We start from the raw sequence: 230686 nt of genomic DNA on the forward strand, positions 1-230686 counted from the left end.
GGGTCTTCCCCGCGTGCAGGAGCTCTTCGAGGCCCGCACCCCCAAGGGTGCGTCGCCGATCGCGGAGGCCGACGGCCGCATCACGATCGATGAGACCGACCGCGCCAAGAAGGTCATCCTGACGCCCGACAACGGCGACGAGCCGCACGTCTACCCCGTGCTCAAGCGCGCGACCCTGCTGGTCGAGGACGGCCAGCACGTCACGGTCGGCCAGCCGATCCTGGTGGGCACGCTCGACCCCAAGGAGGTCATGCGCGTCCAGGGCGCCCGCGAGGTGCAGAAGTACCTCGTGAACGGCGTGCAGGGCGTCTACCGCTCGCAGGGTGTGCCGATCCACGACAAGCACATCGAGGTCATCGTGCGCCAGATGCTGCGGAAGGTCACCGTGGTCGACCACGGCGAGACGACGCTGCTCCCGGGCGAGCTGGTGGACTTCAAGCGCTACCAGAACATCAACCGCGAGGCCGTGGCAGAGGGCAAGCGCCCCGCGTCGGGCCGCCCGGAGCTGATGGGCATCACGAAGGCGTCGCTCGCGACGGAGTCGTGGCTGTCGGCGGCGTCGTTCCAGGAGACGACCCGCGTCCTGACGCAGGCCGCCATGGAGGGCAAGAGCGACCCGCTCCTGGGCCTCAAGGAGAACGTCATCATCGGAAAGCTCATCCCCGCCGGCACGGGCCTTGCGAAGTACCGCAACGTCACGGTCGAGGCGACGGAGGAGGCCAAGAGCGAGCGGTACCCCAACCGCATCTTCGCCTCGGACGGCGCGTACAGCGACGCCGACCTGAGCTACGTCGACTTCGACAGCTTCTCGACGGACGACTTCACGTCGTACAACTGAGCACGATCTCAGCGCGCACGGATGCCTCGGCATCCTGAGCGGTGACGGAAGGGCCCCGGTTCGCCGGGGCCCTTCTGCATCCCCAAGCCCTGCGCGCCGCGGGTGTCGAGTCCGCGCTCGGTCGTACCGTGGAGGGGGGAGGAGACGGTCATGGCACGGATCCCTGGGCGCAATCCGTGGCTCGCGTGGCCCGCGGGCATCGTGTGCGCCGCAGTCGTCGCGACGCTCGCGTGGCTCGCCCTTCCGATGGTGCCGGTCGTCGTCGCGTGGGTCGGCGAGTCGCTGCGCACGGCGACGTCGCCGCCGGTCGCAGCGCCCGTCGAGCCGAGCCGGGCGCCGCTGCTCGAGATCGCGGAGTCGGACGATGCGATCGACTGCCGCCGGCTCTATCCCGACGACCTGTGGGTCGAGCTCGCCTGGCGGCCCGAGGCGCTGCTGTCGCAGGACTTCTCGGCGCCCTCGACGAGCGTCGCGTCGCTGACGGACGCGCTCGCCCCGCAGGTGCGCGTCACGTGCCGCTGGCGGTTCGACGGCGGGGGCGGGATCTCCTCGACGCTGGCGAGGGTCGCGAGCGACTCCGCTGCCGTCGTGGAGGCCGCGCTGCAGGGCGAGGGCTTCTCGTGCGAGACGGCCGGCGCCGTGCTGCGCTGCCGTCGCGCGCAGGGCGGCGCCGTCGAGGAGCACGCCGTCTCGGGCGACCTCTGGCTGTCGTCCGTCGAGACCGGCCGCGTGCCGGAGGACTACGGCGCGCGCCTCGCCGAGGGGCTCTGGGGAGCGGGCTGACGGCGCGTGGGGCGCGCCTCAGGCGAACACGTGGTCGACGATGCTCGCCGTGTACCCGCTCGGCGACAGGTTCGAGTACGTCGTGTCGATGAGGATGCCGTCCCGCCAGTACAGGGTGCGGCCATCGGTGACGGGATACGTCGGATTGGGCCACTGCTTCTCGCAGCGTGTGCCCGTGTCGGGCTGGTAGCACGTGAACGCCTGATCGGTCATGAGCGCGTTGAGCATGTCGAGCGCGGGGCCGCGGCCGACCTTCGAGATGACCGTCGTGAGCCCCGTGGAGTCGGCGCCGGGCTGCGCCCAGATGCACTTCAGGCTCCCGTCGGACTGCACGCCCGACAGGCCCCACGCGGGGTCGTTGAGGGGGATGCCCTCGAGCTGCGACAGCACGGACTCCGAAAGGATGGCCCGGCAGTCGGTCGGCACGGCGACGCTCGCGGCGGCCGTCGAGGTCGGATCGGGCGTCGGCGTGCCGGTCGCCGTCGAGTCCGGGCCCGGCGTCCCTGTCGAGGTCGAGCTCTCCGAGCCGCCCGGCGCGGGGGAGTCCGGCGCGCATCCCGCGAGTGCGACGGCGAGCAGGACGGATGCCGCGATTCCTGCGAGGACGGGGAGGGGATGCCGGGTCATGACGCCACGATACCTGCGCCCTCGCGTGCCCCCGTCGCGGCGCCCCGGGCTGTGGGGCGGGCGGGCCGCGGCATCCGCACCCCCTTCGCGGAGACGTCCTCGAGCAGTGTGCGACAGACACCGGGATGCGAAACGGACGGCACGCCTCACCGGTTCCTGCGCTCGGGCGGGTTAGCCTCACGATGTCGGGGATCGGCCCCCGCGTGAGGAGTGCAAGCGATGAGTGACTCGAACTCGCCGATCGGCGAACCCGTCGAGGAGCCCACGGCCGCGGATGACGTCGTCGGCAACGTCGAGGACTCCCTCGCCGAAGCCGAGGCCGCCGGCCAGGCCGCCGTGTCGGACTCGTCCGCCGAGCTCTCCGAAGACCTGTACGGCCCGATCGAGCCCGACTCCCTCGACGACCTGCCCCGCGCCTCCGAGACCGCGACGACCGCGTACGAGGCGCCCGTGTACGACCCCGCAGCCGAGACGGTCGTCGTCACGCCCAGCGAGCCCGTCGTCGTCCCCCCTGCGGCGGTCGCTCCGCCCGTCGCGCAGCCGATCTTCGTGCAGGCCCCCGAGGCGCCCCGCCCCAAGGGCAACCGCGGCGCGGCCGGCGCGATCGGCCTGCTCGCCGCCCTCGCCTTCGGCGCTCTGTACCTCGCGGCGCGCCTGGGCTTCGGCGCCATCACGGGCGACGTGACGGGCGAGAACGCGGGGTCCAAGGCGCTCGAGGCGGTCGGCACGTGGGAGCTGTGGATTCCCGTCGTCGTCTTCTTCATCGCGTTCTGGCTGCTGGGCGCCATCATCAACCGCGGACGCTGGGGGCACTGGGTCGTCTTCGGCCTCCTCGTCGGCATCGCCGCGTACGGCGGTCACATCCTCGGTCAGCTGTTCCAGGCGCCGTTCTGGATGCTCACCGCCCGCCAGGGCGCCGACCTCGTCGATGCGCAGCTGCTCGCCCCGCTCGCCATCGCGGCGTTCGTCATCGGCCGCGAGCTCACGATCTGGTTCGGCGCGTGGGTCGCGGCTCGGGGCAAGCGCGTGACCGAGCTCAACCTCGAGGCGCAGCGCGAGTACGAGCGCACGCTCGAGGCCGGCCCGCAGCTCGTCCGCTCCTAGCCGGATGTCCGCGCCCGCGCCGCAGGGGGTCCGTCCCCTCGTCGCCCTGGGCTTCGCGACGGTCGCGTTCATCGCGCTCCTGATCTTCGGGCTCGGGATGCTGAGCCTCCTCCTCGATGCCGACGTCATCGGCGTCCCGGGTCTCGGGCAGGTCCCCGGCGTCGTCGGCACCGTGCTCGCGACGGCTTCGTTCGCCGCCGTGCTGTGGGCGGGGCTGCGGCGCGCGGGAGCGGGGCTGCGGCCCTCGTTCCTGGGCGCGCTGTGGTGCGCCGTCGCCGCGTTCCTGGGGTACGTCCTCGGCGTGTGGCTCGGCGCCGTGTTCTCGGGGTCCGACCTGGCGGCGTCAGCCGCTGCGGCGGGCGGCGTGGCCGCGGGGTGGTTCGGCGCGGTCGTCGCGGGCGCCGGCTTCGTCGCCGGCTGGGGCGGCATCGCCCTCGTGCGCACACGAGCGGGCCGCCCGCGCTGGCCGTGGGAGAGCGACGACGACGAGTGACTCCGAGCGGGTCGTCCGGCGACGAGCCGACCGCGCCGCGTGGCGAACAGGGGCGCTTCCCGCGACGGCGGGCTACCGTTGATCCCGTGGAGCGGTCGCTCGAGACGCAGGTCAGCCAGGCGGTGGACGCCTGGCTGAGGTGGCTGCCGCGCTGGGAGCCGGCGACGCACCGCGGGCGCATCGCTCCGTGCCGTCGATGCTTCGGCTCGCCCGTCCTGTCGGCTGCGGGCCTGGGCGCCGATGTGCCGCACGGCGTGCAGCACGGCCTCTCGACGCGGATCAAGACGATCGTGGACCATCTCGTCGCCGAGTACACGGCGGTCAACCTCCCCATGCTGCAGACCGAGCTCGACCAGCAGGCGGCGCGCAACCGCGCCCGCTCGTACCGTCCGTCCGAGGGGCTCGACCCCGAGTTCGAGGGGCTGCCCCTGGATCCCGAGCCCGTCCCCGGGGCGCCGTTCCTGTTCACGATCTCGGGCCTCGCGGAGGAGGCGGATGCCGGCGTCCCGGCGCTGCCGCCCCTCAGCGACGACGCGAAGGCGGCGCTCCGCCAGGAGGTGGGTCTGGCCGACGACTACGCCAACATGGTGGGCCGCGAAGTGTGCGCGATCCTGCTGCACCATCGGCTTCGCATCCAGCAGGCGATCGCGCAGTACGTCGAGCCGCAGATCGAGGCGATGCTCGAGGAGCTCACGAGATCGCTCGACGTGCCGTTCGATCCCAACGACAGCCCTCCGCTCTGACCGCTCACGCTCAGGCTTCCCCCAGTGTCTTCCAGGGGTGTTTGTTAGCATTGCCGAGCTTGCACACGGCGATTTCGTGTGCCCCGCCGACGCCGTCCGGCGGTCGACGATCCTTCTGGGGAGGAACCGGTGCCCACACGCTTGCCGTCGGCACCCCCCATCCTTCCGGGGCTCGCCTACATCCGTCCGCTCGGGTCGGGCGGCTTCGCCGACGTCTTCCTCTACGAGCAGGACATGCCGCGGCGCAACGTCGCCGTCAAGGTGCTGCCGGCCGACGTGCGCGATCCGGATCTGCGGCGCATGTTCAACGCGGAGGCCGACGTCCTCGCGCACCTGTCCGCGCACCCTTCGATCGTGACGGTCTACCAGGCGGGCATCTCCGCCGACGGCCGCCCGTACATCGTCATGGAGTTCTGCCCCGGCTCGCTCGCGCAGCGGTATCGGCTCGAGCGCATCCCCGTCGAGGAGGTCCTGACGGTCGGCGTGCGCATGGCGAGCGCCCTCGAGTCGGCGCACAGAGCGGGGCTCGTGCACCGCGACGTCAAGCCGAGCAACATCCTCGTCACGACGTTCGGCGCGCCGGTGCTCGCTGACTTCGGCATCTCGTCGTCGCTCCTGAAGGAGACGGCCGACGAGATGCTCGCGATGTCGATCCCGTGGTCGGCGCCCGAAGTGGTCGCGGAGCAGACGGCGGGCACCGTCGCGAGCGAGGTGTGGAGCCTCGGCGCGACCGTGTACTCGCTGCTCGCCGGCCACAGCCCCTTCGAGCGCCGCGAGCGCGGGCAGAACACGAAGGAGCAGCTGCGCCGGCGCATCGCCCGCGCGACGTACGCGACGATCCCGCGTGCCGACGTGCCCGACTCGCTGCAGGAGGTGCTCGCCACCTCGATGCGCCGTGACCCGCGTCAGCGGTACGCCTCCTCGCGTGACTTCGCCGAGGCGCTGCGCGGCGTGCAGGCCGAACTCGGCATCGCGCCGACGCCGCTCGAGGTGCCCGCCGACGACTGGGCCGGAGCATCCGAGTCGATCGACTTCGCGGACGCGGAGCTGCGCGGGGCTCCGCGCAGCCGCATCGAGCGCGAGGAACGGCGCAAGACGCGAGCGGGCGCGGGCGTCGCGGCCCTCGCCCGCGACGAGGACACCGACATCTCAGTTGCCCGGGCGAAGCCCGCACGCCGGCGCTGGCTGTGGATCGTGGGCGGCGCCGTCGTCCTCGTCGCAGCCGTCGTGGCGGCCCTCGTCGTCACGGGAGTGCTGATCTGATGCGCCGCCGCACGATCGCGGGACTCGTCGGCGGTGCGGCCGTCGCGGCACTCATCGCCGGCGCCTCGATCGTGTGGCCGGGGCTCGACGCGCAGGAGACCCCCGACGTCGACACCTCGGTGTGGGCCCTGCAGACGGGGGACGGCCGTCGCTACGCGCGCGTCAACACGACGATCGGAGAGCTCGACACCGTCCGCAGCATCAGCAATCCGAGCCAGGTCGTGCAGACCGGCGACGGCGCCTACCTCTACTCCGACAGCTTCAGCAAGGTCACGCCGATCAATGCGGCCCTTCCCGTCGACCTCGACGAGGACGCCATCAGGCAATCGCCGTCGACTCCGGCGGGGACGACCGACGTGGCGACGTCGGGGGACTATGCGGCCTATCTCACCGACTCGGGCGCGGTCTTCGCGGGGCACCTGTCCAACGGGTCTGCGACGCAGCTCGACCCGTTCCCGTCCGACGACGAGGACGCCCCGCAGTACACGGCGGATGCGATCGCGGTCGACGCCCGGGGCATGCTGTTCGCGTACTCGCGCGCCGACAAGTCGGTGCTGACGTACGACATCCGCCGCGCGGAGGTGCGCGATCGCGACGTCCTGGACGCCGACGACCTCGCGACACCCCGCATCTCGGCCGCGGGCGACGACTGGGTCGTCGTCGACGCCGACGACGGGGACGTGTGGACGGAGGGGGCGGATGCCGCGGTGCCGGCCGAGTCGCCCGGCGCGGTCGTCGTGGGCGATCCGGATCCGACGGGGACGGCCGTGTACACCGCGAGCGACACGAGCCTCGTGCGGATCCCCGTCGACGGGTCGGCGCCCGCGCGCGTCCTCGGTGTCGGGAACACGGCTCTCGGCACGCCGGCGCGGCCGATCGTCCACGACGGCGTCGTGTACGCGGCGTGGCTGCTGCCCGGGGCGGGAGGCGGGCTGCTGTGGGACTCGCGCACCGAGACCCAGGTGACGCTCGACTACGGCGGGGCGGAGCTCTCCGATCAGCGCCGGCCCGTCTTCGTCGCGAGCCAGAGCGCCGTCATCCTCAACGAGACGCGCACCGGCTGGGTGTGGACCGTGCCGGACGGGCGCCTCGTCCCGTCCAGCCAGGACTGGACCCTCGACGACAGCACGAACGCGAACGCCGAGCGCAGCGAGGACGAGGCGCCCGTCGTCATCGACCCGAGGCCCCCCGTCGCGGAGCCCGACGCGTTCGGCGTGCGGGCGGGAAGCCTCGCGACGCTGCCCGTCCTGATGAACGACCACGATCCCAACGAGGACGTCCTCTCGATCGACCCTGCGTCGGTCTCGGGCCTCGATCCCGGCTTCGGGACCGTGTCGATCACGGACGACGCACAGCGCCTCGCGGTGCGGGTCGCGCCCGGCGCGCGAGGCAGCGCGACCTTCACGTACGCCGTGACCGACGGCACGACCGAAGGCGGCCTCGCGTCGCCGCCCACGAGCGTGACGCTCACCGTCGCCGAGCCGCAGGTCGACACCGCGCCGACCTGGTGCGGCGTCGAGGGATGCCTCGTGCCGTGGCCGGAGCCCGAGGTCGCGCGCGGCGGCACCGTGACCGTCCCCGTGCTCCCGGGGTGGGTCGACCCCGAAGGCGATCCGCTCTTCCTCCTCTCCGTCGAGAACACGTCGGGCACGGGCAGCGTCGCGGCCACGTCGGGCGGCGACGTCGTGTATCAGCACGCCGACGACGGCGACGGCGGCGAGCAGATCGTGACGCTCGACGTCACGGTCGCCGACACGGCGGGCAACGCGACGACGAAGCAGCTGCTCGTGCGCGTGTCTCCGCAGCCGCGGCTGGCCGTCCAGTCGTTCGCGCTCGTCGACACGATCGGTGCGGGACTCTCGGTCGACGTCGCCCCGCACGTGACCGGCACGACGGCGACGATGTCGCTCGAGTCCGTCCGCGTCCTCGACGACGCTGCCGCGACCGCGACCGTCGTCGGCGGCACGACCTCCTTCGACTTCGCGCCCCAGAACCCCGGCACGTTCCGCGTCGGATTCACCGTCACGGACGGCATCTCCGATGCGACCGGCACCGCGCGCATCACGATCCTCCCCGCAGACGCGCCCGCCCAGCTCGCGACGGCGCCCGTCGTCGCGTTCGTGCATCCGCAGCAGGACGCCACGCTCGACGTCTTCGAGGTCGTCTCCAACCCGACGCGTCGCGTGCTTCTGCTCAGCGACGTCGTCGCGACGGCGGATGCCGGAGCCACCCTGTCCGTCGACGCCGTCGGCCAGAGCCACCTGCGCGTGTCGGGCACGACGGCCACAGGGGTCGCCGGCCGGCTCGGGACCGTCTCGTACACGATCAGCGACGGCACCGACGACTCCGGATCCAGCGTCGAGGGCCAGGCGACCGTCTACCTCCTGCCCCTCGCGCCGGAGCTCGCGCCCATCGCGGTCGATGACGCCGTCGTCGTGCGGGCGGGATCGCAGATCGACATCCCCGTCCTCGACAACGACATCGCACCGTCCGGCGGGCGCCCGACGCTCGACCCGTCGACCGTGACGTCGTCGTCGCCTGCGGCTCTCGCCTTCGCGTCCGGCGACGTCGTGCGCTACCTCGCGCCGACCAAGCCCGGCGACTACGCGATCGAGTACTCGATCTTCACGACCGGCGCCCCGTCGCTCAACGACACCGCGACGATCCGTCTCAAGGTGCTCTCCGACGACGTCAACCGTCCGCCGCTGCCCGAGACCCTCGAGGGCCGTGTGCTGAGCGGTCAGTCGACGTCGATCGAGTTCGACGGATTCGGCATGGACCCCGACGGCGACGTCGTGACGCTCGACCGCATCGTGAGCCAGCCCGAGAGCGGATCCGCGACGATCTCCGCGGACGGCGAGTCGATCGTGTACTCGAGCGTGCCGGGATACCGCGGCCAGGCCTCCTTCCGCTATCGCGTCGTCGACGCCTCGGGCGAGACCGGCGAGGGCACGGTCCGCATCGGCGTGCTCGACGAGCAGTCCAACCCGAGCCCCATCACGTTCACCGACTACGTCCAGGTGCAGGTCGGTGCCGACAGCACGATCCGCGTGAACCCGCTCGCGAACGACATCGATCCGACGCAGGGATCGCTCGAGCTCACGGGTGTGCGCCCCGACCTGCCCCCCACGCTCGTCGACGGCAGCGAGAGCCCCGAGTACGAGCGCCTCGCCGAGATGATCCGGAGCGTCGGCAAGACGCAGGTCGTGATCTCGGCAGGGACGGAGCCCACGACGATGTCGTTCCTCTACGACGTCAAGTCGAGCTCGGAGAACACCGGCCGCGGCCTGATCGTCGTCAAGGTCGTGCGCGAACGCGTCCCCGACTACCCGATCGTCGACGACACGGTGCTGACGGCCGAGAACCGCGAGGACTTCGAGCGCGGTGTCGACGTGCTCCGGGACAAGGCGTCGTGGTCGGGAGGCGACGTCGCCGATCTCGCGGTGAGCCTGTGGGGCGAGCAGCGCGGGGTGTCGGCATCCGGCGCCCGTCTCCGCGGCGATCTTCCCGCGACGACCCGCATCATCCCGTTCGCGATCACGGGCGAGGGCCCCTCGGGCGAGGTGACGACGTATGCGTTCCTGCGCGTCCCGGGCGACGACGATCTCTCGCTCGCCCTGCGCGCGAGCGCCGTGGCCCCCGAGGTGGACGAGCTGGCGTCGACGGCCTTCGACATGAAGGATCTCGTCGCGTCGCCCCGGGGCTCGACCCTGGAGGTGGGCACCGACCTCCGTGTCTCCGGGGCGCGGCCGGAGGCGGCGTGCGTCGTCGAGTCCGGGACGACCGTGCGGTACACGGCGGGGGCGGGCGCGCCGTGGGTCGACGCATGCCTCGTGCCCGTCCGGCTCGCGGGGCAGGACGACTGGACGTACCTGTCCGTGCCCATCATCGTGCGCGCGCTCGATCCGCAGCCCGTGCTCAAGCCCGCGTCGCTCGTGGTCGGACCCGGCGAGACCGTCACGTACGACCTCGCGGACCTGACGACGTGGCAGCTGCAGCGCGAGGACTGGGGCGGCATCCGGTACGCCGTCGACTTCGCGGGCTCCGCGTTCTCGGTGTCGCTCGACGGCAGCACCGTTACCGTGACGGGCGCCGACCGCGCCGTTCCGGGCTCGGAGGAGGTCGCGATGGTCTCGGTGACGAGCCACGTCGCCGTCGCTCCCGTCCGGCTCATCCTGCGTGTCGGAGCCGCGCCATCGACCCTGCCGCAGGGCGGGTCGGTCACGCAGCAGTGCTCCCAGGCCGCGGGCACGTCGTGCGTCATTCCCGTCGTGGGCGCCGGCGGCGAGGTCAATCCGCTGCCGCGCACGCCCCTGCAGGTCGTCGACGTGCGGCCGACGGGCGCCTGCATCGGGGTGACCTTCGAGGTCGCGTCGGCGTCGTCCGTGGTCGCCTCGTGGACGTCAGACGCGCCGGGCGCGACGTGCACCGCGACCTTCACGCTGCAGGACGCGCAGAGCCGGCGCACGGCGGCGGAGCGCGACGGCCGGATCCTCCTCGATCTCCAGGGCTACCCGAAGGCGCCCGCCGCGGTCGTGCAGACGGCGTACTCGAGCGGCTCGCTGTCGCTGCGCGTCGACGGCGGCGAGGCGCGGCTCGCGTATCCCGCCCTGACCGGGTTCGTCATCCGCTCGGCCGGCGCGGTCGTCGCGCAGTGCGACGCCGACGGAGCGTGCACCCCGATCGCCGCGCCGAACGGGGAGCAGCGCACCTACGAGGCGTGGGCGGTCAACTCCGTCGGCGAGTCCCGGACGTCGGTCAAGACGGTCGCGTGGGCCTACGATTCCCCCGCCCCGCCGACGGGCGTCGCGGTGCACCCCGTCGTGACGGGCGGCGAGGGCGGCTACGTGTCGCTGCAGATCACCGGCATCGACGCGGCCCAGACGGGCAGCATCGAGATCACGAGCCCCACGGGGGAGCGCTCGCGCCTGTCGGTGGGCTTCGGCCAGACCGAGCTCTCGGTGCCGTCCTACCGCGTCGGGAGCAACTCGGCGACGCTCATCACCGTGACCCCGTTCTCGCGCTTCGACCTTCCTCCGGGTCTGGGCGGCACCCCGTCCGGCTCGGCCACGACCGTCTCGGGGAACGGCGTCGGGGCGCCGCTCGACCCGCATCTGACGCTCGCGTCGTCCTCGAACGGCGACGGCACCGTGACGATCTCCGCGGAGGGCGCAGCGGCGCTCAACGGGAGCGGCTCGACGCTGCGCTTCGGCATCGTCCGCGACACGGGGGGGAGGTGCGATGTCTCCGAGACGGGCTCGACCGCGAGCTTCTCGGGCCTGCGCGACGGCGAGGACTACGGGTTCCTGCTGTGCGTCGAGTCGTACTTCGACGGCGTCTCGTACGGCCGCACCACCACGACCGCCTCCGTGTTCGCCGAGCAGTCCGCCGCGGCGCCGACCGGCTGGACGTACCGGATCGCCGCCGACCCAGTGACGTCCGGGAACCGCGCCGAGTGGCGCATCCGCACGAACCCGACCTCGGGCGAGCAGATCCCGAACAACAACCACGTCGAGTTCAACATGGATCCCCTCGGCATCACGGTCTTCGACCGCCTTCCGGGGCTCCAGGTCCGGTACGCGCACAACTGGCGAGACCGCGCGACGGCATGGGGCAACGTGACGGCAGCGCCGGGCAGCGCCCCGTACCAGCTGCAGGCCACGTGGGGCGTGGCATCCTGTGTCGGCGGCTCGACGCTGACCCTCACGGGCAGCGCCTCGCAGACGAGCAGCGGCTCGGCGACCTTCGCGTACAGCGACTCGGGCATCCGGTTCTTCGACGACCGCGGTCGTCGGCTCACGTATGAGGCGGGCTCGTGGATCGTCCCCGTCGGCGCCGTGTCGGTCGACCGTGTGGGAGTGACGGTGTCGTGGGCGCAGGGCTGGGGCCTCAACGCGGCGAACGGCTCGATGGGCGGGACCTGCAACCCGAACCTTCCGCCGCCGCCGCCGACCGAGGAGCCGCCCCCCGAGCCGGATCCGTCTCCGACCTCCCCCTGACCACCCCGCAGACCACCCACACCGCAGAGGACGCAATGACCATCACGCAGGAGCAGGCGACCTGGTTCGCGCAGACGTTCGGCCAGATCGCCGACAACGTCGAGCGGGCGGTGCTCGGCAAGCGCCATGTCGTCGAGCTCGTGCTTACCGCGATGCTCAGCGACGGGCACGTGCTGCTGGAGGATGTGCCGGGCACGGGCAAGACCTCGCTCGCCCGCGCGATGGGGCAGTCGGTGCAGGGGACGAACACGCGCATCCAGTTCACGCCGGATCTGCTTCCCGGCGACATCACCGGCATCACGGTGTACGACCAGAAGACGGGGTCGTTCGAGTTCCACTCCGGGCCGATCTTCGCGAACATCGTCCTCGCGGACGAGATCAACCGGGCGAGCCCGAAGACGCAGTCGGCGCTGCTGGAGGTCATGGAGGAGGGGCGGGTCACGATCGACGGCGTCTCCCGGCAGGTCGGCGTCCCCTTCCTCGTGCTCGCGACGCAGAACCCCGTCGAGCAGGCGGGCACCTACCGGCTCCCCGAGGCCCAGCTCGACCGCTTCATGATGCGGACCTCGCTCGGCTACCCCGACCACGCCGCGACGGTGCGCATCCTAGACGGCGCCGCGACGGCGACGGCGGACCTCGGCCCCATCATCACGCCGCAGGCCCTCGTCGGCATGGCCGATCTCGCGGCCCAGGTCTACGTCGACGCCCTCGTGCTGGACTACATCGCCCGTCTCGTCGACGCCACGCGCTCGGCCGACGAGGTGCGGCTGGGCGTCAGCATCCGCGGCGCCCTCTCGCTGACGCGCGCGAGCCGCACGCGCGCGGCGTCGCAGGGACGCACGTATGCGACCCCCGACGACGTCAAGGCGCTCGCAGTCGCCGTGCTGTCGCACCGGCTCATCCTCCATCCCGAGGCGGAGTTCGACGGCGTCACGCAGGAGGCCGTCATCGGCCAGGTCCTGCTCGACATCGCTCCGCCCAGCCGCCGCGAGGCCGTATGAGCCTGACCGAGTCCCGCCTCACCCGCACCACGGCCGCGAGCGGCACGGGCGGGCACACGCACGTCACGTCGGCCGCACGCGGCCGCGCGCTCGTGCGCACCGTCGTGTGGGGCACGCGGGCGTCGCGCGCGATCGGGGCGGCAGCGGCCGCGGCGGTCGAGTGGTGCGCGCGCACGATCCGGCCCGCGGGAGCCGTCGTCGCCCTCGCGGCGACGGCCGGGCTGGGCCTGGGCATCGCGTTCGGCTGGGTCGAATGGATGGTCGCCGGCTCGATCGCGCTCGTGCTGCTGGTCATGAGCGTCCCGTTCCTGTTCGGGGCGCGGTCGTACGAGGTCGGCCTGACCCTCGCGCATGAGCGGATCGTCGCGGGCGACGGCGTCGAGGGCGAGATCGTCGTGCGCAACGACGGTGCTCGGCTCGCGCTGCCCGGACGCCTCGACATCCCCGTCGGCGGCGGCCTCGTCGAGTTCGGCGTGCCGCTGCTGCGCCCGGGGCACACCGTGTCGCAGCCGCTGGACATCCCGAACCTGCGTCGCGGGATCGTGACGGTCGGCCCCGCGACGACCGTGCGCACCGACCCCATCGGCCTCCTGCGCCGCGAGCACGCGTTCGAGGACGTGCACGAGCTCTACGTGCACCCGCGCACCGTCGAGCTCCCGTCGACGAGCGCGGGCCTCATCCGCGATCTGGAGGGCGCCCCGACGCGCCGGCTCGTCGACGCCGACATGTCGTTCCACGCGATCCGCGAGTACGCGCCGGGGGATGCGCGCCGTCAGATCCACTGGAAGTCGACCGCGAAGACCGGTCAGCTCATGGTTCGTCAGTACGAGGAGTCCCGCCGGTCGCGCATGTCCGTCGTCCTCGGGATCGCCGAGGCGGAGTATGCGGATGCCGACGAGTTCGAGCTGGCCGTCAGCTGCGCCGCGTCCCTCGCACTGCGCGCCGTGCGGGATGCCCGCGACCTCGACATCGTCGTCGGCACCGAGATCCCGCGCGTCGTGCGCGGACGGCTGAGGGCGATCAGGCACATCTCGGCGGCGGCGCCGCGGCCGCTGCTCGACGGGTTCAGCGGCATCGACCGCATCGAGAACACGATGCCCGTCGAGGACGTCTGCCGGCTCGCCGCCGAGGCGAACGAGCGGCTGTCGATCGCGGTCGTCGTCGTCGGGTCGAGAGTGTCGTTCACACGGCTGCGCAAGGCGGCGCTCTCGTTCGCGTCCGACACGGCCGTGATCGCCGTGCTGTGCGACGAGCGCGCCCATCCGCGCATGCAGCCTCTCCCGGGGCTGTCCGTCCTCACGGTCGGCGTGCTCGACGACCTCTCGGGTCTGCTGCTGCGGGGGACCGCGTCGTGAACGCCCGCGAAGCCTCGCGCAGGACGGACGGCCGCCGGTTCACACCGCGCGTCGTCGTCGGCTCCGCCTTCGTCGCCGTCATCGTCGTGATCGCCGCAGTCGCGGCCTGGCCGATCTACCGGTCGGACTCGTACGTCCTCCTCGTGGTCGTCTCCGCCGTCGCGGGCGCCGCGATCGCGGGCGTCGCGCACGTGCGGCGGTGGGGCGGGTGGCTCGTCGCCGCGGTGCTCGGCGGGACGATCGCGGTGCTCGGCATCCCGCTCGCCGTGCCGTCGCGGCTGGGCGGACCGCTCGAGCTCCTGCGGGGTCTCGGCGAGGTCGGCACGGGCATCGTGGTCGCCTGGAAGGACCTCGTGACGGTGGAGCTGCCGGTGGGCTCCTACCGGAACCTCCTGGTGCCGGCGCTCGTGGTCTTCCTCGTCGGGACGTGCGTGGCGCTGCTGCTCGCGTGGCGCGAGGATCGCATCGCCTACGTCTCGGTGCCTCTCGGCTTCGGGATGGTCTCGTTCGGCCTGTTCTTCGGCCGCACGACGGTGAGCGAGCCGCTGCGCCTCGGCCCCGTCGTCCTGCACGCTCCCGCCGAGACGGCGATCGGCTGCGCCGTGCTGCTCGCCGCACTCCTGTGGCTCGCGTGGCGCAGCGCGGCGGAGCGGGTCGCGGCGCTGCAGCGTGCGGCGGCCTCCAGCGGCGTGCGGATGTCGCGACGCCCCACGGGCGCGGACCGGCGTCGTCTCGCCCTCGGCGCGGGGATGGTCGCCGTGGCCGTCGCCGGCACGGTCGCGGTCGTGCCGTTCGCCGCTCGCGGCGCCGAGCGCGACGTCCTCCGCTCGGCGGCGGGACCCGACGTCGACGTGTCCGCCGAGGTCAGCCCGCTCACGGGGTACCGCTCGGAGTTCGACGACGACCGGGCCGAGAGCGTGCTGTTCACGGTGAGGAGCGACGGCGCCCTTCCCGACCGTGTGCGCATCGCGACGCTCGACAGCTACGACGGCGAGGTGTTCCGCGCGGGCGGGGGAGCGTCGGCCTCCGACGCGCGCTTCGTCCGCGTGCCCTCCGTGCTCGACGCGGGCGAGGGCACGGCTCACGAGCTGACCGTGACGATCGACGGGCTCCGCGGGATCTGGATGCCGACGGCCGGCCGCGTCGCCGCCGTGGACTTCCAGGGCGCGCGCGCTGCCTCGCTGGCCGACCGGTTCTACTACAGCACGGGAGCGCAGGCGGGTGTCGAGACGGCGGGCGGCGGCCTCGAGCGCGGCGACTCGTACCGGCTGCGCATCGTCGAGCCGGCCGCGGCCGACCTCGCCTCCGTCGAGGCCCCGGGGGGCGTCGCCGACGACCTGCCGTCGGTCGAGCACCTGGAGACATGGGTCGAGGAGCACGTCTCCGGACGCGGCGGCGCCGCGCTCGACGGTCTCGTGCGGCTCCTGCGCGAGCGCGGCTATCTCAGCCACGCCCTGCGCCAGAACGGCGACCCCGTGTGGATGCAGCCGCTCGACGGCTACGCGTTCCAGCCGAGCGCGGCCGGTCACTCGCTCGCCCGCATCGACGCGATGTTCGACAGGCTCCTCACGCGCGAGGCCGATCCTCGCGCCGAGGCGTCGGGCAACTACGTCGCCGCCGTCGGCGACGACGAGCAGTTCGCCGTCGCGGTCGCCCTCATCGCGCGTGAGCTGGGCTTCCCGGCGCGCGTCGTGGTCGGCGCCCGGCTCGCCTCGGCGGAGGCCGGGCTTCCCACGTGCGACGACGGCGTGTGCCGCGCACAGGACGTCGCGGTGTGGGCCGAGGTGCAGTCCGCCGACGGCGGCTGGGTCGCGGTCGACGCGACGCCGCAGCACGAGCAGTCGCCGAGCCTCGAGGTCACTCAGCAGCGCGACCCCCAGAACGTCACCGAGGTGCGGCCGGATGCCGTGACTGAGGTCGTCCCCCCGGATCCGCTGCAGGAGGACTCCCTCACGGGCGACAACGACGACAGGGCCGACGGCCTCGATCTCGCGTGGCTGGGTCCTGTCCTACGGGTGGGCGGGATCGGTCTGCTCGTGCTGGTCGCGCTCACGGGGCCTCTCCTCGTGGTCGCGATCGCGAAGTCCTCCCGCCGTCGGTCGCGCCGCACGCAGGGCGACACCGCGGCGCGCATCGCGGGAGGCTGGGACGAATACGTGGATGCCGCGATCGACGCGGGCCGGGACGCCCCCGCGACGCTGACGCGGACCGAGCTCGCTGCGTCGTTCGAGAGCGACGCCGGCGAGGCGCTCGCCGCGAGCGCGGATCGTGCCGTCTTCGCGGGCGATGCCGTGACGGAGGACGATGTGCAAGGCTTCTGGCACGTCGTCGAGACCGAGCGTCGTGCGTTCACGAACGGACGCGGGGTCTGGAAGAAGATCGCCGCGACCGTATCGTTGAGATCGTTCTTCCGTCAGCTGACTCCGGCCGCAGGCCGCCGATCGGCTCAGCGCACCGTCGAGAGGGGGAAGCGTCGAGCTGCCGTGCTCGCGCAGACCACGCCATGAACAGCCCAGCCATCGATCCGTCCGCGCAGGTCGCACTCGGCCTGACGAGCCTGGCCGTCGCAATCGTGCTGTACGTATGGGTCGGCCTCGCCCTGTCCCGCGTCTTCCGGAAGTCGGGCGTCGAGGGATGGAAGGCGTGGGTGCCCGTCCTCAACACCATCGTGCTGCTGCAGCTCGGCGGCTTCTCGGGCTGGCTCATCCTGCTCGCGTTCATCCCACCGGCGCTTCTCGTCGTCGAGATCATCGCCTACCACCGCATCAACCTGTCGTTCGGGCATGGCGGCGGGATGACGGTGCTCGCGGTGCTGCTGTTCCCCGTGTGGGCATCGGTCCTCGGGTTCGGCGCGTCGCGCTGGGTCGGGCGTGAGACGACCGCCGCCGGTCCGGTCCGCTCGAGTGCGCCCGCGCCGACGGGCGCTGCATGGGATGCCGCGGGACAGGCGCCGCGCGGCGCAGCCCCCGGCGCACCCGGCTCGGCGCCCTATCGCTCCGTGACGCCTCCGCCTGCGTACGGCGGCGCGCGCCCGGCACCTGCGGGACCGAGGCCGACGGGCGCGCCGTACGGTCCCCCCGCTCTGGCGGCTCCCCCGGCGGGGTGGGCGCCGCAGCCCGGCCCGCAGCGGCCGCCCGCGGTCCCGCCCGTGACCGCGGCGCCCACAGGCGCTCCGGCGTCCGCCCCGCCGGCCCCTCCGACGCCTGTCGCGGGCGCCGCCGGTCCCCTCAGGCAGGCCCCCGCCGCGCCGAGGTCCGCGCCTGCGTCGGCGCGCCCCGTGTCAGCGCAGCCGCCCGCTCCCGTGCCCGCGCAGGCGGGCCCCGTCGATCCGGGTCCCGTCGCGGCATCCGGGCCCGTGTCGGCCGCGCCGGCGATCCCGCCGATCCCGCCGTCGCCCGCGGCCGGCTCCGAGCCCGCCCCGACCCAGCCCGTCCCATTCCCCGACGATGCGCCCGGGCCCGTCCGCGGGCGCCGCTCCGCGCCGATCTACGACGACGACGAGCTCGAGGCGGAGCAGGACGGCGTCGCAGAGCCGCAGGCGTGGACGCTGCCCACCGAGGTCACGAGCGAGGTGACGGCCGCCGAGCCCGGTGCCCCCGGCCCCATCGCCGCTGTGCCGTCCTCCTCCGCCGCGCCCGTCGGGCCCGTCTCCGCGGTGCCGCCCGTCACGCGGGTCCCGGCTCCTGTGGCACCGCCCGAGCGCGAGCCGTGGGCGCCGGCCCTTTCGCCCACGCCCGAGGGGGACGCCTTCCCCGAGACGTCCGGCGCCGTCTCCGCGATCGTCGGCGCACCCGACGCGGGCGCGCCCCGCTCGGCCCTCGCGTCGGTGTCGGCGCTGCATCCCCGCCCGCACGTGCCCGACGACGAGGACATCTTCGACGAGACGGTCGTGACGCGGCGCAAGCGCACGCCGTGGACGCTCGTGCCGCCCTCCGGCCGGTCGATCCCGATCACGTCGGACGTCGTGATCCTGGGCCGTCGTCCCGGCGCCGACCCGGCGTTCCCCGACGCGCAGCTCGTCGCGATCGACGACGACACCCGCACGGTGTCCAAGACGCACGCGCGGCTCGAGCTGCGCGACGACGCCTGGACGATCGTCGACCTCGACTCGACGAACGGCGTCCTGCTGACGGATGCCGCGGGTGCCGAGGTCGAAGCCGCTCCCGGGGTCGGCTCCCGCGTCGGCGAGAGGTTCCTGCTGGGCGACGCCGAGCTCCGGCTGGAGCGGAGCGAGGCGTGACGTCGGGTCCCGACGCGTCCCCCGGGGCCGGCGGAGGCGTCGCCGACGACGACGAGGCGACGCTCGTCGTCGGCAGGCAGGGGCGCGATGCCGACCCCCACGCTTCGCGCGCGGCCGCCGACGATCCCGCCGACCCCACCGACGACGACCCGGCCCCCGCCGACCCCGCCGCCGCCGACCCCGCCGCCGACGCGGACGCCCCCGACGTCTGGCACGCCCCCGCAGAGCCCGACGCCGAGACGGGCTCGACGATGGTCGTGCGCCGCGAGTCGCGTCGGCGCGCCGAGGCGGCGGCACGGGATGCCGAGACGGACCTCGAGGTGACGATCGCGGGAGCCGGCGTCCGGCCGCTGCCCCCGACGGTGGCCGGCGACGTGCCGGCGCCGCTCGGCAGGGTCGCGCACGCCCCGACCCCCGCCGAGCCCGTCTACGCCGCGCGCCGCACCGGCCCCGCGATCGTGCCCCGTTCGTCAGCCCCGCCGCATGCCCTGCAGGTGCCGGTCGACGGCGCCGCATCCGACCTCATCGTCCGCCGCCGCAGCCGCCGACGCGCCATCGTCGTCGTGGCCGCGGCATCCATCGTCCTCGTCGCGGCGGTCGTCGCGCTGGTACTGCTCGCCTTCGCGAGCTGAGGAGCAATCCCCGTGCACGTAAAGCTCACTCTGTTCCGCCCGGACGGATCGCCGCAGGACGTCGTCGTGACGGCGGACGCGACGGCGACGGTCCGCGACATCGCGGCGCGCATCGCCGCGGCCGATCCGCGGCACACGTACGACCCTGCCCGTCGCTACACGCTCCAGACGGCGTCGCCCGTCGCCCCGCAGTGGCGACTCCTTCCTCCCGATGCCGTCATCGGCGAGGAGTGGCTCGCGTCCGGGCTGTCCGTCGCGCTCGTCGACGAGGCGGATGCCGCAGACCTCCTGCCTCAGCTGCACGCGGGTGCCACGGCGACTGTGACCGTCCTGAGCGGGCCGCAGACGGGCCTGTCCGTCGTGCTCGGGCGCGGCTCGCACACGATCGGACGCGATCCGTCGTGCGATCTCGTGCTGGCCGACCCCTATCTGTCCAAGCGCCATGTCCGCGTCGACGTCGGGCAGGGGGTCGACGTCGTCGACCTCGGCTCGGCCAACGGCGTCGAGGTCGACGGCGAGCTCGTCTCGCGCGCCCGCGTCGCCGGCTCGCTCGTCGTGCTCGCCGGCGGCACGGAGCTTCTCGTCGAGGTCGAGACGCACGAGGCCGCGCAGCGGCAGGACCACGTCGGGCCCGTCGAGTTCAACCGCTCGCCGCGCGTCGAGGAGCGCTACCTCGGCCGCACGTTCTCGGTGCCCGAGATCCCGCGCGAGTCCGAGGACCAGCCGTTCCCGCTCCTCGCGATGATGGCGCCCGTCCTGCTCGGCCTGGCGATGTTCGCCCTCACGCAGCGGCCTCTGACGCTGCTGTTCGTCGCGATGACGCCCGTCATGCTCGCCGGCAGCTGGATCACGACCCGCAAGCGCGACAAGCGCAAGCTCGCGCGCCAGATCGGACGGTTCGACGAAGGGCTCGCCGAGCTCGGCGAGCGGCTCGAGACCGAGAAGGCGATCGAGAAGCGGGCGCGCATCGCCGAGATCCCCTCGTCCCTCGACGTCCTGTCCGCCGCATCCCGCCTCGATCCGCTCCTGTGGACGCGGCGACCGGAGCACTGGAGCTTCCTGTCGCTGCGGCTGGGCACGGCCTCCATGCCGAGCCGCAACACCGTCGACGACGATCAGCGCGGCGACCTGCTCTTCGAGTTCCAGGAGCGCCTCGACGCGGTCGTCGCGGAGCACCGCCTCGTCGACGACGTGCCGATCGTGGTGGAGCTGGGGGAGTCCGGCGCCGTCGGCATCGCGGGGGCGAAGGATGCCGCCGCCGACGTGCTCGCGTCGATCGTCGTGCAGCTGACGGGCCTGCATTCGCCCGCCGAGCTCGTCGTCGCGGCGGCGCTGACCCCCGACTGGGCGGCGCAGCTCGACTGGCTCAAGTGGCTCCCGCACACGTCGTCACCGCACAGCCCGCTCGGCGGGAATCATCTCGCGGCGACCGAGCCCGCCGTCGCGGCGCTGCTGAGCGACCTCGAGGACCTCGTCGCCTCGCGGGAGCGGGCCGCGAAGAAGGCGCGCGAGGAGGCTCGCGGCGCGATGACGGCCGAGGCGTCGGCTCTGCAGGCGGGCGCCGCGGTCGGGCAGCAGGGCGGCGCGTCCGGCCCGCAGGTGCCGCTGCCCGCCGTCGTCGTCGTCGTGTCGGACCAGGCGTCCCGTGACCGCGCGCGACTCGTCGACCTCGCGGAGCGCGGCGCCGACGTGGGCGTCTTCCCGCTGTGGGTCGCTCCCGATGCCGCGATGCTGCCGGCCGTCTGCCGCACGTTCGCGGTCCTCCCCGCCGAGGCGGACGCCACGCCCGTCATCGGGCTCGTGCGTCTCGGGGAGCAGCTCGAGGCCCCCGTGCTCGAGCGGGTCCGCTCCGAGGAGGCGGCCGGCTTCGCCCGCACGCTCAGCCGCGTCGTCGACGCGAACGTGCCGGTCGACGACGTGTCCGACCTGCCCTCGAGCGTCGCTCTCGCGGGTCTCATCGACCCGGAGCTCCTGTCCGCGCCGGACGCCGTCCTCGAGCGCTGGCGCGCCAACGACTCGATCACCGACCGCGCGCGCGGCCAGCGCGCCGCGGTCCGCCGCCGGGCAGGACGTCTGCGCGCCACGATCGGCCAGGCGTCGATGGGCCTCATGCACCTCGACCTGCGCACGCACGGTCCGCACGCCCTCGTGGGCGGCACGACCGGCTCCGGCAAGAGCGAGTTCCTCCAGGCGTGGGTGCTCGGCATGGCGGCGGAGTACAGCCCCGACCGCGTCACGTTCCTGTTCGTCGACTACAAGGGCGGGTCGGCGTTCGCCGAGTGCGTCAAGCTCCCGCACTGCGTGGGCCTCGTGACCGACCTCACGCCGCACCTCGTCCGCCGGGCCCTCACGAGCCTGCGCGCCGAGCTGCATCACCGCGAGGAGCTGCTGCACCGCAAGAGCGCGAAGGACCTCCTCGAGCTGGAGAAGCGCGGAGATCCGGATGCCCCTCCCGCGCTCGTGCTCATCATCGACGAGTTCGCCGCTCTCGTGGGCGAGGTCCCCGAGTTCGTCGACGGCGTCGTCGACATCGCCCAGCGCGGCCGGTCCCTCGGCATCCACCTCATCATGGCGACCCAGCGCCCGGCAGGCGTCATCCGCGACAACCTCCGCGCCAACACGAACCTGCGCATCGCGCTGCGGATGGCCGACGAGTCGGATTCGCAGGACGTCATCGGCGAGAAGGATGCCGCGCACTTCGATCCGTCGATCCCCGGGCGCGCGATCGCGAAGACCGGCCCCGGCCGCCTCGAGAGGTTCCAGTCCGGATACGCGGGCGGATGGTCGAGCGGCGTCGCTGAGGCGGCCCGCGTCGACGTCGCCGACATGCCCTTCGGCGTCGGCGTGCCGTGGACGGCCCCGAGCGACGACGAGGCGCCCGAGGAGCGCGATCTCGGCCCGACCGATCAGGCCCGGCTGGTCGCCGTCATGACCGACGCCTCGCGCCGTGCGCGCGTGCCGGCGCCGCGTCGGCCCTGGCTCGACGAGCTGCCGTCCGCGATCGATCTCGCCCAGCTGCGCAGCCGCACCGACGAGCGGCTGCCGATCGGCGTCGGCGACCACCCGGAGCGCCAGGCGCAGGCGGTCGTGTCGTTCCAGCCCGACGTCGACGGGCACATGGCCGTGTTCGGCACGGGCGGTGCGGGCAAGACCGTCGCGCTGCGCACCGTCGCGGCCGCCGCGGCGCTCGCCGACGCCTCGGCGGTGAGCGTGTACGGACTGGACTTCGGCGCGGGGGCCCTCCGCGCGATCGAGGAGCTGCCGGGCGTCGGAGCCGTCGTCACGGGCGAGGACGACGAGCGGATCGTGCGGCTGTTCCGGATGCTGCGCGCCGAGCTCGATCGCAGGTCGCGGCTGTACGCCGACGCCCGCGTCGCGAACATCGGCGAGTTCCGCAGGCTCCCCGGTCACGAGCGCGAGCCGCGGATGCTGCTGCTCATCGACAACTTCCCCGCGTTCCGCGAGAACTGGGAGATCCCCGTCGGGCGCAGCGACTGGTACCGCGTGTTCCAGGACGTCATCGCGCTGGGCCGCCCGCTCGGCATCCACGTCGTCCTGACGAGCGACCGTTTCGCGTCGCTGTCGAGCGCCGTCGCCTCGGGCATCCAGCGTCGCGTCGTGCTGCGTCTCGCCGACGACACGGGGTATGCGTCCCTCGACGTCCCCTCAGACGTCCTGAGCGAGGCGTCGCCTCCCGGCCGCGCGCTCGTGTCGGGGCACGAGGTGCAGCTCGCGATCCTGGGCGGAAGCGCCGCGGCGGCGGATCAGAGCGCCGCGATCGCCGCGCTCGCCGAGCGGCTGCGGGCCGCCGGTGCGGCCGAGGCTCCCGGCATCCCGTCGCTTCCGGCCGTCGTCGACCTCGACTCGCTCCCCGTGCTGCGCGACGAGCGCGTCGTCGTCGGTCTCGCGGAGGACACGCTCGAGCCCGCGACGATCGTGCCCGCCGGCGCCTTCGTGGTCGCGGGACCTCCCGGCAGTGGCCGCTCGAACGCCCTCGCCGTCATCGCCGAGCGAGCCTTCGCGCTGCCGGGGCACACCGTCTACTACTTCGGGCCCCGCCGTTCGCCGCTGGCCTCCGATCCGCGGTTCGCCGCCACGGCGGGGACGCCGGAGGAGGCGGCGGAGCTCGCGAAGCTCCTGCGTGGCGTCGTCGCCGACGCGGATGCGCAGTCGCGCTGCGTCGCGATCGTCGAGTCGATCGGAGACTTCCTGCAGACTCCGGCCGACACCCCGCTCGTGGACATGGTGCGGCAGTTCAAGCGCGAGGAGCACTTCGTCGTCGCCGAGGCGGAGTCCTCGACGTGGGTCTCGTCGTGGCCGCTGTTCGGCGAGTTCAAGAACGCGCGCCGCGGGCTGCTGCTCCAGCCCGACCAGGCCGACGGCGACGTCATCCTCAAGACGTCGCTCACGCGCGCCAAGCGAGCCGACTTCCCCGAGGGGCGCGGCGTCATCGTCGGGGGAGGCAAGACCCGGCGCGTGCAGGTCGCGCTCGCCCCCGCGCTCTCGCGCGTGCCCGTGTGAGCCGTGTCCCCCGAAGAGAGGACAGTGGACGGTCGGATCGTGCTGCGAGTTCTTGTTAGCCTGGCTGGGTTGTCTATTGCTGTTGAAGGAAAGGGTTTGTCGTGGCGAACATCAATGTGACGTATGGCGACATGAAGGCGGCCGGCGGTCAGCTGATCGCGGGCAAGGGCGTCCTCGAGGACAAGCTGAACGAGCTGCAGCGTCTGATCGGCGATCTGGTGGCGAGCGGGTTCGTGACGGATTCCGCGTCCGGCGCGTTCCACGAGTCGTACACGCAGTTCACGACGGGTGCGACGCAGACGATCGGCGGCCTCCAGGGTCTGTCGGACTTCCTGAACGCCGCCGCGGACGCGCTCAGCGACACCGACACGCAGCTGGCCTCCGCCATCCGCTCCTGAGACGTCTCAGGAACGCCCGGGCGGCACGCGTCGCCCGGGCGTTCTGACATGCCCCCGAGGAGAGCCCGCCCATGGATCAGCTCATCGTCGACTGCCTGACGATGGATGCCGCCCGCATCGACATCGCGCGCATCCACGACGAGTTCACGCAGGCCGAGTCGCGCAGCGACCGCCTCGCCGACGCCGTCGGTCACGCGGCACTCGCCGAGCGCGTGCAGGCCTTCATCGACAACTGGGACCACCGCCGCGCAGAGCTCGGCGAACAGCTCGCGACCGTGCGCGACCACCTCGAGACGGCCGTGACGGGCTTCGCCCAGACCGACCAGGAGCTCGCGCGGGCCGTCAGCGGCCAGCGCGCGGAGTATCCGCCGCGCACGGCGCCGGAGGCCGTGGCATGACCCGTCCCGCCGATTGGACGGCCCTCGGCTACGGCGCCGATCCCGTCCCCGGAGACCCCGACCGCGTGAGCCTCATCGGCCGCATGTACATCGGCACGGCCGAGTCGATCGAGCGCGCCGCGCTGAACCTCGAGATCGCCCTGCGCGACGACTTCGGGCAGGCCGAGACGATCGACGCGATCCGCGAGGTCGCGGGCGACGTCGCGTCGCGCATCCTGCGGGCGCACGACCGCTATCGCGGCGTCGGCGACGCGATGGTCGCGTACGCGCCCGCCCTGCGCACAGCGCAGACCGACTCGGCGAGCGCGCTGCAGAAGGCGATCGACGCGCACGGCGAGGGCCGCAGCGCGCGGTCGATGATCGACTACTACGAAGACCGCATCGCCGACCCCGCGACGCCGCCCGCCAACCTCGCCTCGCTCCAGGCGAGCCTGCAGACGTGGCGTCAGCGCTCGACGACGGCGACGACGGATGCCGCGTCCGCCGCGCATCAGTGCATCGACGCGATCGCGGCGCGCGACTCCGCAGCCCTCGTCGCGATCGAGGCGATCCGCGAGGTGGAGGGCACGGGCGAGCTGAACGACTCGCCGTGGGACGACATCGTCCAGTGGGTCCAGGAGAACAAGGAGATGATCGACCTCGTGGTCGACATCGTCGGCTATGTCGCGACGGCGGTCATGGTCGTGGCGATGTTCATCCCCGGCCTCAACGTCATCGTCGGGCTCGTCGCGACGATCGCGGCCGTCGTGACGCTGCTCAACACGGCGCTGCAGGTCGCGGCGGGGACGATGGGGCCGGCAGAGGCCATGTTCAACGTGGCGATGGCCGCCCTCACCTTCGTCGGAGGGCGTGCGATCGGGCAGTCCCTCAAGAACATCACGCAGACGGCGAAGCAGGGCGTCGCCGCGGGGATCAAGGGCGGTGCGGCTCGCGCGGGCCTCCGGGGCGTCACGCGCCAGGTCGCGGCATCCCGCGTCACGACGGCGATCAACGTGTCGCGACCGCAGCAGCTCGCCGTGCTCGACCGGCTGCGCTATCTCACGCTCGACCTGCGCGAGGTGTCTGCCCTGCGCAACCTCGCCAACATCGAGACGGCGATGGGCAACATGACCACCGCGGGGCGTCAGGCGATGAAGGACCTCAACACGCTCGCGGCGCAGGCGTGGACCTTCGAAGGCGGCATGTTCGTGGCCGGGCAGTTCGGCGCCGACGCCTCCGCGAGCCTCGACGGCACGCCGCACGGGCGGGTGGGCGACGACTGGTGACGGCCGATCAGCGCATCGGACGCGTCGTCGGTCTCGTCGTGTTCTGGTCGACGATGGCCGCCGTCGCGGGCATCCTGCTCTGGCCGAAGGTCGTGGGGTCGATCGTGGGCATGGTCACGTGGACGGATGCCGACAAGGACGCATGCGCCGAGACGGCGGGCTGCGCCGTCAACCTCGTGCAGGGGGGCGTCGTCTCTGTGTGGTGGGCGTTCGCCTGGATCGCGCTGATCATCGGCGGGATCGCGATCTGCTGGGCTCCTGCGCGCTGGTGGACCTCGAAGGGCCGCTTCGCGCTCGAGGCCGTCGCGGACTCCAGCCCGCAGTGGCTGCGCGTCCACGCGATCGCGGCGCTCTTCGTGTGCCTCATCGTCGGCATCCCGGGACGCAGCATCACGACCACGTGGGCGCCGGAGTACTTCGCCGCCGCCGCCGCCGCTCTCGCGGGAGCCGGCCTTGCGACCCTGAGCCTGCGCCACGCGCGCAGGACGCTGTCCGCGCGCGAGTACGAGCGGCTGGTCGGGCACGGCGTCTTCGCCGACCGTGCCCGGCGCGGTGCGCAGCGGCGGGAGCGCCGGGGCCGCAAGGCGTCCGAGTGACTGCCTCCGCGCCCCGCATCGCGATGCTGCTCCCCGAGGGGTGGGTGCGCATCCCGATCGCGGGGGAGGGGACGACGTCCGTCGACGACATCGTCCGCCGCGCCGTCGCGCGCATCGATCCGCGCAGGCGCGATCTGGCCCGCGTGACGCTGCGCACTCGTCTCGAGGAGGCCGTGCGCGGCGCCGAGCGACGGGGTCTGCACGAGCTCGTCATGCCCGTCGCCGAGACGAACGGCGTCTTCATGCCCGTCTCGCTCGCGATCGGGCCGCTGCCCCGGCAGCCGAGCGCCCTCCGCTCGGTCGAGGACGTGCTCGTCGGCTTCGCGAGCGCGACCCCCGGGGCGCTCGCCGTCGAGATCGGCGGGGCGCTCGGCATCCGCTTCCTCGTGGATCAGCCGGCGCGCAACGATGCCTCGGGAGCCCTGGAGGCGCCGCCCGTCCGCCTGGCCAGCTACATCGTGAGCCCGGGGCCCGGGCATCCGGAGTGGCTCGTCTTCTCGGCGAGCATCATGATCCCGGATGCCGAGAACTCGGCAGAGCTCGTCGCCGTCATGGAGTTCGTCGTCGACTCCCTGCTGGCGACCGTCGCCTTCGAGGAGAACGCATGAACGTGTACGTCGACTACCCCGAGGACTGGATCGGCGTGCCCCAGTTCGGTCCCGCAGAGCAGTTCCCGGATGCCGCCCAGTGGGCGGCGGCGCTCGCCGACGAGCTGCTCGTCGAGTTCGGCGTGCGCGCTGCGCGCGAAGAGCGTGCGAGCCTCGTGAGCGCGCTGACGATCCTCGGCGAGGGCACGCGGCGCCGCGGCGCGACGGCGTCGTACATCCACTACCCGTCGTACGGGGCCCCGCTCGAGCTCGTCGACACGGTCCTCCTCGACCGCTCGGTCGTCGGCGACGCCCCCGCGCACGAAGTCGCAGGGGCGCTCGAGCCCGACCTCCTCGCGGCGCCCACGGTGACGCCGCTCACGACGAGGCGGGGTCTCACGGGCGCGCTCGTCGTCCGTCACGCGCCGATGGATGCCGAGGCCCCGCACATCGTGACGCTGCGTGCCTCCTGCGCGCTCGACGTGGGCGACGGGTGGTTCGTGCTGGGCACGGCGACGACCGATCTTCCAGCCTTCGAGGCGTTCCGCGCGCACTTCCTCGAGCTCGCCGACTCCGTCTACGTGACGGCTGACTGAGCGCTCCCGCGCGGAGCCGCCCGCGACCGGCCGCGCGTTTGCCCGCCCTCCGAAACCTGCGTATCATTGACTGGGTGTGCGCTCACGCGCTCCGTCTTGCGTGCCCCGGCACGGGAGCCGGACGCGAAGCGCCGCATCTCAGGGAAGGGCCTGCGAACAGGCCACCCCCACGGCATACCCACCACTGAAAGCCCGGCACCATCATGCCGCGCCGGCGGGTCAGCGTGAACCCGCACGACACGGAGGGAAACCTCCGCGAGGCGGGGAGAGAACACGACCGCTGTCACCGTGCAGCACAACAAGGAGAGAACGTGCCAACCATTCAGCAGTTGGTTCGCAAGGGTCGCTCGCCCAAGGTCTCGAAGACCAAGGCGCCGGCGCTCAAGGCGAACCCGCAGCAGGCGGGTGTCTGCACCCGTGTCTACACGACCACGCCCAAGAAGCCGAACTCGGCGATGCGCAAGGTCGCCCGTGTCAAGCTCCGCAACGGCACCGAGGTCACCGCCTACATCCCCGGCGAGGGCCACAACCTGCAGGAGCACTCGCTCGTGCTCGTCCGCGGCGGCCGTGTGAAGGACCTCCCGGGTGTCCGTTACAAGATCGTCCGCGGCGCGCTCGACACGCAGGCCGTCAAGAACCGTAAGCAGGCCCGCAGCCGCTACGGCGCGAAGAAGGGTTAAGGAAGATGCCTCGTAAGGGACCCGCCCCGAAGCGCCCCGTCGTCAACGACCCGGTCTACGGCGCACCGATCGTCAGCCAGCTCGTGAACAAGATCCTCGTCGACGGCAAGAAGTCGCTCGCCGAGTCGATCGTCTACACGGCGCTCAAGGGCGTCGAGGACAAGAACGGCCAGGATGCCGTCGCCACCCTCAAGAAGGCGCTCGACAACGTGCGCCCGACCCTCGAGGTCAAGTCGCGCCGCGTCGGCGGCTCGACCTACCAGGTGCCGGTCGAGGTCAAGCCTCACCGCGCCAACACGCTCGCCCTGCGCTGGCTCGTCAGCTACGCCAAGGGCCGTCGTGAGAAGACGATGACCGAGCGCCTCCAGAACGAGATCCTGGATGCCTCGAACGGCCTGGGTGCCGCGGTCAAGCGCCGCGAGGACACCCACAAGATGGCCGAGTCGAACCGCGCCTTCGCGCACTACCGCTGGTAACAGCGACCCCGCCGCTCCCGGGGCCAACAGCCTCAGGGAGCGGCGGGCCCGCGACATCCCTCACCACACGTAAGGACACCCCGTGGCACAAGAAGTGCTCACCGACCTCAAGAAGGTCCGCAACATCGGCATCATGGCGCACATCGATGCCGGCAAGACGACGACGACCGAGCGCATTCTGTTCTACACGGGCGTCAACCACAAGATCGGTGAGACGCACGACGGCGCCGCCACCACCGACTGGATGGAGCAGGAGCAGGAGCGCGGCATCACGATCACGTCGGCTGCTGTGACGTGCTTCTGGGACAAGCACCAGATCAACATCATCGACACCCCCGGACACGTCGACTTCACGGTCGAGGTCGAGCGGTCGCTGCGCGTCCTCGACGGAGCGGTCGCCGTCTTCGACGGCAAGGAGGGCGTCGAGCCCCAGTCCGAGACGGTGTGGCGTCAGGCCGACAAGTACGACGTCCCCCGCATCTGCTTCGTCAACAAGATGGACAAGCTGGGCGCCGACTTCTACTTCACGGTCGACACGATCGTCAACCGCCTGAAGGCCAAGCCCCTCGTGCTGCAGCTGCCGATCGGCGCGGAGAGCGACTTCGTCGGCGTCGTCGACCTCGTCGAGATGCGCGCGCTCGTCTGGCCCGGCGACGCCAAGGGCGACGTGACGATGGGCGCCAAGTACGAGGTGCAGGAGATCCCCGCCGACCTCGCAGACAAGGCCGCCGAGTACCGCCAGCACCTGCTGGAGACCGTCGCCGAGACCGACGAGCACCTGCTCGAGAAGTACTTCGGCGGTGAGGAGCTCACGGTCGCCGAGATCAAGGGCGCGATCCGCAAGCTCACGATCAACTCCGAGATCTACCCCGTCCTGTGCGGCTCGGCGTTCAAGAACCGCGGCGTGCAGCCCATGCTCGACGCGGTCGTGGACTACCTGCCCTCGCCCCTGGACGTGCCCGCCATCGAGGCGCACGACCCCAAGGACGAAGAGAAGATCATCGAGCGTCACGCCGACGCGAGCGAGCCCTTCGCGGCCCTCGCGTTCAAGATCGTGTCGCACCCGTTCTTCGGCCGCCTCACCTACATCCGCGTCTACTCGGGCCACCTCGACTCGGGTGCGCAGATCGTCAACGCGACGAAGGGCAAGAAGGAGCGCATCGGGAAGATCTTCCAGATGCACGCCAACAAGGAGAACCCGGTCGACTCGGTCACGGCGGGCCACATCTACGCCGTCATCGGCCTCAAGGACACGACGACGGGCGACACGCTCTCGGACTCGGCCCACCAGGTCGTCCTCGAGTCGATGACGTTCCCCGAGCCCGTCATCGAGGTCGCGATCGAGCCCAAGACGAAGGCCGACCAGGAGAAGCTGGGTCTGGCGATCCAGAAGCTCGCCGAAGAGGACCCGACGTTCCGCGTCGAGCAGAACTCCGAGACCGGTCAGACCGTCATCAAGGGCATGGGCGAGCTGCACCTCGACATCCTCGTCGACCGCATGAAGCGCGAGTTCAAGGTCGAGGCGAACGTCGGCAAGCCGCAGGTGGCGTACCGCGAGACGATCAAGAAGGCCGTCGAGCGTCACGACTACACGCACAAGAAGCAGACCGGCGGCTCGGGTCAGTTCGCGAAGATCCAGTTCGCGCTCGAGCCCCTCGAGGTCACGGCCGACAAGACGTACGAGTTCGAGAACAAGGTCACGGGTGGCCGCATCCCGCGCGAGTACATCGGTCCTGTCGACCTCGGCTTCCAGGACGCCATGAACGTCGGCGTCCTCGCCGGCTACCCCATGGTGGGCGTCAAGGCGACGCTTCTCGACGGCGCGTCGCACGACGTCGACTCGTCCGAGATGGCGTTCAAGATCGCGGGCTCGATGGGCTTCAAGGAGGCCATCCGCAAGGCGAACCCCGTCCTGCTCGAGCCGCTCATGGCCGTCGAGGTCCGCACGCCGGAGGAGTACATGGGCGACGTCATCGGCGACCTGAACTCGCGCCGCGGGCAGATCCAGTCGATGGAGGACGCCGCAGGCGTCAAGGTCGTGCGCGCCCTCGTCCCGCTCTCGGAGATGTTCGGCTACATCGGCGACCTGCGCTCGAAGACCTCGGGCCGGGCCGTGTACTCGATGGAGTTCGACTCGTACGCCGAGGTTCCGCGCAACGTCGCGGACGAGATCGTCCAGAAGAACAAGGGCGAGTGATCGCCCCGGATGCCGGGGCCCCGGCCCCGGCATCCGTCCCTCACAACTTCACAGAAACCCACCAGAACCCTCTCCACTAAGCTGAGAGACATCCCCGTAGACGACCGGTCGCAAACCAGTGCCCGGGACTTCTACACGACCGTCCTGAGGAGGACCCAGTGGCTAAGGCCAAGTTCGAGCGGACCAAGCCGCACGTGAACATCGGAACGATCGGTCACGTCGACCACGGCAAGACCACGCTCACCGCCGCGATCTCGAAGGTGCTCGCCGACAAGTACCCGTCGGCCACCAACGTGCAGCGCGACTTCGCGTCGATCGACTCGGCTCCCGAGGAGCGTCAGCGCGGAATCACGATCAACATCTCGCACGTCGAGTACGAGACGCCGAAGCGCCACTACGCGCACGTCGACGCCCCGGGTCACGCCGACTACATCAAGAACATGATCACCGGTGCCGCCCAGATGGACGGCGCGATCCTCGTGGTCGCCGCGACCGACGGTCCGATGGCTCAGACGCGTGAGCACGTGCTCCTCGCCAAGCAGGTCGGCGTTCCCTACCTGCTCGTCGCGCTCAACAAGGCCGACATGGTCGACGACGAGGAGATCCTGGAGCTCGTCGAGCTCGAGGTCCGTGAGCTCCTCTCGAGCCAGGACTTCGACGGCGACAACGCCCCCGTCGTCCGCGTCTCGGGCCTGAAGGCGCTCGAGGGCGACCCCGAGTGGACCGAGAAGATCGTCGAGCTCATGGACGCCGTCGACGAGTCGATCCCCGACCCGGTGCGTGACAAGGACAAGCCCTTCCTCATGCCGATCGAGGACGTCTTCACGATCACGGGTCGTGGCACGGTCGTGACGGGTCGCGCCGAGCGCGGCACGCTCGCGATCAACTCGGAGGTCGAGATCGTGGGTCTGCGCCCGACGCAGAAGACGATCGTCACGGGCATCGAGATGTTCCACAAGCAGCTCGACGAGGCCTGGGCCGGCGAGAACTGCGGTCTGCTCCTGCGCGGCACCAAGCGTGACGACGTCGAGCGCGGCCAGGTCGTCGTCAAGCCCGGCTCGGTCACCCCGCACACCAACTTCGAGGGCACGGCGTACATCCTGTCCAAGGAGGAGGGCGGCCGTCACAACCCGTTCTTCACGAACTACCGCCCGCAGTTCTACTTCCGCACCACGGACGTCACGGGCGTCATCACGCTGCCCGAGGGCACCGAGATGGTCATGCCCGGCGACACCACCGACATGACGGTCGAGCTCATCCAGCCGATCGCCATGGAAGAGGGCCTCGGCTACGCGATCCGCGAGGGTGGCCGCACGGTCGGCGCCGGAACGGTGACCAAGATCATCAAGTGAGCCGAGTCGGCTTGCCCGACGCGTTCTCCCGAGAGGGCCGGATCCGCATGGATCCGGCCCTCTTCGCGTCTGCGGACGTCATCCGCAGGCTCTCTCCCTTTACGCGGGCGGAGTGCGGCGACAGAATGGCGGAGGCGGCGTGGAGTCGCCGCCGACAACTCTGCAGAGGGGGCCTCATGGGCATCGACGACATCGTCAGCAAGGGCAAGGAACTGTTCGAGGGCGCCAAGGACAAGGTCACGGACGCACTCGGCTCGGACAAGGTCGAGGAGGTCAGCGACAAGGTCCTCGACGGCGCAGCGGATGCCGCGAAGAAGGTCGCACCCGACCAGTACGACGCGAAGATCGACGAGGTCCGCGACAACATCGACGGAGCGATCGGGGAGTAGTCCTCACCGTCTCCCACGGAGGGCTCGAGCGCATGTCGCTCGGGCCCTCCGTCATGAGGAGCGGACGTGGCGCCATCCCGTCCCTCGCGCATGTCGCCGAGGAGGAGTACGCTGGCGCCAACTTCGACGGGGGGTCGGAGTGAGTGTGCGCACTGGGGCGCACGCCGACAGAGTGCCGGCAGGCCTTCGGTGTTCACCAAGCTGGGGATGGTGTGCGCCATGTTCATGAAGCGGAATGCATTCATCGGGGTAACGGTCGCGCTTGCGCTCGTTCTCGGACCGGCCGGCGCGGCGCTGGCGAGCACGGGGGCGACGGATCCTCCGCCCGCCGCGACGGAGCCGCCTGCGCCGCCCGAGGTCGCGCCCGCTCCCGCTCCCGAGGTCGCGCCCGCGCCGGACGCCGAGCCGGCGCCCGCTCCCGAGCAGGTTCCGGCTCCTGGGCCCGCTCCTGACCCCGCACCTGCTCCTGGGCCGGCTCCTGAGCCGCCTGCGGAGCCTGCGCCGGCTCCCGGCCCTGCGCAGCCGGAGGCGGATGCCGGGACTATCGAGCCCGCGCCGGACGCATCGGACGGACAGGGCGACGGGAGCGCCGACGCGCTGCTGCGCTCGACGCCCGGCGAGGGGACGCATCCCACCGGCGGCGGCCACGAGCCGAAGCTCGGCTGGCTCACGCTCGTCAAGACCGTCGTCAACGACGACGGAGGGACGGCATCCGCCTCGGAGTGGGATCTCCAGGTGCGCATCGACGGCGTGTGGACGACACTGCGGCAGGGCGAGGACACCATCGTCCCGGCGGGCTCGTACGAGCTGCGCGAGATCGGCGGCCCCGAGTGGTACGAGCAGACATCGCTCGTGTGCGTGTCCGACGGGCAGGGCGGCTACGACAAGAAGGGGACGCCGGGCGACTATCCGGCCGTCGTGAAGGACGGCGGCAAGACGACGTGCACGTTCACGAACGACGACGAGAAGAGGCCGATGGGCGAGCTGAAGCTCGTCAAGACCGTCGTGAACGACGACGGCGGCTCGGCATCCGCGTCGCAGTGGATCCTCCAGGCCCTCATCGAGGGCGTGTGGACGACGCTCCGGCAGGGTGAGTACTCCGTCGTCCCGGCGGGCTCGTACGAGGTGCGGGAGGTCGGCGGCCCCGACGGCTACGACCAGACATCGCTCGTGTGCGTCTCCGACGGCCACGGCGGCCACGACGAGAAGGGGACGCCGAGCGACTATCCGGCCGTCGTGAAGGACGGCGGCAAGACGACGTGCACGTTCACGAACGACGACAGGAAGCAGCCGAAGAAGGGCTGGCTGAAGCTCGTGAAGGTGGTCGTGAACGATGACGGAGGCTCGGCGGAGCCGGGCGACTGGGATCTGCAGGTTCTGCTGGACGGCGTGTGGACGACGGTGACGCAGGGGGAGTGGCTCTCGCTCGCTCCGGGCACGTACGAGGTGCGTGAGACCGGCGGCCCCGAGGGCTACGAGCAGGTGTCGCTGTCGTGCAAGGCGGAGAAGCCGCACGATGACAAGGCGTACGCCGAGACGTTCGGCGAGCACCAGGGCGACTCGTCGGCGACGGTGTCGCACGGCAAGAAGACGACGTGCACGTTCACGAACGACGACGAGAGCACGCCTCCGCCACCGGTCGTGCGCAAGGATGCCGTGGGCTCGACGCAGCTCGACCCCGACACGTGGGAGGTGCAGTACCTCCTGACGGTCGACAACTCGGCGGCAGGCGCCGTGGAGCGCACGTACACGCTGCACGACACGCTGACGTCGCTGCCCGCGGGCGTGACGCTCGACGAGGCGACGGCCGACGCCGGCACCCCGGCCACCCCTGCGCCCGACACGGCGTCCTGGACCACGGTGACGCCGGAGGGCGCACTCCTCCAGGACGGCGAGACGATCGCGGCGGGAGCCGTGCACGGCTATCTCATCGACGTCACGGTGACGCTGGCTCCGCTCGAGCTGGGCGAGCCGGACCCGTGCGAGGGGGCGCCGGGCACCGGCATCGGCATCCTCAACCTCGGTGTGCTCGTCGTCGACGGCGTCGAGTCCGACGACGACGCGTGCGAGACGATCACCTACACGGATCTCGGAATCGAGAAGACCCACTCCGAGCTCGAGGGCGGAACGGTCGACCCGGGGCAGATGTTCTCGTACTTCCTCACGGTGACCAACCACGGGCTGTCCGAGGCCGTCGACGGCGTCGTCACGGACCCGATCCCCGAAGGGCTGACGGTCCAGGACGTCATCGTCCCCGACGGCTGGGTCGACGAGTCGGAGGGCAGCCAGATCACTGTTCGCATTCCGAGCCTGTCGGTCGGCGGCGTCGGAACGATCGAGGTCGTCGTCACGGTCGACGAGCCGGACCCGATCGACGCGCCGGAGATCGGTCCCGACGACCCCGAGCCGCTGCCGCCCATCGCCTTCATCGGCGATCTCGTGAACGAGGCGTGCGTCGAGATCGAGAACGACGGCAATCCGGACAACGACTGCGACACCACGACGACCGAGGTCGACGAGATCATCGCGAACGTGTTCGCGCGGTGCGTGAACGATGCGCCGTTCCTCTACTACTCGGTGCAGACGAGCCCGAGCCTCGCGGGACAGCCCATCACCTTCACCTGGACGCCCGACGTGCAGACGCCCGCGCCCGATCCGGCCGCGATCGTCCTGCAGCTGCAGTCGGGCGACAGCGGCGTCCTGCCGTGGCCGGGTGCGGCGTTCGCGCCGAACAACGTGAGCATCCAGTGGCCGGGCTACCGCCCGCTCGTGGAGTCCGACTACGACCCCGTGACGGGGGAGCTGCTGGTCGACCCGAGCCTCGTGTACAACGGGATGGTCCTGGACACGACCTACCCCACGTATCCGTGGCGCTTCGGCACGACGATCACGCTGTCGGTCAACCCGACGCTGACGATCGACGTGTCCTACCCGCCGGCCACCGTGAACTGCGCCGTGCCGCGGTCGGCGGCCCTCGTGATCGACAAGACGGCGAGCGTCTCCACGACCGCGCCGGGCGCGTCGTTCACCTACGGGCTCGCCGTGCGCAACGTGGCCGTCGACTCGGTCGCCGAGCCCGTCGTCGTGACGGACATCATCCCGGCCGACATCCGGGTGGATCGGATCGTGACGGACACGACCTCGTTCCCGCGCTGGAACGAGTGCGCCGTGACGGGACGGGATGCCGAGGGCTTCGGCGGGACGCTCGAGTGCACGCTGCTCGGACCGCTCGCGATGGGGGCGTCTGCGCCGCTCATCAGCCTCGGCGTCACGGTCGCGGGCGACACGACCTCGAGGTCGATCGTCAACACGGGCGAAGTGTGCTGGGGACCACCGACCGGCGACGTGGCCTTCCAGGCCTGCAACGACGACTCCGTGCAGGTCACGCTGTCGGGCCTGGCCGCGACAGGCGGCACGGTGCCCGTCTTCACGCTCGCGACGGGCGTCGGGGCGATCCTGCTCGGCGCGATGTTCGTGATGTACCGCGTCGTGCGTCGCCAGGCTCGCCGCGGCTGACGCCACAGGGCCGTGCGAGAGGGCGGGTGCCCCCAAGACCCGCCCTCTCGCACCTGTGAACGCGATCCGAACACGCCGACGCGACACGCCCGAGTTTGCGACACGCCCGGGCTGCACGTAGACTAGACAGGTTCCACATTCCGGCATGCCTCTGGCGTGCGCAGGATCACTGCCAGGGCAGTGCATAGGCGGCGCCCAGACGACGAGTCTGAGTGCGCAGGGTCCTAGGCCGCGGGCAGCAGAACACACATCCGACATCCCCTCCCGTTCTCCGGGATGCGCGTGCGCGCGCTGGATGCCGGAGCCGGGTGCCGCGGCATCCGGTTTGACACGAGAACAGCGGTGCAGCATCACCGGCGAGAGCCGGTGGATGTGCCGGGGCGCGAAAGCGCCACCGTGCGTCCAATGCCCCTGGAAAGGTTCCAGGCCGGTACGACGCTTGAAGAGAGTGAGCAGACAAATGGCGGGACAGAAGATCCGCATTCGCCTGAAGTCGTACGACCACGCCGGTCTCGACTCGTCGGCGCGCAAGATCGTCGACACCGTGACCCGTGCGGGCGCGACTGTCGTGGGCCCCGTGCCCCTTCCGACCGAGAAGAACGTCGTGTGCGTCATCCGGTCGCCCCACAAGTACAAGGACAGCCGCGAGCACTTCGAGATGCGCACGCACAAGCGCCTCATCGACATCATCGACCCGACGCCCAAGGCCGTCGACTCGCTGATGCGTCTCGACCTCCCGGCCGATGTCAACATCGAGATCAAGCTCTGAGGTTCGACATGGCTGACATCAACTCCAAGGTTTCCAAGGGACTGCTGGGCACCAAGCTCGGCATGACCCAGGTCTGGAACGAGCAGGGCAAGCTCGTTCCGGTCACCGTCATCGAGATCGCTCCCAACGTCGTGACCCAGGTCCGCACGCCGGAGAAGGACGGCTACAACGCCGTCCAGATCGCGTACGGCCAGATCGACCCCCGCAAGGTCAACCAGCCCCTCACGGCCCACTTCGAGGCCGCGGGCGTGACCCCTCGTCGTCACCTCACCGAGGTCCGCACGGCGGACGCCGCTGACTACTCACTCGGTCAGGAGCTCACGGTGGACGGCACGTTCGAGGCCGGTCAGCTCGTCGACGTCGTCGGCACGAGCAAGGGCAAGGGCACCGCGGGCGTCATGAAGCGCCACAACTTCAAGGGCGTCTCCGCTTCGCACGGTGCGCACCGCAACCACCGCAAGCCCGGTTCGATCGGCGCCTCGTCGACGCCGAGCCGCGTCTTCAAGGGCATGCGCATGGCCGGCCGTATGGGCGGCGAGCGCGTGACCGTCCTCAACCTCACGGTGCACGCCGTCGACGCCGAGAAGGGTCTGCTGCTCGTCAAGGGCGCCGTCCCCGGCGCGCGCGGCCGCATCGTCTACGTCCGCAACGCAGTGAAGGGGGCCTGAGCACATGGCTGACTCGACTCTCGCGCTCGACGTCCGCAAGGCCGACGGCACGGCGGCTGGCTCGGTCCAGCTCCCGGCTTCGATCTTCGACGTCAAGACGAACATCCCGCTGATCCACCAGGTCGTCGTCGCGCAGCTCGCGGCGGCTCGCCAGGGAACCCACTCGACCAAGCGTCGCGGTGAGGTCTCGGGCGCCGGCCGCAAGCCCTTCAAGCAGAAGGGCACGGGCAACGCCCGTCAGGGCTCGATCCGCGCGCCGCAGATGACCGGCGGTGGCATCGTCCACGGCCCGAAGCCGCGCGACTACGCGCAGCGCACGCCCAAGAAGATGGTCGCCGCCGCCCTGCTGGGCGCGCTCAGCGACCGCGCCCGCGGCGGACGCCTGCACATCGTCGACTCGTTCGGCATCGAAGGCGCGCCCTCGACGAAGGCCGCCGCTGCGGTCCTCGCGCAGCTCGCCCCGACCAAGAACGTCCTGGTGGTCATCACCCGCGACGACGAGCTCAGCATCCTGAGCGTGCGCAACCTCGCGTACGTCCACGTGCTGTACTCCGACCAGCTGAACGCCTACGACGTGCTCGTCTCCGACGACATCGTCTTCACCAAGGCCGCCTACGACGCCTTCGTCGCGTCGAAGACCGGCGCCACCGAGGAGGTCTCGGCATGACCGCCGTGAGCGCAACCGACAAGACGGGTCGATCCGTCCGAGTGAACAAGGACCCGCGCGACATCATCCTGAAGCCGGTCGTCTCCGAGAAGAGCTACGGGCTCATCGACGAGGGCAAGTACACGTTCCTCGTGGACCCCCGCGCGACGAAGACCGAGATCAAGCTCGCGATCGAGAAGATCTTCGGCGTCAAGGTCGCCGGCGTCAACACGATCAACCGCGTCGGCAAGGCCCGCCGCACCCGCTTCGGCATCGGCAAGCGCAAGGACACGAAGCGCGCCATCGTGACGCTCAAGTCGGGCACCATCGACATCTTCACGGCAGTCGGCTGACGGTCGGGACAGAGGACTAGAGAACTATGGCTATTCGCAAGTACAAGCCCACGACCCCGGGTCGCCGCGGCTCGTCGGTGGCCGACTTCGCCGAGATCACCCGATCGACGCCCGAGAAGTCGCTCCTCCGCCCGCTGAGCAAGACCGGTGGTCGCAACAACCAGGGCCGCATCACCACCCGCCACATCGGCGGTGGCCACAAGCGCCAGTACCGCGTCATCGACTTCCGTCGCAACGACAAGGACGGCATCGACGCGAAGGTCGCTCACATCGAGTACGACCCCAACCGCACGGCGCGCATCGCGCTCCTGCACTACGTGGACGGCGAGAAGCGCTACATCCTCGCGCCGAACAAGCTGTCGCAGGGCGATGTCGTCGAGTCGGGTCCCTCGGCCGACATCAAGCCGGGCAACAACCTTCCCCTGAAGAACATCCCGACGGGTACGGTCATCCACGCGATCGAGCTCCGTCCCGGCGGCGGCGCCAAGCTCGCCCGCTCGGCCGGCGCCTCGGTGCGTCTCGTCGCGAAAGACGGCCCCTACGCCCAGCTGCGTCTCCCCTCGGGCGAGATCCGCAACGTCGATGCGCGCTGCCGCGCGACCATCGGCGAGGTCGGCAACGCCGAGCAGTCGAACATCAACTGGGGCAAGGCCGGCCGCAACCGCTGGAAGGGCATCCGCCCGACCGTCCGCGGTGTCGCGATGAACCCGGTCGACCACCCGCACGGTGGTGGTGAGGGCAAGACCTCCGGCGGTCGTCACCCCGTCACTCCTTGGGGCCAGGCTGAGGGTCGCACCCGCCACGCCAACAAGGAAAGCGACAAGTACATCGTCCGTCGTCGCAACGCCGGCAAGAAGCGCAAGTAGGAGTAGAGGAAGATGCCTCGCAGCCTTAAGAAGGGCCCCTTCGTCGACGAGCACCTGCTTCGCAAGGTCGTCGTCCAGAACGAAGCCGGCACCAAGAACGTCATCAAGACCTGGTCGCGCCGCTCGATGATCATCCCGGCGATGCTGGGACACACGATCGCCGTGCACGACGGTCGCAAGCACATCCCTGTGTTCGTGACCGAGACCATGGTCGGCCACAAGCTGGGCGAATTCGCGCCCACCCGCACCTTCCGCGGCCACGAGAAGGACGACAAGAAGGGCCGCCGCCGCTGACGCGGGGGCGCAAGAGGAGAGAGAAATGGTGGAGTCCATCGCACGCGTGCGACACATCCGCGTGACCCCTCAGAAGGCTCGTCGTGTCGTCGCCCTCATCAAGGGCAAGCAGGCCGAAGAGGCCCTCGCGATCCTGAAGTTCGCGCAGCAGAGCGCCAGCGAGCCGATCTACAAGCTCGTGGCATCCGCCATCGCGAACGCTCGCGTCAAGGCCGACCAGGCCGGCGAGTATCTGGACGAGCAGGACCTGTTCGTCGCGAACGCCTTTGTCGACGAGGGCACGACGCTCAAGCGTTTCCAGCCCCGCGCACAGGGTCGCGCGTTCCAGATTAAGAAGCGCACGAGCCACATCACGGTCGTGCTGTCGACGCCGGAGGTCGCTGAGGCGGCACCGGGCGGCAAGAACAAGAAGGCGAGCAAGTAATGGGACAGAAGGTCAACCCCTACGGCTTCCGCCTCGGCATCACCACGGACCACGTGTCGCGGTGGTTCTCGGACTCGACGAAGCCGGGCCAGCGTTACGCCGACTACGTCGCCGAGGACATCAAGATCCGCAAGCTCCTGCAGTCGAGCCTCGACCGCGCGGGCGTGAGCAACATCGAGATCGAGCGCACGCGTGACCGCGTCCGCGTCGACATCCACACGGCCCGCCCGGGCATCGTGATCGGCCGCCGCGGCGCCGAGGCCGAGCGCATCCGCTCCGACCTCGAGAAGCTCACCGGCAAGCAGATCCAGCTCAACATCCTCGAGGTCAAGAACCCCGAGGCCGACGCTCAGCTCGTCGCGCAGGGCATCGCCGAGCAGCTCTCTGCTCGCGTGGCGTTCCGCCGCGCGATGCGCAAGGGCCTGCAGGGCGCGCAGCGCGCCGGCGCCAAGGGCATCCGGATCCAGGTCTCGGGCCGCCTCGGCGGCGCCGAGATGAGCCGCTCGGAGTTCTACCGCGAGGGTCGTGTGCCGCTGCACACGCTGCGCGCGAACATCGACTACGGCTTCTACGAGGCGAAGACCACCTTCGGCCGCATCGGCGTCAAGGTCTGGATCTACAAGGGCGACCTCACCAACAAGGAACTCGCGCGCGAGCAGGCGAACGCACCGAAGGCTCCCCGCGGTCGTGACGACCGTGGCGGCGACCGTCGTCGTGGCCCGCGCACCGACGCCCCCGTGGCAGAAGGAGCATCGGCGTAATGCTTATCCCCCGCAAGGTCAAGCACCGCAAGCAGCACCACCCGGGCCGCACCGGACAGGCGACGGGCGGCACGAAGGTGTCGTTCGGCGAGTTCGGCATCCAGGCGCTGACGCCCGCGTACGTGACCAACCGTCAGATCGAGTCCGCTCGTATCGCGATGACCCGTCACATCAAGCGCGGCGGCAAGGTCTGGATCAACATCTACCCCGACCGTCCGCTCACGAAGAAGCCCGCCGAGACCCGCATGGGCTCCGGCAAGGGCTCGCCCGAGTGGTGGGTCGCGAACGTCAAGCCGGGCCGCGTCCTTTTCGAGGTCGCGGGCGTCGACGAGGAACTCGCTCGTGAGGCGCTGACCCGTGCCATCCACAAGCTGCCCCTGAAGGCACGCATCATCAAGCGCGAGGAGGGCGACGCATAATGGCGATCGGCACCAAGACGCTCGCCCCGAGCGAGCTCGACACGTTCGAAGACCAGCGCCTCGTCGAGGAGCTGCGCAAGGCCAAGGAAGAGCTGTTCAACCTGCGCTTCCAGTCGGCCACCGGCCAGCTCGAGAGCCACGGCCGCATCCGTGCGGTCAAGCGCGACATCGCGCGGCTCTACACCGTGATCCGTGAGCGCGAGCTCGGCATCCGTGCCACGCCCGCGTCCGTTGAGGTCGCGACGAAGGCGAAGAAGACCAAGGCCAAGAAGGCGGATGCCGCCGACGAGGCCGTGAAGGAAGAGGCCGAGTAATGGCTGAGACCACCGAGAAGAAGGCCCCCGCCAAGAAGGCGCCTGCCAAGGCTGCGGCCGTCGAGGTCGCCGAGCAGGTCACGGGCCACGAGCACGCCGCGCACGACGTTCGCGACGCGAACGCGCGCGGCTACCGCAAGGCCCGCCGCGGCTACGTCGTGAGCGACAAGATGGACAAGACGATCGTCGTCGAGGTCGAGGACCGCGTGAAGCACCCCCTCTACGGCAAGGTCATCCGTCGCACGTCGAAGGTCAAGGCGCACGACGAGGGCAACACCGCCGGCATCGGCGACCTCGTCCTCATCAACGAGACCCGTCCGCTCAGCGCCACGAAGCGCTGGCGTCTGGTCGAGATCCTCGAGAAGGCCAAGTAGGCCCTCGGCCCGCTTGGAACCCAAGGAGTAAGAAGTGATTCAGACCGAATCCCGCCTCAAGGTCGCCGACAACACCGGCGCGAAGGAGCTGCTCACCATCCGCGTGCTCGGTGGTTCGAACCGCCGTTACGCCGGCCTCGGTGACGTCATCGTCGCGACCGTCAAGGACGCGATCCCCGGCGGCAACGTCAAGAAGGGCGACGTCGTCAAGGCTGTCGTCGTCCGCACCGTCAAGCAGACGCGCCGTTCAGACGGCTCGTACATCAAGTTCGACGAGAACGCCGCCGTCATCCTGAAGAACGACGGGGAGCCCCGCGGCACCCGCATCTTCGGCCCGGTCGGCCGCGAGCTTCGTGACAAGAAGTTCATGAAGATCGTCTCGCTCGCCCCGGAGGTCATTTAGTCATGGCGAAGATCAAGAAGGGCGACCTGGTTCAGGTCATCTCGGGCGCCACGTCCGAGCGCGGCGGCGACCGCGGCAAGCAGGGCAAGGTCCTCGAGGTCCTTGCCGAGCAGAACCGCGTCATCGTCGAGGGCGTGAACTACGTCACCAAGCACAACCGCGTCGGCCAGTCGCAGCGCGGCACCAAGACGGGCGGCATCGAGACGATGGAAGCCCCGATCCATATCTCCAACGTCGCCCTCGTGGACCCCTCGACGAAGAAGCCGACGCGTGTCGGCCACCGTGTCGAGGAGCAGGTCAAGGACGGCGTGAAGCGCACGGTTCGCGTGCGCTACGCCAAGAAGTCAGGCAAGGACCTCTGATATGAGCACCACCGCTGCCGTGGAGGCTGGCAAGATCCAGCCCCGCCTGAAGCAGAAGTACAACACCGAGATCAAGAAGACCCTGCAGGAGCAGTTCGGCTACGCGAACGTCATGCAGATCCCCGGTCTCGTCAAGGTCGTGGTGAACACGGGCGTCGGCGAGGCTGCGCGCGACAGCAAGGTGATCGATGGTGCGGTCGACGACCTCACCAAGATCACGGGGCAGAAGCCCGTCGTGACGAAGGCCCGCAAGTCGATCGCCCAGTTCAAGCTCCGCGAGGGACAGGCCATCGGTGCCCACGTGACGCTGCGCGGCGACCGTGCGTGGGAGTTCGTCGACCGCCTCGTGAACCTCGCGCTGCCCCGCATCCGCGACTTCCGGGGTCTGTCTCCCAAGCAGTTCGACGGCAACGGCAACTACACGTTCGGCCTGCAGGAGCAGTCGGTCTTCCACGAGATCAACCAGGACAAGATCGACCGCGTCCGCGGCTTCGACATCACCGTCGTGACCTCGGCGAAGACGGATGACGAGGGTCGCGCCCTGCTGCGCGCGCTCGGCTTCCCGTTCCGCTCGGACGACGCCCAGGCGTAACTCCATACCCTGGACTCGCGAACCCGCAGCGGGTTCGCGAGTCCACCCCACCACAGGTCGGCCGTCGTGTAACGGCGTACGAAACCTGGTGAACGAAGGAAACCAAGAAATGACAATGACAGACCCGGTCGCAGACATGCTGACCCGGCTGCGCAACGCGAACTCGGCGCACCACGACACCGTGTCCCTGCCGAGCTCGAAGCTCAAGTCGCACATCGCGCAGATCCTCCAGCAGGAGGGCTACATCGCCGGCTGGGAGATCTCCGACGCCCGCGTCGGCCAGACGCTCACGCTGACGCTCAAGTACGGCCCGAACCGCGAGCGGTCGATCGCCGGCATCAAGCGCGTCTCGAAGCCCGGCCTGCGCGTCTACGCGAAGTCGAACGAGATCCCCAGGGTCCTCGGCGGCCTCGGCGTCGCCATCCTGTCCACCTCCTCTGGCCTCCTCACGGACCGCCAGGCCGAGTCGAAGGGCGTGGGTGGGGAAGTCCTCGCCTACGTGTGGTGATCTGACATGTCGCGTATCGGACGTCTCCCGATCGACATCCCCGCCGGCGTGACCGTCACGGTCGAAGGCCAGGACGTCGCGGTCAAGGGCCCCAAGGGCGAGCTCGCGCTCACCGTGGCCCGCCCCATCGAGGTCAAGGTCGAAGAGGGCCAGGTGCTCGTCACCCGTCCCGACGACGAGCGCGAGTCGCGGTCGCTGCACGGCCTGACCCGCACGCTCATCAACAACAACATCATCGGTGTCACGCAGGGCTACTCGAAGGGCCTCGAAGTCGTCGGCACGGGCTACCGTGTCGCGCAGAAGGGCGGCTCGGTCGAGTTCGCTCTCGGCTTCTCGCACCCCGTCCTGGTCGACCCGCCCGCCGGGATCACCTTCACGGTCGAGGGCAACAACAAGCTCACCGTGAGCGGCATCGACAAGCAGGCCGTCGGTGAGGTGGCCGCCAACATCCGCAAGATCCGCAAGCCCGAGCCGTACAAGGGCAAGGGTGTGCGCTACGCCGGCGAGGTCGTTCGGCGCAAGGCCGGAAAGGCTGGTAAGTAAGCATGGCTGTGAAGTCGAAGTCCGACGCGCGTGCGCGTCGTCACGCCCGCCTTCGCAAGAAGGTCATCGGCACCCCGGAGCGTCCGCGCCTGGTCGTGACCCGCTCGTCGCGTCACGTATTCGTGCAGCTCGTCGACGACAGCCAGGGCCACACCGTGGCTTCGGCATCGACGCTCGAGGCAGACCTTCGTGCGTTCGACGGTGACAAGACCGCCAAGGCCCGCAAGGTCGGCGAGCTCGTCGCGTCGCGCGCCAAGGCCGCCGGCGTTTCCGACGCCGTGTTCGACCGCGGTGGCAACCGCTACGCGGGCCGTGTCGCGGCGATCGCCGACGGCGCCCGCGAGGGAGGTCTGAACCTGTGAGCGATGCAGTGAACAACCAGAAGGTGGAGAACGAAGTGACCGAGCAGGCTCCTGCAGCCGCCGAGGCGCCCGCCGAGCGCGAGCGCGAGCCGCGTCGCGGCGGTCGCGAGCGCAACCCCAACCGCGACCGCGGTTCGCGCGACGCCGACAAGAGCCAGTTCCTCGAGCGCGTCGTGACGATCAACCGCGTGTCGAAGGTCGTCAAGGGCGGTCGCCGCTTCAGCTTCACGGCGCTCGTCGTCGTGGGCGACGGCAACGGCGTCGTGGGCGTGGGCTACGGCAAGGCGCGCGAGGTCCCCCTGGCGATCTCGAAGGGCGTCGAAGAGGCCAAGCGCAACTTCTTCCGCGTGCCGCGCGTCGGCTCGACCATCCCGCACCCCGTGCAGGGTGAGGCCGCCGCGGGCGTCGTCCTGCTGCGTCCCGCCGCCGCCGGTACCGGTGTCATCGCGGGCGGTCCCGTGCGTGCCGTGCTCGAGTGCGCCGGCATCCACGACGTCCTGTCGAAGTCGCTCGGCTCGTCGAACACGATCAACATCGTGCACGCGACGGTCGAAGCGCTCAAGCAGCTCGAGGAGCCTCGTGCGGTCGCCGCGCGTCGCGGTCTCGACTTCGACCAGGTCGCTCCCGCCCGTCTCGTCCGTGCCGAGGCAGAGGCCGCGGCTGCTGCGAAGGTAGGTGCCTGATGGCCTCGCGTCTCAAGGTGACCCAGATCAAGTCCAAGGTGAGTGAGAAGCAGAACCAGCGCGACACGCTGCGTTCGCTCGGTCTCAAGCGGATCGGCGACTCCGTCGTCCGTCCCGACGACGCGCAGACGCGCGGCTACGTCAAGACCGTCGCGCACCTCGTGAAGGTTGAGGAGATCGACTGATGGCTGAGAAGGCCGAGAAGAAGGACGCCGTCATCGAGGCGGCAGAGCCCAAGAAGGCTGCCAAGAAGGCGCCTGCGAAGAAGGCACCCGCCAAGACCGCGGATGCCCCGGCTTCGCGTCCGGGTGTGCTCAAGGTCCACCACCTGCGCCCGGTCCCCGGTGCCAACACCGCCAAGACCCGTGTCGGTCGCGGTGAGGGCTCGAAGGGCAAGACCGCCGGCCGCGGCACCAAGGGCACGAAGGCCCGCTACCAGGTGAAGGTCGGCTTCGAGGGCGGCCAGATGCCGCTCCACATGCGCACTCCGAAGCTGCGCGGGTTCAAGAACCCGTTCCGCGTCGAGTACCAGGTGGTCAACCTCGAGAAGCTCGCCGAGCTCTACCCGAGCGGCGGCGACGTCACCGTGGGCGACCTCGTCGCCAAGGGTGCGGTTCGCAAGAACGAGAAGGTCAAGGTGCTCGGCACCGGAGACATCGCGGTCAAGCTCAACGTGTCGGTCGATAAGGTCTCGGGTTCCGCCGAGCAGAAGATCGTCGCTGCGGGCGGTACCGTCAAGTAGCAAACGCGTCGGGGTCGGAGGTCATCCTCCGGCCCCGATGCCGTTCCGGCACCATCCCTCGGCGGCGTCAGCCGGGGAGGCACTGGGTTACCCTGGTTGTCCGGGCACCTTGAGTGCACCGGAACCCCCCTTCCTGGAGGCATCCACTTGTTCAGCGCCATCGCGCGGGTCTTCCGTACACCCGACCTTCGTCGGAAGATCGCATTCACTCTGGGCATCATCGTGCTCTACCGGTTCGGCGCGCACGTGCCGGCCCCCTTCGTCGACTTCCCCAACGTGCAGGAGTGCCTCTCGAGCAACTCCGGCACCGACGGTCTGCTGTCGCTGGTCAACCTGTTCTCGGGCGGCGCTCTGCTGCAGCTGTCGATCTTCGCGCTCGGCGTCATGCCGTACATCACCGCGACGATCATCGTGCAGCTGCTGCGCGTCGTCATCCCGCACTTCGAGACCCTCTACAAGGAGGGCCAGGCGGGCCAGGCGCGGCTCACGCAGTACACCCGCTACCTCACGATCGCCCTCGCGCTCCTGCAGTCGACGACCCTCGTGACGGTGGCCCGCAGCGGCCAGCTCTTCGGCACGACGGGCGTCCCCGAGTGCGAGCAGGTGCTGACCAACGACGTGTGGTGGGCGCAGCTGCTCATGATCATCACGATGACCGCCGGCACGGGCCTGATCATGTGGTTCGCCGAGCTCGTCACCGAGCGCGGCATCGGCAACGGCATGTCGCTGCTCATCTTCACGTCGATCGCGGCGGCCTTCCCCGCCTCGATGTGGGCGATCTGGCAGTCCAACAGCTTCGAGACGTTCCTCATCGTCCTCGCGGTGGGCGTCGTGGTCGTGGCCCTCGTCGTGTTCGTCGAGCAGTCGCAGCGCCGCATCCCGGTGCAGTACGCGAAGCGCATGGTGGGCCGGCGCACGTACGGCGGCACCAACACGTACATCCCGATCAAGGTGAACATGGCCGGCGTCGTGCCCGTCATCTTCGCGTCGTCGCTGCTGTACATCCCTGCGCTCATCGCGCAGTTCAACCAGACTCCGGATGCCGACGGCAACGTCCCCGGATGGGTCGCGTGGATCCAGGCGTACCTGACGAAGGGCGATCACCCGCTCTACATGCTCCTGTACTTCCTGCTCATCGTCGGCTTCACATACTTCTACGTCGCGATCACGTTCAACCCGGTCGAGGTCGCCGACAACATGAAGAAGTACGGCGGGTTCATCCCCGGCATCCGTGCGGGTCGTCCGACGGCCGAGTACCTCGACTACGTCCTGACCCGCATCACGCTCCCCGGATCGATCTACCTCGGTCTCATCGCGCTGCTGCCGCTCGTCGCCCTCGCGACGGTCGGCGCGAACCAGAACTTCCCGTTCGGCGGCGCCTCGATCCTCATCATCGTGGGAGTCGGACTCGAGACCGTCAAGCAGATCGACGCGCAGCTGCAGCAGCGCCACTACGAAGGACTTCTCCGATGACCCGTCTTCTCATCGTCGGGCCGCAGGGCTCGGGCAAAGGCACGCAGGGCGTGCGCATCGCCGAGGAGTTCGGCATCCCGGTCGTCTCGACGGGCGACGTGTTCCGCGCCAACGTCGCGGCGGGCACGCCGCTCGGGCAGCGCGTCAAGGCCATCATCGAAGCCGGCGACCTCGTTCCCGACTCGCTCACGAGCGAGGTCGTGCGCGACCGTCTCGCGCAGGCGGATGCCGCGGAGGGGTTCCTGCTCGACGGATACCCGCGCAACCTCGGCCAGGTGGGCGACCTCGACGCGTTCCTCGCAGAGCGCGGCGAGCAGCTCGACGCCGTCATCGTCCTGGACGTGCCGCGCGCCGAGAGCGTCCACCGCCTGACTCGCCGCGCGTTCGAGCAGGGTCGCACCGACGACACGGAAGAGGTCATCGCCAACCGTCTCGCGATCTACGAGCGCGAGACGGCGCCGATCCTGGACGTCTTCCGCGAGCGCGGGATCGTCGACGAGATCGACGGCGTCGGCTCGCTCGACGAGATCACCGAGCGCATCGTGGGCGCGCTCGAGGCGCGCGGGCTGAGCCGCGCAGCCGCTGTCTGACGTGGCCCTGCGCCGCTCCTTGTACAAGTCGCCCGCACAGCTGCGGGCGATGGTCGAGCCCGGTCTCATCACCGCGGCGGCGCTCGACGCCGTGCGGGCGCTCATCGCGCCGGGTGTGACGACGCTCGAACTGGATGCCGCGGCCTCCGCAGCGATCCGCGACCGCGGGGCGATCTCGAACTTCCAGCTCGTGCGGGGCTACCGGCACACGATCTGCGTCTCGGTCAACGAAGAGGTCGTGCACGGCATCCCGGGCGATCGCGTGCTCGAGCCCGGTGACATCGTCTCGATCGACGCGGGAGCCGAGCTCAAGGGCTGGAACGGCGACTCGGCGTTCACGGTCGTCGTGCCCGATCCGTCTCGCGCGGAGCTCGTCGCGGAGCGCGAAGAGCTGTCACGCGTCACGGAGGGCTCGATGTGGGCCGGCATCGCCGCGCTCGCCTCCGCGAAGAACCTCGGCGAGATCGGCTCAGCCATCGAGGACCACGTCGACGCCTCTGGGCACGGCTACGGCATCCTGCGCGACTATGTCGGGCACGGCATCGGACGCAAGATGCACGAGTCGCCGTCGGTGTTCAACTATCGCGTCGCCGACCCGGGGCCCGAGATCCGTCCGGGCCTCGCGATCGCGATCGAGCCGATGGTCGTCATCGGCGACCAGGCGACGTATGTCGAGGACGACGGCTGGACCGTCTCGACGCTCGACGGCACGGCGGGCTCACACTGGGAGCACAGCGTGGCCGTGCATGATGACGGAATCTGGGTGCTCACGGCACCCGACGGCGGGGCGGTCGGCCTTGCACCGTTCGGCGTGACGCCTCATCCGATCGCCTAGCGCGACAGCCCGCAGACAGACAGGGGAGAAGACATGGCGTCGACCGTGCGCAAGACGAACTGGTTCGCGATCTGGGTGAGCGTCGGCGTCGTCGTCGCGCTCGCGATCGTGGCGGGGCTCGTCGTGTGGATGAACCGCTCGACCGAGCTGCCGGACGTGAAGCCGGAGGCGTCCAACATCGACGTCGAGACGGGCGCCATCGCGGTCGGCTCCGGTGAGAACGACATCACGACGTTCATCGACTTCATGTGCCCCATCTGCAACCAGTTCGAGCAGCTGTACGGCGAGACGATCCAGGGCCTCGTCGACGACGGCTCGGCCACTCTCAACATCCACCCGATCTCGATCCTCGACAGCCGTTCGCAGGGCACGCAGTTCTCGACGCGCGCCGCGAGCGCCATGTACTGCGTCGCCGTGGAGGATGCCGACGGAGTGCTGCCGTTCCTCGAGGGCATGTACGCCAACCAGCCCGAGGAGGGCACGCGGGGCCTGACCGACGACCAGATCATCGGCATCGCGACGGGCGCAGGCGTCACGGGGATCGACGGCTGCGTCAACGACGGTCGATACATGAAGTACGTCACGGCCATGACCGAGAAGACTCCTGTCGCTCCCGGTGCGCAGGGCATCGGAACTCCGACCGTGCTTCTGAACGGCGAGTTCGTGCGCCTCACGGGAGATCCGCAGGCCGACCTCGTCGCGAACCTGAAGTAGCCCCGCGCTGCGGCGCCCCCTCTCGCGGCGCCCCTTCTCGCGGGGCTCCTTTCTCGCGGAGCTCCTTTCTCGCGGCGCTCCTTTCTCGCGGCGCTCCTTGTCGCGGGCGTGTCCCCGGCCCACCGTCGTCGCCGATTCCATGCTCCTGCGCCGATGTCCATGTCGTTCTCCCGGGGTCTCTTCGGCCCGCCGGCGTCGCCGATTCCATGCTTTTGCGCCGAGTCCATGTCGTTCTCGCGGGGTCTCTTCGGCCCGCCGGCGTCGCCGATTCCATGCTTTTGCGCCGAGTCCATGTCGTTCTCGCGGGGGAGCGAGGTGGACTCGGCGGGCGGGGATGGACTCGGCGCGGTCGCTCGACGGGCGGGGATGGACTCGGCGCGGTCGCTCGGCGGGCGAGGGTGGACTCGGCGAAGTCGCTCGGCGGGGGAGGGTGGACTCGGCGCAGTCGGACGGGCTCTCGGAGGGACGCTTGCTCCTCCACAGAGGAGCGGGGGCGTGGGGGCGTCCACGGGCCGAGGCGGTACGGAGGGCGCGCGAGATGTGCGGTGCGAGGGTGTGGCGATGCGCATCCCAGACGCCCGCCGAGTGCTCCTCACCCGCGCCGAGCTCTCGGTGCGGGGACTGACCGATCGCGCGATCGAGTCCGCGGTCCGTGAGCGTCGGCTCCGCAGGGTCGACTACGCGTGCTACGTCGACCAGTCCGACTGGAACTCCGCCTACGCCGAGGGTCGACACCTCCTTCGCGTCGTCGCCGCCGACGAGAGGCAGCGCGGCGGCGATGTGATCGCTTCGCACGCCTCGGCTGCTGTGGTGCACGAGCTGCCGCTGTTCCGCCTCGCGCCGAAGCGGGTCCACCTGAGCGGTACGCACGTCGACGGTCGTGTCAAGAGGGCCGAGCCGCTCGTCGCCCATCACCGCATCACTGTTGCAGAGACCGACATCGTCGAGATCGACGGGATCCGCTGCACCTCGCTCGCGAGAACCGTCGCGGACACGATCCGCGGCGCCTCGCGGATGACATCCGTGGCGCTGGCGGATGCCGCGTTGCGGCGCGTCGCGATGGATGCCGAGACCCGTGGATACGACGAGGCGAAGGATGCGGCATTCCGAGAGGAGGTCGCCGCCCGTCTGCAGCGCGGGGCTCGCGGCGTCCGGCAGGCACGCTGGGTCCTCGAGTTCGCGGACGGTCGCGCGGAGTCACCCGGCGAGAGCGGAAGCCGCCTGCTGCTGTGGGAGCTCGGGTTCGCCGGCCCGAGGCTCCAGGTGCCCGTGCCCTCGCCGAGCGGAGGACACTACGAGATCGACTTCGGTCTCGACGACGTCGATGCGTGGGGTGAGTACGACGGTCAGGGAAAGTACCGCGATCCGAATCTCCGGGAAGACGCGTCGCTCGAGGACGTCCTGCTTGCGGAGAAGAGCCGGGAGGACTGGATCCGCGGCACGACCGGCCGGCGCTTCGCACGGTGGGGTCGCGAGCATATCGAGACCGCCGACACCCTCGGTGCGAGGCTGGCGGCTTTCCACATCCGAGCCCGCTGATCCCCGCGCCGCCCTGTCGCCCTGCCCCGACCCGCGCCACCGAGTCCACCCATGTTTGGCGAGTCCATGCCGTTCCGACGGCGAGGGAGGGTGGATTCGGCAGAAGGGGATGGACTCGGCGAAAGGGGGAAGGGCACGAGGTCGGATGCGCAGCGGGCCTCGGGGACGCTGCGGCCGTGCCGGCGGGGCCGCCGCGGCCGTGCCGGCGGAGCCGCCGCGGACGGGCCGGCGGAGCCGGTTTGCCGAGGCATCCACTATCACGTATGCTTGATCTTTGGTGCGTTGCGCCTTCATTGGCGTGTCAAGGCACCGAATCCCATCCACCGCAGACCGGCCGGTCTGCAGAAGCGTCAGCGAGGCTATGGCAAAGAAAGACGGTGTCATCGAGATCGAAGGCACGGTATCCGAAGCGCTGCCCAACGCGATGTTCCGCGTCGAGCTCACCAACGGACACAAGGTGCTCGCCACGATCTCAGGCAAGATGCGGCAGAACTACATCCGCATCATCCCGGAGGACCGAGTCGTCGTGGAGCTCTCGCCCTACGACCTCACTCGCGGGCGCATCGTCTACCGCTACCGCTAGACCGGTCGAGAAGTAACGCCCCGGGGCATTCGCGTGCCCGCACGGCGAAGACAGCGAACAGGAAAATCATGAAGGTCAACCCCTCCGTCAAGCCCATCTGCGACCACTGCAAGGTCATCCGTCGCCACGGTCGCGTCATGGTCATCTGCAAGTCGAACCCGCGTCACAAGCAGCGCCAGGGCTGACGACACCGCTTGCCGGGATGTCGCTCCCGCGGCATCCCGGATCACATAACTCAATACGCATACAGGCAGGATCAGAACCTCTCCGGAGGGGACACCTCGGGGCGGAGGCCCGGGCACCGATCCTGCTCCACACCTCCATCAACTCCTAGGAGAGCCGCATGGCACGTCTCGCCGGCGTCGACATTCCGCGCGACAAGCGCGTGGTGATCGCACTTACCTACATCTACGGCATCGGCCGTACCCGCTCCATCGAGATCCTCAAGACGACCGAGATCGATGAGAGCGTCCGCGTCAAGGATCTGACCGACGACCAGCTCGTCGCGCTCCGCGACTACATCGAGGCCAACTACAAGGTCGAGGGCGATCTCCGCCGCGAAGTGGCCGCCGACATCCGCCGCAAGGTCGAGATCGGCTCCTACGAGGGCCTCCGCCACCGCCGCGGCCTTCCCGTGCGCGGTCAGCGCACGAAGACGAACGCGCGCACCCGCAAGGGCCCGAAGCGCACCGTCGCCGGCAAGAAGAAGGCCGGCCGCAAGTAATCGCGGGCCCGAAGGTTTAGGAGAGAGCACAAAATGGCACAGGCCAAGTCCGCTGCGCGCAAGCCGCGCCGCAAGGAGAAGAAGAACATCGCGCTGGGCCAGGCCCACATCAAGTCGACGTTCAACAACACGATCGTCTCGATCACCGACCCGTCCGGCGCCGTCATCAGCTGGGCGTCGTCGGGTGGCGTGGGCTTCAAGGGCTCGCGCAAGTCGACGCCGTACGCCGCCGGCATGGCCGCGGAGTCCGCTGCCCGCCAGGCGCAGGAGCACGGCGTCAAGAAGGTCGACGTCTTCGTGAAGGGCCCGGGCTCGGGCCGCGAGACCGCGATCCGCTCGCTGCAGGCAGCGGGCCTCGAGGTGGGTTCCATCCAGGACGTGACGCCGCAGGCACACAACGGCTGCCGTCCGCCCAAGCGCCGCCGCGTCTGATCTCTCGGAGCCGGGGTGCCCCCGTGGCACCCCGGCTACCGCACGTTCAGGATGCCGCGTCCCACTGCCGACGCAGTGCCGAGGCATCCGCGAGAAAAACTCAACACCTCACCCACCGCACGTGTCATATAGCGGGCACGTGATCGAAAGGAACACATAGTGCTCATCGCACAGCGTCCCACTCTGACCGAGGAGAAGATCGGGGAGTTCCGCAGCCGCTTCGTCATCGAGCCGCTCGAGCCCGGCTTCGGCTACACGATCGGCAACGCGCTGCGTCGCAGCCTCCTGTCCTCGATCCCCGGCGCGGCCGTCACGAGCATCCGCATCGACGGCGTCCTGCACGAGTTCAGCACCATCCCGGGTGTCAAGGAGGATGTCACCGAGATCATCCTCAACATCAAGCAGCTCGTCGTCTCGAGCGAGCGCGACGAGCCCATCACGGCGTACCTGCGCAAGACGGGCGCCGGCGAGGTCACGGCGGCCGACATCTCGGCTCCCGCGGGCGTCGAGGTGCACAACCCCGAGCTCGTCATCGCGACCCTCAACGACACCGCCAAGTTCGAGCTCGAGCTCACGATCGAGCGCGGCCGCGGCTACGTCTCGGCGACGCAGAACCGCAACGAGTACGCCGAGGCCGGTCAGATCCCGATCGACTCGATCTACTCGCCCGTCCTCAAGGTCAGCTACCGCGTCGACGCGACGCGCGCAGGTGAGCGCACGGACTTCGACAAGCTCGTCCTGGACGTCGAGTCGAAGCCCTCGATCGCGCCGCGCGACGCCGTCGCCTCGGCCGGCCGCACGCTGACGGAGCTGTTCGGACTGGCCCGCGAGCTCAACGTCGAGGCCGAGGGCATCGAGATCGGCCCCGCGCCGGTCGAGACGGTCCTCTCGAACGAGCTGTCGATGCCGATCGAAGACCTCGACCTGTCGGTCCGTTCGTACAACTGCCTCAAGCGCGAGGGCATCAACACGGTCTCGGAGCTCGTCGCCCTCTCGGAGACGCAGCTCATGAACATCCGCAACTTCGGCCAGAAGTCGGTCGACGAGGTGCGCGACAAGCTCACCTCGCTCGGCCTGTCGCTCAAGGACTCGGTCCCCGGGTTCGACGGCGCGCACTTCTACGGCGGCTACGACGACGAGACCGTCTGATCCGACTCGGATGCCGCGCGCGGCGCCCGAACGGTCAGAACCGACTTTTCCCACCCTGGAGTAACACAGAATGCCCAAGCCCACGAAGGGTCCCCGCCTCGGAGGCGGCCCCGCCCACGAGCGCCTGCTGCTTGCGAACCTCGCCGCTGCGCTGTTCACGCACAAGTCGATCACGACGACCGAGACCAAGGCCAAGCGCCTGCGTCCGCTCGCCGAGCGTCTCATCACGTTCGCGAAGCGCGGCGACCTGCACGCGCGCCGTCGCGTGCTGTCGGTCATCGGCGACAAGGAGGTCGTGCACGTCCTCTTCACCGAGATCGCGCCGCTGGTCGCCGACCGTGAGGGCGGCTACACGCGCATCACGAAGATCGGCAACCGCAAGGGCGACAACGCTCCCATGGCCGTGATCGAGCTCGTGCTCGAGCCCGTCCAGAAGAAGGCCGCGCCGGCGAAGACCGCTGCCAAGGCCGCGCCGAAGGCCGAGGAGGCTCCCGTCGAGGAGGCTCCCGCCGAGGAGGCCGCCGAGGTCGTCGAGGAGACGCCCGCCGCCGAGGCCGGCGCCGAGTCGCCCGAGGAGGGCGCCGCTGCAGAGGCCGCCGCCGAGGACGCCGTCGTCGAGGAGATCCCCGAGGAGACCCCCGCCGAGGAGAAGTCCGAGTAATCGGCCGGGGCCGGCATCCGGTTCCACCATCTGCACGACGAGACCCGCGCGCCCGAGAGGGCCGCGGGTCTCGCGCATTCCCGGCGCCACATCCGTCTCACGCGTCACACCGGCCACTACCGGCACACGCGCAGCAGCGCTATCCTGGGCCGATCCCGCGGCTTTCCCGCGGGTATCTGGGGTTCCTCGTCGCAGACGACAAGGGGAGTCGGTCGGATGTCGGAGTCGATCGCGGCTGCGTCGCCACCCGCGTGGGTCGGCAAGCCTCGATCGCGCCGTCGAGCGGGACTGTCCGTCTACTCGATCCTGCTCATCATGCTCCTGTCGGTGAGCGTGCTCTCGAGCATCGTCGTGGGCGTCATCGGCTATCTGAACGGCACGCAGGCGCTGCGTGCGATCGCGTTCGACCGGCTCGTCGAGATCCGCGAGAACCGCAGCAGAGAGGTCGCGCAGATGTTCGCGACGATCGAGAATGCCGTGCGCCTCGGTGCGATGAACGAGACGAGCCGCCAGGCCGCCGTCGCGTTCACGGAGGGCTTCGCCGCACTCGAGGACCAGCCTCTGGATGCCGCGGCATCCGCTCGCCTGGACGCCTACTATCGCGACTCGTTCGCGACGCGGCTGTCGCAGGCGACGGGGGAGACCGTCGACGGCTCGACCTTCGAGCCCCGGGACGCGGCGGCCCGCTACCTGCAGGCTCACTACGTCGTCCCCTACGCGACGTGGGAGGAGGCGATCCGCACCGACGACGCGGGGGACGGCAGCGCGTGGACGGCGGCGCACGCGAAGTACCACGACTTCTTCCGGGCCATGACCGAGCTGCAGGACTTCGAAGACGTGCTCATGATCGACACGTCGGGCGACGTCGTCTACACGGCCTACAAGGGGATCGACCTCGGGACGAACCTGCTCGACGGGCCGTACCGGCTCTCGAACCTCGCCGACGGCTACCGCGAGGCGATGAGCCGCAACATCGTGGGCGAGGTCGTGCTCGAGGACTTCGCGGCGTACAGCCCGAGCCTCGGCACGCCCGCGGGGTGGGCCGTCACCCCCATCGAGGCGGACGGGCGCATCATCGGCGCCCTCGCGATCGAGCTGCCCATCGACCGCATCAACGAGGTCATGACGGTCGGCGGGGAGTGGGAGCTCAACGGCCTCGGCGAGACGGGCGAGACGTATCTCGTGGGCCAGGACGAGACGATGCGCTCGATCTCGCGCGAGCTCAGCGACGACCCCGCGACGTACGAGGCCTCCGCCGTCGCGGCGGGGCTGTCGCCTGCGGCCGCAGCGTTGAGCGTGCGCAACGGCGACACGCTCCTGTTGCAGACCGTCTCGGGCGAGCCGGTCGCACGCGCCTTCGCGGGCGAGAGCAGCACACAGCTCTCGCGCGACTACCTCGGCCGCGAGAGCCTCACGGCGTTCGCGCCGCTCGGCGTGGACGGCCTGAACTGGGCGATCATCGCGCAGGAGACGTCGGCCGAGGCGCTCATCCCGGTCGAGGACTTCACCCGCAACCTCATCCTCTCGACGGCCGGGATGATCATCTTCGTGTGCCTGCTCTCGCTCGTGCTGGCCCAGATCTTCGTGCGACCGCTCCGACGCCTCAAGACCGCGGCCCGGCGCATCGCCGCCGGCGAGGAGGGCGTGCAGGTCGACGCGGGCTCGAGCGACGAGCTGGCGGATGTCGCGACGGCGTTCAACGACATGTCGCGCAGCCTCGAGGTCAAGTCCCACCTCATCGAGGAGCACGAACGCGCCAACGAGCAGCTCATCCTCTCCTTCATGCCGGAGGGGATCGCGGATCGCTACAAGCACGGCGACGAGGCCATCACGCAGGACAGCGACGACGTGACGGTCGTCTTCGCGGACATCGTCGGCTTCGAGGAGCTCGCCCTGACGCTCTCCTCCGAGGAGGCCGTCGCCAAGCTCAACGACCTCATCCGCACGTTCGACGAAGCGGCCGAGAAGCACGGCGTCGAGCGCGTGCGCACGACGCGCCAGAGCTATCTCGCCAGCTGCGGGCTGGGGACGCCGCGTGTCGACAATGCGCGGCGCGCGGTCGAGTTCGCCCTCGAACTCGACACCATCCTGCAGCGCTACTCGGCGCAGCAGGGCGTCGAGCTGGGCCTGCGCGCGGGCCTGGACTCCGGCAAGGTGACGAGCGGGCTCATCGGCCGCGCGCGGGTCGTGTACGACATGTGGGGGGATGCCGTGAACCTCGCGTTCCGCGTGCAGGGCGACTCCGCCGAGCCGGGCATCTACGTGACGCAGCGGGTAGCGGACCGCATCCCCGACACCGTTCCGATCACGCCGGCGGGCGAGGTGTCGACCCAGAACGGCACGCAGCGGGTGTGGCGCGTCGCGGCGCCCGTGCAGATCCCCGTCGCGGAGGCCTGACGCGTGGCCGACATCGTCTCGCAGCCGTGGTTCTGGCCCGCCGTCATCGTCTCGGTGGGACTGCCCCTCGCGCTGATCGGCCTCACGGAGCTGTCGAACACGCTCGTGCGGCGGGGGAGCCGTGCCGCTCCGATCGTGCAGATGGTGCGGAACTATCTCGTGCCGGTCGCCGGCGTCCTCGTGCTCATCAGCCAGCCGGGTGCGTGGGACGACGAAGGCACGTGGCCGAAGGTCGTGTGGACGATCTTCGGCCTGCTCGTCATCGTCGTCACGATCAACGCGATCAACCATCTCGTCTTCCACCGGGCGGAGAAGGGGTCGTGGCGCGACCGCTTCCCGACGATCTTCAGCGACCTCATCCGCTTCGTGCTCATCATCGTGGGCATCGCGATGCTGCTCGCGTGGGTGTGGCAGGCGGATGTCGCGGGCATCTTCGCCGCGCTGGGCGTCACGTCGATCGTCGTGGGCCTGGCCCTGCAGAACGCCGTCGGGTCGATCGTGTCGGGGCTGTTCCTCATCTTCGAGTCGCCCTTCGAGCTCGGGGACTGGATCCGCACGGCGGGCGGCACGCGCGGGCAGATCGTCGAGGTGAACTGGCGCGCGATCCACCTCGACACGGGCAACGGCATCGTCGTGATGCCGACGGCGGAGCTCGCGGGCGGGTCGTTCACCAACCTCACGCGCAGCCCCGAGCCGTACGCGGCCGAGGTGGAGTTCTTCTTCGCGACCGACGACCCTCCGGTGCGCGTGCGGACGCTGCTCGTCGACGTCGCGCGCGACATCCCGCTCACGTCGCCCGACCGGGATGCCACCGCGACCACGCTGACCGGTTCGACCTACCGCGTCTCGATCCCGCTCCAGACGCCGGGGGATCAGACCGCCGTGCTCGACGCCTTCTCGACGCGGCTCTGGTACGCGGCACGCCGGGCGGAGCTTCACCTCGACGGCGACCTGACCGACGACTGGAACACGCCGGGCCGCCTGCAGGATGCGCTCCACCAGATCGCGCCCGCCCTGAGCATGCACCCCAGCGACGCCGAGGCGCTCGCCTCGTCGGCGCGGCTCGAGCGGTACTGCCAGGGCGAGGTGGTGCTGCGCCCGGGCGCCGTGCCCACCTCGACGCGGTTCATCCTCTCGGGGCGCGTCATGCTCGGCGTCCCGACCGACGCGGGGTTCGTGCAGATCACCGAGCTCGGTGCCGACGACGCGATCGGCCTCACGGCGCTGACCCGCACGGCGACGATCTCCCGCGCGACCGCCCTCACCGAGCTCGAAGTCGTCGATGTGCCCGTCGCGGTGCTCGACGACATCGTGCGTCAGCATCCCGTGCTCGCGCGCGAGGTCGTCCGCGAGAGCGAGAACCGCGTGCGGCTTGCGCGGTCGGCGCTCGCCGCTGTCGGCGAGACGCTCGCGCCCGGGCGGCGGGCGTTCGGCTGAGCTCCCGCCTCGGTTCCCGGGCCGGCACAGACCTCGGCTCCCGGGCCGGCACAGACCTCGGTTTCCGGTCCGGCACAGCCCGCGTCGAGTGTCCAGGACTCCCGGATCCCTCGCGGCGACGGCCGGGTGTCTTGGACGCTCGCGGACGGGAGGCGGACCCTCGGTGGGCGGGGTGGCGGCAATAGGCTGGGTCGGTGCGCATCCGGCTCGATCTCGCCTACGACGGCACCCACTTCCGCGGATGGGCGCGGCAGCCGGGGCTGCGCACCGTGCAGGGCACGCTGGAGGAGGCCCTCGCGCGCGTGCTCGGGGGCGAGGCTCGGCTCGTCGTCGCGGGACGAACGGATGCCGGAGTGCACGCCTCCGGTCAGGTCGCGCATCTCGACCTGGACGAGACGCAGGCCCGGCGGCTGCTCGAATCGCACGCGCGTCCGGGCGCGGCATCCGATCCCGTCGCCCGTCTCGCGGCTCGCGTGCGGGGCGTGCTCGGCGCGTACGCCGACCTCACCGTGCGCACGACGACCCGTGCCACCGAGGGGTTCGACGCGCGCTTCTCGGCCGTGTGGCGCCGGTACGAGTACCGCATCGCCGACCGCGCGACGGGCTACGATCCGCTCGAGCGGCACCGCACGACCACCGTCCGCGCCGACCTCGACGCGAACCAGATGGATGCCGCGGCCCGCTCCCTCACGGGGTTGCACGACTTCGCGGCATACTGCAAGCCGCGCGAGGAGGCGACGACGATCCGGACGCTGCTCGAGTTCGACTGGCACCGAGACGGCCAGGGCGTCCTCGTGGCGAACGTCAAGGCCGACGCGTTCTGCCACAGCATGGTGCGCGCCCTCGTCGGGGCATGCGTCGCCGTGGGCGAAGGCCGCCTCGACGTCGACGACGCCGCGACCATCCGCGACGGGCTCGAGCGCGTGCCCGACGTCAAGGTGCTCGCGGCGCGGGGCCTCACGCTCACCGAGGTCGGCTACCCCGCCGACGACCTGCTCGCGGCACGCGCCGACCAGACCCGCGCCCGCCGCGATCTCGAATAGTCACCTGCGACGTTGCTGTGGAGCACCCCTCCGGCAACCTGTCGGCAACATGCGCGTTCTAGGCTTGCAGTGCCATGAGGCTCATTTCTTACAACCTGCGCAAGCACCGCGCGGCAGGCGAGCTCGCGGGGCTCGTCGACCGCTACGGCATCGACGTGCTGTGTCTGCAGGAGTGCGACACGACCGACATCCCCGAGTCGATCGCGGGGCTGTGCCTGGCCGACTCGACGCAGCGCAACCGTCTGGGCCTGGCCGTCTACTATCGCGCGAACACGTACCGACCGGTCGGCATCCGCTCGCTCGCGCTCAAGAAGTCTCTGCACGACATGGTGCTCAAGCCCGCGGAGGAGCGGCTCCTGGGCGTGCGGCTGCACGACATCGACAGCGGCAGGGACGTCGTCGTCGGGTCGTTCCACGCGGCGCCGCTGACGGCGCTCAACTCGCTGCGGCGGCATCAGATCCGCACGGCGCTCGCCGAGCTCGAGGCGCTCGGACAGGGTCTGCCCACCCTCATGGTCGGCGACTACAACTACCCCGTCTTCAAGGAGAACCTCGGCCAGAAGGTGCGCGAGCAGGGGTACGAGCTGTCGCTGAGCGATTCGCGCACGTACACGCGGTACCGGTTCTTCCGAGGACACTACGACTTCGCGACGTCGGTCGGCTTCGACATCGAGCGTGTCCGCACGCTGCCGCAGGGCCTCAGCGACCACCTGCCGATCCTCGTGACGGCGAGAGTGTCGTCGGATGCCGCGGTCGGCGTCGCCTGACGCGGGCGCCGTCTTGCGCGCCTTGAGCAGTTGAGCTCGGCGTCGCGCCCGGCGCGGCACGATGCATCGGCCGCTGCGCTCGCTCTCGCGGTACTGCGACCGCTGCGCTCGCCACTGCTCGCCGTCGCGTGAATCGCCGCCCGCCGCCCGCCGTGGCACCACTCAGCCGGCGCGTCGCGACCGGGGGAGCGCGACGCCGACCCGCTCGGCGCGGTGAGGACGGGTCGAGACCGTCAGCTGTCCGAGTTGCGCCGTCGGCGCATCGCTGCGGCGACGGCGAGCGCACCGCCGGCGAGGACGAGGACTCCGCCGCCGATGAGCACTGCGATGAGCGGCTCCTGTGCGAGGCCCGTCGCCGACAGGCCTCCTCCCGCCGTCGGGACGGTCGCGGTCGCGGTGCCGCCCGCGGACGTCTCGGAGACGGCCGCGATGTTGTAGGTGCCGGTCGCGTTGCTCGGCAGCGTGATCGAGACCGGGCCGAGGGATCCGTCGGCTCCGGACTCGACGATCCCGCTCGCCGTCGTGATGGCGAAGTGGAAGAACGCGATCCGCGAGCTCGCTCCGTCCTCGCCCGTGATGGTGACGGTGACCTGCTCGTCGGCGGAGAAGGTCTCGGCCGCGCACGAGAAGCGGATGACGGCTCCGGGCTCGACGGTCGCGTCGTCGACGGTGCACGAGCCCGCCGGAGGGTAGATCACGGCGGCGGATGCCGCAGCGGGCACCGAGAGCGCACCGGCGGCCGCGATGACTGCGGCGGCCACGGCCGTGCGGATCGGGTGCTTCATCTCGGGCTCTCTCCTAGACGTGAAGTCAGACCGGGACGGACGTCGTGCGAGGCGAGGGCGCCCTGGTGCGAGTCTAGGCACCGATGCAGACGGCGGCAACCGAGGAGACTCCGGACGACCCGATGGTGGGCGTCGTCTCCGCGACGATCCTGGGCGCGACGGGCCCTGGGGTCCGCACCGTCACGGCAGCCTGCGCGGACTGGCCGGGGGCGAGGTCGACCGTGAAGCTCAGCACCTGCCGGCCCGCGTGGAATCCTCCACCGAAGCCGCGGTCGTCCGTCACGGACGAGCCGACGAGCTCGAACCCCTCGGGCAGATACACGTAGGCGAGGGTGCGCGCGCTCCCGGGCTCGACTCCGAACGACCCGCCGCCCGTGATGTAGGGAGGCAGCCCGGCGGCGTCGGCCGGCGCCGTGCTGGTCAGGGTGACGCTCAGGGTCGCGACACCGGTCGCGCGGCCGCCCGCGTCGAGCCGGCAGGACTCCCAGCCCACCTGCGTGTCGGCCGCGAGGTAGTAGTCCATCTTCGAGCCGGTGCCGTCGTTGAGGTAGACGCCGAACGTCGAGGCCTCGGCATCCGTCACGGGGAGGCCGCCCGCGAGAGTCGTCCCGGCCAGAAGCGCCTGGTCGTCGTCGTGGGCGCTCCACAGGAGCAGCCGACGCTCGTCGCCTGCGCGCGTGAGCGCCGTGACGAGTGCCCCCGGGTCTGCGCTCCCGCTCGCGAGCGCGTCGAAGACGGCGGCGGATGCCGCGGCGAACAGAGCATCCTGATCGCCCGGTCGGGCGTACCGCTTGTAGACGTCGTTGAGCAGCAGCGGGACGGCGTTGTCGGCGCTCAGCACGTCACCGGTCGGGAGCGTCACGGGTCCCGTCGCGGTGAGGATGTACGACAAAGTGACGGGATCGACCGCGATGACTCCGTCGACCTGCGTGCCGTGCTCGCGCGTCCACATCTCGCGGGCGAGGGATGCCGAGACCGCGAAGTCCGGCACCTGCGTGACGTTCTGCATGAACAGGGCGGGGCGGCGCCCGTAGATCGCCTGCACCTCGGGGTCGAGCGGCAGCACAGACTCGGCGTAGCGCGGGAACGAGGAGGTCGAGTCCTGGGCCACGAGCGATATCGCCCCGCCGTCGGTGTGCACGACGGCCATCGCACCCGGGATGCCCCCGAGCGAGCGCCACTCGGCGTTGTTCTGGAAGAGGAGGAGATAGTCGCGGGGTCCGTCGGCGCCGAGCATCGCAGGCATCAGGGCACTCGCGCGCGCGAGCGCGTCGGTCGCATTGCGCGCGTCGCCGAGGAGCGCGCCGAGCTCATCGACCGCCGTGCGCACGGGTGCGACGAGGGGCGCACGGTCGAGGGAGTCGACGGATGCCGCAGCCCTGCCGATGCTGGCGGCGCCGGCGGTCGCGGCATCCTGGATCTGGGAGAGGCTCGACAGGTCGATGCGACCGTCCTGAAGCCGAAGCGAGTCGAGGGAGAAGGTCGATGCGACCTCCGCGAGGGGCGTGAGCGCGCTTCCCGCGACGTCGTCGACGGATGCCGCGACCGTCGACACGGCAGCCAGCTGAGGGCCGATCCACGGCGCGCCCTCGGCGACCCGCCACACGGGGTCGGAGGTCAGCGACCGCGCCGCACTCGTCTCGGCCGCGATGTCGGCGATCGCCGTCGAGGCGACCGCGGGGTCGTCGAGCTGGGACTGGATCGCCGCAGCGGCTCTCTGCGCGTCGAGAAGGTGACCGTAGGCGAGGAAGCCCCGGATGCCGACCCACACGCCCGCCGCCACGGTGAGCAGCAGGAGCCCGCCGAGCGCCGACGCGAACACGATCCCGGCCGTGCGCATCGCCGGGGTGGTCGCGGATTGGGTCACGCGACCCACCCTAAGCGGTGGAGCCACGGATTCCGCGGGAGGCGTGCACCCCTCGGAACGGCTCGTCGCGGGTAGACTCGCGCTCTGAGCGCGGCACCGCCGCGGCGCCCGAGAAGGGAGCGGCCATGCGCGGGAGCGCCGGCGATTCGACGGACACCGTCCGTCCGAACGCCATCGCGCGTCTGCTCCGCGACCCGCGCGCCTGGCTCGTCGTCTACGCCGTGGTGCTCGCCTTCATCGCGTTCTGGCCGACTCCCGTCGACCGCGACGCCAAGCCCTTCCTCGCCATGATCACCGACGCCGTGCCCTGGCTCACCTACGACGTGATCGAGTTCACGTCGAACGTGCTGCTGTTCGTGCCGCTGGGGGTGCTGCTGGCGCTCGTGCTGCGGGGGCGGTGGTGGCTCGTGGTGGTCATCGCGCTCGTCGTAGCGGCTGCGATCGAAATGGGGCAGTGGATGCTGCTCCCCGCCCGCACCCCGTCATTGGCGGATGTGATCGCCAATGTGGCGGGTGCGGTGGTTGGGCTGGGGCTTGTGGCAACGGTGCGGTCGGGTACTTGGCGCAAGAAGTAGCACCGCGCATCGGGGAGTCGCCAGGTGGTGTTGCTCCCCGCGGGCGATAGAGTTCTGAGAACCCGACTGACGTCCTCGGCATCGTTCCCGCCCGGGGACGGCAGACAACATCCACGAAGAATGCCCGCCCAAGTGCGAAACAGACGATGATCCGATCGCTTTGAGGGACCCACCGCTGAGACACGTGATGGAACACACTCGATACCGAACGGTCTACGTCGTCTATCCACGAGGCAGGCAGACGGGCGGGCCGGAGGCACTCCACCAGCTCGTGGATGCGTTGCGTCAACTAGGGCAGGAAGCGTTTCTTGTGCCTGCAGTCGGAACAGAGCATCGGCCCAGAGTGGCCGAGTACGCGGTCTACGACGCCCCCGAAGTGCCTTCATACGAAGACCGCTCAGATTCCGCCGTCGTGGTGCCAGAGATCGCGATCGACAGGCTTGCTCGGGTGCGGCATGCCACTCGCATCTGTTGGTGGCTGAGCATCGACAAGTCACTTGCTTTTCGATTTGCCCGCGAGCGGGGGGACATTGCTCAAGGCTTCGGCTCCGATCTCGACATACATGGGCTTTCGCGACTCAGTGCGAGGATGCGATCGGCGAGGCCACGACGTGGGCTCATCCAGTCGAGCATCCACTTAGCTCAATCGCAGTATGCCTGGGCGTATCTGTTCGCGACCCACAACGTCCTTCCTCGCCTTGTGTCGGACTACATTCGCCCTGAAAGAACCGGGAGTGACCCGCCGATCGCGCCCGAGGATCGCGGTCCAACGATCGCCTTCAATCCGCTGAAGGGGCATGCGTTGACCTCACGCGTAATGAAGGCGTCGCCCCCGGCCATCACGTGGATCCCGCTCGAGAAGATGAGCCCTGCTGGGGTGGGTGACGCGCTTGCACGTTCTGCTGTGTATCTCGACCTCGGTCAGCAGCCAGGGCGAGATCGCCTCCCCAGGGAAGCAGCATTGCGCTTCGCCGTGTCGATCGTCGCGCAACGAGGCGCGGGCGCATTCGTGGAAGACACCCCCATCCCCAGTCAGCACCGAGTCGATCCGCGTCGGCCGGACTTCCTCGAGTCGACGCTGTCGCTCATCGAAGATGTCTTCGGCGCACCTCGAGCGCATGTCGATCTTCAGGGGCCTTACCGCGAGTGGGTGCGTACCGGTCAGTCAGTGTTCGTGTCGGAGGTGAAATGTGCCTTCTTCGACTGACGACAATTCGCGCATCATATGCCTCACGCCGCATCGGACGGCGTGAAGTGAGACCTCTGCTTCTCCGGGGGTTCGGATTTGGCTTGGTCCCGGCACTCTCTGCAATCACCACACTCCTCCTGTTGCCGGTGATCGCGCGAGTCGGAGGGGCAGACGGATGGCTGGCGGTGGGCGTCGGACAGTCAGTCGGAGCCATGGCCGCTATCGCGATCGCACTCGGCTGGACTCTTCACGGTCCGCGTCTCGTCGCGGGTCGGAGCTTGCGAGTTGCGCGACTTGTCTTCATCCAGAGTGTCCATCAGCGTACGCTCAGCTCGCTGGTCGTACTGCCTCTCGCGGGTGCCTCAGCCGTGTTGCTTGCTCATGACGCGCCATACACGGTCGTCACGTTGGCCGCGATGCTGTCGATGGCAGTCGGCGGATTCTCTCCAGGATGGTACTGGGTTGGTATCGGCCGCCCGCTCGAACTCTTGCTCTACGAAGCACTGCCCCGACTAGTCGGGAACATCCTCAGTGTTCCAATAGTGATCGTCACAGGCGATGTGCTGTGGTATCCGGTCATCTCCACAGTCTCGACTGCAAGCGCGTACTTGGTTCACTCGCGCTCGATGAAGGTGCCGTTGCCGAGGCCCACCCGTGCGAGTCTTGCATCTACGGTGGCCGCCATGCGTGCGAACACATTTTCCGCTGCGACGACAATCACAGCAAGCCTCTACACAAGTGCGTCCGTGTCGCTCGTATCAGCGATCGTCCCCACTCGCCCAGCAGTTGAGTTCTTGACGGGCGACCGGATATACAAGATCTCCGTCCAGATGATCGGTGTTGCGGGAAACTCACTGCAAGGGTGGGTGTCAGAGCCGAAGAACCGAGCGCAGTTCGTCTCCAGGGCACGGATATCCGTTGCGCTTCACTGCGTTCTTGGAGCTGCCGGTGGCATGGTGCTGGTTCTGGTTGGACCTTGGTTCAGTGCAGCTCTCCTCGGCGAGGAAGTTGCAGTGAGTCAACAGGTGATGATCGGGTATGGCGTGGCGTTCTTCGCACTCGCGGTCAACTCCGGACTGGGCCGGACAGTTCTCGCAGCGCTCGGGCTTCAGCGCACGATCTTCCTGAGCACTGCCGCCGGGGCACTGATCGGTTTCCCCTCGCTGGTCGTGGGAGCGGCCACTCTCGGTGCCGTTGGTGCTTCGGCAGCTGTTGCGCTCGCCGAGGTGACCGTTGTGGGTGTGCAGGTGGGTGCACTTGTATGGAGGCGGTGGGGCCACGCACATCGGTAGTGGATCACCTGCCTGTCGCCCGGTGTAGAACGTTGTCCGAAGAATCGGGATCGCAAGGGTGCGTGATCCCTTCGCCATCACCTGCTATCCGATGCGCGACCGCAGGGCAGTTCTTCCAGCGCGACATGGCGAAGAAGAGCGAAGACGTGGTTTGATACCCCGGTAGTGGAATCGCAGGGCATCCACCAGAAAGAGTGGAGCTGGAAGCTGTGAGCTTGAGTAAGGGCGGAGCGCCGGGTGAGCCTGAAGGAGCGTGTCGGACGAGTCGCCCCACGATGGGTAGTCCGGGCGTATCGACGAGTGGCGATCGCGGGTGAGTTCTTTCGGGACTACCAGATATACGCAGCTGCAACCGCCTGGGACTACGGCTCGACCGGCAGGGATGTGCGACGAGACGAGCGAGAGGCACTCGTGTCACGCCTCACAATCGCCTATCACGGGCTCGAGAAGGGCGCGAGTCTTCCGACTCCGCGTCGACCCTTCGGGCTGACTCGTAGTCAGACGCTCCGTCGACTGCTTGAGCAAGCCCGCTGCCGCGATGGAACGGATGAGAGCATCGCGCACGCCGAGTCGGCGATGGCGGCGGTTGCTTCCTTCAACGAAGGCGGCGAGATCTCCGACCTTGTGACTCCGAGGTCTGCGTGGGACGGCGCCGCCTTCGAGGCCTCCGCCGTGGAGCAGTTCGTGCGAAATCGGCACAGCGTTCGCAACTTCGACATGCACCGTAGTGTCGACGCAGGCGTCATCGCCGATGTAGTCAGCTTGGCGGGGACTACGCCTTCGGTCTGCAACAGACGGTCCTATCGCGCACACTTCTATGATGATCCGGAAGCAATTGCCGGCCTCCTGTCCCTTCAGAACGGCAATGCGGGCTTTGGTCACACAGTCCCCGCGCTGATCGTGGTCACGGAGCGCCGATCGGCCTTCGTCGGTGCAGGCGAGCGGAATCAGCGTTGGGTAGACGGTGGTCTGTTCGCGATGTCGCTCGTGTGGCTCCTACATGCCTTCGGGTTGGGAAGTTGCTTCCTCAACTGGTCGCAGCCGAACTCCCAGACGAGGCGGTTGCGCGCGATCGGACGCATACCGGAGACCGAGGATGTGATCGTACTGATCGCGATCGGTTACCCGGCCGAGGGTCATCGAGTTGCTAGGTCTCCTGAGCGGAGTCTGAGCGACCTACTTGAGCGTCATTGAGTCGACGCACCCATGTGGATGTTGCCTCCTCGGTTCTGGACGATCCGCTCCTCTGGCCTCTGCGTCGCTCGGCTGCCAATGCTCGGGCGAGATTCGATTCCCGCGCGGAACAGTGCACTGGGAGAGTACGGATATGGAAGAACGCTCATCCTCTGAACCGTACGAACCCCTGAGCCACGTTGCTGTGCTGATGTCCGGGTTCTTCGTAGGTGGACCGTTCTATGGGGAGGAACTCGCCAAGCGCGGAGTCGGGGTCGCCGAGAGTCTTCGGCCCATTCAGAGTCGCATCGGCCGGGGGATCCGCAGACTCCATATGAGATCCTGGATGCCCGGAAAGTGGGTGTGGTTCGGGAACTGGGAGCCGGTCATCGAGTCTCGCGACTTGGTCATCGTCCACGCGGCGGACGTGTTGGTGCCGGTCGCCGAGTACATCGCCCGTCGCTATCCCCGCAAGCGAGTCATTCTGTGGTACTGGAACAACGCGTCTCCGGGTTCCAACCCGGCGCTGGCGCGCAGTCAACGACGCATCGAACTCTGGTCCTTCGACAGTGAGGATTGCGCGCGCTATGGCATGGGACATAACACAACATACTCATTCATGTCGCTCTCCGACATTGACGCAACGTCGGATGTTGACTTCTTCTTCTTTGGCGCCGACAAAGGAAGAGCGGCCATTCTCGATGAGCTGGCGGGTGCAATCACGAGGGCCGGGCTGACACACCGGCTTTGGATCGCGGGGGATGAGTCACGAGGCGTCAGCCCGAGTGGCGTGGCTTTCAGATCGCCCATGTCCTACTCAGCCCACTTGACAAATACAGCGAGAGCACGAGTCATTGTCGACGTTGTCCAAGCAGGTCAGTCGGGCATGACATTGCGGCCGCTTGAGGCTCTGTTTCTCGGAAAGAAGCTGCTCACAAACTCGCTAGACATCGTACACAGTCCACTCTACGATCCCACGCGAGTATTCGTTTTCGGACTGGATGACGAGGCCGCTCTGCGTTCATTTGTCGAGACGCCGATGGTGCGCCCTACTCGAGCGCTGCTCGAGTACTACGACGTTGCGGGCTGGATTGGTCGCTTCGAGAATCGAATGCCCCACTGATGCTTCTTGGTGTGTCACTCTCATGCGGGCCGTTGGGAGGGGTGCGTTGCGCAACGACCTCCCACGCCAGAGCGCGCACGACGAGTGCATATCGTATATGCGGTGTCAGCGCGCCACGTACGGGACAACGCCTCCGTAGGCGGAGACATACATTGCGAGGTACGCGAGAGCAACAGCGCTGATCGCCGCGACGAGAAGGTTTCGGTTCTTCACTTGTTCCACGGCGCATGGGAGGGCAATGATGCCGAAGATGCCGAAATACTCCTCGACGCGGACGGCTTGCGCGTTCACCAGGCCGATGGCCAAGAGCAGTGCGGATGCAGAGAAGAAGGTCGTGTATCTATCGTTGCGCACCCTATCCGTGCGTGTTCGCACCAGGAAGAGGCACAAGAAGACGAGTGAGGAGACGGCGGCAAGCCGCAATGCGGTCCCGATCTCGCCACCTTCAGTCAGTCCCAAGTAGGCTTCGTACCTTGGGCCCAGACCGGCGATGAGGTCCCGAAGAGCTGGAAAGCTGATGAGGGTCGCGCCTGCGATAAGCGCGGTGGCGAGAGCAATCGGGAAGGCGAGCGTTCCCACCCTTGCGCCCTTGAGAGCGAACAGACCGACGACCGCGATCAGCGCAGAGACATGGATGAAGGGCGCCACAACGGTAAGCGTCGCCCACAGCCACTTCCGCTCATAGCGATACGCCTCGGCGAGCAGCAAGACTGAGGCGGCCAGTGACTGACGGGCGGTGTTCAGAGACCGAGGGTAGAACCCCAGGGCCACGTAAAGGAAGAGCGAGAAGACTGGGAGCGGGCTGGCTTTGCGGATGGCGATGAGAACCGGGAAGACGGTGAGAATCGCCAGCACGAGAAAGTAGAGATGGGGGTCGGAAGTCAACCTGCGGGTCGCCCACGTGAGGAGAACGAAACCGGGCTCCTGCGGGATGAGCGACAGCGTGTCTCCGAGCGACGACGTGCCAACTCTCTCGAAGTAGTTCTGGTAGAGGAAGAAATCGGTCCCGATCCCGTATCTGTTCGCGCTGAACAACACGAGAACCGCCGCGGGCGCGATCCACCAGAGAAGCCGGAGAGTTCGAAGAGACGAAATGTAGCCGAGCAACGCAGTCACCAGTGCCACGGCGACATATGTTGTCATGGACTCTCAGACCCTTCTAACACGGGCTATTTGTGCGAGTCATCGGGTGCGGCTCCAGGCTAGCGATAGAGCGCGCTGTTGCTCTGCGGGCGTGTTGGACCGGAGGTATTCGGACCATGTGGCGCGGTTCCCCGCCCGCCAGGCTGTGAACTCCGGCTCGCTAGACACGGCGTCAGCGAGGGCGGTGAGTCCGTCGGCACTTGTCGTCTGTCGTGGGTCGAGCCGACCGAAGGCAGTTATCGGTCGCACGAGGATTGGCAGCCCGAGCTGATGCGCGTCAAGCACCGCGATGGGGAAGCCCTCCCAGGCAGCGGAGTGAATGTACACATCGAGCGACGAAAGCGCGTCCACGAGATCTTGCCCGGTAATCCAGCCTGTCATCGACACACCGCCGCTGCTGAGCGCCTTGCTGCTGCCCGTCTCGCTGTCTCCGATCCACATGGGGTCGACGTCGACGCCGGCCGCTCGTAGTCGGCCAACGATTCGCAGAAACTCTTCAGGGTCCTTTTGGCGCGATACCCGACCGAGCATCCCAACCCGGAGAGGGCGATCGATGGGTGTCGACGGTTCAGTGGGCGGGGCGGCGAGCGAAGCCACGTTCGGCAGCACGAGGACACGCCCCCGAATCGATCGCATCGCGGAGGCAAGTTGCGCCTCGCTGGCTGAGCAGGCAGCAACGACATCGGTCCGCCAACCGAGTGCCCACTCGGCCGCACGATAGAGCCGCCGGACGCTGGTACGCGTGTCAGTTCGGTTGAAGCTGTAGCAGTGCGGAGTGTGCACTACGACCACACGACGGCGTAGGAAGGCAAGACGCGCATACGCTCCGCCGAAACTGGAATGCGCGTGAACGACGCCGGGTGAAACGGCTCGGACCGCGCGGCGCACCGCACGAATGCGTCTCACCGCCCCTTGGCCGAGGTCATGGTGATGAGCATCGGTGCCTGTCCATACCGAAGCAGCCAGTCCATCGCCGCCGAGCGGCGAAAGGATGTGATGCTCAAATCCTGCGGGGGAGTTTGCAATGTATGCGCGCACAGCGACCGGCACACCCCCTGTGGTGCGATCAACGACGTGAAGCACTCGAGTCGACTCCTCGATCTGATGGGTCATGCGTCACGCAGCCCAGATCGGTGTCGGACTTGGTCATTGGGATCTCCCTGAATGTGGAAGGGCCAACACGGGTCGTTGCGCGGTCTGTCACGAGGGTGCCCAGTATCACACATGGTCGTCAACTCCTGGCCTATCGATTCGGGGATTCGGGACTAGCAGTTCGCGGTGAGGCGGCAAGGACTCGCATGTCACTCAGCATTTGCGTCGGCGGATGTCGGTCTCGCAACGCGGGTGGCTGCAAGCGGCGTGGTAGTTTCAACTGGGTGTCCGATTGTCGGCGAACGAAGGTCCAGTGTGGGCGTTGAGTTCTCATTCATCGTCCCTGTCTACGGGGTCGAGTCGTATCTGCGGCAGTGTGTCGACAGTATCCTGGGGCAGTCCTTCCGCGATGTGGAGGTCATCCTGGTAGACGACGGCTCCCCTGACGGGAGCTGGGCCATCTGCGATGAGTACGCGGCGGCCGACCCGCGGGTCCGCGTAATTCATCAGATGAACGCCGGGGCTGCGGCCGCGCGGAATGTCGCGATGGGCTTCGCGTCAGGGGAGTTTGTGATCTTCGTTGACGGCGATGACTTCCTCCTCGGCCACGGAGTGCTTCACTGCGTCCATGAGGCGCTATCAGAGCTGCATCCCGATGTCCTCGTCGTTGGCCATGAGAAGTACTGGGATGGCGATCCCGTGCTTGTGCAGCACCACGCCGCACAGCGCCGGACGCATGATCTGGCGTGGATGATGCGTCACGACGTCTACCTGAACGCACCGTGGGACAAGGTCGCGCGGCGATCGTTGCTGGTCGATAGCGGCATTCAGTTCCCCGAGGATCTTCGTACGTCGGATGACGCCGTATGGAGCTCGGAACTGCTTCTGGCAACGGACAGAATCGTGCACACCCCGATCAAGTTCTACGGCTACAGACAGCGGCTCGGCTCCATCACGGCATCGTCCTCGGCAAGCAAGCTCGCCGATCTTCAGACGATATTCGACCAGGCGGCGGAGAGACTCGGCTCCTGCAACTATCCCGCACGTCGCAAGGCCTACGGCGCGTACTTCGCGCGTTTCCTCGCGTTCCTCATGGCGGCGACCTCACATGACGCAACAACGCAGAACCTGGAGTTCCTAGCGAAGCACCTGTACTTGCTGCCGTACGCGTGCTCGCGCAGAGCGCGGATGACCCGCGCCGCCGTACTCACGGTGGGCCTTCGGCAGACGGTAAGAATGACTGCGCGAGCACAGCGTTTCATTCATCGCAGGCGATCGAGCGCGGGAGCCGAGATGCGATGAGCGAGCGCATCACGGTAGGGATCCCCGTTGTGCGCGAGTTGGCGGCGCTACATCTAGCGGTGCGTTCCGTCTTTGCGCAGACCCATGAAGACTGGAAACTCCTTATCGTCTGTGACGGCTCGCCTCCCGAGGTCGTGCAGGCCGCACGAGCGATCCGAAGCCCTAGGGTCGAGGTCGTGGCTGATGGAGCTTCACGGGGATTGGCAGCGCGGCTCAATCAGATCACAGCTTTGGCCGACACGCGGCTTGTCGCTCGTATGGATGCCGATGACCTCATGCATCCAACTCGGTTGCAGCGGCAGTTGGCCTACTTTCGCGAACATCCGTCGGTCGACGTGGTCGCTACGGGGGCGTGGGTCATCGACGATGTTGGGGTTGTGCAAGGGATGAACAGAGACCCTGGTGTACCCTCGCTGCCTGCCGGCTACCTCGGCAGCACGGTCTTCTGCCATCCATCCGTCGTGTTCACACGCGAGTGGTCGCTTCGTTACCCCTACTCGCCGGATTGGGTGCGGACGGAAGATAAGGAGCTCTGGCTACGGAGTCAGGCTGGGAGCAGCTTTGCGAGGATCGCCGATCCGCTGATCTTCTACAGGATTGCGCGGTCTCCTGATGCTGCCAAGCAGGCACTCACCTATCGCTTCGATCGCCGCCTAATGCGCGAATACTGGCGCAAGGTGGGTGCGACACGCGCAGAGTGGCTTCGCCAGGACCTGCGGTCGCGCGGGAAGCAGATGCTTCTCCCGGTTGCACGTGCCACGGGGCAGACAGGCAACGCCTATGGGAGGAAGTTCCTTCCAGCGCCACATGGTGAGATGGTTCGCGCGCAGGACGTCGTCGCGAAGATCGAGACCACTCGAGTTTCGGGGTGGGACGATGGTGACGTAATCCTCGAGGAATCTCGCCGATGAACGGGACGCTGGTCGTCACTCGCCACTACATCCGGAACTACGGCTCGGCACTCCAGGCCTTCGCCACGCAACAGCTTCTTCAGCAGAGCGGCAACACCCCCATCTTCCTCGACTATCGAGAAGTCTCGGCAGACCTCGAGGACACCCCCGCCGGATACTCAGCACCGCGGCCCGGACCTCGTGGATGGGCGCGCGGACTTGCCTACCACTTGTACCGTCAGCGAGATGCTCGCTTACGAGGGGAGGTCTTCGAGAAGTTCATCGTGCACAGGCTCCAGCTGACAACCCGGACATACCGGACGTACAACGACCTCGTCGAGGACGGTGTGCTCGCGAGCCAAGCGTTGGCGTACTGCGTCGGCTCCGATCAAGTGTGGAATGCGGAGTACAACGTGGACAACAGGGCGTACTTTCTCAACTTCTCACCACCGGAGTCCACGCGCTTCAGCCTGTCATCGTCGATCGGCACCCGGCGCTTTCCCTCTCGGATCGAGTCATCTCTTGTGGAGCGGCTTCGAACCTTTTCAGGCATCTCAGTGAGGGAGAGCGATGCCGCGGACTACCTGACCGGCTTCGGGCTGAACGTACTTCATCACGTGGATCCCACTTTGGGCCTCTCCGCACGCGACTGGCGGGCGTTTGCAGCGAAGCCGCGAGTACCCGGACCGTATGTGCTCGTGTATCAACTCAACGCAAGTCGGGAGATGGACCTCGCGGCTCGTGCCGTTGGCCGCGAACTCGGATTGCCTGTGCACCGGATCGAGTACTGGAAGACCTTCCGCGGGCAAGGCGCGAGAAAGATCATGCGTCCCTCGGTAGAAGAGTTCGTCGGCCTCATCGATGACGCCGCTTTTGTGATCACAGACTCATTTCACGGGTGCGCGTTCTCGGCGAGTCTCGCCAGGCCGTTTGCGGCTGTTCTGCCTCCAAGGTACGGGTCGCGCATCTCCTCCCTCCTCACGCTGCTGGGACTCCAGCACCGTCGAGTTGAGTCGGCGCAAGCTGCTCACGACCTTGTCCGATCCGAGCCAAGACTCTCTGTGCTCGATGACGTCCTCGAACGCGAGCGAGTTGCGCTCCGCGAGTACGTGGGAAGATTTTCGCCTCCTGCCGAACGACGAGTCACGATCGCGCGTTAAGCACGCACTGACTCTGCTCGCCCGAGGTCGCCTTCGAGACTATCGAGGAAGCGCGATCAGTCCCGCCCACCCCTACCTGGCGCCACTTCCTGGGGCGATGACGGCCTTGATCGTCTTCGTCATGATGCTGATGTCGCTCAGCAATGACCAGTTTTCCACGTAGTAGAGGTCGAGTTTTACCGCGTTGGCCCAATCGAGAGTCGACCTCCCACTCACCTGCCACAGCCCCGTGATGCCCGGGCGGGTGAGGAGGCGGCGCTGCGCGGCATCCGAGTAGAGCGCCACTTCCGCGGCGATCTGCGGGCGGGGGCCCACGAGGCTCATCGAGCCGCCCAGCACGTTGAGGAGCTGGGGGAGCTCGTCGAGCGAGTACTTGCGGATGAACCGCCCCACGGGGGTGACGCGGGGGTCGTCCTGGACCTTGAAGAGCGGGATCTCGCCGGTGCCCTGCGCCGCCAGGAGCGCGTCGAGCTCGGCTTCGGCACCCACCCGCATCGAGCGGAACTTGAACATGCGGAAGGGCTCGCCGTTCATCCCGATGCGCTCATGAGTGAACAGCACGGGGCCGCGGCTCGAGGCCTTCACGGCGATCGCGACGAGAAGCAGCACGGGAGAGAGCAGCACGAGAAGGGCCGCCGACACGACGACGTCGAAGCCTCGCTTGATGAAGCGCTGGCCGCGCGTGAAGCGCGGGGTCTCGACGTGGATGAGCGGAAGACCCGAGACGGGGCGCGTGTGGATGCGAGGCCCCGCGATGTCGACGATGCTCGGTGCGAGCACGAGGTGCTGCCGGCCCGCCTCGAGGCTCCACGAGATCTCCTTGACCCGCGCGGGCGGCAGCTCGTCGGTGCTCGTGACCGCGACCGTGTCGGCGTGGACGGCGCGGGTCGCAGCCTCGACCGAGTCGACGTCGCCGATGATCGGGATGCCGGTGCCGTCGACAGCGGTCCCGGACCTGCCCGACGGCACGCACGCACCGATCACGAGGTATCCCGCCTCGGGCGTGCGGGAGAGCTCGGCCGCGATCTGCGCCACCGACTGCTCCGACCCCACGAGCAGGACGCGCGCCGAGTACTCGCCCATGGAACGCTGCGCGACGAGCCACTGACGCCAGAGCCAGCGCTCCACGACGAGGACTGCGACCCCGAGCGGCAGGCTGATCAGCAGGAAGCCACGCGCGACGTCGATGCGCAGAAGGAACCCGGCGATCGCGACGAAGCCGAACAGGCGCAGGCTTGCATCCGCGACGCGGACGTACTCGGTCGTGCCCGTTCCGACCACGCGTTCGCTGCGGGAGTCGACGAGGCTGAGCGCCCACATCCACAAGACGATGAGGGCGACGGACAAGGCCCAGTACGACAGGACGGGAAGCCCCGCGATGTCGACGGGATCGACGCCGAGCCAGGCGATCTGAGTGCCGAAGACGACCCATACGAGCGCGAGGACGTCTGTGATCCACAGGCGGCGGCTGTATCTGCGGCGCCAGAGGTCGGCATCGTGGCGTTTGGCGGATGACAGGTGGGTCGCGCGTGCCGGAGATGGTGCCTCGATGACGGCGGACTGCGCGAGGACCGCGTTCAGTGGAGCGTCTGTCACGACTCGGGTCCCTCCTAACCCCCCGGTTGGAAACCTTTTCTGAGAGTACCCCGTGAGCGGCGTTCGGGGGAGGCGAGGATGACTCGGCGGGTTACGGGAGCGTAAATTCCCGGCGGACACGTCCGGACGGGCACGTCCGATGACGGCCCGTCCATCTCGACTCGCTCGCTCGACGAGCGGCGGTCAGCCGATGCGGGAGACCGCGTCGCCCGCCCACAGCCAGAGGGCGTCGCCGACGGCGGCGAGGGCGATCGGGCCCGCGGAGTCCGCCGCCGCGCACGTCACCCGCGTGCCCGCAGCGGGATCCGCGCCGTCGAATCGCGTGATCGCGAGCCCCGTGCAGTCCTCCGCGGTGTGCGCCGACCACAGGTCGCCCGACGAGATCGCGACGGCCGCGGCATCCGTTCCGGGAAGCGGGAGCCAGGCGTTGTCGGGACTCAGGACGTACGCCGTGCCGTCGCACACGAGCGCGACGACGGGGCCCGTCGCGCGGAGCCCGTGAGCGTCGGGGCACGGGGCGGCGACCCGGCCTGTCCGCGTATGCACGACGGCGGCGTCGAAGACGTCGACGTACCGCGACTGCGCGAGCACGTCGGGGTACGAGTCCCAGAACTCGCCCTCCGTGTAGGTGCGCAGCGCCTGCGTGTCGCAGCCGCCGCCGACACCCGCGACGATGCCCGCCTCGCTCCCCTCGAACACGTCCAGCGACGCGACCTGCGCCGCACCGCGGTATCGCGGCGTGACGTCGGTCCACATCGCCCCGCCGTCGACCGAGCGCTCCAGGAGCGGACCCTCCTTCGCGCACGCCCCCGCCGTCGCACGCCACATCGCGCCGGGCCCCACCGCGAGGAACCGCTCGGACTGGCGGGGGCGCGCCTCGGGCGTGGGAGTCGCGCTCGGCGTGGGCGAGGGAGTCTGCACGCCGAGCGCGAACGTCGGCACGGGCGCCGCCGTGCCCTCGGGAACGGCGCGCTCGCCGCGCTCCACCGCCAAGGCGGCGAGGATGCCGACCCCCGCCGCCAGTGCGACGACTGCCACGATCGCGATCCACGTCGAGCCGACCCGGTGCCCGGTGCTCCTCGTGGCCATCGCGTCTCCTACGGAGCGGTCTGAGGCGGCGTCTTGGGGGAACGGCCGCGGCGAGTCGGCTTGTCGGGCGCGGCCACGTGGCCGTACTTGTACCCATACCCGTAGCCGTACCCGTAGGCGTACGCGTCCGGGCCCCGTGTCGGCACCATCGACAGCACCATCCCCGCGACCTTCGCGTCGACCGTCTGCAGGGCGTCGACCGCAGCCGTGAGCTGGTGGCGGTTCGTGCTGCCCGCAGACACGACCACGATCGCGCCACTGGTCGCCTTCGCGAGGATCGCGGCATCCGTCACGGGAAGCAGAGGAGGAGAGTCGCACAGCACGACGTCGAAGTCGCGCTCGAGCGCCTCGAGCAGGACGCGCATCTGCTGCGAGCCGAGCAGCTCGCTCGGGTTCGGCGGCACCTTGCCCGCCGGCAGCACGTACAGCGTGCGCTGGCCCCAGGGCAGCATGACCTCGGAGATGCGCGCGCGGCCGATCAGCACGTCGGTCAGTCCCACGGCCCCCTCGATGCCGAGGTAGTCGGCGACCTTGGGCTTTCGCAGATCGGTGTCGAGGAGCGCGACGCGCTTGCCCGCGTCGGCGAGCGCGATCGCGAGATTGATCGTCGTCGTCGACTTGCCCTCGTTGGGCACGCTCGAGGTGATGACGAAGCTTGCGCGACCCCCCATGTCGAGGAACTGCAGGTTCGTGCGCAGCGCGCGGAAGGACTCCGCACGCGGACTGAGCGGGTCGGCGTGCACGATGAGAGGACGCGACGGCGCCTTGGGGTCGAAGGCGATCGCGCCGATGATCGGCGCGGTCGTGATCATCTCGACGTCATGGGGCGTGCGGATGCGGGTGTCGAGCACCGAGCGCAGGACCGCGATGCCGATGCCGATCGCCAGCCCCACGAGAGCGCCCAGGGCGAGGTTCAGGGGGACGTTCGGGCTCGATGGGGCGAGCGCCGGGAGCGCGTCCTTCACGCGGGTGAGCCGGACGGGGCTCGTGTCGGTGCCGTTGGGCGTCTCGATCGACTCGACCGCCGACGTGAGGCTCGCGGCCAGCGCGTTGGAGATGTCGGCCGCCTTCACGGGGTCGGCGTCCTCCACCGTGATCGTGATGAGGGTCGTGTTGAGCGCGGCCGACGCCGTCACCTGCTCGGACAGCTCGCCCGCCGTCGTGCCGAGCTGGAGCTTCGCGATGACGGGATTCATGACGATCGGCGTCGACACGAGATTCGTGTACGTCGTCACGCGGGACTGCGTGAAGTTCTGCCCCTGCTGCAGCTCGGCGACCGTGCCGCCCGCCTGCGTCGACACGAAGACGGTGCTGGACGCCTCGAAGAGGGGAGTGCGGGTGAGCGAGTACAGCGCGCCGGCGCCGACACCCACGAGCGTCGCAATGACGATGATCACCCAGTTCTTGCGGAGGATGCGGATGTAGTCGCTGAGCTCCATGCTGCCTCTCGGGTCGCACGCGGGCGCGGGGTTGGCCCCATCTTGCCACAGCGGGTCGCGCGGCCCCCGGGTCTGCAGCCGGCGGCCGTCCGCATCCGCGGCGACGCTCAGACGCCGTGCGCCGACCCGGACAGCGGGGGCGCGAGGGTCGCCCACAGCGTGCGCACGACGGCGTCGACGGCGGGGTCCAGCTGAGCGGCTGAACGCTGATACGTCGCCCACGACCGGCGGTACGGGTCGACGACGTCATCGTCGGAGGGGTCGCCGGGCGTGAGGACGAGGCCGCGATGGGATGCCACGGCCGCAGCCGCGGCGCGGACGCGGGACGCGGCATCCGTCCCCTCCTCCGCCGCCTGCCGCAGCTCTGCGGCGGGCGTCGCCGCTGCCAGGCGCGCGAACTCGCGGATCGTGAACGTCGACCGGAGCCGGCTCGGCGCGAGCTCGGCGACGAGCCGGCGGTGCTCGCGCGTCATCGTGAGGATGAGGTCGGGGCTCGACAGCAGGGCCTCGGTCACGCTGCGGGACCGGTGCCGTTCGGCTTCGCCCGGGTCGATCCCGCGCTCGACCGCGAGCCGTACGGCCTCGGCCGTCATGGGGGCGTCGGCGACGGCGCGCGTTCCGGCGCTCGAGATGCGCGCGCCGAGCGGCGCGAGCCGTGCACGCAGGAGGAGACCCGCGAGGGGAGAGCGGCAGACGTTGCCCGTGCACACGACGAGGATCTCGAACACCGGGGGGAGCCTCCGCGAAGTCTCGACGGTAACGTGGGCGCGTGCCCGACCACTCTATCGACGGCCCGCTCGGCGCGACCCGCGCCGGCGTGCAGGCGGAGCGGTCTGCGCCGGCCCGGGACGAGACCGGCGAGCGCGTGGGTGCGGCGCATGAGCGCCCGGCGGACGTCGCCCGCACCGACTGGCGACTCGGCGGCCGGACGGTGCGCCGCTGGCGGGAGGGCCTGCTCGCGCTGGCCCTGTTCTCAGTGGGGGCGGGAATGCTCGCCGGCATCCTCATCGCGACGCTCTGGCCGTCGCCGTGGGCTCAGGCGGCAGCCACCGCGCTCCTGTGGGTCGGGATGCTCGTGCCCGTCGTCCGCGGCCTCTCGCTGTCGCGCCCGGCCGGGCTGCTGCGCATCCGTCCCCTCGACGTGCTGTTCGGTGTCGCTCTCGGCGGGATGCTGCGGCTCGTCCAGGGCTGGATCGAGTCGGCGGCGGGCGGCTCAGGAGCGCTGCCGTCGTATCCGCTCATCGACGGCGGACTCGACTCCGCGTGGTGGCTGACAGCGGCCGTCGCGCCCGTCGTGGTGGCGCCCGTCGTCGAGGAGCTGTTCTTCCGGGGCGTCGTGCTCGTCTCGGTCTTCACGGCGCTGCGCCGCCCGCTCGGGAGCGCCGGCGCCGGGCTCGCCGCGGTGCTCGCGAGCACCGTGCTCTTCGTCGTCGTGCACGCGTCCGACGGCACGGCGAGCGTCGATCAGGTCGTGTCTGCGGGCCTCGTCGGCCTCGTGAGCGCCCTGCTCGTGACCCTCACAGGTCGGCTCGGCGGCGCCGTTCTCGTGCACGTCGTCTACAACGCGAGCTTCCTCGCATTGGCCGTCGCGGGAACATTCTGGGCCTGATCTGGCTGATTGCTGTTCGCCGGAATGTTACACGGCGGAAACCTCGGGCCTTTCGACCCGCGGGGGGCCTGCGCTAGCATCGCAAACACATGGCACATCCGGGCGACGTTCTGTCGTCCATCGTCACCTCGTGCAAGACGATCGGCGGGAGTCACACATGTTCAAGAAGGCAATCACTGCGCTCGCCATCGCGGGTGCGATCATCCTCAGCGGTGCCGCCGCAGCCACGGCCGCCGACTATCCCCCAGAAGAGGATGTGGTCGTCAGCTCGCCGACGGTCGCGCCCGGCGGATCGATCACGATCACGATCACGGGTCTCGAAGAGCTCGAGGGACTGACCGTCACGTTCACGATCACGGCGGGCCCCTCCGGCGGCTCGCTCTCCTCCATCTTCTATGCGGCGACCGCGGATGACTCGGTCGACAAGGTCGTCTCGGGCGGAAGCGCCAGCGCGACGTTCACGTCGACCACACCCGGTGCGTACACCGTCACCATCTTCGGCCCGGACGGCGAGGTGCTCGGCACGGCCGGCGTCACGGTCGCCGCGTCCAGCACGGGTGGCGGCGGGCTGCCCGCAACAGGCGGCACCGTCCCGGCAGCGGCGATCTGGCTCGGCGCGGGAGCCATCGGCATCGGCGGCATCGCCGTCACTGCCGTCGCGGCTCGCCGTCGGGCACGCAACCACTGAGCTCCGACGAGACGAGGACCCCGGGCGCGAGCGCGGGGTCGTCGCCGCCGCCGGTATACGCGCGTCCGGGTCTCGCACTCGCGATCGCGTTCGTCGGCTACGTCCTGGCGGCGGTCGTGCTCGTCGTCTACCCGGGCGTTCGTGCGGGCGCGAGCTGGGCGCCATGGATGCTGCGGCTCGTCGATCTCGTCGTCCTCGCGGCGCCGCTCGTCCTCGCCGCGCTCGTCGCGTGGCGCGTCGCGGCGAACCCCGAAGGCCGCGCCGGCGGCATCCGTCGCTGGGCACCCGTCGACATCGTGCTCGGCGTGTGCGTCGGCGGGGTCGTCCGCGCGATCGTCGAACTCGTGCAGCCCACGACGGGGACGCTCGAGGGCCCGCTCACGGCCGGCCCGGCGCCGGGGCGGATCGCCGCCGCCGTCGTGCTCGTCGCGGGAGTCGCGGCGGTGAGTCCCGTCGTCGAGGAGGTGTTCTTCCGCGGCGTGCTGCAACAGGCGCTCACCGACCACCTCGGCGGTCTCGGCCGGGTGGCGGCCGCGTCGACCGCGATCGTCGTGTCGACGGCGGCGTTCGTCGCGCTGCACGTCCTGCCCGGGGGCGCCGTCGTGCCTGTGGGGCTCGTCGTCGGCAGCGCGGGGGTGGGTGTCGGCGCCGGCATCCTTCTCGCCGTCACTGGCAGGCTGAGCGGCGCGATCGTGACGCACGTCGTGTTCAATGGGAGCGGGATCCTCCTTCTCATGGTCTGACGGGCCGTCCCGCGGCCGGTTTGGCCGCGGCATCCCGATGCCGTAGACTCTTCCTTTGGTGCCCGCAGCCCTGCTGGCCGTGCACCGCGAACGTGAGCCCTCCACTGGCGCTGTTCCGTCGCCCTCGGCGAAGGAACCACCCCGGAGCGGGATTCACGAACCTCTCCGTTCGAATCAAGAAAGCAGCACTACTGTGACGCGCACATACACCCCCAAGGCAGGTGAGGTCACCCGCGAGTGGCTCGTCATCGACGCCACCGACGTCGTTCTCGGCCGCCTGGCCTCGCACGCCGCCGCGCTCCTGCGCGGCAAGCACAAGCCCACCTTCGCGAACCACATCGACTCGGGCGACTTCGTCGTCATCATCAACGCCGAGAAGGTCGCCCTGACGGGTCAGAAGCTCGAGCAGAAGAAGGCCTACCGCCACTCGGGCTACCCGGGCGGCCTCAAGTCCGTCACCTACTCGGAGCTGCTCGAGAAGAACCCGGTCCGCGCCGTCGAGAAGGCCGTCCGCGGCATGCTCCCCAAGAACAGCCTGGGCGCGCAGCAGCTTCGCAAGCTCAAGGTCTACCGCGGCGCCGAGCACCCCCACGGTGCGCAGCAGCCCAAGACGTACACCTTCGACCAGGTCGCCCAGTAAGCGCCGCTCAGACTAAGGACACACTCGTGGCGAACATCGAAGACACCACCAACTACTCGACCGAGACCCCCGTCGACCAGACCGCCGTCGTTGCCGAGCGCCCCGTGCTCTCGGTTCCGGGTGCCGCCGTGGGCCGTCGCAAGCAGGCCATCGCCCGCGTGCGCCTCGTCCCCGGCTCGGGCGTCATCACGATCAACGGCCGCACGTTCGAGGACTACTTCCCGAACAAGCTGCACCAGCAGCTCGTGACCGACCCCTTCACTGTGCTCAGCCTCACCGACGCGTACGACGTGATCGCGCGCATCTCCGGCGGCGGCCCCTCGGGCCAGGCCGGCGCCCTGCGCCTGGGCATCGCCCGCGCGCTCAACGAGATCGACGTGGAGAACAACCGCGCGACGCTCAAGAAGGCCGGCTTCCTCTCGCGCGACGCGCGCGTGAAGGAGCGCAAGAAGGCCGGTCTCAAGAAGGCCCGCAAGGCTCCTCAGTACTCGAAGCGCTAATCGGTCCGCTCCGGATGCCGCTGTTTGGCACGGACGGTGTGCGAGGGCTGGCCAACGGCACCCTCACCGCCGATCTCGCTCTCACCCTGGCCCAGGCGACTGCCGTCGTCCTGGGCCAGGGCCGCACTGCCGACGCGCGCCGCGCGGCCGGCAAGCGTCTCACGGCGATCGTCGCGCGCGATCCGCGCATCTCGGGGCACTTCCTGAGCGCCGCCGTCGAGGCGGGCCTGGCGGCGTCGGGCGTCGACGTGCTCGACGCGGGAACGCTGCCGACTCCTGCGGCTGCGTACCTCGTCGCCGACCGCGATGCCGACTTCGGCGTCATGATCTCGGCATCCCACAACCCCGCGCCCGACAACGGCATCAAGATCTTCGCGCGCGGAGGCGTCAAGCTCCCCGACATCGTCGAGCAGCGCATCGAAGCCGCCATGGACGGACCCAAGCTCCTTCCGACGGGTGCGGACGTCGGGCGCATCAGCCGATTCGCGGATGCCGAGGACCGCTACGCGCTGCACCTCCTGGGGTCGCTGCCGCACCGGCTCGACGGCCTGCACGTCGTGATCGACTGCGCGCACGGCGCGGCATCCGGGGTCTCTCCCGAGACCTTCCGTGACGCCGGCGCCCGCGTGACCGTCATCGGCGCCGATCCCGACGGCATCAACATCAACGACGGCGTCGGCTCGACGCACCTCGACAAGCTCGCCGAGGCCGTCCTCGCGCACGGCGCGGACGTGGGCATCGCCCACGACGGCGACGCCGACCGGTGCCTCGCGGTCGATGCGGACGGCAGCATCGTCGACGGCGACCGCATCATGGCGATCCTCGCGATCGCGATGAAGCAGCGGGGACGCCTTGCCGAGAACACGCTCGTGACGACCGTCATGAGCAACCTGGGCCTGCATCGCGCGATGGCCGAGCACGGGATCGAGGTCGTCAAGACGGCCGTCGGCGACCGCTATGTGCTCGAGGCCATGAACGAGGGCGGCTACTCGCTCGGCGGAGAGCAGTCCGGTCACGTCATCATGAGCGACTTCGCCACGACGGGCGACGGCGTGCTGACGGGTCTGCACCTCGTGGCCGAGATGGCGCGCCAGGGCAAGACCCTCGCCGAGCTCGCGTCGGTCATGACCGTGTACCCGCAGATCCTCATCAACGTGAAGGGCGTCGACCGCGCGCTCGCGGCGTCGGATCCCGGCGTCGCTGCGGCCGTCACGGCGGCCGAGGCGGAGCTCGGCGACTCCGGACGCGTGCTCCTGCGCCCGAGCGGCACCGAGCCGCTCGTGCGCGTCATGGTCGAGGCATCCGACGAGCAGACCGCGAGCAGGCTCGCCACGGAGCTCGCGAGCGTCGTGAAGGAGCGCCTCGCGCTCTAACGACGCCTGTCGCCGATGCCGCTCACGGACGGCGCGCGCCGCGCCGATCGCGGGATGCCGCGGCGTGCCGCAGCTCGCACCACGCCGTGAACGCGCCGTAGGCGACGATCGCGCCCGCGACGAGCCCGACGAAGACGGGCGTCATCGGCCGCTCCCAGAGAAGATCGCCGCTTCGCACGAGGAGAGACACGGCGATCGCCGCGAGGCTCACGAGCTGCGACGGGAACAGCACGCGGAACGCGCTCCAGCGCGCGTCCCACAGCAGCGGCGCGTTCACGACCCCCGACAGGCTCAGGACCGCGCCCGTGACCTGCGCCGTCAGCGGCGTGAGCTGCCACGCCCAGAAGCCGACGGCCCACTCGGGGGCGGCGAACAGCGCGGCGCCGAACAGGAAGGCGGCGGCTCCGATCGCGACGAGGACGATCCTCGGCGCCGACGGCACTGCGACGTCGACGTCGTCGGGGGCTCCGGCATCCTCTCGTCTCTGCGCCACCGCGAGCCCCGCGACCACCAGCGGGGTCGTCGCGTACAGGATCATCCAGACGACGAACGGCAGGTTCTGCGAGAAGCGATCCAGATGCAGGAGCGTCGCGATCAGCAGCGCGCCCGCGAAGACGACGACGGCGGGGAAGCCGTGTCGCACGCGGTGCCACCGCCGTGCGACCGCCGTGCCCGCGAAGAAGCAGATGCCGCCCACGTAGGCCGAGGCGAGCAGGTACGCCGACAGGGGCGGAGCGATCGACCACGCGAAGAGCTCGCCCGTGCGGTCGGGGAAGGCGAACAGCAGGGACGCCGCGACCACGAGGAAGGGGATGATGACGATCGCCGTCCACCGCGTCGCGGCGAAGACGCGGTCGCCCGCCGGCTCAGGCGCGGACATGCTCGAGCGCCTCTGCGACGGTGAGTGCGCGCCCCTCCGCCGCCGCGCGGTCGAACTCGTCGCCGAGCCCCGACTCCCGCAGCTTCTGCAGCGGGATCATGTAGAGCTCGAACGCGCCGGGATTGAGGATGCCCTTGCGGATCCGCAGAGTCCGGGCGGCTCCGTAGAGGAGCCCCGCGCCGCGGGCGTCCCCTTCGAGAGCGCGCACGCCGACGAAGCTCTCGAGCCCGTACGCGATGCCCTCGTCGTGGCCGAGCGCGAGCGACAGGTCGAGGCCTGTCGCGAAGTCGTCGACGGCGTGCGCGATGTCGCCCGAGAGGAACCGCGCCCAGCCTCGATGGTTCTGCGCGATCACGATGCCGAGCCGCTCGCCCTGGTCCGTCGCGAGGGCGAGGCTCTCCTCGAACCGAGACAGGGCGCTGTCGCCTGCCCCCGCGAGCAGCTCGACGCGCCCGAGCAGCACGAGCGCCATCGCCTGGCCCCACGTGTCGTCCGCCGTCCGGAATCCCGCGCGGCTCGCGGCGAGAACCTCCTTCGCCGCCGCGATGTCGGGCGGTGTGCGCGTCAGGAGCGCGAGCGCGAGCGATGCGCCGGCGAGGGCGGCGCCGTCTTCGTCGCCCGTGGCGTGGAAGGCGTCCCGGCTCTCGGTCAGGATCGGGACGACGTCGGCGCCCGGGTCCTGCCAGAACAGGATCGCGCCGTTGTAGTACTGCGCGATGGCGTGCGTGCGCGGTGACAGGGGGAGCTGCTCTCGCTCGACGATCGCGAGCAGCTCCAGCATCCACTCGCGGACGACTCCGAGGTATCCGCCGATCCACAGGAAGACGTACAGCGACCACGCGTACTCCGCCGCGTCGTCGAAGGCGCGCCGCGTGAGCAGGGTCCGTTCGACGCTCGCGAGGTTCTCGATCTCCACCTCGAGGCGCGCGAGCATGTCGAGCTGGTCTGCGCCGCGGAGCACGCGCGCCGCGTCGTCGACGAGGTCGCGGTAGGCCGCGAGCCACGCGGCGGTCGCCCGCTCGTGCTCCGCGGGCGCGGCGGACTCGAGGCCGTACGCGCGCACGAGCGACAGCATCCGGAACGCCGCCATCCCGCGCTGCTCCGACGCGGCGACGAGGCTCGCGTCGACGAGAGCCTCGATCGCGCTGAACGGGTCGTCGATGCCCACCGCCGCGAGGACCGTCTCGGCGGAGGCGAGGGAGAACGTCCCCGTGAACACCGAGAGGGTGCACAACGCGCTCCGCGCCTGCTCGTCGAGCAGGTCCGCGCTCCAGCGGATCGTGCTCCGCAGCGCCTGCTGCCGCTCTGGCAGGTCGCGCGCGCCCCCGACGAGCAGCGTGAGGGCCGAGTCGAGCCGCTCGAGGACCTGCTCGGCCGACAGCGACCGGATGCGCGCGGCGGCGAGCTCGATCGCGAGGGGAACGCCGTCGAGTGCGCGGCAGATCCTCCCGATCGCCGTCGCGTTGCGCGACGTGAGCCGGAAGTCCGGACGCACCGCGACGGCGCGATCGACGAACAGCCGCACGGCGTCGCTCGCGGGAGCGGCGGCCGCGTCCGCCCCCTCGGGCGGCACGGGAAGCGGCCCGATCTCGAACACGTGCTCGGGGCGCACACGCAGCGGCGACCGGCTCGTCACGAGCACCTGCAGGCGCGGGGTCTCGGTGATGAGCCGAACGACGGCGGGCGTCGCGTCGAGCACGTGCTCCATGTTGTCGACGACCAGCAGCAGATCCTGGTCGCCGACCGCCGCGATGACGCGATCCTGGAGATGGCCCTCGGTGGCGGCGTCGCGCACGCCGAGCGCCCGCGCCAGCACGACGATGACGCTCTCGGGCGACGTGACGGCCTCCAGCAGCGCGAACGCGACGGAGCGTCCGGATGCCGCGACCTCGCTCGCGATCTCGATCGCAAGACGCGACTTGCCGATGCCCCCGGGGCCCAGCAGCGTCACGAGCCGCACGTCGGGGCGCGCCAGCAGCTCGCGGACGCCGTGCAGCTCCGCCGTCCGGCCCACGAGCGCCGTATACGGAGCGGGGATCTCCTGGAGCGGGGCGTCCGCGTCCTGCGGCGCCGCCGATCGGGCCGCGTCGAAGCGCTCCGCGAGGAGCGTCGCGAGATCGCCCTCGATCAGGCGGGCGAGCTCCGCCGAGTCGGCGAACGTCTTGTACGAGGCTCCGTCGTCGTCGCGGATGCGGTCGAGCAGATCGGCGAGCCGGTCGTCGCGGGCGGGCGCGGGCTCCTTCAGATAGATCAGGCGCGGAAGGCCGGCCGAGAGCAGATACTCGTCCTCGAGCCCCGAGACCGCCTCGCCGGGCGCGACCCACCCGTACCGCTCGCCGTAGATGCCCACGAAGACGTCGCTCTGGGCGAGGTACGAGCGGTACAGGTCGCGCGGCGGATGCGGGCGCGCGCCGAGCTCGAACATGACAGGCGCGAGCCGGAGCGCCTCGATGGCGGCGCGGGCCGCGCGCCGTTCGGGCTCGAGCTCTTTGAGCGTCGAGCTGACGAAGACGCGGATGCGCTGGTCGGGTGTGCGGATCGCCCGTGGGAGGGCTGCCATGAGGGCATCATGGAGCACACCGCCGCCCGCGTAAAGGGCGACGCGGCCGGATCAGCCCCAGCTGAGCGATTCGATGTACCGCAGCAGGACGCCCTCGCGCAGCGCCCACGGGCTCACCTCGAGCTCGTCGACGTCGAGCATCGTCATCGCGGTGTGCAGCACGACCGCAGCCGCGACGATCTGGAACGTCCGGTCGGCCGTGATCCCCGGCAGCTCCTGACGGGCGGATGCCGGGATCCGCGCGAGCCGCGGGATCCACGAGCCGAGGGCGTCGCGGGGCAGCAGCATCCGCTCGATCCCCGACCAGCCGGGCACGGGGAACCCCGAGAGCTTCGCGAGCGAGCGGATGGCCTTGGACGACCCGACGACGTGATCGGGCCGGGGCTCGGCGAGGAACCGCGCGGCGACGGGCGCGAGCACCGCCGTCGCGTGCTCGCGCAGCGCCTCGACGGCCTTCTCGCCCGGGGGATCCTTCGGCAGGAACTGCACCGTCGTGCGGCCCGCGCCGAGGGGGACGGATGCCGCGGCATCCGGAAGCTCATCGGCTCCCGACGCGAGCTCGAGCGAGCCGCCGCCGATGTCGAAGAGGAGGATCTGGCCCGCAGACCACCCGAACCAGCGGCGGACGGCGAGGAACGTGAAGCGCGCCTCGGACTCTCCGCCGAGCACCTGCAGCTCCTGCCCGAGCGCGGCCTCGATGAGCGCGATGACCTCGGGGCCGTTGGCGGCCTCGCGGACGGCCGAGGTCGCGGTCGCGAGGAGCTCCTCGACCCGCTCGGCGGCGGCGACCTCGCGCGCCTCGACGACGGCCGCGACGAGGGCGCGCACGCCCTCCTCCGAGATCGACCCGTCGGGCTGGAGGTAGCGCATGAGCCGCAGGACGGTCCGCTTGCTCGTGGTCGCGAGCGGGCGTCCGCCCGGCCGCGCGTCCGCGACGAGCAGATGAACGGTGTTCGAACCGATGTCGAGGACTCCCAAGCGCACTCATCGAGGCTATCGGCTCCGCGGGCAGCGGACGGCGCCCGGTACGATGGGCGCGATGTCCCACGCCGCCATCCCGGAGGAAGACGCCCGCGTCTCGCTCAGCCCGCAGCTGTATCGCGAGATCGACAGGGCCGAATGGTCGCGCCTCGCCGCCGACATGACCCAGCCGCTGACCGAGACCGAGGTCGTGCAGATCCGCGGTCTCGGCGACCGCCTCGACCTCAGGGAGGTGGGGGAGGTCTACCTCCCCCTGAGCCGCCTGCTGTCGCTCTACGCCGAGACCACCAAACGCCTCGGCGCCGACACGAGCGCGTTCCTGCACGAGCGCGACACGACGACGCCCTTCGTCGTCGGCGTCGCGGGCTCGGTCGCCGTGGGCAAGTCGACGATCGCGCGCCTGCTGCGCGAGCTCATGAGCCGCTGGCCAGGGACGCCCCGCGTCGAGCTGGTCACGACCGACGGCTTCCTCTACCCGAACGCCGAGCTCGAGCGCCGCGGTCTCATGCTGCGCAAGGGCTTCCCCGAGTCGTACGACCGTCGCGCGCTCGTGCAGTTCCTGTCCGACGTCAAGAGCGGCGCCGACGAAGCCCGCGCACCGTTCTACTCGCACATGCGCTACGACATCGTGCCCGACGCCCACATCACGGTGCGCCGCCCCGACGTCGTCATCGTCGAGGGGCTCAACGTGCTCCAGCCCCCGCCGACGCCCAACGACGTCGCGGTGAGCGACTTCTTCGACTTCTCGGTCTACGTCGACGCCGACTCGTCGCACATCACGCAGTGGTTCCTCGACAGGTTCCTCGCGCTCAAGCGTGGCGCGTTCGCGAACCCGTCCTCGTTCTTCAACAGCTTCGCGCATCTGAGCGACGACGAGGCCACGGCATTCGCGCGGGGCGTGTGGGACTCGATCAACCTCCCGAACCTCCAGGAGAACGTCCTGCCGACGCGGCACCGGGCGACCCTCGTGCTGCAGAAGGCGGCCAATCACGCGGTGGAGCGCGTTCTGCTGCGCAAACTGTAAACAGCGGGATGCCGCGGCTCAGCATCCTGCTTCATCTGTGGCTCGAGACCCGGATGTTTGTTCAGACTCCTATCGAAACCGCTCGCCTAGCATGGGACGCATGTGCGGAATCGTCGGATACGTCGGCCCCAGGCAGAGCCAGGGCATCCTCCTGTCGGGGCTGTCGCGGCTCGAATACCGCGGCTACGACTCCGCGGGCATCGCCGTCATCGACGGCGACGGCGACCTCGGCATGCGCAAGCGCGCCGGCAAGCTCGCGATCCTCCGAGACGACCTCGCCGACCACCCGCTCGCCGACGGCACGACGGGCATCGGCCACACGCGCTGGGCGACGCACGGCGGCCCGACCGACGCGAACGCGCATCCGCACCTCGCAGACGACGACAAGCTCGCCGTCATCCACAACGGCATCGTCGAGAACTACGCGGCGCTCAAGGCCGAGCTCGTCGGAGAGGGCTACGAGTTCCGCAGCGAGACCGACACGGAGGTCGCCGCGGTCCTGCTCGGTCGCGAGTACCGCGCGAACGGAGGCGACCTCGTCGCCGCCTTCCGCACGACGGTCAACAAGCTCGAGGGCGCGTTCACGCTGCTCGCACTGCACACCGATCACCCTGGCCTTGTCGTGGGGGCACGCCGCAACTCGCCCCTCGTCATCGGCCTCGGCGAGGGGGAGAACTTCCTCGGCTCGGACGTCGCGGCGTTCGTGGAGCACACGCGCAAGGCGCTCGCGATCGGCCAGGACGAGATCGTCGCGATCCGCCCCGACAGCGTCGAGGTCACCGACTTCTCCGGCGCCCCCGTCGAGGTCGAGCCGTTCGACGTGACGTGGGACGCCTCCGCCGCCGAGAAGGGCGGCTGGTCGAGCTTCATGGCGAAGGAGGTCTCGGAGGAGCCCGACGCCGTCGCGAACACCCTCCGCGGACGCATCCGGGACGGCGCCGTGTCGATCCCCGAGCTCGACGGCCTGGACGACCTGTTCCGCGACATCTCGCGCGTCGTCGTCATCGCCGCCGGAACCGCGGCCTACGCGGGCATGGTCGGCAAGTACGCGATCGAGGCGTGGGCGCGAGTGCCCGTCGACGTCGAGCTCGCCCACGAGTTCCACTACCGCGACCCCGTCATCGGCCCCGACACGCTCGTCATGTCGATCTCGCAGTCCGGCGAGACGATGGACACGCTCATGGCCGTCAAGTTCGCCCGCGAGCGCGGTGCCCGCACGCTCTCCATCTGCAACACGCAGGGCGCGACGATCCCGCGCGAGTCCGACGCGATCGTCTACACGCACGCGGGGCCCGAGGTGGCCGTCGCGTCGACGAAGGCGTTCGTCGCCCAGATCACCGCGCAGTACCTCCTCGCGCTCCACATCGCCGCGATCCGCGGAACGCTCTCGGCGACCGAGATCGCCCAGCACGTGCTCGAGCTCGAGGCCGTGCCGGAGAGGATCCAGCACATCCTCGACACGGAGCAGGCCCGCATCGAGCAGCTCGCGCACTGGATGGCCGACACGAGGTCGGTGCTGTTCCTCGGCCGGCACGTCGGGTACCCCATCGCGCTCGAGGGCGCGCTCAAGCTCAAGGAGATCTCGTACATCCACGCCGAGGGCTTCGCGGCGGGCGAGCTCAAGCACGGGCCCATCGCGCTCATCGAGCCGGGCCAGCCCGTGTTCGTCATCGTGCCCTCCCCGCGCGAGTCGGCCCTCCTGCACTCCAAGGTCGTCTCGAACATCCGGGAGATCCATGCCCGCGGCGCCCGTGTCATCGCGATCGCGGAGGAGGGCGACGCCTCGGTGCTCCCCATCTCCGACGAGGTGCTGCGCATCCCGCTGTCCGGCCCCATGTCGCAGGCGCTGCTCGCGGTCGTGCCGCTGCACATCTTCGCGATGGGCCTCGCGACGGCGAAGGGCCTCGACGTCGACCAGCCCCGCAACCTCGCGAAGTCGGTCACGGTCGAGTAGCCGCCGCGGCGTCGCAGACCCCGCGCGATAGTGTGACGGATGCCGCGCCCGTGGGCCCGCGCGTGCCGAGGCCCCGCGGACCGCGACGCGTGCACAGGGCGTGCGGAGCATCCGGGAGGAATCCATGATCGTCGGGATCGGCGTCGACCTCGTCGACATCCCCCGCTTCGAGCGCACAGTCGAGCGCACGCCGCGGCTGCTCGAACGGCTCTTCTCGCCCACGGAGCGCACGCTCAATCCGCGGTCGCTCGCCGCGCGCTATGCCGCGAAGGAGGCGCTCATCAAGGCCCTCGGCGGCTCGGACGGCGTGCACTGGACCGAGATCGAGGTGACCCCCGAGGCATCCGGTCGCCCGTGGTTCACCCTCACCGGCTCGACGGCGGCCGTCGTCGCCGACCGGGGCATCACGACGCTGCACCTGTCGATGTCGCACGACGCGGGTCTGGCGACGGCCTACGTCGTCGCCGAGGCCGCGTCGGACGCGGTGCCGACCGCGGCCCGGGCTGAGGCGCCGAGTCCACCCTCGCCCGCCGACTCCACCCTCCGCCCCCGTGACCCGGAGGTGGACTCGGCGCGGGATGGTGGACTCGCGAACGTGGACGGGTTCGGACGAGCGGCGCCGGGCGCGGGGGAGGGCGGCGCATGAGCCGCATGCCCGACGGCGTGCTGCGCGAGGCCGTCGTCGACGTCGGCGCGATCTCGGCGAACGTGCGGCAGCTGCGCCGGCTCACGGCATCCGAGGTCATCGCCGTCGTCAAGGCGGACGGATACGGGCACGGCGCCGTCCGCTCCGCCGTCGCGGCGCTCGACGGCGGAGCCACCCGTCTCGGCGTGGCCGACATCGGCGAGGCGCTCGCGCTGCGCCGCGCGGGCATCACGGCGCCGATCCTCGCGTGGCTGCACGCGCCGAGGACGTCCTTCGCCGAGGCGGCTGCCGCGGGGATCGAGCTCGGCGTCTCGAGCTTCGACCAGCTGCTGCGGGCGGCGGCCGCGGCATCCGTCGACCGCCCCGTCGGCGTGCACCTCAAGCTCGAGACGGGCCTCGGGCGCAACGGCATCGCGCCCGAGGACTACCGCGTCGTCTTCGCGGAGGCCGCGCGCCTCGAGCGCATCGGCAAGGTCCGCGTCATCGCCCTGTTCAGCCACCTCTCGAACGCCTCGGCCGACGACGACCGCGAGGCGCTGCGCGTGTTCCGCGACGGCATCGCGGCGGCCGCGTCGGAAGGGCTCGCCCCACCGCTGCGGCATATCGCGGCATCCCACGCGGCGATCGCGCTCCCGGAGTCACGCCTCGGGTGTGTGCGCATCGGCATCGCGATGTACGGGCTCTCGCCGTTCGACGACCGTTCGGGCGCCGATCTGGGCCTGCGCCCCGCCATGACGCTGCGCGCTCCGGTCGCGGCCCTGCGGCGGGTGCCTGTGGGCCACGGCGTGTCGTACGGCTACACCTACCGGACCCCCCGTGAGACGACGCTCGCGCTCGTGCCGCTCGGATACGCCGACGGAGTCCCGCGGAACGCCTCGGGCGCGGGTCCGGTCTCGATCGGCGGCGCGCGGTTCACGGTTGCGGGCCGCATCGCGATGGACCAGTTCGTCGTCGACGTCGGCGACCACCCCGTCGCGGTCGGCGACGAGGCCGTCCTCTTCGGCGATCCGACGCTCGGCGTGCCGGGAGCGCACGAGTGGGCGGATGCCGCGGGCACGATCGGCTACGAGATCGTGACGCGCATCGGCCCTCGCGTTCCCCGCAGGCAGGTGTCGGGATGACGGCGGGAAGGCCGCGGCGCCCGCTCGCGTTGCGCTCCACGTGGACACGCGCATGACCGGCATCGACCCCCTCGTCGGGACGCACGAGATCACCTCGCCCGACGAGATGGAGGCGCTCGGCGCACGCATGGGCGGGATGCTGCGCCCCGGCGACCTCGTCGTGCTGACGGGCGCGCTCGGGGCAGGAAAGACGACGCTCACGCGCGGCATCGCGGCGGGACTCGGCGTCCGCGGCCCCGTGCAGAGCCCGACCTTCGTGCTCGCGCGGACCCACCCGTCGCTCGTGGGCGCGGCGCCGCTCGTGCACGTCGACGCGTACCGCCTCGGCTCGGCGGTCGAGCTCGACGACCTCGACATCGACTGGGACGGCTCCGTCGTCGTCGTCGAGTGGGGCAGGGGGCTCGTCGACGCCGTCGCGGACGCGTGGTGGGAGGTCGAGCTCGACCGCGAGTGGAACGGGCGCGGCGTCGACACGGCGTGCGGCACGTACGGCCACGGCGAGGATCTCGACGCCGACACGCCTCGGCTGGTCACGATCTCACGGCGGCCGTAGGGCGGCGACCGGGCCATCCTCGGGCGCGCCCCGATACCCTGGGTGACGTGATCCTCGGCATCGACACCTCCCTCGGCACCGCCGTCGCGGTCGTCGAGGACGACGGCGTCGTGCGGGCCGAGATCTCCAGCGACGATCCGCTCGGCCACGCCGAGGTGATCGGCTCGCTCCTCGAGCGGGCGTTGGGCGAGGCCGCCCTCGGGCCGATCGGCGCGACGTCCGCGCCCGACGCGGTCGCCGTCACACGCGTCGCCGTCGGCATGGGCCCCGGGCCGTTCACGGGACTGCGGGTCGGGATCGCGGCGGCGCGCGCGTTCGCGCTGGGGCGCGGCATCCCGGTCGTGCCGGTCGTGAGCCATGACGCCGTCGCGCTCGACGTGCTGCTGCGGGATCCGTTCGCCGACGTGCCGCGCTTCGGCGTCGTGACCGATGCGCGGCGGCGCGAGTTCGCGTACACCGTGTACGACGGTCTCGACGACGACGGCCTGCCCGTGCGGGCGACCGAGCCTGCGCTCATCCCGCGCGACGGCATCGACGAGCGCCTGGCCGAGCTCGGCGCCCAGCGCCGCGACGCGCACGCGGTCTCGGCGGCCATGATCGCGCTGGTCGCGGCCCGCGCGCTCGCTGCGGGACGCGAGATCGCCCCCCACGACGCCCTCTACCTGCGCTCGCCCGATGTGACCCCGTCGGCCGGACCCAAGCGGGTGGGCACATGACCCTCCGCCGTGCGACGCCCGACGACCTGGGGGCGATCATGGCGATCGAGCGCGCCTCGTTCCCGACCGACGCGTGGTCGGACGCCATGATGCGCGAAGAGCTCGCCTCGCGCCACAGCCACTACCTCGTCGACGAGGAGGCGGGCAGGCTGCTCGGCTACGGGGGACTGCGGGCGCCCGCAGGCGCGAAGGATGCCGACATCCAGACGATCGCGATCGCGGAGCACGCGCGCGGTCGCGGGCGCGGTCGCGCGCTGCTCGAGGCGCTGCTGGGCGAGGCGTCCCGCCGCGGCGTCCACGACGTGTTCCTGGAGGTGCGTGCCGACAACCCCGTCGCCGAGAGGCTGTACGCGTCGGAGGGCTTCGTCGAGCGGGGGCGGCGTCCGCACTATTATCAGCCGGACGACGTCGATGCGATCGTCATGAGCCTCGGCCTGGCGGGATGGGCGGCTTCCCGTCTCGCCTCGGCCGATGATGCGGGGGTGTGCACATGAGCGAGCCCCTCGTGCTCGGCATCGAGACGAGCTGCGACGAGACCGGCATCGGGATCGTGCGCGGCAGGACTCTCCTGAGCAACACGATCGCGAGCAGCATGGACGAGCACGCCCGCTACGGCGGCGTCGTGCCCGAGGTCGCGGCGCGCGCGCATCTCGAGGCGCTGCAGCCGTCGATCGAGGCGGCGCTCGCGGAGGCGGGGGTCTCGCTGCACGACCTCGATGCCGTGGCCGTCACGAGCGGCCCCGGCCTCGCGGGCGCCCTCATGGTCGGCATCGGCGCGGCGAAGGCGCTCGCCGTCTCGCTCGGGAAGCCGCTGTACGCCGTCAACCACCTCGTCGGTCACATCGCCGCCGACACCCTCGACACGGATGCGGGGCCTCTCGAGTACCCGACCGTCGCGCTGCTCGTCTCCGGCGGGCACACGTCCCTCCTGCTCGTGCGCGACCTCACGACGGATGTCGAGCTCCTCGGCGAGACGATGGACGACGCGGCGGGCGAGGCGTTCGACAAGGTCGCGCGCATCCTGGGCCTGCCCTACCCCGGAGGTCCCGAGATCGACAGGGCCGCGGCATCCGGCGATCCCGACGCGATCCGCTTCCCCCGGGGCCTCTCGCGCGCGAGCGACCTGGCCAAGCACCGGTACGACTTCTCGTTCTCGGGCCTGAAGACGGCCGTCGCGCGGTGGATCGAGCAGCGCGAAGCCGCCGGCGAGGACTTCTCGGCCGAGGACGTCGCGGCATCCTTCCGCGAGGCGGTCGTCGACGTGCTGGTGACGAAGGCGCTCGCCGCGTGCGTCGACCACGACGTGCCGCGGCTGCTGCTGGGCGGGGGCGTCATCGCGAACCGGCGTCTGCGGGAGGTCGCGCTCGCGCGCGCGGCCGAGCAGGGCGTCACGGTGCGCATCCCGCCGTTGTCGCTGTGCACCGACAACGGGGCCATGATCGCGGCTCTCGCGTCCGAGCTGATCATGTCGGGCCGCCGCCCCTCGACCCTCGCGTTCGGCGCCGACTCGACGCTCCCCGTGACCGAGATCCAGGTCGCGCAGGAGCGGGAGGAGGATGCCGCGTGAGTGACCCGACCCGGCCGTCCGATCCCGCCGAGCCGCCGCCTGCCGGACCCTCCGAGCCGCCGGCGGCACCGCCCGCGGCCGGCCCTGCCGAGCCCCCGGCGGCACCGCCCGACGCCGGGTCAGCGCCGGCCAATCAGGATGCCGCCCGGGAGTTCGCGAGCGAGCGGGCGGCGCCCGCTCTGGACGCCGAACCCACGCCGCGGCACGAGCCGGCGCCCGACACGGCCATGCTCGCCGCCGACGTCGTCTCGCACGCGGGCACGGCCGCGGCATCGCCCGAGGTCGCCGCCTTCGCCATGGAGTCGGGGCTTCCGGGCGAGCACCGCGGCGGCTTCGCGCGGCTCCCGACGGCGCCCGTGGGCATCACGTCCGAATCGGCCGAGCCGTGGGCGGACGACGCGGGCGCTCCGACGCTCCTGTGGGCCGTCCCCGAGCGCGCCGCGCCGCGCCGCGGCCTCGCCGGGTGGGCCCTCGCGTTCTCGATCGCGGGGCTTCTAGCGTCGCTCTTCGTCGGATGGGGCTTCCCGATCGGGATCGTCGGCGTCGTGTCGGCGATCCTCGCGCTGCGCCGCCCGATCGAGAGCAGGGGCGTCGCCGTGTGGGCGCTCGTGCTCGGCGTCCTGTCGATCGTGTACAGCGCGGGCTGGCTCCTGTTCGCCGCGATGCAGGCGGACGTCTTCGGCTGATGCGCACCCCTCGCCGCGCGGCGGCGGGGATCAGGAGGCCGCGACGCGGTCGGCGAGCAGCGCGACGCGCTTGGCGCCGATGCGCGTCAGGATGAGCGTCGCAGACGCGTCGCCGCGGAGCTTGAGCTTCGTCCGCAGCGCAGCGGGGTCGACATCCACTCCGCGCTTCTTGATCTCGAGGGTCCCGATCCCGCGGTCTCGCAGCGTCTTCGCGAGCGCCTTCGGGTCGGCGGGCACCACGTCGCGCACCCGGAACGACTGCACGAACGGGCTCGTGAGCGGCGCGTCGGACGTCAGATAGGCGATGCGCTCGTCGAGCATGCCCGCCTCGAGGGCGCGGGCCACCTCGCCGATGAGCCGTGCCCGGATCACTGCTCCGTCCGGCTCGTGCACGTACGCGCCGAGGTCGCGCCGCGGCTCGTCCTCGGCATCCGCCGCCGCCGTCAGCTCCCACGCCGCGTCGCCGCGCACCACCAGCGCAGACCGGCGGACGCCTGCGCGTGCGAGCGCGCCCGACCACAGCACGAGCTCGATCGTCGAGCCGTCGGCCGACACCCATTGGGCCTCGACGTCCGCGGGGATGAGGTCGCGATCGAGACCGGGGCCGAGCTTCACGCCGGCCGGGGTGCGCGTCGCGAGATCGAGGACCCAGTCCAGACGCGGCGACCAGTCCTCGGGGCGGGTGCGGGAGGTCTCCGAGTGCCCCACCGTGCGGCGCGCGGGATCGAGCCATACGGAGTCGACGTGGGAGATGTCGGATGCCTCGGCCGTCGCATGCCGCACGGAGACCACGTCGCCGAACGGCGCGAGGTTGTAGGCCGCGATCGCGGCGGTGACCTCGTCGGCCTCGACGGCCTCGACCCGCAGCCCGATGCCCGCGAGTCCCATGGCGTCGCCGCCGATGCCGCATCCCAGATCGGCGACCGATGTGAGCCCGGCATCCCGGAAGCGCCCCGCGTGGCGCGCCGCGATCTCCAGGCGCGTCGCCTGCTCGAGCCCCGCCCGCGTGAAGAGCATGCGCTGCGCGAACGTGCCGAACTTGGCCTGCGCCCGCGCACGCAGCCGCGACTGGCCCACGACGGCCGATACGAGGTCGGGGGAGTGGCCCGCCGCGCGCAGCCGCGAGACGACGCGCGCGACATCCGCCGCCGAGTCGACGGGAGGCAGCTCGTCGAGCAGCCGCAGGCCGTCGGGGGTGAGCAGCGCTGTCAGCTCGGCCATCTCCATCCGGACAGCCTACGGTCCCCCCTCTCCGGGCCCGGAGACACGGCCTCGCTGCGCCGTGGGAGGCTCCGGCGCCGATGTGTCACAATCCGTTGGCACTCACGTTGCATGAGTGCCAACGCATTGCCTAGACTGGATCAGCACTCTCCCCGTTGGAGTGCTAACGAGTCTTGAGTCTCAAGGAAAGCAGAGGTAGACCCGTGTCGGTTTCCATCAAGCCGCTCGAGGACCGCATCGTCATCAAGCAGGTCGAGGCCGAGCAGACCACCGCGAGTGGCCTCGTCATCCCCGACACCGCCAAGGAGAAGCCCCAGGAGGGCGAGGTCGTGGCGGTCGGCCCCGGCCGCATCGATGACAACGGCAATCGTGTCCCGCTCGACGTCGCCGTCGGCGACCGCGTGCTCTACAGCAAGTACGGCGGGACCGAGGTGAAGTTCGGCAGCGACGAGTTCCTCGTCCTGTCGGCGCGCGACGTCCTCGCCGTCGTCGTCCGCTAGCCGGAACGGCTTCGAGAAGGGCCCGGATGCCTCGGCATCCGGGCCCTTCCCCATCCCCTGCGACTGGCAGGAATCGGGCGCAGGTCGGCAGATCGCACGATGCCGGCGGCGACCGGCCTCGTCACGACCGTCCTAGGCTTGACCTGTGACACCTGCCGAAGCCGCCCGCGAACAGACCCTCGGCGGCCTCTACGCCTTCATCGCGTACTTCCTGTGGGGGTTCCTGCCCCTCTACTTCCTCGTCCTCGCTCCCAGCGGGCCGTGGGAGGTCGTCGCGTGGCGGATCATCCTGTCGCTCGCCTTCTGCGCGATCCTGCTGACGCTCACGCGGTCGTGGGGCAAGCTCTTCGCGATCCTGAAGCAGCGCCGCCTCGTCGTGTGGACGATCGTCGCGGGCGCGCTCATCTACGTGAACTGGCAGGTCTTCCTCATCGCGACTCTGACGGGTCACATCGTCGAGTCGAGCCTCGGGTACTTCATCAACCCGATCGTGACGGTGCTGCTCGGCGTGCTCGTGCTGCGCGAGCGCCTGCGTGCGACGCAGTGGATCGCGCTCGGCTTCGCGGCGGCCGCCGTCCTCGTGATCGTCATCGGCTACGGCGCGTTCCCGTGGATCGCGCTGACCCTCGCCTTCACATTCGGGTTCTACGGACTCGTCAAGAAGCAGATCGGTCCATCGGTGGATGCCGTGTCCGGCCTCACGCTCGAGTCGCTGTGGCTCGCGCCGATCGCGATCGTCCAGCTCGTCGTCGTCGGGATCACGACGGGCATCACGATGGGTCAGGTCAGCACGGGGCACACGGTGCTGCTGCTGCTCGCGGGAGTCGCCACCGCGACGCCCCTGCTCTTCTTCGCGGCGGGCGCGCGCCGGGCTCCGCTGACCGTCATCGGACTGCTGCAGTTCGTCGCGCCGATCCTGCAGTTCGTCATCGGCGTGTGGGTCAACAGCGAGCCGATGCCCCTGGAGAGGTGGATCGGCTTCGGCCTCGTGTGGGTCGCGCTCATCGTGCTGACGACGGACTCGCTCCTGCACGCGCGTCGCCAGCGCGCGGCATCCCTCGCCTCGACCGTCTGACCCGCTCGCGCTCGCTCTCCTGCGGCGAGCACATGATCCGTCTCGGGGTCCGGCCTCCTCCCGCGACTCCATGCTGTGACGCCGAGTCCATGGCGTTGCTTCGCGGACTCGGCGTGGATTCGGCGAGACGGCATGGAGTCGGCGGGAGTCGGCGGGAGTCGGCGGGAAGTGGGCGAGACGGCATCGAGACGGCATCGAGCCGGGGGAACGGAGACCCGCGGGACCGCGCGGGTCAGCGCACGAGCCGGGCGATCGCCTGGGTCGCCTCGCGGATCTTCTCGTCGGCCTCGTCGCCGCCGAGCCGCGCCGCATCCACGACGCAGTGGCGCAGATGGTCGTCGAGCAGCCCGATCGCGACGGCCTCGAGCGCGCTCGTGAGGGCGCTGATCTGAGTGAGGATGTCGATGCAGTACTTCTCGTCGTCGACCATCTTGTGGATGCCGCGGGCCTGCCCCTCGATGCGCTTGAGGCGGTTGAGGTACTTGTCCTTGTCGGTGATGTAGGCGTGCCCGACGACAGGATCGGCGCCCGGCTCGTGGACGTGCACGTGCGTGTCGGTCATGGCTTCTCCTCGACGTGGTGGTGTGCGGGTGCGGTCGCGGGCCCGGGTCGAACCGGGGGAAGATCCGTCGCGCGGCTGCGGAACCGCCGCAGCCGCAGGCTGTTGCCGACGACGAAGACGCTCGAGAACGCCATCGCGGCTCCCGCGATCATGGGATTGAGCAGGCCGAGCGCCGCGAGCGGGATCGCCGCGACGTTGTACGCGAAGGCCCAGAACAGGTTCGTTCGGATCGTGCCGAAGGTGCGGCGCGACAGCCGGATCGCATCGGCTGCGCTTCGGAGGTCGCCGCGGACGAGGGTGACATCGGACGCCTCGATCGCGGCATCCGCCCCCGTGCCCATGGCAAGGCCCAGGTCGGCCTGCGCGAGAGCGGCGGCGTCGTTGACGCCGTCGCCCACCATGGCGACGACGCGGCCCTCGGCCTGCAGCCCCTTCACGACCTCGACCTTCTCGTGGGGGAGCACCTCGGCGATGACGCGGTCGATGCCGACCTCGTCCGCGATCCGCCGCGCGACGGCCTCGTGATCGCCCGTGAGCAGGACCGGATCGAGCCCGAGCGCCCGCAGCTGGGCGACGGCCTCGCGGCTGGTCGGCTTGACGCGATCGGCGACGGACAGGATGCCGCGCACCTCGCCGTCCCACGCGACCAGCACGGCCGTCCGACCCGCCGTCCGCTCGGCGGCGAGCGCGGCATCGAGCGCCTCGTCCGGGCGCAACGACCACTCGGCGAGGAGCTCCTCGCGCCCGACGAGCACGGCGTGCCCGTCGACGACGCCCGAGACGCCCGTGCCGGGGTGATTCTGGAACGATTCGACGCCCGGCAGCTCGCCGACCTCGGCGGTCGCGTCGCGCGCGATCGCCTGCGCGACGGGGTGCTCCGACGCGTCCTCGACCGCCCCGGCGAGCCGCAGCAGCTCGGCGCGGGCGGCCGCGGCATCCTCCGAAGTCCGCAGAATCGCGCCCGCATCGGACGATTCTGCGTGGATGCTGCGGGCTTCGCGCGATTCTGCGAGGTTCGAGGCGGTTTCGACGACGACGCCCGTGAGCGCCATCCGCCCGCTCGTGACGGTGCCGGTCTTGTCGAGCACGATCGTGTCGACGGCGCGCGTGGACTCGAGCGTCTCGGGACCGCGGATCAGGATGCCGAGCTGCGCTCCGCGGCCGGTTCCGACCAGCAGGGCGACAGGCGTCGCGAGCCCGAGCGCACAGGGGCACGCGATGATGAGGACCGCGACGGCCGCGGTGAACGCCGCCTCGGCGCCGGCGCCGGCGAGCAGCCACACCGCGAGCGTCGCGAGCGCGATGACGATCACGACGGGGACGAAGACCCCGGAGATGCGGTCGGCGAGGCGCTGGACGCGGGCCTTGCCGCTCTGCGCCTCGTCGACGAGCCGCGCCATCTGCGCGAGCTGCGTGTCGGAGCCGACGCGGGTCGCGCGCACGGCGAGGCGTCCGCCCGCGTTGACGGTCGCCCCGACGACGGCGTCGCCCACGGCGACCTCGACGGGCACGGACTCGCCCGTGACCATCGACGCGTCGACGGCGGAGGAACCGCCCGTCACGATGCCGTCGGTGGCGATCTTCTCGCCCGGGCGCACGACGAACTCGTCGCCGACGCGCAGCTGCGAGGCGGGGATGCGCACCTCGCCGCCGTTGCGCAGGACCGCGACATCCTTCGCCCCGAGCTCGAGCAGCGCCCGCAGCGCGTTGCCCGCGCGCCGCTTGGAGCGGACCTCGAAGTACCGGCCGGCGAGGACGAACATCGTCACTCCCGCCGCGACCTCGAAGTAGACGTCGCCGGCGCCGTCGCCCGGCGCGATCGTCCACTCGAAGCCGTGGGTCATGCCGATCATGCCGGCGCTGCCGAAGATGAGCGCGTAGAGAGACCAGACGAACGCCGCCGTGACGCCGATCGAGATGAGGGTGTCCATCGTGGCCGCGCCGTGGCGGAGATTGATCCACGTCGCGCGGTGGAACGGCCATGCCGCCCATGTCACGACGGGTGCCGCCAGCGCGAGCGAGACCCACTGCCACCCCGGGAACTGGAGAGCGGGAGCCATCGCGAGCACGATGACGGGGATCGCGAGCGCGATCGCGCCGATGAGCCGCGCGCGCAGCGGGCCGAGCTCCATGTCGTGGTCGTGCTCGTCGTGCTCGTGCTCGGGCGGCTGGGGGAGCGCGGCCGTGTAGCCGGTCTTCTCGACCTCCGCGATGAGCAGAGCGGGGTCGAAGCCCGCGGGAACCGTCGCCTGCGCCTTCTCGGTCGCGTAGTTGACGGATGCCGTGACCCCGTCGATGCGGTTGAGCTTCTTCTCGATCCGCATGGCGCACGACGCGCACGTCATCCCGCCGATCTCGAGCTCGACGCGGCTCTCAGCGGTCGGGGCGCCGTGCTGCGGGGCGCCGTGCTGCAGGGCGCCGTGCTGGGTGCCGCGGTGCGGGGCCGCCTCGTGTCCGGTCGTGCCGTGCGGGGCGGCGCCGTGGGTCGTGCCGTGGCGCGTGGCGTCCATCAGACGCGCACCGCCTCGTACCCCGCCTCGTCGACGGCGGCGATGACGTCGGCGTCGGCCAGGGGAGCGGACGCGGTCACGACCAGCCGGCCCGTCTTGGCGCTGACCTCGATGTCCTCGACGCCCGCGATCTTGGCGACCTCGCTGCGGACGGATGCCTCGCAATGCCCGCAGCTCATGCCTGTGACCTGGAACTCGTTCGTCGTCATGTCTCGTCCTTCTGCTCGTGAGGATACCCCGGAGGGGTACCTGTTCCCAACTCTATACCCACCAGGGGTATTCCGCCCCGGCGGGACGAGGCATCCGTCGGTTCATAACGATTCGGTCGCGTTACACATCGTTAACGAAAGGCAATACTCCCGAGACAGGGCCGCGATTAGGTTTGACGCACTGGGTCGGTGCCCGAGCCCGCCCGTGTCAACACAGCAAGGAGCAACATGAGCGTCTTCACACGTTCGCGCGTCGCCAAAGTTCTCGGCGGAGTCGCGATCGCCGGCGCCAGCGCCCTCGTCCTGGCCGGCTGCGCCAGCACGGGTGGGGGAGCCGGCACGACCACCCCGACGACCGAGGAGCGCGACCTCACGCTCAAGGTCGGAACCGTTCTGCCTCAGACCGGCAGCCTCGCATTCCTCGGCCCGCCCGAGGAGGCTGGCGCTCTGCTCGGTGTCAAGGAGGTCAACGACGCCAAGAAGGGCATCACGATCGACCTCACCCGCGGTGACTCGGGCGACGCCGACAACAAGGCCTTCGAGACCACGGTTCCCAAGCTTCAGAGCGAGGGCGTCTCGGCGATGATCGGCGCGGCCGCGTCGGGCGTCACGAAGCTCTTCCTCGACAGCAACGTGTCGGCCGGGATCATCACGTTCTCGCCCGCCAACACATCGCCCGACTTCACGACGTGGGATGACGACAACCTCTACTGGCGCACGGCACCGAGCGACCTGCTTCAGGGCGAGGTCCTCGGCAACCTGATCGCCGAGGACGGCCACAAGAACATCGGCATCATCTACCAGAACGACGCCTACGGCACGGGCCTCTACGGCGTCGTCAAGGATGTCTTCGAGTCGACAGGCGGCACCGTCGTCGCGGCGGAGTCCTACAACGACGGTGACGGCCAGTTCGACGCGCAGGTCTCGGCGATCGCGGCGGCCAAGCCCGACGCGGTCGTCCTCATCACGTTCGACCAGTTCTCGACGATCGCTCCGCTCCTGGTGAACGCGGGTGTCGAGGCGAAGAACTTCTACCTCGTCGACGGCAACCTCAAGCAGTGGGGAGACAAGGTCTCCGTCTCGCTCGAGGGCGCGAAGGGCACGACGCCTGGCCCCGTGCTCGAGGACGACTTCAAGGATCGTCTGAACGCGGCATGGGCCGATGAGGGCGGCAGCGAGCTCCAGGACTTCTCCTACGCGGCTGAGTCCTACGACGCGGTCGTGCTCCTCGCTCTGGCCTCGCTTTCGGCCAACTCCACCGAGGGCGCCGACATCGCGGCCAAGCTCCAGGAGGTCTCGGGCGGTTCCGGCGACGGTGAGAAGTGCACATCGTTCGCCGACTGCGCCGACATCATCCTCGCGGGCGGCGTGCCGGACTACGACGGCTACTCCGGTGGCGTCAAGTTCGACGAGAACGGCGACCCGACGGAGGCCTCGATCGGCATCTTCCAGTTCGGTGCCGACAACAACCACACGCGCATCGAGACCAGGTAGTCACACCGATCGCGCAGGAGGGGCCCAGGAGCGATCCTGGGCCCCTCCTGTCGTGTCCGGTGTGCCGGGACCGCCCAGACACTCCCCCCGGTGCTGCGGGCGCGTCCTCGACACCCGACGAGCCGGCACGAGGGTCTCTTGGTCGATGCTCAGGCGCGCGAAAGACGAGTGGAGCGGATGCCTCTCGGCATCCGCTCCACTCGTCGTGCGTCGTGCGGATCAGTGCTCTTCGGTGCCCAGCGTGCCGAGGTAGAGACCGACCACCTTGGGGTCGTTGAGCAGTTCGCGACCCGAGCCGTGGTAAGCATCGCGGCCCTGGTCGAGGACGTAGCCGCGGTCGCAGATCTGCAGGCAGCGGCGAGCGTTCTGCTCGACCATTATCGTCGTGACGCCGGCCTTGTTGATGTCGGAGACCCGGATGAAGGCGTCGTCCTGACGAACGGGCGACAGGCCCGCACTGGGCTCGTCGAGCAGCAGCACGGAGGGATCCATCATGAGCGCGCGCGACATCGCTACCATCTGACGCTCGCCGCCGGAGAGCGAGCCTGCGCGCTGCTTGAGGCGCTTGCTCAGCTCGGCGAAGATGCCCGTGACGAAGTCGAGGCGCTCGGCGTAGATCTTGGGGTTCTGGAAGAGCCCCATCTGCAGGTTCTCCTCGATCGAGAGCGAGGGGAAGACGTTGTTCGTCTGCGGCACGAAGGCGACACCGCGGCGCACGAGCTTGTCAGCCTTGAGCCCGACGATGCTCTCGCCGTTGACAGTGATGTCGCCCTCGCGCACCTTCACGAGGCCGAAGATCGCCTTGAGCAGCGTCGACTTACCGGCACCGTTCGGACCGATGATGCCGATCAGCTCGCCCTTGCGAGCGACCAGGTTGGCGCCGTTGATGATGTTGATGCCGGGGAGATAGCCCGCGAACAGATCGGTGACCTCGACGACGACACGGTCGGTCTTCGCGGCCTCCTGCGTCTCGCTCTGTGCGCGCCCGATCCCCGAAGTCGTATCGGTCACTTGGTCTCCTCCTCGGCCTCTGCGAGTGCCGACTGCTCTTCCTCGCGGATCTCCTCGAGGAGCTCCTTGGCCTCTTCGCCAAGCTCGCCCTCGACGCGGCCCGTCACGACGCCGAGGTCGACGTCCTGGTGGCTGCCGAGGTAGGCATCGATGACGGCCTGATCCTGCATGACGGTGTCAGGCGGGCCCTCTGCGACGACCTTGCCCTCGGCCATCACGACGACCCAGTCGGCGATGTGGCGGACCATGTGCATGTCGTGCTCGACGAAGAGCACCGTCATCCCAAGGTCCTTGAGGCCGAAGATGTGGTCGAGCAGCGACTGTGTAAGCGCCGGGTTGACGCCGGCCATAGGCTCGTCGAGCATGACGAGCTGCGGGTCGCTCATGAGCGCGCGCGCCATCTCAAGGAGCTTACGCTGACCGCCCGAGAGCGACGCGGCGAAGTCCTGCTCCTTCGCATCGAGCTTGAAGCGCGCGAGGAGATCACGCGCCTTCGCCTCGTTGGCGGTCTCCTGCGAGCGCCAGATCGTCGGGATGAAGGCCTGCCAGAACTTCTCGCCCTTCTGACCCGTCGAGCCGAGCTTCATGTTCTCGAGCACCGTCAGCAGCGAGAGCGCCTTCGTGAGCTGGAACGTGCGCACCTGGCCCATGCGGGCGACCTTGAACGCGGGGATTCCGGCGAGGTTCTTGCCGTCGTACGACCACGTCCCCGTGTTCGGCTTGTCGAAGCCGCACAGCAGGTTGAACAGGGTCGTCTTGCCGGCGCCGTTGGGTCCGATGAGCGCGGTGATGGCGTTGCGGGGGATCTCGAGGTGCGCGACGTCGACGGCCGTGAGTCCGCCGAAGCGGCGCGTCACGTTGTCGACCACCATGATGGGGTCGACCTTCGCGACGCCGGGAACGGGCTCGCCCTTCGCGAGTCCCTGCGACTTCTGGCGCGCGATGCTGCCCGTCGCCGGGGGAGCGGAGCCCGGCTCGAGATCCGGTGTGCTGTTCAGATCACTTGACAAAGGTCATCTCCCTCTTGTCGCCGAGGATGCCCTGCGGACGGAAGATCACGAGGAGCATGAGGGACACGCCGACGAGGATGAAGCGCAGCGTGCCGGCCTGGATGTCGGTCATCGGCAGCCATCCGGCCGCAGCCATCTCGGGCAGCAGGTTGCCGAGCAGTGCCATCACCATCCAGAAGATCACGGCGCCGAGCGACGGGCCGAAGATCGTCGACGCGCCGCCGAGCAGGAGGATCGTCCAGAGGAAGAACGTGAGCGACGTCGTGTAGCTCGAGGGGACGACGGCCGACGGCAGGACGTAGACGATGCCGCCCATCGCGCCGATCACGCCGCCGACGACGAGAGCCTGCATCTTGTAGGCGAAGACGTTCTTGCCGAGCGCGCGCACGGCATCCTCGTCCTCACGGATGCCCTTGAGGACGCGACCCCAGGGGCTGCGCATGAGGGCCCACACGACGTAGATCGCGATCGCGAGCAGGAACAGTCCGAAGACGCGCACCCACAGCCCGTCCTGATTGAACTGCCACGGACCGATGCCGTACTGGCCCGGAGGGAACGGGTTTGCGGCCCGGAAGCCCTCGTGGTAGCCGCCTAGGCCGTCAGCCGAGTTCGTCCACTTGTCGAAGATCTGCGTCGTGAACAGGAGCCGGACGATCTCGGCGGCGGCGATCGTCACGATCGCGAGATAGTCGGCGCGCAGGCGCAGCGTCGGGATGCCGAGGATGATCGCGAACAGCGCGGCCAGGAGGAGACCGACGATCATGCCGACCCACCAGGGCAGCCCGAAGCTCAGGACCGAGATGGCGTATCCGTAGCCGCCGAGCGCCATGAACCCGGCCATGCCGAAGTTGAGCAGTCCTGCGAAGCCGAAGTGCACGGCCAGGCCCGTCGCCGCGAGCGCGTACGCGATCGTGACGGGGCTCAGTAGATAGCTGAGCGTGTTTCCGAGGATGGCGCCCCAGTCCATGGCGGCTACCCCAATCTCTCTTTGCGACCGAGAAGACCTTGCGGTCTCACGAGGAGGATCACGATCAGCACGACGAGGGCGCCCGCGTACTTGAGGTCGGAAGGGATCCACAGTGTGGACGCCTCGACGACGATGCCCACGATGAGCGAGCCGAGGAGGGCCCCGAACGCCGTGCCCAGGCCGCCGAGCGTGATGGCCGCGAAGATGAGCAGCAGCATCTGCGTGCCCATGTCCCACCGCAGGCCGGGACGGAAATACGCCCACAGGATGCCGGAGAGCGCCGCCAGCCCGCCCGCGACGATCCACACGATCCGGATGATGCGGTCGACGTTGATACCCGAGGCGGACGCCAGTTGGGGATTGTCGGATATCGCACGGGTCGCCTTGCCGATGCGTGTGCGCAGGAGGAAGTAGGCGACGCCGAGGATCACAACGATGCTGACGCCCATGCTGACGAGGTCGATGTAGGAGAGCGAGATGGGCCCGAACTGCAGCGGCGTGGGGCTCGCGCCGGGGAGCTGGTAGGAGCTGCCGCCGAGCACGTACTGGAAGGAGTACCGAAGCGCGAGAGAGAGGCCGATGCTCACGATCATGAGCTGGACGACGCCGAGGCCTCGTCTTCGCAGAGGTCGCCAGAGTACGACATCCAGGGCGAGTCCCAGCCCGAGCCCCGCGATGAGCGCGACCAGGATGCCGAGCCACAGGGGTCCCTGCCAGAACACGCTGACGATGAGGGTCACCATCGCGCCCCATGTCACCATCTCGCCGTGTGCGAAGTTCGACAGGCCCGTCGTCCCGTAGATGAGGGCGGCGCCCATCGCGGCGAGCGCTAGGAGCAGGCCGAAGTTGAGTCCGTTGACGAGGCGGACCATCAGCTGGTCCAAGAAGGACTGCGTGACGCGCTCGCCCTCACCGAGGAACAGATTGACGATCTTGGAGCCGGTGAGGCCGAACTCGACCTCCTGGGAGGCCGAGTCGCCCTGCACGATGACGCCGTCGGGAAGGGTCGACTCGTCGACCGTCAGGGTGTAGGTCGCCTTCTCCGGCACGTACAGGCGCCAGCGGCCATCGGCATCCGTCTTCGTCTCTGCGTCAAAGCCCTCGCCTTCGACCGAGACGACGACGCCTTCGATCGGCTTCTCCTCGAAGGTGATGACTCCGGCGAAGTAGAAGTCCGTCTTCTCCTGATCGTCACCCGGGGCGGCGTGCGCTGCGGGTGCGCCGACGAAGACCATCGTGGCCGCGATCAGCACCCCCATCAGAGCGACGAGCCACGGCGCTGTCCGCCGTGCGGGGGCAGTCGTAGGACCCACAGAACCTCCAGTACCAGCACCACGCACACCGAAGCTGGGGTCGCATCGGCCGTGATGAACGACGCTACGAGCGTAATGTGTCGATTCTGTTTCGGATATACACCGAGTTCGCATCGTGGTTCATCCGTTCCCGTGCGGTGTCCCGCGCCCGAGTGCCGTTCGCCCGGACGCCGCTCGGAATGAAATCACAGGCGCCGCGCTTAGAATTCAGTACGGCGCGCCTCGCGCGCACCGGACGTGGCCGACCACCCCCGAGCAAGGCGTCGGCTGCCCGCAGCTCAGCGCGCAGGAGAACACATGGAGCACAACGACCCCTTCGGCTTCGTCGGACTCACGTACGACGACGTCCTGCTGCTTCCGGGTCACACCGACGTCATCCCGAGCGAGGCCGACACGTCGTCGCGCGTGACGCGACGGATCACCGTCGCGACGCCGCTCCTCTCCAGCGCGATGGACACCGTCACCGAGGCGCGCATGGCGATCGCGATCGCGCGCGAGGGCGGCCTCGGCATCATCCACCGCAACCTCTCCATCGAGGAGCAGGCGGCGATGGTCGACCGCGTCAAGCGCAGCGAGTCGGGCATGATCACCGACCCCATCACGACGACCCCCGAGGCCACGATCGACGAGGTCGACGCGCTGTGCGCGCAGTACCGCATCTCGGGCCTACCCGTCGTCGACCCCGGCGGCCGCCTCGTCGGCATCATCACGAACCGCGACATGCGCTTCGTCTCCGGATTCGAGCGTCAGTCGACCCTCGTCAAGGACGTCATGACGACCGAGAACCTCGTGACGGCATCCGTCGGCGTCGGGGCAAACGAGGTCATCGCGACCTTCGCGAAGCACCGCGTCGAGAAGCTCCCCCTCATCGACGAGGACGGCAAGCTCGCGGGACTCATCACGATCAAGGACTTCGACAAGAGCGAGAAGTACCCCCTCGCGACCAAGGACGAGCAGGGCAGGCTGCGCGTCGGCGCGGCGATCGGCTTCTTCGGCGACGCGTGGCAGCGCGCCGAGGCCCTGCGCGACGCCGGCGTCGACGTCCTCGTGGTCGACACGGCCAACGGACAGTCTGCGGGCGTCATCGACATCGTCACGCGTCTCAAGGCCGACGCGAGCTTCGCCCACATCGACGTCATCGGCGGCAACGTCGCGACTCGCGAGGGCGCGCAGGCGCTCATCGACGCGGGAGTGGATGCCGTCAAGGTCGGCGTCGGCCCTGGCTCGATCTGCACGACGCGCATCGTCGCGGGCGTCGGCGTGCCCCAGGTCACGGCGATCTACGAGGCGTATCTCGCGGCTCGCGAGGCCGGCATCCCCGTCATCGCCGACGGCGGCCTGCAGTACTCGGGCGACATCGCGAAGGCTCTCGTCGCGGGCGCCGACACGGTCATGCTGGGGTCGCTCCTCGCCGGCACCGACGAGTCGCCGGGCGAGATCGTCTTCCAGGGCGGCAAGCAGTTCAAGCTGTATCGCGGCATGGGCTCGCTCGGCGCCCTCCAGACCCGCGGCAAGAAGACGTCGTACTCGAAGGACCGCTACTTCCAGGCCGACGTCCCCAGCGACGACAAGCTCATCCCCGAGGGCATCGAGGGCCAGGTCGCGTATCGCGGTCCGGTCTCGGCCGTGGCGTACCAGCTCGTCGGCGGGCTTCGCCAGTCGATGTTCTACGTCGGCGCACGCACGGTCGACGAGCTCAAGGCCAAGGGCAAGTTCGTCCGCATCACCCCTGCGGGCCTGAAGGAGTCGCACCCGCACGACGTGCAGATCGTCGTCGAGGCGCCCAACTACAAGCGCTGAGCCGGTTCGCAGAGGGGATGCCGCGAGGCATCCCCCTCCTGACGTCTGGCGTGGCGGCCGTTCGGCCGCGGTGTCCCCTCACAGACGTCGCAGTCTCGCGGGCTTCTCGCACGTGCCGGCGGGTTCGGGTGCGAGCTCGGCGCGATTCTGCGAAGACTGTGAGATCGGACGTCTTCGCCCCCACATCGGCAGGACGAGCGCGGGTCTCCACAGAACACGCCTCGCCGGGGCGCGGTGGGGCTGCATGGCGGGCACGCTTCGGGGATGGCCGCACCCAAGAAGACCCTGTCCCAGTCGATGGAGTGGCTGCGGAACGCGGGTGGAATCGCCCACCGCGACGACATGCTGCGCGCCGGATTCACGATCGCGCTGGTGCGCGAGGTCGTCCGCAGAGGCCGTGCCGATCTGATCCGCCGCGTATGGGTCGCGACGCCCGATGCACCCGACGAGCTGCGCACGGCTGCGCGCGCGGGGGCCAGGCTCACGTGCGTCTCGCTCGCCCGCAGGCGCGGGTGGTGGATGCCCGAGGGCGTCGGGCCAGAGCTCCACCTGCACCTCGTCCCCGGGTCGGGATCGCCGCGGCTCGCCGACGACTGGCCGGGCGTGACGCACTGGACGAAGCCGCTCGGACCCACGGGCCGCACGCTCGTGGGCGGCGTGGAGGATGCGCTCGCGCACATCGCGCTGTGCCTGCCCCACGACAGCGCCCTCGTCCTGTGGGAGTCGGCCGCACGGGTCGAGGGCCTGGCGGCCGACGCCCTGCGCGGCATCCCATGGACCTCGCGCGCAGCGTGCGGACTCGCCGATGAGGTCACAGGTCTGTCCGACTCGGGACTCGAGTCGCTCGTCGCGACTCCGCTGCGTCGGCTCGGACTCCGGATCACGCAGCAGCAGAAGATCGCGGGCCGACCCGTCGACCTCCTGGTGGGCGACCGGCTCGTGATCCAGATCGACGGGTGGCAGTTCCACTCGTCCAGCGCGCAGCGCAGTCAGGACATCGCACACGACGCCGAGCTGCGGCTGCGCGGCTACACGGTCTTCCGCTTCGCTTACGCCCAGGTCGTCCACGACTGGCCTGCTGTCGAGTCGACGATCCGTCGCGCCGTCGTCGCGCGGCTGCACCTCGCCGCGTGAGGCTCACAAACTTCGCAGAATCGCGCGAACTCCGCACTGATCCGGCGATCGGGTGCGAGCTTGGTGCGATTCTGCGAAGCCTGTGAGGGGGATGCCGCGCGGCACGCCCCTCACGCACATCCGCCCACGGGCCTGCGGTCCATGCGTCCCCTCACAGACGTCGCAGTCTCGCGGCTTCCTCGCACCGGCCAGCGGGCTCGGGTGCGAGCTCGGCGTGATTCTGCGAACACTGTGAGAGAACGGATGCCGCGGCATCCCCTCACCCGTCAGACCGGCGCGAGCTCGGGCTCGCGGTCGGCATCCGGCTCGGCGGCCACCGCGCGCGACGACCGTCCTGCGGGGAGCCGGAGCCCCGCGATCGCCGCGGCGAACAAGACTGCGGCGCCCACGAGCACGGCGGGCCGTGCGGCGTCGACGTACAGGTCGGGCTGCAGCTCGCCGCCTGCGCCGACGAAGATCGCGGTCATGACAGCCGTGCCGAGCGCGATGCCGATCTCGCGCACGGTCGAGTTGACGCCCGACGCCTTCGCGTGGTCCGTCGCACCGAGAGTCGCGAGCAGGGCCGTGGCCGACGGGGCGAACACGAGTCCCATGCCGACCCCCGCCATGATGAACGGCGCCACGAGGAGTGCGTACTCGAGCGTCTCCGACATCGTGAGCGCGATCCACAGCAACGCGACCGACTGCAGTCCGAGGCCTGCGATCATGAGCGCGCGCGTCCCGACGCGCGGCGCGAAGATGCCCGCGAGCGGCGCGACGAACATGGGAGCGAGCGTCCACGGCGTCGTCTGCACGGCGGCCTCGAGGGGTGTGGATCCCTGCACGACCTGCATGTACTGGATCAGGATGAACACGGCCCCGAACGTGCCGAAGCTGAACGCGAAGCCGACGACGTTCGTGAGGGAGAACGACCGGTCGCGGAACAGCCGCAGCGGCACGAGCGGCGCCTTCGCGCGCGCCTGCCAGGCCACGAAGCCGGCCAGCAGCACGGCACCTGCGACGATCTCGGCGATGACCCCCGCCGACGACCAGCCGTCGTCGTTGCCGCGCACGATGGCGTGTACGAGCGCGAGGACCGCGACGGCCGCGAGCACCGCGCCGACGACGTCGATGCGCGCGCGCTCGCCGAAGTCGTTGTTCAGGGAGAAGAGGGCGAGCGGTATCGCGACGAGCGCGACGGGCACGTTGAGCCAGAAGATCGCCTGCCAGTCCCAGCCCTCCATGACCGCGCCGCCGACGAGGGGGCCGACCGCGACGCCGAGCCCCGAGATCCCGCCCCACAGGCCGATCGCGAGGGGTCGGCGCTGCGGCGCGACGCCGCCGGCGATGAGCGCGAGCGAGAGGGGAAGGACGCCGGCTCCGCCGAGGCCCTGCAGCGCTCGCGCTGCGATGAGCTGGCCGGGGTCGGTGCTGAGCGCGGCGAGCACGCTGCCTGCGCCGAAGATCGCGATGCCGATGAGGAAGACCGTGCGTCGCCCGAAGCGGTCCCCGAGCGCCGACGCGATGAGGATCGCGCTCGCGAACGCGAGCGTGTACGCGTTGACGAACCACTGCAGCTCCTCGACGCTCGCGCCGAGCTGCGTATGCAGCACAGGGAGCGCGTTCGTCATGACGAGGTTGTCGAGCGTCGCCATGAACATGGGGACGGATGCCGCGGCGACGACGAGTCCGAACGGCCGATGGCGAGTGGGGGTGAGCGAGTCGCTCATGCGCCGCTCCCTTCTGTGCGGGGTGACGGTTGTAATCGGATGATTACTTGTGGCGGAGACGACTGTAGTAATCGACTGATAACATGTCAAGCATGAATTCGAACGAGGGGACGACGACGGCGTCGCGCCCCGACGCGAGCCGTCGCATGAGCTCGGAGGAACGCCGCGAGCAGATCGTCCTCGCCGCGATCGCCGTCTTCGGCGCCAAGGGCTACGTCGGCACGACGACCGACGACGTCGCGCGCGCGGCATCCGTCTCTCAGCCCTATGTCGTCCGGCTCTTCGGCACGAAGGAGAACCTCTTCCTCGAGGCGCTGCAGAGCTCGCTCGATCGGCTGCTCGACTCCTTCCGCGCCGTGCCGCCGGTCCCTCACGTCACGCCGGAGGAGCTCGCTGCGGCCCCCGACGACCTGCACGAGCGCGGGGTCGCGATGGGCCAGGCGTATCTGCGGCTCCTGCGCGTCCGCGGTCTGCACCAGCTGCTCTCGCAGGCGTTCCTGCTCGGCGGGCACCCCGTCATCGGGCCCCGCGCGCGCGAGGGGTTCGCGCGCGTGTGGCACTACCTCCGGCGTGAGGCGGGGTTCTCGACCGACGAGGCCCGGAAGTTCCTCGCCTCGGGCATGCTCATCAACACCATGATCGGCCTGCGCATGATCGAGGGGTACGGCGACGACCCGGCCCTGACGGAGCTGTTCGACGAGTGCTTCCCCCTGAGCATCCAGCTCGTGCTCGACTCCGCCCCGCGCGCCGACGAGCCCTGGTAAGACGGCAGGACGCCCGCGGAAGGCCCGCGAGCGGCCCGGCTGTCACGGGCTCGCGGTCGGGCCGCTACCCTGAGCGCATGGCCGAGGAGCCCCACTCCTTCTTCTCCGTCGCGCGCGTCGAGGCGTACACCGACGCCGTCTTCGCGATCGCGGCGACGCTGCTCGTCCTGGATCTGACGACCAACACGATCGGCGAGGTCGCATCGGACGCCGAGCTGTGGACCGCGCTCGCCGCCATGCTGCCCAATCTCCTGTCGTTCGTCATCAGCTTCCTGCTGCTGAGCAGGCTGTGGGTCATCCACTTCCAGCAGTTCCGCGAGCTCGAGCGCGCCGACGGGGTGCTCCTCTGGATCAACAACGTGCGCCTTCTGTTCATCGTGCTCATTCCGTTCACGACGAGCCTCGCCGCCGAGTACCCCGACTACGTCGCGGGCCGTGTGGCTCTCCCCGTCAACTTCTTCGTCGCGGCCCTCCTGGGGCACGCGACGTGGACATGGGCATCCGCGAAGGGCGGACACCTCCTCAAGGAGGAGGCGAAGCAGGATGCCTACCGCAGCGCGCGAGCGGGACTCAGCGCCGTGATCTGCGGCGCCGTCGCTGCCATCGTCTCGCCGTGGGTGGGCTCGTGGGGGTTCCTCGCCTACGTCTTCAACGGTCCGCTCGGGAGCCTCCTGCAGCGAAGGGCCGCGCGGCAGCGCGCCTGAGTCCAGGGGTTCAGGATGCCGCGCCCTCGGCGTATCGTCGGGGCCATGTGCCGCAGCATCCACACCCTCCACAACTTCGCCCCCGCAGCGACCTCCGAAGAGGTGCACGCGGCGGCCCTGCAGTACGTGCGCAAGATCGCGGGCACGACGAAGCCGTCGAAGGCCAATCAGGAGGCGTTCGACCGAGCCGTGCACGAGATCGCGCACCTCACGCAGCACCTGCTCGACGACCTCGTCGCGACCGTGCCGCCGAAGAACCGCGACGAGGAGGCGGCGAAGGCCCGCGCCCGCGCGGTGAAGTCCGGCCGCTACGCCATCGCGTGAGCCGCAGATCCGGTGTTCCCGCCGCATCGGTGTTCCCCGAGACGCGCCCGGGTAGGCTGAATCCGTGAGCATGGAGATCGAGCTCGGCCGCGCGAAGCGCGCCCGCCGGGCGTACGCGTTCGACGACATCGCGGTCGTGCCGTCCCGCCGCACGCGCAACCCCGAGGACGTCTCGACGGCCTGGTCGATCGACGCGTTCCAGTTCGCGATCCCCGTGCTCGGCGCTCCGATGGACTCCGTCATGAGCCCGCAGACGGCCATCATGCTGGGGCAGCTCGGCGGCCTGGGCGTCCTCGACCTCGAGGGCCTGTGGACGCGCTACGACGACCCCGCGCCGCTGCTCGCCGAGATCGCGTCGCTGCCCGATGACGCCGCGACCCGGCGCATGCAGGAGCTGTACTCCGAGCCGATAAAGCCCGCGCTCGTGCGCGACCGGCTGTCCGAGATCCGCGCGGGAGGGGTCACCGTCGCGGGCGCACTCACGCCGCAGCGCACGCAGGAGCTGTACGAGACCGTCGTGGCGGCGGGCGTGGATCTGTTCGTCATCCGCGGCACGACCGTGTCGGCCGAGCACGTCTCCAGCGCAGAGCAGCCGCTCAACCTCAAGAAGTTCATCTACGACCTCGACGTGCCCGTCATCGTCGGCGGCGCCTCGACGTACACCGCCGCGCTCCACCTCATGCGCACGGGCGCGGCCGGTGTGCTGGTCGGGTTCGGCGGCGGCGCCGCGTCGACGACCCGCGCGACCCTCGGCATCCACGCCCCCATGGCGACCGCCGTCGCCGACGTCGCAGGAGCGCGCCGCGACTACCTCGACGAGTCGGGCGGACGCTACGTGCACGTCATCGCAGACGGCGGCGTGGGCACGTCCGGCGACATCGTGAAGGCGCTCGCGATGGGGGCGGATGCCGTCATGCTCGGCGTCGCGCTCGCGCGGGCGACCGACGCGCCCGGCGCCGGGTTCCACTGGGGTCCCGAGGCCCATCACGCGAAACTCCCACGTGGCCGCCGCGTCAAGGTCGGCCAGGTCACGACGCTCGAGTCGGTGCTCTACGGCCCCGCGCCGGTCGCGGACGGCACCGCGAACCTCATCGGCGCGCTGAGGAAGTCCATGGCGACCACCGGCTACTCCGATCTCAAGGAGTTCCAGCGCGTCGAGGTCGTCGTCGCGCCGTACAACGGCGGATGACGGGCGGTCCGTCCTCGGCGGGCGCGCAGCCCGTCGAGATCTTCCCGCCGACGCTGCGCGAGGTCATGGTGCGGCCCCGGTGGATCGCGATGCTGGCGCTGTGCCTCGTCGTCGCAGGCGTGTTCGCCTGGCTCGGCCAATGGCAGCTCGGGCGTGCCCTGCAGACGAGCCCCCTGCCTCCGGGGGCGACTGAGGAGGTGCGGCCCCTCGCCGACGTCGTCGCGCCGGGCGACTACCTCCCCGAGCCCCTCGTCGGTCAGCGTGTACGGGTCGAGGGGTGGCTCGTGCCCGGGGACTTCATCGTCGTGTCGTCGCGCTTCAACGACGGCGTCGAGGGGTACTGGGTGACGGGCCAGCTGCGGGTCGAGGGCACGACGCAGCCGACGTCGCTCGCCGTCGCGCTCGGATGGGCCGCGACGAAGGACGAGGCGGATGCCGCCGCCGCGTGGCTCGACGAACGCTCCCGGGCCGTCGCCGACGCGATCGTCGACGTCGCCGCTCAGCCCGCGCCGACGTACACAGGGCGGCTCATCTCCGACGAGGGTCCCGTCGTGCCGGGCCCGAACGCCGACCCGCTCACGCTTACGCGCATGTCGCCCGCGGCGCTGCTCTCGCGCTGGCACGACATCGGCGGGCTCGACGTGTACCGGCCGTATCTCGCGGCCGAGACCGCGACGGGCGGGCTCACCGACATCGCCTCGCGGCCCCCGGGCGAGGGAGCCGGCGTGAACTGGCTCAACATCTTCTACGCGGCCGAGTGGGCCGTCTTCGCCGGCTTCGCGTTCTACCTCTGGTACCGCCTCGCGCGCGACGCATGGGAGCGGGAGGTCGAGGAGATGCAGGATGCCGAGGCCGCGGCATCCTGACCCGCTCCGCCCGAGCGGCGGCTCAGGATGCCGCGACTAGACTGGGATCCATGCCCGCAGCCCCCAAACTCGCCTCGTTCCCGGCGATCCGCGGAGCCCTGAAGTTCTACCAGATCGCCTCGATCATCACCGGCACGATGCTGCTCCTGCTCGTCGCCGAGATGATCGTCAAGTACGCGTTCGGATACGAGCTCTTCCTCGGCGGCTCCGGCGGCTTCCTCTGGTTCGCTCCCGTCGTCGACGGTCCGAACGGCCACGAGTCGACGGGCGACGGCGTCAACCTGTCGCTCGGCATCCTCATCGCGCACGGCTGGTTCTACGTCGTGTACCTGTTCTCGTGCTTCCGCGTGTGGAGCCTCATGCGCTGGCCCTTCGTGCGATTCATCGTGCTCGCCGCGGGCGGCGTCATCCCGTTCCTGTCCTTCGTCATGGAGACGATCGTCGCTCGCGACGTCAAGCGCTACCTCGCCGAGCGCGAGGCGACGACGGACGCTCCGATCGCGGATCGCTCGACGCTCACGCAGACGATCTCCACCCCGCATCCCGACGCAGAAGGCATCCGGTGACCGAGCAGACCGAGACCTCCCAGCGCCCCGTCCTCGTCGTCGACTTCGGCGCCCAGTACGCACAGCTCATCGCGCGGCGCGTGCGCGAAGCCGGCGTGTACAGCGAGATCGTGCCGCACACGGCATCCGCCGCCGAGATCGCCGCGAAGAACCCGGTCGGCATCATCCTCTCCGGCGGGCCCTCGTCGGTGTACGAAGAGGGCGCGCCCGCGCTCGACGGGGGTGTGTTCGATCTCGGCGTGCCCACCCTCGGCATCTGCTACGGCTTCCAGGTCATGGCGCAGGCCCTCGGCGGCGAGGTCGCGAACACGGGCCTGCGCGAGTACGGCGCGACGGATGCCGCGCTCGCCGGCGACGGCGGCGTGCTGCTGGGCGGGCAGCCGGCCGCGCAGAACGTGTGGATGAGCCACGGCGACCAGGTCGCCAAGGCGCCTGCGGGCTTCGACGTGCTCGCATCGACGGACGCGACCCCCGTCGCGGCGTTCGGCAGCGACGAGAAGCGCTTCTACGGCGTGCAGTGGCACCCCGAGGTCAAGCACTCCGACTACGGCCAGAACGTCATCGAGAACTTCCTGCACAAGGCGGCGGGACTGCCGGCCGACTGGAACAGCGGCAATGTCATCGCCGAGCAGGTGGAGAAGATCCGCGCCCAGATCGGCTCGGGCCGCGTCATCTGCGGCCTGTCGGGCGGAGTCGACTCCGCCGTCGCGGCGGCGCTCGTGCACAAGGCGGTCGGCGACCAGCTCGTGTGCGTCTTCGTCGACCACGGGCTCCTGCGCAAGGACGAGCGCGAGCAGGTCGAGCAGGACTACGTCGCGGCGACCGGCGTCCGGCTCGTGACGGTCGACGCGCGCGAGCGCTTCCTCAGCGCCCTCGACGGCGTGAGCGATCCCGAGCAGAAGCGCAAGATCATCGGCCGCGAGTTCATCCGCACCTTCGAGGCCGCCGAGAAGGAGCTCGTCGCCGAGGCCGCCGCCGACGGCGAGCCCATCCGCTTCCTCGTGCAGGGCACGCTGTACCCCGACGTCGTCGAGTCCGGGGGAGGCACGGGCACGGCGAACATCAAGTCGCACCACAATGTCGGCGGTCTCCCCGAAGATCTGCAGTTCGAGCTCGTCGAGCCCCTGCGCACGCTCTTCAAGGACGAGGTCCGTGCGATCGGCCGCGAGCTGGGACTGCCGGAGGTCATCGTCGCACGGCAGCCGTTTCCGGGGCCGGGCCTCGGCATCCGGATCGTGGGTGCCGTCACCGCTGACCGCCTCGAGATTCTGCGCGACGCCGACGCGATCGCGCGCGAGGAGCTGACGCGCGCGGGCCTCGACGGCGAGATCTGGCAGTGCCCCGTCGTGCTGCTCGCAGACGTCCGGTCGGTGGGCGTGCAGGGCGACGGCCGGACCTACGGGCACCCGATCGTGCTGCGTCCCGTCTCGTCCGAGGACGCCATGACGGCCGACTGGACGCGTCTGCCCTACGACGTGCTCGCCCGCATCTCCAACCGCATCACGAACGAGGTGCGCGAGGTCAACCGGGTCGTGCTCGACGTCACGTCGAAGCCGCCCGGGACCATCGAATGGGAGTGAGGGCTCGCGGCTGACTCTCGGCGGCGGGTCCGCATCGTCGCGGCTCGGCCTGTCTCCGCGCCCTCGCCCTGCAGGGTTCCCGACCTTGGCATGCAGAACTCCACAGGATCGGCGAAGGTGGGGGCGGCGGGGGCCGGGATCGGCGCGGTTCTGACCAGAACTGTGGAGTTCTGCATACGGCGGGCCGGATCGTGCCCGGGTCAGGGGGCGGCGGCGCGCACGGCGCCGGCGACGTCGGCCGGCGAGCCGCGCCACGGCGCGCCGTGACCGGGGAGGACCCACGACGCCTCGACGCCGGCGAGCTTGTCGAGCGAGTCGAGCGCGAGCGCGGGCTCGTCTGTGAACGGCGCGGGCTGGATGCCCGTGCGACCCGTCAACACGTGACGCGTCGTCAGCGCGTCGCCGACGAAGACCGCGTCGGCGATCGGCACGTGCACGGCGATGCTGCCGGGGGAGTGTCCGGGCAGCCCGATCACGCGCGGTGATCCCGGCAGCGGCAGCACGTCGCCGTCGGCGACCTCGACGACCTCGCGCAGGTGCTCCGTGCGATATCCGCCCTTCCGCAGGCTGTACGCGAAGAACCCGAGCGTCGGCGCGAAGCGCCACGCACCGAGCGAGACCTTCGGCGTGTCGCCGCCGCGGGCGCGCTCGGCGTCGGCGGCATGGACGTGCACCGCGACGCCGTGGTCTCGGCGAAGACGCTCGGCGAACCCGAGGTGGTCGCTGTCGCCGTGGGTCAGGACGACGCCCTTGACGTCGGAGGTCGATCGGCCCATCGCGGCGAGCTCCGCCTGCAGATCGCGCCAGTGTCCGCGCAGTCCTGCGTCGACGACCGTGACGCCTTCGGGGGTCACGACGAGATACGCGGCGATGATGTCGTTGCCGATGCGGTGCAGGTGCGGTCCCAGTTGCATGAGGGCTCCTTTGGCTGAATCATGGCTAATATACGTAGCTATGATAGCTTGTGTCAATAGCCATGGAAGGAGCCCGGGATGCCCACCCCCGATCGCACATCGCTCGCGGAGATCGTCGCAGCGGGCCGCGACCTGCTCGAGGTCGGCGGACCCTCGAGGGTCACGATGCAGGCCGTCTCCGAGCGCGTCGGGGTGCGGGCTCCGTCGCTCTACAAGCGTGTGCGCGATCGCGACGCGCTGATCCTGCTCCTGGCCGAGGCGACCGCGGACGAGCTGGGTGCCCGGCTCGAGGCGTCCGACGGCACGCTCGCAGGCCTCGCGCGCGCCTACCGCGCGTTCGCGCACGAGCGGCCGGAGGCGTTCCGGCTCCTGTTCACGGTCTCCGGCGCCGCCGAGCCCCTCGCGCGGGTCAGCGCTCCCGTGCTGCGCGCGGCACGGGATCTCGTGGGGGAGGCCCGCGCGCTGGATGCCGCGCGCCTTCTCACCGCATGGGCGACGGGGCACATCAGCATGGAGCTGGCGGGCGCGTTCCGGCTCGGCGGCGACATCGACGAGGCGTTCGAGTTCGGCATCCAGCGCATCGCGGCGGGCCTGCGGACGTGAGAGGCGGCGCGGATCCGAGCGCGCCAGCCGCGGCGTGCGGAGAGGTCGCGGCATCCCGCCCTCGCGCTCGCGTGCGGCAGGATGGTGCCGTGACTGCCCGCTACGTGAAGCCGACGGCCTTCGACGGCGCGTTCAACGGCGCCGTCGCGCTGCTGACCCGGCTCGGACTCTCGTTCGCGGGAAGCCGCGTGCTCGCCGTCCGCGGGCGCACGAGCGGCCAGTGGCGGACGAATCCCGTCAATCCGCTGCACGTCGACGGTGCGCGGTATCTCGTGGCGCCGCGCGGGCACACGCAGTGGGTGCGGAATCTCCGTGCCGCAGCAGAGGGCGAACTGCGCAAGGGCCGGCGCGTCGAGGCGTTCCGGGCCGTCGAGCTCGCCGATGCGGAGAAGCCGGCCATCATCCGCGAGTACCTGCGCGTGTGGGCATGGGAGGTCGGGAGGTTCTTCGAAGGCGTGGATGCCTCGTCCTCCGACGAGCGCATCCGCGAGATCGCGCCGGGGTTCCCTGTGTTCCGCATCACCCCGATCTGACGGTCCGCGCAGAGCGGCTGCATCCGTTGCGGGACCGGTCTGCCGAGAGCGGATCCGCTGTCGGCGGCGAGCGCCCACACGGCGACGGCCCGCGTGCAGGCTGATGCCATGACGGAAGACGCAAAGATCCCGCTGTTCGGAGCCGACGCGCGACGCGAGCTGTTCCATCAGCGCGTGCTCGTGCTCGACGGACCGCTCGACGACGACAACGGCACGCTGCTCGCGACGCAGCTGCTCGCGCTCGCGGCGGAGGACGAGGCATCCGACATCGCCCTGTGGATCCACTCTCCCGGAGGCTCGGTGCCCGCGATGCTCGCGATCCGCGACATCATGCGACTCGTCCCCAACGACGTGTCGACGCTCGCGGTAGGGCTCGCCTGCAGTGCCGGGCAGTTCCTCCTGTCCGCGGGTGCGAGGGGCAAGCGCCGGGCGCTGCCGCACGCGCGGATCCTCATGCATCAGGGCTCCGCGGGCATCGGGGGATCCGCCGGCGAGGTCGAGGTGCAGGCCGACGATCTCCGGCACCTGCGCGACACCGTGCTCGGTCTCGTCGCCGACGACACGGGACAGCCCGTCGAGCGGGTCTTCGAGGACTCCCTCCACGATCGCTGGTACACGGCCACGGAGGCGCGCGACTACGGGTTCATCGACGGGATCGTCGACGACTTCGCGCAGATCGTGCCGCGGCGCCGGCGTCCGGCGGGACTCGGGGCGGTGGCGTGATGAGCTCGTACACGATCCCGAACGTCGTGGCGCAGCATCCGCGCGGCGACCGTGTCATGGACGTCTACTCGCAGCTGCTCACGGAACGGGTCGTGTATCTCGGCACCGCGATCGACGCGGGGGTCGCCAACGCGCTCATCGCGCAGCTGCTGCACCTCGACGCCGACAGTCCCGACGCCGACATCCAGCTCTACATCAACTGCGAGGGCGGGGATCCTGCCGCGATGCTCGCCGTGTACGACACGATGCAGCACGTGCGCCCGGATGTCGCGACCACCGTCGTGGGGCAGGCGATCGGGGTGGGAGCCGTGCTGCTCGCCGCAGGGGCGACGGGCAAGCGTGCCGTGCTGCCCCACGCTCGAGTCGTGCTGCATCAGCCGGCGGGGCAGGGACGCGGCGCCATCCCCGATCTGATCCTGCAGGCCGACGAGCTCGTGCGCGTGCGCGGCGAGGTCGAGGAGATCCTCGCGCGTCACACGGGACAGGATGCCGCGAAGCTGCGCAGGGACACAGACCGCGACCGGGTCTTCACCGCCGTCGACGCGGTCGGGTACGGCCTGGCGGATCGGGTGCTGGAGCGCGGAGCGCGGTGACCCGGCTCGTCACGCGGCGAGCGCGAACGCTGCGCGGGTGGCGACGGCGGCACGTGCGTCGGTGCGGACGCGAAGATCTTCCGCGACGGCCGCCGTCAGCTCGACGAGCGTGACCTCCAGGGCGCCGGCGACGGCCGCGATCATCTCGCTCGACGGCTCCTTGAGCCCCCGCTCCATCTCGGACAGGTACTGCGGCGAGACCCCCGCGCGGTCGGCTGTGTCGGCGAGCCGCTCGCCGCGGTCGTGCCGCAGGCGGCGCAGACGGTCGCCCAGCGCATCGCGCCACAGCGGCTCGGGCGCACGAGGCGCGGTCTTGACGGGAAGAGGGACGATCTCGGCCATGCCGTCACGATAGGCCGACCGTCGATCGCGCGGCGAGCGGTTCCGCTCAGGGCAGAACGGCGCACGGCCGTAGGGGAGGATGGACGGGTGACCGACCTGCTGCCCGACGCCGAGTACCTCGTGCTCGCGAGCCGGCTCCTGCCCGATCGTGACGGCGGCTTCACGATCTCGGTGCTCCGCCGCGCCCTCGACATGGCCGACGCGGGCGCCGCGCCGACGCTGCTCACGATCGACCCGGGCGATGCCGCCGACCACGACGCCGACCGCGCAGAGTGGGTTCGTCGCGGCCTCCTTCCCGCGCCGTCGGCGCTGCGCAACCTCTTCGACGACGCGAGGGCCGATGCCTTGTGGCTGCATGCGGCGGCCCTCCCCGCTCCGATCCCCGAGAGCGGATGGCCCTACCGCGCGATCACCGACGCGGAAGGCCGCACGGTGCTCGAGCTCCCGGTCGTGAGCGGAGACCCGGCGTGGCATCTCACCGATGCGCCCGTGCGGATCTGGGACGAGTCCGGGCCGATCGGCTGGCTCCCCGGCTACGCCGGCCTTTATCGCGCGTGGCTCGACGCCTTCGCGGCACGCGCGGACAAGCCCGTCGTCGTGCTCTGCGAGGCTCGGCAGGTGGGGGAGGCGCTCGTCGCCGGCGGCGAGCCGGTGCTGGACCCCGGCATCCGGATCCTACACACGACGCACGCGTGCCACGTGCTCGCACCCTTCGCGTGGGATTCGCCGATGGACGCCGCGTGGCAGCGCTGGTTCGCCGTCGCGGACCGGTTCGACGCCGTCCTGTGGCTCACCCCGAGCCAGCAGCGCGATGCCGAGCGGCGTGTCGGGCGCGGCATCCGGTCGTTCGTCGTCCCGCACCCCGCACCGGCGCCCGCGCGCACCGCTCCCGTGCCCGTCGCGGGACGCGTCGTGATGCTCAACTCGCTCATCCCACGCAAGCGAGTGGACCACGCGCTGCGCGCCTTCGCGCGGGTGCGGGATGCCGCACCCCACGCCGAGCTGCACGTCTACGGCGACGGCGCGCAGCGCGCAGAGCTCGAGGCGCTCGCCGCGTCGCTCGGCATCGCCGAGGCGGTGACCTTCGGCGGTCAGATCGCCGACCCGTCGCGCGTGTGGGCCGAAGCCGACGCGTTCGTCCTCGCGAGCACGAACGAAGGACAGCCGCTCGTCGTGCTGGAGGCGCTCGCGCACGGCGTCCCGGTCGTGTCGTACGACATCCCCTACGGCCCGCGCGACACCCTCGCGGGCGGCGGAGGCGTCCTCGTGCCCGACGGCGATGTCGAGGCGCTCGCCTCAGCGCTGGCCGACGTGCTCGTCGACCGCGCGCTGCGCTCGCGGCTGTCGGCGGAGGGACTCGCCGCCGCCGCGACGATGGATGCCGCGGCCTCCATGAGCGCCCTCGGAGACGCCGCGCGCGCGGCTCTGTCCGACCCCGTCGTGCGTCGGGGGCGTCAGGCGCGTCCGGGCCAGGCGCGACCGGCCCACGGGTCGTAGTCGGCCAGGAGCGGCCCCTGGGCGGGGCGAGCGGCCTCGGGCACGTGCTGGAGGTTGACGCGCACGCGGTACCAGAGCGAGCTCGAGCCGCGCATGCCGTCGATGAGCACATCCGCGGGATGCAGCATCCCGGCGACGTCGGGGTTCTCCCCGCGCCAGCGCTCCAGCGCGTCGAGAGCCTCGGGACTGGTCCTGGTCCGCGCGATCTCGATGAGCGGCATCGTCGAGACCCGGCGACCCGCGCCGTCCGCGGACGAGCCGCGCGGCGCCTTCTCGGCGGGGCCGAGCTCGTCCGCGAGGGCGAGCAGCCCGTCGAGCGAGCCGACGGCGTCGTCGATGCCCGCGTGCGGGTCGCCGAGCGCCGCGAATCGCTCGGGCACGGTGAGCACCGTGAACTCCTCGGGGCGCCGGGCGCCCACCTCGTCCCACGCGAGCGGCGTCGAGACGCGCGCATCCGGCAGCGGGCGCACGGAGTAGGCGGAGGCGACCGTCCGGTCCTTGGCGTTCTGGTTGAAGTCGACGAAGACGCTCTCGCCGCGCTCCTCCTTCCACCACCGCGCAGACGCGAGCCCGGGGGCGCGGTTCTCGACTTCGCGCGCGAGCGTCTCGGCGGCGAGCCGCACGTCGGCGAACGACCGGTCGGGGGCGATCCGCACGAGGATGTGCAGCCCGCGCGATCCGCTCGTCTTGGGCCAGCCGACGAGCCCCCGATCGGCGAGGACGTCGCGCACGACGAACGCGACATCGACGATCTGCGACCAGTCGACGCCGGGCATCGGGTCGAGGTCGACGCGCAGCTCGTCCGGGTGGTCGAGATCCTCCGCGCGGACGGCGTGGGGGTTGAGGTCGAGGCATCCGAGGTTGACGACCCATGCGAGGCCCGCGGCATCCCGGATCACGGCCTCTTCGGCGGACGTGCCCGATGCGTAGCGCAGGGTCGCCGTGTCGATGAAGTCCGGGTGGTTCTCGGGCACGCGCTTCTGGAAGAACGGCTCCGCAGCGATGCCCTTCACGAAGCGCTTGAGCACCATCGGCCGGCCCGCAGCTCCCCGGAGCGCGCCGTCGGCGACGGCGAGGTAGTACCGCACGAGGTCGAGCTTCGTGAGTCGCGGCTGCGGGAACACGATCTTTCCCGGACTCGAGACGCGCACTTCGCGCCCCTCGACGTCGAGGAACTCCTCGTCCTTCGAAGACGGGCTCACGTCTGCAACGCTAGCCCGGGAACGGATGCCGCGGCCACCCTCGCCTCACCCGCCGACGAGGATGCCGGTGCCGGGCTCGAGCCACGGCCGACGGGGACCCCGAGTCCGGCCCGATCCGCGGCCGACGGGGACCTCGAGTCCGGCCCGATCGGCGGCCGACAGAGTGAAGGCCGCCTCCCGTGGGGGAGACGGCCTTCACTCGGGGCTCGAGTCAGAGAACGAGCACGAGCCCGGGGCCCTTCGACCCGGCGACGGTCGCCGAGCCGTCGAACGAGATGCTCAGCACCTTGATGCCGCGACTCGTGAAGGGGGCGATCGCGATGCTCGCGGAGCCGTTCTTCAGCGTCCCGGTCCCGATGACCTTGCCGTCGTAGGAGATGGAGACGGCCCCCTCGACGGGTACGCCGCCGTTCGCGATCGCGAGGACTGCCACCTTCGACGCCTTGCCCTTCGCCACGAGCAGGGTCGTGCTGAGGCCGCCGATCGACGACGACGCCTTGTTCACGACGAGGTCGATCGTCGTCGAGCCGGCGCCGACGGCCGCCGATCCGCCGTACGAGACGGTCAGGCTGTGCGTTCCGGGCGCGAGCGCCGTGCGCCCGAGCGTCACGGTGGCCTTGCCGTTCGACAGGTTCGCCGTGCCGAGCACGGTGCCCGCGGCGTCCGCCACCGTCACGGTGCCGGCGGGCGTCGTCCCGGGCGAGGCGACCGTGACGGCGATCTTGCCGGCGGTGCCGTACTCGACCGCCTTCGCCGTCGCCGTCACGGTGGCCGCGGGCGCCGCGACCGTCACGGGGATGACGGCCGTCGTGCCGGACGGCTGCGCCGTGAAGGTCAGGAAGCCCGCGCCGACCGCGGATGCCGGGAACGTCACGTCGACCGTCGCGGAATCCGCCTCGACCGCCGCCGTGCCGACCTGGACGGCTCCGGCTCCGTCCGACGTCTTCGAGAAGGTCGCCGTGACCGACGTGTTCGCCGGGGCGCCGGCGCTGGTCAGATCGAACGACCCGACCGCGACCGACTGCGTCGCGCCGACGACGGCTGCGGGGTCGAGCCCTGTCACCGACACCGAGTGCTTGCGGAAGTCGGGGCTCACGGGCTGGTGCGCCTGGAGGTACGCGATCCACGCGTCGCGGTCGATGAGTCCGGAGTCCTTGAAGTTCGTCGCCTGCCGGAACACGTGGAAGTTGTCGCCTCCCGCGCTCGCAGGGTTCCCCGTCCCCGTGAGGAAGGTGAACGTGCCGACGCGGTAGGTCGCGGCGGGGTCGACGGGGGTGCCGTTCAGCATGATGCCCGTGACGCGGCTGCCCTCGGGAAGAGCCGGATCGAAGGTGTAGCCGAAACCGGACGAGGTGCCGAGCGCGAGGTACGAGCGCGAGGGAACGTTGCCGGCCGCGTCGCGCTGCCACTGCTGCTCGAGGAGCGTCTTCAGCTGCGCGCCCGTCATGTCGACGGTCGCGAGGTTGTTGACGAACGGCAGGATCGAGTTCGCCTCGGAGTAGAGGATGCGCCCGTCGGCGTCCGCGTCGTTCGTCGGCGTCTTCGCGTAGAGCAGCTCGTTGCGCAGCCCGCCCGGGTTGACGACCGCGATCTGCGCACCGCCGAGCTCCGGCGGAGCGAGGGTCGCGAGCACGGCGTCCGCGACGAGCGTGCCGAGCGTGGACTCCTTTGCGCGATCGTCCCGGTTCGTGCTGGAGACGGGCTGCGACCTGTCGGGGATGGCCGTCGTGACGTCGGCCGTGAGCGTGCCGACGGGCTGGTTGCCGATGACCGCGGCGTACGCGAGGGCATCCGTCACGATGTCCTGGACGGCCTGCAGGCTCGGATACTGCTGCAGGAGGACGGCATCGTCGGTCGCGACGCGCGGGACGGTCCGGACGGTCGAGGACTGCACGACGTTCGTGTCGCGGTCGACCGTGAGCGTGATCTGGCCGACGTTCGTGCCGTAGTTGCCGGTCTGCACGATCGGTCGCGTGCGGCCGGGGTCGCCGGGCACGGGCGCGTTGTAGGCGTAGGCCTGGTGCGTGTGGCCGTTGATGATCGCGGCGACCTTCGCCGAGGTGTCGTTGACGATGTGCGCGAAGACGGGGCTCGTCGCGACGTTCTCGTCGAGGGTGAGCGCTCCTGAGCCCGCGCCCTCGTGGTACGACGCCACCACGACGTCCGCTTCGCCGTTCGCGTCGTCGCCGTCGGTGAGCTGTCCGGCCACGCGGTTGACCGCCTCCACGGGATCGCCGAACGTGAGCCCGACGACGCCGCCGGGGGAGACGAGCGTCGGCGTCTCCTGCGTCACGACGCCGACGACGCCGATCGTGAGCCCGCCGGCCTCGTACAGTCCGTACTCGGGAAGGATCGGGGTCTCGGTGCCCTCGGCGTACACGTTCGCGGCGAGGTAGTCCCACTTCGCGTTGCGGGCGCCGTCCGGGCCGATGACGCGGTCGCGGAGGTCGGGCCAGCCCTTGTCGAACTCGTGATTGCCGACGGCGGACACCGGCAGCCCGAGCGCGTTGAAGACGTCGATCGTGGGCTGGTCCTCCGCGACGGACGATGCGAACTGCGACGCGCCGATGAAGTCGCCGGCCCCGACGAGGAGCGTGTTCGCACCGGAGGCGCCGTCGGCCTGCCGCAGCTGCTCGATCGTGCCGGCGAACTTCAGAGTCGTGTTGTCGATGTACCCGTGGAAGTCGTTGACCGTGAGGATGTTGAGGGTGACGGGATCGGCCGCCTGCGCGGGCACCGCCAATCCCAGAGTGGTGACGGCCGCGGCGAGCGCGACTGCGCCCGTCCGAAGCCATGAACGAGCGCGTGTCGCTGTCATCGATCCTGCCCTTGATCCGTGGTCCTGTTGGGGGGTTGCCGGACGTCGGGTCGCTCGGCGCGACATGGACGTCGCAGGCGATGCTTACCGGCCCGACGCTACCCACCCTGGGGCCGGAATGACAAGAGAACGGGCCGTGGACGGAGACGGCATATCGGGAGGCGCGCACGAACCGCGCAGGGGAATGCGGAAGGGCCGCCCCGAGACGGGACGGCCCTCGCTGCTTCTCGACGCGTCGCGTCAGTTGTTGCCGCGCGCGATCGCGATGATGCGGAGGATCTCGACGTAGAGCCAGACGACCGTGACCATGATGCCGAAGCCGCCGAGCCAGCCGTACTGCCGCGGAGCGCCGTTCTTGACGCCCTGCTGGATCTGGTCGAAGTCCTGCACGAGCGAGTACGCCGCCATGATGACGACGAAGACGCCGATGATGAGACCCCACGGGATGCCGAACAGCGGGCTCGGGGCGCTGAACAGGCCGAAGATCTGGGGCGTGCCGTCGGCGGCCGGCGGCAGCACGTTCGTCCACATCAGGATGAGGTTCAGCAGCGAGAACACGCCGTAGCCGATGAGCGCGATGAGGAACACCTTGTTGGCGCGCTTGGAGGCGCGCACCTTGCCGCTCGCGAAGAGCGCGAGGGTCACACCGACGACGGCGAGCGTCGCGAGCGTCGCCTGGACGACGATGCCCGGCCAGATGTACTCGAAGAACGCCGAGATGCCGCCGACGAAGAGCCCTTCGAAGGCCGCGTAGCCGAAGATGAGGGCGGGACGCACCTTCTTGCGCGAGCCGAAGATGACGACCATCGACATGACGAAGCCGCCGAGCATGCCGATGATCCACGGCAGGATCGTGGGCGCGCCCTCCGCGGCGACGGGGGCCATCGACCACAGCCAGCCGACGACGGCCGTGACCAGCAGCACGGCGAACAGGCCGAGGGTCTTGAGGACCGTGTCCTCGACCGTCATGCGGCCGGTCTCGATCGCGCTCGCGGGGGGAGCCGCGAAGGCGCCCTCGAGCCGAGCGTCGACCGCGGCGTCGACGCCCTGCTGCTGGGCCGTCGCGAACTGCGTGTTCTGACCGACCTGCGCGGCCTGCGAGCCGCCCGGGTAGGTCTGGACGGCGCGTTTGTCCTGGAACGCCGGGTTGTTGAATGCGGGGTTGTTGAGGGCCACTGCTCTCACACTCCAAGGTAAAGGGGGCGCAGCACCGTGCTGCTGGGTCCCAGGGTATCCGACGGCCCGCGGGGACGGGCAGCTCACGGCTGTGAGAGGCCTTTGAGCGCGGGGCGCGGCATCCCGCCCCTCGGACGCCCCCGGTAGCCTGAAGCGGTGCCGCGTCCCCGCCCGCTCGTGATCGGCCACCGGGGCGCGCCCGGCTACCGGCCCGAGCACTCGCGCTCGTCGTACGACCTCGCCCTAGCGATGGGGGCGGATGCCGTCGAGCCCGACATCGTCGTGTCGAAGGACGGCGTGCTCGTCGTGCGGCACGAGAACGAGATCGCCACGACGACGGATGTCGCGACCCGCCCCGAGTTCGCGGACCGCCGCACGACGAAGACCGTCGACGGCGCGGAGCTCGGCGGCTGGTTCACGGAGGACTTCACGTGGGACGAGCTCGCGACGCTGCGGTGCCGTGAGCGGCTGCCGCAGATCCGCGCGACGAGCGCGTCGTTCGACGACGAACAGCCGGTCCTCCGGCTGCGCGACGTGCTCGATCTCGTGCGCGAGGCGTCGCTCGAGCAGGGGCGCGAGATCGGGGTCGTGCTCGAGATCAAGCATGCGACGTACTTCGCGGGTCTCGGGTTCGACGTCGCGGGGCTCATCTCGGCCGAGCTCGACGAAGCGGGATGGGGCCGCGGCGAGCTGCCGCTCGTGTTCGAGTCGTTCGAGTCGAGCGTGCTCGCGCGCCTGAGGGAACGCGGCATCCCGGGCACGTACATCTATCTGCTCGAGGCGTCGGGCCGGCCCTTCGACCTCTTCTCGATGCAGGGGAAGGCCGCGCTGACGTACAAGCAGACGGCGCAGCCGGCAGGACTCGACAGGCTCGTCGGCTCGGTCGACGGCGTCAGCGTCGACAAGCGCATGATCCTGGCGCCTGACCGGCTCGGCCGCATGACCGGCCCGTCCGCCGTCGTCGCAGACGCGCACGCGCGCGGGCTCAGGGTCTTCACCTGGACATGCCGTCCGGAGAACACGTTCCTGGTCGGCCAGTACCGCTTGCGTGGGGGCCCCGCCGCCTTCGGCGACTACGAGCGGGAGTGGTCCGTGATCCGGGATGCCGGCGTCGACGGCGTCTTCGTCGACCATCCCGACCTCGGGGTCGCGTTCTTCCGGGAGTGACCGCGGCGTCGACGACGCCGTCTCGCGTCCCTCCGGAGCCGTCTCGCGTCCCTCCGGAGCCGGGCCGCATCCCTCCGGAGCCGAGCCGATGTCGGGCCTGCCGGTGACGGCCGTGCCGCGTTCCTGCGAGGTCGAGAGCGCACGGTGACGGCGTGTTACTCCGTGTCACGGCGTGTTGCGATTCATCGCGGCGCGTGTCGTCCCTGTCGTGCGGCCGCTTCGCGCGAGCGCGAGCATGAGAGCATGTCGACCCTCATCTCGCCCGCGGAACTGGCTGAGCTCCTCGACGGCGAGCGTCCCGTGCGCCTGCTGGATGTGCGGTGGCGTCTCGATCAGCCGGAGGGGCGGCCGGCATACCTCGACGGGCACCTCCCCGGCGCCGTCTACGTCGACCTCGACACGGAGCTCGCCGAGCGCACCGACCCGAGCCAGGGGCGGCATCCGCTGCCCTCCCGTGAGCGACTGCAGGATGCCGCGCGCCGCTGGGGCATCGATCAGGGCGACCTCGTCGTCGCGTACGACGACCTGCACTCGGTCGCGGCGGCACGCGCGTGGTGGGTCCTGACGCGTTCGGGCGTGCCCGCCCGCGTGCTCGACGGAGGGCTGCGGGGCTGGCTGACAGAGGGCCTTCCGCTCTCGGCGGGCGACGTGCAGCCGCGTCGCGGCGACGTCGAGCTCGCGGAGATCACCGAGGGGGTCGTCGGCATCGACGACGTGGGTGAGTGGCCGTGGCGCGGCATCCTGCTCGACGTGCGCGCGCCGGAGCGCTACCGCGGCGAGGGCGACTCGCTCGACCCCGTGTCGGGACACATCCCTGGCGCGGTCAACCTGCCCACGGCCGTGCATACAGCGGCCGGGAGGTTCCGCAGCCCCGAAGAGATCCGTGCGGCGTTCGCCGGGGCGGGGGTCGTCGGGACGGCTCCCGTGGCCGCGTACTGCGGATCGGGCATCGCGGCGACGCACACCGCGCTCGCGGGGTCGATCGCGGGCATCGACGTGCGGGTGTATCCGGGGTCGTGGAGCCAGTGGTCGCGCGCGCGGGGGCGTGAGGTCGCGCGGGGCGAGCATGCCGTGGGACACGTGAGCCGGCTGTGACCGAGAGGCTCATCGTCGGCGCGTCGGCGGATCGGTCCGCCTGATCGGCGCACGTCCGTCGAAGCAGCGGTTCGCGGTCGGCCGGCGTCGCCCCGTCGGCGACCTCTGCCGTGAACGAGCACCCCACGGGCGCCGCCGGCGCGACGAGCACCTTCAGAGGCGCTCCTTGCGCCCCTCAAGGAGCTGGCGGATCATCTCCGCGATGCGGACCGGTCGCTCTTCCGGCCGGCGCTTCGTCGAGTCGACCCACCGCAGCCATGCCGTGCGGTAGAACTGCGCGAGCGAGTCGAAGAAGACGGCAGCGTCCGGAGCGGCGGCGAGCGCGGCCGCGACGTCGGGCGCGAGGTCGGCTCGCTGCGGCCCCTCGGGCTCCAGCACCACCTCCACCTCGGCTCCGTCAGCCAGCGGCACCGGGCACCAGGCCGGGCCGAGAACCATCACCGGCCCGTCGTCCCGCTTCTCGACGACGCCGCGCATGCGACAGTCGGCGACGGACCCCGTCACGTGATGGCGGGGCTTGACACCCCACACCGCGTCGGGGTCGAACGGCACAGGGACCCGCGTTCGGCCCTGCCCGTCCACGCCGACCCTTGTGCGAAACGTCTGCTGCCCACCCACGGGGATCAGCCTGCCAGCATCGGCGTTCGGCGTCTGCCCCGGGTCGCCCGCCTGTCGTCGCCAGGCCGGTCGCCGGAAGGCGGGTGGCGTGCGATCGCCGCGTTGTGCGACCGGGGTCATGGCGTTCCGATCAGGCGCAGGCCGTGCCGGAGGCAGACGCGACGGCGGGAGTCGAACCCGCTCGGGGCGCGTTGAGAATCAGACGTGAAGGTCGCTGCTCGCCGGCGCGTCGCCTCGATCATTCCGTCGCCGACGACGCAAACGCTTAACGGTCGTATAGTACACAGAAATAGACATGAGGAGTATATTTCTATGTACTGAAAGCGAGAGGGCGTGCAATGGCTGAAGATCTCGACCTGCTGATGGCCGTCGAGCGAGCGCCGCTGCGAACCGCCCGTCTCAAGGACCTCGACGGGTACACCGCCCAGCCCTGGCGGGTGGTGAAACAGCTGATCGAGCGCGGCGCACTCGTCCGCCTGACACACGGCATCTACACCGCACCCCCCGACGGTCGCGACGGGCGGACCTGGAAGGCGCCGCTCGAACCCGCTGGCTTGGCCGTGGCCGCAACACGGTTCGGCCACCGCAACGTTGCGCTCACCGGACTGGGAGCAGCGCGGCATTGGGCGGCGATCCCGCGGGCGATCGGCGTCACGACGGTCGCTGTCCAAGGGCGCAACTACGTGCCGGTCACCCTCGACACTGGTGGGATCGTGCAGTTCGTGGCCCGTGAACTCGAGCGCGTGGACATCGTCATGGAGCGAACGGCCCTCGGGCAGGGGCTGGTCACTACTCCGCAGCAAACGCTGTACGACCTGCTGATGCGACCCACACAAGGGGGCATGCCGGACGAGGCGCTCGCCGCAGCCAAGAACCTGGCTGCCCGCGTCCGATTCACGGAGCTCGCGCGAGTCGTCGAAGACGTCGGCCGGGCGAACACCGCCGTGCGGGAGACGATCGAACACTTGAGGGAACGCGATGCCGGAGCAGTATGACGCCGAACCAGTTCGTGGCATCCTCGATGAAAGCGAACGACTGGCCATCGAGACCCGATTCGGAGTCGACTCCGACCAGGTCGTCCGCGATCATGTCATCTCCCACGCTCTCGCGGCCATCGCGACGATGGGACCGACGACGTCATCTTCTTCGGTGGGACCGCGCTGTCGAGGACGCACCTTCCCGGCCTTCGGCTCTCGGAAGACATCGACCTCATCGCGCTCGGTGACCGGCGCAGTGTCGCTGATCGACTCGAGTCTGCGATCTCGCGGCAGCTCCAGCGGACGCTCGGAGCAGTGAGCTTCACCCCACGTCTCGGAGACACCCGGCATCCTGAGCCGGCGGTGATGCAGGTCGCGGACACCCGGGTGCAGATCCAGCTCGTCTCCTCGAACGGGTATCCGGCCTGGCCGACGGAAGTCGTCGAGATCGAACAGCGATACAGCGACGCCGCGCCCGCACAGTTGCAGGTGCTCACGGCAGCAGCATTCGTCGCGTCGAAGTTGTCTGCCTGGAGCGACCGGGGGGCGCCACGCGACCTCTACGACCTGTGGGCAATGAGCGAGGCAGGGATGATCGACGGTGAAGCCATGGAACTCTTCGGCCGCCTGGGTCCGTACACGAGTGTGTCGAATGTGCCATTCAGGCGCATTCCATCCGATGACGAGTGGGAAGCCGCTCTCGGACACCAGGGCGTCATCCGGGTAGGTCCGCGGGATGCCGCCCGAGCGGTTCGGGATGCGCTCCGCGCTCCATAGATAGAACCGTCACGGCATCCGTGAACATCGCTCGGCCGGCGTCGATCTCGACGGCCTGAGCAGCGAAGCGCCCAAGGGATCGCGGCTCTCATTTTGACGCGACGGCGGGAGTCGAACCCGCAGCGCACCCGGGTATGAGCCGGTGCCCGGGACCGCCCGGATCGCCGCGATGAATCCACGCTAACCCCGGCATCCCATGAATGCCGTCAGCGTGACAAGAGGTTTCGCTGTGCGTCCTCGCGTGTCGGCGACGCCGCGGACGCGGTCAGGCGACCGAGGCTAGCCAGGCGCGCAGATGCTCGACCACGAACGCGTGGTCGTCGGCCTGAGGCAGGCCCGAGACGGCGACGACGCCCACGACGCCGACGCCCGCGATCGTGATGGGGAACGCGCCGCCGTGGGCCGCGTACTCGCCGGGGTCGAGCCGCGACGACGTGTCGAAGTCGCGACCCGCGGCCCGGAACCCCTGGCCGACGCCGAACGACGACCTGCCGTAGCGCCGCACGACACGGCTCTTGCGCTCGAGCCACACATCGTTGTTCGCGCTCGATCCCGCCAGGGCGGCGTGGAAGACGCGCGCCTCGCCGAGCGAGATGCCGATCACGATCGGCAGACCCGCCGTGAAGGCCGCCTCCCGCATCCGGGAGCCGAGCGCCCATGCGTCGGCGACGTCGAAGCGGGGAAGCACGAGCTCGGCCTCCTCCGCCTTGACGCGGTGAAGGACGGCTTCTGCATCGTCGGTCATGCGTCCACGGTAGCGGCCCCGCCGGCTCCCGCGACAAGCCACCGGGCAGATCCCCGGTCGAGCCCTCGTCGAATCCTGAATGCCCGCTCAGACCCCCTGACCGGGCCGCGTTTAGGCTCTTCTCATGGCGGAGGCAACACGGAGAGGCGTCGTCGCCGTCACAGCGGGAGTCGCGTTCGTGCTCGTCGGTGCCGGCGTCGGGGTGGTCGCCGGCGGCGTGCTCGGCATCCGCGCCCTTCCCGCCGTCGATACTGCGGAGGCCGCCTCGCCCTGGGCGGCACGGATCCTGCTCGCTCTCGGCATCGCCTGGATGCTCATCGGCATGCTCGCGGCACGCACTCGGCTCGTCCGCCGGCCCGGTGCGGCCGCCGCCCGCGCGAGCTGGCTCGCCTCGACCCGCCCGTGGCGGGCGCGCGAGTCGTCCCTCGGCCTCTATCGACTCGATCGCTGGCTCCTCGTGTGCGTCCCCGCAGGGCTTCTCGTCGCGACGCGGGCCGCAGAGACCTCGTTCGTGTCGTGGACGTACCTCGCGATCGTCCTCGGTGCGTGGCTCGTCTTCGCGCTTGCGCTGCGGCTGTTCATCGGCCGGCGGTCGCCGTGGCCCGTGATCGCGGCCGTCGGCGGTGCGATCGTGCTGCGCTGCGTCGTGACGCTCTTCGTCGTGTCGGCGGGAGGTCCGCGCGGCGCGTGGTTCGCGTTCTGGGTCGACCCCGCGGGCCGGGTCGCGTACAGCGCCCTCGCCCTCGCGCTGTTCCTCTGGGTGTTCCTCGCCGCCGGCTGGGCGCTCTCCGCCCCGATCGGCCTCACGCGCGCGATCGGTGCTGTCGTCGCCTCGGCGGGCGCCGCCGTCGCGGTCCCCGCGGCCGTCATCGCGCTCGTCGGGATCGACGTCGTCCGCGTCGCCCTCCACGATCAGTTCGGCCGCTTCGGGGTCACCTCCGCCGCCGCGATCCCGGATGCCGCGGCCTGGGTCGCAGCGATCGTCGGGCTCGCGCTCGCCGCCGTCGGCGTGGCGCTCGCGATGCCGCGGCGGGTCGCGGCATCCTGAGCCTCTCGCCGGGGCGTCAGCGGCCGGCGCCCGCTGCGCGGTCGAACTCTCCCTGCCGGGTCGAGACGATGTCCTTGCCGAGCGGCATGAGCGAGATCGGCACCATCTTGAAGTCCGCGATCGCCATGGGGATGCCGATGATCGTGATGAACAGCGCGATGCCCGATGCGATGTGCGCGAGCGCGAGCCACCATCCCGCGAAGATCACCCAGACGACGTTGCCGAGGAACGATCCGACGCCCGCCGTCGGCTTCGCGACGATCGTGCGGCCGAAGGGCCACAGCACGTAGTTGGCGGTGCGGAACGACGCGATCGCCCACGGGATCGTGATGATCGGGATGCACAGCAGGATGCCGGCGGCGACGTAGCCCAGGAACAGCCAGAAGCCCGCCAGGATGAGCCAGATGATGTTCAGGAGCGTGCGCATGGGCCCATTGTGTCAACTGCGGCTGGTGCAGCGCCGAGGATTCCCGGGATTCCGGCCGCGTGACCTGAGGCGGAGGGGGGTCGCGCGGCGCCCTGCACGCCCCTAGAGTGAGCGCGATCTCCCACGACGCCGCGGGGGAGAAGGAGGCCGCATGGCCGCGCGCGTGCTGGTGCTGGGAGCCGGATTCGGCGGGCTGGAGCTCACATCGACCCTGGCCGAGGAGTTGGGCGGCGAGGTGCAGATCACGCTCGTCGACCGCACCGCGGGGTTCGTCTTCGGCTTCTCGAAGCTCGACGTCATGTTCGGCCGAGCCGACGCGGGCCACGTCGTCCATCCGTACGCCGACCTGGCCAAGCCCGGGGTGACCTTCGTCCGGGCCGAGATCACGGCGATCGATGCGACGACCAGGCGCGTCGAGACGACGGCGGGAGCCTTCCAGGCCGACTATCTCGTCGTCGCGCTCGGCGCCGACTACGACGTGCTGCGCACGCGCGGCCTCGCCGAGGCGGGGCACGAGTTCTACAGCGAACGCGGCGCCTTCGCGCTCCGCGAGACGCTCGCGGAGTTCGAGGGGGGCGACGTCGTCGTCGGCGTCACGGCGGGTCCATTCAAGTGCCCGCCCGCGCCGAGCGAGACGGCGCTCATGCTCGACGCGATGCTGCGGGAGCGCGGCATCCGGGACTCCTCCACGATCTCGCTCGTCATGCCGGTCGCCCGGCCCCTCCCGCCGTCCGAGGATGCCTCGGCCGCGCTTCTCGAGGCGTTCGCGGAGCGCGGCATCGCCTGGCATCCCGACACGGGCGTCCGCTCGCTCGACGTCGAGGAGCGCGTCGCGCGGCTCGGCGACGGCTCGGCCCTGCCCTTCGACCTCTACCTCGGCGTCCCCGTGCACCGCGTGCCCGTCGTCGTGGAGGCCGCGGGGCTGACGGTCGACGGCTGGATCCCCGTCGACCCGCGCACGCTCGAGACGCCGTGGCCCGACGTCTTCGCGGTGGGGGACTGCGCGGCCGTCGGCACACCCCGCGCGGGCGCGTTCGCCGAGAGGCAGGGTGCCGCGGCCGCCCGCATCATCGCGGCGCGCGTGCGCGGTGAGCGCACGGATGCCGCGTACGACGGCCGCGGCGTCTGCTACATCGAGTTCGGCGGCGACGAGATCGGCAGAGTCGAGGTGTCGTTCTTCGACGGCCACCCGGCGGGCGCGTTCGAGGGGCCGTCGCTCGCGCTCGCGGCGGACAAGCAGGAGTTCGGCGCCTCGCGGATCCGGCGATGGTTCGGCCGGGAATGGACGCCGGTCGGCTGACCTTCGCGTGGGGCGGGTGCCGACGCCGACCGTCGCGCGGGTGGGGCGGGTCATGACGACCGCCGATGGTGTCAGCGGTCGCGCCTAGACTCGTAGGGCTATGACCGACGCCTCCGCGGCCGCGCAGCGCGCGGCATCCGTCCCTCTCATCGTCGGCAGCGATCGCGGGCCCGGCGCCGTCGGCGCGCGCCCCGATGAAGACCTGCTCGCAGGCCTCAACCCGCCGCAGCGCGAAGCCGTCACCTACCGCGGGCGGGCGCTGCTCATCGTCGCAGGTGCGGGGTCCGGAAAGACGCGCGTCCTGACGCACCGCATCGCGTCGCTGCTGCGCAACCGCGAGGCGTGGCCCAGCCAGATCCTCGCGATCACGTTCACCAACAAGGCGGCGGGCGAGATGCGCGAGCGCGTCGAGCACCTCGTCGGCGACTCCGCCCGGGGCATGTGGATCTCGACGTTCCACTCGGCGTGCGTGCGGATCCTCCGCCGCGAGGCCGAGCAGTTCGGCTTCACGAAGTCGTTCACGATCTACGACTCGGGCGACTCGCGGGCCCTCATCAAGCGGCTCGTCAAGGAGCACGAGGCAGACGCCTTCGGTCTCACGCCCGCAGGCGTGCAGAGCCGCATCTCGAAGCTCAAGAACGAGCTGGCGGATGCCGAGTCCTACGCGCGCCAGGCCAATCCCAACGACCCCGCCGAACGCATCTTCGTCGAGCTGTTCGGCGACTACCAGCGAGCGCTGCAGCGCGCCAACGCCTTCGACTTCGACGACCTCATCGCCCAGACGGTGTACCTCTTCCGCGCGTTCCCGCACGTCGCGGACGTCTACCGGCGCCGGTTCCGCCACATCCTCGTCGACGAGTACCAGGACACCAATCACGCGCAGTACGCCCTCATCCACGAGCTGACGCGGCCGATCGCAGGAGAGGCGCGGCAGCCGTATGCCGATTCCGGAATGATGATCTTCGACGCCCCGGCGGCGGATGCGCCGGAGCCGGCATCCCTCACCGTCGTCGGCGACTCCGACCAGTCGATCTACGCGTTCCGCGGGGCCGACATCCGCAACATCACGGAGTTCGAGCGCGACTACCCCGGCGCGAAGGTCGTGCTGCTCGAGCAGAACTACCGATCGACGCAGAACATCCTGAGCGCCGCGAACGCCGTCATCGGCAACAACTTCGACCGCAAGGACAAGAAGCTGTGGACGGATGTCGGAGCCGGCGAGAAGATCGTCGGCTTCACGGGGTACTCGCAGCACGACGAGGCGCAGTTCGTCGCCGACGAGGTCGAGGCCCTCCGCCGCGGCGGCATCGACTACTCGCAGATGGCGGTCTTCTACCGCACCAACTCCCAGTCGCGCGCGCTGGAGGAGATCTTCATCCGCTCGGCCGTGCCCTACAGGATCATGGGCGGCACGAAGTTCTACGAGCGCGCCGAGATCAAGGACGCGCTCGCCTACCTCGTGGCGGTCGCGAACCCCGCAGACGAGATGGCGGTGCGCCGCATCCTGAACAGGCCGCGGCGCGGCATCGGCGACGTCACCGAGACGGCGATCGCGCGGTACGCGGCCGAGGAGGGGATCGCCTTCCGCGATGCGCTCGCGAATGCGTCCGCGCTCGGGGTGGGGCCCAGGATCCAGGCGGCCGTCGCGCAGCTCGACGCCGTGCTCGTGGAGGCGACAGAGCTCATGCTGCCGTCGTCGGGCGAGCTCGCACCCCCGTCGGCCGTCGCCGAGGGGCTCCAGCTCCTCCTCGGCAGGAGCGGGTACCTCGACGCGCTGCGGATGAGCAAGGACGCGCAGGACGAAGCGCGGCTCGAGAATCTCGACGAGCTGGTCGCCGTCGCCCGCGAGTTCGCCCGCAACAATCCCGAGGGCACCGTCATCGACTTCCTCGCCGAGGTCGCCCTCGTGTCCGACGCGGACGACCTCGAGGACTCGTCCGGATCGGTGTCGCTCATGACGCTGCACACGGCCAAGGGTCTCGAGTACGACGCCGTGTTCCTCACGGGCGTCGAGGAGGACCTCATCCCGCATCGCATCTCGGCGGGCGAGCCCGGCGGCCCGCAGGAGGAGCGGCGCCTCTTCTACGTCGGCATCACCCGCGCGCGCAAGCGCCTGTACCTCTCTCTCGCCATGACGCGCGCGCAGTTCGGCGAGGTGTCGGTCGCGATGCCGAGCAGGTTCCTGCAGGAGATCCCCGGCGACCTCGTGCACTGGCGGCAGTCGCCGGGCGACGTCAACTCCCGCGGGGGGACCCAGTCGCGCGCCCTCAACGCGCGCAGGACAGGCGGCGGATCGGGATCGGGCCGCTATGGAGACGACCTCGTGCCGCTCCCCCCGCGCGACCGGCCGGGGTCGATCGAGAAGTTCGCTAACCGCATCCCCGCGAAGGTGCGCGACAACGGCGACATGGCGCTCGCGCCCGGTGACCGCATCCGTCACGACGACTTCGGCGAAGGACGAGTGGATGCCGTGACGGGCGAGGGTGCCAAGCGCGTCGCGCACGTGCGGTTCGACACGGCCGGCCCCAAGAAGCTGCTCGTCAAGATCGCGCCGATCGAGCGGCTGTAGCGCGGGCTCAGCCGTGTCCGGACGAGCCGTCTCCGGCGCGGCGCGCCCGCACCCGCCCCGTCGCGAGCAGATGGTGGTGCGCGAGCCGGCGCAGCGCGAGGAGGATCGGCTCGTACAGGGCCGTGCCGAGCACCGCGTAGGCGATCGCGTCGTTCACCGTCATCCCTCCGACGGGTGCGACCTCGTCGGCCGCGACCCGGATCATCGGGTCTGCATAGCGGCGCACGACCTCCTCGTCCCACGGCAGGCCCGCGCTCTCGACGGCGGCGATCGCCGACTCCAGCTGAGCGACCGCGGCGAAGCGCGGCTCGAAGGCGAGCCCGAGGGCCTCGAGGGCGGCCTGCGCGCGCGGGTACGCGTCGTCCGGATCCGGAACGACGTAGGGGGGGAGCGCGCCGACGGCGCGGCCCATCGCCTGGATCGGATCGTCGAGCGGCGCGTCGACGAGGGCCAGGATGTCGCGCACGCGCGCGAGGGGCAGTCCGCGCACCTCGGCCAGCGCCGCGATGAGCCTCAGCCGTGCGACGTGCTCCTCGCCGTATTCGGCTCGTGTCGCGCTCGTCGCCTCGCCGCGAGTCAGCATTCCTTCCCGGAGGTAGAACTTGATCGTCGCGACCGGCACGGCGCTGCGCGCGGAGAGCTCTGACATCCTCATGGCGGCCCCTTGCATTGGATAGTGGCTGTATCTAGCATTGGATACTGTAACTATCCAATCACGAGGAGGCAACGCATGGACCCCGTCCTCACGATCGTGACCGGCGTCACGATCCTCACGGTCATCGGCATCATGTCGGGCGGCACGTTCCTGCTGCGCATCGCGACGAAGGGGCTGCCGTTCAATGCGCTGCAGAAGACGTTCTTCCGCGCGGGACACGCGCATGCCGGTGTGCTGGTGATCCTCGGGCTCCTCTGCATCCTGCTGCAGGCCGACGTGGGCGTGCCGGCCGAGTGGCAGCGCGCAGGCGTGGGGGTGCTCGTGAGCGCCCTTCTCATCCCGGGCGGATTCTTCCTCTCCGTCCTCGGCCCAGACCCTCAGCGGCCGAACCGCGCCATCGCGCTCTTGTGGGCCGGCGTCGTGGTGCTCGCGGCATCTCTCGTCGTCGTCGGCGTGAGCGTCATCGTCGCGGGGGCCGCGGCCCTCGCGTGAGCATCCTGCGGCACCGGGCCGCCGGGTTAGGCTCGGACGATGGCGATCTTCAAGCGCAGGCGCGACGCGAGCCCCGACGCTCCCACGGCCGAGCCGACGGAGCCCGTCGCGGCGCCTGACGAGGAGATCGCGGCGCCCGATACGACAGCGGCGGCGGCATCCGTCGGCATCTCGGTCTCATCCTTCGGCGGCTTCGGCTCGTCGGGAGCGCCCGACGGCTCGCCGCCGGCGGAGCAGACGGCCCGTCCCATCACGAACCTGGGCCCGGAGCTTGCGCCGCCCGCGACCGAGACGGTGCCGGGCCTGCGGGACAACGTGCTCCTGCGCGAAGCGCTCGCGGCACTGCCCGACGAGCCGACGAACCAGCAGCTCGCCGGCGTCGCGCGCCACCTCCTGCAGGGCCATGTGTTCCTGCGCGTGCGAGGCGACGCCCGCGCGCTCCTGTCGGAGGGCAAGGAGCTGCCGCTCGCGATCGGCACGAAGGACGATCAGCACTACGTCTTCGTCTACTCCAGCGGAGCGGCGCTCAACGCGAGCGTGCAGCACGACGGCGCGACCGACACATCGGCGATGGGCCAGCCCGTTCTCACGGTGCTGCGGTACGTGCTCGCGGGCCCCTACGCGGGCATCATGGTCGACCCCGCCTCGGGCTCCGCTCGCGCCGTCTACACGCGCGCCCTCATCGAGCGCATGGTCGCGGAGGCCGATCCCGAGCTCGAGATCAAGACCATCCTGTCGGAGGAGCGCACGCCCGAGACCGCGGCGCGCGTCGCCGACGCGCTGACGCGTGCGCGGTTCTGGCTCGCCGCCAACACGGCCCCCGGCGGAGGCTTCGGCATCGCCGAGGCGCGCTCGCCCGAGGGAGAGCGGCTCATCGAGCTGTACTCGCATCCCATCGAGATCGTCGCGATGGGCAGGGGCGACCAGCCGGCTCCCATGACGGCGGCACAGCTCGCAGCGGCGCTGCGCTCTGACGAGGGCATCGCGGGGGTCATCGTGGATGCCGCGGGCCCGTGGATCCGGCTCACGCGCGACGACCTCGCGCCCGTCCTGAACGCGGAGTGATCGCCCGCCGGTCCGCCTCGGGCCCACCTGTCGCGCGAAGCGACGCAGGGCCGACGGCATCCCCCGCCCGGTGCCGGCCGCGCACCGCACATCCCCACAGTGCAGGGAAACTGTTCAGGCGAACTGTATAAGTGCTAGAGTGAAGGCGTGCCCGACTCCACCGACCCGCTCGATCCCGACGAGGTCGCCGCGGCGCTGCGCACGACGACGGCACGGCTGAACCGCCGGCTGCGCGCCGAGGCGGGCCAGTCCGAGTACACGGCGTCGCAGGCCGCCGTCATCAAGCGCCTGATCGACGACGGGCCCGCGACGACGTCCGAGCTCGCCCGTGCCGAGAGCATGCGTCCGCAGTCGATGAGCACGACCGTCGCCTCGCTCGAGGCCGCGGGCCTCCTCGGCCGCCGCCGCGACCCCGACGACGGCCGTGCCGTGCAGCTGTTCGTGACCGACGAGGGGATGCGCGCCATCCTCGCGGGACGGGCGGCGAAGCAGGGTTGGCTCCTGCGCGCCATGGAGGACCTCGCGGATGCCGAGATCCGCACCCTCGCCGACGCCGCCGCGATCATCGACCGTCTGCTGCGGCCCGACGCATCCAGCCGCACCTGACCGGCTCCCGCCCGGCCGCCCCGGCTTAGCCGCTTCCCACCCGAAGGAGACCCCGTGACCGTCACGACCCTCGACCCCCGCACCGCGCTCGTCGTCATCGACCTGCAGAAGGGCATCGCGGGCTCCCCGCAGGCGGCCCCCGTCGTCGCGAAGGCGGCCGCGCTCGCCGACGCATTCAGGGCGCAGAGCCTTCCCGTCGTGCTCGTGAACGTGACGGGCGGCGCCCCGGGACGCACGGAGCGTCCGCGTCCGGGCGGCGAGCGGCCGGCCGACTGGGCAGAGCTGCTCTCCGAGCTCGGCGACGGCATCCGCATCACGAAGCAGACGTGGGGCGCGTTCCATGGCACGCGGCTGCACGACTCCCTGCAGGCCGAGGGCGTGACGCAGATCGTCCTCGCCGGCATCGCGACGAGCAAGGGGGTCGAGTCGACGGCCCGCGCAGCGCACGAGCACGGCTACAACGTCGCGGTGGCGACCGACGCCGTCGCCGACGCCGACCCCGACGCGCACGCCAACGCGCTCGCCCGGGTCTTCCCGGCCCTCGGCGAGACGGGCACGACGGCCGAGATCCTCGACCTGCTGGAGGCGAGCGGACGGTGACCGCCGGCGCGCCCGCGCCCGCAGGACGCCCGTTCCCCTGGACGTTCACGGCACCGCTGCTGTGGACGACGTCCCTCAACCCGGTCAACTCGTCGATCATCGCGACCTCGCTCGTCGCGATCGGCACGGCCTTCGGCGTCAGCGCGGGTCAGACGGCGCTGCTCGTGGCCGCCGTCTACGTCACGAGCGCCGTCGCCCAGCCCGCGATGGGCAAGCTCGGCGGAGCGTTCGGCCCACGGCGCGTGCTCCTCGGCGGGCTCGCCGTCCTCGTCGTGGCGGGTCTCGTGGGCGCGTTCGCGCCGTCGTTCGGCTGGCTCGTCGTCTCGCGCGCACTCGTCGGCATCGGCACGGCCGCCGGCTACCCCACGGCGATGGCGCTCATCCGGCAGCGGGCGGATGCCGCGGGCACGGGCATCCCGGGCAGCGTCCTCGGCGGCGTCTCGATCGCCGCGCAGGTGACAGCCGCCGTCGGCCTGCCGCTGGGCGGTGCGCTCATGGCGGTCTGGGGCTGGCCCGCGGCGTTCGCGATCAACATCCCGCTCGGCGTCGCCGGCGCCGCGATGGTGCTCGCGTGGATCCCGGCGGACGCCCCGCGTGCGCGCCGGTCGGCACGAGACCTCGTGCGCGAACTCGACCCCGCGGGCCTCGCACTGTTCGCCGTCGCGGTGGTGTCGCTCATCGCGGTGCTGTCCGACGTGAGGTCGCTCTCGTGGTGGCTCGTCGTCCTCTTCGCCGTGGCGATCGCGGCGCTGATCGTGTGGGAGCGCCGTGCCGCGGTTCCGTTCATCGACGTGCGGATGCTCGCCCGCAACGGCACTCTCCTGCGCACGTACATCCGGCAGGCGCTCGCGCTCCTGGCTGCGTACACGGTGCTGTACGGGTACGTGCAGTGGCTCGAGGAGGGCCGGGGGCTCGCCGCGAGCGTCAGCGGACTCGTCATGCTCCCGATGAGCGCCGTCGCCGCCGTGTGCGCCGGGGTCATCTCGCGGCGGGCGCTCATCCGCGTGCCGCTGCTCATCAGCTCCGGCGCCATGATCCTCGGCGGCGGCGCGCTCCTGCTGGTCGGCCACGACACGAGCGTCGCGGCGCTCGTCGCGCTGAGCCTGATGTTCGGGCTCGTGCTGGGGCTCACCTCGACGAGCAACCAGGCTGCGCTGTACACGCAGACGAGCGCCGCGGGCATCGGCGTCGCATCGGGCCTCCTGCGCACGTCGAGCTATCTCGGCGCGATTCTCGCATCGGCCCTCATCGGGCTCGCGTTCCCCGCGCGCGCGACCGACGCGGGGCTCCATGCGGCGGCCTGGGCGATCGCGGGGGTGGGCGTGCTCGTGCTCCTGCTCGTCGCGCTCGACCGGCGCCTCCCGCTGCGCGGCCAGTGAGGGCGGGCACGGCGGATGCCGCGACCGCCGGAGCCCGGCTCCCGGCGTGCGTGGATGCGGGCACACCGTCGCAGACGGGGCGCTCTCGCCTGGCGCTGCTCCCGTCGCCGGTGCCCGAGCGGCCCGCGCCGGTGCGGGCATCGTGACAGGGTGCCGGATGTCGCGGCATCCCGCTACCGTCGAGGCATGGCGACGGAGCGGATCACTCTGACGGTGCCTGGGCCGCACGGCGACCGGGAGGTCGGGCTCTCGAGCCCCGGCCGTGTCATCTGGCCGGCGCTCGGGATCACGAAGCGCGAGCTCGCGGAGTATCTCATCGCCGTCGCGGGGCCCTTCCTCGCGGCCAACGGCGACAGGCCCGTCTCGCTCGAACGGTTCCCCGACGGCATCGAGGGGGAGAGGTTCTACTCGAAGAACCCGCCCAAGGGCGCGCCGGGGTTCGTCGAGGCCGTCACCGTGACGTACAACAGCGGGCGGCGGCATCCGCAGCTCGTCCTCACCGAGATCGCGGCCGCCGTCTGGGCGGCGCAGATGAACACCGTCGTGTTCCACCCCTGGGCTTCGCTCACAGCGAACACCGACAACCCCGTCGAGCTGCGGATCGATCTCGATCCCGTGCCGGGAACGGGGTTCGCCGAGGCCGCCGCCGTCGCGCCCGCCCTGCGCGAGGTGCTCGCCGAGGCAGGGCTCGAAGCCTGGATCAAGACGAGCGGGAGCCGCGGCATCCATGTCTTCTGTCCCATCGAGCCGGAGTGGGAGTTCCTCGACGTGCGGCACGCCGTCATCGCGGCCGGCCGCGAGCTCGAGCGGCGGGAGCCCTCGAAGGTCACGATGAACTGGTGGAAGGAGGAGCGAGGCGAGCGCATCTTCATCGACTTCAATCAGGCCAACCGCGACCGCACGATGGCGGGCGCCTACAGCCCCCGTGCGCTGCCGGGCGCGACGGTGTCGACGCCGATCGCGTGGGAAGAGCTGCCGGATGCCGATCCCGCCGCCTTCACGGTGCGCACGGTGCCGCAGCGGATCGCGGACTCGGGCGACCCGTGGGCGGGCTTCCTCGACAGGCCCGGGCGCATCGACACGCTCCTGGAGTGGTGGCAGCGCGACCTCGAGGACGGACTCGGCGAGCTGCCGTTCCCGCCCGAGTTCCCGAAGATGCCCGGGGAGCCGCCTCGCGTGCAGCCGAGCCGGGCGCGCAAGGTCGAGGAGTGACGGCACGGCGGTGCCGCACCATCGCGACGAGCCGAGCGCCCACGAGCTCGTATCCGATCCCACGTGTCGTCGGGGCGCGGCTACGGCTCGATGCTCAGCGCTCCGTGGGCACCTGCCACTCCCGTTCGGTCAGGATGCGCGCGACCGTGAGTCCGACCGCGAGGGCGACGACGACGAACAGCGCCTGGCCGCCGTTCTGCACGGCCGACACCGTGTCGCCGTCGATCGTCGCGACGATCGCCCGGTACGACGCCGCGCCCGGGATCATGATGAGGACGGCGGGAACCGTCAGGATGACCCGCGGCGCGCGGATGCGCGTCGACACGGCGAAGGCGCCGACCCCCACGGCGACACCCGCCGCGGCCGCGGCGACGGCCGGCATCGTGCCCGCATCGACGAGGAGGAGGCGCCCTACGTTCGCGATCGTGCCGATCGTCGCGGCCGTGCAGGCGAACCACCACGGCGTCTGGAAGAGCAGTGCGAAGCCGAGCACGCCGACGAACCCGGCGACGAGCCGCACGACCGACAGCAGCGGCTCGTAGAGCTCGGGGGGAGCCGTCGAGATGGGACTCGACTGGAACGTCGCCGCGATCGCCCATACGGCCGTGCCCGTCGCGAGCAGCACGAGACAGGCGTACACGATGCGGGCGATCCCCGCATTCAGGTCGAGGCGGGCGAGGTCCATCGCCCCCGTCACGAGAGGGAACCCGGGCACGAGGAACAGCACGGCGCTCGTGAGCGCGGCATCGTGCTGCCCCGTCGCGATCCCCCCGGCCTCCATGAGGGTGATCACCGCGAGGTAGCCGAGCAGGGCGACGACGGCTGCGAGGAAGACGACGAAGAACTCGTTGAGACGCGCACGCGCGAGCAGGATGCGCACCCACTGTCCGGCCGCGACGGCGAGGCCCACCGCGATCGCCTCCTGCCAGCCGCCGTTGTTGAGCAGCGCGAAGGCGGCACAGGCGGCGGCCGCCGCGACGACCCTGACGATGACGGGGTATCGGGGCGGCGTGCGCTCGACGCGGTCGAGCCCGGCCTGCAGCTGAGCAGTCGTGACGCCCCCGGCGACCGAGTGCGTGAGCCGCTGCAGCTGAGAGATGCGGCCCGCGTCGACGCCGGGCCGGCGGGTCTCGGCGACACGCGTGCGGTACAGCGCACCGCGCTGCGCCGTCACGACGATGTCGGTCATGCCGACACGGGAATGCAGGTCGTCGATGCCGACGGCGTGCGCGACCCGCTCCATCGAGTCGCGCACGCGGGCTGACGACGCACCGGCCCCGAGCATGAGCTGCCCGAGGCGCAGCACGGCGTCGAGCCGCGCCATGAAGTGCAGCGGCTCGAGGCGGAGCTCCGCGGTCTCGGTCGGCTCCTCCGCCCGGGGCGGGATGCCGTCGTCGTCGGACATGTGTCGATCCTGGCACCGCGGACCCGGCCGCCGGGAGGGGCGGCCTCAGATCAGCACGTCCGCGAGATCGTATGCCGACACCGTCTCGAGCTGGTCGTACGTGCACGAGCGCGCCTCGCGGTCGGGGCGCCACCGCTCGAACTGCACCGTGTGGCGGAATCGCCGGCCCTCGAGCTGGTCGTACCGCACCTCGAGCACGCGCTCGGGGCGCAGCCGCACGAACGACGTGTCCTTCGCGGCGGCCGTGAACCGCGAGCGCTCTCCTTCGCCCGTGACGGCCTCGCCGTCCTCGCCGCGCTCGACGAGCGGTGCGAGCTCGTCGACGAGCTCGAGGCGGCGCTGGGCGCTCCACGCCGAGACCGCCCCCACGTTGAACAGCTGCCCGTCGTCGCCGTAGAGCCCGACCAGGAGCGACCCGACGCCCGCTCCCGACGTGTGGACGCGGTATCCGAGCGCGACGACGTCGGCCGTGCGCGCGTGCTTGATCTTGAACATCGTGCGCTTGTTCGGCGCGTAGGGCTGGTCGAGCGGTTTCGCGACGACGCCGTCGAGGCCCGCGCCCTCGAACTCGGCGAGCCAGCGCTGCGCGAGCGCCGTGTCGTCGGTCGCGCGCGTCACGTGCAGCGGATGCGGCAACCCCGCGAAGAGCTCGACCAGCTCGGCCCGCCGTGCCGAGAACGGCTCGGCCTGGAGGCTGCGCTCGCCGCGGGCGAGGAGGTCGAACGCGATGAACATCGCCGGCGTCTGCTCGGCGAGCCGAGCGACGCGGGATGCCGCGGGGTGGATGCGCTGCGTCAGGGCCTCCCAGTCGAGCCGCTGTCCGCCGGGCTCCTGCGCGCCCGACCCCCGGCCCGCCGGGGCGCGCCCGGGCACGACGATCTCGCCGTCGACGAGGCACGGCTCGGGGAGGAGCCGCGAGAACGCCTCGACGAGCTCGGGGAAGTACCGCGTCAGCGGCTTCGCTCCGCGGCTGCCGATCTCGACCGTCTCGCCGTCCCACGACACGAGGGCGCGGAACCCGTCCCACTTCGGCTCGTACGAGAGGCCGCCGGGCACGGCATCCTGAGCCGGAACGGCGGAAACGGCCTTCGCGAGCATCGGCGCGGGGATCTCGTACATGGCTCCATCCTGCCCCGCGGGTCGGACGCCGGGGGAGCCCGGCGGCGAATCGAGCCCGCCGCCGCGCACGCACACCCCTTCCCGCCTGCTCCTCGGTCACGGCAGACTCGGAGCCGGGGCGTCCGCTCCGCAGGAGGTGACCGTGCGCGCCGTCTTCGAGTTCCTGGCCTCGCAGCCCGTGCTCCTCGTGTTCCTCCTCGTCGGCATCGGCGCCTCGGTGGGGCGCATCCGCGTGGCGGGCATCTCGCTCGGCGCCGTCGCCGTGCTGTTCGCCGCGATCGGGATCAACGCGCTGAGCGTCTCGCAGGGGGTCACCCTCGAGATCCCGGCGCCGATCGGCGACCTCGGCGTCGTCGTCTTCGCGTTCGCGACCGGGATCATCGCGGGCCCCGGGTTCTTCAACGCCCTGCGGACGTCGTACCTCATGATGCTCGCCGTCACGGGGCTGCTCGTCGTCGCTGGGGCGGCAGGCTCTTTCGTCGGCATCGGGCTCGGCATCCCACCGCTCACGATCGCGGGCACCTTCGCGGGGGCCATGACGAACACGCCGTCGCTCGCGGCGACGGGAGGCAGCGCCGAGGCGACGGTCGGCTACGCGAGCGCGTACCTGTTCGGCGTCATCGCCGCGATGGCGGCGGTCGCGCTCGCGCTGCGGCACAGCAGATCCGACACGGACGCGCCCGACCCGATCGTCGACAAGCCCGTCGCGATCGACACGGAGGCGCACCCGACGGCCGCCGATGTCACGAAGCGGCACGGCGATCGCATCGCCTTCTCCCGCGTGCGGCACGACGACGACGCGTCCGTCGAGGCCGTCGGTCCCGACACGGTGTTCGAGCCCGGCGACGTCGTCAACGTCACGGGTCCCCGTGACGAAGTGGATGCCGTCGCGATGGAGCTCGGCCACACGAGCGCCATCGACATCACGCGCGATCGGTCGGCGCTCGACTTCCGCAGGATCATCCTCTCCAATGCGAAGCTCTCGGGCCACACGATCGGCGAGCTGAACCTGCGCACCCGATTCGGGGCCAACGTTGCGCGCGTGCGCCGCGGCGACGTCGAGGTCGTCGGCACGGCCGACTTCGAGCTGCACCTCGGCGACCGCCTCCGGGTCGTCGCACCCACCGATCGCATGGCCGAGGTGACGGAGTACCTGGGCGACTCCGAGCGCGGCCTCGCCGACATCAACCCCATCGCGCTCGGACTCGGCATCGCGCTGGGTCTGCTCCTCGGCTCGATCCAGATCCCGATTCCCGGCGGCCACTTCAGCCTCGGCTACGCGGCGGGCGCCCTCGTGATCGGGCTCGTCATGGGCAGGCTCGGCCGCATCGGACCGTTCGTGACCTCGTTGCCGCACACCGCGGCGACCGTCCTCGCCGAGCTCGGGCTGCTCGTCTTCCTCGCCTTCGCGGGGACGAAGGCGGGGTCGCTCATCGTCGACGCGATCGTCTCGGGCGAGGTGGTGCGCCTTCTCCTGCTGGGCGCCGTCATGACGACGATCGTCGTGTTCGGGGTCTACCTCGTCGTGCGGCACGTCTTCCGGCTCGGCGGGACGCGGCTGTCGGGAGTGGTCGGCGGCGCGCAGACGAACCCCGCGATCCTGGGCTTCGCCAACAGCCGCACGGGCTACGACGTGCGCGTCGCGCTCGGGTACACCCTCGTCTATCCCGCCGCGATGGTCGTGAAGATCCTCATCGCTCAAGTGCTCGTGGGGCTCTGACCACAGCGCGTCGCGTCAGACGAAGGCGCTCATCCCAGTGATGTCGCGTCCGATGAGCAGGGCCTGCACGCTCTCGGTGCCCTCGTACGTGTGGATCGCCTCGATGTCGGTCAGGTGCTGCATGACGCGGTTCTCCAGCAGGATGCCGTTCCCGCCCAGCAGGTCTCGGGCGGTCGACGCGATACGGCGCGCGGCGCGCGTGTTGTGGTACTTCGCGAGGGACGCCTGCGTCGGGCGCAGCCTGCCCGCCGTCTCGAGGTCGGCCATCCAGCGGCAGTAGAGCTGCATCGCCGTGAGGTCTTCGAGCATCCGAGTCAGCCGCTCCTGCACCATCTGGAACTTCGCGAGCGGCTTGCCGAACTGCACGCGCTGCTGCGCGTACGCGAGTGCCGCCTCGTAGCAGGCGGTCGCATGACCGAGCGCCGACCACGCGACGCCCGAGCGGGTCGAGTACAGGACGGTCGAGGCATCCTTGAAGCTCTTCGCGCCGGGGAGGACGGCGTCCAGCGGCACGCGGACGTCGTCGAGCGCGATGTGCGCCTGGTGGATGCCGCGCAGCGACGCCTTGCCGCGGATCGGCGTGCCCGTGTACCCGGGCGTCTCCTGCTCGACGAGGAAGCAGCGGACGGCGCCGTGCCCGGGCGCGTCCGGGTCGTCGACGCGGGCCCACACGAATGCGATGCCGCCGGATGCGCCGTTGCCGATCCACTTCTTCGTGCCGCGGATGACCCACGCCTCGCCGTCGTGGCGTGCGACCGTCTCGAGCGACACGGAGTCGGAGCCGTGGTCGGGCTCGGTCAGAGCGAACGAGCCGAGCACCTCGCCGCTCGCGAGAGGCTTCAGCCACCGCTCCTGCTGCTCGGGGCTGCCGAACAGGGTGAGCGTGCGCAGGGCGAGCCCGCCCTGGACCGCGAGCACCGTGCCGAGAGACCCGTCGCCGCGCGAGATCTCCATGTTGACGAGCCCCGCCGCGAGCGGCGACATGCGGGTCAGGTCGGGGTGCACGATGCCGTCGACGACGAGGTCGCGCTCGCCCATGAGCCTCGCGATCTCGATCGGGTACTCGGCCCTGTCCCACGCCTCGACCATGCGGTCGCCGACCTCGTCGATGTACGCCTGCGCCCGCTCCCAGTGGGCTCGGTCGTCGGCGGAGACGTCGGCGAACACGGCGTAGTAGTCGGTGCCGAGGCGCCGAGTGACGTCGTACGAGGCCACACTCTCGCCGGGGAGGGTTTCGGGGGTGCTCATGCGTGCTCCTGGATGCCGCGGCCGCGCGCCGCGGCCATCACCAGGGTAGTTCTCGGCATCCAGTATCGCCAAGTACGGTACTCAGTCTCACATCCTTGGCAACGTCTCGTCGCTGGCCGTGCGGGTGGGATGGCATGGATGTCGGGCGAGTTGCCACCTTCTTGCCTGAGATGAGAGGCTCACCCGTCCTCGACCTCGAAGCCGCGGGGCGACGATCTGTGAGCCGTCATGCATGCAGACGCGACCAGGCGAGGTGGGCGAGCGCGGCGGCGAGGTCACCCAGGATGGCGTCGTCGAAGAGCACGAAAGGAGAGTGGTTGAACGCGACGGCGGATGAGTCGAGGCCGGGCGGAGAGCACTGCACCATGAGGAACGTTCCGGCGACCTCCTGCAGCACGAAGGCGAAGTCCTCCGAGCCCATCGCAGGTCGTTCGGCGAGCTGAACGCGCTCCTCGCCGAGGAGACTCCGCAGCGTGTCGACCGAACGCTCCGTCTCGAATCGGTCGTTCACCGTGACCGGATACAGCACGTCGAAGTCGACGTCCGCGGTGCAGCCGTGGGCCGAGGCGACTCCCTCGGCGAGAGCGCGAGTGCGCTCGATCAGCTTGTCGACGGACGCCTGTGAGAGGGTGCGCACGGTCGCACGCAGGCTCGCCCGGTCAGGGATGACATTGACTGCGGTGCCCGCCTCGAGCATCGTGACGCTGACGACGACGGGATCGAACACGTCGAACGCGCGGGTGGTCATGGTCTGCAGGCCCGTCACGATCTCTGCGAGCGCTGGCACGGGGTCCGCGGCTGTGAAGGGCATGGACCCGTGACCCCCTGCGCCGCGCACGGTGACGGACAGCTCGCTCGAACCGGCCATGAGCGGGCCGCCGCGTGTCGCGAACACGCCGTACGGGCCGGGAGCGACGTGGGCGGCGAACGCGGCCACCGGGCGCGCGCCGGCGACGTCGAGCAGGCCCTCGCCCAGCATGATCGATGCGCCGTTGTAGCCCTCCTCTCCGGGCTGGAACATGAACACGACCGTCCCAGGCAGCTCATCTCGATGCGCGGCCAGCAGGTGCGCGGCACCGACGAGACCCGCCGTATGCAGGTCGTGGCCGCACGCGTGCATCGCGCCGTTGTCCGACGCGAAGTCGAGACCCGTCTGTTCGGCGACGGGCAGCCCGTCCATGTCGCCGCGCAGCAGCACGACGGGGCCGGGGAGGCCACCCCGCAGCACCGCGACGACGGAGCTGGTCGCAGTGCCGACAGTGATGTCGAGGTCGAGTCCTGCGATCGCGTCGAGCACGCGCTGCTGAGTGCGGGGCAGCTGCAACCCCACCTCCGGGTCGCGATGCAGCTCGCGCCTCAGCGACTGCAGGGCCGGGAGGAGGGCGGCGCCCTCTGCGAGGAGATCCATGATTGGCCTTTCTCCGGCGCACCGCGCCGGCGTGGAGGAGATCGGCGCACAGCGCCAGAGGATTGGCTATCCGAGCGAGGTGGTGGCGACGCCGCCCGGGAAGCGGCGGAGCGCGTCCTTCACGACACGACCGCCCTGCACGATCGCATCGATGGAGACGGGGTCCGCCAGCGCGTGGATGCCGGCGAGCGGGTCGACGGCGGTGATGACGAGGTCGGCCAGCTTGCCGGCCTCGACGGTGCCGAGGTGCTCGTCGAGACGAAGCAGGCGCGCCGCGTTGATCGTGCCGGCCTGGATGGCGGCCATCGGCGACAGGCCGAGGTCGACGAGGTGACCGAGCTCGAGGAGGTTGCGTCCGTGCGGGCAGACGGCGGCATCCGTGCCCAGCGCGACGGTGACCCCCGACTGGATCGCCCGCGCGACGTGCTCACGCGCGATCTGAGACCAGCGGACCTTCTTCTCGTAGAGGTAGCCGGGAACACGGGCGGGATCGGGCACGCGGAGCGCTGAGCTGAGCGTGGGCACGAGGACAGTGCCGTGCTCGAGCATGAGGTCGATGCCTTCGTCGTCGATCTCGTAGCCGTGCTCCACGCTGGCGACGCCTCCGCGGATCGCCTCCTTGATCCCGGCTGCGCCCTGCGCATGAGCTGCGACCGGTTGTCCTTGCCTGCGAGCGGTCTCCTCGACGATGAGGCGCACGTGTCGTTCGGGCACACCGAGATCGTGCGGCGAGTCGGACGGGCTGGAGACGCCGCCCGTCGTGCACACCTTGACGACGTCCGCGCCGGAGCGCACGAGAGCGCGCACGGCGCGCCGCACGTCGTCGTCGGAGTCGATGATCGGGCTGATCTCGGGCTCTGGGCCAGGATGGACCGACGCTCCGTTCGGGAGACGGAAGTCGGTATGCCCGCCAGTCGGCGAGAGTGCCTGGATCGCGAGATGCAGACGGGGACCGAGGATCGTCCCCGCGGCCACGGCGGCGCGGTAGCCGGCATCCAGCCCAGACAGATCGCGTGCCGTGGTGATCCCTGCCATGAGCGTCTTGCGCATCGTGGCAGCAGCATCGAGGGCGCGTTCACTGGGGAACTGCGCGAGGGTCTGGCGCGGATCCGCCTCAAGGTCGAGCGCGAGATGAACGTGTGTGTCGAAGAAGCCTGGCAGCACCGTCGCGCCGCGAAGGTCCACGATGCGTGTGTCGCGCTCCTCCGCGACGTCACCGCGCCGAGGCCCGGCCCAGGCGATCCGGTCGCCCGCGACGACGATCTCCGCGTCGTCGACCGGCGCCCCGCCGGTGCCGTCGATGAGACGGGCACCGACGAGGCGGATGCGGTCGACCGCGGCAGGGGTCAGCGGCAGTCGCGCTGTCATGCATTCGCTCCGACAGCCACGGGCTCGGCTGCGGATACGTGCTGCGTCCGCTGGAAGAGCAGCGCGACGAAGGCGAGCGCGAAGCAGACGGCGCAGATGAGCCAGACCGTGACGTACCCGCCGATGCCCGCCGCAGCCGTATCTGGGAGGACGAAGGCGGCGAGCACGACTCCGAAGGTGGCACCAGCCACCGCGCCGCCGAGCGTGCGAAGGGAGTTGTAGACCCCGGCTGCGATCCCGGTCTCGTCGGCCGGGGCGACCTCGGCGATCAGCGCGGGGAGCGCGCCCAGCAGGAGACCCGCGCCCAGGCCGCTCACGATGAACGCGATGACCACGATCGGCAGCGCCGACGAGAAGACGGCGAGCGCGAGATTGCCTGCAACGTTCAGTGCCACACCGAGGAAGAGCACGCCACGCAGCCCGAGCGGCTTCGCGAGGTACGCGAACGTGGATGCGCCGATCGCTGCGAGCAGAGCCGTGCCCGCCGTGAACAGGCTGAGGATGCCTGGGGCGAATGCGAAGCCGTAGCCCACCTTCGCCGGGTCGGCGGCAAGGAACGTCGTGATCAGGGTCTGCGTCCCGAAGAGCACCATGCCGAACAGGAACGAGGTGACGTACACGGGCCACAGTGCGCGCGAGGCGATGAGGCGGATGTTGATGGCCGGTGCGGAGTGGCGCAGCTCCCAGACCACGAAGGCGACCAGCAGCGCTGCGGCGCCGACGAGCAGCGAGATCGTGCCACCGTTGCCGAAGCCCGACGTCTGTGCGATTCTCAGCCCGAACAGCAGAGCGAGCATGAACACGGCGAGGAGGGTGAACCCGACGCCGTCGATGCGCGGGTTGGAGCGGATGGTCGACTCCGGCACCAGAGTGAACACGATGACGAGGCAGATCGCGACGATGATCGCCGGCACCAGGAGCACGACGAGCAGGCTCGGGATGGCGGTGCCGAGCACGCCGGCGGTCAGGCCGCCGATGAGCACCCCGATCGTGAGGGCCGAGACGAGCATCCCGATCGCCTTGCGCGCCGTCTCGCCCTTGATGCGGTTGTGCACGAGGGCGATCTCCAACGGCAGCCACACGGCGAGCGGTCCCGTCAGCACGCGCCCGACGAGCACGAGCGGGAAGCTCGGTGCGAGCGCGACCAGAAGCGTCCCCACGAGCACGACGACGATCGCGATGCGCAGCATACGGCGATGCCCGAAGATGTCGCCGAGCTTCGCGAGGATCGGCACGCTCACGCCAGCGGCGAGGGTCTGCAGCGTCGCGAACCAGGTGATGTCGGCGTCGGTGACCGACAGTTGGTGGGCGATCGCGGCGATGAGAGGCAGATAGTAGCCCTGGAGGAAGCCGCTGGTCAGCTCGACGAAGACGAGGAAGCCGACGACGGCGCCGACCTTGACGCGAATAGGCGCCGTGAGTGTCTCTGACATGGATGGTCTTTCTTCGGACGGATCGCGAGGCGGTCCGGGTAGGGAACGGGGAGGGGTGGTTCAGGAAATGCGGGGCGGTGCCGTGGTGAGGGCGATCACGAGACCTCGCAGGTCGACCTCGGTGGTGCGTGAGGGCCGGAGTGTGCTCCGGTAGAGGACGAAGCCGGCGAGGGCGTCGAGGATGGCGTCGGCGTCCACGTCCGGAGGGAGTTCGTCCCGTCCGATGGCCCGCGCGATGATCGCGCGGCCCATCTCCCGTCGCGCGGCGAGGAATCCGTCCCTCCAGAGGTGCACGCGCACGTCCGGAGACACGGTCGCCGAGTAGGGGTTGCTGTTGCCTGCGAGGGCGCCCTGGTTCTCGGCGTTGCGCAGGCCGTGCGTGACGAGGTCGCCGACCACCGATCCGGTGTCGGGGATGTCGCCGATCACGGTCGCCCGGTTCATCGCGGCGGCGACGAGCGTGCCGCGATCGGGCCAGCGTCGGTAGATCGCGGTTTTGCCGCATCCGACGGCCGCCGCGATCCGCTCGATGCGGATGTTCGCGTAGCCGTGCTCCATCAGCTCGACGAGAGCGGCATCGAGGATCTGCCCGGTGAGCTCTTCATCTTGTGGGCGTCCGCGGGGCGCCGAGAGGGGTGCTGACATGAGGAGAGCGTATGGTCGCGTCGCCGGTATACGAAACGATACGGAGCGTTTTTACATGACCGTAACGTGACTACCAGTCCTCGCAGGAAGCGTGAGACGTGCGGGCAGGCAGGGAAGACTGCACAGGCGGCGCGGACCGGCGCGCTGCGGATGCGCCGCGCCGCACGGGGCGCGCGGCTCGCCGACGGCGGTGCTCAGCCCAATTCGCTCTTGAGCCGCCGGGCCACCTCGGCGATCGGCATCCGCCGCGGGAAGACCGCGATCGCCATGTCATCGGGAGCGGACTCGACGCCGTCGGGGTGCACGCCGAAGCGGCGCAACACGTCGTCGAGCGCGCGGCGCAGCTCGGCGACCGGGACGCGCCGCGGCCCGCGCAGGAGCCGGCGCAGCACGTGATTGTGCACGGCCGTCACGAGCGCCGAGAAGCCGACGGCGTCGAGCGGGTCCAGCCCCGGGAGCGCCTGGCGCAGGTACTCGTCGAACAGCCGCTCGTAGCGGAAGACGGTCACGATCTCGCGGTCGCGCAGCGCAGGCACCTGACGCACGACGCTGTAGCGGCGACGGGCGAGCTCGGCATCCTTCGTGAAGTGCGTGAATACCCGGACGGATGCCTCGCACACGGCGACCCACGGATTCTCGTGAGGCGTCGCGAGATACGCGCGCAGCTGGTCGAGAAGCAGCTCGTGGTCGGCGAAGACGACGTCCTCCTTGCCGCCGAACTGGCGGAAGAACGTCGAGCGCGAGACGCCGGCGGCACGAGCGATCTGCTCGACGGAGGTCTGATCGAAACCCTGCTTCGCGAACAGCTCGATCGCGGCGGCGACGACCGCGCTGCGCGCGGCGGAGGGCGAGACGGGGGCGGTCGCGGCGTCGCTCATGGCCAGAGCATAGTGGCACCACCTCCGTAAGAAGGGGGTGCGTACAGGCGTCCCAGAATGCGGTAGTAGGCTGGGGGATTGGTCGAAACTCTCTCGACATCAAGACATCGGGTTCCCCGAGTCGTCCCACCCACCGTCGCCCCAGCGAAGGAATGCAACGTGGATCTTTACGAGTACCAGGCACGCGATCTGTTCGAGAAGTACGAGGTGCCGGTGCTCCCGGGCATCGTCGCGGACACGCCCGAGGAGGCGAAGGCGGCCGCGGAGAAGCTCGGCGGCGTCGTCGTCGTCAAGGCGCAGGTCAAGACGGGCGGCCGCGGCAAGGCGGGCGGCGTCAAGGTCGCGAAGAACCCCGACGAGGCGTACGAGGCGGCGAAGGCCATCCTCGGCCTCGACATCAAGGGCCACGTCGTCAAGCGCGTCATGGTCGCCGGCGGCGCCCGCATCGCGAAGGAGTTCTACTTCTCGGTCCTGCTCGACCGAGCCAACCGCTCCTACCTGTCGCTCGCGAGCGTCGAGGGCGGCATGGAGATCGAGCAGCTGGCCGTCGAGAAGCCCGAGGCTCTCGCACGCGTCGAGGTCGACCCGCTCGTCGGCATCGACGAGGCGAAGGCGCTCGAGATCGCGAAGGCCGCGAACTTCGACGACGAGCTCGCCCCCAAAGTGGCCGACGTCTTCGTCAAGCTGTTCAAGGTCTACAAGGGCGAGGACGCGACGCTCGTCGAGGTCAACCCCCTCATCCAGTCGGAGGACGGCGAGATCATCGCCCTCGACGGCAAGGTGACGCTCGACGAGAACGCCGAGTTCCGCCACGCGTCGCACGCGCTCCTCGAGGACAAGGCCGCGGCCGACCCCCTCGAGGCGAAGGCCAAGGCGAACGACCTCAACTACGTCAAGCTCGACGGCGAGGTCGGCATCATCGGCAACGGCGCGGGTCTGGTCATGTCGACGCTCGACGTCGTCGCGTACGCGGGCGAGAGCCACGGCGGCGTCAAGCCCGCCAACTTCCTCGACATCGGCGGCGGCGCCTCGGCGGAGGTCATGGCCGCGGGACTCGACGTCATCCTCGGCGATCCGCAGGTCAAGTCGGTGTTCGTGAACGTGTTCGGCGGCATCACGGCGTGCGACGCCGTCGCGAAGGGCATCGTCGGCGCGCTCGCCGAGCTGGGCCCGACGGCGTCGAAGCCGCTCGTCGTCCGCCTCGACGGCAACCGTGTCGAGGAGGGTCGGAAGATCCTCCGCGATGCCGACCACCCGCTTGTGACGCTCGCAGCGACGATGGACGAGGGCGCCCACAAGGCCGCCGAGCTCGCCAACGCCTGAGACTGAGACTTCGGAAAAGGACTAGAGAACATGTCGATCTTCCTCAACAAGGACTCCAAGGTCATCGTCCAGGGCATCACCGGCGGCGAGGGCACGAAGCACACGGCGCTCATGCTGAAGGCGGGCACGCAGGTCGTGGGCGGCGTCAACGCGCGCAAGGCCGGCACGACGGTGCTGCACAAGGACGCCGCGGGCGCCGACATCGAGCTGCCCGTCTTCGGCTCGGTCGCCGAGGCGATCGAGAAGACGGGCGCCGACGTCTCGATCGCATTCGTCCCGGCCGCGTTCACGAAGGCCGCGATGATCGAGGCGATCGATGCCGGGATCCCGCTGCTCGTCGTCATCACGGAAGGCGTGCCGGTCGGCGACACGGCCGAGGCGTGGGCGTACGCGAAGGCGAAGGGCACGACGCGCATCATCGGCCCGAACTGCCCCGGCATCATCACGCCCGATGAGTCGCTCGTCGGCATCACGCCCGCCAACATCACGGGCAAGGGCCCCATCGGCCTCGTGTCGAAGTCGGGCACGCTGACGTACCAGATGATGTACGAGCTGCGCGACCTCGGCTTCTCGACCGCGATCGGCATCGGCGGCGACCCCATCATCGGCACGACGCACATCGACGCGCTCGCCGCGTTCGAGGCCGACCCCGAGACGAAGGCGATCGTCATGATCGGCGAGATCGGCGGCGACGCCGAGGAGCGCGCGGCCGACTTCATCAAGGCCAACGTCACCAAGCCCGTCGTCGGCTACGTCGCAGGCTTCACCGCCCCCGAGGGCAAGACGATGGGCCACGCCGGCGCGATCGTGTCGGGCTCGGCCGGCACGGCGCAGGCGAAGAAGGAGGCCCTCGAGGCCGCCGGCGTGAAGGTCGGCAAGACGCCGTCCGAGACCGCCGACCTCATGCGTGCGATCATCGAGACGCTGTAGCGAACGCTTCACTGAAGGGGTGGGATGCCGCGGCATCCCACCCCTCTTCGTGTCCCGGCGCGCAGCAGACCCCCTCCGGGCTTCCTCGCGTGACGGTTGCGCCCTCCCGCCGGATGCGGGGATAGTGTGGGCAGATGCCGCTGACCGGACAGTACAAGCCGAGCACGTCGCCGTGGGCGAGGGAGCAGGCCGAGCGCTTCGAGGAGACCGAAGGCGCCGAGGCGAACACGCTGCGCGGAAAGCCCATCATCGTCCTGACGACGGTGGGCGCGTCGACCGGCGCTCTGCGCAAGACGGCGCTCATGCGCGTCGAGCACGACGGCAGCTACGCCGTCGTCGCGTCGAAGGGCGGGTCCCCTGACGAGCCGAGGTGGGCCGCGAACATCCGCAGATCGCCGCATGTCGAGCTGCAGGACGGCGCAGACAAGCGCGACTACCTCGCACGGGAGGCCTCCGGAGACGAGCGCGCCCAGTGGTGGGCGCGCGCGGTCGAGGCGTGGCCCGACTACGAGAACTACCAGAAGAAGACCGATCGACTCATCGCCGTCTTCGTGCTCGACCCCGTCGAGTCCTGATCGGCGAGAGGCGGATCGCCTCGGGCCGAGGCATCCCCCTCTCGCGAAGACAGGCGGGAGTCACCCCAGGAGCTGCTCGATCGGACCGCGGGCGAAGTAGACCACGAAGCCGGCCGCGACGACCCACAGGAGCGGGCTGATCCGCCTGCCCTTGCCCGAGAGCGAGCGGATGACGACCCAGCTGATGAAGCCCGCGCCGATGCCGTTCGCGATCGAGTAGGTGAGCGGCATGACCGTCACGGTGAGGAAGACCGGGATGAGGGCCGACAGCTCGCTCAGGTCGATGTGGCGGATCTGCGACATCATGAGCGCACCGACGGTGACGAGGGCGGCTGCCGCGATCTCGGACGGGACGATGGACGTCAGCGGCGTGAGGAACATCGCCAGGAGGAACAGCACCCCCGTCACGAGGTTCGCCAGTCCCGTGCGCGCGCCCTCGCCGATGCCCGACGCCGACTCGATGAAGACCGTGTTCGACGACGACGAGGTCGCGCCTCCCGCGACGGCGCCGACACCCTCGACGATGAGCGCCGACCTCAGACGGGGGAAGTCGCCCTTCTCGTTCGACAGTCCGGCCTCGCGCGAGAGACCTGTCAGTGTGCCCATCGCGTCGAAGAAGTTGGTGAACAGCAGCGTGAACACGAGCATGACGGCTGCGAGCGCGCCGATGCGGGGGAACGCCCCGAAGAGGTCGAACCGCCCGACCAGGCCCAGGTCGGGCAGGCTCACCCATTGGCTCGGCAGCGACGGGACCGTGAGCCCCCAGCCCCCGGGGTTGACGGAGCCGTCGTCGGCGAACTTCGGGCCGATGTGCCAGGTCGCCTCGACGACGATCGCGACGACGGTGCCCGTGACGAGGCCGATGAGAAGGCCGCCCTTGACGCGCAGCGCCATGAGGACGCCGCACAGCAAGAGCGTCAGCACGAACAGGAGCGTCGGGACGGTCGCGATCGATCCCCCCTCGCCGAGCCCGACGGGAGGCGAGCTCGCCCCCGTCGAGGTGACGAAGCCCGCGTCGACGAAGCCGATGAAGGCGATGAACAGGCCGATGCCTACCGTGATCGCCGTCTTCAACTCGAGCGGAACCGCATCGAAGATGAGGCGCCGAAGGCCCGTCGCCGCCAGCAGCACGATCAGCAGCCCGTTGATGACGACGAGGCCCATCGCCTCGGGCCATGTCACCTGGCCCACGACCGAGACGGCGAGGAACGAGTTGATGCCCAGCCCCGCGGCGAACGCGAACGGCAGTCGCGTCACGAGCCCGAACAGGATCGTCATGACGCCCGCCGTGAGCGCCGTGACGGCGGCGACCTGCGGGAACGCGAGGTTTCCGCCTTCGACATCCGTGCCGCCCGACAGGATGATGGGGTTCAGGATGACGATGTACGCCATCGTGATGAAGGTCACGACGCCGCCGCGCACCTCCGCCCCGATGGTGGAGCCGCGCCGCGTGATCTCGAAGAAGCGGTCCAGCCCGCTGCGCGGCGCTGCTGCGGTCTCGGGCGCGGATGACGGTGCAGTTGCCATGGGAACCTCCGACCTCGACGTTATCGCACGCTCTCAGCGTTCACTCAGGAATCTCGCGGGGCCCGCGCGCGGGCGTGCCCGAACGGATGCCGACGGCTGCGTCGGTAGGGTCGACAGGGCATGCATCGCCTCATCGTCGCCTTCCTCGCCGCGTTCGACGCCGTCATCGCGGCGGCCGTCGGCGTCGCCGCGACTCTCGCACCGCTCACACTGCTGTGGATCTTCGGGTTCGGGGGAGCGGCGCCGTGGAGCCTGCTGTGGCCCGCGTCCGCGAGCGTGTGGCAGCTCGGTCACCTCGTGCCGCTGCACATCGCCCTGCCGCCCGAATACCTTGCCGCGACGGGGATCGCGCAGGACGCGGCATCCTTCGTCCTCTCGCTGGCACCTCTCGCGTTCGCAGGCTTCACGGCCATCTTCGCCGCCCGCTCGGGCGCGCGGGCCTCGCGTGCAGACGCGTGGATCACGGGCGTCGTCGTCGGCACCGTCGTGTTCGGGGTGCTCGCCGCGCTCGTCGCAGTGACGGCGCGCAACGGGCTCGCGGCCGTCTTCCTGTGGCAGGCGGTGCTGCTGCCGGTGGTCGTCTTCGCCGTACCCGCCGTCGTCGGCGCCGTCGTGACGGAGTGGCGCGAAGCGGGGGCGGGGATCGTCGCGCGCGTCCGCGACCGTGTCGAGGTCGCACCGCGCGGCTGGGGCGCGGCGCCTGCTCTCGTCGTGCGCGGCGCGGGGGTCGTGCTCGGCGGTCTCGTCGGCGCGGGAGCCCTCGTCGTCGCGATCGCGGCCGTCGCGGGCGGCGACGACGTCATCGCGCTCTTCGAAGCCGGCAACGTCGACCTCGTCGGCATCGTCGTCGTCGCGCTCGGCCAGCTCGCGTACCTGCCGACGCTCGTCGTGTGGGGCATGTCGTTCGTCGCCGGCCCGGGGTTCGCCGTCGGCGTCGGCACGTCGGTCTCGCCGTCGGGGACGCAGCTCGGCGTCGTCCCGGGCATCCCCGTGCTCGGTGCGCTGCCGGAGTCGACGTCGACGTGGCTGCTCCTGGTCGCGCTGGTCCCCGTCGCGCTCGGCGCGTTCGCGGGGTGGATCGCGCGCTCCCGGCTCGTCGCGACCGAGCCGCGCGACCACGAGCCCGCCCTCGCGCGCGCGGCCATCGCGGCCGGGATCGCGGTGGTCTCGGCGGCCGGGGCAGCGCTGCTCGCGGTCGTCGCGTCCGGCTCGATGGGGCCGGGGCGCCTGAGCGAGGCGGGGCCGCAGCCGGGACCCGTCGCCCTCGCCGTCGGCGTCGAGGTCATCGTGGGCGCGGCGATCCTGCTCCTGTCTCCGCATCGGGCTGCGCGGGCGAACCTGCGGAGCGCGGATGCCCCGGTCGACGCGTCCCCGCTCTCCCCTCCCGGACCGACCGAGCCGGCGGCCGTCCGGGGCGTGGAGCCCGGCGGCGCGGAGACCTCCCCGGCCGCGGAGCCCGCCGCCCCGCGTGCGGCGGCCGAGCGTGCCGACGCGGCCGCGGCCGTGCAGCCTGCGGTGGGGGCTGCGGATGCCGCGACCTCCGGCATCCGCACCCCCCCGCCTCCCCTCCCGCCCGTGCCGCGCGTCCCGCGGCACTCCGCCGTCCCCACGGCGGAGCCGGATGCCGACACCGCCCCCGTCGTGCTGCCCGCGGACGCCCAGGACCCGCCGGTAGACTAGGCGCGTGCTCACGGTCGCCGTCCTCATCTCCGGCACGGGGTCGAATCTGAGGGCTCTGCTCGATGCGGCGGCCGATCCGGACTTCCCCGCGCGTGTCGTCGTCGTCGGCGCAGACCGCGAGGCCGACGGTCTCGCGCACGCGGAGGACTTCGGCATCCCGAGCTTCACCGTGCCGTATGCGCACTACCCGACGCGGGAGGAGTGGGGCGAGGAGCTCGCGGCGCAGCTCGACGTGTGGCGCCCGGACCTCGTCGTCCTGAGCGGGCTCATGCGGCTGCTCCCCGTCGACGTCGTCGACGCCTGGACCCCGCGCATCGTCAACACGCACCCCGCCTACCTCCCCGAGTTCCCGGGCGCCCACGGCGTCCGCGACGCGCTCGCCGCAGGCGTCGCGCAGACGGGGGCGAGCGTCATCATCGTCGACAACGGCGTCGACACGGGCCCGATCCTCGCGCAGGAGCGCGTCCCGGTGCTCCCCGGCGACGACGAGCACTCCCTGCACGAGCGCATCAAGCCCGTCGAGCGCCGTCTTCTCATCGACGTCGTGCGCAGGATCGCGACCGGCGAGCTCGATCTCGCCGCGGCATCCGCGGCACCCTGACCTCCGCCCCGAACCCGAGGAGCCCTCCCATGGCCGGCCCGAGCCACGACCCGTCCCTGTACCGCGACCGCGATGTCGTGCCGATCCGGCGCGCCCTCGTCTCCGTCAGCGACAAGACAGACCTGCTCCGCCTCGCGCAGGCCCTCGCCGCCGCCGGAGTCGAGATCGTCTCGACGGGCGGGTCGGCGGCGCTCATCCGCGACGCCGGCATCGACGTCATCGACGTCGCCGACGTGACGGGCTTCCCCGAGTCGCTCGACGGCCGCGTCAAGACGCTGCACCCCGGCGTGCACGCGGGCCTCCTCGCCGACCTGCGACTGGAGGATCACGAGCGCCAGCTCGCCGACCTGCACATCGCTCCGTTCGAGCTCGTCGTCGTGAACCTATACCCCTTCGTCGAGACGGTCGCCTCGGGCGCCGCGGCCGACGACGTCGTCGAGCAGATCGACATCGGCGGCCCCGCCATGGTGCGCGCGTCGGCGAAGAACTTCGCGAACGTCGCGATCGTCGTCTCGCCCGACTCGTACCCCGCCGTCATCGACGCGCTCGGCGCCGGCGGCACGACGGTCGCGCAGCGCCGCGAGCTCGCGGCGCGCGCCTTCACGCACACGGCGCAGTACGACCGCGCGGTCGCGACGTGGTTCGCCGACGGCACGCTCGCGGAGGACCAGGATCTTCCGCAGCACCTCACGATCAAGGCCGAGCGCCTCTCGACGCTGCGCTACGGCGAGAACTCGCACCAGCGCGCCGCGATCTACACGCGCACGGGCGGCCACGGCATCGCGCAGGCCACGCAGCTGCAGGGCAAGGAGATGTCGTACAACAACTACGTCGACGCGGATGCCGCGCTGCGCGCCGCGTTCGACATGGTGCTGCCGGCCGTCGCGATCATCAAGCACGCGAATCCGTGCGGCATCGCGGTCACGGCGCCCAACGCGCTCGATCCGATCGCGAGTGCGCACCTGCGTGCGCACGAGTGCGACCCCGTGTCGGCGTTCGGCGGCGTCATCGCCGCGAACCGCACGGTCACGCTGAAGATGGCGGAGAACCTGCGCGACATCTTCACCGAGGTGATCGTCGCGCCCGACTTCGAGCCGGAGGCGCTCGAGGTCTTCAAGCTCAAGAAGAACCTGCGCGTCCTGGAGCTGCCCGCCGACTGGCAGCAGGAGCCGATGGACGTCCGGCTCGTCTCGGGAGGTCTGCTGCTTCAGGACGCGGACCGCTTCCCCGCCGAGATCGGCGCCGCCGCGAAGGACTGGCAGCTCGTGACGGGCGAGCGTCCGAGCGACGCGGAGATGACGAACCTCATCTTCGCGTGGAAGGCGTGCCGCGCCGTCAAGTCCAACGCGATCGTCCTGGCGAAGGGGTCGGCGACGGTCGGCATCGGCATGGGCCAGGTCAACCGCGTCGACTCGTGCCGGCTCGCAGTGGAGCGCGCGGGAGACCGGGCCGCAGGGTCGGTCGCGGCATCCGACGCGTTCTTCCCGTTCGCCGACGGGCCGCAGGTGCTGCTCGACGCCGGCATCACGGCCATCGTGCAGCCGGGGGGCTCCGTGCGCGACGCCGAGGTCATCGAGGCGGCGCAGGCCGCGGGCGTCACGATGTTCTTCACGGGGGAGCGCCACTTCTTCCACTGACGAGGACGCGAGGGATGCCGCGTCCCCGCACCGATCGCGGCCCTCGCACCGAGCACGCCCGCACCGACCGCGGCGCGGCACCGGCCGCGGCGCGGCGTTCGCGCCGCCTCGGCCGGACGGCGGCGCTCGCACGCACGTCGGTGCCCCGTGACAGGCTGGGAGCGTGCCCCGCCCCGAGACGACCCGCGACGCGGGGCGCGGCGCGTCCGTCGACCTCGTCCTGCCGCACGCCCAGCCCCTCGACACGGCGGGACTGTTCGCGTGGATGAGCGCCCGCGCGCTGCCGGGCGTCGAGACCGCGGGGCCGGCATCCTTCGCGCGCACGCTGCGTCTCGACGGCGGCCCCGCCTGGTTCTCGCTGAGCGTCGACGACTCGAGGCGCGTGCAGCTGCGGGGCCGGCTGACAGCCGCCCGCGACGTGCCCGAGCTCGTCGCGCGAGCGCGTCGCCTCTTCGACCTGGATGCCGACCCCCGCATCGTCGACGAGGCGCTGTCGCAGCATCCCGAGCTCGTCCCGAGGGTCGCGGCGTTCCCGGGGATCCGGGTCCCCGGCGCTGCAGATCCGCACGAGATGCTCATCCGGGCCATGATCGGGCAGCAGATCACGGTCGCGGCCGCGCGTAAGGCCCTGACGACGCTCGCCGACGCCCTGGGAGATCGCGTCGCGGGGTTCGACGGCGTCGACCGGCTCTTCCCGACCATGACGGCGATCGCCGAGCACGCGCACGAGGTCCTGCGCGGGCCTGCCGCACGCATCCGCGCGATCGCGGGCGCCGCCGCCGCGCTCGCCGACGGCTCGCTGACACTGACGCCGGGAGACGATCCCGCGGCGCAGAGGGCCGCGCTCCTCGCGATGCCGGGGATCGGGCCGTGGACGGCCGACTACGTGCGCATGCGCGTGCTGCCGGATCCCGACGTGCTCCTCCCGGGCGATGTCGCGGTGCGAACAGGAGCGGCGGCCGTCGGCATCCCGTCCGATCCGAGGGGGATCGCCGCGTGGGCGGTGCGCACGGCGCCGTGGCGCAGTTACCTCACGGCGCACCTGTGGCGGGCGGTTCCGCCGCGCGCGGCAGGACGCACGCGCGGTTCCCCGGCGACCGAGTTGCGTTCAGGGAACTCTCAGGCTTAGGCTGGAGGGCTGTCGCGTCGCCCCGCCGACCTCCGACATCGTCCCCGTCCCTGCACCGAGGAGGTCGCCATGTTCCAGGCCGTCGTCATCACGAAGCCCGCCGCCCTCTTCGTCGCACGCGGACGCACGACGCACGAGGGATGAGCCCGGGACGCCACTCCCGGGCGGCATAGACCCGCCCGCTCCCGCGTTCTCCCCGGCAGGGTTCCCCGTCGGCCGGCGCACGTTCGCGCGCTCTCACCCCTTCCACACTGTCGCCGCAGCGGCATCCGCACGACCCCCCAAGGACCATGACCACGTCGTCTTCCACCGAAGCACTGTCCACAGGGCGCGCCCTCCTGCGCCTGCTCCCGATAGCGAAACCCGTCATCCCCCGGCTCACGCTGGGCGCCGTCAGCGCGCTCGTCGCGAGCCTCCTGGCGCTCGCGATCCCGCTCGTGCTCGAGTCGATCATCGCCGGGCCGATCACCTCCCGCGACCCCGTGATGCTCATCTGGGGATCCGTCGCGGTCCTCGTGCTGGGCCTTCTCGAAGCGCTCATGGTGTGGGCGCGGCGCTGGTTCGTGCTCGCCCCCGCGACGAAGGTCGAATACGACCTCCGCGTCGGGTTCTACGCGCGCCTGCAGCGGCTTCCCGTCTCATTCCACGACCGGTGGCAGTCCGGGCAGCTCCTGTCGCGCATGATGCAGGACATCAGCATGCTGCGGCGCTGGCTCGCCTTCGGCATCGTCCTGCTCGTCGTCAACGTCATCACGATCGCCATCGGGTCGGTGCTGCTCTTCCGCTGGCACTGGCTCCTGGGCGCGACGTTCCTCATCGTCTCGCTTCCGCTCTGGTACGCGGGCTACCGCTTCGAGAAGACCTACGGCTCGCTCGCGCGCCGCAGCCAGGACCAGGCGGGCGACCTCGCGACCTCCGTCGAGGAGAGCGTGCACGGCATCCGGGTCCTCAAGGCCTTCGGACGCGGCAAGCACGCGCTGCAGAAGTTCACGCGCCAGGCCGAGAGCCTGCGCGAGACCGAGCTCAGCAAGGCGCGGGCGGTCGGCTGGATCTGGTTCTGGCTCGTCATCCTGCCCGACATCGCGTTCGCGCTGTGCCTCGCGGCCGGCATCGTGCTCGTGCAGCTCGGGCAGTTCGACGTGCCCGGGCTGCTCGCGTTCTTCGCGATGGCGACGGTGCTGCGGTGGCCCATGGAGTCGATCGGGTTCCTCTTCTCCTTCCTCCTCGACGCGCGGACCGCGACCGACCGCATCTTCGAGGTCTTCGACGAGGAGAACACGATCGTCGATCCGCCGGCGCCCGTCTCGATCGACCGGCCGCGCGGAGAGCTCGCGTTCGAGGGCGTCCACTTCCGGTATCAGGATGCCGCGTCCCGAGAGCGCGACCTGCTCGACGGCATCGACCTCGTGCTGCGGCCGGGCGAGACGATGGCGCTGGTCGGCCTCACGGGGTCCGGCAAGACGACGCTCACGACCCTGCCGTCGCGCCTGTACGACGTGACGGAGGGCCGCGTCACGCTCGACGGCGTCGACGTGCGCGACCTGACGGTGCACGAGCTGCGCCGCCACGTCGGCATGGCGTTCGAGGACGCGACGCTGTTCTCGCAGAGCGTCCGCGACAACGTCCTGCTCGGTCGAGAGGATCTCGAGCCGGGCAGCCCGGAGGCCGAGGCGGTGCTGAGGGAGGCGCTGCAGGTCGCGCAGGCGGGGTTCGTCGACGACCTCCCGGACGGCGTCGACACGATCATCGGCGAAGAGGGCCTTTCGCTCTCGGGCGGCCAGCGCCAGCGCCTCGCGCTCGCCCGGGCGGTCGCTGCCCGACCCGCCGTGCTCGTGCTCGACGACCCGCTCTCGGCGCTCGACGTCGACACGGAGGCCCTCGTCGAGGATGCGCTGCGCGAGGTGCTGCACGAGACGACGGCGCTCGTCGTCGCTCACCGGCCGTCGACCGTCACGCTCGCCGACCGCGTCGCGCTGCTCGAGGCGGGCCGCATCACGGCGGTCGGCACGCACTCCGAGCTGCTGCGCGAGAGCGAGCACTACCGCCACGTGATCTCGAGCCTCGAGATCGAGCAGGCCCGGCTGCGGGCACTTCGATACGAGCCGTACGGCTCCGACCAGGAACCGGAGGCGACCCTGTGAGCACCGCGACCGTCACGGGAACGAGCGGTGAAGACCGCTCCGACTACACGCGCGACGAGAGCCGCGCGATCCGCCAGCGCTCGCTGCGGCTGCTCGGCTCGCTCGTGTCGCCGCTGCGCTGGCAGCTCGTGCTCGCCGCCGTCGTGCTCGTCGTCTCGACGGCGCTGCGCGTGCTCGGGCCCGCGCTCATCGCGTACGGCATCAACACGGCGCTGCCCGCGGTCCTGGACGAGATGAACTGGATGCCGACGATCGGCGTCGTCGTCGTGTTCCTCGTCTCGGGGATCGGCGGCGCCGCCCTCATCGGGTGGTACGTCGTCGTCGCTGCGCGCCTCACGCAGGCCGTCATGCTCGACCTCCGCAAGCGCATCTTCCTGCACACGCAGCGGCTGAGCCTCGAGTTCCACGAGTCGTACACGTCCGGACGCATCATCTCGCGGCAGACGAGCGACCTCGACTCGATCCGCGAGCTGCTCGACGGCGGGCTCAACGAGCTCGTCTCCGGCGTCCTCTACGGCGCGTTCACGCTCATCGCGCTGTTCTTCCTGGACTGGCAATCCGGCGTCATCCTGCTCGTCATGGGGTTCCCGCTCTACCTGCTCATGCGGTGGTTCTACTCGCGGTCGCAGGCCGTGTACCGCGAGTCGCGGGTCGTGAGCGCGAAGGTCATCGTCAAGTTCGTCGAGACGATGACGGGCATCCGCGCCGTCAAGGCGTTCAACAAGGAGCAGCGCAACGACGACGAGTTCGGCGAGCTGTCGAGCCAGTACCGCGACGTCAACATGCGGTCGATCAAGCTGTTCGGAACCTTCGAGCCCGGACTCATGGCCGTCGCGTCCGTGACGGTCGCGCTCGTGCTGCTGTGGGGAGGGTGGCGCGTCATCGACGGCACGATCGCCGTCGGCACGCTCGCCGTCGTGCTCTACGTCCGGAACTTCTTCGCGCCGCTGCAGGAGGTCGCGTTCTTCCTGAACTCGTACCAGTCCGCGACGGCCGCGCTCGAGAAGGTGTCGGGCGTGCTCGAGGAGCAGCCGAGCGTCCCCGACCCGAGGGACCCCGTCGACCTGTGGAAGGCCCGCGGGCACATCGAGTTCCGCGACGTCACCTTCGGGTACGCCGAGGGGCGCACGATCCTGCCGCACTTCTCGCTCGACATCCCCGCGGGTCAGACCGTCGCGCTCGTCGGCACGACGGGTGCGGGCAAGTCGACGCTCGCGAAGCTCGTGTCGCGCTTCTACGACCCCTCGAGGGGCTCGGTGTCGCTCGACGGGGTCGATCTGCGGCTGCTGCACCCGAAGGACCTGCGCCGCGCGATCGTCATGGTCACGCAGGAGGCCTATCTGTTCAGCGGGACGGTCGCCGACAACATCGCCCTCGGCAAGCCCGACGCGACGCTCGACGAGATCAAGTCCGCCGCGCGGGCGGTGGGGGCGGATGCCTTCATCGAGGCGCTGCCGGACGGCTACGCGACCGACGTCAACAAGCGCGGCGGCCGCGTGTCGGCCGGACAGCGGCAGCTCATCTCGTTCGCGCGCGCGTTCCTGGCCGATCCCGCCGTGCTGATCCTCGACGAGGCGACGGCCTCGCTCGACATCCCGAGCGAGCGTCAGATCCAGGACGCCCTGCAGACGCTGCTCGCCGACCGCACGGCGATCATCATCGCGCACCGGCTGTCGACGGTCGCGATCGCCGACCGCGTGCTCGTCATGGAGCACGGCGAGATCATCGAAGACGACGCCCCCGACGAGCTCATCGGCGGCACGGGCAAGTTCGCCCAGCTGCATGCGGCGTGGCGCGAGTCGCTCGTCTGACGATCGGCTCAGGATGCCCCGGACCGCGGATCGCCGCGGGGCCGGGGCATCCGTCGTCCCGGGCTCGGGAGCGCGGCAGATCGCGCAACTCCTCCGAGTGGGGCCCTGAGGGCGACGAGGCCTCGGTGGGGGAGGGGAATCCGAAGCCCCGCCGCCGGATCTGGACGGCCCGAGCGGCCGGAGAGGTGGTGCTGCGCGCCCGCGGAGGCTTGCTAGAGGCGGATCTCCGCGATGACCTCACCGTACTCGGTCTCGCCGACGGGAGTGAAGCCGACGCGCTCGAAGAACGCCTGCGGGCCGCCCTCGCCCGCCTCGTAGATGACGTCGACGTGCTCCATGCCGCGATCGCGCGCCTCCTCGAGCAGCTTCGCGACCGCGAACCGGCCGACACCGCGGCCCTGGTCGTCCGCATCGACGTTGATGCGCCACAGCACGGAGCGGAAATAGTCCTGCGGTGCGTCGACGTCGAAGTTGGCGCTCACGAAGCCGACGACCTGGTCGTCGTCGAGCACGACCCGCTGCCACGCGGTGGCGGGATTGGCGACGGTGCCGGCGACGGCGTACGAGATGGGTGCGAGGAACTGCTCCTGGCCGGGCTTGAGCGAGAGATTGTTGACCGCCACGATCGTCGAGGCGGACAGTTCGACGAGTCTCAGTTCACCCATAGGCACAGGCTAACCGGAATCCGTGTCACGGGGCACGTCCTGGGGATGCCGTGCGGGTTACTTCTTCGTTTCCCAGCTCCTCCCACGCATCGCGAAGTATCTCGACGTCAAGATACTTTTCGCCTCCGTGCGCTAGGGTGGATGCCGACCCGAACGGAGACGACAGGTGACCGACTCGACCATCATCTACACCCACACGGACGAGGCTCCTGCGCTCGCCACCGCCTCGTTCCTGCCGATCGTGCAGGCCGTCACCGGGCAGGCCGGCATCGAGGTCGAGACGCGCGACATCTCGCTCGCGGGCCGCATCCTCGCGGCCTTCCCGCAGAGGCTCACACCCGAGCAGCAGGTGGGCGACGCGCTCGCCGAGCTCGGCGGGCTCGCGACCTTGCCCGAGGCGAACATCATCAAGCTCCCCAACATCTCGGCGTCGATCCCGCAGCTGAAGGCCGCCATCGCCGAGCTGCAGGGGCAGGGGTACGACATCCCCGACTATCCCGACGAGGCCGAGACGCTCGAGGAGAAGGACGTGCGGGCGCGCTACGACCGCATCAAGGGCTCGGCCGTCAACCCCGTGCTGCGCGAGGGCAACAGCGACCGGCGCGCCCCGCTGTCCGTCAAGAGCTACGCGCGCAAGCACCCGCACCGCAACAAGGCGTTCGCGGCGGGGTCGAAGACGCGCGTCGCGACGCTCGGCCACGACGACTTCAAGTCGAACGAGAAGTCCTACGTGTCGCCGGGCGACGACGTCCTCACGATCCAGCACGTCGCCGCCGACGGCACCGTGACTCCCCTCAAGACGGGACTGAAGGTGCTCCCGGGCGAGATCGTCGACGGCACGTTCCTCTCGGCCGCGGCGCTGGACGCGTTCCTCGCCGACACGCTCGCGCAGGCCGCGGCCGACGACGTGCTGTACTCGGTGCACCTCAAGGCCACGATGATGAAGGTCAGCGACCCCGTCATCTTCGGCCACGTCGTGAAGGCCTACTTCGCCGACGTCTTCGACCGCTACGGCGACAAGATCGCCGAGGAGGGCCTCACGCCCAACGACGGCCTCGGCGCGATCCTCGCGGGCCTGCCCTCCATCGATATCGGAGACGACATCGCGGCGGCGATCAGGGCCGACCTCGCACGCGGACCCCGGCTGTCGTACGTGAACTCGGATCGCGGCATCACGAACCTCCACGTCCCGTCCGACGTCATCGTCGACGCCTCGATGCCGGCGCTCATCCGCAACGGCGGCAAGCTGTGGGGCGTCGACGGCGGCGAGGACGACACGCTGGCGGTCATCCCCGACTCGTCGTACGCGGGGGTCTACCAGACCGTCATCGAGGATGTCATCGCGCACGGCCCGCTCGACCCCGCCACGATCGGCACCGTGCCGAACGTGGGCCTCATGGCTCAGGCGGCGGAGGAGTACGGAAGCCACGACAAGACCTTCGAGATCGCATCGGCCGGCCTCGTGCAGGTCGTGAACCAGGCCGGAGACGTCGTCCTCGAGCACGCCGTCCAGCCGGGCGACATCTGGCGCGCGACGCAGACGAAGGACATCGCGATCCGCGACTGGGTCAAGCTCGCCGTGACGCGTGCGCGTGCGGCGGGCGTGCCCGCCGTGTTCTGGCTCGACGCCGCGCGCTCGCACGACGCGACGCTCATCGAGAAGGTCACGACCTACCTCGCCGACCACGACACCGAGGGGCTCACGATCGAGATCCTCGCGCCCGAGGCGGCGACCCAGTACTCGCTCGACCGCCTTCGCAAGGGCGAAGACACGATCTCCGTCACGGGCAACGTGCTGCGCGACTATCTGACCGACCTCTTCCCGATCCTCGAGGTCGGCACGAGCGCCAAGATGCTCTCGATCGTGCCGCTGCTCGCGGGCGGCGGCCTCTTCGAGACGGGCGCGGGCGGATCGGCCCCCAAGCACGTGCAGCAGCTCCTCGCCGAGAACTATCTGCGTTGGGACTCGCTCGGCGAGTTCTTCGCGCTCGCGGCCTCGCTCGAGCACTTCGCCGACTTCACGGGCAACCGGAAGGCCCAGGTGCTCGCCGACACGCTGGATGCCGCGACCGGCACGTTCCTCGAGAACGACAAGTCGCCGGGCCGCGCGCTCGGCACGATCGACAACCGCGGCAGCCACTTCTACCTCGCGCTGTACTGGGCCCAGGAGCTCGCGACGCAGGAGGGCGACCCCGAGCTGGCCGCCGTCTTCGCGCCGGTCGCCGAGGCTCTCGCGGCCCATGAGCAGGAGATCGTCGCCGAGCTGATCGCCGTGCAGGGCTCGCCCGCCGGGATCGGCGGGTACTACCGCCCGGATGCGGGTCTCGTGGAGGCGGTCATGCGTCCGTCGGCGACGTTCAACGAGATCATCGACGCGCTGCGCTGAGTCCGGCGCTCGCGTCACGGGGAGAGGATGCCGCGGCGTCCCCCCGCGTAACGCGAGCGGCCCGCGCGGGGGCCTAGACCCGTGCCGCGACGAACTCCGTCTGCGCGAGCCACTGCACCGACTGGCCGCCCTCGTGCTCGTTGTGCGTGTACACCTCGACTCGGCGGTCGGACACCGCGTAGTGGTTGAAGGCGGCGTACACGGTCGACGGCGGGCAGATGGGGTCGTGCAGCGCGACGGAGAAGAGCGCGGGGGCCGTCGCGCGCTTGGCCATGTTGACGCCGTCGAAGTAGGAGAGGGTCTCGAACACCCGCTCATCGGCGCCGCGGTGCACCGACAGGTAGGTCACGACCTCCTGGTACGGGTGACGATCGGTCAGACCGACGGCTCGCTCGAAGTGGCACAGGAACGGCACGTCGGGCATCACGGCGACGAGTCCGTCGCACAGTGCGCCGGCGGCGAGAGCGATGCCGCCGCCCTGACTCACCCCCGTCACGGCCACACGCGACGCGTCGACGCGAGGGAGAGCGCGCACGGCGTCGACGGCGCGCACGGCATCCGTGAAGACCCGGCGGTAGTAGTACCGCTCGGGGTCGTCGATGCCGCGGGTCATGAATCCCGGGGTCGACGGGCCGGTCCCGTGCGGGTCGGGCGTGTCACCGCCGGCCCCCCAGCCCGACCCCTGGCCGCGCGTGTCCATCACGAGGTGCGCGTAGCCGGCGGACGCCCAGCCGAGCCGCTCGTGATGCAGGCCGCGCCCACCGCCGTAGCCGAGGAACTCGACGACGGCCGGAAGGGGCCCCTCGATGCCGCGCGGCAACGTGAGCCAGGCCTTCACGGGATCGCCCGCGAAGCCCGGGAAGGTCACGTCGAACGCGTCGATCGTACGGAGCGGGGATGCCGCGGCCACGGCCTCGATCTCGCCGCCCGCGGCCCGGGACTCGGAGAGCGTCGCCGTCCAGAACTCGTCGAAGTCGGCGGGTTCGCGGACGCCGGGGCGATAGGACTCGAGTTGCGTGGGAGACAGGTCGAAGCGCGGCACTCGTCAACGCTAGCCGAGCCTGCGCGCACCTCGCGTCGCGGTCGTCGAGCCGTCTTCTACTGGTGGATCCACACGTCGGCACCCTTGGGCGCCCAGTCGTAGATCTGCTTGGCACGCCACTCCGGCATGCCGACGCAGCCGTGGCTCATGCGGTTGCCGAAGTTGTTGTGCCAGTACACGCCATGGAAGGCCTGCCCGCCGTTGAAGTACATGGGCCACTTGACGTTGGGCGTCGAATACGTGCCGGTGATGTTGCCTTCGGCATCGCGGTTGTACCCGCTCATCGTCTGCACGGTCGTCTTGTAGCCGATCGTGTAATGCCCCGTGTACGTCGGGGTGTTGCCCACGCCGCTCGAGATGGGCCACGAGTCGACGACGTTGCCGTTCTCCTTGAGGTAGAGGCGCTGTTCGCTCAGGTCGACCTCGAGCAGGCGGGCGAGAGAAGTCGTCGCGAAGGCGACCTCCTTGACGGGGAGCTGGAACACGCCCGTGCCCTCGGCCAGCTGCTTCGCGTACGCGTTCGCGATCCCGGCGGTCGACTCGAGCGTACGGCCCGTCACGCCCACCGTCGGCGTGCTCAGGACCGACCCCGAGGCGTTCGTGATGACCGTCGAGTCGACGGGAGCGCGATCGACGGCGCCAGGCAGTCCGTCGACGACGGGCTGGATCTTGGAGGCGTCGGCCGTGATCTCGAACGTGCCGTGCTCGGCGGGAGACACCGTGATCCAGGATGCCGCCGTCGCACGGTCGATCGGCACGGTGCGCTCGGTGCCGACGTAGAAGCCGGCGGAGTCGAGGATCTTGTTGAGCGTCGCGACGGTCGCGTCCGCGACCGCGGTCGGCGTCTCGGGCGCGACGGGCGCCTGCACGACGTCGAACTCGACCGACGACTCGCCCGCCGCGAAGGCCCGCTGGAGGGCGGCGCGGACGGCTTCGACGTCGACCCCGATGCCCTCGACCGACGGCGTCGTCACGTACGACGCGGTCGCAGGGTCGAACGAGACGGCCGCGTCGACGGGATCCGCGTAGAGACCGGGGGCGGCCTTGCGCAGAGCCGCCGTGGCCTTGGCGGGGTCGATCGAGACGACGGCGTCGGCGGGGTCGGCGTTCCAGGCTCCGACGTTCCACATGGGATGGTCGGCGAAGGCCTCGTCGGCGAGAGAGCGGGCGTCGATCGAGGCGCTGAGGTCGGCGGCCGTGAGCTCGGCGTCGCCGCCTTCGCCGGAGAGGACGATCGTGGTCGCGGCGAAGCGCGACGCGAGCGCGTCGGCTGCCGCACCCGCCGTGAGCCCGCCGACGGGCACGCCTGCGACAGCCGTGCCGGGAGCGATGAGGATGAGCGAGGAGGCGACGAGGCCCGCCACTGCGAGTCCTGCGGGGACTCCGATCCACAGCCAGAGGCGCCGCTTCTTGGGCGCCGGCTCGGCGGGCGCCCACTCGACGGCGGGTGCGGCGGCGTCGGCGGACTCTGCGATGACAGCTGTCGTGTCGGCGTCGCCGCCCTCGGTCGACGCATCGTCGGCGCCGGGCCTGGTGGCCAGATCGGTCACGTCCTCACCCCCCGGTTTTCGGTGAACGCGTGACTCTATGGTAAGGGATGCCGTCGACGCATCGAGTGCGGGAGGTAACGGTCGTGTGACGTCGGCGCGGCGGGGAGCCGTCAGCCGGCGCAGAGGTCCTGGAACTTCTGCGTCGTCTCCTGGAACTGCTGGCCCAGTCCTGCGAGGTCGCCGACCTTCGACACGTCGCCGTCGACGAGCCCCTGCATGACCTCGGCGGTCTGGCCGAACATGTCCTGCAGCGAGGGGAGGAGCGCGGCCACCTCGTCGTTCGTGACGCGGGACGCGGCATCCTGCAGCTCGCTCGCGGCGGACTGCATCGCGTCGGCGATCGCGGCAGGGTCGCTCGTCGCGCCGCCCTGGAAGTCGTCGGCCGCGTCGGCGATCGTCTGCTGGATGATCTGGCACGCGTCGGCGACCGACTGGCCGCCGTCGCCGTCCGCGTCGGCATGGCCGGAGGAGGCGGTGCCCGGCGCTCCCGTGCACGCGGTCAGGCCCAGCAGGGCGGCGAGGACCAGCGTCGTGGCGGCGATCGTGCGGCGCATGGGAGTGCCTCCTTCGCCGTCAACCCTAGGCGATGCCGCATGCGCGGCAGCGCGCCAGGGTCTGCGGGACGACGGGATTTCGCGTGTGTAACAGTTTTGTAAACCCCCCGAGCAAATCCGTCCCGAAGGTTGCGCATCGTTTGTTCGTAAGCTCTACTAACAAACATGTCTGCAACGGAAGTGCAGCGAGGCTCTTCCACGACCGAGCCCTCGCACACCACGACGGGAGCCCCGAACGGCCGCTCGTTCGGCAACGGCCGAGCCCTGCGCCAGGGCGGGAAGGTCCTCCCCGAGCACGCTCGCGGGCACAACCGTTCGCTGCTGCTGCAGACCCTCTTCCACCAGGGAGCCATGAGCCGCGCCGACCTGTCGCGCGAGACGGGGCTCACGCGCGTCACGATCTCCGACCTCGTCGCCGAGCTCATCGCCGACGGGTTCGTCGCCGAGATCGGCGTCCGCGAGGCCTCGGGTCCCGGCAAGCCCGCGATGCTCATCGACCTCGATCGCGACGGACATCGCATCGTCGGCCTCGACCTGTCGGGCAGCGACGCCTTCCGCGGAGCGATCCTCACCCTCGACGGCACGATCGTCGTGCGCAGGGAGATCCCCGTGCCGATCGACAGCGACGTCGTCGAGGCCGTCATAGGGCTCGCGCGCGACCTCGTCGCCGAGTCGCACGCTCCCGTCCTGGGCGTCGGCGTCGGCACCCCGGGCGTCGTCGACGACCGCGGCCGCATCCTCACGGCCCCCAACCTCCACTGGGTCAGCTTCGACCTCGAGTCCGCGCTCGAGTCGGCGCTGGGCCTTCCCGTGCTCGTCGCGAACGACGCGAACGCGGCCGTGCTCGCCGAGTACACCTTCGGGGGAGCGGGCGACGACGTGCTTCTCGTCAAGGTCGGCCGCGGTGTCGGCTCGGGCCTGCTCTCGTCCGGCCAGCCCATGCGCGGTGCCCACTTCGCCGCGGGCGAGATCGGGCACGTGAGCGTCGGCACGGACGGCGGGCCCGAGTGCGTGTGCGGAAAGGTCGGATGTCTGGAGGCCTGGCTCGCCGTGCCCGCGCTGACGGCGCGGCTGGCCGCGGCATCCGGCGAGTCCTCCCGCGAGAGCATCCTGCGAGACGCGGGGGAGCGGCTCGGCATCGCGCTCGCCCCCATCGTCGGCGCGCTCGACCTGTCGGAGATCGTGCTCTCCGGCCCCACCGAACTTCTCGACGGACCACTCGCGGAAGCGACCGTCGAGACCCTCCGAGCCCGGACGCTCGCCAAGTTCCACGACGGCGTGCGGGTGCGGATGACGGGGCAAGGCCAGGACATCGTCCTGCGCGGCGCCGCCGTCATGGTCCTGTCGGGACAACTCGGGGTGTCGTAGCCGCCACCCTTCCCCCCTGGAGGGCCGCCCGGTCCCCCGGAACACCAAGAGAGAACACGAAGGAAGACACCATGAAGAAGACGCTCGGAGCCGTTGCGCTCTTCGGCGCCTCGGCGCTCGTGCTCGCCGGCTGCGCCGGCGGCAGCGGCGGCAGTTCTTCGGCGGAGCCCGAAGGCGCACAGGTCCGCGTCTGGCTGGTCGGCACCGACACGCCGCAGGAGGCGCGCGACTACCTGACGACGACGTTCGAGAAGGAGAACCCCGGCTCGAAGCTCGTCATCGAGGAGCAGACGTGGGACGGCCTGGTCGACAAGCTCACGACGAGCCTGTCGAGCTCGGACAGCCCCGACGTCGTCGAGTTCGGCAACACGCAGGCCCCCGCCTTCACGTCGGTCGGCGCGCTGCTGGACATCTCCGACCTGTACGAGGACCTCGGCGGTGACGACCTGCTGCCCGGCTTCGTCGAGGCGGGGTCGTACGACGGCAAGTTCTACGCGGCGCCGCTGTACTCGGGTGCCCGTGTCGTGTTCGCCGACCCGGCGTTCGTCAGCGAGGCGCCTGCCACGCTCGACGACTACGTCGCGAAGGCCAAGGAGCTCGCGGCCGCCAACCCCGGCAAGTCGGGCATCTACTTCGCCGGGCAGGACTGGTACAACGCCCTCCCGTTCATCTGGGAGAACGGCGGCGAGCTCGCCGTCGAGGACGGCGGCACGTGGGACGCGCAGCTGAGCTCGCCCGAGTCCGTCAAGGGCCTCCAGCAGGTGCAGGACCTCATGACGACCGCGTCGCTCGCGCCGAAGGACGGCGACAACGCCGAGCCGTGGACGCCGTACTGCGAAGGCACGTCGATCCAGTTCTCCGCACCGAACTGGGCGCTGGGCCTGGCCAGCGACTGCAAGACCGACAACCCGCCGGCCGCCCCCTTCGTCTACGCCCTCCCCGGCATCGACGGCGGCGCCGCGCAGGTCTTCGCGGGGGGCTCGAACATCGGCATCTCGGCCAAGTCGCAGCACCCCGATCTCGCGAAGAAGGCGCTGACGATCATCCTCAGCGACGGCTTCCAGACGATCTACGGCGAGAACGGCCTCATCCCGGCGAAGAAGTCGCTCGCGTCGACCCTCGGCGACACGCCTGAGGCGAAGGCGTTCACGGAGGCCGCCGGAAACGCCAAGCTGACCCCCGCATCGCCGAACTGGGCCGAGGTCGAGGCATCGCGCGTCCTCGAGGACTTCTTCGTGAAGATCGCGCAGGGCGGCGACGTCGAGTCGCTGGCCAAGGATGTCGACACCAAGATCGAGGACATCCTCAACGGCTGACCCGCGGATGGCGCCGTCGGCCTGACGGGCTGCGCGCCGATCCACCCGACGCCTCGCGCGTCGATCCGGGCCGGCGGCCGATACTCTCGCCGCCGGCCCGGTCCCATGCCTAGCATTCCCCCAGGAGAACCCATGTCCACTGCGTCCAGCGCACCGCCTCCGGCCGTCAGCGCCGTCGAGGACGAGCGCCTCGCCGGGCCGCCCGAGCAGCCCTCTCGGCCTCGCACCGCACGCGCCGGGTGGTTCACGCCCTACGCCCTTCTGACGCCGGCGCTCGTCGTCCTCGTCGTCATCACGGGCTGGCCGCTCCTGCAGCTGCTCATCATGTCGTTCCAGAAGTTCGGCCGCGCGCAGGTGTTCGGAGCGCCGCCGGAGTTCGTCGGGGTCGGGAACTACATCGACGTCCTCACCGATCCGGAGTTCTGGCAGGTCCTCGGCCGCTCGCTCGCGTTCGCCGCGGTCTGCGTCGTCTCCACGATGGCCCTCGGCATCCTCGTCGCCCTCCTCATGAAGCGACTCGGGGCGGTCTTGCGCACGCTCGTGTCGGTCGGCCTCCTGCTCGCATGGGCGATGCCGCCTCTGTCCGCCACGATCGTGTGGGGCTGGATCTTCGACACGCAGTACGGCGTGCTGAACCACGTGCTCGCGAACTGGCTCGGCCTGGACTTCGCGGGCCACTCGTGGCTCATCGAGCCGCTGAGCTTCTTCTTCGTCGCGGCCGTCATCATCGTGTGGGGCGCGATCCCGTTCGTCGCCTTCACCGTGTACGCGGGACTCACGCAGGTTCCCGACGAGGTGCTCGAGGCGGCCCAGCTCGACGGGGCCGGGGGAGTCAAGCGGTTCCGCCTCGTGGTCGTCCCGTTCATCCGGCCGATCCTGATCATCGTCACGATCCTGCAGATCATCTGGGATCTGCGGGTGTTCACGCAGATCTATGCACTGCAGTCGATCGGCGGGCTCGCCGAGCAGACCAACACCCTCGGCGTCTACATCTACCGCGTCTCGCTCGGCTCCGGCGACTTCGGAGCGGGCGGCGCGATCTCGGTCATCGTCGTGCTGCTCCTGGTGGCCATCTCGATCTTCTACGTGCGCAACACCGTCAAGGAGGACTCGCTGTGACCACGGCAGTCACCACCGCCCCGCCCGTCGCGACGCCCGCGGTCTCGGGTCGCCGCCGGCGGCCCGCCGGCCGCCGCATCGGCTCCCTCCTCGCGGGCGCCGCTGCGATCGTCGTCTTCCTCGCGTCGGTGTTCCCCGTCTACTGGATGGTCAACACCTCGTTCCAGCCCAACGGACAGGTGCGCGGCAGCCAGCTGCACTTCTGGCCGGACGACTTCACCACCGAGAACTACACGAACGTCATCTTCGAGTCGGCTCGCGCGCCCTTCCTGCCTGCGCTTGCCAACTCGCTCGCAGTGACGCTCATCACGGTCGCCGTATCGCTCGTGTTCGCCTTCCTGGCGGCCCTCGCGGTGACGCGGTTCAGGTTCCGCAGCCGCGCGGCCTTCATCATCACGATCCTGATCATCCAGATGATCCCGGCGGAGGCGATGATCATCTCGATCTTCCGCCTGATGGACGGCTGGCACCTCCTGAACACGATCGTGGGGCTTTCGGCGGTCTATGGCGCGACGGTGCTGCCGTTCACGATCTGGACGCTGCGCGGATTCGTCAACGGCGTCCCCGTCGAGCTCGAGGAGGCCGCCATGATCGACGGGCTGAGCCGGTCGAGGGCGTTCTGGCAGATCACCTTCCCGCTGCTCGCGCCCGGTCTGGTCGCGACGGGCGTCTTCGGGTTCATCCAGGCGTGGAACGAGTTCGTGTTCGCCCTCGTCCTCAACCCGCGGCCCGAGGCGATGACGCTCCCCGTGTGGCTGCGGACGTTCCTCGACCCGAACGGCGGGATCAACTGGGCCGAGCTCATGGCAGGCTCGACACTGGTCGCGATCCCCGTCGTCGTGTTCTTCCTGATCGTGCAGGGGCGCATGACGAGCGGTCTCGTGGCCGGGGCGGTCAAGGGGTGATGCGGGCGATGGACGGATCCACGCCGCGCACGGGGGGCGGACGATGAGGGTAGGCGTCGATGTCGGCGGCACGAAGGCGGAGGCCGTCGCGATCGATGCGGCCGGCAGCATCGCGGCGCGCGTCCGGCTCGCGACGGGGTGGGGTCCGGATGCCGTCGTCCGCACGATCGTGGCCGCCGTCGACGCGCTCGGCACCGACGCGGGGATCGACACGGCGTCGGTCCGCTCCGTCGGCATCGGCATCCCGGGTCAGGTCGACGCCGCGACGGGCCGTGTCACGCACGCCGTCAACCTCGGCGTCGACGCGCTCGATCTCGCCGCGGCCGTCGAGCCGGCGCTCGGGGTGCCCGTGCGCGTCGAGAACGACGTCAAGGCCGCCGCGGTGGGCGCCTACGCCCTGCACGGCGGCTCGGGTGCGATGGCGTACCTCAACATCGGGACGGGCGTCGCGGCGGGCATCGTGATCGACGGCCGGCTGTGGCGCGGAGCGCACGGCACGGCGGGCGAGGTGGGCCACGTCCCGATCGACCCGCGAGGCCCGCTGTGCCGGTGCGGCCAGCGCGGGTGCATCGAGTCGTTCGCGGGCGGCGGCGCGATCGCCCAGCGCTGGGGCCGCCCCGGCGCCCTGCCCGTGCGGGACGTGTTCGACGCCGCGGAGGCGGGCGACCCGCTCGCGCGCGAGCTTCGCGCAGGGCTCGCGGTCGGCGTCGCCGCCGCGGTCGGCGTCCTGATCCTGACGGCGGACGTCGACGTCGTCGTGCTCGGCGGCGGGCTGACGGCTCTCGGAGACCGCATGCTCGCCGACGTCACGGCGCAGCTCGCCGCGAACGCCGCGGCATCCCCTTTCCTGCGCTCGCTCCGCCTGGACGAGCGCGTCGAGCTCCTTCCGGCCGGCTCGCCGGCGGCGGCGCTCGGCGCGGCGCTCATCGGCGCCGCTCGCGATCCCGAGGAGGTCCTCACGCATGGCTGAGATCATCATCGTCCCGTCGGAGGAGGCCGCCGGCGCGCTCGTCGCCGACGAGATCGTCCGGCTCATCCGGGCACGCCCCGACGTCGTGCTGGGGCTCGCGACCGGCTCGACGCCCGTTCCCGTCTACGAGGCGCTGCGGCCGCGGCTGGAGGGCGTCGACGTGTCGCGCGTGCGCGGTTTCGCGCTCGACGAGTACGTCGGCATCGACCCGGCGCATCCCGAGTCGTACCGCTCGGTCATCGCGCGCGAGGTCGTCGAGCCGCTCGGGCTCACGCCCGGGCTGGTCCACACCCCGAACGGCTCCATGGACGGCATCGAGCACGCGGGGGAGGACTACGAGGCCGCGATCGAGGAAGCGGGCGGGATCGACCTGCAGATCCTCGGGATCGGCACGTCCGGCCACATCGGATTCAACGAGCCCGGCTCGTCGTTCGCCTCCCTCACCCGGGTGAAGACCCTGCTCGAGCAGACGCGCGAAGACAACGCGCGCTTCTTCGACTCGATCGACGACGTGCCCGTGCACTGCATCACGCAGGGTCTCGGGACGATCCTGCGCGCCCGCCACCTCGTGCTCCTCGCCTTCGGCGAAGGCAAGGCGGATGCCGTCGCCGGCGCCGTCGAGGGCCCCGTCACGTCGTCGCTGCCAGGGTCGGCGATCCAGCTGCACCCGCACGCGACGGTCGTCGTGGACGAGGCCGCGGCATCCCGGCTCGAGAACCGCGACTACTACCGGTACGCGTGGGCGAACAAGCCCGCGTGGCAGGGGCTGTAGCCGCTCTCCGGTCGTGCGCCCTCCGCGGGGTAGCCTGACGCCATGACGGATGCCGCGACCCCCGGCGGGGCTCTCAGACGAACCCTGACGGCGGGCGGCGTGCTCCTCATCGCGAGCGCCGTCGCGAGCGTCGCCGCACCGATGCTCGTGATGTCGAACGTTCCGCTCACGACGGTCGTGTACTGGGCCGGCACGATCGCGTTCTCTGCTGCGCTCGTGGTCTTCGCGTTCGGCCTCGGCCGACCGGGCAGCGTCGTGGCGCGGCAGCCCCTCGCAACAGGTGCCGCGGTGCTCCTGGCGGCGTGGCCGTTCGTCGGCCGCGCCCTGACAGCGGTGCTCCCGTACGAACAGGGGACAGCGGAGTTCTACACGGCATGGGGGTACGCGTCCGCCGCCGTCGAGATCGCGGCGGCGATCCTCGTCGTCGTGCAGATCGCGCGCGCGGGAATCGTGACGGGGCGGGTGCGCTGGGCGCCGCTGTGGGCGCTCGCGGCGGTCGTCGTCCCCCAGGTGCTCGCACAGCTGCTGGTCGTGGCGCTGCGCATCGACCTGAGCGCGACCGAGGACGACGGCGTCTTCCTCCTCATCGGCCTCGGCCAGCTCGCGACCTTGGCGGCACCGATCGTGCTCGGCATCCTCGCGCTGCTCGTGGCCGGCCGGCGCGTGACCGCGGACCTGCCGCCCGTGCAGGTCTTCCCACCAGCCGGCTGACGCGCGCGCCGACGACGAGAGGACGTCGGGCGTCGTGAACGGCCAGATCGCGAGGATGCCGAAGACCACGACGCAGGCCGACTGCGGCAGAGCGTTCGCGGCGAACGGGTCCCAGACGGCGTGATCGGCCCGACGGGGAAGAGCGCCCAGCCGATGAGCATCCCTGCGACCACGAGCGCGAGCGTCGCGGCGACGCAGGACGCGGCCGCGCCGCGTACGTCACGGCGAGGAGCCGGATCCGCCCCGCAGGGCCACGAGGAGGCAGCGCAGCGTGCCGTCGCTCGCCTCGCCCGCCACGGTGTCGCCGGCTGCGACGGCGATCGTGAGCGGCAGCACAGGAGGACCTGCTCGCGGGGCGCAGCCGCGCATCTCGACGAGCGGCCGGAGGTGCGCGGGCGCCGTCTCAGCGCCAGACGAGCGGCAGCAGCAGGTCGCGGCTGAGCGGTGCGAGCGGGGTCGTCGCATCGTCCCGTGCGATCCACAGGGCCTCGGCGATCTCCGCCGCCGGCACGACGTCGGCGGGGTCGAGGTCGACGAGGAAGGCGTCGGCGACGACGCGGTGACCCGGCTCATTGGCGGCATCCGTCGCGAACTCGCCGAGCGGGACGAGCGCCGCCTCCGGCACGCGGACGCCGATCTCCTCCGCGAGCTCGCGGATGAGCGCCTGCGCCGCCGTCTCGCCCGGCTCGGGCTTGCCGCCGGGCTGCATGAACACCGCCGTCCCGGCCTTGCGGACGACGAGGGCGCGGCCCGCGGCATCCGTCACGACCGCCGCGCTCACGCGGATCTCGGCAGTCACGACGCGAACACCTTGCCCGGGTTGAGGATGCCGAGCGGGTCGAAGACGGACTTGATCCGCCGCTGCAGCTCCCACTGGTCGTCGCCGAGCTCGTCGGCGAGCCAGCGCCGCTTGAGGACTCCGACGCCGTGCTCTCCCGTGAGTGTGCCTCCGAGGCGGAGCGCCGCCCGGAACAGCTCGTCCGCGGCCTCCCACACGACGGGCGGCACGTCGGGGCCGTCGAAGACGAAGTTGGGGTGGAGGTTTCCGTCGCCGGCGTGCGCGACCGTGGGGATGACCAGACCGAAGGCGCGCTCGACGCGGGCGATCTCGTCGAACATCGCGGGAAGGGCGCTGCGCGGGACCGAGACGTCCTCGATGAGGGTCGTCCCGAGGGTCTCCATCGCGGGGTGCATCGCCCGCCGGATCGCGAGGAGGCGCTCGCCCTCGTCGGCGTCGTGGGAAACGGCGACCGAGCCCCCGAGGCCGCGCAGAAGACCCGCGATCATCTCGGACTCGGCCGTCGAGAGCGGGCCGTCGGTCTGGATCGTGAGCTGCGCGGCGCCGGCCTGCGGCGCGTGCATGCCGAGCAGGGCATGCACGGCGGCGAGGCTCGCGGCATCCATCAGCTCCATGACGGCGGGCTGGATGCCGGACGCCGTGACGGCGGCGGACGCCGACGCCGCCGCACGCACGCCCGGGAAGACCGCGACGATCGTGCACACGTCGCCCGGGACGAGACGGCGGAGCTTGAGCGTCGCGCCGACGATGACGCCGAGGGTGCCCTCCGAGCCGACCATGAGCGATGTGAGGTCAAGCCCCGTCACGCCCTTGACGGTCCGACGGCCCAGCCGCAGGAGCCTGCCGTCGGCGAGGACGACGTCGACGCCGAGCACGGCATCCCGCACGACGCCGTACTTCGCGCACAGGAGCCCGCCGGCGCCCGTCGCGATGTTGCCGCCGACCGTCGAGATGGCGCGGCTCGCGGGATCGGGCGCCCACCACAGTCCGTGCTGCGCGAGCTCGGCGTTGAGCGCAGCGTTGAGGATGCCGGGCTCGACGACGGCGACGAGGTCGTCGGGCTCCACCTCGACGATGCGGTCCATCGCGCGCACGGAGAGGACGATCTCTCCGTCGCCGGCGTTGGCGCCGCCCGCGAGCCCCGTGCCTGCGCCGCGCGTGACGACGGGCGTGCCGGTCTCGGTCGCGATGCGCAGCGTCGCCTGCACGTCGGACACGGCCGCCGCGTGGACGATCGCGAGAGGGGTCCCGGATGCCGCATGCCCCGACTTGTCGGCACGTGCGGCCGCGAGCGAGGCGGGCGAGGTGTCGACGCGATCGCCGAGGGCGGCCCGCAGCCGCGTGACGATCTCGTCGCCGGTCACGCGAACCGTCGCCGCCCCGCGAACACCCCGGCCGTCACGGCGACGAGCCCGAAGACGAGCCCGATGACGGCCTGGCCCATGGCCCACCACGCGATCGTCGCGGACACGTAGACGAGCAGCTCGACGACGGCGCGGACGAACGGATGCACGGCGAACACGGCCCGCGGCGAGACGAACAGGGCCCACACGACGATCGCGACGACGGGAGCGCCGATGCCGACGACGAGGTTCCACGGGAAGGACCACGCGATGAAGCCCCAGAAGGCGAGCGTCGCGAAGGCGAACAGCTCGCACGCGAAGGCGAGGATGTCGATGCCCGACAGCGGCGCTCGGGTTCCGGGTGCGGGCGACGCGGGCTCCGCAGGCCGTTCGGGCGAGACACGGGGGAGATCGGACATGGATTCCAGTCTACGGCGCGCGCTCCGACCCGCTCCGCGGGAGAGAGCCGGTCGAACCACTCGGCTGCGGCGCGTCAGCCCCGCCTGACGTGTCAGATCCGGTCGAACCACTCGGCGATGACATCCGTCCGGTCGACGAGGTCGCCGATGCGGACGGTCGCGTCCGGGCCTGTCTCGGACGCCGTCACATAGTGCAGGCGGACCGCCGCGTTCGCGAGGAACTCGACGAGCGTGGGGCGAAGCGTCGCAGTGGCGGTGCCCGCTGCGTCGAACGTCACGCGAGCCTTGACGGCGCGCCCGAGCACGACCTCCGCCGTCGACGACGGCGCGCCGGCGAGGGTCACGTGGATGCTGAGCTCGGTCCCGATGAGCTCCCACGACGCGCTCGCTGCCGACGGCGCGCCGCTCGGGAGCGTGTCGTCCTCCTCGGTCGGGTTCGTGGGGTCGGTCGGGTCGGTCGGCGTCCCGGGGTCGGTTGGATCGCTGGGGTCGGTCGGGTCGGTCGGCGTCCCGGGGTCGGTTGGATCGCTCGGGTCGGTCGGGTCGGTGGGCGTGCCGGGGTCCGTAGGATCCGTCGGGTCGGTGGGCGTGCCGGGGTCGGTCGGGCCGGTCGGTGTGCCCGGGCCGGTCGGCGTGCCCGGGTCGGTGGGCGTGCCCGGGTCGGTGGGCGTGCCGGGGTCGGTCGGGTCGGTCGGCGTGCCCGGGTCGGTCGGCGTGCCCGGCTCGGACGGGTTCGCAGGCGCCGTCGGACTCGTGGGGTCCGCCGCCCCGGGAACCTCCGCCCCCGGGTCGTCCGCCCGCGGTGCGGGCGAGTCGTCCGCCGCGGGCGGGGCGATGGGCGTCGCGTCCGCCGGCGGCGGCGTGGGAAGGTCGCTCGGAAGGGGCGACGGGGTGGCGGCATCCGTCGTCGCGGGCGCGGGAAGGACGCCGGCACCGCCCGGAACGCTCGCCTCCGCGACCGTCGCGGGCGGGCTGAAGGCGGGGATCACGACCGCCGCGGCGACCACGGCCCCCACGAGCACGACGCCTGCTGCGACGAGTCCGATCATCGCGCCCGCTCCCGTGAGGATGCCGCCCCCGGCGGCCGCGGCCGCTGCACCCGCGCCGGCGGCGGCCGCACCGGCGGCCGATCCCGCAGCGCCCGCGCCCCCTGCCGATCCCGCAGCGCCTGCGGCGCCGGCGGAGGAGCCCGTGCCACCGGCGGACGACAGGGCCGGCGCTGCGCCCGACGAGCCGATCGCTCCCGCGAGCGTCGCGCCGCCGTCGCCCGGGAAGACCGTGACGGCACCCTGCAGGACGGTGGACGGCATGGCGGCCAGTGCGACGAGCGGCGCGCCGCCGCCCTGCAGCGATGCGAGGTACGCGGCGGTGCCCGCGACGCCGATGGTGAGGGGGAGCAGCACGAGCGCGAGCCGGTTCGAGACCGACCTGGCCTCCGCGGCGACGATCGCGCAGCGGGCGCACTCCGCGAGGTGCTTGTCGACCTTGCCCCGATCGCGGGGGCCGACGTTGTCTCGCGCGTATGCGCCGAGTCGTTCGATCGTCCACTGACAGGCCGAGCCGTCCTGGACGGAGCGCAGGTGCGCCTGGACCCACGCCTCGCGAAGCCCCTCGCGGGCGCGGAACGCGAGCTGCGCGACGGCGGTCGCCTTCATCCCGAGCAGCGGAGCGATCTCTGCGGGCTTCATCTGCTCGATCTCGGAGTACCACAGCACCTCCTGCCAGCGGGTCGGGAGGCTGCGGAACGCCTGCGCCGTGATGCTGCGATCGAGGGCGTCGGATGTCGCCTGCTCGGTCGTCGCCGGATCCTCGACCGTCTCGAGCTCGTCGATCGTGCTCTCCTGACGGGCGCGGCCCCATCCGGCGGCCGTGTTGCGGATGCTCGTGAAGAGGTACGCGCGGAACGACCCCGTCGGGCCGCCGCCCTTCAGGATCGACTGGTAGATGCGCGCGTACGCCTCTTGGACGAGATCGTCGGCATCGAGGCTCGACGTGATCGAGCGCGCCACGGCGATGCCCGACCGGTAGTGCCGTCGCCACAGCTCGCCGAACGCCTCGCCGTCGCCGGACCGCGTGCGCAGGACGAGATCGGCATCGGCGACATCGCCCGTGCCGGCCGGCCCGGCTTCCTGTTCGATCACTGCTGCTCCGTGGACGCGTCGATGCGGCGGCACTGTCCGCCGCCATTGAAGAGACGCGCTGACGGGGTGTTTCATTACGCGACCTGTCCATTCTCACAGGCTCGGGGCCCGTCCGCTCGGAACGCGTGCGAAGTCGACGCCGATGAGACGGCCCACGGACGAATCGCGACGACCCGCGTAATAGATCCCCCTCCTGCGCGTCTCATCAGCGAGAGACGTTGCTCGCACTCTCCGGGGGGCTGGGTGCGGGCACCGGTGGCTGGGGGTCGGACGTGAGTCCGGACGACACCGGAGGCGGGCTCGGAAGGACTTCGGGGGGAGGGACTTCCGGGCCCGCCGCTCTGGGGACGGCGAGGCCGCTGCACCCTTGGGGGATGCAGCGGCCTCTGCATGCCCGGAGAGCTCGGCGAGGCGGCGGCGCACACCGCCGGGGATCGTGTCAGCCGCCGATGCCGCCGGTCCACACTCCGCGGACGCCGAGGTCGGCAGAGAGCAGCACGGCGTCGGCGACGAATCCCGGCGCGAGCGAGCCGAGCTCGTCGCCTCGCCCGATCGCCCGTGCGGGCACGGCGGTGAGCGCGCCGACGGCGTCCCGCAGCGGCACCCCGGCGCCGACCGCGAGGCGGAGCGCGGCATCCTGAGTCAGCGTCGAGCCCGCGATCGCTCCGCCGGCCACGAGGCGCGCGACGCCCGCGTCGACGACGACCTCGAGCGCACCCAGGTCGTAGCGGCCGTCGCCGACGCCCGCGGCGGCCATCGCGTCGGTCACGAGGGCGACGCGCCCCGGCGCGGACGCGAAGGCGATGCGGACGACCTCGGGATGCAGGTGCACGCCGTCGGCGATGATCTCGATCGTGACGCGCGGGTCGGAAGTCGCGGCCGCGACGGGACCGGGATCGCGGTGATGCAGCCCCGGCATCGCGTTGAACGCGTGGGTCAGGATCGTCGCTCCTGCATCGAAGGCGGCGACGGTCTGCGCGTAGTCGGCCGACGTGTGTCCGACGGCCGCGGCCGCGCCAGCGGCGACGATGGAGCGGACGGCGTCGAGGCCCCCCGGCAGCTCGGGGGCGATCGTGACCTGGCGCACCGTGCCGCGGCCGGCCGTCAGGAGGCGCTCGACGGCGTCGGGGGTCGGCGCGTGCAGCAGCGACTCGTCGTGCGCTCCCTTGCGCGCGTGATCGAGGAAGGGTCCCTCGAGATGAGAGCCGAGGATGTCGGCATCCGTGTCCACGAGGTCCGCGACCATCGCGGCGCGCCGCTCGAGGGTCGCGAGGGGCGCCGTCACGAGCGACAGCACGGCGCGGGTCGTGCCGTGCGCGCGATGCGCGGCGCGCGCGGCGCGGACCGCGTCGGGGCCGTCGTCGTACGAGAAGCCCCCGCCCCCGTGCCCGTGCAGGTCGATGTACCCGGGCGTGAGGAAGGCGCCGGGGCCGGCGACGGCCACGGCATCGACGACCGCGTCCGCCGGTGAGGCGCGCCACCCGTCACCTGTCCCGGCATCCGCGACGCGTCCGTCGTCGAAGCGCACCCATGCGTCGTCGGCGACGCCGTCGGCCTCGACGAGACGCGCCGAGTGGATGACGACGCTCATTCGGCGGCCCAGGGGATCTCGTCCGACGCGTGGAAGCCGATTCCGAGGCTCGTCCAGAGCGGGCCGAGAGCCCCGACGCGCGCCCGGAACGACCCCCACGTGCGCAGGTCGCTGCGTCCCGTCGCAGGCGACCATGCCGCCTCGGCCGCCGCCGCGATGCGCGGGAACGCCATCTCGTCGATGTCGGACAGGTCGCGGACCGTCTCGGTCCACATCGGCGCCTCGACGCCCAGGATGTCGTCGTCCGAGACGCCGGGGATGACGGCCGACGGCTCCCACGCATACGCGCGCTCGACCGACGTCGGGCCGTTCGCCCACGTGAGCCCGAGGGGCGCGTCGGCCGAGTACTTCATGTCGAGATAGACCGCATCGGCGGGAGAGAGGATGAGCTGCGCCCCGTTCTCGACGAAGGCGCGGGCCGTGACGTCCATCCCGTCGGTCGGCGCGACGAAGCCCCAGTACTGGCCGATCGTGTCCGGGGCGAGGCCGGATGAGGATCCCGCCTCGTGCCATGCGACCGGTGTCTTGCCGAGGTCGGCCACGATCCGCGTCACGCGCGACATGAACAAGGCGAAGTCGTCGGGGTCGGTGCCGTGCGCCTCGTCGCCCCCGACGTGGAGGTACGGGCCCGGAGTCATTCCGGCGAGCTCGCCGAAGACGTCGGCGAGGAAGTCGTAGGTCGCCTCGTCGTGGATCTTCAGCGACGAGAAGCCGACCGCGAGACCCTGGTACGGCACCCCGGCGAGGGGGAGCTCGTCGCCGTTCGCGGCGATCTGCTCCGTGACCACGGGCGCCTCTGCGAGCCCGGGGTAGGCGAGGCCGACGGCGTGCGTGTGACCAGGGGTGTCGAACTCGGGGACGACGATCATGTGGCGCGCGGACGCATGCGCGACGATGTCGGCGTAGTCCGCCTTCGTGAAGAACCCGCCCCGATCGCCTCCGATCGCGTTGTCGGCGGTCTTCGCGGTCAGCTCGGGGCGCGAGGCGAGCTGCAGGCGCCACGCCTGGTCGTCGCTCAGATGCAGGTGCAGGGCGTTGAGCTTGAGCCCCGCCGCGCGGTCGATGTAGGCCTTGACGGTGTCGACGCCGTGGAAGTGGCGCGCGACGTCGAGCATGACCCCGCGGTACGTGAACCGCGGGGCGTCCTCGATCTCGACGGCGGGGATCGTCCAGCCGTCGCCCGTCTTCGCGATGAGCTGCCCGAGCGTCTGGACGCCGTAGAAGAGCCCGGCGGCGTCGGCCCCCGTCACGACGACGGTCCCCAGGCCCGCTCCAGGCACCGCCGGCGCGCCGCCCGGAGCCTCAGGGCGCGTGGGCGCGGCTCCATCCACCGCGATGCGGTACGACTCCGGCGCTCCACCTGTCTCGATGCGCAGGTCGATCCCCGTGCGGCCGTCGAGGGCGAGCCCCGTGCGGGCCTCGACGAGCGCGGACAGGACGGCCGCGGCATCCCGGTCTCCCGTCACGCCGGTCTCGTCCGCGAGGCGGAACGGCGCCGCCCCGGATGCCTCGATCGAGGCGGGGGCGGGCACGACGGCGGGAGGGGTCACGGTGTCTCCATTCTGGGCGGCCGGCGCGCACGCCGCGAGCGCGAGGCCGGCCGCCGTCATGAGGATCCCGCCGGCGCGACGTCCATTCATGTAAGGATCCCTAACAAAAACGCTTGTCGCAACCCTACCGACCCTGCCGCCGAGTGTCCACGACACGCAGCTGCGCGTCCCGGTGCGCGGCGTCTCCCGGACACTCGGCGGGTGGTGCACAGGGCGGCATCCGATATGCTCGAACCGTCGCGACTGGCGTTGAGGTGGGCACCCACCGGGGAGCGACCGACTACGGCATTCGACCGCACGCCTGGGCCGATGTTCTGCACCACCGAGAAGATCGGGGTGCATCGAAACCACGAAGCCGCAGTCAAGGAGATCGACATGACCGATCAGTACTTCAACGCCCCGCTCGCCGAGGTCGACCCCGAGATCGCGCAGGTTCTCGAGCGCGAGCTCGAGCGGCAGCGCGGCTACCTCGAGATGATCGCCGCCGAGAACTTCGTGCCCGTCTCGGTGCTGCAGTCGCAGGGCTCGGTGCTCACGAACAAGTACGCCGAGGGCTATCCCGGTCGCCGCTACTACGGCGGCTGCGAAGAGGTCGACGTCGCGGAGGAGCTCGCGATCCAGCGTGCGAAGTCGCTGTTCGGCGCCGAGTTCGCGAACGTGCAGCCGCACTCGGGCGCGACGGCCAACGCGGCGGTGCTGCACGCGATCGCACGACCGGGCGACACCCTGCTCGGCCTCTCGCTCGACCAGGGCGGCCACCTCACGCACGGGATGAAGATCAACTTCTCCGGGCGTCTCTACAACATCGTCGCGTACGGGGTCGACCCAGAGACCTCGATCATCGACATGGACGAGGTCCGCCGTCTCGCGATCGAGCACCAGCCCAAGGTCATCATCGCCGGCTGGTCGGCCTACCCGCGCCAGCTCGACTTCGCGGCCTTCCGCGCGATCGCCGACGAGGTGGGCGCGCTCCTGTGGGTCGACATGGCCCACTTCGCGGGCCTCGTCGCGGCGGGCCTGCACCCGAGCCCCGTGCCGCACGCGCACGTCGTGTCGTCGACCGTGCACAAGACGATCGGCGGCCCGCGCTCGGGCTTCATCCTCACGAACGACCCCGACATCGCGAAGAAGATCAACTCCGCGGTGTTCCCCGGGCAGCAGGGCGGTCCGCTCATGCACGTCATCGCGGCGAAGGCGACGGCGTTCAAGCTCGCGGCCACGCCCGAGTTCAAGGAGCGGCAGGAGCGTGTGCTCCGGGGCGCGCACCTCATCGCGCAGCGGCTCGAGCAGCAGGACGTGAAGGATGCCGGCATCGCCGTCCGCTCCGGCGGCACGGACGTGCACCTCGTGCTCGTGGACCTCCGCGACGCCGAGATCGACGGCAAGCAGGCCGAGGACCTCCTGCACGAGATCCACATCACGGTCAACCGCAACGCCGTCCCGAACGACCCGCGCCCGCCGCTCGTGACGTCGGGCCTGCGCATCGGCACGCCCGCGCTCGCGACGCGCGGCTTCGGCGACGCCGAGTTCGCCGAGGTCGCCGACATCATCGCGCTCGCGCTGCTGCCGAACGCCGACGTCGCCGCGCTCCGGACGCGCGTGGCGGCCCTGACGGCCGCGTTCCCCCTGTACCCCGGCCTGCAGCAGTAGCGACGGCCGAGCCGAGGCATCCTCTCACCCGTGCGCGGCACCATCCCCACCCGCACTCGACGGACCCGCGAGAGACCACTCGGAACGTGAGAAGCCCGGCGGCGCGGGGTCTTTCGACGGGGTCTCCCAACCGGCAAGGAGCACACACATGACAGCACTCACGCTCGACGGCAACGCCACCGCCGCCGCGATCAAGACGGAGCTCAAGGAGCGGGTCGCGGCCCTCGCCGAGCGCGGCGTCGTCCCGGGGCTCGGGACGCTGCTGGTCGGCGACGATCCCGCGTCGCGCTCGTACGTGACGGGCAAGCATCGCGACTGCGCCGAGGTCGGCGTCTCGTCGATCTCGGTCGAGCTGCCCGCATCCGCCTCTCAGGAGGAGATCGCGGATGCCGTGCGCCGCCTGAACGAGGACCCCGCCGTGACGGGCTTCATCGTGCAGCTGCCGCTGCCGGCGGGGATCGACGAGAACGCGATCCTCGAGCTGATCGACCCTGCGAAGGACGCCGACGGCCTGCACCCGACGAACCTCGGCCGGCTCGTGCTCGGCGTCGACCCCTCTGCGGCGGTCGACGCTCCGCTGCCGTGCACGCCCGCGGGCATCATCGAGCTGCTGCGGCGGCACGACGTCGCGATCGCGGGGAGGCATGTCACGGTCATCGGCCGCGGCATCACGGTCGGGCGGCCGCTCGGCCTGCTGCTCACGCGCAAGGGCACGGACGCGACCGTGACCCTGACCCACTCCCGCACGGTCGACCTCCCCGCGGAGGTGCGTCGCGCCGACATCGTCGTGGCCGCCGTCGGGCAGCCGCACCTCGTGCAGGCCGACTGGATCAAGCCCGGCGCGGCCGTGCTCGACGTCGGCGTCACTCGGGTCGGAACGACCGAGTCGGGCAGGGCCAGGCTCGCCGGCGACGTCGACCCCGCGGTCGCAGAGGTCGCCGGCTGGCTGTCGCCGAACCCCGGCGGGGTGGGGCCGATGACCCGCGCGATGCTCGTCTCGAACGTCGTCGAGGCAGCCGAGCGCGCGCTCTCGACGTAGCGGCATCCCTGTCGGGAGTCCCGGCCCTAGAATGCGTCGCAGCTGGTCGCCTGCGCGCCCCCGAGGCGACCAGCTGCCGCACAATCTCGTTGGGCGCCGTCGTGAAGGTGTCAGTGGTGGTCGCATCGTGGCCCATGAGGCGACCGATTGCCGCACATTCTCGTCCGGGGGCGCGGGATGCCGCGGGCCGCGCGTCCGGCTGAGCGCGCGGACGACGAGCCGACGCGGGCCGCGAGGGGGCTACGTCGTGAAACGTGTGAGGAACGCGCGCGTGCGCTCTTCGCGCGGCGCCGAGAAGATCGCGCCGGGCGGACCCTCCTCGACGATCGTCCCGCCGTCGAGGAATGCCACCCGGTGCGCGACATCCCGCGCGAACGCCATCTCGTGCGTCGCCATGAGGATCGTCGTCCCCTCGTGCGCGAGGTCGCGGACGAGCTCGAGCACCTCGCCGACGAGCTCGGGGTCCAGGGCCGAGGTGATCTCGTCGAGCAGCAGCACCTCCGGCTCCGTCGCGATCGCGCGGGCGATCGCGGCGCGCTGCTGCTGCCCGCCCGAGAGCCGGTCGGGGTGCTCCTTCGCCTTGTCGGCGAGTCCCACACGATCGAGGAGAGCCAGCCCTCGCGCGTCGGCGTCGGCGCGCGGCATCCGTCGCACGACGCGCGAGGCGAGCGCGACGTTGTCGAGCACGGAGAGGTGCGGGAACAGGTTGTAGCTCTGGAAGACGATGCCCAGGCGCGAGCGGATCCGGTTGGCGTCGATGCGGGGGTCCGAGATGTCCTCGTCTCCGAGCACGATCCGCCCGTCGTCGATCGGCTCGAGAAGATTGAGGCAGCGCAGCAGCGTCGACTTGCCCGATCCGCTCGACCCGATGAGCGCGACGACCTCATGCGCGTCCAGCGTCAGGTCGACCCCCCGGAGGACGGGCCTGCCCGCGAAGGACTTCCACAGCCCCTCCGCACGCAGCAGGGCGCTCACAGGACCGATCCCGCCTGCTCGCGCTCGCGCAGCCGCGCCGTGTACCAGTCCGTGAGGCGGATCGTCGGGATCGCGAGCAGGACGAACAGGATGCCCGCGACGACGTAGGGCGTGAAGTTGTACGTGAGCGAGGAGACGGATCTCGCGGCGGCGACGGCGTCGATCGCACCGAGGATCGAGACGAGACCGACATCCTTCTGCATCGAGATGAAGTCGTTCATGAGCGGGGGCGTCACCTTGCGCAGCGCCTGCGGCAGCACGACGCGTCGCAGCGTCTGCACGTAGCCGAGGCCGAGGGCGCGGGCGGCGAGCCGCTGCGACGGATGCACCGCCTCGATGCCCGCGCGGATCACCTCGGCGACATAGGCCGAGTAGGTGAGCGTCACGGCGATGACGCCGAGCACGACGGGAGGGATGCGGGTGTTCAGGATCGTGGGGAGGCCGAAGCCGAACAGGTACAGCACGATGATGAACGGGAGCCCGCGGAACAGGTCGGTGTAGACGGCCGCGACGACACGCACGGGGAAGAAGACGGCTCCGCGAAGCGTCCGCAGAAGCGCGATCAGGAGCGCGAAGACGCTCACCGTGATGACGGACCAGCCCAGCACCTGCAGGTTCAGGAGGAACCCGCTCCATACTCTCGGGAGCGCCTGCAGCGCGACCTCGGGGTCGAAGAAGGATCGCTGGACCGCCGACCAGCCGTCCGTGTTGAAGACGAACACCCATGCGAGCATCCCGAAGGCGATCGTCGAGGCGATCGCGACGAGGACCGACCGCTGCGACTGACGCCTGCGATAGGCGCGCCGGTCGAGCTCGAGCGCACTGGGCTCATGCGTGGCGGCGCCGGGCTGATGCAGGGTCACGGGTTGACGGTACCGGACCGCGCTTCGGCGGGGCGCCTCACTTCAGCAGCGTCACGCCCTGGCCCGAGCCGAGCCACTTGTCGGTGATCTCGTCGAGCGTGCCGTCGGCGCGCAGCTTGTCGAGGGCCGCCGTGACCTTCTCGGTCAGCGGAGAGTCCTTCGCGAGGAGGAGCCCCCACTCGTCGGGCACGCCGGCCGGGGGCAGTTCGCCGACGATGAACGAGTCCTCGATGTAGACGCCGGTCGCGTAGTACGCGGTCGGCAGGTCGAGCACGATCGCGTCGATCTGTCCCGCCTTGAGCGCCGCGACGGCGTCCTCGTTCGAGCCGTAGAGCAGCGGCTCGACGTCGGGGTGGACCGCCTCGTCGATCGTCGTCGCGCTCGTGGAGCCCGACATCGCGCCGAGGGTCAGACCCTTGAGGCCGTCGAGGGTCGTGACGCCGTCCGCGGCGCCGCCCTCGATCGCCACGACGGCCTGGCTCGCCGCGTAGTACGGCGACGAGAAGTCGACGGCCTGCTTGCGCTCGTCGGTGATCGTGTACTGCTGGATGTTGAAGTCGAAGCTCTTCGGCCCTGGCGCGATCGCCGACTCGAAGCTCGTGCGCACCCACACGACGTCGTCCTGGTCGAATCCCAGCTCGTCGGCGACGGCGTAGGCGACGGCCGCCTCGAAGCCCTCCCCGGACTCGGGTTCGTCGTCGATGACATACGGGTAGTACGCCGTCTCGCCCGTCGCGATCGTGAGCTTCCCGGGCGTGACGTACCCTTCGTCCTCGGTCGACGCCGCATCGCCTCCCGCCGTCGACGGGGAGGCGCAGCCTCCCAGAAGCAGGGCGGCGGCCACGAGGGACGCGGCGACGGCGGTGCGCAGGGCAGGACGCGACATGGATGCCTCCGGTTCGGGGTGCGACCGCGCGTGCTGCGCGGCGGTCGCCATCCGTCCATCTTCCCGCCCGGACGGTGGGGTCGGGCCATCAATGGTCGTTTTGTTACGGCGAGCCGTCACGGCGAGCCGTCGCGGCGCTCAGAGGTTCTTGAGGAGCCTCTTCAGGAACCGCCTCGTCTTGGGCGGGAAGCCGGGGCTCACATCGACCGTGCCGTCGTGCCCGCCCCACTTTCCCGGATAGGCGCGCAGGAGCAGCAGGTCGTCGTGCGCACCGTCGTAGACGTGCTCTGCTTCCGACGTCGGGATCGTCAGCACGTGCGTCGCGACCCCCTGCGGGTCGGTGTCGGGGATGCCGGGTCCGCCGTGCACGCCCTCCTCCGACGTGAAGTCCTCCGTGTCGATGAAGTGCTCCAGGATCGCGAGGATGATCGAGATCGGCAGCACGAGCGGGGCGAGGATCCACAGGTCGTTCTCGTCGACGTACCCCCAGTAGTCCTGGTAGTCGACGAGATCGTGCGTGCCCGGCGTGAGGTAGGTGGCATGGCTGCCGCCCGCGATGAAGACGTCGAGGTCGACGCCGTCGCGGCCGAGCCCGCCGCCGGCCGCGGGTGACGGGATGCGCTGGAAGAGGTCGGCATCCTGGTACTCCTCGTGCACCGACGTGATGATCGCGAGGGGATGCGCGCGACGGATGTCGCCCTGCGCGGCGAGGTTCATCTCGCGCCGATGGAACACGAGACAGCATCCCTCGTCGTCACCCTCGTGCTCGTTGTCGAAGATCGCGGTCTGCCATCGCTCGAAGTCGTTGTACGCATAGAGGAACGAGTACTCGAGGAACGCGTGCTCGACGATGACGCGCCAGCTCTTGCCGTCGAGCGTCCAGCCCGGCGGAAGCGGAGGGAGGGACTGCCCCGCGTTCTCCGCCTCGATGAGGGACAGGATGAGCTCGCGCCGCTTCTCGTCGATCTGGAATCGCTGCAGGGGCGGCATCGTGGGGTCGTCGTCGGGGTCGTGCCGGAGGAGGCCTTCGGAGAGGTCGAAGTCGCGCCGCATGGCGTCGGGCGGATAGTCCTCCGCCGCGGGATCCGCGTCGGCCTCCGACACGAGCACGTCGTATCGGAGCACGTCGAGGAGGTTCACGTACTGCGCGAGCACGGTCATGCGCGGGCGCACCTCTCCCGGTGCGCCGCCGGGCGCCGGCTCGGTCGCGCGCGGCACCCAGGGGTTGCCCGGCACCGCGTTGTTTCCGCCCAGCAGGAGGTCGGTCGAGCCGAAGTGCTCGTTCGCGAAGGAGAAGGAGGCGCCGCTGGAGACGAAGGCGTCGCCGTCGACTGCGGCATCCGCCATCGCCGCCCGCGCTGCTTCCCCCTCCGCGATGATCCTGCGCACCTTGCGGAAGGTCTGCGTGTTCCCGACCGAGGACGGCGCGACGCCGTCGGGGTCGTACAGGACGGGCGGATCGTGCGGCACGCGCACGGCGATCCCTCCGGGCCCCCGCTCGTGGATGCCGACGCGCCACTGCTCGCGCACGTCGGGCGGCAGCTCGTCGAGCCGCGCCTTCACCATGTCGAAGCGATCGGCGAGCGCGATCGGGTGGAATCGCTCGTCCTCGTGGAAGTTGAGGTTCGGCAGCCAGTACTCCGCGAGCGTGCGCACCTGCTCCGCTGTCAGGGGCGCCGTGAGCCCGAAGGCGTGGTCGGCCGCGAACCGCTTCAGACGGGGGAGGTCGGCCATGTCAGGCTCCTTCCGCAATGGCGCGCACGCGGTCGGATGCCGCGGTGAGCAGGTCGATGAGGGGCGCGAACTCGCCGCGCAGCGGGTCGAGCGCCTTCTCCATGACGAGGCGGCACTCGTCCGGCACGACGGGACGGTCGCGCAGATCGGCGGCGAGGGAGGCGAACTGCGCCGGCAGCGTGTCGTGCAGGATGCGCAGGAACGCCTCGAACGGATCGAGGAAGGATGCCGCGTCCGCCGAGTCGGGTCGCCGCAGGAAGTCGGAGAACGCGGCGCCTGCGGCCGTCGCGAGAGCGTGCGCCTCGACCGCGGCAGGCTGGAACGGGCCCGATGCAGGGCCGTCCGGCGCGCTCCACGGCTGCGTGAGCGTCTGATGCGCGAGCGCCATGAAGGCCCGCAGCCGATCGACCGTCGCGAGCACGTTGTCGCGCGCGATGAACCGGCACTTGATGAGCAGGTCGTCGACCGTCGGCTCGGACTTCGGGAGGGCCCGCACGACGGCGGCCATCGTGTCGGGTCGCGCGAGCGCCCGCACGAAGACGCGCCGCACCGTGAACCGGCGGGCGAGTCTGTCGAACTCCTCGGGCTGGGGGCCCGGAAGCCCGAACGCGACACGATCGATCTCCAGCACCGACCCCGGCGCGAGGGCGTTGTGGTATCCGACGAGCCGGCCGTCGGCCCACAGGCGGGCCTGTCCGCTCGTGTGCCAGTCGAGCCGGACGTCGACGGGCCGCCCGAGCGCGGGCACCGAGCTCGCGAACGCCGCTCCGGCACCCCCCACGCGCACCGCGGCATCCGTGGGCTTCGACGGTCCGAAGACGGGTCTGCGGATGAGCAGGTCCAGCTCGACGCCCGCGGACAGCCGGAACAGCGCGGTCGACACGAAGCCCGCGACGCTGCCCGTGAGCCGCACCCGCATGCTCACGCCGACGATCTGCCGGAGCGGAACCGCGGGCACGAACTCGAAGAGCTGCCCCGCGAGCAGCGGCAGCACGAAGCGGCGGGACGACGCATCCGGCTCCAGCGTCAAGGCCTGCGACGCGGCCGTGGCCGCACCGCCGATCGACTGGAACTCACGGATGCTGCGACCCGGGAACTCGTGCAGGAGAACGGAACGCCACATCGCGGCTCCCTTCCTTCGAGGGATCGGACGCGCGGCCGCCGCGATCACCGAGGCCACGCGTCATGAGGGAGAGGGCGCGCGAGGACTCGTGATACCCGGCGTGTGCCGGCGGGGGAGTGCTCTTGTGCGGACACCCTACGCCCGCGGCCGCACGGGCGACAGGGCGGGGATCGACGCTCGCGCGCGCTCCCGCCGCGGCGCGGTCCTCGCGCGGCGGCCCGGCCCCGCGATGCGGTGCCGCCCGCGCGGCGTCTCCGCCCCGCGATGGTCCTGCGCGCGATCGGCCTCAGCTCTTGCCGAGGTCGTCGAGCATTCTGCGCTGCTCGGCGGTGAGCCCGTCCTGCAGCTCCTGCTGCGCGGCGCGCGACTCGGACGAGGGCGGGGCGGCCGCGGCATCCGGGGTCTTCCCTCCGCGGATGCCCGCCTCCGCGCGGTCGTACAGTGCGCCGGCCCGGGCATGCACTCGGTCGTCGATCGCGTCGTAGATGATCCATGCGAGCAGCAGCGCGAACGGGGGGAGGATCCAGCCCCAGAAGACTCCGCGGACCTGGACGCCGCTGAACCAGACGACGAGGAGCCAGATGATGAGCTCGACGACCAGGACGAGCCCGAACTGCACGAGCTTCTCTCCCGTCTTCGTGCGCTGGTCCGCCGACTTCGCGGCCATGCCGGCGAACCACTTCGTCACGGCGGGCTTGAGCCAGATCGTCGCGGCGGTGAGGATCACGCTCGCCCACAGCGCCGACCAGTCGACTGTCACGCCGGGGAGCACCCCCATGAGCAGAAGCACGACGACGTTGAACACGTAGAGCGAGACGAACCGCACGAGCCAGGTCTTCATACGCCTAGCGTGACACGGGTCGCCGCCCGAGGCCAGAACCGGTGCGAGTGCGCTCAGCCGATCGACACGAGCGTCGTCAGGTCGTCTCCGGGGAGTTCGTCCGCGATCGCGGTGACCGTGAGCTCGAGGAGGTTCGCCCCTCCCGAGATCGTCGTGAGGAAGGCCGTGTCCGCGGCATCCCGCCCCGTCGCGATGCGCACGAGCGTCGAGCGCGGAGCGAGGGCCGTCGCGTCGACGGCGCGCCATCCGCCCTCGACCCACGCCTCGGCGACGGCGTGGAAGTCCATCGGCTGCAGCCCCGGCGCATACACCGAGACCAGGCGCGCCGGCACGCCCATGGCGCGCAGCAGCGCGACGCACAAGTGCGCGTAGTCGCGGCAGACGCCCCTCCGGGCGAGCAGTGTCCGCACGGCTCCGTCTGTCGGGAGGGAGGCGCCTGGGACGTACGACAGATGCGTCCCGACCCACGACGACACCGCGGCGAGGAGGTCTGCAGGCTCGGCGATGCCGCCGAACTCGGCGAGCGCCGTCGGCAGGAGCGTGTCGGACTCGGCGTACCGGCTCGGCAGCTGGGCGAGCAGGCGGTCGTGCTCGCCGCCGGTCAGCGGCGCCGCCGTCCCGTGGACCTCGGCCTCGTACTCGACGACGAGCCGGCCGACGCCCGCGTCGAGTCGGTGCAGCCGCGTGCTGAGGGGAGCGAGCACCTCCCGGGGCGGGAGGGGCGACCCGTCGAGCGTCGCCGTGAAGGTCTCGCGGACGCGTTCGTACTGCCCGCTGACCGCGATGGCGAAGACGAGGTCGGACGGCGCGGTGACGTCCAGGACGATACGGCTCGAGACATTGCGTTTCACCGTCCCAGCGTCGCACGGATCGGATGCGGCCGGGTGTACGCCGCGGCGACGCGAGCCCGCCATGCTGGCCGCTGAGGCCAGAGATCACCGACGGCGCCGCGGACGAGAATGGAACCGCCGTGAAGACGGCAAGATCGTATACGATGTGTGGGCGGATGCCGCGATCCGCCGTGACGAGGGAGTCCAGATGACCGACAACCGCGAGACCCAGCTGCTGTCCTCCGTGCCCGACGGGCTCTTCATCGGAGGCGAATGGCGCCCCGCCGAGGAGGGCAGGACGCTCAAGGTCTACGATCCCGCGACCGGAGGGGTCGTCAAGGAGATCGCGAACGCGTCGCCCGCCGACGGCATGGCCGCTCTCGCCGCCGCCGATGCCGCGTTCCCGGCGTGGGCCAGGACGGCGCCGCGCGAGCGTGCCGAGCTGCTGCGCCGCGCATTCGACCTGCTCCAGGAGCGCAGGGAGGAGTTCGCGCTCCTCATGACGATCGAGATGGGCAAGCCCCTCGCCGAAGCGCGCGGAGAGGTCGCCTACGGCGGTGAGTTCCTGCGGTGGTTCAGCGAGGAGGCCTCCCGCGTCCAGGGCCGCTACGGGCCCAGCCCCGAGGGCACGGGCCGCATGATCGTGTCGCAGCATCCCGTCGGGCCGTGCTTCCTCATCACGCCGTGGAACTTCCCGCTCGCGATGGCGACTCGGAAGATCGCCCCGGCGCTCGCGGCGGGCTGCACCGTCGTCATCAAGCCCGCAGAGCTCACGCCTCTCACGACGCTGTACTTCGCGAAGCTCCTCGAGGACGCGGGGCTTCCCGCGGGCGTCGTCAACGTGTTCACGACCTCGACGTCGGGCGCGGTCTCCGAGCCTGTCATCCGCGACCCGCGCCTGCGCAAGCTCTCGTTCACGGGGTCGACCCAGGTGGGACGCACCCTCCTCGAGCAGTCGGCGCAGGGGATCCTCCGCACCTCGATGGAGCTCGGCGGCAACGCGCCCTTCATCGTCTTCGACGACGCCGATCTCGACAGGGCGGTCGACGGCGCGATGCTCGCGAAGTTCCGCAATATCGGCCAGGCGTGCACGGCGGCCAACCGCTTCATCGTGCAGCGGTCGGTCGTCGACGAGTTCGCGCGGCGCGTGACGGAGCGCGTCGCGGCGATGAAGATCGGCCGCGGCACGGAGGAGGGCGTCACGATCGGCCCGCTCATCGACGACCGCGCGGTCGCGAAGGCGGCGGCGCTGGTTCAGGATGCCGTCGCCCGCGGCGCGACCGTCCGCACGGGCGGCAGCGCGATCGAGGGGCCGGGAACGTTCTACGAGCCGACCGTCGTGTCCGATGTGCAGGCGGGCAGCGACATCCTGCGCGAGGAGATCTTCGGACCCGTGCTCGCGATCGTGCCGTTCGACGACGAGGACGACGCCGTGCGCCTCGCGAACGACACCGAGTTCGGCCTCGTCTCCTACGTCTTCACGGAGAGCCTCGCGCGCGGGCAGCGCATGATCGAGCGGCTCGAGACCGGGATGATGGGCCTCAACGTCGGTGTCGTCTCGAACGCGGCGGCGCCGTTCGGCGGGTGGAAGTCGTCCGGTCTCGGCCGAGAGGGCGGCGCCGAGGGCATCCACGAGTACCTGCAGACGAAGTACACCCTCACGCCGAACCCGTTCTGATCCGTCTCCGACGGCGACGTCCCGGGGCCTCGCGGAGGACGCTCGAGGATCATCCTCGAGGATGACGCGTGTCATCCCGCGCACCGACGAAGCCGGGCCCGGGCGTCCCTAGCGTGAGAGGCATGGTGACGAAGCCGCAGTCCACTGTCCGCTCACGGGCGACGACCGGCGCCCCGTCGCGGCTCGTCGTCTCGCGCGACGCGATCGCCGAGAACACGCGCCGCATGCGCGCGCTCGCCTCGACCCCGCTCATGGCGGTCGTCAAGGCCGACGGGTTCGGCCTCGGCGCGGGCGTCGTCGCGCGCGCGGCGCTCGCGGGAGGTGCGTCCGAGCTCGGAGTGGCGACGTGCGACGAGGCGCTCGCGCTGCGGGCCGACGGCATCGAGGCGCCCGTCCTGGCGTGGATGCTGCATCCTGGCGCGCCCCTCGCCGACGCCGTCGGCGCGGACGTCGCGCTCTCGTGCGCCTCGGTGGACCAGCTGGAGGCGGTCGCCGCGGCCGCTTCCTCCCTCGGTGTGACCGCGGCCGTCGAGCTCGAGGTCGAGACTGGCATGCACCGCTCGGGCTGCCCGGTCGAGGAGTGGGGCCCGCTCGTTCGGGCCGCGGTCGCCGCTGAGCGGTGCAACGGCGTCGACGTGCGCGGCGTCTGGACGCACTTCGGCGCGACCGACGACGATCCGACGTCGTTCGCCGATCCGCTTCTGCGTCTCGATGCCGCGTGGGCGACGGCGAGAGCCCTCGGCCTCCGACCGCGCAGGCGCCATGCGGCGTCGTCGCTCGCGACCGCCATCGCGCCGGCCGCACGCCTCGGCCTCGTGCGGGTCGGCGCGGCCCTCTTCGGCATCGAGCCGGTGGCGGCACGCCCGCTGGGGCTCGCGCCGAGCATCCGATGGGAGACCTCCGTCGCACAGCTCCGCGACGTGCCCGCGGGAGCGTCCGTCGGCTACGGAGGCGGCTACCGCACGTCGCGCCGCGGGCGCCTCGCTCTGCTGCCGCTCGGCTACGCGGACGGCATCCCCCGCTCCGCCTGGCCGGGCTCCACCGTCGTCATACGGGGGCGTCGGCATCCGCTCGTGGGAGCCGTCTCGATGGACCAGTGCGTCGTCGACGTCGGCGACGCCGGGGTCGGCGTCGGCGACGAGGTCGTGCTGATCGGAGAGGCGTCGCGGGGTGAGCCGACCCTCGCGGAGTGGGCGATGCTGCTCGGGACGATCCCGCAGGAGGTGCTCACGCGCATCGGCGCGCGCGTCGAGCGGGTGTCGGACGGGCGTGCGGCGTGAGGCGGCAGGTGCTCGTCCTGTCGGGCGGCGAGAGCAGCGAGCACGAGGTGTCGGTCGCGTCGGGCCGGGACGTCGCGGCGGCCCTCGCGGAGACGCACGCCGTCGTGGAGGTGCACATCGACCGCGCGGGCGGCTGGCGCATCGGGGGCGCGGGATCGCCGTCGTTCCGCATGGACGAGGTGCTCTCCGAAGTCGCCGACGGCACGATCGTGTTCCCCGTGCTCCACGGCGGGTGGGGCGAGGGCGGAGGACTCCAGGCCGAGCTCGAGCGCCGCGGCATCCGCTTCGTCGGATGCGATGCCGCAGCATCCGCCCGAGCGCTCTCCAAGCGCGCGACGGCTCGCGCGTGCGCGACGGCCGGCGTCCGGGTCGTCCCGACGTGCGCGCTCGACCGGGCCGCGTACGTCGCCGATCCGGGGCTCGTGTCGGCTGCTCTCCGGGTCGCTGACGACGGGCCTGTCGTCGTCAAGCCGGATCTCGGCGGATCGAGCATCGGCGTGCATGTCGTCCCTCGCGGACGGAGCCTGCGCGCCGCGCTCGACGACGTCTTCGCGCAGGATGCCACGGCCCTCGTCCAGCCCCTGATCGAGGGGCGGGAGGTGAGCATCGCGGTGTGGGCCGACCCGGACGGCGGTCTGCACGCATCCGGCGCGTCGCTGCTGCACCTGCCCGCGGATGCGGCCGGCCAGGGATTCACCTTCGAGCACAAGTACGAGGGCGGCGGCGCCGTCCTCGAGATCCCCGCGGAGCTGCCCGGCCGCGCGCTCGACGAGCTGCAGGCGGCGGCCTTCGCGTGCTTCGCGGCGGTCGGATGCCGCGACCTCGCCCGCATCGACTTCTTCCTCCACGAGGACGGGCGCCCCGTCCTCAACGAGATCAACACGATCCCCGGACTGCGGCGCACATCGCACTTCCCGCGGCTCGTGGCCGCCGCGGGCGTCGGCTACGACGAGCTCCTCGATGCTCTCGTCGAGGCGGCCGCGGCGCGGGCGTCGACTCCGGCGCTCGCCGCTGCGGGTCGACGCTGACGCAGACGGCGCCCACGCGCGCGCTCGCCCGTGTCTGCGGGCTCCGCCATGATGGGGGGATGGATGCCGCGAGGCTGCGTTCCGAGCGGCTCAGGTCGCACCGCCTCAGCGCGCCTGCGCCGACCCTCGTCGCGGCGGCCGGGCATGTGCTCGCGACGCAGGGCCAGGAGTTCTGGGGCGGCCGGTGGGCGCTCGCGGCACGTACGAAGGGATCGCCCCGGCTGTCCTCGGTCGACGCCGCGTTCGACCGAGGTGAGCTCGTCCGGTCGTGGACGATGCGCGGCACGGTCCACGTCATCCCGCCGCGCGACCTCGCGTGGGTGCTCTCGCTCACGGGCGAGCGCCAGTTCCGCACGGCCGCGTCACGGCAGCGGATGCTGGGGCTCGGCGAGGAGGAGATGGTCCGCAGCGAGCGCGCCGTGCGCGGGGCGCTCGCGGGCGGCAACCGGCTGACGCGGGCGGAGCTGTTCGACATCTTCCGTGGCCTCGGGATCGACCCGCGCGAGCAGCGCGGAGTGCACCTCCTGTACGCGATGTCGGTGCGCGGAGTCGTCGTGCAGGGGCCCGTCGTCGCTCGCGCCTCGGGACCTACGCGCGAGCAGTACGTCGTGCTGTCGGAGGAGTGGGTGCGCGAGCATGCGACGCCGGCCGACCCGCTCGCCGAGTTCTTCGTGCGGTACATCGACGGCCACGGCCCCGCCGGGGCAGCCGACTTCGCGTGGTGGTCGGGGCTGCCGATCGGCACGGCGCGTCGTGCCGTCGAGGCCGCGGCCCACCGCGTGACCGAGGTCGAGGACGGCATGTACGTCTCGACGTCGCCGCCGCGGCGGCATCCGTCGGCTCCCGAGGTCGTCGCTCTTCCGCCCTTCGACGAGTACTTCCTCTCGTACGCCGACCGCTCTCCCGCCTGCGCCGCGCTCGAGCAGGTGCCGCTCATCGCGACGGGCGGCGCGATGCGCCCCATCGTCGTGGCCCGCGGGGTCGTCGTGGCGACGTGGCTGCACTCCCTCGCGGTCGGCCGGCACGAGGGCGATCCCGTGCCGGAGCCGCTCGTCGACGGCGCCGCGACGGATGTCGAGGTCGCGGCGGCACTCGAGCGATACCGACTGTTCGTCACGGGCTGAGGCCGGGCCGCGGCATCCGTTGCCGCCTCGCCCAGCCGCGCGGGCGGCCGCGTGACGCCGGTCCCGGCTCGCCCGGGTGTCGCGGCTGCGGCGGAAGGGACGCGGGTGTCGCGGATCCGGCCTCAGCGGGACACACCAGCCGGCCGGGGAGGCGTCAGCCCTGCGCGTGCCGGTCGAGGAACGCGTAGACCTCGCCGTCGTCGACCCCGGGGAACGCGCCGCGCGGGAGCGGCGAGAACATGTGCTGGTGCACGCGGGCCGACGGCCACGCCTTGCCCGACCAGCGCTCGGCGACGGACGCGGCGGGCCTGCGGCAGCACGACTCGTCGGGACACGTCGAGACCGCCCGCTTCTGCGTCTCGCGCCCGCGGAACCACTTCGCATCGTCGAACGGGACGCCGACGGTGATCGAGAACTCGCCCGCCGACGTCGTGCCCGTCTGCGTCGAGCACCAGAACGTGCCTGCGGGGGTGTCGGTGTACTGATAGTGCTCGGTCGTGCGGTTCTGCTCTTCGAAGGCGGCGCGCGCGAGGAAGCGCCGGCAGACGATCTGACCCTCGACGGCGCCCGTGACATCCATCGGCACGGGCAGTCCGTCGTTCTCGTACACGCGCGAGATGGCGCCCGATCCGTCGACGCGCAGGAAGTGCAGCGGGATGCCGAAGTGATGCGTCACGAGGTTCGTGATCCGCATCCCCGCGGCCTCGTGCGTCACCCCGAACGCGTCGCGGAAGTCCTCGACCGCGAGGTCCCGCTCCTTCTTGCGCTGCGACAGGAAGGCGACGGATGCCGTCTCCGGCATGAGACAGGATGCCGCGAAGTAGTTGATCTCGAGCCGCTGCTGCAGGAAGTCGGCGTAGTCGGTGGGGCGCTGGTGCCCGAGCAGCCGGTGCGCCATCGCCTGCAGCGCCATCGAGCGCAGGCCGTGCCCGCCGGGGATGGAGGCGGGCGGGAGATAGATCCGGCCGTTCTCGAGGTCGGTGACCGACCGGGCGGAGTGCGGGAGGTCGTTGACGTAGATGAGCTCGAAGCCCAGCTGCTCGGCCATGATGCTGACCGTGCGATGCGTCAGGGCGCCTGAGACGTGCCCCGCAGCGCGCAGCTGCTTCTCGGCGAGCTTCTCGATCTCGGGGAGGTAGTTGTCGAGCGTGCGCATGTGCAGGCGCAGCTCGGTGTTGGCGCGGCGCGCCTCCTCCGGGGTGGCGATGGCCTCGCTCTCGCGACGCTGCAGCTCGCGATGCAGCCCCAGGATCGCCTCGATGGTCTCGTCGCTCATCCCTTTCGTGACCTTGACGGGCGGGATGCCGAGCTGCCGGAACACGGAGCTGGCCTGCGCCCGCTCGAGCTCGATCTCGAGCGCAGCCCTGCGGTTGGGCGGCTCGGACGAGAGGAGATCGGTCACCTCGACGCCCGTCGCGACGGCGATCGCCTGCAGGAGCGAGAGCTTGGGCTCGCGCTTGCCGTTCTCGATGAGGCTCAGTTGGCTGCCCGCGACACCCACCCGCTCGCCGAGCTCGTCGAGGGTGAAGCCGTGCGAGATGCGCTGGTGGCGGATGCGATGGCCGAGCGTGGAGAGTTCGAGCGAGGTCGGAGCCATTCCTTGAGAATAGCGAAAGAATTGAGGAATTTGCGCCCGAGCTGACCGGAAACTCCGTCGAGGAGGGAGTCACAGTGGAGGAACACGACGGATCCACATCGAGCAACGCCGACCGAGAGGACGCCTCATGGCCCTGGCCGACATCTTCACACGACCCGCTTCCGGCGGGATCGCCCCGATCACCGGGCCCGCGGAGGCGCACGGCGCCCGTCCGTCGATCGCCGGAAAGGGCATGGCGGCGCTCGAGCGATGGGTCGAGGAGATCGCCGCGCTGACGCAGCCCGCACGCATCCACTGGGTCGACGGCTCGCGGGCCGAGAACGAGGCGCTCCTGAAGGAGCAGGTCGACGAGGGCAAGCTCATCAAGCTCAACCCGGAGTGGCGCCCGGGCTCCTACCTCGCCCGCTCGCATCCGAGCGACGTCGCCCGCACGGAGGGCCGCACCTTCATCGCGTCCGAGCTCGAGATCGACGCGGGCCCCACGAACAACTGGGCCGACCCCGTCGAGATGCGCGAGACGATGCACCGCGTCTTCGCGGGGTCGATGCGCGGGCGCACCATGTACGTCGTGCCGTTCTCGATGGGCCCGGTCGGCGGGCCTCTCTCGCACATCGGCGTGCAGGTCACCGACAGCGCGTACGCCGTCGCGTCGATCGGCATCATGACGCGCGTCGGCACGGACGTCGTCCGCGAGATCGCCGACGGCGCCCACTGGGTCAAGACGGTGCACTCGGTCGGCGCTCCTCTCGCGCAGGGGGAGCAGGACGTCGCGTGGCCCTGCAACGACGAGAAGTACATCGTGCACTTCCCCGACACTCTCGAGGTGTGGTCGTACGGCTCGGGCTACGGCGGCAACGCGATCCTCGCGAAGAAGTGCTTCGCCCTGCGCATCGCGTCGGTCATCGGCCGCGACGAGGGGTGGCTCGCGGAGCACATGCTGCTCATCCGGGTCGTCTCGCCCGAGGGCAAGGCGTACCACCTCGCGGCCGCGTTCCCCTCGGCGTGCGGCAAGACCAACCTCGCGATGCTGCGTCCCACGATCCCAGGATGGCGCGTCGAGACGCTCGGCGACGACATCGCGTGGCTGCGCCCCGGCCAGGACGGGCGCCTGTGGGCGATCAACCCGGAGGCCGGGTTCTTCGGCGTCGCACCGGGGACGGGGGAGTCGACCAACGTCACGGCGGTCGAGACCCTGTGGGGCAACACGATCTTCACGAACGTCGCGCTGCGGCCCGACGGCGACGTGTGGTGGGAAGGCCTCACAGACGACCCGCCCGCCGAGCTGACCGACTGGGAGGGCAATCCCTGGACCCCGGCATCCGGTCGGCCCGCCGCGCATCCCAACTCGCGCTTCACCGTGAGCGCCGCGCAGTGCCCGCAGATCGCCTCTGACTGGGACGCCCCCGAGGGCGTGCCGCTCGACGCGATCCTGTTCGGCGGCCGGCGGGCGACGAACGTCCCGCTCGTCGTCGAGGCGACGGACTGGGCGCACGGCGTCTTCATCGGCTCGAACATCTCGTCGGAGCGCACCGCCGCAGCCGAGGGGACGGTGGGCGAGCTGCGCCGCGACCCGTTCGCGATGCTCCCGTTCTGCGGCTACAACATGGCGGACTACTTCGGCCACTGGCTCGCGGTCGGGCAGAGGCTGCGCTTCGACAGGGCCCCGCGGATCTTCCAGGTCAACTGGTTCCGCAAGGGCACGGACGGTCGCTTCCTGTGGCCCGGGTTCGGCGACAACTCGCGCGTCATCGACTGGATCATCCGTCGTGTCGAGGGCAAGGTCCCCGCGGTCGACAGCCCCATCGGCCGCCTGCCGCGGGCCGAGGACCTCAACCTCGACGGCATCGACGTGCCCCCGGCGGACCTCGACGAGCTCTTCGCCGTCGACCCCGAGCTGTGGCTTTCCGAGACCGACCTCACGGAGCAGTTCTACTCGACGTTCGAGGGCCGCGTCCCCGCCGCGCTCTACGCCGAGCTCGCGGCACTGCGCTACCGCCTCAAGCGCGCGCAGCGGGACTGACCGGCCGACCGCGCCGGCGGCGGATGCCCCGAGCCTCGCGAAGGCGGGAGGCTCGGGGCATCCATCGTCGTGATCCCCCGTGCGGTCGTCACCGATCGCGACGTGCGCGCTCGGAGGTCCGCGATGCGGGACGGCTCGAGCCTCGTGCGCCGACGAGCCATCCGATCGCGAATCCGATGCCGAGCAGCGCCGCACCGGTCACGAGGGACCATACGAGGGCCGTGGTCGACACGGCCCCCGGCACGAACGACGCGTGTGCGAGCGGCTGATACGCGAACCAGCCGAACGTCGCGGGCGTGGTCAGATCGACGGCGATGACGCCGAGGCCGACGACGGCCACGAGCGACGAGGCCATGAGCAGGATGACGACGAGGCGACGGGCGAGGGGCACGATGACAAACCTAGCGACGCGCGAGGGGCACGACGACAAACCTAGCGACGCGCGAGGGGCACGACGACAACCTAGCTGCCGAGGAGGCGACGTCACACGAGGAGCTGGTGCCGCGCGAGGTCGCGGTAGAGGGGCGTCGAGTCGACGAGCTCGGAGTGCGTTCCCTGACCGACGACGCGGCCGTGGTCCATCACGACGATGTGGTCGCTGTCGACGACGGTCGAGAGGCGGTGCGCGATGACGATGAGGGTCCGTCCGGCCGAGACGGCGTCGATCGCGTCGCGCATGCGCTGCTCGTTGAGTCCGTCGAGCGACGAGGTCGACTCGTCGAGGAGCAGGATCGGGGGAGCGGCGAGCAGCGCCCGTGCGATCGCGAGGCGCTGGCGCTCACCGCCGGAGAGCATGACGCCGGCCTCGCCCACGGGGGCGTCGACGCCGAGCGGGTTGCGCTCCAGCACCTCGCCGAGGTTCACGGCTCGCAGCACGCGCTCGCAGTCGGCGTCGGTCGCGTCGGGGGAGGCGAGCCGCAGGTTGTCGGCGATCGTGCCGGCGAGGGTCGGGGCATCCTGTTCGACGTACCCCAGCTGCGCGCGCAGCGCACCGCGGTCGAGGGTGCGCACGTCGACCCCGTCGAGGAGGATCGCTCCCTCCGTCGGGTCGTAGAACCGCTCGATCAGCGCGAGCGTCGTGCTCTTGCCCGCACCCGACGGGCCGACCAGCGCGACGCGGGCGCCGCGCGGCACGCGGAAGGAGACGCCCCGCAGAACGTCGCCGTCGGCGTTCGCCTCGGCGGCGGCATCCGGGTCGTCGCCGTCGGGTGCCCCCGGCAGCGTCACTGTCGAGGTGTCGACGTGCGCGCTCTCGAGCACCGCGATGGCCTCGGTCTCGGCGCTGGCGCGGGCCTCGACGACGGCCTCGGGGTAGCGGAAGCGCACGTCGCGGAACTCGATCGCGGATGCGCGGCCCGCTCGGGCCGGACGCGGGGCCGCGGCATCCCGCTCGACCGGGGCATCCGGGGCGGGAACGTCGAGCTGTCCGGATGCCGCGTGCTCCTGCCCGGATCGGGCGGCGCCCGACGCCGAGGCGAGGGCGCCGGACGCCGGGGCGAGGGCATCGGATGCCGGGGCCCCGTCCGCAGTCGCGATCCGCGCCGCGATCGCGGCATCCTCCTGGTCCTCGGTCGGCAGGTCGAGCACTTCCTGGATGCGCCCGAGCGCGCCGAGCGCCTGGTTCACGGACGTGATCGCGCCGAAGAACGAGCCGAGCGGGCCGATGAGCATGAACAGGAACATCACGAACGTGACGAGCGCGGCGACGGAGATCGCGCCGGACGCGACGCGGAACCCGCCCAGGCCCAGCACGACCAGCAGCGAGACCTGCAGCGCGATGCCCGCGACCGGCACGATGAGCGCCGAGACCTTCGCGATCCGGACGCCGACGTCGTAGACGTCGGTCGCAAGCCCCGTGATGGCGTCCGCCTCGCGGTCCGTCGCGCCGGAGGCGCGGACCGTCCGGATCGACCCGACCGCCCGCTCGACGCCCGAAGCGAGCTCGCCCACCTTCTCCTGCTGCTCGCTCGTCGCCTTGCGGATGCGGCCGCTCAGCAGGCCTACCCCGGCGACGGACAGGCCGATGACGCCGACGATCGACAGGAGCAGCAGAGGGTCGATGATCGCCATGCCGATGACGGCCCCGACGAGGATCAGGCTGTTGCCGACGGCGTCGGCGAGTCCCTGCGTCAGCACGGCGTACAGGAGGGTCGTGTCCGTGCCGACGCGCGACACGAGATCGCCCGTGCGGCGCGCGTCGAACTCGCTGATCGGCAGGTGCAGGATGCGGCCGATGAGCTTGCGCCGCGACGAGTAGACGACCGCCGTGCCCGTGCGCTGCAGCAGGTAGTGCTGGTAGCCGGAGATGAGGGATGCCACGACGACGAGTCCGACGACGGCCCAGACGAGCGTGCCCAGGGCCTGGTCGTTCTGCACGCGCTCGACGACCTGGCCGACGATGAGGGGCTGCGCAAGCGTCGCGCCTGCCCCGAGGATGCTCAGGACCGCGACCACGAGGAGCACGCGCGTGTGCTCCAAGAGGAACGGCAGCAGCTGTCTGAGACTCGCGCGGGGACCCTCGTCGGGCGTGCGGCGGCGGCCTCGTGAGCGCGCGGGAGCTGAGGTTGCGGACATGGGGATACCTGCTTCGTCCGGGAGTGGGGTTACGTTCGACCGTACTTCTTGTGGACGGCCTGACGGGACACGCCGAGGGCGGCGGCGATCGCCTGCCACGAGTAGCCGAGGTTGCGGGCGCGTCGCACCTGCACCTCCTCCGCTCGGGCGAGCTCGCGCCGCACGCCGGCGAGGCGGTGCAGCTCGGCGATCGGCTCGCGCTCGCCGGCGGCGCCGATCAGCGTGCTGAGGGCGTCTCCGCTCATCGTCGTGTCCTTCCGGATGCCGCGGCTCGCGGCATCCGTGTCAACGATAGTTGACGAGATCGCGGTCGTCAACTCAGGTTGACAGGTGCCTCTGGGGGATGTCTTGACCCGCCGGTAGGGTGGATCGGTGCCCGCACCCGTGATCGACGCCAAGAACCTCGTGAAGGCCTACAGGGTCAAAGGGCGGCCCGACTTCGTCGCGGTCGACGGGCTCTCGTTCGAGGTCGCGCCAGGAGAGTCGTTCGGCCTTCTCGGCCCCAACGGCGCGGGCAAGTCCACGACGATGAAGATGATCGGCGCGGTCTCGTCGCGCACGGCGGGCGAGCTGTCGATCCTCGGCCTCGACCCCGACCGCCACGGCCCCGAGATCCGCTCGCGCCTGGGCGTCGTGCCGCAGCAGGACAACCTCGACGGCGAGCTCAACGCGCGCGAGAACCTCTACATCTACGGCCGCTACTTCGGCCTGCCCGGCAGGGTGTGCCATCAGAAGGCCGACGAGCTGCTCGCCTTCGCGCAGCTCGAGGAGAAGGCCAAGAGCAAGGTCGACCAGCTCTCGGGCGGCATGAAGCGCCGCCTCACGATCGCGCGCGGGCTCATCAACGACCCCCGCATCCTCCTGCTCGACGAGCCCACGACGGGCCTCGACCCGCAGGCGCGGCACGTCCTGTGGGACCGGCTGTTCCGTCTCAAAGAGCGCGGCACGACGCTCGTGCTCACGACGCACTACATGGATGAGGCCGAGCAGCTGTGCGACCGGCTCGTCGTCGTCGACAAGGGCCGCATCATGGCGGAGGGCACCCCGTCATCCCTCATCCGCGAGCACTCGAGCCGCGAGGTGCTCGAGGTGCGGTTCGGGTCCGACCGCAATCAGCAGGTCGCCCCGCGTCTGGAGGGGCTCGGCGATCGCGTCGAGGTGCTGCCCGACCGCATCCTCGTCTACACCGAGAACGGCGAGGCGGCGCTCGAGCGCATCACCGCGGGCGGGCTCCAGCCCATCACGTCGCTCGTGCGCCGGTCGTCACTCGAAGACGTCTTCCTGCGCCTGACGGGAAGGTCGCTCATCGAATGAGCCCCGTACGCCCAGGAGAGGGGATGCCTCGGGGCGAGGCATCCGCGACGGCGACGCATCCGACGCTCGACGAGCTGCGCGCCGAGGCGATGGAGTGGGGGCGCAGACCCCGCGCCCGCGGCACGTGGTACGTCACGGAGCACATGGTGCGCGCGATGCGGGCCTACGGCTGGACGATCATCGTCGGGGCCTTCGGCCAGCCCGTCCTGTACCTCCTCGGCCTCGCGGTCGGGCTCGCGGCGCTCATCCAGCTGCCGGTCGACGACGGCGGCCAGCAGGTTCCGTACCTCGTGTTCGTCGCCCCGGCTCTGCTCATGACGTCGACGATCGCCGTCGCGTCCGAGGAGTTCACCTACCCCGTCATGGCGGGCTTCAAGTGGCGTCGGTACTTCTACGGCTTCAGCGCCTCGCCGCTGTCGTCCGGACAGATCGCCAACGGCGTCGTCGCGGGCGCCGCGGCGCGCATGGGCGTCACCGCGGTGCTGTACTTCCTGTTCATCCTGCTCTTCTTCTCGTGGCTGCATCCGGGCGTGACGTCGCCCGCGACGGCGTGGATCGCGGTCCCGCTCGGGCTGCTCGTCGGGATGTCGTTCGGCATCCCGCTCATGGCCTACGCCGCCTCGATCGAAGACGACAAGGGCCAGTTCGCGCTCGTGCAGCGGTTCGTCTTCATGCCGATGTTCCTCTTCTCCGGCACGTTCTACCCGCTCGCGACGCTGCCCGTGTGGCTGCAGTGGATCGGCTGGATCTCGCCGCTGTGGCACGCGAGCGAGCTCGGCCGCGTCGTGATGTACGGCAAGCCCGTCGAGCCCATGCTCATCGCGGTGCACGTCGCCTACCTCCTGGTCCTCGCGATCGGCGGCATGATCCTGGCACGCAGGCAGTTCGAGCGGAGGCTCGCGACATGACCGCCGTGAGCGAGTCGACCGGAGCTCCCGTGCGCCGCGGGGGCGTACGAGCCCTGTGGGCGGGCAATCCGCAGGCCGTCGTGGAGCGCGGCCTCGTCGCGGCGCGCTCGTCGAGCTGGGTCGTCGTGCTGTCGGGGTTCTTCGAGCCCGTCTTCTACCTCGCCTCGATGGGACTCGGGCTCGGCGCGCTCATCGGCGACGTGCAGACCTCGGGCGGCCTCGACGTGCCCTACTCGGCGTTCATCGCACCTGCGCTGCTGGCCGTGTCGGCCATGAACGGCGCGATCTACGACTCGACGTGGAACGTGTTCTTCAAGCTCAACTACGGCAAGCTCTACGAGGGCATGCTCGCGACATCCCTCGGTCCTCTCGACGTCGCGCTCGGCGAGATCATGTACGCGCTCCTGCGCGGGCTCCTCTATGCGACGGGTTTCATGGTCATCATGCAGGTGCTGGGCCTCAACCTCGCGTGGACGGCGATCCTCGCGCTGCCCGCCGTCCTCCTCATCGCCTTCGGCTTCGCGAGCCTCGGCATGGCTGTCACGAGCTACATGAAGACGTTCCAGCAGATGGACTGGATCAACATCGTGCTGCTTCCGATGTTCCTGTTCTCGGCGACGCTCTACCCCATCGACATCTACCCGCAGTGGGTGCAGGGCGTCATCCAGGCCTTCCCGCTGTGGCACGGCGTCGAGCTCGTCCGCGGGTTCACGACGGGATCGCTGAGCCTCGCCATGTGGGGGCACGTCCTGTACTACGTCGTCATGATCGCGGTCGGGCTCGTCTTCACGACGAAGCGCCTGCGCGCGCTGTTCCTCGACTGAGGTCTTCCCGCGCCGCGCCGGCGTCCTGGACGACGGATGCCCCGAGGCCGCAGCCCCGGGGCATCCGCCCGTCACGCGGAAGACCTACAGCGATCCGGTGACCCCGATGCCGATGTTCGTCTCGTACTCGACGTCCTTCGTCTCCTTCGACAGGAGCAGCGCGATCAGCGTCAGCACACCCGCACCCGACAGGTAGACCCCGACGAGCCAGGGCGATCCGCCGGCCGCCGCCCACAGCGCGACCGCGACGATCGGCGCGAGCGCCGCGCCGAGGATCGACGACACGTTGTACGAGATCGCCGAGCCCGTGTAGCGCACGTTCGTCGGGAACAGCTCCGGCAGCAGCGCCCCCATGGGGCCGAACGTCGCGCCCATCAGCGTGAAGCCGAAGATGAGGCACGCCTGCACGAGCGCGCCCGTGAACTTCGGGTCGGCCTGCGGCAGCAGGAACACGTTGAACAGCAGGCCGAACGCGATGATGCCGACCGTCACCCAGATGAGCAGCTTCTTGCGTCCGACGGCGTCCGCGACGGGCCCGGACAGGAGCGTGAAGATGCCGAAGAAGACGACCCCGATGATCTGCATGATGACGAAGTCCGTGTAGCCGAAGCCGAGACCGGGAACGTATGTCGCCGGGTCGAACGCGGTTCCGGCGGCTTCGGCGGCGGCCTGCGCGGCATCCGTCGTCGCCTTCGTGCCGTACGACAGCGTGAAGCTCGTCATGAGGTAGAAGAGCACGTACGTCGCGAGCATGATGAACGTGCCCAGGATGAGGTGCCACCAGTGGTGGCGGATGACCGAGCCCAGCGGGAACTTGCGGATCGCACCGGTCTTCTCGGCCTTGGCGAACGTCTCGGACTCGACGAGGCGCAGACGCACCCACAGGCCGATGATCACCATGACCGCCGAGAACAGGAACGGCACGCGCCAGCCCCACGACAGGAACTCGGCGGAGCGCTGCGCCCCGCCGTCGGGGTGGGGGAGCGCGAAGTTGATCACGAGGAAGACCGTGTTGGCGATGATGAAGCCGATCGGCGCACCCAGCTGCGGGAAGGTGCCGTACCAGGCGCGCTTGCCCTTCGGAGCGTTCTCCGTGGCCACGAGCGCCGCGCCCGACCACTCGCCGCCGAGCGCGAAGCCCTGCGCGAGCCGGAGGACGAGCAGCAGGAACGCCGCCCACCATCCGATCTCGTTGAAGGTCGGCAGCAGGCCGATGAGGAAGGTCGCGACGCCCATCGTGAGGAGGGATGCCACGAGCGTGGCCTTGCGGCCGAAGCGGTCGCCGAAGTGGCCGAAGACGATCGCGCCGATGGGACGGGCGACCATCGCCGCGCCGAACACGGCGAACGACGACAGCAGGGCGGTCGTGTCGTTGCCTGTGGGGAAGAAGAGGATCGGGAAGACGAGCACGGCGGCCGTGGCGTACACGTAGAAGTCGTAGAACTCGATCGTCGTGCCGATGAGGCTCGCGAGGATGACGCGCGAGCGCGGGTTCGCGGGGGCCGTTGCGGGGGCGGACGCGATGATGGTGCTGGACATTGAGGAACCTGTCGAATGCAAGACGGAGGGGTCCTCTTGGGACGTGCCGGCGACGGTCGCTCAGGCACAGGGGTGGCGCGCGGGGCGGCTCGATCCGGGGATCGCCGGGGCGTCGACGGAGTCGCCGACGCACGAACGCTCATCCTAGTCCGGGCTGATCGCGCCCCCGAGGGGTCGCACGTGCGAAGACGGATGCCGTGCGGCCGACGGCGGTGATCGTGCGACGAGCGGTCGAGCGAGCGCAGGGCCGCGGGCGCAGCGCCCGTCGCGTCAGCGCCAGATGACCGCGATCCCCGCGTTGAGGAGGGTCAGGATGCCGATGCCCCAGAAGATGACGGGGGAGAGCGTGCCCGTCTTGCGCTGACGCGAGGAGCCGATGCCGAGGAGGGCGCCGATCACGAGCAGCACGACGAGCTTGACGCCGATCTTGAGGTAGTTCGGCTCGTACGAGATTCCCCACGGCGCCGCGAGGGCGAGGCCCGTCAGGGCGGCGATCGTCATCCCGAGGCTCATGAGGCGCGTCACGCGGACGCGCCGCGCAGACGCTTCGACGAGCCATGCCCCGAACAGCACCGCGAACCCGATGATGTGCAGGTAGACGACGACGCTCCGAAGGATCTCCATGTGGCTCAGCGTACCTTGCGGACTACTGAAGGTCGACGCCCCGCGCGGTGGACCGCGCCGGAGCGATCAGTCACCTCGTGGGTCAGTCCCGCGGCGGCGCCGTCCGACGAAGATCGCGCAGCACGAGCGCCGTGCGCAGTGCCGCTTCGGCCGCCTCGGCGCCCTTGTCCTCCTGCGAGCCTTCGAGACCTGCGCGGTCCAGGCCCTGCTGTTCGTCGTCGAGGGTCAGCAGGCCGAACCCGACCGGCTTGCCGGTGTCGAGCGCGACGCGCGTGAGCCCGTCGGTCGCCGACGCCGAGACGTACTCGAAGTGCGGCGTCCCGCCGCGGATGATGACGCCGAGCGCCACGACGGCGTCGGCCCCGGCATCCAGCGCCGCCTTGCTCACGATCGGCAGCTCGAACGAGCCGGGAACGCGCACGAGCCTCCACGTCGCGCCCGCGGCGTCGAGCACGCGCCCGGCGCCCGCGATGAGCCCCTCGGTGATGACCTCGTGCCACGTGCCCGCGATGACGACGACGTCGAGCCCTGCGCCGTCGAGCCCGTCGGTGACGGGTGCGCCCTTGCCGCTCACGCGTCCGCCCTCTCGGTGACGCGTGAGAGGGCGTCGTCGAGCTGCTGTCCGTCGATGATGTGACCCATGCGCTCCGCCTTCGTCGCGAGGTACTGGTGGTTGTTGGGGCCGACGCCCACGAGCAGCGGGACCTGCTCGACGATGTCGAGGCCGAGTCCTCGCAGCTGCGACACCTTGTCGGTGTTGTTGGTGAGCAGGCGGATCTTCTCGACGCCGAGGTCGGCGAGGATGCCGGCGGCGGCCGCGTAGTCGCGCGCATCCGCGGGCAGTCCGAGCGCCAGGTTGGCGTCGACCGTGTCGAGGCCGCGCTCCTGCAGGCTGTAGGCGCGGAGCTTGTTGATGAGCCCGATGCCGCGCCCTTCGTGCCCGCGCATGTAGATGACGACGCCGCCGTCCTCCTCGATCGCGTCGAGCGCCGCGTCCAGCTGCGGGCCGCACTCGCACTTGAGCGACCCGAACGCTTCGCCCGTGAGGCACTCGGAGTGCACGCGCACGAGCGGCGCGTCCTCCGTGAGGTCGCCCTTGACGACCGCGACGTGGTCCGTGCCGGTCACCCGGTCCTTGTACGCGAGGAAGCGGAAGTCGCCGTGCGACGTGGGCACGTTGGCCTCGGCCCTCAGGCTCACGCGGCGCCTGTGGGCGGCGTGGGACGCGGATGCCGCGACCGGCGCGGTCTCGTCGAGGTAGGCGACGATCTGTTCGATCGTGATGACGTGCACGCCGTCGCGCTCGCCGAGCTCGAGCAGGCCCGGCATCCGCATCATGGAGCCGTCCTCCGCGACGACCTCGGCGATCGCTCCGACGGGCTTGAGGCCTGCCAGGCGCATGAGCTCGACCGCCGCCTCCGTGTGACCGCCCCGTTCGCGCACGCCTCCGTCGACGGCGCGCAGCGGCAGGATGTGGCCTGGCCGGGTGACGCTCGCGGGCGTCGAGGCGGGATCGGCGAGCACGTTGAGCGTGTGCGCGCGATCGGATGCCGAGATCCCCGTCGACGCGCGGTCGGCGGCGTCGACGCTCACGGTGTAGGCCGTTCCCCTCGCGTCCTCGTTGAGGGCGACCATGGGGGGCAGGTCGAGCCGGTCGGCCCAGTCCGCGGGCATCGGCGCGCAGATGAAGCCGCTCGACCACCGCACGGTCCATGCGATCCACTCGGGTGTCGCGAGCTCGGCGGAGAGGATGACGTCGCCTTCGTTCTCGCGGTTCTCATCGTCCGCGACGATGACGGGCCGGCCGGCGCGCAGCGCCTCCAGGGCCTCGGGGATCGTGGAAAGGCTCATCTCGAGCCTCCTTCCGTCGTGACGCCGGCGCCCGCGGGTGCGAAGGCCAGGAGGCGCTGCACGTGGCGCGCGAGGATGTCGGTCTCGAGGTTGACGCGGTCGCGGGGGACGCGAGCGCCGAGGGTCGTGGCGGCGAGGGTCTCGGGGATGAGAGAGACCTCGAACCACTGCTGCGCGGCATCCGCGGGCGAGACGGCGCTGACCGTGAGCGAGACGCCGTCGACCGCGATGGAGCCCTTGTCGACGACGAGCGGCGCGAGGTTGGCCGGCAGCGAGATGCGCAGCACCTGCCACTGCTCGCCCGGGCGCACCTCGAGAACCTCGCCCGTGCCGTCGATGTGCCCCTGGACGATGTGGCCGCCGAGGCGCCCGTGCGCGACCGTCGCGCGCTCCAGGTTGACGGGCCGCCCGGCTGCGACGCCCGCGAGCGTCGACATGTCGAGCGTCTGCCTCATGACATCGGCGGTGAACCAGTCCTCGCCCTGGTCGACGACCGTCAGGCACACGCCGCTGACGGAGATCGAGTCGCCGTGCGCGGCGTCCGACACCGCTCTGGGGCCCCGAACCGTGAGGCGCACGCCGTCGCCGGACGGCGCGACGGCCGTGATCTCGCCGATCTCCTCGATGATCCCGGTGAACATCAGCTGTCTCCTTCTCGGGCGGCCGTGGCCTCGGCGGACTGCGCGGCGTATGCCTGCGCGGCCCGGCGGACGGGGTGCGCGACGACGAGCAGGTCGTCGCCGAAGTGCTCGACGGATGCCACGGTCAGCCGCACCTGATCGGCGATGGTGTCGACTCCGACGTCGCGCAGCGCGAGGCCGTCGCCGCCGAGCAGGGTCGGCGCGATGTACGCGAGCACCTCGTCGGCGAACCCGTGCCGGACGAACGAGCTCGCGACGGTCGGCCCGCCCTCGACGAACACGCGGTGCACGCCGCGTTCGCGCAGGTCGGCCAGCAGCGCCGCCAGGTCGTAGCCGTCGTGCTGGACGAAGGGGCGCGGATGCCGACGCACGGCGGCGTCGGCCGGCACGGGACGCGAGCCGACGACGACGGGCAGCGGCTGCGTCTCGTACAGGGTGCCGTCCGGGCGGCGCGCCGTGAGCGCGGGATCATCCGCCAGCACGGTCCCCATGCCGACCACGATCGCATCGGCGAGCGCTCGACGGCGGTGCACGTCGGCGCGGGCCTGCGGGCCCGTGATCCACTGGCTCGTCCCGTCGGCCGCGGCGGCGCGGCCGTCGAGGGACTGCGCCCACTTCACCGTGACGTGCGGGCGTCCGAGCCGCTGCACCTCGAGCCACGAGTGCAGGAGGGCCTCGGCATCCGCCGCCAGGACACCGGACTCCACATCGACGCCCGCAGAGCGGAGCCGCTCGGCGCCGCCCGACGAGACGACGTTGGGATCGGCGACGGCGTAGACCACCCGCGCGACGCCGGCGTCGATGAGCGCCTCCGAGCACGGCCCCGTGCGGCCCGTGTGGTTGCACGGCTCGAGCGTCACGACGGCCGTCGCGCCGCGCGTCTGGTCGGGCGCGAGATGCGAGAGCGCGTCGATCTCGGCGTGCGGCGTGCCCGCGCCGCGATGCCACCCCTCGGCGATGACCTCGCCCGCGGGGGAGAGGATGACGGCCCCGACCTGCGGGTTCACGCCGCGAGGACCGCGTTCGGCGAGTGCCAGCGCGCGGCGCATGGCTCGTCGCTCGGTCTCTGCCCTCGTCATCCGATTCCCGCCCTGAGTCTTCGTCCAGGGGATGACGGGAGGAACGACGGCATGAACCGTGCCGCGCGTGCTGCCTCCCATCCGGACTAGCGACGAACCCTCGTCGCATCACCGTCGGTCCCGGATTTCCACCGGATCGGCTTCGCTCGACACCCGTTCCCGGATGCCGTGCTCTGCTCGCGGACTGTCACCGCCGGTTCGGATTCGCACCGACCCCGGAGCACGTTGATGCTCTCGAGTCTAGTCAACGCGGCATCGGGGGTTTCATTCCCCGTCGCACGGCGGGGGGATGACGCGTGACGATCCCTTTCGGATGACAGAGAATGGAATACGTATTCGCTCGAAAGGTGCATCGGGGGCGACATGAGCGCGTGTCTCGAGCACTGCTCCGATGGCACCATGTGTCGACCGAATCGTTGCGGCGACGGTTGTGACCGACTCTGCCCGCGATCCGTGCGGTGGGATTTCTGTTGACAGGCCAGAATCGCCGATTTAGCATGGGTACGTAACCACAGCGAAGTGACGTCCACCGATGGAAGGCGGGAGACATCGATCCGGGGCGGCGCCAGGGCGAGCGATGGAGCGCCGCTGAAGGAGTGCCCGCTCGGCTCGGCTCCGGTCTGGCACAGGCAGGAGCACACCGCCGGCGGGTCGTCGCCGCCGGCAGCGGCTGACAGGGTGGCGGAGCGCCGCCGAACACCATACAGAGTGGAAGTCGATCAATGAAGATGAAGACATCACGTGCACTGGCCGTCGCAGGCGTCTTGGCGGCGTCGATGACATTGGGCGCATGCTCGGGCGGTGGCGACACCGCGCCATCCGCCGGCGACGCCTCGACGTCGTCGTGGGCCGACGTCGAGGCCGCCGCCGAGCAGGAGGGCCAGGTCACCGTCTACCTCGCGTCGCAGGACGCCGTGAACCAGGCCCTCGTCGCAGGTTTCGAGGCGGAGTATCCGAACATCGACGTCAACTTCGTGCGACTGGACTCCGGGCCCATGTCGGCGCGCATCGCCTCCGAGGTGCAGGCGGGGTCGACGACGGCGGATGTCGTGATGATGGCGGACAACGTCCAGCTCGAGGCGAACCCCGAGTGGTATCGCGACATCACGTCGCTTCCGTCGTACGGCGACGTGCCCGAGGACCGCCGGGTCTCCGATCACTACGTCATCACGCAGACGGCGCCGTTCGTGATCACCTACAACACCGACAAGATCGAGAAGAGCGACCTCCCGAAGACGTGGAAGGAACTCGCGGCCTCGCCCATCCTCGCGAACTCGCTGCTGATCGATCCGCGCGTGGCGTCGTCGTTCATGGCGGTGGACTACTTCATCTCGCAGAACGACGGTGAGGAAGTCCTCAAGGCGTACGGCGAGAAGAGCAAGGGTCTGAGCCAGGGGGCCGCTCCCGGCGTCCAGCAGGTGATCGCGGGCGAGGCCGACGCGCTCTTCCCGAACGTGCGCGAGCACACGGACGCCGCGCGTGAGCAGGGTGCGCACGTCGAGACGACCGTGCCGACCCCCACGATCTCCACGGTGAACCTGTGGGCGCTCCCCGAGGCGGCGCAGGCTCCCAATGCCGGCGCAGTCTTCATGAACTACGCGATGAGCAAGGCGGGACTCGCGGCCACCTGCCTCAAGGGCACCTACCAGCCCGTCGCATACAGCGACATCCCGGACTGCCCGCAGGAGGCACCCGGCACGACCCGCGTCCTCGACATCTACCCGAAGCTGACGGACGACGTGAAGGCGGACATCCTCGCACTCCTCGGACTTCAGTAGACCCGCACACGCGAGCGGCCGACAGTCTGGGCCCGTCGGGCCCCGGACCGTCGACCGCTCGCGGTCGTCGGGACCAGACTGCGGAGCAGCATCGATTGATCGAGAAGGACAAGGGCATGGCGAAGGATTCCGTGATCGAAGACGTGGAGAAGCAGCTTCCGCTGATCGCGAGCGACGTGAGCAAGCACTTCAAGCGCGCGAGCGGTGAGACCACGAAGGCGCTCGACGACGTCTCGCTGAAGGTCGAGAAGGGCGAGATGATCGTCCTGCTCGGACCGAGCGGATGCGGAAAGACGACGCTGCTCAGATGCGTGGCGGGTCTCGAGTACCCCGACGCCGGCACGATGTCGCTGGCCGGCGAGCTGGTCTACGACCGCAGCAAGAAGGTGTCGGTGCCGGCCAATCGCCGCGACATCAACATGATGTTCCAGACGTACGCACTGTGGCCGCACCTGACTCTGGTCGACAACGTCGCCTACCCGTTGCGCGTCGACGGAATGAAGAGGGCGGCCGCTCGGGCCCGAGCGCTCGAGTACCTCGAGCTGGTGGGAATCGGAGGCCTCGGCAAGCAGTACCCGTCGCAGGCCTCGGGAGGACAGCAGCAGCGGGCCGCGTTGGCGCGCACCCTCGTCGCGGCGCCGTCCCTCGTGCTGTTCGACGAGCCCCTCTCGAACGTCGACGCCAAGGTCAGGGTCGCCCTGCGTGCCGAGATCAGCCGCCTCCACCACGAACTCGGGTTCGCGGCGCTGTATGTGACGCACGACCAGTCGGAGGCACTCGCTCTGGGAGACCGGGTCGCCGTCATGAACTCCGGACGGATCATGGAGTTCGCGACCCCCACCCAGCTCTACTCGAAGCCCGACACGCGGTTCGTCGCCGAGTTCCTCGGGTCCGCGAACGTCCTTCCCGCGTCGATTCTCGACATCGGCGAGACCGAGCTGCGGCTTCGAACGGCATCGGCGGGCGACCTCGTCGTCCCCCGCGGCGCCCTGCTCTCGCCGGAGCCGCATCCGGCCGAGGTCTTCGTCATGTGGCGGCCCGAGAACGCCGTTGTCGGGCCCGCAGGTGCCGGCGACGCCGTGTCGGACTCGTCGTCGATCGACGGCGTGGTCGCCGACGCCATCTTCGCCGGCTCCCACACCGACCTCACCGTCGCGCTCGCAGACGGCAGGACCATCCATGCCTTCGCGCCGGGCGTCAACTCGCACGAGGCGTTCGCCATCGACGATCGCGTGATCGTCCGGGTCCCGCACGATGCGCTGCGCATCCTGGTCGCGTGAGGAGTCGACGATGACCGCATCCACGCCGAGTCCTTGGGAGATCGCCGACGCCGTGCCCGTCCGCGGGCGGCGCAAGTCGCGCGGCACAGGACCGAGCATCTTCACGCCGATCGTCATCGCGGCATCCGCCGTGATCGCGTTCCTCGTCCTCCTCCCCGCGGCACGCATCGTGCAGAGCGGCGTCACCGAGATGGGGTGGAGCGGTCTCGTCCGGCTGGTCACGCGACCGTACTTCGGGCAGCTCATGGGCGAGACGGCCATCGTCGTGGTCAGCTCGTCCGTGCTCGCCATCGTCGTCGCGACACTGCTGGCGTGGCTCAATGAGCGGACGGACGCGACGATGGGCGTCGCGGGAGATCTCCTGCCGCTCGTGCCGCTCTTCCTGCCGTCCGTGGCGATGGCGATCGGCTGGGTCATGCTCGCTGCACCCGACGCCGGCTTCATCAACGGTGCCCTCAGCCTGCTGCCGGGCTCTCCGCAGGTCGACATCTACTCCTATCCGGGTCTCATCTTCGTCTACGTTCTGGTGCTGGTCCCGTACGCCTACCTGCCGATCAGTGCGGCCTTTCGCGCTCTGGATCTCTCGCGCGAAGAGGCGGCCCGCGTCTGCGGCGCGGGAAACGTGCGCGTCTTCTTCACCGTCGCGCTCCGCAGCGTCGCGCCGGCCATCGCGAGCTCGCTCGTGCTGGTCGTGATCGTCGCCTTCGCTATGTACTCGATCCCCACCGTGATCGCGACGAGGGCGAGGATCGACATCGTCGCCGTCTCGATCGTGGAGGCGGTCACGCAGACCTACCCGATCGACTACAGCACCGCCCTCGGACTGAGTCTCATCATGTTCGCGATCCTGTTCGCGCTGTGGCTGCTGCAGCAGCGCGTCCTCGGCCAGGGGCGCTTCGCCCGCGTCGGCGACCGCACCGAGGGCGCATCCCTCACGCGTCTGGGCGGGTGGCGCTGGGTGGCGCGGGGAATGATGATCCTCTACATCCTGTGCGCAGCCGTCCTGCCGGTCGCCGCCCTTGTCGTGGTGAGCTTCCAGAGGTTCTGGACGCCGGACTTCGCCAACGCGATCTGGGGATTCGAGAACTACGTCAAGGTCTTCAACGACCAGGTGGGCATGAAGGCGCTCGTGAACAGCCTTCAGCTCGGCGTGACGGCGGCGGCCGCGACGATCGTCGCGGCCCTCCTGATCATCATCTTCAAGCAGCGCAATCCGCACGGGATACTGCAGCGGATCGTCGACGGCGTCTCCAAGCTCCCCGCCGTGGTGTCGCACATCGTGCTCGGCATCGGCATCGTGCTGGCCTTCGCGGGTCCGCCGTTCCGGCTGGGGTCGACCGTCTGGATCATCCTGCTGGCCTACCTGCTCACGTATCTGCCGTACGCGATGCTGACTCTCGAGGGCTCGCGCGCGCAGATCTCGGACTCGCTCACCGAGGCTGCCCAGGTCAGCGGTGCCTGGGACTGGCGGGCCGTGCGGACCGTGGTCCTCCCGCTCATGGTCCCGGGCATCGCGTCGGCCGGGGCGCTGCTGTTCGTGCTCATGACGGGCGATCTCTCGCTCGCCGTGCTGCTCTCGACGCCCCGCACGCCGGTGATGGGACTCATCGTCCTCGACTACTGGGGTCAGGGCACCATCCCCTCTGTCGCGACGATCTCGGTCATCATGACGGTGATCTCGGCGATCGTCGTCGGCGTCCTGCAGTTCCTGGGGCGCCCTCGCTACCTTCACAAGAGGTAGGCGCCGCCGCACGCGGAGGGCCGCGCCGGCGACGCCGACGCGGCCCTCGGGGGGACTACTCGGCCGTCTTGACGGCGGCGAACGGACGCGCAGGCGATCCGGTCGCTCCGACGAGCGGCAGCGGCGCGAGGACGAAGAGGAATTCGCCGACCCCTGCCGCGGCGAGTCCGCCCAGACGCATGATCTCGATGATGTGGATGCCCTCGTCCACCAGCAGGCGCTTGTGTACGGGGAGCCCGCGGGAGCGTGTGAGAGGGGCGAACCGCTCGAAGGGGATCGTCTCGCCGCCGACCGCGCGCGGCCTGCGCCGGGCGATCCAGTCCGCGCCGTCCGGTCCGATGCCCGGCAGGCCCGTCGTCTCGCCTTCGAACGCCGCCCGATCGCCGAAGAGCTGATCCCAGCCGGTGCGCACGAGAAGGACCCCGCCGGGCTGAGGCTCGGCGCCCGCCCGTTCGAGCGCCGCATCGAGGTGCTCCGGGAGCACTTCTTCGTCGGGGTCCAGACGTTCGCGGCCGAGCACTGCCGGGATGTCGAGAAGGATCCCCTGGCACATCAGGATCGGGATCTGCTCCGCGCCGTGCTTGACGTAGCGACCCGTGTCCATCGCCTCTTCGACGGGCACGCCCCCGAAGAGCTTGCCGTCGAAGGAGGCGTGCGCGAGCGCGTCGATGTGGGTTCCGACGTGCCCGCTCGTGAAGAGGATCTCGGTCGATCCGCTGGAGCCGTCCTTGCGGATGATGTCTCCGTGACGACGAGTGACGCTCATGCGGAAGGGCGGATGATCGGCCGACTGCGGCACGCCGTTCTCGAGCGGGTGGGCCAGGTCGTAGATCCTCACCCCCTCGCCGGCCAGTGCGATCAGATCCTGTGTTGTCATGACTTCACCTTTCATCGTCGAGAGAGAAGACACGATCGCCCCGGCGGGTCCCCACCGCCGCCTGGACGCCGACGCAGAGAGTCCGCGATGCACGGAACTCGAGGCTGAATACGTATTCTCATCATATCGCGGAACGAGTAGCATCGCTGATGGCTCCCGCGCGGAAGGCGCCCGCACGCTCGCCTGCACGTATGTGCACGGGCGCTGCAAGAAGTCCTGTCTGTGACAGCATGGCCGAAGGGTCAGGAGGAGGGGAACGGATGAGGTCGGTCGCGCCAGGGGGGTTCGCGGCACTAGCCGAACGCCCGTACTCCGACGTCCTGATCATCGGCGGAGGCATCAACGGTCTCGCGACGTTCCGCGACCTCGCGATGCAGGGGGTGGATGTCGCGCTCGCCGAAAGGGCCGACTTCGTCAGCGGCGCCTCCGCAGCATCGAGCCACATGATCCACGGCGGCATCCGGTATCTCGAGAACGGCGAGTTCCGGCTCGTGCACGAGGCTGTGACGGAGCGCAATGCGCTGCTGCGCATCGCCCCGCATTACGTGCGGCCGCTGCAGACGACGATCCCGATCTTCTCGACGTTCTCCGGCGTCCTGACGGCGCCCATGCGGTTCCTGCGTCACGGCAAGGGCAAGCACCGCGAGCGCGGCGCGGCGCTCATCAAGATCGGGCTCGTCATCTACGACTCGTTCTCGCGCGGCGGCGGGCGCGTGCCGCGGCACACGTTCGACGGGCGTGCACGGTCGCTCGCGCAGCTTCCGCACCTCAATCCCGGCGTCAAGTACACCGCGACCTACTGGGATGCCTCGCTCCACGACCCCGAGCGGCTCGCGCTCGACGTGCTGCGCGACGGGCTCGCGGCCGGCGGCGCCCGCGCGCGCGCAGCGAACTACACGGCGGCGATCGGCGCGGCGAACGGCCGCATCGTGCTGCGCGACGGCGTCACGGGCGAGGAGGTCGCGTTCGCGGCATCCGTCGTCGTGAACGCGGCGGGCCCGTGGACCGATCTCGTCAACCTCGCGATCGGCGACCCCACGCGGTACATGGGCGGCACGAAGGGCTCGCACATCGTGCTCGACCACCCCGAGCTGCTGGCCGCGACGGGAGGACGGGAGCTGTTCTTCGAGCACAAGGACGGCCGCATCGTGCTCATCTATCCGCTCAAGGGCCGGGTGCTCGTCGGGACGACAGATCTCGAGCACGACATGGCCGAGCCGATCGAGTGCACCGAGGCCGAGGTCGACTACTTCATCGACCTCGTCGGGCATGTCCTGCCGGGCATCCACGTCGACCGCACGCACATCGTGTACCGCTTCGCGGGCGTGCGGCCGCTCCCCGGGCACGGCGACCTTGCCCCCGGGTTCGTCTCCCGCGACTACCGCATCGAGGCGGAGCCGCTCGCGGGAGGCACGGCGACGGTCCTCAGCCTCGTCGGCGGCAAGTGGACGACGTTCCGCGCGTCGGCCGAGCACGTCGCCGACCGCGTGCTCGACCTCCTCGCGCAGCCGCGTCGTCGCTCGACGAAGGGCGTGCCGATCGGCGGAGGCCGCGGCTACCCCACGACGGAGCGCGCCCGCCGGCAGTGGCTCACCGCGTTCCAGGACGGCATAGGGCTCGAGCGGGCGGCGACGCTGCTCGACAGGTACGGGACCGTCGCGGCGGACGTCATCGCCGCGCTCGCCGAAGACGAAGAGGACGCCCCGCTCGAGACGGCCCCCGGCTACAGCACGGGCGAGCTGCGCCACCTGGCGCGCACGGAGGGCGTCGTGCACCTCGACGACGTCCTCATGCGGCGCACGTCGCTCGCCTTCATCGGCGCGGTCTCGGCGGCGTCCGCCGCGGAGGTCGCGGAGGCGATCGCGCCGGTTCTCGGGTGGGATGCCGCGCGCCGCCGCGGCGAGGTCGACCGCGCCCTCGCGGCCGTCCACGACGCCGACCCGACCTGGACGGCAGCCGCCGACGCCTCGCGCTGACACGGTGGACGCGACACAGCCGACGCCGGGCCCCGACGCGGCCGGACGCGACGTGAAGGCCGGCCCGCGCGGCAGAGCCGAGCCCACGAGCGCGCATGGGCTCCGCAAAGCGGAACGTGCGGGCCCTTCGCAGAGGAGCGTGCGGAGCGTGCGGACCCCGCGCGGAGAAGCGCGCTCGCACAGGCGTCCGCCGAGGACCGCAGGGCTCCGCGATAGCCTGGCGGGACCCTGCGGCCGCGAGCCGCGACGACTCGACGACGAGGAGACGACGTGACGGGCCATGTGCTGGCGCTCGACCAGGGCACCACCTCGACGAGGGCGATCGTGTTCGACGCGACGGGAACACCCGTCGCGGCGGCACAGCGCGAGCACGAGCAGTTCCTGCCCCGCGCCGGGCGGGTCGAGCACGATCCCGTCGAGATCTGGACGAACACCGAATGGGTGCTCGCCTCGGCGCTCGCGAAGGCCCGCATCGGCGCGGGGGACGTCACCGCGATCGGCATCACGAACCAGCGCGAGACGGCGATCGTGTGGGACCGCCGCACGGGGCGCCCCGTGTACAACGCGCTCGTGTGGCAGGACACCCGCACGCAGCCGCTCATCGACCGGCTCGCCTCCGACGGCGGGTCCGATCGCTTCGCCGACGTGACGGGCCTGCCGCTCGCGACGTACTTCTCCGCGTCCAAGGTCGCGTGGATCCTCGATCACGTACCGGGCGCGCGTGCGGCGGCGGAGGCGGGCGACCTCCTGTTCGGCACTCCCGACACGTGGGTGGTGTGGAACCTGACGGGCGGCATCCGGGGCGGCATCCACATCACCGACGTGACGAACGCCTCACGCACGCTCCTCATGGACCTGCGGACCCTCGACTGGTCCGACGCCCTCCTCGCGGTGTGGGGGATCCCGCGCTCCATGCTTCCCGCGATCCGCTCGTCGTCCGAGGTGTACGGAGAGGCCCACCTCCCCGGCATCGCGGCGCGCGTGCCCGTCGCCGGCATCCTGGGCGACCAGCAGGCCGCGACCTTCGGACAGGCCGCGTTCGACGCGGGCGAGTCGAAGAACACGTACGGGACGGGAAACTTCCTGCTCGTGAACACCGGCACCGAGATCGTCCGCTCGCGGCACGGCCTCATCACGACGGTCGCGTACCGCTGCGGCGA

At 70.6% G+C, this 230686-nt stretch carries 212 protein-coding genes, 1 tRNA gene, 1 pseudogene and 1 riboswitch (2 of these 215 cut by a window edge); of the genes and pseudogenes, 146 read left to right on the forward strand and 68 right to left on the reverse strand.

Going from position 1 to position 230686, the window contains the following annotated elements; all coding sequences use genetic code 11:
- Together rpoC and FHS08_RS09665 are read left to right on the forward strand one after the other, a co-directional pair.
- Positions 1–838, forward strand: the final stretch of a protein-coding gene (rpoC, locus tag FHS08_RS09660; protein WP_167038422.1) for a DNA-directed RNA polymerase subunit beta'. Its footprint begins 3032 nt before the window's first position; the window shows 838 of its 3870 coding nt (coding positions 3033–3870); its start codon lies off the left edge, out of view; its stop codon occupies positions 836–838.
- Between the two features lie 150 nt (positions 839–988).
- Positions 989–1621 carry a hypothetical protein gene (locus FHS08_RS09665; RefSeq protein ID WP_167038424.1) on the forward strand — a complete coding sequence of 211 codons (633 nt, stop codon included), beginning with the start codon at positions 989–991 and terminating at the stop codon, positions 1619–1621.
- Positions 1622–1639: 18 nt separating this feature from the next.
- Here FHS08_RS09665 and FHS08_RS09670 read toward each other — a convergent pair whose 3' ends face one another.
- Positions 1640–2248: a hypothetical protein gene (locus FHS08_RS09670; RefSeq protein ID WP_167038426.1), complete on the reverse strand. Its 609-nt coding sequence runs from the start codon at positions 2246–2248 to the stop codon at positions 1640–1642.
- 219 nt (positions 2249–2467) lie between these two features.
- On the opposite strand from FHS08_RS09670, the gene FHS08_RS09675 reads away from it, so the two are divergent.
- The 58 genes from FHS08_RS09675 (at position 2468) to FHS08_RS09960 (ending at position 60476) form a co-directional block, all read left to right on the forward strand.
- Positions 2468–3352: an ABC transporter gene (locus tag FHS08_RS09675; protein ID WP_167038428.1), complete on the forward strand. Its 885-nt coding sequence runs from the start codon at positions 2468–2470 to the stop codon at positions 3350–3352.
- A gap of 4 nt (positions 3353–3356) precedes the next feature.
- Positions 3357–3845, forward strand: coding sequence for a hypothetical protein (locus FHS08_RS09680; protein WP_167038430.1), 489 nt, complete (start codon positions 3357–3359; stop codon positions 3843–3845).
- An 86-nt stretch (positions 3846–3931) separates the two neighbouring features.
- Positions 3932–4588: a spermidine/putrescine ABC transporter substrate-binding protein gene (locus tag FHS08_RS09685; protein WP_167038432.1), complete on the forward strand. Its 657-nt coding sequence runs from the start codon at positions 3932–3934 to the stop codon at positions 4586–4588.
- Positions 4589–4717: 129 nt separating this feature from the next.
- Positions 4718–5851 (forward strand): protein kinase domain-containing protein, encoded by a 1134-nt coding sequence (locus tag FHS08_RS09690; protein ID WP_167038434.1) that lies wholly within the window; start codon positions 4718–4720, stop codon positions 5849–5851.
- The gene (locus tag FHS08_RS09695) at positions 5851–11850 is read left to right on the forward strand and encodes an Ig-like domain-containing protein (RefSeq protein ID WP_167038436.1); all 6000 of its coding nucleotides are present in this window, start codon (positions 5851–5853) and stop codon (positions 11848–11850) included. Before FHS08_RS09690 ends, FHS08_RS09695 begins: the two co-directional genes overlap by 1 nt.
- Positions 11851–11885: 35 nt before the next feature.
- On the forward strand, positions 11886–12851 hold the full coding sequence (locus FHS08_RS09700) for an AAA family ATPase (RefSeq protein ID WP_167038438.1): 966 nt from the start codon (positions 11886–11888) through the stop codon (positions 12849–12851).
- Positions 12848–14206, forward strand: coding sequence for a DUF58 domain-containing protein (locus FHS08_RS09705; protein ID WP_167038440.1), 1359 nt, complete (start codon positions 12848–12850; stop codon positions 14204–14206). The genes FHS08_RS09700 and FHS08_RS09705 overlap by 4 nt, the downstream gene beginning before the upstream one ends.
- Entirely contained in the window at positions 14203–16713 is a 2511-nt protein-coding gene (locus tag FHS08_RS17285; RefSeq protein WP_167038442.1) for a transglutaminaseTgpA domain-containing protein, read from the forward strand. The genes FHS08_RS09705 and FHS08_RS17285 overlap by 4 nt, the downstream gene beginning before the upstream one ends.
- Positions 16710–18446 (forward strand): DUF5684 domain-containing protein, encoded by a 1737-nt coding sequence (locus FHS08_RS09715; RefSeq protein ID WP_167038445.1) that lies wholly within the window; start codon positions 16710–16712, stop codon positions 18444–18446. Before FHS08_RS17285 ends, FHS08_RS09715 begins: the two co-directional genes overlap by 4 nt.
- Positions 18443–19078: a hypothetical protein gene (locus FHS08_RS09720; RefSeq protein WP_167038447.1), complete on the forward strand. Its 636-nt coding sequence runs from the start codon at positions 18443–18445 to the stop codon at positions 19076–19078. Before FHS08_RS09715 ends, FHS08_RS09720 begins: the two co-directional genes overlap by 4 nt.
- A gap of 12 nt (positions 19079–19090) precedes the next feature.
- Positions 19091–23599, forward strand: a complete 4509-nt coding sequence (locus FHS08_RS09725) for an FtsK/SpoIIIE domain-containing protein (RefSeq protein ID WP_167038449.1) — start codon at positions 19091–19093, stop codon at positions 23597–23599.
- A gap of 101 nt (positions 23600–23700) precedes the next feature.
- Complete coding sequence (locus tag FHS08_RS09730) at positions 23701–23997, forward strand: WXG100 family type VII secretion target (protein ID WP_167038451.1); 297 nt, start codon at positions 23701–23703, stop codon at positions 23995–23997.
- Between the two features lie 71 nt (positions 23998–24068).
- On the forward strand, positions 24069–24395 hold the full coding sequence (locus tag FHS08_RS09735; protein WP_167038453.1) for a hypothetical protein: 327 nt from the start codon (positions 24069–24071) through the stop codon (positions 24393–24395).
- Positions 24392–25660: a hypothetical protein gene (locus FHS08_RS09740; protein WP_167038455.1), complete on the forward strand. Its 1269-nt coding sequence runs from the start codon at positions 24392–24394 to the stop codon at positions 25658–25660. The genes FHS08_RS09735 and FHS08_RS09740 overlap by 4 nt, the downstream gene beginning before the upstream one ends.
- Positions 25657–26256, forward strand: a complete 600-nt coding sequence (locus FHS08_RS09745) for a hypothetical protein (protein ID WP_167038457.1) — start codon at positions 25657–25659, stop codon at positions 26254–26256. Before FHS08_RS09740 ends, FHS08_RS09745 begins: the two co-directional genes overlap by 4 nt.
- Positions 26253–26864, forward strand: coding sequence for a hypothetical protein (locus FHS08_RS09750; RefSeq protein ID WP_167038459.1), 612 nt, complete (start codon positions 26253–26255; stop codon positions 26862–26864). The genes FHS08_RS09745 and FHS08_RS09750 overlap by 4 nt, the downstream gene beginning before the upstream one ends.
- Positions 26861–27439: a hypothetical protein gene (locus FHS08_RS09755; protein WP_167038461.1), complete on the forward strand. Its 579-nt coding sequence runs from the start codon at positions 26861–26863 to the stop codon at positions 27437–27439. The genes FHS08_RS09750 and FHS08_RS09755 overlap by 4 nt, the downstream gene beginning before the upstream one ends.
- A 311-nt stretch (positions 27440–27750) precedes the next feature.
- On the forward strand, positions 27751–28119 hold the full coding sequence (gene rpsL / locus FHS08_RS09760) for a 30S ribosomal protein S12 (protein ID WP_018171438.1): 369 nt from the start codon (positions 27751–27753) through the stop codon (positions 28117–28119).
- A 5-nt stretch (positions 28120–28124) separates the two neighbouring features.
- A complete protein-coding gene (rpsG, locus tag FHS08_RS09765) occupies positions 28125–28595 on the forward strand; it encodes a 30S ribosomal protein S7 (protein WP_167038463.1) in 471 nt (156 codons plus the stop codon).
- 82 nt (positions 28596–28677) lie between these two features.
- On the forward strand, positions 28678–30792 hold the full coding sequence (fusA, locus tag FHS08_RS09770) for an elongation factor G (protein WP_167038465.1): 2115 nt from the start codon (positions 28678–28680) through the stop codon (positions 30790–30792).
- A gap of 158 nt (positions 30793–30950) precedes the next feature.
- On the forward strand, positions 30951–32144 hold the full coding sequence (gene tuf / locus FHS08_RS09775) for an elongation factor Tu (protein ID WP_167038467.1): 1194 nt from the start codon (positions 30951–30953) through the stop codon (positions 32142–32144).
- A 176-nt stretch (positions 32145–32320) separates the two neighbouring features.
- The gene (locus FHS08_RS09780) at positions 32321–32533 is read left to right on the forward strand and encodes an Rv0909 family putative TA system antitoxin (protein ID WP_167038469.1); all 213 of its coding nucleotides are present in this window, start codon (positions 32321–32323) and stop codon (positions 32531–32533) included.
- A 225-nt stretch (positions 32534–32758) separates the two neighbouring features.
- On the forward strand, positions 32759–36049 hold the full coding sequence (locus tag FHS08_RS09785; RefSeq protein ID WP_167038471.1) for a DUF11 domain-containing protein: 3291 nt from the start codon (positions 32759–32761) through the stop codon (positions 36047–36049).
- Between the two features lie 460 nt (positions 36050–36509).
- Positions 36510–36818: a 30S ribosomal protein S10 gene (gene rpsJ, locus FHS08_RS09790; protein WP_013584016.1), complete on the forward strand. Its 309-nt coding sequence runs from the start codon at positions 36510–36512 to the stop codon at positions 36816–36818.
- Positions 36819–36826: 8 nt separating this feature from the next.
- Positions 36827–37486: a 50S ribosomal protein L3 gene (gene rplC / locus FHS08_RS09795; RefSeq protein ID WP_167038472.1), complete on the forward strand. Its 660-nt coding sequence runs from the start codon at positions 36827–36829 to the stop codon at positions 37484–37486.
- Between the two features lie 4 nt (positions 37487–37490).
- Entirely contained in the window at positions 37491–38153 is a 663-nt protein-coding gene (gene rplD, locus FHS08_RS09800; protein ID WP_167038474.1) for a 50S ribosomal protein L4, read from the forward strand.
- Positions 38150–38485, forward strand: a complete 336-nt coding sequence (gene rplW / locus FHS08_RS09805; RefSeq protein ID WP_167038476.1) for a 50S ribosomal protein L23 — start codon at positions 38150–38152, stop codon at positions 38483–38485. The genes rplD and rplW overlap by 4 nt, the downstream gene beginning before the upstream one ends.
- A 26-nt stretch (positions 38486–38511) precedes the next feature.
- On the forward strand, positions 38512–39351 hold the full coding sequence (gene rplB / locus FHS08_RS09810; RefSeq protein ID WP_167038478.1) for a 50S ribosomal protein L2: 840 nt from the start codon (positions 38512–38514) through the stop codon (positions 39349–39351).
- Between the two features lie 12 nt (positions 39352–39363).
- On the forward strand, positions 39364–39645 hold the full coding sequence (rpsS, locus tag FHS08_RS09815) for a 30S ribosomal protein S19 (RefSeq protein ID WP_120229702.1): 282 nt from the start codon (positions 39364–39366) through the stop codon (positions 39643–39645).
- Positions 39646–39670: 25 nt separating this feature from the next.
- Positions 39671–40069, forward strand: coding sequence for a 50S ribosomal protein L22 (rplV, locus tag FHS08_RS09820; RefSeq protein WP_167038480.1), 399 nt, complete (start codon positions 39671–39673; stop codon positions 40067–40069).
- The gene (rpsC, locus tag FHS08_RS09825) at positions 40069–40830 is read left to right on the forward strand and encodes a 30S ribosomal protein S3 (RefSeq protein ID WP_167038482.1); all 762 of its coding nucleotides are present in this window, start codon (positions 40069–40071) and stop codon (positions 40828–40830) included. Before rplV ends, rpsC begins: the two co-directional genes overlap by 1 nt.
- On the forward strand, positions 40830–41249 hold the full coding sequence (gene rplP, locus FHS08_RS09830) for a 50S ribosomal protein L16 (protein ID WP_167038484.1): 420 nt from the start codon (positions 40830–40832) through the stop codon (positions 41247–41249). The genes rpsC and rplP overlap by 1 nt, the downstream gene beginning before the upstream one ends.
- On the forward strand, positions 41249–41563 hold the full coding sequence (gene rpmC, locus FHS08_RS09835; RefSeq protein WP_167038486.1) for a 50S ribosomal protein L29: 315 nt from the start codon (positions 41249–41251) through the stop codon (positions 41561–41563). The genes rplP and rpmC overlap by 1 nt, the downstream gene beginning before the upstream one ends.
- A complete protein-coding gene (gene rpsQ, locus FHS08_RS17150) occupies positions 41563–41937 on the forward strand; it encodes a 30S ribosomal protein S17 (RefSeq protein ID WP_167038488.1) in 375 nt (124 codons plus the stop codon). The genes rpmC and rpsQ overlap by 1 nt, the downstream gene beginning before the upstream one ends.
- A 34-nt stretch (positions 41938–41971) precedes the next feature.
- Positions 41972–42340 (forward strand): 50S ribosomal protein L14, encoded by a 369-nt coding sequence (gene rplN / locus FHS08_RS09845; RefSeq protein ID WP_167038490.1) that lies wholly within the window; start codon positions 41972–41974, stop codon positions 42338–42340.
- A gap of 2 nt (positions 42341–42342) precedes the next feature.
- A complete protein-coding gene (rplX, locus tag FHS08_RS09850; protein WP_167038492.1) occupies positions 42343–42702 on the forward strand; it encodes a 50S ribosomal protein L24 in 360 nt (119 codons plus the stop codon).
- Position 42703: 1 nt separating this feature from the next.
- Entirely contained in the window at positions 42704–43294 is a 591-nt protein-coding gene (gene rplE, locus FHS08_RS09855) for a 50S ribosomal protein L5 (protein WP_167038494.1), read from the forward strand.
- 109 nt (positions 43295–43403) lie between these two features.
- Positions 43404–43802, forward strand: coding sequence for a 30S ribosomal protein S8 (rpsH, locus tag FHS08_RS09860; protein ID WP_167038496.1), 399 nt, complete (start codon positions 43404–43406; stop codon positions 43800–43802).
- A gap of 6 nt (positions 43803–43808) precedes the next feature.
- On the forward strand, positions 43809–44345 hold the full coding sequence (rplF, locus tag FHS08_RS09865; protein ID WP_167038498.1) for a 50S ribosomal protein L6: 537 nt from the start codon (positions 43809–43811) through the stop codon (positions 44343–44345).
- 2 nt (positions 44346–44347) lie between these two features.
- A complete protein-coding gene (rplR, locus tag FHS08_RS09870; protein ID WP_167038500.1) occupies positions 44348–44707 on the forward strand; it encodes a 50S ribosomal protein L18 in 360 nt (119 codons plus the stop codon).
- Positions 44704–45390, forward strand: a complete 687-nt coding sequence (gene rpsE / locus FHS08_RS09875) for a 30S ribosomal protein S5 (protein ID WP_167038502.1) — start codon at positions 44704–44706, stop codon at positions 45388–45390. Before rplR ends, rpsE begins: the two co-directional genes overlap by 4 nt.
- The gene (gene rpmD, locus FHS08_RS09880) at positions 45390–45575 is read left to right on the forward strand and encodes a 50S ribosomal protein L30 (protein ID WP_167038504.1); all 186 of its coding nucleotides are present in this window, start codon (positions 45390–45392) and stop codon (positions 45573–45575) included. Before rpsE ends, rpmD begins: the two co-directional genes overlap by 1 nt.
- On the forward strand, positions 45575–46132 hold the full coding sequence (rplO, locus tag FHS08_RS09885; protein WP_167038506.1) for a 50S ribosomal protein L15: 558 nt from the start codon (positions 45575–45577) through the stop codon (positions 46130–46132). The genes rpmD and rplO overlap by 1 nt, the downstream gene beginning before the upstream one ends.
- 147 nt (positions 46133–46279) lie before the next feature.
- Entirely contained in the window at positions 46280–47605 is a 1326-nt protein-coding gene (secY, locus tag FHS08_RS09890; RefSeq protein WP_167038508.1) for a preprotein translocase subunit SecY, read from the forward strand.
- On the forward strand, positions 47602–48195 hold the full coding sequence (locus FHS08_RS09895) for an adenylate kinase (protein ID WP_167038510.1): 594 nt from the start codon (positions 47602–47604) through the stop codon (positions 48193–48195). Before secY ends, FHS08_RS09895 begins: the two co-directional genes overlap by 4 nt.
- A gap of 1 nt (position 48196) precedes the next feature.
- Positions 48197–49030 carry a type I methionyl aminopeptidase gene (gene map / locus FHS08_RS09900; protein ID WP_167038512.1) on the forward strand — a complete coding sequence of 278 codons (834 nt, stop codon included), beginning with the start codon at positions 48197–48199 and terminating at the stop codon, positions 49028–49030.
- 33 nt (positions 49031–49063) lie between these two features.
- Positions 49064–49744: a DsbA family protein gene (locus tag FHS08_RS09905; protein WP_167038514.1), complete on the forward strand. Its 681-nt coding sequence runs from the start codon at positions 49064–49066 to the stop codon at positions 49742–49744.
- Positions 49745–50305: 561 nt separating this feature from the next.
- Positions 50306–51283 carry a hypothetical protein gene (locus tag FHS08_RS09910; protein WP_167038516.1) on the forward strand — a complete coding sequence of 326 codons (978 nt, stop codon included), beginning with the start codon at positions 50306–50308 and terminating at the stop codon, positions 51281–51283.
- Between the two features lie 361 nt (positions 51284–51644).
- The gene (gene infA, locus FHS08_RS09915) at positions 51645–51866 is read left to right on the forward strand and encodes a translation initiation factor IF-1 (protein ID WP_013583992.1); all 222 of its coding nucleotides are present in this window, start codon (positions 51645–51647) and stop codon (positions 51864–51866) included.
- Positions 51867–51934: 68 nt separating this feature from the next.
- Entirely contained in the window at positions 51935–52051 is a 117-nt protein-coding gene (gene rpmJ, locus FHS08_RS09920; protein WP_005050492.1) for a 50S ribosomal protein L36, read from the forward strand.
- 158 nt (positions 52052–52209) lie between these two features.
- The gene (gene rpsM / locus FHS08_RS09925; RefSeq protein WP_167038518.1) at positions 52210–52590 is read left to right on the forward strand and encodes a 30S ribosomal protein S13; all 381 of its coding nucleotides are present in this window, start codon (positions 52210–52212) and stop codon (positions 52588–52590) included.
- Positions 52591–52623: 33 nt separating this feature from the next.
- The gene (gene rpsK, locus FHS08_RS09930) at positions 52624–53022 is read left to right on the forward strand and encodes a 30S ribosomal protein S11 (RefSeq protein ID WP_167038520.1); all 399 of its coding nucleotides are present in this window, start codon (positions 52624–52626) and stop codon (positions 53020–53022) included.
- A 159-nt stretch (positions 53023–53181) separates the two neighbouring features.
- Positions 53182–54171 carry a DNA-directed RNA polymerase subunit alpha gene (locus FHS08_RS09935; RefSeq protein ID WP_167038522.1) on the forward strand — a complete coding sequence of 330 codons (990 nt, stop codon included), beginning with the start codon at positions 53182–53184 and terminating at the stop codon, positions 54169–54171.
- Positions 54172–54241: 70 nt separating this feature from the next.
- Positions 54242–54832 (forward strand): 50S ribosomal protein L17, encoded by a 591-nt coding sequence (rplQ, locus tag FHS08_RS09940; protein WP_167038524.1) that lies wholly within the window; start codon positions 54242–54244, stop codon positions 54830–54832.
- A gap of 216 nt (positions 54833–55048) precedes the next feature.
- Positions 55049–57229 carry an adenylate/guanylate cyclase domain-containing protein gene (locus FHS08_RS09945; RefSeq protein WP_167038526.1) on the forward strand — a complete coding sequence of 727 codons (2181 nt, stop codon included), beginning with the start codon at positions 55049–55051 and terminating at the stop codon, positions 57227–57229.
- Positions 57230–57232: 3 nt separating this feature from the next.
- Positions 57233–58666, forward strand: coding sequence for a mechanosensitive ion channel domain-containing protein (locus FHS08_RS09950; RefSeq protein ID WP_167038528.1), 1434 nt, complete (start codon positions 57233–57235; stop codon positions 58664–58666).
- 194 nt (positions 58667–58860) lie between these two features.
- Complete coding sequence (gene truA / locus FHS08_RS09955; RefSeq protein ID WP_167038530.1) at positions 58861–59709, forward strand: tRNA pseudouridine(38-40) synthase TruA; 849 nt, start codon at positions 58861–58863, stop codon at positions 59707–59709.
- A gap of 74 nt (positions 59710–59783) precedes the next feature.
- Complete coding sequence (locus FHS08_RS09960) at positions 59784–60476, forward strand: endonuclease/exonuclease/phosphatase family protein (RefSeq protein ID WP_167038532.1); 693 nt, start codon at positions 59784–59786, stop codon at positions 60474–60476.
- Positions 60477–60709: 233 nt separating this feature from the next.
- Here the strand turns inward: FHS08_RS09960 and FHS08_RS09965 are convergent, their stop codons facing one another.
- Complete coding sequence (locus tag FHS08_RS09965) at positions 60710–61261, reverse strand: cell wall protein (protein WP_167038534.1); 552 nt, start codon at positions 61259–61261, stop codon at positions 60710–60712.
- A 73-nt stretch (positions 61262–61334) separates the two neighbouring features.
- Positions 61335–63128 (reverse strand): DUF4012 domain-containing protein, encoded by a 1794-nt coding sequence (locus FHS08_RS09970; RefSeq protein WP_341800380.1) that lies wholly within the window; start codon positions 63126–63128, stop codon positions 61335–61337.
- A 125-nt stretch (positions 63129–63253) separates the two neighbouring features.
- Here FHS08_RS09970 and FHS08_RS09975 point away from each other — a divergent pair, with 125 nt between their 5' ends.
- The 5 genes from FHS08_RS09975 to FHS08_RS09995 all read left to right on the forward strand — a co-directional run bounded on the left by FHS08_RS09975 (position 63254) and on the right by FHS08_RS09995 (position 68480).
- Complete coding sequence (locus tag FHS08_RS09975; protein WP_167038536.1) at positions 63254–63703, forward strand: VanZ family protein; 450 nt, start codon at positions 63254–63256, stop codon at positions 63701–63703.
- A gap of 343 nt (positions 63704–64046) precedes the next feature.
- On the forward strand, positions 64047–64910 hold the full coding sequence (locus tag FHS08_RS09980) for a hypothetical protein (RefSeq protein WP_167038538.1): 864 nt from the start codon (positions 64047–64049) through the stop codon (positions 64908–64910).
- Between the two features lie 389 nt (positions 64911–65299).
- A complete protein-coding gene (locus FHS08_RS09985) occupies positions 65300–66184 on the forward strand; it encodes a hypothetical protein (protein ID WP_167038540.1) in 885 nt (294 codons plus the stop codon).
- 300 nt (positions 66185–66484) lie between these two features.
- Positions 66485–67378: a nitroreductase family protein gene (locus FHS08_RS17290; RefSeq protein ID WP_167038542.1), complete on the forward strand. Its 894-nt coding sequence runs from the start codon at positions 66485–66487 to the stop codon at positions 67376–67378.
- Between the two features lie 382 nt (positions 67379–67760).
- Positions 67761–68480 carry a WaaS/CpsH family glycosyltransferase gene (locus FHS08_RS09995; RefSeq protein ID WP_167038544.1) on the forward strand — a complete coding sequence of 240 codons (720 nt, stop codon included), beginning with the start codon at positions 67761–67763 and terminating at the stop codon, positions 68478–68480.
- A 105-nt stretch (positions 68481–68585) separates the two neighbouring features.
- On the opposite strand, the gene FHS08_RS10000 is transcribed toward FHS08_RS09995, so the two are convergent.
- Together FHS08_RS10000 and FHS08_RS10005 are read right to left on the reverse strand one after the other, a co-directional pair.
- Positions 68586–69623, reverse strand: coding sequence for an EpsG family protein (locus FHS08_RS10000; RefSeq protein WP_167038546.1), 1038 nt, complete (start codon positions 69621–69623; stop codon positions 68586–68588).
- A 39-nt stretch (positions 69624–69662) separates the two neighbouring features.
- Positions 69663–70736: a glycosyltransferase gene (locus FHS08_RS10005; RefSeq protein WP_167038548.1), complete on the reverse strand. Its 1074-nt coding sequence runs from the start codon at positions 70734–70736 to the stop codon at positions 69663–69665.
- A 294-nt stretch (positions 70737–71030) separates the two neighbouring features.
- Here FHS08_RS10005 and FHS08_RS10010 point away from each other — a divergent pair, with 294 nt between their 5' ends.
- The 3 genes from FHS08_RS10010 to FHS08_RS10020 are packed head-to-tail and all read left to right on the forward strand — an operon-like array spanning position 71031 to position 74067.
- Positions 71031–72017 (forward strand): glycosyltransferase, encoded by a 987-nt coding sequence (locus FHS08_RS10010; protein WP_167038550.1) that lies wholly within the window; start codon positions 71031–71033, stop codon positions 72015–72017.
- Positions 72014–72928, forward strand: coding sequence for a glycosyltransferase (locus tag FHS08_RS10015; protein ID WP_167038552.1), 915 nt, complete (start codon positions 72014–72016; stop codon positions 72926–72928). The genes FHS08_RS10010 and FHS08_RS10015 overlap by 4 nt, the downstream gene beginning before the upstream one ends.
- Positions 72925–74067, forward strand: a complete 1143-nt coding sequence (locus FHS08_RS10020) for a polysaccharide pyruvyl transferase family protein (protein ID WP_167038554.1) — start codon at positions 72925–72927, stop codon at positions 74065–74067. The genes FHS08_RS10015 and FHS08_RS10020 overlap by 4 nt, the downstream gene beginning before the upstream one ends.
- 72 nt (positions 74068–74139) lie before the next feature.
- On the opposite strand, the gene FHS08_RS10025 is transcribed toward FHS08_RS10020, so the two are convergent.
- The 4 genes from FHS08_RS10025 to FHS08_RS10040 all read right to left on the reverse strand — a co-directional run bounded on the left by FHS08_RS10025 (position 74140) and on the right by FHS08_RS10040 (position 78919).
- Positions 74140–75663: a sugar transferase gene (locus FHS08_RS10025; protein WP_341800381.1), complete on the reverse strand. Its 1524-nt coding sequence runs from the start codon at positions 75661–75663 to the stop codon at positions 74140–74142.
- 183 nt (positions 75664–75846) lie between these two features.
- Positions 75847–76752, reverse strand: coding sequence for a hypothetical protein (locus FHS08_RS10030; RefSeq protein WP_167038556.1), 906 nt, complete (start codon positions 76750–76752; stop codon positions 75847–75849).
- Between the two features lie 8 nt (positions 76753–76760).
- Entirely contained in the window at positions 76761–78191 is a 1431-nt protein-coding gene (locus FHS08_RS10035) for a tyrosine-protein kinase domain-containing protein (RefSeq protein WP_167038558.1), read from the reverse strand.
- A gap of 107 nt (positions 78192–78298) precedes the next feature.
- On the reverse strand, positions 78299–78919 hold the full coding sequence (locus FHS08_RS10040; protein ID WP_167038561.1) for an arsenate reductase/protein-tyrosine-phosphatase family protein: 621 nt from the start codon (positions 78917–78919) through the stop codon (positions 78299–78301).
- Between the two features lie 41 nt (positions 78920–78960).
- Here FHS08_RS10040 and FHS08_RS10045 point away from each other — a divergent pair, with 41 nt between their 5' ends.
- The 6 genes from FHS08_RS10045 to glmM all read left to right on the forward strand — a co-directional run bounded on the left by FHS08_RS10045 (position 78961) and on the right by glmM (position 83744).
- Positions 78961–79800, forward strand: coding sequence for a CPBP family glutamic-type intramembrane protease (locus FHS08_RS10045; RefSeq protein WP_341800382.1), 840 nt, complete (start codon positions 78961–78963; stop codon positions 79798–79800).
- Positions 79801–79957: 157 nt separating this feature from the next.
- Positions 79958–80488 carry a hypothetical protein gene (locus FHS08_RS10050; RefSeq protein WP_167038563.1) on the forward strand — a complete coding sequence of 177 codons (531 nt, stop codon included), beginning with the start codon at positions 79958–79960 and terminating at the stop codon, positions 80486–80488.
- Between the two features lie 116 nt (positions 80489–80604).
- Positions 80605–81231 carry a CPBP family glutamic-type intramembrane protease gene (locus tag FHS08_RS10055; protein ID WP_167038565.1) on the forward strand — a complete coding sequence of 209 codons (627 nt, stop codon included), beginning with the start codon at positions 80605–80607 and terminating at the stop codon, positions 81229–81231.
- Positions 81232–81424: 193 nt separating this feature from the next.
- Complete coding sequence (rplM, locus tag FHS08_RS10060) at positions 81425–81871, forward strand: 50S ribosomal protein L13 (protein WP_167038567.1); 447 nt, start codon at positions 81425–81427, stop codon at positions 81869–81871.
- Between the two features lie 26 nt (positions 81872–81897).
- Positions 81898–82371 (forward strand): 30S ribosomal protein S9, encoded by a 474-nt coding sequence (gene rpsI, locus FHS08_RS10065; RefSeq protein ID WP_167038569.1) that lies wholly within the window; start codon positions 81898–81900, stop codon positions 82369–82371.
- Positions 82372–82385: 14 nt separating this feature from the next.
- Positions 82386–83744 (forward strand): phosphoglucosamine mutase, encoded by a 1359-nt coding sequence (gene glmM / locus FHS08_RS10070; protein WP_167038571.1) that lies wholly within the window; start codon positions 82386–82388, stop codon positions 83742–83744.
- Positions 83745–83766: 22 nt separating this feature from the next.
- On the opposite strand, the gene FHS08_RS10075 is transcribed toward glmM, so the two are convergent.
- From FHS08_RS10075 to FHS08_RS10085, 3 genes are read right to left on the reverse strand one after another with little or no spacing between them, the layout of a single operon-like run.
- Entirely contained in the window at positions 83767–84624 is an 858-nt protein-coding gene (locus FHS08_RS10075; RefSeq protein ID WP_167038573.1) for a hypothetical protein, read from the reverse strand.
- Positions 84611–87184, reverse strand: coding sequence for a DUF4062 domain-containing protein (locus FHS08_RS10080; RefSeq protein ID WP_167038575.1), 2574 nt, complete (start codon positions 87182–87184; stop codon positions 84611–84613). The genes FHS08_RS10075 and FHS08_RS10080 overlap by 14 nt, the downstream gene beginning before the upstream one ends.
- Before the next feature lie 51 nt (positions 87185–87235).
- Positions 87236–88168, reverse strand: coding sequence for a Ppx/GppA phosphatase family protein (locus FHS08_RS10085; RefSeq protein WP_167038577.1), 933 nt, complete (start codon positions 88166–88168; stop codon positions 87236–87238).
- Positions 88169–88223: 55 nt separating this feature from the next.
- Here FHS08_RS10085 and coaA point away from each other — a divergent pair, with 55 nt between their 5' ends.
- From coaA to FHS08_RS10130, 9 genes and pseudogenes are all read left to right on the forward strand, one after another.
- Positions 88224–89189, forward strand: coding sequence for a type I pantothenate kinase (coaA, locus tag FHS08_RS10090; protein ID WP_167038579.1), 966 nt, complete (start codon positions 88224–88226; stop codon positions 89187–89189).
- Positions 89190–89289: 100 nt separating this feature from the next.
- Positions 89290–91143, forward strand: a complete 1854-nt coding sequence (gene glmS / locus FHS08_RS10095; RefSeq protein WP_167038581.1) for a glutamine--fructose-6-phosphate transaminase (isomerizing) — start codon at positions 89290–89292, stop codon at positions 91141–91143.
- A gap of 124 nt (positions 91144–91267) precedes the next feature.
- A pseudogene (locus FHS08_RS10100) lies at positions 91268–91621 on the forward strand (holo-ACP synthase); the annotation flags it as partial.
- A gap of 164 nt (positions 91622–91785) precedes the next feature.
- Entirely contained in the window at positions 91786–92910 is a 1125-nt protein-coding gene (gene alr / locus FHS08_RS10105; protein WP_170283239.1) for an alanine racemase, read from the forward strand.
- Between the two features lie 52 nt (positions 92911–92962).
- A complete protein-coding gene (tsaE, locus tag FHS08_RS10110) occupies positions 92963–93463 on the forward strand; it encodes a tRNA (adenosine(37)-N6)-threonylcarbamoyltransferase complex ATPase subunit type 1 TsaE (protein ID WP_167038585.1) in 501 nt (166 codons plus the stop codon).
- Between the two features lie 47 nt (positions 93464–93510).
- Complete coding sequence (gene tsaB, locus FHS08_RS10115; RefSeq protein ID WP_167038588.1) at positions 93511–94179, forward strand: tRNA (adenosine(37)-N6)-threonylcarbamoyltransferase complex dimerization subunit type 1 TsaB; 669 nt, start codon at positions 93511–93513, stop codon at positions 94177–94179.
- Positions 94176–94673: a ribosomal protein S18-alanine N-acetyltransferase gene (gene rimI / locus FHS08_RS10120; RefSeq protein WP_167038590.1), complete on the forward strand. Its 498-nt coding sequence runs from the start codon at positions 94176–94178 to the stop codon at positions 94671–94673. The genes tsaB and rimI overlap by 4 nt, the downstream gene beginning before the upstream one ends.
- Positions 94670–95746 carry a tRNA (adenosine(37)-N6)-threonylcarbamoyltransferase complex transferase subunit TsaD gene (gene tsaD, locus FHS08_RS10125; protein WP_167038592.1) on the forward strand — a complete coding sequence of 359 codons (1077 nt, stop codon included), beginning with the start codon at positions 94670–94672 and terminating at the stop codon, positions 95744–95746. Before rimI ends, tsaD begins: the two co-directional genes overlap by 4 nt.
- Positions 95743–96432 (forward strand): DUF4190 domain-containing protein, encoded by a 690-nt coding sequence (locus FHS08_RS10130; RefSeq protein WP_167038595.1) that lies wholly within the window; start codon positions 95743–95745, stop codon positions 96430–96432. Before tsaD ends, FHS08_RS10130 begins: the two co-directional genes overlap by 4 nt.
- Before the next feature lie 30 nt (positions 96433–96462).
- Here the strand turns inward: FHS08_RS10130 and FHS08_RS10135 are convergent, their stop codons facing one another.
- Positions 96463–97659, reverse strand: coding sequence for a THUMP-like domain-containing protein (locus FHS08_RS10135; RefSeq protein WP_167038597.1), 1197 nt, complete (start codon positions 97657–97659; stop codon positions 96463–96465).
- A gap of 197 nt (positions 97660–97856) precedes the next feature.
- Between FHS08_RS10135 and groES the strand changes: the two genes are divergently transcribed.
- Entirely contained in the window at positions 97857–98153 is a 297-nt protein-coding gene (gene groES, locus FHS08_RS10140; protein WP_167038599.1) for a co-chaperone GroES, read from the forward strand.
- 145 nt (positions 98154–98298) lie between these two features.
- Positions 98299–99228 carry an EamA family transporter RarD gene (rarD, locus tag FHS08_RS10145; RefSeq protein ID WP_167038601.1) on the forward strand — a complete coding sequence of 310 codons (930 nt, stop codon included), beginning with the start codon at positions 98299–98301 and terminating at the stop codon, positions 99226–99228.
- Positions 99229–99460: 232 nt separating this feature from the next.
- Here the strand turns inward: rarD and FHS08_RS10150 are convergent, their stop codons facing one another.
- The 3 genes from FHS08_RS10150 to FHS08_RS10160 form a co-directional block, all read right to left on the reverse strand.
- Positions 99461–99790: a metal-sensitive transcriptional regulator gene (locus tag FHS08_RS10150; protein ID WP_167038603.1), complete on the reverse strand. Its 330-nt coding sequence runs from the start codon at positions 99788–99790 to the stop codon at positions 99461–99463.
- A complete protein-coding gene (locus tag FHS08_RS10155; RefSeq protein WP_243847472.1) occupies positions 99787–102135 on the reverse strand; it encodes a heavy metal translocating P-type ATPase in 2349 nt (782 codons plus the stop codon). The genes FHS08_RS10150 and FHS08_RS10155 overlap by 4 nt, the downstream gene beginning before the upstream one ends.
- A 164-nt stretch (positions 102136–102299) precedes the next feature.
- Complete coding sequence (locus tag FHS08_RS10160) at positions 102300–102509, reverse strand: heavy-metal-associated domain-containing protein (RefSeq protein ID WP_167038607.1); 210 nt, start codon at positions 102507–102509, stop codon at positions 102300–102302.
- A 228-nt stretch (positions 102510–102737) separates the two neighbouring features.
- Between FHS08_RS10160 and FHS08_RS10165 the strand changes: the two genes are divergently transcribed.
- Positions 102738–104003 carry an ABC transporter substrate-binding protein gene (locus FHS08_RS10165; RefSeq protein WP_167038609.1) on the forward strand — a complete coding sequence of 422 codons (1266 nt, stop codon included), beginning with the start codon at positions 102738–102740 and terminating at the stop codon, positions 104001–104003.
- Positions 104004–104222: 219 nt separating this feature from the next.
- Here the strand turns inward: FHS08_RS10165 and FHS08_RS10170 are convergent, their stop codons facing one another.
- The 4 genes from FHS08_RS10170 to FHS08_RS10185 are packed head-to-tail and all read right to left on the reverse strand — an operon-like array spanning position 104223 to position 108250.
- A complete protein-coding gene (locus tag FHS08_RS10170; RefSeq protein ID WP_167039804.1) occupies positions 104223–104993 on the reverse strand; it encodes an ATP-binding cassette domain-containing protein in 771 nt (256 codons plus the stop codon).
- Between the two features lie 17 nt (positions 104994–105010).
- The gene (locus FHS08_RS10175) at positions 105011–106024 is read right to left on the reverse strand and encodes an ABC transporter ATP-binding protein (protein WP_424960793.1); all 1014 of its coding nucleotides are present in this window, start codon (positions 106022–106024) and stop codon (positions 105011–105013) included.
- Positions 106014–106991, reverse strand: a complete 978-nt coding sequence (locus FHS08_RS10180) for a branched-chain amino acid ABC transporter permease (protein WP_167038611.1) — start codon at positions 106989–106991, stop codon at positions 106014–106016. The genes FHS08_RS10175 and FHS08_RS10180 overlap by 11 nt, the downstream gene beginning before the upstream one ends.
- Before the next feature lie 5 nt (positions 106992–106996).
- Positions 106997–108250 carry a branched-chain amino acid ABC transporter permease gene (locus FHS08_RS10185; RefSeq protein WP_167038613.1) on the reverse strand — a complete coding sequence of 418 codons (1254 nt, stop codon included), beginning with the start codon at positions 108248–108250 and terminating at the stop codon, positions 106997–106999.
- 351 nt (positions 108251–108601) lie between these two features.
- Here FHS08_RS10185 and guaB point away from each other — a divergent pair, with 351 nt between their 5' ends.
- Both guaB and FHS08_RS10195 read left to right on the forward strand, forming a co-directional pair.
- Entirely contained in the window at positions 108602–110104 is a 1503-nt protein-coding gene (gene guaB, locus FHS08_RS10190; RefSeq protein ID WP_167038615.1) for an IMP dehydrogenase, read from the forward strand.
- A gap of 264 nt (positions 110105–110368) precedes the next feature.
- Complete coding sequence (locus tag FHS08_RS10195; protein WP_243847271.1) at positions 110369–111238, forward strand: endonuclease domain-containing protein; 870 nt, start codon at positions 110369–110371, stop codon at positions 111236–111238.
- A 266-nt stretch (positions 111239–111504) separates the two neighbouring features.
- On the opposite strand, the gene FHS08_RS10200 is transcribed toward FHS08_RS10195, so the two are convergent.
- Positions 111505–112947 (reverse strand): MFS transporter, encoded by a 1443-nt coding sequence (locus FHS08_RS10200; protein WP_167038617.1) that lies wholly within the window; start codon positions 112945–112947, stop codon positions 111505–111507.
- Positions 112948–113039: 92 nt separating this feature from the next.
- On the opposite strand from FHS08_RS10200, the gene FHS08_RS10205 reads away from it, so the two are divergent.
- From FHS08_RS10205 to guaA, 7 genes are all read left to right on the forward strand, one after another.
- Positions 113040–113711 (forward strand): TetR/AcrR family transcriptional regulator, encoded by a 672-nt coding sequence (locus tag FHS08_RS10205; protein WP_167038619.1) that lies wholly within the window; start codon positions 113040–113042, stop codon positions 113709–113711.
- A 77-nt stretch (positions 113712–113788) separates the two neighbouring features.
- On the forward strand, positions 113789–114415 hold the full coding sequence (locus tag FHS08_RS10210) for a TMEM175 family protein (protein WP_167038621.1): 627 nt from the start codon (positions 113789–113791) through the stop codon (positions 114413–114415).
- Positions 114416–114460: 45 nt separating this feature from the next.
- Positions 114461–114739, forward strand: a complete 279-nt coding sequence (locus FHS08_RS10215) for a DUF2277 domain-containing protein (RefSeq protein WP_167038623.1) — start codon at positions 114461–114463, stop codon at positions 114737–114739.
- A gap of 70 nt (positions 114740–114809) precedes the next feature.
- Positions 114810–115928, forward strand: a complete 1119-nt coding sequence (locus FHS08_RS10220) for a GuaB3 family IMP dehydrogenase-related protein (protein ID WP_167039810.1) — start codon at positions 114810–114812, stop codon at positions 115926–115928.
- A complete protein-coding gene (locus tag FHS08_RS10225; protein ID WP_424960794.1) occupies positions 115925–116794 on the forward strand; it encodes an SURF1 family protein in 870 nt (289 codons plus the stop codon). The genes FHS08_RS10220 and FHS08_RS10225 overlap by 4 nt, the downstream gene beginning before the upstream one ends.
- A gap of 50 nt (positions 116795–116844) precedes the next feature.
- Positions 116845–117360 carry a DUF3817 domain-containing protein gene (locus tag FHS08_RS10230; protein ID WP_167038625.1) on the forward strand — a complete coding sequence of 172 codons (516 nt, stop codon included), beginning with the start codon at positions 116845–116847 and terminating at the stop codon, positions 117358–117360.
- Positions 117357–118940: a glutamine-hydrolyzing GMP synthase gene (guaA, locus tag FHS08_RS10235; protein WP_167038627.1), complete on the forward strand. Its 1584-nt coding sequence runs from the start codon at positions 117357–117359 to the stop codon at positions 118938–118940. Before FHS08_RS10230 ends, guaA begins: the two co-directional genes overlap by 4 nt.
- A gap of 200 nt (positions 118941–119140) precedes the next feature.
- Here guaA and FHS08_RS10240 read toward each other — a convergent pair whose 3' ends face one another.
- Positions 119141–119854 carry an MBL fold metallo-hydrolase gene (locus FHS08_RS10240; protein WP_167038629.1) on the reverse strand — a complete coding sequence of 238 codons (714 nt, stop codon included), beginning with the start codon at positions 119852–119854 and terminating at the stop codon, positions 119141–119143.
- A 78-nt stretch (positions 119855–119932) separates the two neighbouring features.
- Between FHS08_RS10240 and FHS08_RS10245 the strand changes: the two genes are divergently transcribed.
- From FHS08_RS10245 to FHS08_RS10260, 4 genes are all read left to right on the forward strand, one after another.
- Positions 119933–120457 (forward strand): TetR/AcrR family transcriptional regulator, encoded by a 525-nt coding sequence (locus FHS08_RS10245; RefSeq protein WP_167038631.1) that lies wholly within the window; start codon positions 119933–119935, stop codon positions 120455–120457.
- A gap of 89 nt (positions 120458–120546) precedes the next feature.
- Entirely contained in the window at positions 120547–120990 is a 444-nt protein-coding gene (locus FHS08_RS10250; RefSeq protein ID WP_167038633.1) for a nitroreductase family deazaflavin-dependent oxidoreductase, read from the forward strand.
- Between the two features lie 108 nt (positions 120991–121098).
- Positions 121099–121713, forward strand: coding sequence for a ClpP family protease (locus FHS08_RS10255; protein WP_167038635.1), 615 nt, complete (start codon positions 121099–121101; stop codon positions 121711–121713).
- Positions 121713–122306 carry a ClpP family protease gene (locus FHS08_RS10260; RefSeq protein ID WP_167038637.1) on the forward strand — a complete coding sequence of 198 codons (594 nt, stop codon included), beginning with the start codon at positions 121713–121715 and terminating at the stop codon, positions 122304–122306. Before FHS08_RS10255 ends, FHS08_RS10260 begins: the two co-directional genes overlap by 1 nt.
- A gap of 9 nt (positions 122307–122315) precedes the next feature.
- Here FHS08_RS10260 and FHS08_RS10265 read toward each other — a convergent pair whose 3' ends face one another.
- Positions 122316–122648 (reverse strand): helix-turn-helix domain-containing protein, encoded by a 333-nt coding sequence (locus FHS08_RS10265; RefSeq protein ID WP_167038639.1) that lies wholly within the window; start codon positions 122646–122648, stop codon positions 122316–122318.
- Positions 122649–122735: 87 nt separating this feature from the next.
- On the opposite strand from FHS08_RS10265, the gene FHS08_RS10270 reads away from it, so the two are divergent.
- Entirely contained in the window at positions 122736–124145 is a 1410-nt protein-coding gene (locus FHS08_RS10270; protein WP_341800383.1) for a glycosyltransferase, read from the forward strand.
- Here FHS08_RS10270 and FHS08_RS10275 read toward each other — a convergent pair.
- From FHS08_RS10275 to FHS08_RS10285, 3 genes are all read right to left on the reverse strand, one after another.
- The gene (locus FHS08_RS10275; RefSeq protein ID WP_167038641.1) at positions 124103–125347 is read right to left on the reverse strand and encodes a non-homologous end-joining DNA ligase LigD; all 1245 of its coding nucleotides are present in this window, start codon (positions 125345–125347) and stop codon (positions 124103–124105) included. The genes FHS08_RS10270 and FHS08_RS10275 overlap by 43 nt on opposite strands.
- A gap of 211 nt (positions 125348–125558) precedes the next feature.
- The gene (locus FHS08_RS10280; RefSeq protein ID WP_167038643.1) at positions 125559–128084 is read right to left on the reverse strand and encodes a 5'-nucleotidase C-terminal domain-containing protein; all 2526 of its coding nucleotides are present in this window, start codon (positions 128082–128084) and stop codon (positions 125559–125561) included.
- A gap of 321 nt (positions 128085–128405) precedes the next feature.
- Positions 128406–129341, reverse strand: coding sequence for a Bax inhibitor-1/YccA family membrane protein (locus FHS08_RS10285; RefSeq protein ID WP_167039816.1), 936 nt, complete (start codon positions 129339–129341; stop codon positions 128406–128408).
- A 156-nt stretch (positions 129342–129497) separates the two neighbouring features.
- Between FHS08_RS10285 and FHS08_RS10290 the strand changes: the two genes are divergently transcribed.
- On the forward strand, positions 129498–130508 hold the full coding sequence (locus tag FHS08_RS10290) for a glycerophosphodiester phosphodiesterase family protein (protein WP_167038646.1): 1011 nt from the start codon (positions 129498–129500) through the stop codon (positions 130506–130508).
- 243 nt (positions 130509–130751) lie between these two features.
- The gene (locus FHS08_RS10295) at positions 130752–131603 is read left to right on the forward strand and encodes a sulfurtransferase (protein ID WP_167038648.1); all 852 of its coding nucleotides are present in this window, start codon (positions 130752–130754) and stop codon (positions 131601–131603) included.
- 153 nt (positions 131604–131756) lie between these two features.
- Here the strand turns inward: FHS08_RS10295 and FHS08_RS10300 are convergent, their stop codons facing one another.
- Complete coding sequence (locus tag FHS08_RS10300; protein WP_167038650.1) at positions 131757–132341, reverse strand: YdeI/OmpD-associated family protein; 585 nt, start codon at positions 132339–132341, stop codon at positions 131757–131759.
- 218 nt (positions 132342–132559) lie between these two features.
- Between FHS08_RS10300 and FHS08_RS10305 the strand changes: the two genes are divergently transcribed.
- Both FHS08_RS10305 and FHS08_RS10310 read left to right on the forward strand, forming a co-directional pair.
- A complete protein-coding gene (locus FHS08_RS10305; RefSeq protein WP_167038652.1) occupies positions 132560–133216 on the forward strand; it encodes a hypothetical protein in 657 nt (218 codons plus the stop codon).
- 165 nt (positions 133217–133381) lie between these two features.
- Positions 133382–133975: a nucleotidyl transferase AbiEii/AbiGii toxin family protein gene (locus FHS08_RS10310; protein WP_208382498.1), complete on the forward strand. Its 594-nt coding sequence runs from the start codon at positions 133382–133384 to the stop codon at positions 133973–133975.
- A gap of 96 nt (positions 133976–134071) precedes the next feature.
- Here FHS08_RS10310 and FHS08_RS10315 read toward each other — a convergent pair.
- A tRNA-Met gene (locus FHS08_RS10315) sits at positions 134072–134144 on the reverse strand.
- 96 nt (positions 134145–134240) lie between these two features.
- Positions 134241–134720 carry a heme-degrading domain-containing protein gene (locus tag FHS08_RS10320; protein ID WP_167038654.1) on the reverse strand — a complete coding sequence of 160 codons (480 nt, stop codon included), beginning with the start codon at positions 134718–134720 and terminating at the stop codon, positions 134241–134243.
- Between the two features lie 124 nt (positions 134721–134844).
- Between FHS08_RS10320 and FHS08_RS10325 the strand changes: the two genes are divergently transcribed.
- Positions 134845–135768 carry a hypothetical protein gene (locus FHS08_RS10325; protein ID WP_167038656.1) on the forward strand — a complete coding sequence of 308 codons (924 nt, stop codon included), beginning with the start codon at positions 134845–134847 and terminating at the stop codon, positions 135766–135768.
- Positions 135769–135784: 16 nt separating this feature from the next.
- Here the strand turns inward: FHS08_RS10325 and FHS08_RS10330 are convergent, their stop codons facing one another.
- Complete coding sequence (locus tag FHS08_RS10330; protein ID WP_167038658.1) at positions 135785–136195, reverse strand: YccF domain-containing protein; 411 nt, start codon at positions 136193–136195, stop codon at positions 135785–135787.
- A 151-nt stretch (positions 136196–136346) separates the two neighbouring features.
- On the opposite strand from FHS08_RS10330, the gene FHS08_RS10335 reads away from it, so the two are divergent.
- A complete protein-coding gene (locus FHS08_RS10335) occupies positions 136347–137495 on the forward strand; it encodes an NAD(P)/FAD-dependent oxidoreductase (protein WP_167038660.1) in 1149 nt (382 codons plus the stop codon).
- A 100-nt stretch (positions 137496–137595) separates the two neighbouring features.
- Positions 137596–140064, forward strand: coding sequence for an ATP-dependent helicase (locus FHS08_RS10340; RefSeq protein ID WP_167038662.1), 2469 nt, complete (start codon positions 137596–137598; stop codon positions 140062–140064).
- Positions 140065–140071: 7 nt separating this feature from the next.
- Here the strand turns inward: FHS08_RS10340 and FHS08_RS10345 are convergent, their stop codons facing one another.
- Positions 140072–140719, reverse strand: a complete 648-nt coding sequence (locus FHS08_RS10345) for a MerR family transcriptional regulator (RefSeq protein WP_167038664.1) — start codon at positions 140717–140719, stop codon at positions 140072–140074.
- Between the two features lie 75 nt (positions 140720–140794).
- Here FHS08_RS10345 and FHS08_RS10350 point away from each other — a divergent pair, with 75 nt between their 5' ends.
- The 6 genes from FHS08_RS10350 to ligD all read left to right on the forward strand — a co-directional run bounded on the left by FHS08_RS10350 (position 140795) and on the right by ligD (position 146073).
- A complete protein-coding gene (locus tag FHS08_RS10350; protein ID WP_167038666.1) occupies positions 140795–141211 on the forward strand; it encodes a hypothetical protein in 417 nt (138 codons plus the stop codon).
- Positions 141212–141250: 39 nt separating this feature from the next.
- Positions 141251–142276 carry an SseB family protein gene (locus FHS08_RS10355; RefSeq protein WP_167038668.1) on the forward strand — a complete coding sequence of 342 codons (1026 nt, stop codon included), beginning with the start codon at positions 141251–141253 and terminating at the stop codon, positions 142274–142276.
- 147 nt (positions 142277–142423) lie between these two features.
- Positions 142424–142882 carry a MarR family transcriptional regulator gene (locus FHS08_RS10360; protein ID WP_167038670.1) on the forward strand — a complete coding sequence of 153 codons (459 nt, stop codon included), beginning with the start codon at positions 142424–142426 and terminating at the stop codon, positions 142880–142882.
- Between the two features lie 54 nt (positions 142883–142936).
- Positions 142937–143482 (forward strand): isochorismatase family protein, encoded by a 546-nt coding sequence (locus tag FHS08_RS10365; protein ID WP_167038672.1) that lies wholly within the window; start codon positions 142937–142939, stop codon positions 143480–143482.
- Positions 143479–144861: an MFS transporter gene (locus FHS08_RS10370; protein WP_167038674.1), complete on the forward strand. Its 1383-nt coding sequence runs from the start codon at positions 143479–143481 to the stop codon at positions 144859–144861. Before FHS08_RS10365 ends, FHS08_RS10370 begins: the two co-directional genes overlap by 4 nt.
- A gap of 186 nt (positions 144862–145047) precedes the next feature.
- Positions 145048–146073, forward strand: a complete 1026-nt coding sequence (gene ligD, locus FHS08_RS10375; RefSeq protein ID WP_167038676.1) for a non-homologous end-joining DNA ligase — start codon at positions 145048–145050, stop codon at positions 146071–146073.
- 94 nt (positions 146074–146167) lie between these two features.
- On the opposite strand, the gene FHS08_RS10380 is transcribed toward ligD, so the two are convergent.
- Both FHS08_RS10380 and FHS08_RS10385 read right to left on the reverse strand, forming a co-directional pair.
- On the reverse strand, positions 146168–147478 hold the full coding sequence (locus tag FHS08_RS10380; RefSeq protein WP_167038678.1) for a threonine/serine exporter family protein: 1311 nt from the start codon (positions 147476–147478) through the stop codon (positions 146168–146170).
- A gap of 45 nt (positions 147479–147523) precedes the next feature.
- Positions 147524–148597: an ATP-dependent DNA ligase gene (locus FHS08_RS10385; protein WP_167038680.1), complete on the reverse strand. Its 1074-nt coding sequence runs from the start codon at positions 148595–148597 to the stop codon at positions 147524–147526.
- 142 nt (positions 148598–148739) lie between these two features.
- Here FHS08_RS10385 and FHS08_RS10390 point away from each other — a divergent pair, with 142 nt between their 5' ends.
- Positions 148740–150317 (forward strand): aspartate:alanine exchanger family transporter, encoded by a 1578-nt coding sequence (locus FHS08_RS10390; RefSeq protein ID WP_341800384.1) that lies wholly within the window; start codon positions 148740–148742, stop codon positions 150315–150317.
- Positions 150318–150332: 15 nt separating this feature from the next.
- On the opposite strand, the gene FHS08_RS10395 is transcribed toward FHS08_RS10390, so the two are convergent.
- The 6 genes from FHS08_RS10395 to FHS08_RS10420 form a co-directional block, all read right to left on the reverse strand.
- The gene (locus FHS08_RS10395; RefSeq protein ID WP_167038685.1) at positions 150333–151565 is read right to left on the reverse strand and encodes an acyl-CoA dehydrogenase family protein; all 1233 of its coding nucleotides are present in this window, start codon (positions 151563–151565) and stop codon (positions 150333–150335) included.
- Between the two features lie 226 nt (positions 151566–151791).
- Positions 151792–152973, reverse strand: coding sequence for a M20 metallopeptidase family protein (locus FHS08_RS10400; protein WP_167038687.1), 1182 nt, complete (start codon positions 152971–152973; stop codon positions 151792–151794).
- Between the two features lie 66 nt (positions 152974–153039).
- Positions 153040–154341: a metal-dependent hydrolase family protein gene (locus FHS08_RS10405; protein ID WP_167038689.1), complete on the reverse strand. Its 1302-nt coding sequence runs from the start codon at positions 154339–154341 to the stop codon at positions 153040–153042.
- Positions 154338–155774, reverse strand: a complete 1437-nt coding sequence (locus FHS08_RS10410) for an MFS transporter (protein WP_167038691.1) — start codon at positions 155772–155774, stop codon at positions 154338–154340. The genes FHS08_RS10405 and FHS08_RS10410 overlap by 4 nt, the downstream gene beginning before the upstream one ends.
- 60 nt (positions 155775–155834) lie before the next feature.
- Positions 155835–156419, reverse strand: coding sequence for a TetR/AcrR family transcriptional regulator (locus FHS08_RS10415; RefSeq protein ID WP_167038693.1), 585 nt, complete (start codon positions 156417–156419; stop codon positions 155835–155837).
- Between the two features lie 194 nt (positions 156420–156613).
- Positions 156614–157297, reverse strand: a complete 684-nt coding sequence (locus tag FHS08_RS10420; RefSeq protein ID WP_167038695.1) for a TetR family transcriptional regulator — start codon at positions 157295–157297, stop codon at positions 156614–156616.
- 159 nt (positions 157298–157456) lie between these two features.
- On the opposite strand from FHS08_RS10420, the gene sucC reads away from it, so the two are divergent.
- The 3 genes from sucC (at position 157457) to FHS08_RS10435 (ending at position 160125) form a co-directional block, all read left to right on the forward strand.
- Entirely contained in the window at positions 157457–158620 is a 1164-nt protein-coding gene (gene sucC, locus FHS08_RS10425; protein WP_167038697.1) for an ADP-forming succinate--CoA ligase subunit beta, read from the forward strand.
- Between the two features lie 30 nt (positions 158621–158650).
- Entirely contained in the window at positions 158651–159550 is a 900-nt protein-coding gene (sucD, locus tag FHS08_RS10430) for a succinate--CoA ligase subunit alpha (protein WP_167038699.1), read from the forward strand.
- Positions 159551–159684: 134 nt separating this feature from the next.
- On the forward strand, positions 159685–160125 hold the full coding sequence (locus FHS08_RS10435; protein WP_167038701.1) for a nitroreductase family deazaflavin-dependent oxidoreductase: 441 nt from the start codon (positions 159685–159687) through the stop codon (positions 160123–160125).
- Positions 160126–160185: 60 nt separating this feature from the next.
- Here the strand turns inward: FHS08_RS10435 and FHS08_RS10440 are convergent, their stop codons facing one another.
- Positions 160186–161652: an NCS2 family permease gene (locus tag FHS08_RS10440; RefSeq protein ID WP_167038703.1), complete on the reverse strand. Its 1467-nt coding sequence runs from the start codon at positions 161650–161652 to the stop codon at positions 160186–160188.
- 120 nt (positions 161653–161772) lie between these two features.
- Between FHS08_RS10440 and FHS08_RS10445 the strand changes: the two genes are divergently transcribed.
- From FHS08_RS10445 to FHS08_RS10470, 6 genes are all read left to right on the forward strand, one after another.
- Positions 161773–163332 carry a cell division protein PerM gene (locus FHS08_RS10445; protein WP_243847273.1) on the forward strand — a complete coding sequence of 520 codons (1560 nt, stop codon included), beginning with the start codon at positions 161773–161775 and terminating at the stop codon, positions 163330–163332.
- Positions 163333–163336: 4 nt separating this feature from the next.
- Complete coding sequence (purN, locus tag FHS08_RS10450; RefSeq protein ID WP_167038705.1) at positions 163337–163933, forward strand: phosphoribosylglycinamide formyltransferase; 597 nt, start codon at positions 163337–163339, stop codon at positions 163931–163933.
- A gap of 29 nt (positions 163934–163962) precedes the next feature.
- The gene (purH, locus tag FHS08_RS10455) at positions 163963–165570 is read left to right on the forward strand and encodes a bifunctional phosphoribosylaminoimidazolecarboxamide formyltransferase/IMP cyclohydrolase (protein ID WP_167038707.1); all 1608 of its coding nucleotides are present in this window, start codon (positions 163963–163965) and stop codon (positions 165568–165570) included.
- A gap of 163 nt (positions 165571–165733) precedes the next feature.
- On the forward strand, positions 165734–166699 hold the full coding sequence (locus FHS08_RS10460; protein WP_167038708.1) for a DNA-3-methyladenine glycosylase 2 family protein: 966 nt from the start codon (positions 165734–165736) through the stop codon (positions 166697–166699).
- A 290-nt stretch (positions 166700–166989) separates the two neighbouring features.
- A complete protein-coding gene (locus FHS08_RS10465; protein WP_167038710.1) occupies positions 166990–168840 on the forward strand; it encodes an ABC transporter ATP-binding protein in 1851 nt (616 codons plus the stop codon).
- Positions 168837–170651, forward strand: a complete 1815-nt coding sequence (locus FHS08_RS10470) for an ABC transporter transmembrane domain-containing protein (RefSeq protein ID WP_167038712.1) — start codon at positions 168837–168839, stop codon at positions 170649–170651. The genes FHS08_RS10465 and FHS08_RS10470 overlap by 4 nt, the downstream gene beginning before the upstream one ends.
- Positions 170652–170863: 212 nt before the next feature.
- On the opposite strand, the gene FHS08_RS10475 is transcribed toward FHS08_RS10470, so the two are convergent.
- Positions 170864–171316, reverse strand: coding sequence for a GNAT family N-acetyltransferase (locus tag FHS08_RS10475; protein WP_167038714.1), 453 nt, complete (start codon positions 171314–171316; stop codon positions 170864–170866).
- 166 nt (positions 171317–171482) lie between these two features.
- Between FHS08_RS10475 and FHS08_RS10480 the strand changes: the two genes are divergently transcribed.
- Positions 171483–173702: an NADP-dependent isocitrate dehydrogenase gene (locus FHS08_RS10480; protein ID WP_167038716.1), complete on the forward strand. Its 2220-nt coding sequence runs from the start codon at positions 171483–171485 to the stop codon at positions 173700–173702.
- A gap of 73 nt (positions 173703–173775) precedes the next feature.
- Here FHS08_RS10480 and FHS08_RS10485 read toward each other — a convergent pair whose 3' ends face one another.
- The 3 genes from FHS08_RS10485 to FHS08_RS10495 all read right to left on the reverse strand — a co-directional run bounded on the left by FHS08_RS10485 (position 173776) and on the right by FHS08_RS10495 (position 176848).
- The gene (locus tag FHS08_RS10485) at positions 173776–174744 is read right to left on the reverse strand and encodes an acetylxylan esterase (RefSeq protein ID WP_167038718.1); all 969 of its coding nucleotides are present in this window, start codon (positions 174742–174744) and stop codon (positions 173776–173778) included.
- A 56-nt stretch (positions 174745–174800) separates the two neighbouring features.
- Positions 174801–176294, reverse strand: a complete 1494-nt coding sequence (locus tag FHS08_RS10490) for a L,D-transpeptidase family protein (RefSeq protein WP_167038720.1) — start codon at positions 176292–176294, stop codon at positions 174801–174803.
- 110 nt (positions 176295–176404) lie between these two features.
- Positions 176405–176848: a hypothetical protein gene (locus FHS08_RS10495; RefSeq protein WP_167038723.1), complete on the reverse strand. Its 444-nt coding sequence runs from the start codon at positions 176846–176848 to the stop codon at positions 176405–176407.
- Between the two features lie 165 nt (positions 176849–177013).
- Here FHS08_RS10495 and FHS08_RS10500 point away from each other — a divergent pair, with 165 nt between their 5' ends.
- The 7 genes from FHS08_RS10500 (at position 177014) to FHS08_RS10530 (ending at position 184009) form a co-directional block, all read left to right on the forward strand.
- Positions 177014–178216, forward strand: coding sequence for an ROK family transcriptional regulator (locus tag FHS08_RS10500; RefSeq protein ID WP_167038725.1), 1203 nt, complete (start codon positions 177014–177016; stop codon positions 178214–178216).
- A 71-nt stretch (positions 178217–178287) separates the two neighbouring features.
- Positions 178288–179532 carry an extracellular solute-binding protein gene (locus FHS08_RS10505; protein WP_167038727.1) on the forward strand — a complete coding sequence of 415 codons (1245 nt, stop codon included), beginning with the start codon at positions 178288–178290 and terminating at the stop codon, positions 179530–179532.
- 132 nt (positions 179533–179664) lie between these two features.
- Complete coding sequence (locus FHS08_RS10510) at positions 179665–180651, forward strand: carbohydrate ABC transporter permease (protein ID WP_167038729.1); 987 nt, start codon at positions 179665–179667, stop codon at positions 180649–180651.
- A complete protein-coding gene (locus tag FHS08_RS10515) occupies positions 180648–181556 on the forward strand; it encodes a carbohydrate ABC transporter permease (protein ID WP_341800385.1) in 909 nt (302 codons plus the stop codon). Before FHS08_RS10510 ends, FHS08_RS10515 begins: the two co-directional genes overlap by 4 nt.
- A 43-nt stretch (positions 181557–181599) precedes the next feature.
- A complete protein-coding gene (locus FHS08_RS10520) occupies positions 181600–182526 on the forward strand; it encodes an ROK family protein (RefSeq protein ID WP_167038731.1) in 927 nt (308 codons plus the stop codon).
- Complete coding sequence (locus FHS08_RS10525) at positions 182519–183298, forward strand: glucosamine-6-phosphate deaminase (protein WP_167038733.1); 780 nt, start codon at positions 182519–182521, stop codon at positions 183296–183298. The genes FHS08_RS10520 and FHS08_RS10525 overlap by 8 nt, the downstream gene beginning before the upstream one ends.
- Positions 183299–183340: 42 nt before the next feature.
- Positions 183341–184009 (forward strand): hypothetical protein, encoded by a 669-nt coding sequence (locus FHS08_RS10530; RefSeq protein ID WP_167038735.1) that lies wholly within the window; start codon positions 183341–183343, stop codon positions 184007–184009.
- Between the two features lie 403 nt (positions 184010–184412).
- Here FHS08_RS10530 and FHS08_RS10535 read toward each other — a convergent pair whose 3' ends face one another.
- The 6 genes from FHS08_RS10535 to FHS08_RS10560 all read right to left on the reverse strand — a co-directional run bounded on the left by FHS08_RS10535 (position 184413) and on the right by FHS08_RS10560 (position 191942).
- Positions 184413–184808 (reverse strand): NUDIX domain-containing protein, encoded by a 396-nt coding sequence (locus FHS08_RS10535; protein WP_167038737.1) that lies wholly within the window; start codon positions 184806–184808, stop codon positions 184413–184415.
- Positions 184805–186172, reverse strand: coding sequence for an FAD-linked oxidase C-terminal domain-containing protein (locus FHS08_RS10540; RefSeq protein ID WP_167038739.1), 1368 nt, complete (start codon positions 186170–186172; stop codon positions 184805–184807). The genes FHS08_RS10535 and FHS08_RS10540 overlap by 4 nt, the downstream gene beginning before the upstream one ends.
- Positions 186169–186570: a YrdB family protein gene (locus FHS08_RS10545; RefSeq protein ID WP_167038741.1), complete on the reverse strand. Its 402-nt coding sequence runs from the start codon at positions 186568–186570 to the stop codon at positions 186169–186171. The genes FHS08_RS10540 and FHS08_RS10545 overlap by 4 nt, the downstream gene beginning before the upstream one ends.
- 92 nt (positions 186571–186662) lie before the next feature.
- The gene (locus FHS08_RS10550; protein WP_167038743.1) at positions 186663–188711 is read right to left on the reverse strand and encodes a sigma-70 family RNA polymerase sigma factor; all 2049 of its coding nucleotides are present in this window, start codon (positions 188709–188711) and stop codon (positions 186663–186665) included.
- Between the two features lie 439 nt (positions 188712–189150).
- On the reverse strand, positions 189151–190302 hold the full coding sequence (locus tag FHS08_RS10555; protein ID WP_167038745.1) for an N-acetylglucosamine-6-phosphate deacetylase: 1152 nt from the start codon (positions 190300–190302) through the stop codon (positions 189151–189153).
- The gene (locus FHS08_RS10560) at positions 190299–191942 is read right to left on the reverse strand and encodes a family 20 glycosylhydrolase (protein WP_243847275.1); all 1644 of its coding nucleotides are present in this window, start codon (positions 191940–191942) and stop codon (positions 190299–190301) included. Before FHS08_RS10560 ends, FHS08_RS10555 begins: the two co-directional genes overlap by 4 nt.
- A 139-nt stretch (positions 191943–192081) precedes the next feature.
- Positions 192082–192166: riboswitch (ZMP/ZTP riboswitch) on the forward strand.
- 61 nt (positions 192167–192227) lie between these two features.
- Here FHS08_RS10560 and glyA point away from each other — a divergent pair.
- A complete protein-coding gene (glyA, locus tag FHS08_RS10565) occupies positions 192228–193502 on the forward strand; it encodes a serine hydroxymethyltransferase (protein WP_167038747.1) in 1275 nt (424 codons plus the stop codon).
- A 148-nt stretch (positions 193503–193650) separates the two neighbouring features.
- On the forward strand, positions 193651–194541 hold the full coding sequence (locus tag FHS08_RS10570) for a bifunctional methylenetetrahydrofolate dehydrogenase/methenyltetrahydrofolate cyclohydrolase (RefSeq protein WP_167038749.1): 891 nt from the start codon (positions 193651–193653) through the stop codon (positions 194539–194541).
- 240 nt (positions 194542–194781) lie between these two features.
- Here the strand turns inward: FHS08_RS10570 and FHS08_RS10575 are convergent, their stop codons facing one another.
- From FHS08_RS10575 to FHS08_RS10605, 7 genes are all read right to left on the reverse strand, one after another.
- Entirely contained in the window at positions 194782–195516 is a 735-nt protein-coding gene (locus FHS08_RS10575) for an ATP-binding cassette domain-containing protein (protein WP_167038751.1), read from the reverse strand.
- Positions 195513–196379 (reverse strand): ABC transporter permease subunit, encoded by an 867-nt coding sequence (locus FHS08_RS10580; protein ID WP_167038753.1) that lies wholly within the window; start codon positions 196377–196379, stop codon positions 195513–195515. Before FHS08_RS10580 ends, FHS08_RS10575 begins: the two co-directional genes overlap by 4 nt.
- 37 nt (positions 196380–196416) lie before the next feature.
- Positions 196417–197316 carry an ABC transporter substrate-binding protein gene (locus FHS08_RS10585; protein WP_424960795.1) on the reverse strand — a complete coding sequence of 300 codons (900 nt, stop codon included), beginning with the start codon at positions 197314–197316 and terminating at the stop codon, positions 196417–196419.
- An 87-nt stretch (positions 197317–197403) separates the two neighbouring features.
- Positions 197404–198999 (reverse strand): hypothetical protein, encoded by a 1596-nt coding sequence (locus FHS08_RS10590; protein WP_167038755.1) that lies wholly within the window; start codon positions 198997–198999, stop codon positions 197404–197406.
- A 1-nt stretch (position 199000) separates the two neighbouring features.
- Positions 199001–200122, reverse strand: a complete 1122-nt coding sequence (locus FHS08_RS10595) for a hypothetical protein (protein ID WP_167038757.1) — start codon at positions 200120–200122, stop codon at positions 199001–199003.
- 286 nt (positions 200123–200408) lie between these two features.
- Positions 200409–200963 (reverse strand): hypothetical protein, encoded by a 555-nt coding sequence (locus tag FHS08_RS10600; RefSeq protein WP_167038759.1) that lies wholly within the window; start codon positions 200961–200963, stop codon positions 200409–200411.
- Positions 200964–201016: 53 nt separating this feature from the next.
- Positions 201017–201814 carry a transglutaminase domain-containing protein gene (locus FHS08_RS10605; RefSeq protein ID WP_167038761.1) on the reverse strand — a complete coding sequence of 266 codons (798 nt, stop codon included), beginning with the start codon at positions 201812–201814 and terminating at the stop codon, positions 201017–201019.
- A gap of 187 nt (positions 201815–202001) precedes the next feature.
- Between FHS08_RS10605 and FHS08_RS10610 the strand changes: the two genes are divergently transcribed.
- The 4 genes from FHS08_RS10610 to FHS08_RS10625 all read left to right on the forward strand — a co-directional run bounded on the left by FHS08_RS10610 (position 202002) and on the right by FHS08_RS10625 (position 206903).
- A complete protein-coding gene (locus tag FHS08_RS10610) occupies positions 202002–203471 on the forward strand; it encodes an NAD-dependent succinate-semialdehyde dehydrogenase (protein WP_167038763.1) in 1470 nt (489 codons plus the stop codon).
- Between the two features lie 122 nt (positions 203472–203593).
- Positions 203594–204751, forward strand: a complete 1158-nt coding sequence (gene alr / locus FHS08_RS10615; RefSeq protein ID WP_167038765.1) for an alanine racemase — start codon at positions 203594–203596, stop codon at positions 204749–204751.
- On the forward strand, positions 204748–205779 hold the full coding sequence (locus tag FHS08_RS10620; protein ID WP_167038767.1) for an ATP-grasp domain-containing protein: 1032 nt from the start codon (positions 204748–204750) through the stop codon (positions 205777–205779). The genes alr (FHS08_RS10615) and FHS08_RS10620 overlap by 4 nt, the downstream gene beginning before the upstream one ends.
- A 59-nt stretch (positions 205780–205838) precedes the next feature.
- Positions 205839–206903, forward strand: coding sequence for a winged helix DNA-binding domain-containing protein (locus tag FHS08_RS10625; RefSeq protein WP_167038769.1), 1065 nt, complete (start codon positions 205839–205841; stop codon positions 206901–206903).
- A gap of 154 nt (positions 206904–207057) precedes the next feature.
- Here the strand turns inward: FHS08_RS10625 and FHS08_RS10630 are convergent, their stop codons facing one another.
- A complete protein-coding gene (locus FHS08_RS10630; RefSeq protein ID WP_167038771.1) occupies positions 207058–208500 on the reverse strand; it encodes an XRE family transcriptional regulator in 1443 nt (480 codons plus the stop codon).
- 127 nt (positions 208501–208627) lie between these two features.
- Here FHS08_RS10630 and FHS08_RS10635 point away from each other — a divergent pair, with 127 nt between their 5' ends.
- A complete protein-coding gene (locus FHS08_RS10635) occupies positions 208628–210520 on the forward strand; it encodes a phosphoenolpyruvate carboxykinase (GTP) (RefSeq protein ID WP_167038773.1) in 1893 nt (630 codons plus the stop codon).
- Positions 210521–210608: 88 nt separating this feature from the next.
- Here the strand turns inward: FHS08_RS10635 and FHS08_RS10640 are convergent, their stop codons facing one another.
- From FHS08_RS10640 to FHS08_RS10650, 3 genes are all read right to left on the reverse strand, one after another.
- Positions 210609–210911: a hypothetical protein gene (locus tag FHS08_RS10640; RefSeq protein ID WP_167038775.1), complete on the reverse strand. Its 303-nt coding sequence runs from the start codon at positions 210909–210911 to the stop codon at positions 210609–210611.
- A gap of 92 nt (positions 210912–211003) precedes the next feature.
- Positions 211004–213094: an ABC transporter ATP-binding protein gene (locus FHS08_RS10645; protein ID WP_167038777.1), complete on the reverse strand. Its 2091-nt coding sequence runs from the start codon at positions 213092–213094 to the stop codon at positions 211004–211006.
- Between the two features lie 29 nt (positions 213095–213123).
- Positions 213124–213339 carry an AsnC family protein gene (locus FHS08_RS10650; protein WP_167038779.1) on the reverse strand — a complete coding sequence of 72 codons (216 nt, stop codon included), beginning with the start codon at positions 213337–213339 and terminating at the stop codon, positions 213124–213126.
- A gap of 127 nt (positions 213340–213466) precedes the next feature.
- On the opposite strand from FHS08_RS10650, the gene FHS08_RS10655 reads away from it, so the two are divergent.
- Genes FHS08_RS10655 through FHS08_RS10665 form a run of 3 tightly spaced genes read left to right on the forward strand, consistent with a single transcriptional unit; the run spans position 213467 to position 216140 of the window.
- Positions 213467–214408, forward strand: a complete 942-nt coding sequence (locus FHS08_RS10655) for an ATP-binding cassette domain-containing protein (RefSeq protein ID WP_167038781.1) — start codon at positions 213467–213469, stop codon at positions 214406–214408.
- A gap of 23 nt (positions 214409–214431) precedes the next feature.
- On the forward strand, positions 214432–215316 hold the full coding sequence (locus FHS08_RS10660; protein WP_167038783.1) for an ABC transporter permease: 885 nt from the start codon (positions 214432–214434) through the stop codon (positions 215314–215316).
- Positions 215313–216140, forward strand: a complete 828-nt coding sequence (locus FHS08_RS10665) for an ABC transporter permease (protein ID WP_167038785.1) — start codon at positions 215313–215315, stop codon at positions 216138–216140. Before FHS08_RS10660 ends, FHS08_RS10665 begins: the two co-directional genes overlap by 4 nt.
- Positions 216141–216224: 84 nt before the next feature.
- Here FHS08_RS10665 and FHS08_RS10670 read toward each other — a convergent pair whose 3' ends face one another.
- From FHS08_RS10670 to ribD, 6 genes are all read right to left on the reverse strand, one after another.
- Positions 216225–217679: an MFS transporter gene (locus tag FHS08_RS10670; RefSeq protein ID WP_167038787.1), complete on the reverse strand. Its 1455-nt coding sequence runs from the start codon at positions 217677–217679 to the stop codon at positions 216225–216227.
- A gap of 270 nt (positions 217680–217949) precedes the next feature.
- The gene (locus tag FHS08_RS10675) at positions 217950–218303 is read right to left on the reverse strand and encodes a Fe-S protein (protein WP_167038789.1); all 354 of its coding nucleotides are present in this window, start codon (positions 218301–218303) and stop codon (positions 217950–217952) included.
- 82 nt (positions 218304–218385) lie between these two features.
- Positions 218386–218877 carry a 6,7-dimethyl-8-ribityllumazine synthase gene (gene ribH / locus FHS08_RS10680; RefSeq protein ID WP_167038791.1) on the reverse strand — a complete coding sequence of 164 codons (492 nt, stop codon included), beginning with the start codon at positions 218875–218877 and terminating at the stop codon, positions 218386–218388.
- Positions 218874–220154: a GTP cyclohydrolase II gene (ribA, locus tag FHS08_RS10685; RefSeq protein ID WP_167038793.1), complete on the reverse strand. Its 1281-nt coding sequence runs from the start codon at positions 220152–220154 to the stop codon at positions 218874–218876. Before ribA ends, ribH begins: the two co-directional genes overlap by 4 nt.
- Positions 220151–220795, reverse strand: coding sequence for a riboflavin synthase (locus FHS08_RS10690; RefSeq protein WP_167038795.1), 645 nt, complete (start codon positions 220793–220795; stop codon positions 220151–220153). Before FHS08_RS10690 ends, ribA begins: the two co-directional genes overlap by 4 nt.
- Positions 220795–221874, reverse strand: coding sequence for a bifunctional diaminohydroxyphosphoribosylaminopyrimidine deaminase/5-amino-6-(5-phosphoribosylamino)uracil reductase RibD (gene ribD, locus FHS08_RS10695; RefSeq protein ID WP_167038797.1), 1080 nt, complete (start codon positions 221872–221874; stop codon positions 220795–220797). The genes FHS08_RS10690 and ribD overlap by 1 nt, the downstream gene beginning before the upstream one ends.
- A 722-nt stretch (positions 221875–222596) precedes the next feature.
- On the opposite strand from ribD, the gene FHS08_RS10700 reads away from it, so the two are divergent.
- The 3 genes from FHS08_RS10700 to FHS08_RS10710 all read left to right on the forward strand — a co-directional run bounded on the left by FHS08_RS10700 (position 222597) and on the right by FHS08_RS10710 (position 226673).
- Positions 222597–223652, forward strand: a complete 1056-nt coding sequence (locus FHS08_RS10700) for an extracellular solute-binding protein (protein WP_167038799.1) — start codon at positions 222597–222599, stop codon at positions 223650–223652.
- Between the two features lie 116 nt (positions 223653–223768).
- Positions 223769–224932 carry an ABC transporter ATP-binding protein gene (locus tag FHS08_RS10705; protein ID WP_167038801.1) on the forward strand — a complete coding sequence of 388 codons (1164 nt, stop codon included), beginning with the start codon at positions 223769–223771 and terminating at the stop codon, positions 224930–224932.
- A gap of 10 nt (positions 224933–224942) precedes the next feature.
- Positions 224943–226673 (forward strand): ABC transporter permease, encoded by a 1731-nt coding sequence (locus tag FHS08_RS10710; RefSeq protein ID WP_167038803.1) that lies wholly within the window; start codon positions 224943–224945, stop codon positions 226671–226673.
- A gap of 55 nt (positions 226674–226728) precedes the next feature.
- Here FHS08_RS10710 and FHS08_RS10715 read toward each other — a convergent pair whose 3' ends face one another.
- On the reverse strand, positions 226729–227550 hold the full coding sequence (locus FHS08_RS10715) for a cyclase family protein (RefSeq protein WP_167038805.1): 822 nt from the start codon (positions 227548–227550) through the stop codon (positions 226729–226731).
- 260 nt (positions 227551–227810) lie between these two features.
- Here FHS08_RS10715 and FHS08_RS10720 point away from each other — a divergent pair, with 260 nt between their 5' ends.
- Together FHS08_RS10720 and glpK are read left to right on the forward strand one after the other, a co-directional pair.
- Positions 227811–229526 carry a glycerol-3-phosphate dehydrogenase/oxidase gene (locus FHS08_RS10720; RefSeq protein ID WP_167038807.1) on the forward strand — a complete coding sequence of 572 codons (1716 nt, stop codon included), beginning with the start codon at positions 227811–227813 and terminating at the stop codon, positions 229524–229526.
- A gap of 270 nt (positions 229527–229796) precedes the next feature.
- Positions 229797–230686 carry the 5' portion of a glycerol kinase GlpK gene (glpK, locus tag FHS08_RS10725; protein WP_167038810.1) on the forward strand. It continues 649 nt past the right edge of the window, so the window shows 890 of its 1539 coding nt (coding positions 1–890); it begins with the start codon at positions 229797–229799; the stop codon falls past the right edge of the window.

The organism is Microbacterium ulmi, from assembly GCF_011759705.1.
Classification (GTDB): domain Bacteria; phylum Actinomycetota; class Actinomycetes; order Actinomycetales; family Microbacteriaceae; genus Microbacterium; species Microbacterium ulmi.

Excerpts from the sequence above, each read along its gene's own strand:
- FHS08_RS09665 (WP_167038424.1), top strand. The coding sequence starts at position 989 with ATGGCACGGATCCCTGGGCGCAATCCGTGGCTCGCGTGGCCCGCGGGC.
- FHS08_RS09670 (WP_167038426.1), bottom strand. The coding sequence starts at position 2,248 with ATGACCCGGCATCCCCTCCCCGTCCTCGCAGGAATCGCGGCATCCGTC.
- FHS08_RS09675 (WP_167038428.1), top strand. The coding sequence starts at position 2,468 with ATGAGTGACTCGAACTCGCCGATCGGCGAACCCGTCGAGGAGCCCACG.
- FHS08_RS09680 (WP_167038430.1), top strand. The coding sequence starts at position 3,357 with ATGTCCGCGCCCGCGCCGCAGGGGGTCCGTCCCCTCGTCGCCCTGGGC.
- FHS08_RS09695 (WP_167038436.1), top strand. The coding sequence starts at position 5,851 with ATGCGCCGCCGCACGATCGCGGGACTCGTCGGCGGTGCGGCCGTCGCG.
- FHS08_RS09700 (WP_167038438.1), top strand. The coding sequence starts at position 11,886 with ATGACCATCACGCAGGAGCAGGCGACCTGGTTCGCGCAGACGTTCGGC.
- FHS08_RS09705 (WP_167038440.1), top strand. The coding sequence starts at position 12,848 with ATGAGCCTGACCGAGTCCCGCCTCACCCGCACCACGGCCGCGAGCGGC.
- FHS08_RS09715 (WP_167038445.1), top strand. The coding sequence starts at position 16,710 with ATGAACAGCCCAGCCATCGATCCGTCCGCGCAGGTCGCACTCGGCCTG.
- FHS08_RS09735 (WP_167038453.1), top strand. The coding sequence starts at position 24,069 with ATGGATCAGCTCATCGTCGACTGCCTGACGATGGATGCCGCCCGCATC.
- FHS08_RS09740 (WP_167038455.1), top strand. The coding sequence starts at position 24,392 with ATGACCCGTCCCGCCGATTGGACGGCCCTCGGCTACGGCGCCGATCCC.
- FHS08_RS09755 (WP_167038461.1), top strand. The coding sequence starts at position 26,861 with ATGAACGTGTACGTCGACTACCCCGAGGACTGGATCGGCGTGCCCCAG.
- rpsG (WP_167038463.1), top strand. The coding sequence starts at position 28,125 with ATGCCTCGTAAGGGACCCGCCCCGAAGCGCCCCGTCGTCAACGACCCG.
- FHS08_RS09780 (WP_167038469.1), top strand. The coding sequence starts at position 32,321 with ATGGGCATCGACGACATCGTCAGCAAGGGCAAGGAACTGTTCGAGGGC.
- FHS08_RS09785 (WP_167038471.1), top strand. The coding sequence starts at position 32,759 with ATGAAGCGGAATGCATTCATCGGGGTAACGGTCGCGCTTGCGCTCGTT.
- rpsJ (WP_013584016.1), top strand. The coding sequence starts at position 36,510 with ATGGCGGGACAGAAGATCCGCATTCGCCTGAAGTCGTACGACCACGCC.
- rplC (WP_167038472.1), top strand. The coding sequence starts at position 36,827 with ATGGCTGACATCAACTCCAAGGTTTCCAAGGGACTGCTGGGCACCAAG.
- rplD (WP_167038474.1), top strand. The coding sequence starts at position 37,491 with ATGGCTGACTCGACTCTCGCGCTCGACGTCCGCAAGGCCGACGGCACG.
- rplW (WP_167038476.1), top strand. The coding sequence starts at position 38,150 with ATGACCGCCGTGAGCGCAACCGACAAGACGGGTCGATCCGTCCGAGTG.
- rplB (WP_167038478.1), top strand. The coding sequence starts at position 38,512 with ATGGCTATTCGCAAGTACAAGCCCACGACCCCGGGTCGCCGCGGCTCG.
- rpsS (WP_120229702.1), top strand. The coding sequence starts at position 39,364 with ATGCCTCGCAGCCTTAAGAAGGGCCCCTTCGTCGACGAGCACCTGCTT.
- rplV (WP_167038480.1), top strand. The coding sequence starts at position 39,671 with ATGGTGGAGTCCATCGCACGCGTGCGACACATCCGCGTGACCCCTCAG.
- rpsC (WP_167038482.1), top strand. The coding sequence starts at position 40,069 with ATGGGACAGAAGGTCAACCCCTACGGCTTCCGCCTCGGCATCACCACG.
- rplP (WP_167038484.1), top strand. The coding sequence starts at position 40,830 with ATGCTTATCCCCCGCAAGGTCAAGCACCGCAAGCAGCACCACCCGGGC.
- rpmC (WP_167038486.1), top strand. The coding sequence starts at position 41,249 with ATGGCGATCGGCACCAAGACGCTCGCCCCGAGCGAGCTCGACACGTTC.
- rpsQ (WP_167038488.1), top strand. The coding sequence starts at position 41,563 with ATGGCTGAGACCACCGAGAAGAAGGCCCCCGCCAAGAAGGCGCCTGCC.
- rplX (WP_167038492.1), top strand. The coding sequence starts at position 42,343 with ATGGCGAAGATCAAGAAGGGCGACCTGGTTCAGGTCATCTCGGGCGCC.
- rplE (WP_167038494.1), top strand. The coding sequence starts at position 42,704 with ATGAGCACCACCGCTGCCGTGGAGGCTGGCAAGATCCAGCCCCGCCTG.
- rpsH (WP_167038496.1), top strand. The coding sequence starts at position 43,404 with ATGACAATGACAGACCCGGTCGCAGACATGCTGACCCGGCTGCGCAAC.
- rplF (WP_167038498.1), top strand. The coding sequence starts at position 43,809 with ATGTCGCGTATCGGACGTCTCCCGATCGACATCCCCGCCGGCGTGACC.
- rplR (WP_167038500.1), top strand. The coding sequence starts at position 44,348 with ATGGCTGTGAAGTCGAAGTCCGACGCGCGTGCGCGTCGTCACGCCCGC.
- rpmD (WP_167038504.1), top strand. The coding sequence starts at position 45,390 with ATGGCCTCGCGTCTCAAGGTGACCCAGATCAAGTCCAAGGTGAGTGAG.
- rplO (WP_167038506.1), top strand. The coding sequence starts at position 45,575 with ATGGCTGAGAAGGCCGAGAAGAAGGACGCCGTCATCGAGGCGGCAGAG.
- FHS08_RS09895 (WP_167038510.1), top strand. The coding sequence starts at position 47,602 with ATGACCCGTCTTCTCATCGTCGGGCCGCAGGGCTCGGGCAAAGGCACG.
- FHS08_RS09905 (WP_167038514.1), top strand. The coding sequence starts at position 49,064 with ATGGCGTCGACCGTGCGCAAGACGAACTGGTTCGCGATCTGGGTGAGC.
- FHS08_RS09910 (WP_167038516.1), top strand. The coding sequence starts at position 50,306 with ATGCGCATCCCAGACGCCCGCCGAGTGCTCCTCACCCGCGCCGAGCTC.
- infA (WP_013583992.1), top strand. The coding sequence starts at position 51,645 with ATGGCAAAGAAAGACGGTGTCATCGAGATCGAAGGCACGGTATCCGAA.
- rpmJ (WP_005050492.1), top strand. The coding sequence starts at position 51,935 with ATGAAGGTCAACCCCTCCGTCAAGCCCATCTGCGACCACTGCAAGGTC.
- rpsM (WP_167038518.1), top strand. The coding sequence starts at position 52,210 with ATGGCACGTCTCGCCGGCGTCGACATTCCGCGCGACAAGCGCGTGGTG.
- rpsK (WP_167038520.1), top strand. The coding sequence starts at position 52,624 with ATGGCACAGGCCAAGTCCGCTGCGCGCAAGCCGCGCCGCAAGGAGAAG.
- rplQ (WP_167038524.1), top strand. The coding sequence starts at position 54,242 with ATGCCCAAGCCCACGAAGGGTCCCCGCCTCGGAGGCGGCCCCGCCCAC.
- FHS08_RS09945 (WP_167038526.1), top strand. The coding sequence starts at position 55,049 with ATGTCGGAGTCGATCGCGGCTGCGTCGCCACCCGCGTGGGTCGGCAAG.
- FHS08_RS09960 (WP_167038532.1), top strand. The coding sequence starts at position 59,784 with ATGAGGCTCATTTCTTACAACCTGCGCAAGCACCGCGCGGCAGGCGAG.
- FHS08_RS09965 (WP_167038534.1), bottom strand. The coding sequence starts at position 61,261 with ATGAAGCACCCGATCCGCACGGCCGTGGCCGCCGCAGTCATCGCGGCC.
- FHS08_RS09975 (WP_167038536.1), top strand. The coding sequence starts at position 63,254 with ATGCGCGGGAGCGCCGGCGATTCGACGGACACCGTCCGTCCGAACGCC.
- FHS08_RS10000 (WP_167038546.1), bottom strand. The coding sequence starts at position 69,623 with ATGACAACATATGTCGCCGTGGCACTGGTGACTGCGTTGCTCGGCTAC.
- FHS08_RS10005 (WP_167038548.1), bottom strand. The coding sequence starts at position 70,736 with ATGACCCATCAGATCGAGGAGTCGACTCGAGTGCTTCACGTCGTTGAT.
- FHS08_RS10015 (WP_167038552.1), top strand. The coding sequence starts at position 72,014 with ATGAGCGAGCGCATCACGGTAGGGATCCCCGTTGTGCGCGAGTTGGCG.
- FHS08_RS10020 (WP_167038554.1), top strand. The coding sequence starts at position 72,925 with ATGAACGGGACGCTGGTCGTCACTCGCCACTACATCCGGAACTACGGC.
- FHS08_RS10030 (WP_167038556.1), bottom strand. The coding sequence starts at position 76,752 with ATGGCCACGAGGAGCACCGGGCACCGGGTCGGCTCGACGTGGATCGCG.
- FHS08_RS10035 (WP_167038558.1), bottom strand. The coding sequence starts at position 78,191 with ATGGAGCTCAGCGACTACATCCGCATCCTCCGCAAGAACTGGGTGATC.
- FHS08_RS10050 (WP_167038563.1), top strand. The coding sequence starts at position 79,958 with ATGTTCAAGAAGGCAATCACTGCGCTCGCCATCGCGGGTGCGATCATC.
- glmM (WP_167038571.1), top strand. The coding sequence starts at position 82,386 with ATGCCGCTGTTTGGCACGGACGGTGTGCGAGGGCTGGCCAACGGCACC.
- FHS08_RS10075 (WP_167038573.1), bottom strand. The coding sequence starts at position 84,624 with ATGTCCGCGCCTGAGCCGGCGGGCGACCGCGTCTTCGCCGCGACGCGG.
- FHS08_RS10080 (WP_167038575.1), bottom strand. The coding sequence starts at position 87,184 with ATGGCAGCCCTCCCACGGGCGATCCGCACACCCGACCAGCGCATCCGC.
- coaA (WP_167038579.1), top strand. The coding sequence starts at position 88,224 with ATGTCCCACGCCGCCATCCCGGAGGAAGACGCCCGCGTCTCGCTCAGC.
- glmS (WP_167038581.1), top strand. The coding sequence starts at position 89,290 with ATGTGCGGAATCGTCGGATACGTCGGCCCCAGGCAGAGCCAGGGCATC.
- alr (WP_170283239.1), top strand. The coding sequence starts at position 91,786 with ATGAGCCGCATGCCCGACGGCGTGCTGCGCGAGGCCGTCGTCGACGTC.
- tsaE (WP_167038585.1), top strand. The coding sequence starts at position 92,963 with ATGACCGGCATCGACCCCCTCGTCGGGACGCACGAGATCACCTCGCCC.
- rimI (WP_167038590.1), top strand. The coding sequence starts at position 94,176 with ATGACCCTCCGCCGTGCGACGCCCGACGACCTGGGGGCGATCATGGCG.
- tsaD (WP_167038592.1), top strand. The coding sequence starts at position 94,670 with ATGAGCGAGCCCCTCGTGCTCGGCATCGAGACGAGCTGCGACGAGACC.
- FHS08_RS10135 (WP_167038597.1), bottom strand. The coding sequence starts at position 97,659 with ATGGAGATGGCCGAGCTGACAGCGCTGCTCACCCCCGACGGCCTGCGG.
- FHS08_RS10150 (WP_167038603.1), bottom strand. The coding sequence starts at position 99,790 with ATGACCGACACGCACGTGCACGTCCACGAGCCGGGCGCCGATCCTGTC.
- FHS08_RS10155 (WP_243847472.1), bottom strand. The coding sequence starts at position 102,135 with ATGACGTGCGCGTCGTGCGCCATGCGGATCGAGAAGAAGCTCAACCGC.
- FHS08_RS10160 (WP_167038607.1), bottom strand. The coding sequence starts at position 102,509 with ATGACGACGAACGAGTTCCAGGTCACAGGCATGAGCTGCGGGCATTGC.
- FHS08_RS10165 (WP_167038609.1), top strand. The coding sequence starts at position 102,738 with ATGAGCGTCTTCACACGTTCGCGCGTCGCCAAAGTTCTCGGCGGAGTC.
- FHS08_RS10180 (WP_167038611.1), bottom strand. The coding sequence starts at position 106,991 with ATGGACTGGGGCGCCATCCTCGGAAACACGCTCAGCTATCTACTGAGC.
- FHS08_RS10185 (WP_167038613.1), bottom strand. The coding sequence starts at position 108,250 with ATGGGGGTGCTGATCGCGGCCACGATGGTCTTCGTCGGCGCACCCGCA.
- guaB (WP_167038615.1), top strand. The coding sequence starts at position 108,602 with ATGGAGCACAACGACCCCTTCGGCTTCGTCGGACTCACGTACGACGAC.
- FHS08_RS10195 (WP_243847271.1), top strand. The coding sequence starts at position 110,369 with ATGGCCGCACCCAAGAAGACCCTGTCCCAGTCGATGGAGTGGCTGCGG.
- FHS08_RS10200 (WP_167038617.1), bottom strand. The coding sequence starts at position 112,947 with ATGAGCGACTCGCTCACCCCCACTCGCCATCGGCCGTTCGGACTCGTC.
- FHS08_RS10205 (WP_167038619.1), top strand. The coding sequence starts at position 113,040 with ATGAATTCGAACGAGGGGACGACGACGGCGTCGCGCCCCGACGCGAGC.
- FHS08_RS10210 (WP_167038621.1), top strand. The coding sequence starts at position 113,789 with ATGGCCGAGGAGCCCCACTCCTTCTTCTCCGTCGCGCGCGTCGAGGCG.
- FHS08_RS10215 (WP_167038623.1), top strand. The coding sequence starts at position 114,461 with ATGTGCCGCAGCATCCACACCCTCCACAACTTCGCCCCCGCAGCGACC.
- FHS08_RS10220 (WP_167039810.1), top strand. The coding sequence starts at position 114,810 with ATGGAGATCGAGCTCGGCCGCGCGAAGCGCGCCCGCCGGGCGTACGCG.
- FHS08_RS10225 (WP_424960794.1), top strand. The coding sequence starts at position 115,925 with ATGACGGGCGGTCCGTCCTCGGCGGGCGCGCAGCCCGTCGAGATCTTC.
- FHS08_RS10230 (WP_167038625.1), top strand. The coding sequence starts at position 116,845 with ATGCCCGCAGCCCCCAAACTCGCCTCGTTCCCGGCGATCCGCGGAGCC.
- FHS08_RS10240 (WP_167038629.1), bottom strand. The coding sequence starts at position 119,854 with ATGCAACTGGGACCGCACCTGCACCGCATCGGCAACGACATCATCGCC.
- FHS08_RS10245 (WP_167038631.1), top strand. The coding sequence starts at position 119,933 with ATGCCCACCCCCGATCGCACATCGCTCGCGGAGATCGTCGCAGCGGGC.
- FHS08_RS10255 (WP_167038635.1), top strand. The coding sequence starts at position 121,099 with ATGACGGAAGACGCAAAGATCCCGCTGTTCGGAGCCGACGCGCGACGC.
- FHS08_RS10260 (WP_167038637.1), top strand. The coding sequence starts at position 121,713 with ATGAGCTCGTACACGATCCCGAACGTCGTGGCGCAGCATCCGCGCGGC.
- FHS08_RS10265 (WP_167038639.1), bottom strand. The coding sequence starts at position 122,648 with ATGGCCGAGATCGTCCCTCTTCCCGTCAAGACCGCGCCTCGTGCGCCC.
- FHS08_RS10295 (WP_167038648.1), top strand. The coding sequence starts at position 130,752 with ATGTCGACCCTCATCTCGCCCGCGGAACTGGCTGAGCTCCTCGACGGC.
- FHS08_RS10300 (WP_167038650.1), bottom strand. The coding sequence starts at position 132,341 with ATGACCCCGGTCGCACAACGCGGCGATCGCACGCCACCCGCCTTCCGG.
- FHS08_RS10305 (WP_167038652.1), top strand. The coding sequence starts at position 132,560 with ATGGCTGAAGATCTCGACCTGCTGATGGCCGTCGAGCGAGCGCCGCTG.
- FHS08_RS10320 (WP_167038654.1), bottom strand. The coding sequence starts at position 134,720 with ATGACCGACGATGCAGAAGCCGTCCTTCACCGCGTCAAGGCGGAGGAG.
- FHS08_RS10325 (WP_167038656.1), top strand. The coding sequence starts at position 134,845 with ATGGCGGAGGCAACACGGAGAGGCGTCGTCGCCGTCACAGCGGGAGTC.
- FHS08_RS10330 (WP_167038658.1), bottom strand. The coding sequence starts at position 136,195 with ATGCGCACGCTCCTGAACATCATCTGGCTCATCCTGGCGGGCTTCTGG.
- FHS08_RS10335 (WP_167038660.1), top strand. The coding sequence starts at position 136,347 with ATGGCCGCGCGCGTGCTGGTGCTGGGAGCCGGATTCGGCGGGCTGGAG.
- FHS08_RS10340 (WP_167038662.1), top strand. The coding sequence starts at position 137,596 with ATGACCGACGCCTCCGCGGCCGCGCAGCGCGCGGCATCCGTCCCTCTC.
- FHS08_RS10345 (WP_167038664.1), bottom strand. The coding sequence starts at position 140,719 with ATGAGGATGTCAGAGCTCTCCGCGCGCAGCGCCGTGCCGGTCGCGACG.
- FHS08_RS10350 (WP_167038666.1), top strand. The coding sequence starts at position 140,795 with ATGGACCCCGTCCTCACGATCGTGACCGGCGTCACGATCCTCACGGTC.
- FHS08_RS10355 (WP_167038668.1), top strand. The coding sequence starts at position 141,251 with ATGGCGATCTTCAAGCGCAGGCGCGACGCGAGCCCCGACGCTCCCACG.
- ligD (WP_167038676.1), top strand. The coding sequence starts at position 145,048 with ATGGCGACGGAGCGGATCACTCTGACGGTGCCTGGGCCGCACGGCGAC.
- FHS08_RS10380 (WP_167038678.1), bottom strand. The coding sequence starts at position 147,478 with ATGTCCGACGACGACGGCATCCCGCCCCGGGCGGAGGAGCCGACCGAG.
- FHS08_RS10385 (WP_167038680.1), bottom strand. The coding sequence starts at position 148,597 with ATGTACGAGATCCCCGCGCCGATGCTCGCGAAGGCCGTTTCCGCCGTT.
- FHS08_RS10395 (WP_167038685.1), bottom strand. The coding sequence starts at position 151,565 with ATGAGCACCCCCGAAACCCTCCCCGGCGAGAGTGTGGCCTCGTACGAC.
- FHS08_RS10400 (WP_167038687.1), bottom strand. The coding sequence starts at position 152,973 with ATGGATCTCCTCGCAGAGGGCGCCGCCCTCCTCCCGGCCCTGCAGTCG.
- FHS08_RS10405 (WP_167038689.1), bottom strand. The coding sequence starts at position 154,341 with ATGACAGCGCGACTGCCGCTGACCCCTGCCGCGGTCGACCGCATCCGC.
- FHS08_RS10410 (WP_167038691.1), bottom strand. The coding sequence starts at position 155,774 with ATGTCAGAGACACTCACGGCGCCTATTCGCGTCAAGGTCGGCGCCGTC.
- FHS08_RS10415 (WP_167038693.1), bottom strand. The coding sequence starts at position 156,419 with ATGTCAGCACCCCTCTCGGCGCCCCGCGGACGCCCACAAGATGAAGAG.
- FHS08_RS10420 (WP_167038695.1), bottom strand. The coding sequence starts at position 157,297 with ATGAGCGACGCCGCGACCGCCCCCGTCTCGCCCTCCGCCGCGCGCAGC.
- sucD (WP_167038699.1), top strand. The coding sequence starts at position 158,651 with ATGTCGATCTTCCTCAACAAGGACTCCAAGGTCATCGTCCAGGGCATC.
- FHS08_RS10435 (WP_167038701.1), top strand. The coding sequence starts at position 159,685 with ATGCCGCTGACCGGACAGTACAAGCCGAGCACGTCGCCGTGGGCGAGG.
- FHS08_RS10440 (WP_167038703.1), bottom strand. The coding sequence starts at position 161,652 with ATGGCAACTGCACCGTCATCCGCGCCCGAGACCGCAGCAGCGCCGCGC.
- FHS08_RS10445 (WP_243847273.1), top strand. The coding sequence starts at position 161,773 with ATGCATCGCCTCATCGTCGCCTTCCTCGCCGCGTTCGACGCCGTCATC.
- purH (WP_167038707.1), top strand. The coding sequence starts at position 163,963 with ATGGCCGGCCCGAGCCACGACCCGTCCCTGTACCGCGACCGCGATGTC.
- FHS08_RS10465 (WP_167038710.1), top strand. The coding sequence starts at position 166,990 with ATGACCACGTCGTCTTCCACCGAAGCACTGTCCACAGGGCGCGCCCTC.
- FHS08_RS10475 (WP_167038714.1), bottom strand. The coding sequence starts at position 171,316 with ATGGGTGAACTGAGACTCGTCGAACTGTCCGCCTCGACGATCGTGGCG.
- FHS08_RS10495 (WP_167038723.1), bottom strand. The coding sequence starts at position 176,848 with ATGCGCCGCACGATCGCCGCCACGACGCTGGTCCTCGCCGCCCTGCTG.
- FHS08_RS10500 (WP_167038725.1), top strand. The coding sequence starts at position 177,014 with ATGTCTGCAACGGAAGTGCAGCGAGGCTCTTCCACGACCGAGCCCTCG.
- FHS08_RS10505 (WP_167038727.1), top strand. The coding sequence starts at position 178,288 with ATGAAGAAGACGCTCGGAGCCGTTGCGCTCTTCGGCGCCTCGGCGCTC.
- FHS08_RS10510 (WP_167038729.1), top strand. The coding sequence starts at position 179,665 with ATGTCCACTGCGTCCAGCGCACCGCCTCCGGCCGTCAGCGCCGTCGAG.
- FHS08_RS10520 (WP_167038731.1), top strand. The coding sequence starts at position 181,600 with ATGAGGGTAGGCGTCGATGTCGGCGGCACGAAGGCGGAGGCCGTCGCG.
- FHS08_RS10525 (WP_167038733.1), top strand. The coding sequence starts at position 182,519 with ATGGCTGAGATCATCATCGTCCCGTCGGAGGAGGCCGCCGGCGCGCTC.
- FHS08_RS10530 (WP_167038735.1), top strand. The coding sequence starts at position 183,341 with ATGACGGATGCCGCGACCCCCGGCGGGGCTCTCAGACGAACCCTGACG.
- FHS08_RS10545 (WP_167038741.1), bottom strand. The coding sequence starts at position 186,570 with ATGTCCGATCTCCCCCGTGTCTCGCCCGAACGGCCTGCGGAGCCCGCG.
- FHS08_RS10555 (WP_167038745.1), bottom strand. The coding sequence starts at position 190,302 with ATGAGCGTCGTCATCCACTCGGCGCGTCTCGTCGAGGCCGACGGCGTC.
- FHS08_RS10560 (WP_243847275.1), bottom strand. The coding sequence starts at position 191,942 with ATGAATGGACGTCGCGCCGGCGGGATCCTCATGACGGCGGCCGGCCTC.
- glyA (WP_167038747.1), top strand. The coding sequence starts at position 192,228 with ATGACCGATCAGTACTTCAACGCCCCGCTCGCCGAGGTCGACCCCGAG.
- FHS08_RS10570 (WP_167038749.1), top strand. The coding sequence starts at position 193,651 with ATGACAGCACTCACGCTCGACGGCAACGCCACCGCCGCCGCGATCAAG.
- FHS08_RS10585 (WP_424960795.1), bottom strand. The coding sequence starts at position 197,316 with ATGGCGACCGCCGCGCAGCACGCGCGGTCGCACCCCGAACCGGAGGCA.
- FHS08_RS10590 (WP_167038755.1), bottom strand. The coding sequence starts at position 198,999 with ATGGCCGACCTCCCCCGTCTGAAGCGGTTCGCGGCCGACCACGCCTTC.
- FHS08_RS10595 (WP_167038757.1), bottom strand. The coding sequence starts at position 200,122 with ATGTGGCGTTCCGTTCTCCTGCACGAGTTCCCGGGTCGCAGCATCCGT.
- FHS08_RS10600 (WP_167038759.1), bottom strand. The coding sequence starts at position 200,963 with ATGAAGACCTGGCTCGTGCGGTTCGTCTCGCTCTACGTGTTCAACGTC.
- FHS08_RS10610 (WP_167038763.1), top strand. The coding sequence starts at position 202,002 with ATGACCGACAACCGCGAGACCCAGCTGCTGTCCTCCGTGCCCGACGGG.
- alr (WP_167038765.1), top strand. The coding sequence starts at position 203,594 with ATGGTGACGAAGCCGCAGTCCACTGTCCGCTCACGGGCGACGACCGGC.
- FHS08_RS10625 (WP_167038769.1), top strand. The coding sequence starts at position 205,839 with ATGGATGCCGCGAGGCTGCGTTCCGAGCGGCTCAGGTCGCACCGCCTC.
- FHS08_RS10630 (WP_167038771.1), bottom strand. The coding sequence starts at position 208,500 with ATGGCTCCGACCTCGCTCGAACTCTCCACGCTCGGCCATCGCATCCGC.
- FHS08_RS10635 (WP_167038773.1), top strand. The coding sequence starts at position 208,628 with ATGGCCCTGGCCGACATCTTCACACGACCCGCTTCCGGCGGGATCGCC.
- FHS08_RS10645 (WP_167038777.1), bottom strand. The coding sequence starts at position 213,094 with ATGTCCGCAACCTCAGCTCCCGCGCGCTCACGAGGCCGCCGCCGCACG.
- FHS08_RS10650 (WP_167038779.1), bottom strand. The coding sequence starts at position 213,339 with ATGAGCGGAGACGCCCTCAGCACGCTGATCGGCGCCGCCGGCGAGCGC.
- FHS08_RS10660 (WP_167038783.1), top strand. The coding sequence starts at position 214,432 with ATGCCTCGGGGCGAGGCATCCGCGACGGCGACGCATCCGACGCTCGAC.
- FHS08_RS10665 (WP_167038785.1), top strand. The coding sequence starts at position 215,313 with ATGACCGCCGTGAGCGAGTCGACCGGAGCTCCCGTGCGCCGCGGGGGC.
- FHS08_RS10670 (WP_167038787.1), bottom strand. The coding sequence starts at position 217,679 with ATGTCCAGCACCATCATCGCGTCCGCCCCCGCAACGGCCCCCGCGAAC.
- FHS08_RS10675 (WP_167038789.1), bottom strand. The coding sequence starts at position 218,303 with ATGGAGATCCTTCGGAGCGTCGTCGTCTACCTGCACATCATCGGGTTC.
- ribA (WP_167038793.1), bottom strand. The coding sequence starts at position 220,154 with ATGAGCCTTTCCACGATCCCCGAGGCCCTGGAGGCGCTGCGCGCCGGC.
- FHS08_RS10690 (WP_167038795.1), bottom strand. The coding sequence starts at position 220,795 with ATGTTCACCGGGATCATCGAGGAGATCGGCGAGATCACGGCCGTCGCG.
- ribD (WP_167038797.1), bottom strand. The coding sequence starts at position 221,874 with ATGACGAGGGCAGAGACCGAGCGACGAGCCATGCGCCGCGCGCTGGCA.
- FHS08_RS10700 (WP_167038799.1), top strand. The coding sequence starts at position 222,597 with ATGAAGATGAAGACATCACGTGCACTGGCCGTCGCAGGCGTCTTGGCG.
- FHS08_RS10705 (WP_167038801.1), top strand. The coding sequence starts at position 223,769 with ATGGCGAAGGATTCCGTGATCGAAGACGTGGAGAAGCAGCTTCCGCTG.
- FHS08_RS10710 (WP_167038803.1), top strand. The coding sequence starts at position 224,943 with ATGACCGCATCCACGCCGAGTCCTTGGGAGATCGCCGACGCCGTGCCC.
- FHS08_RS10715 (WP_167038805.1), bottom strand. The coding sequence starts at position 227,550 with ATGACAACACAGGATCTGATCGCACTGGCCGGCGAGGGGGTGAGGATC.
- FHS08_RS10720 (WP_167038807.1), top strand. The coding sequence starts at position 227,811 with ATGAGGTCGGTCGCGCCAGGGGGGTTCGCGGCACTAGCCGAACGCCCG.